General features: G+C 62.4%; 231 protein-coding genes, 2 tRNA genes and 3 pseudogenes (2 of these 236 only partly in view). 124 read left to right on the plus strand and 112 right to left on the minus strand.

What is annotated here, in order from left to right; translation table 11 throughout:
• Positions 1–442: the final stretch of a helix-turn-helix transcriptional regulator gene (locus J2J99_RS04860; RefSeq protein ID WP_168300723.1), read on the plus strand. It extends 662 nt beyond the left edge of the window; 442 of the gene's 1,104 nt are visible here — the last part of the coding sequence; the start codon falls outside the window, past its left edge; the stop codon is at positions 440–442.
• 333 nt (positions 443–775) lie between these two features.
• Here J2J99_RS04860 and J2J99_RS04865 read toward each other — a convergent pair whose 3' ends face one another.
• The 6 genes from J2J99_RS04865 to J2J99_RS04890 form a co-directional block, all read right to left on the minus strand.
• Positions 776–2,095 (minus strand): sensor histidine kinase, encoded by a 1,320-nt coding sequence (locus J2J99_RS04865; protein ID WP_168300724.1) that lies wholly within the window; start codon positions 2,093–2,095, stop codon positions 776–778.
• A complete protein-coding gene (locus tag J2J99_RS04870) occupies positions 2,092–2,769 on the minus strand; it encodes a response regulator (RefSeq protein WP_168300725.1) in 678 nt (225 codons plus the stop codon). Before J2J99_RS04870 ends, J2J99_RS04865 begins: the two co-directional genes overlap by 4 nt.
• A complete protein-coding gene (locus tag J2J99_RS04875; protein ID WP_168300726.1) occupies positions 2,766–3,332 on the minus strand; it encodes a cytochrome b/b6 domain-containing protein in 567 nt (188 codons plus the stop codon). The genes J2J99_RS04870 and J2J99_RS04875 overlap by 4 nt, the downstream gene beginning before the upstream one ends.
• 3 nt (positions 3,333–3,335) lie before the next feature.
• Positions 3,336–3,605: a PepSY domain-containing protein gene (locus J2J99_RS04880; protein WP_205919105.1), complete on the minus strand. Its 270-nt coding sequence runs from the start codon at positions 3,603–3,605 to the stop codon at positions 3,336–3,338.
• 131 nt (positions 3,606–3,736) lie between these two features.
• A complete protein-coding gene (locus tag J2J99_RS04885; protein WP_168300727.1) occupies positions 3,737–4,363 on the minus strand; it encodes a 2'-5' RNA ligase family protein in 627 nt (208 codons plus the stop codon).
• A gap of 128 nt (positions 4,364–4,491) precedes the next feature.
• On the minus strand, positions 4,492–4,878 hold the full coding sequence (locus J2J99_RS04890; RefSeq protein WP_168300728.1) for an ectoine synthase: 387 nt from the start codon (positions 4,876–4,878) through the stop codon (positions 4,492–4,494).
• 190 nt (positions 4,879–5,068) lie between these two features.
• Here J2J99_RS04890 and J2J99_RS04895 point away from each other — a divergent pair, with 190 nt between their 5' ends.
• Positions 5,069–5,956, plus strand: coding sequence for a LysR substrate-binding domain-containing protein (locus J2J99_RS04895; RefSeq protein WP_168300729.1), 888 nt, complete (start codon positions 5,069–5,071; stop codon positions 5,954–5,956).
• A 326-nt stretch (positions 5,957–6,282) separates the two neighbouring features.
• Here J2J99_RS04895 and J2J99_RS04900 read toward each other — a convergent pair whose 3' ends face one another.
• Genes J2J99_RS04900 through J2J99_RS04910 form a run of 3 tightly spaced genes read right to left on the minus strand, consistent with a single transcriptional unit; the run spans position 6,283 to position 8,153 of the window.
• On the minus strand, positions 6,283–6,846 hold the full coding sequence (locus J2J99_RS04900; RefSeq protein ID WP_168300730.1) for a biotin transporter BioY: 564 nt from the start codon (positions 6,844–6,846) through the stop codon (positions 6,283–6,285).
• A gap of 24 nt (positions 6,847–6,870) precedes the next feature.
• Entirely contained in the window at positions 6,871–7,479 is a 609-nt protein-coding gene (locus J2J99_RS04905; RefSeq protein WP_168300731.1) for an energy-coupling factor transporter transmembrane component T family protein, read from the minus strand.
• Positions 7,479–8,153 carry an energy-coupling factor ABC transporter ATP-binding protein gene (locus J2J99_RS04910; RefSeq protein WP_168300732.1) on the minus strand — a complete coding sequence of 225 codons (675 nt, stop codon included), beginning with the start codon at positions 8,151–8,153 and terminating at the stop codon, positions 7,479–7,481. Before J2J99_RS04910 ends, J2J99_RS04905 begins: the two co-directional genes overlap by 1 nt.
• 250 nt (positions 8,154–8,403) lie before the next feature.
• Between J2J99_RS04910 and J2J99_RS04915 the strand changes: the two genes are divergently transcribed.
• Positions 8,404–9,594, plus strand: a complete 1,191-nt coding sequence (locus tag J2J99_RS04915; protein ID WP_168300733.1) for a winged helix-turn-helix domain-containing protein — start codon at positions 8,404–8,406, stop codon at positions 9,592–9,594.
• 222 nt (positions 9,595–9,816) lie between these two features.
• On the opposite strand, the gene ribB is transcribed toward J2J99_RS04915, so the two are convergent.
• From ribB to J2J99_RS04930, 3 genes are all read right to left on the minus strand, one after another.
• Entirely contained in the window at positions 9,817–10,920 is a 1,104-nt protein-coding gene (ribB, locus tag J2J99_RS04920; RefSeq protein WP_168300734.1) for a 3,4-dihydroxy-2-butanone-4-phosphate synthase, read from the minus strand.
• Between the two features lie 8 nt (positions 10,921–10,928).
• The gene (gene aroC, locus J2J99_RS04925) at positions 10,929–12,026 is read right to left on the minus strand and encodes a chorismate synthase (protein ID WP_168300735.1); all 1,098 of its coding nucleotides are present in this window, start codon (positions 12,024–12,026) and stop codon (positions 10,929–10,931) included.
• 162 nt (positions 12,027–12,188) lie between these two features.
• Positions 12,189–15,365: a putative bifunctional diguanylate cyclase/phosphodiesterase gene (locus J2J99_RS04930; RefSeq protein ID WP_168300736.1), complete on the minus strand. Its 3,177-nt coding sequence runs from the start codon at positions 15,363–15,365 to the stop codon at positions 12,189–12,191.
• A 239-nt stretch (positions 15,366–15,604) separates the two neighbouring features.
• Here J2J99_RS04930 and J2J99_RS04935 point away from each other — a divergent pair, with 239 nt between their 5' ends.
• Positions 15,605–15,865, plus strand: coding sequence for a DUF1344 domain-containing protein (locus J2J99_RS04935; protein WP_003569889.1), 261 nt, complete (start codon positions 15,605–15,607; stop codon positions 15,863–15,865).
• Between the two features lie 117 nt (positions 15,866–15,982).
• Here the strand turns inward: J2J99_RS04935 and J2J99_RS04940 are convergent, their stop codons facing one another.
• The 4 genes from J2J99_RS04940 to J2J99_RS04955 form a co-directional block, all read right to left on the minus strand.
• Positions 15,983–16,573: a histidine phosphatase family protein gene (locus J2J99_RS04940; RefSeq protein WP_168300737.1), complete on the minus strand. Its 591-nt coding sequence runs from the start codon at positions 16,571–16,573 to the stop codon at positions 15,983–15,985.
• A gap of 20 nt (positions 16,574–16,593) precedes the next feature.
• Positions 16,594–17,412 (minus strand): enoyl-ACP reductase FabI, encoded by an 819-nt coding sequence (gene fabI, locus J2J99_RS04945; RefSeq protein ID WP_168300738.1) that lies wholly within the window; start codon positions 17,410–17,412, stop codon positions 16,594–16,596.
• A 121-nt stretch (positions 17,413–17,533) separates the two neighbouring features.
• Positions 17,534–18,727 carry a J domain-containing protein gene (locus tag J2J99_RS04950; protein ID WP_168300739.1) on the minus strand — a complete coding sequence of 398 codons (1,194 nt, stop codon included), beginning with the start codon at positions 18,725–18,727 and terminating at the stop codon, positions 17,534–17,536.
• Between the two features lie 322 nt (positions 18,728–19,049).
• A complete protein-coding gene (locus J2J99_RS04955) occupies positions 19,050–19,508 on the minus strand; it encodes an RT0821/Lpp0805 family surface protein (RefSeq protein ID WP_168300740.1) in 459 nt (152 codons plus the stop codon).
• A 65-nt stretch (positions 19,509–19,573) separates the two neighbouring features.
• Between J2J99_RS04955 and pdxH the strand changes: the two genes are divergently transcribed.
• Entirely contained in the window at positions 19,574–20,194 is a 621-nt protein-coding gene (pdxH, locus tag J2J99_RS04960; RefSeq protein WP_168300741.1) for a pyridoxamine 5'-phosphate oxidase, read from the plus strand.
• Positions 20,195–20,198: 4 nt separating this feature from the next.
• Here pdxH and J2J99_RS04965 read toward each other — a convergent pair whose 3' ends face one another.
• Positions 20,199–21,236: a polysaccharide deacetylase family protein gene (locus J2J99_RS04965; RefSeq protein WP_168300742.1), complete on the minus strand. Its 1,038-nt coding sequence runs from the start codon at positions 21,234–21,236 to the stop codon at positions 20,199–20,201.
• A 216-nt stretch (positions 21,237–21,452) separates the two neighbouring features.
• On the opposite strand from J2J99_RS04965, the gene J2J99_RS04970 reads away from it, so the two are divergent.
• Both J2J99_RS04970 and J2J99_RS04975 read left to right on the plus strand, forming a co-directional pair.
• Positions 21,453–22,751, plus strand: coding sequence for a D-alanyl-D-alanine carboxypeptidase family protein (locus tag J2J99_RS04970; RefSeq protein ID WP_168300743.1), 1,299 nt, complete (start codon positions 21,453–21,455; stop codon positions 22,749–22,751).
• Positions 22,752–22,830: 79 nt separating this feature from the next.
• Positions 22,831–23,148, plus strand: coding sequence for a nucleoside triphosphate pyrophosphohydrolase family protein (locus J2J99_RS04975; protein WP_168300744.1), 318 nt, complete (start codon positions 22,831–22,833; stop codon positions 23,146–23,148).
• A gap of 44 nt (positions 23,149–23,192) precedes the next feature.
• Here the strand turns inward: J2J99_RS04975 and J2J99_RS04980 are convergent, their stop codons facing one another.
• Positions 23,193–24,206: an inorganic phosphate transporter gene (locus J2J99_RS04980; protein ID WP_168300745.1), complete on the minus strand. Its 1,014-nt coding sequence runs from the start codon at positions 24,204–24,206 to the stop codon at positions 23,193–23,195.
• Positions 24,206–24,847, minus strand: coding sequence for a DUF47 domain-containing protein (locus J2J99_RS04985; RefSeq protein ID WP_168300746.1), 642 nt, complete (start codon positions 24,845–24,847; stop codon positions 24,206–24,208). The genes J2J99_RS04980 and J2J99_RS04985 overlap by 1 nt, the downstream gene beginning before the upstream one ends.
• Before the next feature lie 286 nt (positions 24,848–25,133).
• Between J2J99_RS04985 and J2J99_RS04990 the strand changes: the two genes are divergently transcribed.
• Positions 25,134–25,631 (plus strand): NUDIX hydrolase, encoded by a 498-nt coding sequence (locus J2J99_RS04990; protein ID WP_168300747.1) that lies wholly within the window; start codon positions 25,134–25,136, stop codon positions 25,629–25,631.
• A gap of 45 nt (positions 25,632–25,676) precedes the next feature.
• Here J2J99_RS04990 and J2J99_RS04995 read toward each other — a convergent pair whose 3' ends face one another.
• The 3 genes from J2J99_RS04995 to J2J99_RS05005 all read right to left on the minus strand — a co-directional run bounded on the left by J2J99_RS04995 (position 25,677) and on the right by J2J99_RS05005 (position 28,974).
• Complete coding sequence (locus J2J99_RS04995; RefSeq protein ID WP_168300748.1) at positions 25,677–26,168, minus strand: GNAT family N-acetyltransferase; 492 nt, start codon at positions 26,166–26,168, stop codon at positions 25,677–25,679.
• A 14-nt stretch (positions 26,169–26,182) separates the two neighbouring features.
• Positions 26,183–27,598 (minus strand): metalloprotease TldD, encoded by a 1,416-nt coding sequence (tldD, locus tag J2J99_RS05000; protein ID WP_168300749.1) that lies wholly within the window; start codon positions 27,596–27,598, stop codon positions 26,183–26,185.
• Between the two features lie 713 nt (positions 27,599–28,311).
• Positions 28,312–28,974 carry an invasion associated locus B family protein gene (locus tag J2J99_RS05005; protein ID WP_207600948.1) on the minus strand — a complete coding sequence of 221 codons (663 nt, stop codon included), beginning with the start codon at positions 28,972–28,974 and terminating at the stop codon, positions 28,312–28,314.
• A gap of 362 nt (positions 28,975–29,336) precedes the next feature.
• On the opposite strand from J2J99_RS05005, the gene coxB reads away from it, so the two are divergent.
• From coxB to J2J99_RS05035, 6 genes are all read left to right on the plus strand, one after another.
• Complete coding sequence (coxB, locus tag J2J99_RS05010; protein ID WP_168302338.1) at positions 29,337–30,221, plus strand: cytochrome c oxidase subunit II; 885 nt, start codon at positions 29,337–29,339, stop codon at positions 30,219–30,221.
• Between the two features lie 18 nt (positions 30,222–30,239).
• Entirely contained in the window at positions 30,240–31,940 is a 1,701-nt protein-coding gene (gene ctaD / locus J2J99_RS05015; protein ID WP_168302337.1) for a cytochrome c oxidase subunit I, read from the plus strand.
• Between the two features lie 67 nt (positions 31,941–32,007).
• Entirely contained in the window at positions 32,008–32,958 is a 951-nt protein-coding gene (locus J2J99_RS05020) for a heme o synthase (RefSeq protein ID WP_168302339.1), read from the plus strand.
• Positions 32,958–33,098: a hypothetical protein gene (locus tag J2J99_RS05025; RefSeq protein ID WP_168302336.1), complete on the plus strand. Its 141-nt coding sequence runs from the start codon at positions 32,958–32,960 to the stop codon at positions 33,096–33,098. Before J2J99_RS05020 ends, J2J99_RS05025 begins: the two co-directional genes overlap by 1 nt.
• Entirely contained in the window at positions 33,095–33,703 is a 609-nt protein-coding gene (locus tag J2J99_RS05030) for a cytochrome c oxidase assembly protein (RefSeq protein ID WP_168302335.1), read from the plus strand. The genes J2J99_RS05025 and J2J99_RS05030 overlap by 4 nt, the downstream gene beginning before the upstream one ends.
• A gap of 60 nt (positions 33,704–33,763) precedes the next feature.
• Positions 33,764–34,642, plus strand: a complete 879-nt coding sequence (locus J2J99_RS05035; protein WP_168302334.1) for a cytochrome c oxidase subunit 3 — start codon at positions 33,764–33,766, stop codon at positions 34,640–34,642.
• A gap of 110 nt (positions 34,643–34,752) precedes the next feature.
• Here J2J99_RS05035 and J2J99_RS05040 read toward each other — a convergent pair whose 3' ends face one another.
• Positions 34,753–35,016 carry a hypothetical protein gene (locus J2J99_RS05040; protein ID WP_097597707.1) on the minus strand — a complete coding sequence of 88 codons (264 nt, stop codon included), beginning with the start codon at positions 35,014–35,016 and terminating at the stop codon, positions 34,753–34,755.
• A gap of 241 nt (positions 35,017–35,257) precedes the next feature.
• On the minus strand, positions 35,258–35,899 hold the full coding sequence (locus tag J2J99_RS05045) for a chloramphenicol phosphotransferase CPT family protein (protein WP_168302333.1): 642 nt from the start codon (positions 35,897–35,899) through the stop codon (positions 35,258–35,260).
• 119 nt (positions 35,900–36,018) lie between these two features.
• Between J2J99_RS05045 and J2J99_RS05050 the strand changes: the two genes are divergently transcribed.
• The 5 genes from J2J99_RS05050 (at position 36,019) to rnhA (ending at position 39,683) form a co-directional block, all read left to right on the plus strand.
• On the plus strand, positions 36,019–36,399 hold the full coding sequence (locus J2J99_RS05050) for a DUF983 domain-containing protein (RefSeq protein ID WP_168302332.1): 381 nt from the start codon (positions 36,019–36,021) through the stop codon (positions 36,397–36,399).
• Positions 36,392–37,147, plus strand: a complete 756-nt coding sequence (locus J2J99_RS05055; protein WP_168302331.1) for an SURF1 family protein — start codon at positions 36,392–36,394, stop codon at positions 37,145–37,147. Before J2J99_RS05050 ends, J2J99_RS05055 begins: the two co-directional genes overlap by 8 nt.
• A 63-nt stretch (positions 37,148–37,210) precedes the next feature.
• The gene (gene ispH / locus J2J99_RS05060; RefSeq protein ID WP_168302330.1) at positions 37,211–38,212 is read left to right on the plus strand and encodes a 4-hydroxy-3-methylbut-2-enyl diphosphate reductase; all 1,002 of its coding nucleotides are present in this window, start codon (positions 37,211–37,213) and stop codon (positions 38,210–38,212) included.
• 53 nt (positions 38,213–38,265) lie between these two features.
• On the plus strand, positions 38,266–39,231 hold the full coding sequence (locus J2J99_RS05065) for a homoserine kinase (RefSeq protein WP_168302329.1): 966 nt from the start codon (positions 38,266–38,268) through the stop codon (positions 39,229–39,231).
• Positions 39,228–39,683 carry a ribonuclease HI gene (gene rnhA, locus J2J99_RS05070; RefSeq protein ID WP_168302328.1) on the plus strand — a complete coding sequence of 152 codons (456 nt, stop codon included), beginning with the start codon at positions 39,228–39,230 and terminating at the stop codon, positions 39,681–39,683. Before J2J99_RS05065 ends, rnhA begins: the two co-directional genes overlap by 4 nt.
• Before the next feature lie 179 nt (positions 39,684–39,862).
• Here rnhA and J2J99_RS05075 read toward each other — a convergent pair whose 3' ends face one another.
• The 4 genes from J2J99_RS05075 to J2J99_RS05090 all read right to left on the minus strand — a co-directional run bounded on the left by J2J99_RS05075 (position 39,863) and on the right by J2J99_RS05090 (position 43,300).
• Positions 39,863–41,008, minus strand: a complete 1,146-nt coding sequence (locus tag J2J99_RS05075) for an IS4 family transposase (RefSeq protein ID WP_168302472.1) — start codon at positions 41,006–41,008, stop codon at positions 39,863–39,865.
• A gap of 236 nt (positions 41,009–41,244) precedes the next feature.
• Complete coding sequence (locus tag J2J99_RS05080) at positions 41,245–42,315, minus strand: zinc-binding metallopeptidase family protein (protein WP_168302327.1); 1,071 nt, start codon at positions 42,313–42,315, stop codon at positions 41,245–41,247.
• 86 nt (positions 42,316–42,401) lie between these two features.
• The gene (locus J2J99_RS05085; RefSeq protein ID WP_168302326.1) at positions 42,402–42,593 is read right to left on the minus strand and encodes a CsbD family protein; all 192 of its coding nucleotides are present in this window, start codon (positions 42,591–42,593) and stop codon (positions 42,402–42,404) included.
• A 101-nt stretch (positions 42,594–42,694) separates the two neighbouring features.
• On the minus strand, positions 42,695–43,300 hold the full coding sequence (locus J2J99_RS05090) for a YqgE/AlgH family protein (RefSeq protein ID WP_168302325.1): 606 nt from the start codon (positions 43,298–43,300) through the stop codon (positions 42,695–42,697).
• 141 nt (positions 43,301–43,441) lie between these two features.
• Between J2J99_RS05090 and J2J99_RS05095 the strand changes: the two genes are divergently transcribed.
• Together J2J99_RS05095 and J2J99_RS05100 are read left to right on the plus strand one after the other, a co-directional pair.
• Positions 43,442–44,281, plus strand: a complete 840-nt coding sequence (locus J2J99_RS05095; RefSeq protein WP_205919337.1) for a protein-disulfide reductase DsbD domain-containing protein — start codon at positions 43,442–43,444, stop codon at positions 44,279–44,281.
• A gap of 83 nt (positions 44,282–44,364) precedes the next feature.
• Positions 44,365–44,850, plus strand: coding sequence for a peroxiredoxin (locus tag J2J99_RS05100; protein ID WP_168302323.1), 486 nt, complete (start codon positions 44,365–44,367; stop codon positions 44,848–44,850).
• A 400-nt stretch (positions 44,851–45,250) separates the two neighbouring features.
• Here J2J99_RS05100 and J2J99_RS34675 read toward each other — a convergent pair whose 3' ends face one another.
• Positions 45,251–45,505 carry a hypothetical protein gene (locus J2J99_RS34675; RefSeq protein ID WP_425526057.1) on the minus strand — a complete coding sequence of 85 codons (255 nt, stop codon included), beginning with the start codon at positions 45,503–45,505 and terminating at the stop codon, positions 45,251–45,253.
• A gap of 226 nt (positions 45,506–45,731) precedes the next feature.
• Between J2J99_RS34675 and J2J99_RS34445 the strand changes: the two genes are divergently transcribed.
• Genes J2J99_RS34445 through J2J99_RS05115 form a run of 4 tightly spaced genes read left to right on the plus strand, consistent with a single transcriptional unit; the run spans position 45,732 to position 48,397 of the window.
• A complete protein-coding gene (locus J2J99_RS34445; protein ID WP_281410861.1) occupies positions 45,732–45,860 on the plus strand; it encodes a hypothetical protein in 129 nt (42 codons plus the stop codon).
• Positions 45,857–46,609, plus strand: coding sequence for a metal ABC transporter ATP-binding protein (locus J2J99_RS05105; protein ID WP_168302322.1), 753 nt, complete (start codon positions 45,857–45,859; stop codon positions 46,607–46,609). The genes J2J99_RS34445 and J2J99_RS05105 overlap by 4 nt, the downstream gene beginning before the upstream one ends.
• A complete protein-coding gene (locus J2J99_RS05110; RefSeq protein ID WP_168302321.1) occupies positions 46,606–47,478 on the plus strand; it encodes a metal ABC transporter permease in 873 nt (290 codons plus the stop codon). The genes J2J99_RS05105 and J2J99_RS05110 overlap by 4 nt, the downstream gene beginning before the upstream one ends.
• A 16-nt stretch (positions 47,479–47,494) precedes the next feature.
• The gene (locus J2J99_RS05115; protein WP_168302320.1) at positions 47,495–48,397 is read left to right on the plus strand and encodes a metal ABC transporter solute-binding protein, Zn/Mn family; all 903 of its coding nucleotides are present in this window, start codon (positions 47,495–47,497) and stop codon (positions 48,395–48,397) included.
• 48 nt (positions 48,398–48,445) lie between these two features.
• On the opposite strand, the gene J2J99_RS05120 is transcribed toward J2J99_RS05115, so the two are convergent.
• The 7 genes from J2J99_RS05120 to thrC all read right to left on the minus strand — a co-directional run bounded on the left by J2J99_RS05120 (position 48,446) and on the right by thrC (position 56,312).
• The gene (locus tag J2J99_RS05120) at positions 48,446–49,030 is read right to left on the minus strand and encodes a cation efflux transmembrane domain-containing protein (protein ID WP_168302319.1); all 585 of its coding nucleotides are present in this window, start codon (positions 49,028–49,030) and stop codon (positions 48,446–48,448) included.
• Positions 49,031–49,099: 69 nt separating this feature from the next.
• Positions 49,100–49,408: a Dabb family protein gene (locus J2J99_RS05125; RefSeq protein WP_168302318.1), complete on the minus strand. Its 309-nt coding sequence runs from the start codon at positions 49,406–49,408 to the stop codon at positions 49,100–49,102.
• A gap of 91 nt (positions 49,409–49,499) precedes the next feature.
• Positions 49,500–49,919, minus strand: coding sequence for a hypothetical protein (locus tag J2J99_RS05130; RefSeq protein ID WP_168302317.1), 420 nt, complete (start codon positions 49,917–49,919; stop codon positions 49,500–49,502).
• Between the two features lie 117 nt (positions 49,920–50,036).
• Complete coding sequence (locus J2J99_RS05135) at positions 50,037–52,949, minus strand: sensor domain-containing phosphodiesterase (RefSeq protein WP_207600949.1); 2,913 nt, start codon at positions 52,947–52,949, stop codon at positions 50,037–50,039.
• Positions 52,946–53,560 carry a GNAT family N-acetyltransferase gene (locus J2J99_RS05140; RefSeq protein ID WP_168301872.1) on the minus strand — a complete coding sequence of 205 codons (615 nt, stop codon included), beginning with the start codon at positions 53,558–53,560 and terminating at the stop codon, positions 52,946–52,948. Before J2J99_RS05140 ends, J2J99_RS05135 begins: the two co-directional genes overlap by 4 nt.
• 28 nt (positions 53,561–53,588) lie before the next feature.
• Positions 53,589–54,884, minus strand: a complete 1,296-nt coding sequence (locus J2J99_RS05145; RefSeq protein WP_168301871.1) for a M16 family metallopeptidase — start codon at positions 54,882–54,884, stop codon at positions 53,589–53,591.
• A gap of 3 nt (positions 54,885–54,887) precedes the next feature.
• Complete coding sequence (gene thrC, locus J2J99_RS05150) at positions 54,888–56,312, minus strand: threonine synthase (protein ID WP_168301870.1); 1,425 nt, start codon at positions 56,310–56,312, stop codon at positions 54,888–54,890.
• A gap of 2 nt (positions 56,313–56,314) precedes the next feature.
• Here thrC and J2J99_RS05155 point away from each other — a divergent pair, with 2 nt between their 5' ends.
• Together J2J99_RS05155 and J2J99_RS05160 are read left to right on the plus strand one after the other, a co-directional pair.
• Positions 56,315–56,518, plus strand: coding sequence for a hypothetical protein (locus tag J2J99_RS05155; RefSeq protein ID WP_168301869.1), 204 nt, complete (start codon positions 56,315–56,317; stop codon positions 56,516–56,518).
• 56 nt (positions 56,519–56,574) lie between these two features.
• On the plus strand, positions 56,575–57,222 hold the full coding sequence (locus tag J2J99_RS05160) for a hypothetical protein (protein ID WP_207600968.1): 648 nt from the start codon (positions 56,575–56,577) through the stop codon (positions 57,220–57,222).
• Between the two features lie 341 nt (positions 57,223–57,563).
• Here the strand turns inward: J2J99_RS05160 and J2J99_RS05165 are convergent, their stop codons facing one another.
• From J2J99_RS05165 to J2J99_RS05185, 5 genes are all read right to left on the minus strand, one after another.
• Positions 57,564–58,253: an HAD family hydrolase gene (locus J2J99_RS05165; RefSeq protein ID WP_168301868.1), complete on the minus strand. Its 690-nt coding sequence runs from the start codon at positions 58,251–58,253 to the stop codon at positions 57,564–57,566.
• Between the two features lie 194 nt (positions 58,254–58,447).
• Positions 58,448–58,897, minus strand: coding sequence for a hypothetical protein (locus tag J2J99_RS05170; RefSeq protein WP_168301867.1), 450 nt, complete (start codon positions 58,895–58,897; stop codon positions 58,448–58,450).
• A 9-nt stretch (positions 58,898–58,906) separates the two neighbouring features.
• Positions 58,907–59,251 (minus strand): hypothetical protein, encoded by a 345-nt coding sequence (locus tag J2J99_RS05175; RefSeq protein ID WP_168301866.1) that lies wholly within the window; start codon positions 59,249–59,251, stop codon positions 58,907–58,909.
• A 54-nt stretch (positions 59,252–59,305) separates the two neighbouring features.
• Positions 59,306–59,878 carry a hypothetical protein gene (locus tag J2J99_RS05180; RefSeq protein WP_168301865.1) on the minus strand — a complete coding sequence of 191 codons (573 nt, stop codon included), beginning with the start codon at positions 59,876–59,878 and terminating at the stop codon, positions 59,306–59,308.
• 90 nt (positions 59,879–59,968) lie between these two features.
• Complete coding sequence (locus tag J2J99_RS05185; RefSeq protein ID WP_168301864.1) at positions 59,969–60,913, minus strand: MarR family transcriptional regulator; 945 nt, start codon at positions 60,911–60,913, stop codon at positions 59,969–59,971.
• A 107-nt stretch (positions 60,914–61,020) separates the two neighbouring features.
• Here J2J99_RS05185 and J2J99_RS05190 point away from each other — a divergent pair, with 107 nt between their 5' ends.
• Positions 61,021–64,638 carry an autotransporter domain-containing protein gene (locus tag J2J99_RS05190; protein WP_168301863.1) on the plus strand — a complete coding sequence of 1,206 codons (3,618 nt, stop codon included), beginning with the start codon at positions 61,021–61,023 and terminating at the stop codon, positions 64,636–64,638.
• A 323-nt stretch (positions 64,639–64,961) separates the two neighbouring features.
• Complete coding sequence (locus J2J99_RS05195; RefSeq protein WP_168301862.1) at positions 64,962–65,186, plus strand: hypothetical protein; 225 nt, start codon at positions 64,962–64,964, stop codon at positions 65,184–65,186.
• Positions 65,187–65,390: 204 nt separating this feature from the next.
• On the opposite strand, the gene J2J99_RS05200 is transcribed toward J2J99_RS05195, so the two are convergent.
• Positions 65,391–66,074, minus strand: a complete 684-nt coding sequence (locus J2J99_RS05200) for an ArsR/SmtB family transcription factor (protein ID WP_168301861.1) — start codon at positions 66,072–66,074, stop codon at positions 65,391–65,393.
• Between the two features lie 69 nt (positions 66,075–66,143).
• Between J2J99_RS05200 and J2J99_RS05205 the strand changes: the two genes are divergently transcribed.
• The 3 genes from J2J99_RS05205 (at position 66,144) to J2J99_RS05215 (ending at position 68,084) form a co-directional block, all read left to right on the plus strand.
• Positions 66,144–66,473, plus strand: coding sequence for an NIPSNAP family protein (locus J2J99_RS05205; RefSeq protein ID WP_168301860.1), 330 nt, complete (start codon positions 66,144–66,146; stop codon positions 66,471–66,473).
• Positions 66,470–66,820, plus strand: a complete 351-nt coding sequence (locus tag J2J99_RS05210) for an antibiotic biosynthesis monooxygenase family protein (RefSeq protein WP_168301859.1) — start codon at positions 66,470–66,472, stop codon at positions 66,818–66,820. The genes J2J99_RS05205 and J2J99_RS05210 overlap by 4 nt, the downstream gene beginning before the upstream one ends.
• A 121-nt stretch (positions 66,821–66,941) precedes the next feature.
• Entirely contained in the window at positions 66,942–68,084 is a 1,143-nt protein-coding gene (locus tag J2J99_RS05215) for a site-specific DNA-methyltransferase (protein ID WP_168301858.1), read from the plus strand.
• 97 nt (positions 68,085–68,181) lie between these two features.
• Here J2J99_RS05215 and J2J99_RS05220 read toward each other — a convergent pair whose 3' ends face one another.
• Genes J2J99_RS05220 through mutY form a run of 3 tightly spaced genes read right to left on the minus strand, consistent with a single transcriptional unit; the run spans position 68,182 to position 70,273 of the window.
• Positions 68,182–68,547 (minus strand): nuclear transport factor 2 family protein, encoded by a 366-nt coding sequence (locus tag J2J99_RS05220; protein ID WP_168301857.1) that lies wholly within the window; start codon positions 68,545–68,547, stop codon positions 68,182–68,184.
• Positions 68,548–68,552: 5 nt separating this feature from the next.
• Positions 68,553–69,167: an HAD family hydrolase gene (locus J2J99_RS05225; protein ID WP_168301856.1), complete on the minus strand. Its 615-nt coding sequence runs from the start codon at positions 69,165–69,167 to the stop codon at positions 68,553–68,555.
• A gap of 2 nt (positions 69,168–69,169) precedes the next feature.
• On the minus strand, positions 69,170–70,273 hold the full coding sequence (gene mutY / locus J2J99_RS05230; RefSeq protein ID WP_168301855.1) for an A/G-specific adenine glycosylase: 1,104 nt from the start codon (positions 70,271–70,273) through the stop codon (positions 69,170–69,172).
• A 96-nt stretch (positions 70,274–70,369) separates the two neighbouring features.
• Here mutY and J2J99_RS05235 point away from each other — a divergent pair, with 96 nt between their 5' ends.
• Positions 70,370–70,861, plus strand: a complete 492-nt coding sequence (locus J2J99_RS05235; protein WP_168301854.1) for a DUF721 domain-containing protein — start codon at positions 70,370–70,372, stop codon at positions 70,859–70,861.
• A 53-nt stretch (positions 70,862–70,914) separates the two neighbouring features.
• Here the strand turns inward: J2J99_RS05235 and J2J99_RS05240 are convergent, their stop codons facing one another.
• Positions 70,915–71,358, minus strand: coding sequence for an RbsD/FucU family protein (locus J2J99_RS05240; protein ID WP_168301853.1), 444 nt, complete (start codon positions 71,356–71,358; stop codon positions 70,915–70,917).
• Between the two features lie 54 nt (positions 71,359–71,412).
• Here J2J99_RS05240 and J2J99_RS05245 point away from each other — a divergent pair, with 54 nt between their 5' ends.
• From J2J99_RS05245 to J2J99_RS05285, 10 genes are all read left to right on the plus strand, one after another.
• Entirely contained in the window at positions 71,413–71,616 is a 204-nt protein-coding gene (locus tag J2J99_RS05245; RefSeq protein WP_168301852.1) for a hypothetical protein, read from the plus strand.
• Positions 71,600–72,604, plus strand: a complete 1,005-nt coding sequence (locus tag J2J99_RS05250) for a LacI family DNA-binding transcriptional regulator (RefSeq protein ID WP_168301851.1) — start codon at positions 71,600–71,602, stop codon at positions 72,602–72,604. The genes J2J99_RS05245 and J2J99_RS05250 overlap by 17 nt, the downstream gene beginning before the upstream one ends.
• 1 nt (position 72,605) lies before the next feature.
• Entirely contained in the window at positions 72,606–74,093 is a 1,488-nt protein-coding gene (locus tag J2J99_RS05255; RefSeq protein ID WP_168301850.1) for a sugar ABC transporter ATP-binding protein, read from the plus strand.
• Positions 74,094–74,106: 13 nt separating this feature from the next.
• A complete protein-coding gene (locus tag J2J99_RS05260) occupies positions 74,107–75,042 on the plus strand; it encodes an ABC transporter permease (RefSeq protein ID WP_168301849.1) in 936 nt (311 codons plus the stop codon).
• Positions 75,043–75,068: 26 nt separating this feature from the next.
• Positions 75,069–76,070, plus strand: coding sequence for a substrate-binding domain-containing protein (locus tag J2J99_RS05265; RefSeq protein ID WP_168301848.1), 1,002 nt, complete (start codon positions 75,069–75,071; stop codon positions 76,068–76,070).
• Between the two features lie 213 nt (positions 76,071–76,283).
• Positions 76,284–76,559 (plus strand): type II toxin-antitoxin system ParD family antitoxin, encoded by a 276-nt coding sequence (locus J2J99_RS05270; protein WP_168301847.1) that lies wholly within the window; start codon positions 76,284–76,286, stop codon positions 76,557–76,559.
• Positions 76,549–76,740, plus strand: a complete 192-nt coding sequence (locus tag J2J99_RS33875; protein WP_246763148.1) for a type II toxin-antitoxin system RelE/ParE family toxin — start codon at positions 76,549–76,551, stop codon at positions 76,738–76,740. Before J2J99_RS05270 ends, J2J99_RS33875 begins: the two co-directional genes overlap by 11 nt.
• Positions 76,686–76,850 (plus strand): type II toxin-antitoxin system RelE/ParE family toxin, encoded by a 165-nt coding sequence (locus J2J99_RS33880; protein WP_246735454.1) that lies wholly within the window; start codon positions 76,686–76,688, stop codon positions 76,848–76,850. Before J2J99_RS33875 ends, J2J99_RS33880 begins: the two co-directional genes overlap by 55 nt.
• Positions 76,851–76,992: 142 nt before the next feature.
• A complete protein-coding gene (locus J2J99_RS05280; protein ID WP_375337302.1) occupies positions 76,993–77,763 on the plus strand; it encodes a DsbA family protein in 771 nt (256 codons plus the stop codon).
• 105 nt (positions 77,764–77,868) lie between these two features.
• Positions 77,869–81,330: a chromosome segregation SMC family protein gene (locus J2J99_RS05285; protein ID WP_168301845.1), complete on the plus strand. Its 3,462-nt coding sequence runs from the start codon at positions 77,869–77,871 to the stop codon at positions 81,328–81,330.
• Between the two features lie 399 nt (positions 81,331–81,729).
• On the opposite strand, the gene J2J99_RS05290 is transcribed toward J2J99_RS05285, so the two are convergent.
• Together J2J99_RS05290 and J2J99_RS05295 are read right to left on the minus strand one after the other, a co-directional pair.
• Entirely contained in the window at positions 81,730–82,380 is a 651-nt protein-coding gene (locus J2J99_RS05290; protein WP_168301844.1) for a glutathione S-transferase family protein, read from the minus strand.
• Positions 82,355–82,708: a hypothetical protein gene (locus J2J99_RS05295; protein WP_168301843.1), complete on the minus strand. Its 354-nt coding sequence runs from the start codon at positions 82,706–82,708 to the stop codon at positions 82,355–82,357. Before J2J99_RS05295 ends, J2J99_RS05290 begins: the two co-directional genes overlap by 26 nt.
• Before the next feature lie 531 nt (positions 82,709–83,239).
• Here J2J99_RS05295 and ppdK point away from each other — a divergent pair.
• Complete coding sequence (gene ppdK / locus J2J99_RS05300; RefSeq protein ID WP_168301842.1) at positions 83,240–85,924, plus strand: pyruvate, phosphate dikinase; 2,685 nt, start codon at positions 83,240–83,242, stop codon at positions 85,922–85,924.
• Positions 85,925–85,989: 65 nt separating this feature from the next.
• Here the strand turns inward: ppdK and J2J99_RS05305 are convergent, their stop codons facing one another.
• Both J2J99_RS05305 and J2J99_RS05310 read right to left on the minus strand, forming a co-directional pair.
• On the minus strand, positions 85,990–86,265 hold the full coding sequence (locus tag J2J99_RS05305; RefSeq protein WP_168301841.1) for a hypothetical protein: 276 nt from the start codon (positions 86,263–86,265) through the stop codon (positions 85,990–85,992).
• A 1,264-nt stretch (positions 86,266–87,529) separates the two neighbouring features.
• Positions 87,530–87,727, minus strand: coding sequence for a hypothetical protein (locus J2J99_RS05310; protein ID WP_064707025.1), 198 nt, complete (start codon positions 87,725–87,727; stop codon positions 87,530–87,532).
• Between the two features lie 116 nt (positions 87,728–87,843).
• On the opposite strand from J2J99_RS05310, the gene J2J99_RS05315 reads away from it, so the two are divergent.
• Positions 87,844–88,089, plus strand: a complete 246-nt coding sequence (locus tag J2J99_RS05315; RefSeq protein ID WP_168302314.1) for a hypothetical protein — start codon at positions 87,844–87,846, stop codon at positions 88,087–88,089.
• Positions 88,090–88,108: 19 nt separating this feature from the next.
• On the opposite strand, the gene J2J99_RS05320 is transcribed toward J2J99_RS05315, so the two are convergent.
• Complete coding sequence (locus J2J99_RS05320; RefSeq protein ID WP_168302306.1) at positions 88,109–88,498, minus strand: hypothetical protein; 390 nt, start codon at positions 88,496–88,498, stop codon at positions 88,109–88,111.
• 458 nt (positions 88,499–88,956) lie between these two features.
• On the opposite strand from J2J99_RS05320, the gene J2J99_RS05325 reads away from it, so the two are divergent.
• Complete coding sequence (locus J2J99_RS05325; protein WP_168302307.1) at positions 88,957–89,862, plus strand: DUF1499 domain-containing protein; 906 nt, start codon at positions 88,957–88,959, stop codon at positions 89,860–89,862.
• A 488-nt stretch (positions 89,863–90,350) separates the two neighbouring features.
• On the opposite strand, the gene J2J99_RS05330 is transcribed toward J2J99_RS05325, so the two are convergent.
• The 3 genes from J2J99_RS05330 to J2J99_RS05340 are packed head-to-tail and all read right to left on the minus strand — an operon-like array spanning position 90,351 to position 93,449.
• Complete coding sequence (locus tag J2J99_RS05330; RefSeq protein ID WP_207600950.1) at positions 90,351–92,072, minus strand: saccharopine dehydrogenase family protein; 1,722 nt, start codon at positions 92,070–92,072, stop codon at positions 90,351–90,353.
• Positions 92,069–92,518: a thiol-disulfide oxidoreductase DCC family protein gene (locus J2J99_RS05335; protein ID WP_168302308.1), complete on the minus strand. Its 450-nt coding sequence runs from the start codon at positions 92,516–92,518 to the stop codon at positions 92,069–92,071. Before J2J99_RS05335 ends, J2J99_RS05330 begins: the two co-directional genes overlap by 4 nt.
• A 22-nt stretch (positions 92,519–92,540) precedes the next feature.
• Positions 92,541–93,449 carry an MBL fold metallo-hydrolase gene (locus J2J99_RS05340; RefSeq protein WP_168302309.1) on the minus strand — a complete coding sequence of 303 codons (909 nt, stop codon included), beginning with the start codon at positions 93,447–93,449 and terminating at the stop codon, positions 92,541–92,543.
• A gap of 166 nt (positions 93,450–93,615) precedes the next feature.
• On the opposite strand from J2J99_RS05340, the gene J2J99_RS05345 reads away from it, so the two are divergent.
• Positions 93,616–93,690, plus strand: a tRNA-Gln gene (locus J2J99_RS05345).
• A gap of 367 nt (positions 93,691–94,057) precedes the next feature.
• On the opposite strand, the gene J2J99_RS05350 is transcribed toward J2J99_RS05345, so the two are convergent.
• The 7 genes from J2J99_RS05350 to J2J99_RS05380 form a co-directional block, all read right to left on the minus strand.
• The gene (locus J2J99_RS05350; RefSeq protein WP_205919335.1) at positions 94,058–94,981 is read right to left on the minus strand and encodes a restriction endonuclease; all 924 of its coding nucleotides are present in this window, start codon (positions 94,979–94,981) and stop codon (positions 94,058–94,060) included.
• 7 nt (positions 94,982–94,988) lie between these two features.
• The gene (locus J2J99_RS05355; RefSeq protein WP_168302310.1) at positions 94,989–95,858 is read right to left on the minus strand and encodes a GIY-YIG nuclease family protein; all 870 of its coding nucleotides are present in this window, start codon (positions 95,856–95,858) and stop codon (positions 94,989–94,991) included.
• Between the two features lie 31 nt (positions 95,859–95,889).
• A complete protein-coding gene (locus tag J2J99_RS05360) occupies positions 95,890–97,224 on the minus strand; it encodes a restriction endonuclease subunit S (RefSeq protein ID WP_168302311.1) in 1,335 nt (444 codons plus the stop codon).
• Entirely contained in the window at positions 97,221–98,756 is a 1,536-nt protein-coding gene (locus J2J99_RS05365) for a class I SAM-dependent DNA methyltransferase (protein WP_168302312.1), read from the minus strand. The genes J2J99_RS05360 and J2J99_RS05365 overlap by 4 nt, the downstream gene beginning before the upstream one ends.
• A 77-nt stretch (positions 98,757–98,833) precedes the next feature.
• Positions 98,834–102,244, minus strand: a complete 3,411-nt coding sequence (gene hsdR / locus J2J99_RS05370; protein ID WP_168302313.1) for a type I restriction-modification system endonuclease — start codon at positions 102,242–102,244, stop codon at positions 98,834–98,836.
• A gap of 198 nt (positions 102,245–102,442) precedes the next feature.
• A complete protein-coding gene (locus J2J99_RS05375) occupies positions 102,443–103,210 on the minus strand; it encodes an SDR family NAD(P)-dependent oxidoreductase (RefSeq protein ID WP_207600951.1) in 768 nt (255 codons plus the stop codon).
• Positions 103,211–103,702: 492 nt separating this feature from the next.
• A complete protein-coding gene (locus J2J99_RS05380) occupies positions 103,703–104,320 on the minus strand; it encodes a TetR/AcrR family transcriptional regulator (RefSeq protein ID WP_168302432.1) in 618 nt (205 codons plus the stop codon).
• A 111-nt stretch (positions 104,321–104,431) separates the two neighbouring features.
• Between J2J99_RS05380 and J2J99_RS05385 the strand changes: the two genes are divergently transcribed.
• The 3 genes from J2J99_RS05385 to J2J99_RS05395 all read left to right on the plus strand — a co-directional run bounded on the left by J2J99_RS05385 (position 104,432) and on the right by J2J99_RS05395 (position 108,934).
• Positions 104,432–105,118, plus strand: coding sequence for a PspA/IM30 family protein (locus J2J99_RS05385; protein ID WP_168302433.1), 687 nt, complete (start codon positions 104,432–104,434; stop codon positions 105,116–105,118).
• Between the two features lie 46 nt (positions 105,119–105,164).
• A complete protein-coding gene (locus tag J2J99_RS05390) occupies positions 105,165–105,446 on the plus strand; it encodes a YiaA/YiaB family inner membrane protein (RefSeq protein WP_008529123.1) in 282 nt (93 codons plus the stop codon).
• Between the two features lie 92 nt (positions 105,447–105,538).
• Complete coding sequence (locus J2J99_RS05395; protein WP_168302434.1) at positions 105,539–108,934, plus strand: acyl-[ACP]--phospholipid O-acyltransferase; 3,396 nt, start codon at positions 105,539–105,541, stop codon at positions 108,932–108,934.
• Between the two features lie 113 nt (positions 108,935–109,047).
• Here the strand turns inward: J2J99_RS05395 and J2J99_RS05400 are convergent, their stop codons facing one another.
• Positions 109,048–109,332 (minus strand): GIY-YIG nuclease family protein, encoded by a 285-nt coding sequence (locus tag J2J99_RS05400; RefSeq protein WP_168302446.1) that lies wholly within the window; start codon positions 109,330–109,332, stop codon positions 109,048–109,050.
• Positions 109,333–109,822: 490 nt separating this feature from the next.
• Positions 109,823–111,016, minus strand: coding sequence for a TCR/Tet family MFS transporter (locus tag J2J99_RS05405; RefSeq protein ID WP_168302445.1), 1,194 nt, complete (start codon positions 111,014–111,016; stop codon positions 109,823–109,825).
• Between the two features lie 610 nt (positions 111,017–111,626).
• On the opposite strand from J2J99_RS05405, the gene J2J99_RS05410 reads away from it, so the two are divergent.
• Positions 111,627–112,772 (plus strand): IS4 family transposase, encoded by a 1,146-nt coding sequence (locus J2J99_RS05410; RefSeq protein ID WP_168302472.1) that lies wholly within the window; start codon positions 111,627–111,629, stop codon positions 112,770–112,772.
• A gap of 591 nt (positions 112,773–113,363) precedes the next feature.
• Entirely contained in the window at positions 113,364–116,339 is a 2,976-nt protein-coding gene (locus J2J99_RS05415) for an NAD(P)-dependent oxidoreductase (RefSeq protein ID WP_168301720.1), read from the plus strand.
• Positions 116,340–116,756: 417 nt separating this feature from the next.
• Here the strand turns inward: J2J99_RS05415 and J2J99_RS05420 are convergent, their stop codons facing one another.
• The gene (locus tag J2J99_RS05420) at positions 116,757–117,164 is read right to left on the minus strand and encodes a hypothetical protein (protein WP_168301721.1); all 408 of its coding nucleotides are present in this window, start codon (positions 117,162–117,164) and stop codon (positions 116,757–116,759) included.
• A gap of 262 nt (positions 117,165–117,426) precedes the next feature.
• Here J2J99_RS05420 and J2J99_RS05425 point away from each other — a divergent pair.
• Positions 117,427–117,503 (plus strand) — tRNA-Pro (locus J2J99_RS05425).
• Positions 117,504–117,589: 86 nt separating this feature from the next.
• On the opposite strand, the gene J2J99_RS05430 is transcribed toward J2J99_RS05425, so the two are convergent.
• The 3 genes from J2J99_RS05430 to J2J99_RS05440 form a co-directional block, all read right to left on the minus strand.
• Complete coding sequence (locus J2J99_RS05430; protein WP_168301722.1) at positions 117,590–118,699, minus strand: site-specific integrase; 1,110 nt, start codon at positions 118,697–118,699, stop codon at positions 117,590–117,592.
• Between the two features lie 375 nt (positions 118,700–119,074).
• A complete protein-coding gene (locus J2J99_RS05435; RefSeq protein WP_168301723.1) occupies positions 119,075–119,380 on the minus strand; it encodes an HNH endonuclease in 306 nt (101 codons plus the stop codon).
• Positions 119,381–119,415: 35 nt separating this feature from the next.
• Entirely contained in the window at positions 119,416–119,847 is a 432-nt protein-coding gene (locus tag J2J99_RS05440) for a hypothetical protein (RefSeq protein ID WP_168301724.1), read from the minus strand.
• 116 nt (positions 119,848–119,963) lie between these two features.
• Between J2J99_RS05440 and J2J99_RS05445 the strand changes: the two genes are divergently transcribed.
• From J2J99_RS05445 to J2J99_RS05455, 3 genes are all read left to right on the plus strand, one after another.
• Positions 119,964–120,203, plus strand: a complete 240-nt coding sequence (locus J2J99_RS05445; RefSeq protein ID WP_168301725.1) for a helix-turn-helix domain-containing protein — start codon at positions 119,964–119,966, stop codon at positions 120,201–120,203.
• Between the two features lie 417 nt (positions 120,204–120,620).
• Positions 120,621–120,884 (plus strand): hypothetical protein, encoded by a 264-nt coding sequence (locus J2J99_RS05450; RefSeq protein ID WP_246735450.1) that lies wholly within the window; start codon positions 120,621–120,623, stop codon positions 120,882–120,884.
• A gap of 387 nt (positions 120,885–121,271) precedes the next feature.
• On the plus strand, positions 121,272–121,466 hold the full coding sequence (locus tag J2J99_RS05455) for a hypothetical protein (RefSeq protein WP_168301727.1): 195 nt from the start codon (positions 121,272–121,274) through the stop codon (positions 121,464–121,466).
• A 34-nt stretch (positions 121,467–121,500) separates the two neighbouring features.
• Here J2J99_RS05455 and J2J99_RS05460 read toward each other — a convergent pair whose 3' ends face one another.
• The 13 genes from J2J99_RS05460 to J2J99_RS05520 form a co-directional block, all read right to left on the minus strand.
• On the minus strand, positions 121,501–123,987 hold the full coding sequence (locus tag J2J99_RS05460; protein WP_168301728.1) for a hypothetical protein: 2,487 nt from the start codon (positions 123,985–123,987) through the stop codon (positions 121,501–121,503).
• A 67-nt stretch (positions 123,988–124,054) separates the two neighbouring features.
• Complete coding sequence (locus tag J2J99_RS05465; RefSeq protein WP_168301729.1) at positions 124,055–124,195, minus strand: hypothetical protein; 141 nt, start codon at positions 124,193–124,195, stop codon at positions 124,055–124,057.
• Positions 124,188–126,143, minus strand: a complete 1,956-nt coding sequence (locus J2J99_RS05470) for a phage tail length tape measure family protein (protein WP_168301730.1) — start codon at positions 126,141–126,143, stop codon at positions 124,188–124,190. Before J2J99_RS05470 ends, J2J99_RS05465 begins: the two co-directional genes overlap by 8 nt.
• A complete protein-coding gene (locus tag J2J99_RS05475) occupies positions 126,133–126,540 on the minus strand; it encodes an HK97-gp10 family putative phage morphogenesis protein (protein ID WP_168301731.1) in 408 nt (135 codons plus the stop codon). Before J2J99_RS05475 ends, J2J99_RS05470 begins: the two co-directional genes overlap by 11 nt.
• A complete protein-coding gene (locus J2J99_RS05480; protein WP_246763149.1) occupies positions 126,533–126,919 on the minus strand; it encodes a gene transfer agent family protein in 387 nt (128 codons plus the stop codon). The genes J2J99_RS05475 and J2J99_RS05480 overlap by 8 nt, the downstream gene beginning before the upstream one ends.
• A gap of 16 nt (positions 126,920–126,935) precedes the next feature.
• Complete coding sequence (locus J2J99_RS05485) at positions 126,936–127,214, minus strand: hypothetical protein (protein WP_168301732.1); 279 nt, start codon at positions 127,212–127,214, stop codon at positions 126,936–126,938.
• A complete protein-coding gene (locus tag J2J99_RS05490) occupies positions 127,214–127,555 on the minus strand; it encodes a P27 family phage terminase small subunit (protein ID WP_168301733.1) in 342 nt (113 codons plus the stop codon). The genes J2J99_RS05485 and J2J99_RS05490 overlap by 1 nt, the downstream gene beginning before the upstream one ends.
• 466 nt (positions 127,556–128,021) lie before the next feature.
• A complete protein-coding gene (locus J2J99_RS05500) occupies positions 128,022–128,537 on the minus strand; it encodes an HK97 family phage prohead protease (protein ID WP_246763150.1) in 516 nt (171 codons plus the stop codon).
• Positions 128,530–128,709, minus strand: coding sequence for a hypothetical protein (locus J2J99_RS33885; protein ID WP_246735453.1), 180 nt, complete (start codon positions 128,707–128,709; stop codon positions 128,530–128,532). Before J2J99_RS33885 ends, J2J99_RS05500 begins: the two co-directional genes overlap by 8 nt.
• Complete coding sequence (locus J2J99_RS05505; protein ID WP_168301736.1) at positions 128,702–129,262, minus strand: hypothetical protein; 561 nt, start codon at positions 129,260–129,262, stop codon at positions 128,702–128,704. The genes J2J99_RS33885 and J2J99_RS05505 overlap by 8 nt, the downstream gene beginning before the upstream one ends.
• Complete coding sequence (locus tag J2J99_RS05510; RefSeq protein ID WP_168301737.1) at positions 129,259–129,789, minus strand: hypothetical protein; 531 nt, start codon at positions 129,787–129,789, stop codon at positions 129,259–129,261. The genes J2J99_RS05505 and J2J99_RS05510 overlap by 4 nt, the downstream gene beginning before the upstream one ends.
• Positions 129,789–130,103, minus strand: coding sequence for a hypothetical protein (locus tag J2J99_RS05515; RefSeq protein ID WP_168301738.1), 315 nt, complete (start codon positions 130,101–130,103; stop codon positions 129,789–129,791). Before J2J99_RS05515 ends, J2J99_RS05510 begins: the two co-directional genes overlap by 1 nt.
• 221 nt (positions 130,104–130,324) lie before the next feature.
• Complete coding sequence (locus tag J2J99_RS05520; RefSeq protein ID WP_168301739.1) at positions 130,325–131,176, minus strand: hypothetical protein; 852 nt, start codon at positions 131,174–131,176, stop codon at positions 130,325–130,327.
• Between the two features lie 271 nt (positions 131,177–131,447).
• On the opposite strand from J2J99_RS05520, the gene J2J99_RS05525 reads away from it, so the two are divergent.
• A complete protein-coding gene (locus J2J99_RS05525; RefSeq protein ID WP_168301740.1) occupies positions 131,448–132,194 on the plus strand; it encodes a hypothetical protein in 747 nt (248 codons plus the stop codon).
• Between the two features lie 153 nt (positions 132,195–132,347).
• Here J2J99_RS05525 and J2J99_RS05530 read toward each other — a convergent pair whose 3' ends face one another.
• Positions 132,348–134,189: an AAA family ATPase gene (locus tag J2J99_RS05530; protein ID WP_168301741.1), complete on the minus strand. Its 1,842-nt coding sequence runs from the start codon at positions 134,187–134,189 to the stop codon at positions 132,348–132,350.
• Between the two features lie 124 nt (positions 134,190–134,313).
• Here J2J99_RS05530 and J2J99_RS05535 point away from each other — a divergent pair, with 124 nt between their 5' ends.
• Together J2J99_RS05535 and J2J99_RS05540 are read left to right on the plus strand one after the other, a co-directional pair.
• The gene (locus tag J2J99_RS05535) at positions 134,314–134,517 is read left to right on the plus strand and encodes a hypothetical protein (RefSeq protein ID WP_168301742.1); all 204 of its coding nucleotides are present in this window, start codon (positions 134,314–134,316) and stop codon (positions 134,515–134,517) included.
• Between the two features lie 899 nt (positions 134,518–135,416).
• A complete protein-coding gene (locus J2J99_RS05540) occupies positions 135,417–135,656 on the plus strand; it encodes a DUF982 domain-containing protein (RefSeq protein WP_039618371.1) in 240 nt (79 codons plus the stop codon).
• A 25-nt stretch (positions 135,657–135,681) separates the two neighbouring features.
• Here J2J99_RS05540 and J2J99_RS05545 read toward each other — a convergent pair whose 3' ends face one another.
• The 3 genes from J2J99_RS05545 to J2J99_RS05555 all read right to left on the minus strand — a co-directional run bounded on the left by J2J99_RS05545 (position 135,682) and on the right by J2J99_RS05555 (position 137,619).
• On the minus strand, positions 135,682–135,909 hold the full coding sequence (locus J2J99_RS05545; protein ID WP_168301743.1) for a hypothetical protein: 228 nt from the start codon (positions 135,907–135,909) through the stop codon (positions 135,682–135,684).
• Between the two features lie 13 nt (positions 135,910–135,922).
• A complete protein-coding gene (locus tag J2J99_RS05550) occupies positions 135,923–136,186 on the minus strand; it encodes a hypothetical protein (RefSeq protein ID WP_168301744.1) in 264 nt (87 codons plus the stop codon).
• A 785-nt stretch (positions 136,187–136,971) separates the two neighbouring features.
• Positions 136,972–137,619 (minus strand): S24 family peptidase, encoded by a 648-nt coding sequence (locus J2J99_RS05555; protein ID WP_168301745.1) that lies wholly within the window; start codon positions 137,617–137,619, stop codon positions 136,972–136,974.
• Positions 137,620–137,702: 83 nt separating this feature from the next.
• Between J2J99_RS05555 and J2J99_RS05560 the strand changes: the two genes are divergently transcribed.
• The 11 genes from J2J99_RS05560 (at position 137,703) to J2J99_RS05610 (ending at position 144,982) form a co-directional block, all read left to right on the plus strand.
• The gene (locus J2J99_RS05560) at positions 137,703–137,975 is read left to right on the plus strand and encodes a hypothetical protein (RefSeq protein WP_375337297.1); all 273 of its coding nucleotides are present in this window, start codon (positions 137,703–137,705) and stop codon (positions 137,973–137,975) included.
• Positions 137,976–138,199: 224 nt separating this feature from the next.
• Positions 138,200–138,466, plus strand: a complete 267-nt coding sequence (locus J2J99_RS05565; RefSeq protein WP_168301746.1) for a hypothetical protein — start codon at positions 138,200–138,202, stop codon at positions 138,464–138,466.
• Between the two features lie 24 nt (positions 138,467–138,490).
• Complete coding sequence (locus tag J2J99_RS05570; RefSeq protein ID WP_168301747.1) at positions 138,491–138,859, plus strand: hypothetical protein; 369 nt, start codon at positions 138,491–138,493, stop codon at positions 138,857–138,859.
• Positions 138,825–139,223, plus strand: coding sequence for a hypothetical protein (locus J2J99_RS05575; RefSeq protein WP_168301757.1), 399 nt, complete (start codon positions 138,825–138,827; stop codon positions 139,221–139,223). Before J2J99_RS05570 ends, J2J99_RS05575 begins: the two co-directional genes overlap by 35 nt.
• Entirely contained in the window at positions 139,220–139,510 is a 291-nt protein-coding gene (locus J2J99_RS05580) for a GcrA family cell cycle regulator (RefSeq protein WP_168301748.1), read from the plus strand. Before J2J99_RS05575 ends, J2J99_RS05580 begins: the two co-directional genes overlap by 4 nt.
• On the plus strand, positions 139,507–139,704 hold the full coding sequence (locus tag J2J99_RS05585; protein ID WP_168301749.1) for a response regulator transcription factor: 198 nt from the start codon (positions 139,507–139,509) through the stop codon (positions 139,702–139,704). Before J2J99_RS05580 ends, J2J99_RS05585 begins: the two co-directional genes overlap by 4 nt.
• Before the next feature lie 12 nt (positions 139,705–139,716).
• A complete protein-coding gene (locus J2J99_RS05590) occupies positions 139,717–140,310 on the plus strand; it encodes a hypothetical protein (protein ID WP_168301750.1) in 594 nt (197 codons plus the stop codon).
• 956 nt (positions 140,311–141,266) lie between these two features.
• On the plus strand, positions 141,267–141,767 hold the full coding sequence (locus J2J99_RS05595) for a GFA family protein (RefSeq protein ID WP_168301751.1): 501 nt from the start codon (positions 141,267–141,269) through the stop codon (positions 141,765–141,767).
• A 326-nt stretch (positions 141,768–142,093) separates the two neighbouring features.
• Positions 142,094–143,866, plus strand: a complete 1,773-nt coding sequence (locus tag J2J99_RS05600) for an SLC13 family permease (RefSeq protein WP_168301752.1) — start codon at positions 142,094–142,096, stop codon at positions 143,864–143,866.
• Between the two features lie 168 nt (positions 143,867–144,034).
• A complete protein-coding gene (locus tag J2J99_RS05605) occupies positions 144,035–144,562 on the plus strand; it encodes a cytochrome c (protein WP_168301758.1) in 528 nt (175 codons plus the stop codon).
• Positions 144,563–144,715: 153 nt separating this feature from the next.
• Entirely contained in the window at positions 144,716–144,982 is a 267-nt protein-coding gene (locus J2J99_RS05610) for a DUF2277 domain-containing protein (protein ID WP_168301753.1), read from the plus strand.
• 587 nt (positions 144,983–145,569) lie between these two features.
• Here J2J99_RS05610 and J2J99_RS05615 read toward each other — a convergent pair.
• Positions 145,570–145,962 (minus strand): ArsR/SmtB family transcription factor, encoded by a 393-nt coding sequence (locus J2J99_RS05615; RefSeq protein WP_168301759.1) that lies wholly within the window; start codon positions 145,960–145,962, stop codon positions 145,570–145,572.
• Positions 145,963–146,068: 106 nt separating this feature from the next.
• Here J2J99_RS05615 and J2J99_RS05620 point away from each other — a divergent pair, with 106 nt between their 5' ends.
• The 3 genes and pseudogenes from J2J99_RS05620 to J2J99_RS33890 all read left to right on the plus strand — a co-directional run.
• Positions 146,069–146,815 (plus strand): glucose 1-dehydrogenase, encoded by a 747-nt coding sequence (locus tag J2J99_RS05620; RefSeq protein ID WP_168301754.1) that lies wholly within the window; start codon positions 146,069–146,071, stop codon positions 146,813–146,815.
• A 2,014-nt stretch (positions 146,816–148,829) separates the two neighbouring features.
• Positions 148,830–149,174, plus strand: a complete 345-nt coding sequence (locus J2J99_RS05625; RefSeq protein ID WP_168302371.1) for an antibiotic biosynthesis monooxygenase family protein — start codon at positions 148,830–148,832, stop codon at positions 149,172–149,174.
• A 147-nt stretch (positions 149,175–149,321) separates the two neighbouring features.
• Positions 149,322–149,408, plus strand: a pseudogene (locus J2J99_RS33890) (alpha/beta hydrolase); the annotation flags it as partial.
• A 135-nt stretch (positions 149,409–149,543) separates the two neighbouring features.
• Here the strand turns inward: J2J99_RS33890 and J2J99_RS05635 are convergent.
• The 6 genes from J2J99_RS05635 to J2J99_RS05660 form a co-directional block, all read right to left on the minus strand.
• Positions 149,544–150,164: a glutathione S-transferase family protein gene (locus tag J2J99_RS05635; RefSeq protein WP_205919360.1), complete on the minus strand. Its 621-nt coding sequence runs from the start codon at positions 150,162–150,164 to the stop codon at positions 149,544–149,546.
• Positions 150,157–150,639: an SRPBCC family protein gene (locus tag J2J99_RS05640; protein WP_168302372.1), complete on the minus strand. Its 483-nt coding sequence runs from the start codon at positions 150,637–150,639 to the stop codon at positions 150,157–150,159. The genes J2J99_RS05635 and J2J99_RS05640 overlap by 8 nt, the downstream gene beginning before the upstream one ends.
• Positions 150,636–150,965, minus strand: coding sequence for an ArsR/SmtB family transcription factor (locus J2J99_RS05645; protein WP_168302373.1), 330 nt, complete (start codon positions 150,963–150,965; stop codon positions 150,636–150,638). Before J2J99_RS05645 ends, J2J99_RS05640 begins: the two co-directional genes overlap by 4 nt.
• Positions 150,966–151,157: 192 nt before the next feature.
• Positions 151,158–151,574 (minus strand): GFA family protein, encoded by a 417-nt coding sequence (locus tag J2J99_RS05650; RefSeq protein ID WP_168302374.1) that lies wholly within the window; start codon positions 151,572–151,574, stop codon positions 151,158–151,160.
• A 41-nt stretch (positions 151,575–151,615) separates the two neighbouring features.
• Complete coding sequence (locus J2J99_RS05655; RefSeq protein ID WP_168302375.1) at positions 151,616–152,080, minus strand: SRPBCC family protein; 465 nt, start codon at positions 152,078–152,080, stop codon at positions 151,616–151,618.
• Positions 152,077–152,406, minus strand: a complete 330-nt coding sequence (locus J2J99_RS05660; protein ID WP_168302376.1) for an ArsR/SmtB family transcription factor — start codon at positions 152,404–152,406, stop codon at positions 152,077–152,079. Before J2J99_RS05660 ends, J2J99_RS05655 begins: the two co-directional genes overlap by 4 nt.
• Positions 152,407–152,618: 212 nt before the next feature.
• Between J2J99_RS05660 and J2J99_RS05665 the strand changes: the two genes are divergently transcribed.
• The 7 genes from J2J99_RS05665 (at position 152,619) to J2J99_RS05695 (ending at position 158,362) form a co-directional block, all read left to right on the plus strand.
• Positions 152,619–153,185 (plus strand): nutrient deprivation-induced protein, encoded by a 567-nt coding sequence (locus J2J99_RS05665; protein ID WP_168302377.1) that lies wholly within the window; start codon positions 152,619–152,621, stop codon positions 153,183–153,185.
• Positions 153,178–153,594 (plus strand): phage holin family protein, encoded by a 417-nt coding sequence (locus J2J99_RS05670; RefSeq protein ID WP_168302378.1) that lies wholly within the window; start codon positions 153,178–153,180, stop codon positions 153,592–153,594. Before J2J99_RS05665 ends, J2J99_RS05670 begins: the two co-directional genes overlap by 8 nt.
• Complete coding sequence (locus tag J2J99_RS05675) at positions 153,594–154,604, plus strand: DUF3618 domain-containing protein (protein WP_168302379.1); 1,011 nt, start codon at positions 153,594–153,596, stop codon at positions 154,602–154,604. Before J2J99_RS05670 ends, J2J99_RS05675 begins: the two co-directional genes overlap by 1 nt.
• A 284-nt stretch (positions 154,605–154,888) precedes the next feature.
• Positions 154,889–155,725 (plus strand): aminoglycoside 3-N-acetyltransferase, encoded by an 837-nt coding sequence (gene aac(3) / locus J2J99_RS05680; protein ID WP_168302380.1) that lies wholly within the window; start codon positions 154,889–154,891, stop codon positions 155,723–155,725.
• Between the two features lie 103 nt (positions 155,726–155,828).
• Positions 155,829–156,170: a hypothetical protein gene (locus J2J99_RS05685; protein WP_168302381.1), complete on the plus strand. Its 342-nt coding sequence runs from the start codon at positions 155,829–155,831 to the stop codon at positions 156,168–156,170.
• 142 nt (positions 156,171–156,312) lie between these two features.
• Positions 156,313–156,846, plus strand: coding sequence for a YidB family protein (locus J2J99_RS05690; protein ID WP_168302382.1), 534 nt, complete (start codon positions 156,313–156,315; stop codon positions 156,844–156,846).
• Positions 156,847–157,216: 370 nt separating this feature from the next.
• Positions 157,217–158,362, plus strand: coding sequence for an IS4 family transposase (locus tag J2J99_RS05695; protein WP_168302472.1), 1,146 nt, complete (start codon positions 157,217–157,219; stop codon positions 158,360–158,362).
• Positions 158,363–158,517: 155 nt separating this feature from the next.
• Here the strand turns inward: J2J99_RS05695 and J2J99_RS05700 are convergent, their stop codons facing one another.
• Positions 158,518–159,369, minus strand: a complete 852-nt coding sequence (locus J2J99_RS05700) for a dienelactone hydrolase family protein (RefSeq protein ID WP_207600952.1) — start codon at positions 159,367–159,369, stop codon at positions 158,518–158,520.
• Positions 159,370–160,234: 865 nt separating this feature from the next.
• Between J2J99_RS05700 and J2J99_RS05705 the strand changes: the two genes are divergently transcribed.
• The 15 genes from J2J99_RS05705 to J2J99_RS05775 all read left to right on the plus strand — a co-directional run bounded on the left by J2J99_RS05705 (position 160,235) and on the right by J2J99_RS05775 (position 173,757).
• On the plus strand, positions 160,235–160,471 hold the full coding sequence (locus tag J2J99_RS05705) for a spike base protein, RCAP_Rcc01079 family (RefSeq protein WP_064692138.1): 237 nt from the start codon (positions 160,235–160,237) through the stop codon (positions 160,469–160,471).
• Between the two features lie 17 nt (positions 160,472–160,488).
• Positions 160,489–160,959, plus strand: a complete 471-nt coding sequence (locus J2J99_RS05710) for a terminase small subunit-like protein (RefSeq protein ID WP_168294420.1) — start codon at positions 160,489–160,491, stop codon at positions 160,957–160,959.
• Positions 160,925–162,496 (plus strand): terminase large subunit, encoded by a 1,572-nt coding sequence (locus tag J2J99_RS05715; RefSeq protein WP_168294419.1) that lies wholly within the window; start codon positions 160,925–160,927, stop codon positions 162,494–162,496. The genes J2J99_RS05710 and J2J99_RS05715 overlap by 35 nt, the downstream gene beginning before the upstream one ends.
• Positions 162,496–164,763, plus strand: a complete 2,268-nt coding sequence (locus J2J99_RS05720) for a hypothetical protein (protein ID WP_246735316.1) — start codon at positions 162,496–162,498, stop codon at positions 164,761–164,763. The genes J2J99_RS05715 and J2J99_RS05720 overlap by 1 nt, the downstream gene beginning before the upstream one ends.
• On the plus strand, positions 164,681–164,926 hold the full coding sequence (locus J2J99_RS05725) for a hypothetical protein (protein ID WP_246735315.1): 246 nt from the start codon (positions 164,681–164,683) through the stop codon (positions 164,924–164,926). Before J2J99_RS05720 ends, J2J99_RS05725 begins: the two co-directional genes overlap by 83 nt.
• Before the next feature lie 98 nt (positions 164,927–165,024).
• Positions 165,025–166,071 carry a hypothetical protein gene (locus tag J2J99_RS05730; RefSeq protein WP_168294417.1) on the plus strand — a complete coding sequence of 349 codons (1,047 nt, stop codon included), beginning with the start codon at positions 165,025–165,027 and terminating at the stop codon, positions 166,069–166,071.
• A 32-nt stretch (positions 166,072–166,103) separates the two neighbouring features.
• The gene (locus J2J99_RS05735; protein ID WP_168294416.1) at positions 166,104–167,078 is read left to right on the plus strand and encodes a phage major capsid protein; all 975 of its coding nucleotides are present in this window, start codon (positions 166,104–166,106) and stop codon (positions 167,076–167,078) included.
• Positions 167,079–167,100: 22 nt separating this feature from the next.
• Entirely contained in the window at positions 167,101–167,886 is a 786-nt protein-coding gene (locus J2J99_RS05740; RefSeq protein ID WP_168294415.1) for a hypothetical protein, read from the plus strand.
• 234 nt (positions 167,887–168,120) lie between these two features.
• Entirely contained in the window at positions 168,121–168,681 is a 561-nt protein-coding gene (locus tag J2J99_RS05745) for a hypothetical protein (RefSeq protein WP_168294414.1), read from the plus strand.
• 35 nt (positions 168,682–168,716) lie between these two features.
• Positions 168,717–169,421: a phage adaptor protein gene (locus tag J2J99_RS05750; RefSeq protein WP_168294413.1), complete on the plus strand. Its 705-nt coding sequence runs from the start codon at positions 168,717–168,719 to the stop codon at positions 169,419–169,421.
• Positions 169,418–171,241 (plus strand): hypothetical protein, encoded by a 1,824-nt coding sequence (locus tag J2J99_RS05755; protein WP_168294412.1) that lies wholly within the window; start codon positions 169,418–169,420, stop codon positions 171,239–171,241. Before J2J99_RS05750 ends, J2J99_RS05755 begins: the two co-directional genes overlap by 4 nt.
• Positions 171,238–171,654, plus strand: a complete 417-nt coding sequence (locus tag J2J99_RS05760; RefSeq protein ID WP_168294411.1) for a GNAT family N-acetyltransferase — start codon at positions 171,238–171,240, stop codon at positions 171,652–171,654. Before J2J99_RS05755 ends, J2J99_RS05760 begins: the two co-directional genes overlap by 4 nt.
• Positions 171,620–172,624, plus strand: a complete 1,005-nt coding sequence (locus J2J99_RS05765; protein ID WP_168294410.1) for a tail fiber domain-containing protein — start codon at positions 171,620–171,622, stop codon at positions 172,622–172,624. Before J2J99_RS05760 ends, J2J99_RS05765 begins: the two co-directional genes overlap by 35 nt.
• Positions 172,621–172,929, plus strand: coding sequence for a hypothetical protein (locus J2J99_RS05770; protein ID WP_168294409.1), 309 nt, complete (start codon positions 172,621–172,623; stop codon positions 172,927–172,929). Before J2J99_RS05765 ends, J2J99_RS05770 begins: the two co-directional genes overlap by 4 nt.
• A gap of 297 nt (positions 172,930–173,226) precedes the next feature.
• A complete protein-coding gene (locus J2J99_RS05775) occupies positions 173,227–173,757 on the plus strand; it encodes a hypothetical protein (RefSeq protein ID WP_246735314.1) in 531 nt (176 codons plus the stop codon).
• A gap of 16 nt (positions 173,758–173,773) precedes the next feature.
• On the opposite strand, the gene J2J99_RS05780 is transcribed toward J2J99_RS05775, so the two are convergent.
• The gene (locus tag J2J99_RS05780) at positions 173,774–174,259 is read right to left on the minus strand and encodes a hypothetical protein (protein ID WP_168294407.1); all 486 of its coding nucleotides are present in this window, start codon (positions 174,257–174,259) and stop codon (positions 173,774–173,776) included.
• Between the two features lie 67 nt (positions 174,260–174,326).
• Between J2J99_RS05780 and J2J99_RS05785 the strand changes: the two genes are divergently transcribed.
• Together J2J99_RS05785 and J2J99_RS05790 are read left to right on the plus strand one after the other, a co-directional pair.
• Complete coding sequence (locus tag J2J99_RS05785; RefSeq protein WP_168294406.1) at positions 174,327–175,682, plus strand: hypothetical protein; 1,356 nt, start codon at positions 174,327–174,329, stop codon at positions 175,680–175,682.
• Between the two features lie 130 nt (positions 175,683–175,812).
• Entirely contained in the window at positions 175,813–176,370 is a 558-nt protein-coding gene (locus tag J2J99_RS05790) for an acyltransferase (protein ID WP_205918547.1), read from the plus strand.
• Between the two features lie 91 nt (positions 176,371–176,461).
• On the opposite strand, the gene J2J99_RS05795 is transcribed toward J2J99_RS05790, so the two are convergent.
• Positions 176,462–177,460 (minus strand): acyltransferase family protein, encoded by a 999-nt coding sequence (locus tag J2J99_RS05795; protein WP_168294405.1) that lies wholly within the window; start codon positions 177,458–177,460, stop codon positions 176,462–176,464.
• 124 nt (positions 177,461–177,584) lie between these two features.
• On the opposite strand from J2J99_RS05795, the gene J2J99_RS05800 reads away from it, so the two are divergent.
• Complete coding sequence (locus tag J2J99_RS05800) at positions 177,585–177,839, plus strand: DUF7940 domain-containing protein (RefSeq protein WP_168294404.1); 255 nt, start codon at positions 177,585–177,587, stop codon at positions 177,837–177,839.
• Positions 177,814–178,121, plus strand: a pseudogene (locus J2J99_RS05805) (glycoside hydrolase family protein); the annotation flags it as partial. The gene J2J99_RS05800 and the pseudogene J2J99_RS05805, both read left to right, overlap by 26 nt.
• 57 nt (positions 178,122–178,178) lie before the next feature.
• On the opposite strand, the gene J2J99_RS05810 reads toward J2J99_RS05805, so the two are convergent.
• Positions 178,179–179,024, minus strand: coding sequence for a class I SAM-dependent methyltransferase (locus J2J99_RS05810; RefSeq protein ID WP_168294403.1), 846 nt, complete (start codon positions 179,022–179,024; stop codon positions 178,179–178,181).
• 342 nt (positions 179,025–179,366) lie between these two features.
• Here J2J99_RS05810 and J2J99_RS05815 point away from each other — a divergent pair.
• The 7 genes and pseudogenes from J2J99_RS05815 to J2J99_RS05845 all read left to right on the plus strand — a co-directional run bounded on the left by J2J99_RS05815 (position 179,367) and on the right by J2J99_RS05845 (position 183,296).
• Positions 179,367–179,596: pseudogene (locus tag J2J99_RS05815) on the plus strand (hypothetical protein).
• A complete protein-coding gene (locus J2J99_RS05820; protein ID WP_168294402.1) occupies positions 179,571–180,035 on the plus strand; it encodes a lysozyme in 465 nt (154 codons plus the stop codon). Before J2J99_RS05815 ends, J2J99_RS05820 begins: the two are co-directional and overlap by 26 nt.
• Complete coding sequence (locus J2J99_RS05825; protein ID WP_168294401.1) at positions 180,035–180,397, plus strand: hypothetical protein; 363 nt, start codon at positions 180,035–180,037, stop codon at positions 180,395–180,397. Before J2J99_RS05820 ends, J2J99_RS05825 begins: the two co-directional genes overlap by 1 nt.
• A 4-nt stretch (positions 180,398–180,401) precedes the next feature.
• Positions 180,402–180,629: a hypothetical protein gene (locus J2J99_RS05830; RefSeq protein WP_064823091.1), complete on the plus strand. Its 228-nt coding sequence runs from the start codon at positions 180,402–180,404 to the stop codon at positions 180,627–180,629.
• Entirely contained in the window at positions 180,626–182,482 is a 1,857-nt protein-coding gene (locus J2J99_RS05835) for a hypothetical protein (RefSeq protein ID WP_168294400.1), read from the plus strand. Before J2J99_RS05830 ends, J2J99_RS05835 begins: the two co-directional genes overlap by 4 nt.
• Before the next feature lie 12 nt (positions 182,483–182,494).
• A complete protein-coding gene (locus J2J99_RS05840; protein WP_168294399.1) occupies positions 182,495–182,923 on the plus strand; it encodes a DUF1515 domain-containing protein in 429 nt (142 codons plus the stop codon).
• Positions 182,924–183,110: 187 nt separating this feature from the next.
• Complete coding sequence (locus J2J99_RS05845) at positions 183,111–183,296, plus strand: hypothetical protein (protein WP_168294398.1); 186 nt, start codon at positions 183,111–183,113, stop codon at positions 183,294–183,296.
• 301 nt (positions 183,297–183,597) lie between these two features.
• On the opposite strand, the gene J2J99_RS05850 is transcribed toward J2J99_RS05845, so the two are convergent.
• A complete protein-coding gene (locus J2J99_RS05850; RefSeq protein WP_168294397.1) occupies positions 183,598–183,798 on the minus strand; it encodes a hypothetical protein in 201 nt (66 codons plus the stop codon).
• 539 nt (positions 183,799–184,337) lie between these two features.
• Positions 184,338–185,840 (minus strand): DegQ family serine endoprotease, encoded by a 1,503-nt coding sequence (locus tag J2J99_RS05855; protein WP_168294396.1) that lies wholly within the window; start codon positions 185,838–185,840, stop codon positions 184,338–184,340.
• Here J2J99_RS05855 and J2J99_RS05860 point away from each other — a divergent pair.
• From J2J99_RS05860 to J2J99_RS05870, 3 genes are all read left to right on the plus strand, one after another.
• A complete protein-coding gene (locus J2J99_RS05860; RefSeq protein WP_168294395.1) occupies positions 185,839–186,078 on the plus strand; it encodes a hypothetical protein in 240 nt (79 codons plus the stop codon). The two genes, J2J99_RS05855 and J2J99_RS05860, sit on opposite strands and share 2 nt — an antisense overlap.
• A gap of 273 nt (positions 186,079–186,351) precedes the next feature.
• Positions 186,352–187,383, plus strand: coding sequence for a LacI family DNA-binding transcriptional regulator (locus J2J99_RS05865; RefSeq protein ID WP_168294394.1), 1,032 nt, complete (start codon positions 186,352–186,354; stop codon positions 187,381–187,383).
• A 100-nt stretch (positions 187,384–187,483) separates the two neighbouring features.
• Entirely contained in the window at positions 187,484–188,404 is a 921-nt protein-coding gene (locus J2J99_RS05870) for a LysR family transcriptional regulator (protein WP_168294393.1), read from the plus strand.
• A 39-nt stretch (positions 188,405–188,443) separates the two neighbouring features.
• On the opposite strand, the gene J2J99_RS05875 is transcribed toward J2J99_RS05870, so the two are convergent.
• Together J2J99_RS05875 and J2J99_RS05880 are read right to left on the minus strand one after the other, a co-directional pair.
• Positions 188,444–189,397, minus strand: a complete 954-nt coding sequence (locus J2J99_RS05875) for an NmrA/HSCARG family protein (RefSeq protein WP_168294392.1) — start codon at positions 189,395–189,397, stop codon at positions 188,444–188,446.
• Between the two features lie 233 nt (positions 189,398–189,630).
• A complete protein-coding gene (locus tag J2J99_RS05880; RefSeq protein ID WP_168294391.1) occupies positions 189,631–190,602 on the minus strand; it encodes a quinone oxidoreductase family protein in 972 nt (323 codons plus the stop codon).
• A gap of 71 nt (positions 190,603–190,673) precedes the next feature.
• Here J2J99_RS05880 and J2J99_RS05885 point away from each other — a divergent pair, with 71 nt between their 5' ends.
• The gene (locus tag J2J99_RS05885; RefSeq protein ID WP_205918571.1) at positions 190,674–191,540 is read left to right on the plus strand and encodes a LysR family transcriptional regulator; all 867 of its coding nucleotides are present in this window, start codon (positions 190,674–190,676) and stop codon (positions 191,538–191,540) included.
• 673 nt (positions 191,541–192,213) lie between these two features.
• Here J2J99_RS05885 and J2J99_RS05890 read toward each other — a convergent pair.
• Complete coding sequence (locus J2J99_RS05890; protein WP_168294389.1) at positions 192,214–193,173, minus strand: aldo/keto reductase; 960 nt, start codon at positions 193,171–193,173, stop codon at positions 192,214–192,216.
• 157 nt (positions 193,174–193,330) lie between these two features.
• Between J2J99_RS05890 and J2J99_RS05895 the strand changes: the two genes are divergently transcribed.
• Positions 193,331–194,242, plus strand: a complete 912-nt coding sequence (locus J2J99_RS05895; protein ID WP_246735313.1) for an AraC family transcriptional regulator — start codon at positions 193,331–193,333, stop codon at positions 194,240–194,242.
• Positions 194,243–194,375: 133 nt separating this feature from the next.
• On the opposite strand, the gene J2J99_RS05900 is transcribed toward J2J99_RS05895, so the two are convergent.
• On the minus strand, positions 194,376–196,388 hold the full coding sequence (locus J2J99_RS05900) for a PBP1A family penicillin-binding protein (RefSeq protein WP_425526058.1): 2,013 nt from the start codon (positions 196,386–196,388) through the stop codon (positions 194,376–194,378).
• Between J2J99_RS05900 and J2J99_RS33895 the strand changes: the two genes are divergently transcribed.
• A complete protein-coding gene (locus J2J99_RS33895) occupies positions 196,345–196,614 on the plus strand; it encodes a hypothetical protein (RefSeq protein ID WP_246735321.1) in 270 nt (89 codons plus the stop codon). The genes J2J99_RS05900 and J2J99_RS33895 overlap by 44 nt on opposite strands.
• A 163-nt stretch (positions 196,615–196,777) precedes the next feature.
• Here the strand turns inward: J2J99_RS33895 and J2J99_RS05905 are convergent, their stop codons facing one another.
• On the minus strand, positions 196,778–197,419 hold the full coding sequence (locus tag J2J99_RS05905; RefSeq protein ID WP_168294387.1) for a peroxiredoxin-like family protein: 642 nt from the start codon (positions 197,417–197,419) through the stop codon (positions 196,778–196,780).
• A 494-nt stretch (positions 197,420–197,913) separates the two neighbouring features.
• Positions 197,914–198,474 (minus strand): TetR/AcrR family transcriptional regulator, encoded by a 561-nt coding sequence (locus tag J2J99_RS05910; protein ID WP_246735312.1) that lies wholly within the window; start codon positions 198,472–198,474, stop codon positions 197,914–197,916.
• Positions 198,475–198,578: 104 nt separating this feature from the next.
• Here J2J99_RS05910 and J2J99_RS05915 point away from each other — a divergent pair, with 104 nt between their 5' ends.
• The 3 genes from J2J99_RS05915 (at position 198,579) to J2J99_RS05925 (ending at position 201,309) form a co-directional block, all read left to right on the plus strand.
• Positions 198,579–199,469: a DMT family transporter gene (locus J2J99_RS05915; protein ID WP_205918545.1), complete on the plus strand. Its 891-nt coding sequence runs from the start codon at positions 198,579–198,581 to the stop codon at positions 199,467–199,469.
• Positions 199,470–199,905: 436 nt separating this feature from the next.
• Positions 199,906–201,042, plus strand: coding sequence for an HWE histidine kinase domain-containing protein (locus J2J99_RS05920; protein WP_343229138.1), 1,137 nt, complete (start codon positions 199,906–199,908; stop codon positions 201,040–201,042).
• 6 nt (positions 201,043–201,048) lie between these two features.
• On the plus strand, positions 201,049–201,309 hold the full coding sequence (locus J2J99_RS05925) for a response regulator (RefSeq protein WP_168294385.1): 261 nt from the start codon (positions 201,049–201,051) through the stop codon (positions 201,307–201,309).
• Between the two features lie 6 nt (positions 201,310–201,315).
• Here J2J99_RS05925 and cysN read toward each other — a convergent pair whose 3' ends face one another.
• The 3 genes from cysN to J2J99_RS05940 form a co-directional block, all read right to left on the minus strand.
• A complete protein-coding gene (cysN, locus tag J2J99_RS05930; RefSeq protein WP_168294384.1) occupies positions 201,316–202,812 on the minus strand; it encodes a sulfate adenylyltransferase subunit CysN in 1,497 nt (498 codons plus the stop codon).
• Between the two features lies 1 nt (position 202,813).
• Positions 202,814–203,767 (minus strand): sulfate adenylyltransferase subunit CysD, encoded by a 954-nt coding sequence (gene cysD / locus J2J99_RS05935; RefSeq protein WP_088396810.1) that lies wholly within the window; start codon positions 203,765–203,767, stop codon positions 202,814–202,816.
• Positions 203,768–203,882: 115 nt separating this feature from the next.
• Positions 203,883–204,641 carry a phosphoadenylyl-sulfate reductase gene (locus J2J99_RS05940; RefSeq protein ID WP_168294383.1) on the minus strand — a complete coding sequence of 253 codons (759 nt, stop codon included), beginning with the start codon at positions 204,639–204,641 and terminating at the stop codon, positions 203,883–203,885.
• Positions 204,642–205,066: 425 nt separating this feature from the next.
• Here J2J99_RS05940 and J2J99_RS05945 point away from each other — a divergent pair, with 425 nt between their 5' ends.
• Entirely contained in the window at positions 205,067–205,513 is a 447-nt protein-coding gene (locus J2J99_RS05945) for an RrF2 family transcriptional regulator (protein ID WP_168294382.1), read from the plus strand.
• Positions 205,514–205,583: 70 nt separating this feature from the next.
• Here J2J99_RS05945 and J2J99_RS05950 read toward each other — a convergent pair whose 3' ends face one another.
• The gene (locus tag J2J99_RS05950) at positions 205,584–206,345 is read right to left on the minus strand and encodes an SDR family NAD(P)-dependent oxidoreductase (RefSeq protein ID WP_168294435.1); all 762 of its coding nucleotides are present in this window, start codon (positions 206,343–206,345) and stop codon (positions 205,584–205,586) included.
• A gap of 154 nt (positions 206,346–206,499) precedes the next feature.
• On the opposite strand from J2J99_RS05950, the gene J2J99_RS05955 reads away from it, so the two are divergent.
• The 3 genes from J2J99_RS05955 (at position 206,500) to J2J99_RS05965 (ending at position 208,314) form a co-directional block, all read left to right on the plus strand.
• Entirely contained in the window at positions 206,500–207,360 is an 861-nt protein-coding gene (locus tag J2J99_RS05955) for a LysR family transcriptional regulator (protein WP_246638626.1), read from the plus strand.
• Between the two features lie 254 nt (positions 207,361–207,614).
• On the plus strand, positions 207,615–207,902 hold the full coding sequence (locus J2J99_RS05960; protein WP_168294380.1) for a type II toxin-antitoxin system HigB family toxin: 288 nt from the start codon (positions 207,615–207,617) through the stop codon (positions 207,900–207,902).
• 4 nt (positions 207,903–207,906) lie between these two features.
• Entirely contained in the window at positions 207,907–208,314 is a 408-nt protein-coding gene (locus J2J99_RS05965; protein WP_168294379.1) for a helix-turn-helix domain-containing protein, read from the plus strand.
• A gap of 15 nt (positions 208,315–208,329) precedes the next feature.
• On the opposite strand, the gene J2J99_RS05970 is transcribed toward J2J99_RS05965, so the two are convergent.
• From J2J99_RS05970 to betI, 4 genes are all read right to left on the minus strand, one after another.
• Positions 208,330–208,767 carry a VOC family protein gene (locus tag J2J99_RS05970; protein ID WP_168294378.1) on the minus strand — a complete coding sequence of 146 codons (438 nt, stop codon included), beginning with the start codon at positions 208,765–208,767 and terminating at the stop codon, positions 208,330–208,332.
• Between the two features lie 78 nt (positions 208,768–208,845).
• Positions 208,846–210,498 carry a choline dehydrogenase gene (gene betA, locus J2J99_RS05975; RefSeq protein ID WP_168294377.1) on the minus strand — a complete coding sequence of 551 codons (1,653 nt, stop codon included), beginning with the start codon at positions 210,496–210,498 and terminating at the stop codon, positions 208,846–208,848.
• 184 nt (positions 210,499–210,682) lie between these two features.
• Positions 210,683–212,146 (minus strand): betaine-aldehyde dehydrogenase, encoded by a 1,464-nt coding sequence (gene betB, locus J2J99_RS05980; RefSeq protein WP_168294376.1) that lies wholly within the window; start codon positions 212,144–212,146, stop codon positions 210,683–210,685.
• A gap of 1 nt (position 212,147) precedes the next feature.
• On the minus strand, positions 212,148–212,783 hold the full coding sequence (betI, locus tag J2J99_RS05985; RefSeq protein WP_246763152.1) for a transcriptional regulator BetI: 636 nt from the start codon (positions 212,781–212,783) through the stop codon (positions 212,148–212,150).
• A gap of 139 nt (positions 212,784–212,922) precedes the next feature.
• Here betI and J2J99_RS05990 point away from each other — a divergent pair, with 139 nt between their 5' ends.
• The 5 genes from J2J99_RS05990 to J2J99_RS06010 all read left to right on the plus strand — a co-directional run bounded on the left by J2J99_RS05990 (position 212,923) and on the right by J2J99_RS06010 (position 217,912).
• On the plus strand, positions 212,923–213,471 hold the full coding sequence (locus J2J99_RS05990) for an HdeD family acid-resistance protein (RefSeq protein ID WP_168294375.1): 549 nt from the start codon (positions 212,923–212,925) through the stop codon (positions 213,469–213,471).
• A gap of 217 nt (positions 213,472–213,688) precedes the next feature.
• Complete coding sequence (locus J2J99_RS05995) at positions 213,689–213,925, plus strand: ribbon-helix-helix domain-containing protein (protein WP_168294374.1); 237 nt, start codon at positions 213,689–213,691, stop codon at positions 213,923–213,925.
• A gap of 157 nt (positions 213,926–214,082) precedes the next feature.
• Positions 214,083–215,900, plus strand: coding sequence for a GGDEF domain-containing protein (locus J2J99_RS06000; protein ID WP_205918544.1), 1,818 nt, complete (start codon positions 214,083–214,085; stop codon positions 215,898–215,900).
• Positions 215,901–215,975: 75 nt separating this feature from the next.
• Positions 215,976–216,971: an NAD(P)H-quinone oxidoreductase gene (locus J2J99_RS06005; protein ID WP_168294373.1), complete on the plus strand. Its 996-nt coding sequence runs from the start codon at positions 215,976–215,978 to the stop codon at positions 216,969–216,971.
• A gap of 161 nt (positions 216,972–217,132) precedes the next feature.
• The gene (locus tag J2J99_RS06010) at positions 217,133–217,912 is read left to right on the plus strand and encodes a class I SAM-dependent methyltransferase (RefSeq protein ID WP_168294372.1); all 780 of its coding nucleotides are present in this window, start codon (positions 217,133–217,135) and stop codon (positions 217,910–217,912) included.
• Between the two features lie 49 nt (positions 217,913–217,961).
• On the opposite strand, the gene J2J99_RS06015 is transcribed toward J2J99_RS06010, so the two are convergent.
• On the minus strand, positions 217,962–219,203 hold the 3' portion of the coding sequence (locus tag J2J99_RS06015; RefSeq protein WP_168294371.1) for an MFS transporter. 186 nt of this gene lie beyond the right edge of the window; the window shows 1,242 of its 1,428 coding nt (coding positions 187–1,428); its start codon lies off the right edge, out of view; the stop codon is at positions 217,962–217,964.

The following is a 219,203-nucleotide window of genomic DNA, read 5'->3' on the forward strand; positions in this document are numbered from 1 at the left end:
GATCGCCGCCGACGGCACACTCGCACTTCAATGCGAGAAGTCGGCGGCGGTTCTCGAATTCCTGACCTCCAGAAACGGGGTGCAGACCAAACCGCACACGGCGATCGTCAAGGGCGGCAACCAGGATAACTATCGCATCACCCTCGTCCGGCTGCATTCCGATACATTCACGCAGTTCCTCGAGGGGCCGACCGTGGCGGTGATCGTCGAGCCGATCGTTGCTATGCCCCTCAATGAACGGCGCGATTTGCTGATGCAGCTCTACAAGCTGACGGCAACGGAAATCAGGATCGCCTCGAGCATCGCATCGGGTCATTCGCCGCGGGAAGTGGCGATGGCCGACGACATTAGCTACGAGACCGTCAGAACCCATCTCAGAAACATCTACGGAAAGCTCGGGGTCAATTCCCGAGCCGGCCTGGTGTCGCTGCTGATGCGGTGAACGGGGTCAGGCGCGGGATCGTCGAACAGTTGGCGCAGCTCGATGCTTGGAACAGGATGATTTTAAGCCCGGTCGACCAAAATCTGAATCCCTGTTCTAAATTAGAGAGTTAGAGCATGATGTCGTCCGAAAACCGCTCACACGTCGGCATCATGCTCAAAGCGTGTCGCGATCTTTCAGATTCGTTTGTCAAGCTTTAGGTCTTTGTTTTTACGCATGTCTTTAGCGCAAAACCGCCGCACACTTTTGCGAGACATGCTCTAATCACGGGAGCGGCTCACCGAGAAGGATGATCTCCCCGCCCGCACCAATGCGCTCCTCAGAAGCGCACTGTCATCGGAAGTCCAGTTCAAAGACGTGCCCGGACTTCAACCTTGCTTGCGAGAACGACGCCTGATGTATTTCCACGATCCGTTCGACGATCTTCAATCCGATGCCGAGACTGTCAGTGGGAGCCGCGAAAGTTTTCGGATGAAGCAACGGTGTTTGCGGCGACCGGTCCTCGACCGTGATGATGCCGCTGCCCGCACGAACGATGACGAGGCTATGATCCGCCGTGTGCTTGACGGCGTTCTCGATCAGATTGCGAAGTGCGTCCCGTAAAAGGGAGGGAGCCCCCCTCACCGTGAAGCTTTCGACCTGGCTGAAGAACTCCAGCGTGTGATTGTTTTCGTAAACCCAAGGGGCGAGTTGCGATACCACCGATGCCGATAGCTCCACGAGGTCCACGTCCTCGAACATGCCGTGGTCGACGCTGTCGAGCCGAGCCAGAGCAGTAAGTTGCGCAACGAAGTTTACGAGGTCATCCAGGTCCTCTTCCGCCTTCCTGGCGCGCGGATGATCGATATGGCCGAGTTCAAGCTTCAATGCTGCAAGCGGTGTCCGGATTTCGTGGGCGATCCCGGTTGTCAGGACCCTCTGCGACCTCATCAATTCGCCGACCCGCGCGAAGGCGCGATTGACGGCGGCTGCGAGATGAGCGACTTCGCGTGGCATTTGATCGAAGTCCAAGTGCGAACGGGAATCCATGGGGTCAATCTGCTCGGCCGCATCTGCGGCGGCTCGGACTGGCCGCAAGGCCTGGCGGACAGACAGCAAGGTCCCGCCGAGCACGAGAACCAGAAGAATGCTCATCGGCACGATCAGATGTTCAATGACCTCGTTCCAGAGAACGTCTGACATCACGTCAGAGGGATCACCGATCGTCGCGATATCGACGAGGAAATGCTGGCCGTCAATGGCAAATGCCCGTCCGCCGACCAGCGACAGCGGCTTTCCCGGTTTCAAGCTCCGCAGCCAGAAATCCGGCGGGTTCACGTCGGCGGGAAGGAAGCGATCCTCACAGGCGGCATCGCAGGATTGGAACACCAGCGCACCATTTGCTGCACGAATTCGGGCAACATAACCTGTATCGCCTCTTTGGTAGCGCTGCTGCACATTGTCCGGAAGGCGGTAGCGAATGCTGCCGTCTTGCACCGTGATCCCGGCCACCAGACGCTCTGTTTCCTGCTCGACGAACAATCGGGATAGCTCGCCAACATTCCAGTAGTAGTCCGAGAAGACGATGGCGAGTTGCAGCAGCATTGCCAAGATCGCGAAGAAGGCGATCCGTCGCGCGAGAATGGCTCCGAGTGTGGGGCGCGACCGGGTCAATCATGCACCTCGCGCATCATGTAGCCCACACCTCTGATCGTCTCGATCGACAAGCGCGTGTCGTGGCCCTCCAGCTTCTTGCGAAGACGGGATACTGCCAGCTCGACGGCATTGCTGCTTCTTTCGTCGCCAAATTCCGAGAACGCATGCTCGATCTTTGTTTTGGCAACAACTTTTCCACCGTTGCGCATCAGCAGCTCGAGCAATCCCTTTTCAGAGGGTGCAAGAGCGACGTCATGATCCGCGCAGGTCACCTGCCGCGACGCGACATCGAGTTTCAGTGCGCCGAATTCGAGGATCGGCATGGATGTAACGGGCGACCGGCGGATCAGTGCGCGTATGCGGGCCGTGAGCTCGCCATTGTGGAACGGCTTGGCCAGGTAATCGTCTGCGCCCGCATCAAGCCCGGCTATTCGCTCGTCGATCGCGCCTCTTGCAGTCAAGACAAGCACTGGCGTCTGAGCGCCAGCATCCCTGAGCGACTTCAGGAAGTCGATTCCATCCTCGTCAGGGAGGCCGAGATCGAGCAGCAGCAGGTCGTAACTACCCTCGCGAAGGGCGACCCGCCCTTCCTGCGCCGTCTCGAACGCGTCAATCCGCCAGCCCTCGTCCCGGATTGCCTCGCAAAGAAGCTCACGAAGGCGGGCGCTGTCCTCGATGAGCAGAATTCTCATGCGTTCTTTCGACCTGTAACCATGGCCCAGATGAGATTTTCTCGATGCCTCCAGCTTTCCAGGACGGCCGCGCCGGCATGGATGAAGACAAGAACCATAATGCTGTTGGCGATCGTCCCGTGCAATTGCTCAAGCCACTTTTCGCCCCAGAAAGCGTCCCACGTCGTCATCCAGCCAGTTAAGGCAGTTGCCGCAAGAAGAGCGACAAGCAAGAGCATCATCACCGATGCCAGCGGATTATGGCCGAGATATCGGTTCTCCTTCCTGTCGATAATGCTGGTGATATGGTCTCTTACTCTTCGCGGCGTCGGCCAGAAGTCGGTGAAGCGCGCGTGCTTGGTGCCGATGAAACCCCAGACGAGGCGAATTGCGATGGCCACCCCGACGACGTAGCCCGTCATGCGATGCCAGTATTTGCCTTCCTCGAGAATGAAGAGATTGAGCGTGCACGCCGTGACGATGGTCCAGTGGAATATCCGGACGATCGGGTCCCAGACCTTGACGCTCTTCGGTGTGGTGTCGGAGGGCAATATGCCCTCCTGCCTCGATGAAATAGCCGTCATCGCTCAGTCGCCCTTCTGGACGATGTCACCGGATACCGGATTGAAATAGACCTCGGCCCGCTTGCCCTCCTTGTCCTTGCCGTAGATTTCATAGCAGTTGCCTGTGATCTCGAAGGTCTTGACCTTGTAGCCAAGCGCATCGATCTTCGCCTTCATGGCCGCTTCAGGCATCCATTTGGACTTCGGCTCCTTGGTGCAGCTCGGGCTCGCCAACGCCAGTGCCGGGGCGAGGGCGACAATTGCGACTGCGATAATTGTTTTCAACATGATCATTCGGTCCTTTGATTACACCCAGGCTGGGCGACGAACCGATCAATAGGATTCTCTCGCTGTCGGTTTGCTGTCCAAGGAAGCGAAACGTGCTCTGCCGCTTTTTTTGCGGATAGACTCGAAATCCGCATCGACTAACAAACGTTCCGGCTTCGCGCTTTGTCGCTCAGGAGAGGCTCACTGAGTACATTGATCTCGACGCTTGGATAAACGCGCTCTTCCAGCAATTGAAGTGATCTGACCCTTACCGCCGTGGGCAAAGAGCCTGCGTCGGAGGGGATCTCGGGCAGCCGCCCTTCGGCACTGAACCTGAACAGCGTGATGTGCGCTATTTGCGGCGGGGTGGGGCGCCATCCCTCGAAGTCGATCGCCTGGGAAATCGCAGAACGGAGCCTCCGCAATTCCGGTGGTTCTTCTGCTTTTACGAAAACAGCGGCCGCCGAAACAGCCAGTTCATGGAAATCGAGGTCAAAGACTGGCGTCTCTTCGGCCAGCCTGTCTGCGACCGCTTTCCATCTTTCTCCGTTCAGTCTCCATAGCTCCTCATTCGGGATGCTGAATTTGGCCGCTGCGTCCACCAGAGTGACGACCGTCATGTGCAGGCTCGCGGCCGGCAGGCGCAAAAGCGGTGCAACGCTGTGTCGCTCGATAGCATCTTGCAAGTCGCTGAGTTTTGACAATGCCGCGCCATCTGGACAAAACTGCAGGTGGAACGCGCAGCACCGTTTGAACCAGAGTGCATCGATCTTCGTCCGGATCACAGCAGCAGGCCTCCCACTCGATCAGGGCGCACCGCAGCGCAGGCGGTCGCTGATGAAAGCCATGACCAAGCACGACCGCAAAAGCAAGGAGATCGAGCCAAAGAGGCTCTCGATGGGCTCGAGTTCGCTCAATATTCCGAACCGCTTCCATTGTTCAGATCGTGACGTTCCGTCCCCTTTAGCGGCGGATTGAAGATGCTGACGAGGATCATGTCCTCGTCCTTGCCGCCCCGCAAATAGTGGCGGTCGTGTTGGTCGAGAACGTAGATGTCGCCGACGCGGATGGGGAACACATTGCCGTCCATATCCTCGACTTCGCCTTCTCCCTGAATGCAGTAGCAGGCCTCCAGATGGTTGCGGTATTGCAGCAGGGCTTGCGTGTTGGCGCGCACGACAGTGTGGCAGACCGTAAAGCCCATCCCGTCATCCCTCGTCAGCAGTCGATGGCTCGTGCCATTGCCCCAATCGACGAAACGCTCGGTCTGCTCCACGTCCTTCAGGCTTCTCACAAACATGTTCTTCTCCTCGCAACTGGCGGCGATGGTTCGATCTCCGTGATCCATTAGGCACTGAAATCTACGCTTGTTTCAAATGATCTAAATTGAGAAAATGGTTAGAATAATTTACATGTATCCTCGGGCTTCGATCAGCACACACACCGATCAGGGGTAACGATCGCGGCTATTACGTGAGGAATGCGAACATATGCAGCTGCCGCCGCTGAATGCGCTGAAGGCCTTCGAAGCGACCGCCCGGCTGATGAGCCTCTCAAAGGCCGGCGACGAGTTGCATGTGACTCACGCCGCGATCAGTCACCAGATCAAACACCTGGAGAGGTGGCTAGGCCGCAAGCTGCTGCAGAAATCCGGGCGCGGCGTGGCGCTGACGCCGGCGGGCGCCGAATATTATCTGGCCGTCTCCGGCTCATTGGCAGCCATCGCCCACGCAACCGGCAACATGCGCCGAGATCACAATATGCGCTCGATCGCCGTGGGTTGCATCCCGTCGATCGCATCGCGCTGGCTGGTTCCCGCGCTTCCGTCTTTCCGGGAGAGCGATCCCGATCTCGATGTCAGGATCGTCTATGCAAGGGCCGAGGAGCGCTTCGATGACGAAAGCCTGGATGTTCTCATCACCATGGGGGAGGATTTGTTGGCGGGGCGTGAGAGCAGGCTGCTCTTCTCCCGCCGCAACCAGCCGGTGGCGAGCGTCCATTATCTGGCAAAACGGAATTGGACCGTCGATAAGGTTCCGCTCGCTGCGGCCGACCTGCTGCATGACGAATCCGTTGACGGCTGGAAAGAATGGTTCCGCAAGGCTGAAATAAAGGCACCCGAGCCGATCCGAGGCCCGATCTTTCAGGACTTCAACATTCTTGCCACGGCGGTGATCGCCGGACATGGGGTTGCTCTATGCCCTGTCGAGGTATTTCGGCGAGAGATCGAACGCGGCGACCTCGTCGTGCTGTCGGACATTTCGACGGCCGAAACCCAGGGATATTACCTGATCATCAGCGCCTGGGCCAAGAAGCCGGTGCAGCGTTTTGCGGAATGGTTCATGAAGGAATGCAACTCCAGCAGCCCTCCGAGATAAGCGAATGACCAGGTGCCAACCGCTTGCGACAAACATGAATTGTCATGAATGGCGGAGGAGGCTGGTTCGATGCCTCGGACGACGGCGGCTGTGACGGCGGTGGCGACGGAGGAGGAGACTGGTTCAAACTTAAATCGATAGAATGCCCGATCGCCTCAAGGCGGTTTTTTGTTGCCTGTATTCCAGGCTCTACCTTGCTTGCAGCAAGCTTCCCTCCTCAAGCGAGACGCAGGGCCTGCGGGCAGGCAAACGGTTGGCCTGCCGCAAACGCAAATAGCCGCCTTCGGAGGAAGACGGCCACTGCATGTATTTGCGAACGAGGCGCCTTATGCGCGCGCCGGCAGCAGGGGATAGCCGGCCATGACGGCGCGGCCGAGCAGGGCTGCGACGAAAGCCTTGACCACGTCGCCCGGAATGAAGGCCATCGAGCCGACGAAGGCTTTGGTGAAGCCAAGGCCCGCGACGGTCGCCAGATAGGCAATGCCGAAGGCATAGAGCACGACCACCCCGCCGACCATGGCGGCGAGGAAGAAGCTCACGGTCTGCACCAGGCCGGATTGGCCCTGATTGACCAGGCGCTCGCTGAGATAGCCGGTGACGAAGGCGCCGAAGATCCAGCCGACGAGGAAGCCGGCCGTCGGCGAGGCGAAGATGGCAAGGCCGCCGCGGCCGCCGGAAAGCACCGGCAGGCCGATGGCGACGAGCAGCAGCACGATCAGCACGGCGACGGCGCCGCGGCGGGCGCCGAGCACGACGCCGGCCATCATGACCCCGAGTGATTGGGCGGTGATCGGCACCGGAATGAAGCCGAGCGAGATCGGCGGCAGCAGGCCGAGCGCCACGATGATCGCGGCGAAGAGGGCGGTAAGGACGAGGTCGCGGGTGCTCATCGTGAACTCCGTGGTTAAAATTGGTTAACTTCCATGCCGTCGAATGCCGCGCGCGTCAATCGCGGCGGCGACATTATCCGCATCCCTGAGCGTCAGGATGATCAGCGGCGCAAGCAGCGTCGTCGGCCGGGCCTTCAGCCCGCGCGCCTTATGGGCCTCGCGGATCGCCTGATAACGGCTGACAATATCGGGCACGAAGCGCAGGACGAGCCCGAGCGCCAGGCCGATATCGTCGGCCTGCACCCAGCCGGTGCGCTCGAGCGGGCGGGCGAGCGCCGTCACCTCGTCGATGAAGGCAGTGATCGACGTCGTCGCCGTCACGGCGGCGGCAAGAAGCATCAGCGCCGTCAGCCGCAGCACCGGCACGAGTGCCGCCTGCCAGGGACTGAAGAGGAGGTTGAAGAGCGCCACGACCGCGATCGTCAGGAAGACCGGCCGCAGCCGCCGGAGGCTCTCGCCGAGCGGCAGGCCGGTGGTGCGATAGACAACCGCCGTCAGCAGCACGAAGCCGCAAAGCAGGGCGATATTCTGGCTGATGAACAGCACGATGCCGAAGAACGCAAGCGACACCAGCTTGACCCGCGGCGAAAGCCGGTGCATCGGGCTGTTGCCATCGACATAGAGCGACTGCATCAGGCGGCGATCTCCCTGTAGCGGGCGATCGCTTCGGTCGCCGGCGCATCGGCGGCCAGCCGCCCTTCATGAAACAGCAGCACCCGTTCGAAATCGGCGATCAGTTCCAGATCATGGGTGATGACGATGGCACTTTCCGGCAGCCCGGTGATAATCCGCTCGACCAGCGCCCGGTTCCTAAGGTCGAGCTGGTTCGTCGGCTCGTCGAGGATGAGAATATCGGGCCCCGTCACCAGCACCGAGCAGAGGGCGGCCACCTGCAACTCGCCGCCGGAAAGCTCGTGCGCCCGGCGGTCGGCGAGCGCTTCGGCCCCGAAGCGGGCGAGAACGCGCTCGACCTTCGCCTCGATCGCCGCCTTGGTGAAACCGTGCCGCTTCAGCCCGAAGGCGATGTCGTCCCGGACGATCGGCAGGATGATCTGGTTCTGCGGCGACTGGAAGATGAAGCCGACATCGACTGCCGCAGTCTTGTCGTCAGCCGTGTCGCGGCCGTTGACGGTGACGCGCCCGACCGTCGGCTTGGTCAGCCCGTTGATCAACCGCGCAAATGTGGTCTTGCCCGAACCGTTCAGCCCGATGACGCCGATGCGTTTGCCGCTGATGCCGAGCGTCAGCGGCGCGAGCGCCACCCGCGTTCCGAAACTGACCCCGGCGCCTTCGAATTGTATGTCCAAACCAGTCCCTCGCATTCATGCGATCATGCAGCCGCACCAGCCCCTCATCCGCCTGCCGGCACCCTGCCTCTGTCGAGCCATGCGTCTCGACTCGTCCTTTCGGACCCCCGCGAGCGAGGATAGGGTTAGGGTGAGGAGCAGCCATGCGCACCAACCTGACAGCAGCGCTTCTATACGGGTAATCGAGGGTGATGAAGAGCAAATCGCTATATCGGGTGGCTAGGAAGATTTTCCGCGATATGATGCGCCCATGACGAATCTGATTTCCAATTCCGACGCCCGCCGGGTCTTCCTGGCCAAACAGGGCCTCAGCGCCCCGCCGAACCGCGCCTTGACGAAGCTGGGCTTGCTGCAGCTGATTCACGATCTCGGCTTCGTCCAGGTGGACAGCATTCAGACGGTGGAGCGGGCGCATCACCAGATCCTGTTTTCCCGCAATCAAACCTATCGACGCGAGCATCTGAAGGCGCTGCTCGAGAAGGAACGCGCGCTGTTCGAGCACTGGACGCACGATGCCTCCATCCTGCCGAGCGCCTTCTTCGTCTATTGGAAGCATAAGTTCCGCCATCAGGAGAAAGTCCTCGTCGAGCGCTGGCGCAAATGGCGCGGCGAGGGTTTCGAGGCGGCTTTCGAGGAGACCTATGAGCGTGTGCGGCGCGACGGCGCGATGCTGGCGCGCGACGTCAAGGCCGATGACCATGTTTCCGGCGGCTGGTGGAACTGGCATCCGAACAAGACGGCGCTCGAATATTTCTGGCACACCGGCAAATTCGCCATCGCCGGCCGATCGAATTTCCAGAAGATCTATGATCTGACAGAGCGCGTCATCCCGGCTAAATTCCGTGAGCCGGAGGTGAGCCGCGAAGATTTCGTCGACTGGGCGTGCCGCGGCGCGCTTGCCCGCCTCGGTTTTGCCACCCATGGCGAGATCGCCGCCTTTTGGAATCTGGTCTCCCCCGACGAGGCCAAGGCCTGGGTATCAGCCCATCGCGACGAGCTGACCGAAGTGCTGATCGAACCGGCGCCCGGCGGCAAGCCTCGCCCGTCCTGGGCCTTTGCCGACTTTCTCTCGACGCTCGACACCTATCCGGACGCGCCGCCGCGCATCCGCGTGCTCAGCCCCTTCGACCCGATGATCCGCGATCGCAACCGCACCGAACGCCTGTTCGGCTTCTTCTACCGTATCGAGGTCTTCGTGCCGGAAGCCAAGCGCGAATACGGCTATTACGTATTTCCGCTGCTCGAGGGCGACCGGCTGATCGGCCGCATCGACATGAAGGCGGATCGGAAAAAATCGACTCTCGACGTCAGGCGGCTCTGGCTGGAGCCGGGGGTGAAACCTTCGGCGGGGCGGCTGGAGCGGCTGGAGGCGGAGCTCGAGCGGGTGGCGCGGTTTGCCGGTGTGGAGAAGGTGGTTTTGCTGGAAGGGTGGCGAGGGTAAGCGAATTATCCGCTGCCGTTACCGCGCACTCGCATGCGAGGCCGTAACAAGTGCTGGCCGGATGTAACGCCAGCAGCGGTGCGTCTCTGTACGCCGACGGCGAGTTTGGCAATAACGCCAACCCCACCCTCCGCGGAGGGTGGGTGCGCAGGAGAAACCCATTCACCGCAGACGCCTCTGTCAACGCAATCCACTAGCTTGATGAGGAAGAAGAGCCTCCCCTCAGCAGATCTCCGTCTTGCTGATCTTGATCCCAAACCCTTCCAGGCCGACATAGTGGCGCTCGCGGCTGGTGAGAAGCTTGATCGAGCTGACGCCGAGATCCTTCAGGATCTGGGCGCCGAGGCCGATTTCCAGCCATTCGCTTTCGCGGCTCTGCGCTTCGGCGTGGGCTTCGCGGCCCTGGTTACGGGCCTTGCGGCCATTGTCGTAGTGGCCGACGCCGACGGAGCCCTCGCGCAGATAGACGATGACGCCGCGTCCTTCGGCGGCGATCTTCTCCATGTAGAAATCGACCGGGCTCTTTCTGCCGAAGAGATCCTCGGCGACATTTTCCGGATGCAGGCGCACCGGAATGTCGATGCCGTCGCGGATGTCGCCGAAGACGACGGCCAGATGCTGCATCGGGTCCCAGGGCAGGGCGTAGGTATGGGCCTTGGCCTTGCCGAAGGGCGTGTCGATGTCGAAGCTCGCGCCGTGCTCGATCAGCGTTTCCTTGCGCTGGCGATAGGCGATGAGATCGGCGACGGAGACGAGCTTCAGCCCGTGTTTCTCGGCGAAGTCCACCACCTGCGGCCCGCGGGTGACGGTGCCGTCGTCATTGACGAGTTCGGAGATGACGCCGATCGGCGGCAGGCCGGCGAGCCGGCAGAGGTCGACGGCCGCTTCGGTATGACCCGAGCGCATCAGCACGCCGCCTTCGCGCGATACCAGCGGAAAGATATGGCCGGGACGGACGAAATCGGCGGCGCCGACATTCGGATTGGCGAGGTTGCGCACCGTCAGCGTCCGGTCGTCGGCGGAGATGCCGGTCGTCGTGCCGTGCTTGAAATCGACCGAGACGGTGAAGGCGGTCGTATGGGCGGAATCGTTTTCCGCCACCATGGCGTTCAGGTTGAGGCGTTTGGCCTCTTCCTTCGGCATCGGCGCGCAGACGATGCCGGAGGTGTGGCGCACGATGAAGGCCATCTTCTCCGGCGTGGTGTGCACGGCGGCGACGATCAGATCGCCCTCGTTCTCGCGGTCATTGTCGTCCATGACGACGACGATTTCGCCGGCCTCGAAGGCCCTGATGGTGTCGACGACGCGTTTCTGATCGTAAGACATGGACGCTCCTATTTCAGACGGCCGGTCTGGCCGCGGTCGCGAAGATAATGATCGGCGATGGCGCAGGCGACCATCGCCTCGCCGATCGGTACGGCGCGGATGCCGACGCAGGGGTCGTGCCGGCCCTTGGTGCGGACATCGACATTCTTGCCGTCGGCATCGATCGACTGGCGTTCGGTCAGGATCGAAGAGGTCGGCTTGACGGCGAAACGCGCCACAACCGGCTGCCCGGTCGAGATCCCTCCGAGAATACCGCCGGCATTGTTGGAAAGAAAGATCGGCGTGCCGTCATTGCCCATGCGCATCTCGTCGGCATTGTCTTCGCCGGATGTTTCGGCCGCGGCAAAGCCGTTGCCGATCTCCACGCCCTTGACGGCGTTGATCGACATCAGCAGCGAGGCGATGTCCTGGTCGAGTTTGGCATAGATCGGCGCGCCGAGGCCGGCGGGCACGCCCTCGGCGATCACTTCGATGACTGCGCCGATCGAGGAGCCGGCCTTGCGGATGCCGTCGAGATAGTCCTCCCAGACCGGCACGATCGCCGCATCGGGGGAGAAGAACGGGTTCTGATCGACCTGGTCCCAATCCCAGTTGCGGCGGTCGATCTTGTGCTTGCCGATCTGCACCAGGGCGCCGCGCACCGTCACGCCGGGCACGACGAGGCGGGCGATGCCGCCGGCCGCAACGCGCGCGGCGGTCTCGCGCGCCGAGGAGCGGCCGCCGCCGCGATAGTCGCGGATGCCGTATTTGAGGTCGTAGGTATAGTCGGCATGGCCGGGGCGGTATTGCCGGGCGATCTCGCCATAATCCTTGGAACGCTGGTCGGTGTTTTCGATCAGCATCGAGATCGGCGTGCCTGTTGTCGTCATCGTCTCGCCGTCGGCATCCAGCATGACGCCGGACAGCACCTTCACCAGGTCGTCCTCGCGCCGCTGCGTGACGAAGCGGGACTGGCCAGGCTTGCGCTTGTCGAGCCAGACCTGGAGGTCTTCAAGCCTGAAGCGCAGCCCCGGAGGGCAGCCGTCGACGACGCAGCCGAGCGCCGGGCCATGGCTTTCGCCCCAGGTGGTTACGCGGAAGAGGTGACCGAATGTATTGTGCGACATGTGTTCCCACGGTGGCGCCGGGGCCGGTCGCCGCCGGCCGCGCCATTGCTTCAAAAAGGCGCGTCACTCATAGGCCAAAAAGCCGCCGAGGCAAAAGCCTTTCTTTGCGTCAAACCGGCCGCTGCCGAAATCCTGTTTCCGTCCTTTGCCGCCGCACGGTCGTCACGAAGCCAGCCGCCATCCGGTCCCGGTCGCCTCGGCGACGAAATCGTCGAAGGAGAGCGGCCGCGAGAAGGCGTAGCCCTGCAGGATATCGCAGTCGAGGTCGCGCAGCAGGGCGGCATGTGCTGCCGTCTCCACGCCTTCGGCCACCGTCTCGACGCCAAGCGAACGGGCAATGTCGATGATCGAGCTGACCAGCGCTCGCTCCTGCGACGCGCCGATGATCGGCCGCACCAGCTGGCGGTCGATCTTCAGCCGCTTGGGCTTCAGCTTGAGCAGGCTGACGATCGAGGTATGGCCGGTGCCGAAATCGTCGATCTCGATATCGATGCCGAGCGCCTTGATGCGTTCGAGGTTCTGCGAGACCACGTCCTCGCTCTCGTCGAGGAAGATCGATTCCACCAGTTCAAAGGAAAGTTCCCCAGGGCGGATATGCAGGTCGGCGAGCGATTCCAGCAGGCTGCCGTTATGCAGCCGGCGGGCCGAAACATTGACGGAGACCTTGGGAACGGCAATGCCGAGCGCCGTCCACCGCATCTTGTCGCGCAGCGCCGTTTCCAGCACGAGCCGGTCGAGCGTCTGCACGACATTGATCTCGTCGGCGATGCGCAGGAACTTGTCGGGTGTAAGCCACCCCTTGGACGGATGTTTCCAGCGCACCAGCGCTTCGACGCCGGTCAGTTCCATCGTCCGGGCCGAGAATTGCGGCTGATACCAGGCGGTGAATTCGCCGTTGTCGATGCCGGTGAGGATTTCGTCGGCCGTGCGCTTGGTGTTGATGATTTCGGCCTGGAGATCGTGATTGAAGAATTCGAAGCGGTTGCGGCCGGTGCTCTTTGCTCGGTAGAGCGCGATGTCGGCATTGATCAGCACCTTGCGCGCATCGATGTGGATGCCGTTGGCGAGCGCGATGCCGATCGACACGCCGCAGCGGCAGGAGAAGCCCTGGAAATCGATCGGCTGACGCATCTCCTCGACGATCCGTGTCGCAAGCTCGGCCATCGCCTTGTCGCCGACATCGCAGGCGAGGATGACGAATTCGTCACCGCCGATGCGCGCGACGAGATCGCTGCCGCGGACATTCCTCGCAAGCACCTTCGAGGCATGCACCAGCATCGCGTCGCCGGCCGCATGGCCGAGCGTGTCGTTGATATCCTTGAAGCGGTCGAGATCGATATGCAGGATCGAGAATTTCTGCCGCTGCCGGCGCCCGTCACGGGTCAGGTTTTCGAGCGCCATGTCGAGCTTGCGGCGGTTGGCGAGCGCGGTCAGCGGATCATGCAGCGAATTGTGCTCGATCCTGTCCTTGGCAAGCTCGAGCTCTCTGTTCTTGGCGACGGCTTCGTCCTTGGCGGCCTTGAGCCGGATCGTCATCAGCATGTCTTCTGTGGCGTCGAAGGCAATGCCCATGATCTTCATCTCGCCGGAAGCCGTCTGGTGGACCTTGCCAACCGAGCGGACATAGCGCACCGAGCCGTCGTCGACGATCACGCGGCAGACGAGGGTATGCGTATCGCCGCTTCGCTTGAAGTGGCGCGCGCTTTCGAGCGCCAGCCCCCGATCCTCGGGGTGGATGCGGGAAAGCCAGATCTCCTCTGTCATGAAGCCGTTGCGCGGCGCCAGCCCGTATAGCTCGTGCATTCGCTCGTTCCAGATCGCGCCGCCCCGGTCGGGCCGCGCCTCCCATATGCCGCACCGATAGGAATTGAGTGCAAGATCGAGCCGGCTGGAAATCTCGGCGAGCTGTCCCTCGCGGCTCGAAAGCTCTTCAAGCGCCAGCTCCAGCTCGGCATTCTTGACCTCGCTCACATCCCTGGCCTTGCGCAGCGCCTCGGTCGCCTCCGCATCGGCGGTCACGTCCCAGACGATGCCGATCGTCTTGCCGGCGCCGCCGGCATCTCGATAGAGGGCTCCGACAGAACGCAGATGCCTGATGCCGCCATCGGCAAGCAGGATGCGGTACTGCGCCGCGCAGGCAGCGCCGGCGATGCTGCAGCTGAAGAAATGCACCTCGGCAATGTCACGATCCTCAGGCAGGATCGCCGCCAGCCATTCGTCGAGCGGTCGGCTTCCTTCCTCGGCCGGCTTACCATGCAGCGCAGCGGCACGTGCGTCCCAAAGGAGACTGCTCGAATGATCCTGCAGCTCCCAAATGCCGATATTGGAGGATGCGAGCGCAAGATTCAGCCTCTGCGACAGTTCCTCGAGCTGTGCTTCGCGCGTCTCGAGCTCGGCAATATTGCGGTTGCGTTCGCCGAGTAGCAGCGTGGCGAGGAAGATCGGGATGATGATGATGCAGCCGGCGGCAAAGACGATCAGCCGCAGCTCTGTTCGGTTTTCCGGTATCGCAGTCCAGCCGTTTTTCGGGACGGCGGAGAACTCCCATCTGCCGCCGGCAAAAGTGATCTGGCGTCGGATCGGATCCTGGTCATCGATGTCGGCCGAACCGAAGAACGGCGCGGAAAGCGCATCGTTGCCGGCCGGTCGGCCGATATCCCGGACCGCAATCGAGAGATGATCAAGATTGGGATAGCGCTCCTGGTTTTCGCGGTCGCGCGCCGGCATCAGCCCGGTTGCCTCGTAAAACATCTTACGGTCGATGGCGACCTCCACGGCGCCCCAGATCTGCCGTTGGCCGTTCTTCTTGACGAAAACAGGAAAGAAGATGGCGAACACGTCGCGGCCGTCGACCCGAACTGGGCCGTAGAAGCGGGCCAACTGGCCGCGCTCCGCAGGCGTCGTCGCCCGGGGGGAGAAGAATGCCTCGCGCACGTCGCGCCCGATCCGCTCGCTGCCAAGGCGCGGAAAGATGTCGGTGACGATGAAATCGGGTGCGATGGCGATATGGACGAAAGCCGGATTCTGGATCAGCAGCCAGTTGATCTGGCGCTCCATCTCCTTCGTGTTTGCCGCGTTGCTGATGGAGGTCAGGTAGGCAAGATCACGGACCATGGTGAGGTTCATATTGATCTCTGCCTTTACCCTGGCGCGCAACAGGTTCGTCTCGTTCTCGGTACGGATATGAAGTTCGCGTAGGTGAGCCGCAGTATTGGCTCGATCGAGCGCGAAGCCGACGATGCTGACGACAAGGGCGACAAATGTGGAAACCAGAAATGAGGCGCGGCTATTCTTCAAAACCCGTCGCAACTGCTCGCTGTCGCCCAGCTTGGATAACAAAATGAGACCCCCAAATTTGCGGGTGACTCTAAAAGGCAGCGGTTAATTTACGATTGCCTGTCGTCGATATTGAAAATGCGGGAGGCGGGAGGCGCGTAGTTAACGCAGCGTCTTGATTATGTTTAAAATGCTATTCATCAATTAGGCGGGAAAAGCCATTGTTACGGGCAATTTTCGCCATATTCAGGAGATTATCTGTGGCCAGTGTTCTCGTGCAGCGTTTCAAGAGGATTGTTGCCATGCGTTTCGTCGTCGCCACGCTTTTGGCCACAGCAAGTTTTTTGTCGCCGATGAGCGGCTTTGCTGAGAGCGCCGACGTCGAGGCGACGATCAAGAAGGTCGACACGGCCAATCTCGTGCTGACGCTCGACGACGGCAAGACCTATCAGGCGCCCGAGGAATTCAATTTCGACGGCCTCGAAGCCGGCGTCAAAGTGATCGTCTTCTATACCGAGGTCGACGGCAAGCGCGTCATCAACGATCTCGACATCGTCAAATAGGCAGCAATGGCCCCTTGTTGGGTCGAGCCACGGCGCTCAACCGCGGCCTGTCGCTGCAATTCCCGGCCCGACAGATCGTTCGCCGCAAATCCGAGCCAACTCAGTTGCGGATGACGGCTAAAGCCAGACGATCGTCCGCTCGCTCGTATCGATCCTGACGATCTTGTCCTGCGGGATGCCGCCTTCCGCGGCGCTGCTCTTCGGCAGGTCGGCGATCATCTGGAAAAGCGTGCGGATGACGCCGCCATGGGTGACGCAGACGGTCGGGCGGTCGACCGAGCGCAGCCATGCGCCGGTGCGCCAGGAGAGGATTTCATAGCTTTCCGCGTCGTCGCCGGGCGGGATGAAATCCCATTTCGAGGCATTGCGTTCCGCCACCCGGTCACGCTGCGTCGCCTTCAGCTCCTTGAGCGTCGAGCCCTCCCAATCGCCGAAGGAAATTTCCACCAGCCGGGGATCGGTGCGATAGGCAAGCGGCGGCAGGCCCATGGCGGCGCGCATGATTTCCATGGTCGCGCGCGTGCGCCCGAGCGGGCTGGCGACGAAATCGAATTCGCCGACCCTCTCGCCCAGAATTTCCGCAAGCGCTATGCCGTTCCACCGGGCCTGCTCCAGGCCGATGGCGTTCATTGGAACGTCCTTCTGGCCCTGCAGGCGGCGCTCGGCATTCCAGTCCGTCTGACCGTGTCTGATCACATAGATAAGCACGGTCCAGACTCCGGAGGCATTTAGTCCTTGACGACCGAAATATCGGGCGCGTCGACTGCCTTCATGCCGATGACATGATAGCCGCTGTCGGCGTGGTGCACTTCGCCGGTGACCGATCGCGACAGGTCGGACAGCAGATAGAGGCCGACATCGCCGACTTCTTCGATGGTGACGGTGCGCCGCAGCGGCGCGTTATATTCGTTCCACTTCAGAATATAGCGGAAATCGCCGATACCGGAGGCGGCGAGCGTCTTGATCGGTCCGGCCGAAACGGCGTTGACGCGGATGTTCTGCGGCCCGAGGTCGACGGCGAGATATTTGACGCTGGCTTCGAGCGCGGCCTTGGCGACACCCATGACGTTATAGTTCGGCATCACCTTCTCGGCGCCGTAGTAGGTCAGCGTCAGCATCGAGCCGCCATCCGTCATCAGCTTTTCGGCGCGGCGTGCGACCGAGGTGAAGGAATAGACGGAAATCTGCATCGTCTTGGTGAAATTGTCGGGCGAGGTGTCGATGTAGCGGCCGGTCAGCTCGTCCTTGTCGGAAAAGCCGATCGCATGCACGAGGAAATCGATCTTGCCCCAGAGCTTTTCGACATTTTCGAAAACCGCGTCGATGGTGGCTTCGTCGGCGACGTCGCAGTGGCCGACAAGCGTCGCGTCGATTTCGGCGGCGAGCGGCTCGACACGCTTCTTCAGCGCATCGCCCTGATAGGTGAGCGCAACTTCTCCGCCCTGCGCATGAATGGCCTTGGCAATACCCCACGCAATCGAACGATTGTTGGCGACACCCATGATGACGCCGCGTTTGCCTGCCATGAGGCCGGATGCTTGAGCCATATTTCGCTCCCTAGGATTCAGATCGATCCTGCCTATGGCATAGGCCGTTAATCGGTTCAAGCTTGGCCTGGATCATCAACTGTAAGGGATCGTAACAAAGGGTGCGAATGTCATAAAAATTTCATAGAAACAGACCTTCGCGCATGCTGCGCATGAGATCGGTGATCTTGTCGTCGGGTTTTTCCCACAGGATGATGCGCAATTCGACGACGAGATCGCCTCTGCTGCCGTCGTCGCGCGGCAATCCCTGGCCGGAAATCCTGATCGTCTTGTCCGACCCCGACCAGGCGGGAACGGTGATATCAAGCGGCCCGGCCGGCCCGTCGATGCGCGCCTCGGTGCCGAGCACGGCATTTTCGATGCTGAGCGGCAGCACGGCGTGCAGGTCGAAACCGTCGACGGTGAAGCGCGGATCGGGGGCGATGCGGATATTGACGACGGCGTCGCCGCGCTGCATGCCCGGCAGCTTGAAGCCCTGCCCCTTGAGCCGGATCTCGTGACCATCGGTCGTGCCCGCCGGCAAGGCAAAGCCGATTTCGCGGCCCTCCGGCAGCGATGCGGTGATCCAGCCGCTCTTCAGCACGTCGTCGATCGTCACCGTCGCCGTCGTCACCTCGTCGGGCGCTTTTTCGAGGCCGGTATCCTTGGCGCCGGTGAAACGGCGCACCAGTGATGTCAGAATGCTGAGCGGCAGCGGCAGGTTGGCGGCGGCATTGTTGGACGCCTCGCCGGCTTCCTCCTCGGCTTCGACAGCATCGCCATCGGCGCGCTTGCCCGATTCGGCCTGTGTCTGGCCCTGAGCCTGCTGGTATTGGGTCTGCTGATATTGGGTTTGCTGATTCTGGGCCTGCTGGGCGCGGCCTTGCGCCTGCCCGCCCGCCGCAGCGCGGGCCTGCGCGCCGAAAATGCGTTCCACCATCTCTTCGGCGCCTTCGCCGGCGCCGGCCTGCTGCCTGGAGCTTTCGGCCGCGGTCTTCTGGGCGGCGCGGGCAAGCTCTTCCATCACCCGCTCGGCATTGGCCTGCGCCGCCTTGGCGCGGGCCGCAGCCTCACGTGCGGCCTGGCGCTGCTGCATGATCGTCTGTTCCTGCTTCTTGGTTTCCGCCATTCGCACGGCATTGTCGAGCAGGCTGCGTTTGCGCGGGTCCCGCAGCGTTTCGTAGGCGCGGCCGATCTCGGCGAACCGGGCCGTCGCCGTCGGATCGTCCTGATTGTGGTCGGGATGGGCGGCCTTGGCCATATTGCGCCAGGCCGCCTTGATCTCGTCCGCCGCCGCGTCGCGCTTGACGCCCAGAATTTTGTAAGGATCGCGCATGTCAAAACCGCCGGTGTTGCGACGCGGGCGCCTGTCCTTGCCCGGCATCCCCGCCCAATATCAAAGTCCAATATCGACGCCGTGTGGCGCCACCGGCCGCAAAGGCAGGGAGAGCCACTCTCAACGCCGATCGTGCGGCCGAGTTGCTAATCACTTCTTATTTCTGTGGGGGGATTGGGAGTGTTTTGCCGCAAATGGTTAGCTCTTTGCTAAGCATTCGGCGCAAAGCCGTCGGCCGTTAACCTGTCCGCGCCGAATCGGGTCTCCCGCGGCGATAACTCCCCGCCGGATCAGCTTTCCCGCGGGAAGCTTTCCCGCCGGATCAGCTCTCCGGCTGGAAGCTGAGGAGCTGCCAGTTGCCGCCGCCGACGAGGCAGGTCTTGCCGTAGAATTTGGCGATGCCGACATAGGAGTGCCGGGTGGTGCGGAACTGCCGGCAGACCTGGCCCGCTTCATTGTTCTCGACGATCGTATCGATGACGCCGGCACTGCCGGTCGATGCATTCGCCCAAGGAAGCGGCTGGCCTTCGAGCTTGCCCACATCGGCCGAGGTCACGGCGTTGCGCACCGTCATTTCGTCCGAGAGCGTGTCGGTGCTCGGCGGCGTCTGCGGCACCGTGCCCGTTGCCACCGACCGGTCGACCTTGGCTTCGCTCAAGAAATCCATCCCGCCGGCAAGGCAGCCGGAAAGCGACAGCATTGCGGCGCCGATGACCAGGAAGGCGCTGCCACGTTGCCGCAGGCCCTTTGTATGGCGATATGACTTTGCTATGACTTCCACCCTGCATCCTGTCCAGTTATCAAAAGCTGGGCGAGTTTTGAATAATCCGGGGCATTTGAACCAATATGTCGGCAAACGAGTTAACAAGCGGTGACTTTACCGAAAGTGGCGAACCCTTCAAGCTCTTTGCCGAGTGGTTGAAGGAGGCGGAGGCCTCGGAACCGAACGATCCGAATGCGGTGGCGCTGGCAACGGTCGATGAAGATGGCCTTCCCAATGTCCGCATGGTTCTCCTGAAGGGATTCGATGACGATGGTTTCGTCTTCTACACGAATTTCGAGAGCCAGAAAGGTCGCGAAATCTTGGGCCAGAAGAAAGCCGCCATGTGTTTTCACTGGAAAAGCCTGCGCCGCCAGGTGCGGCTGCGCGGCCCCGTCGAGATCGTGAGCGACGCCGAGGCCGATGCCTATTTCAAGACGCGGGCGCGCGGCAGCCGCATCGGCGCCTGGGCCTCAAAGCAGTCCCGTCCGCTCGAAAGCCGTTTCGCACTTGAAAAGGCGGTGGCCGAATATACTGCTCGTTACGCCCTCGGCGATATTCCGCGGCCTGCCCACTGGTCTGGCTTCCGCATCCGGCCGACCTCGATCGAATTCTGGAAGGATCAGGCGTTCCGTCTGCACGACCGAATCGAATTCCGCCGCCCGTCGCCGGTCGGCGCATGGGAAAAGGTGCGGATGTATCCGTAAGAGCCTACTTGCCCATCAGTTTCAGCGGAATGCCGGAGGCAAGCGCCGCGACGTAGCGCCGCCTCTGGTAAAAGCCGTTCAGCGACATGCGCGGCAGATAGCCGGTTTTCCCCGCCGCCGGCAGCCCGGGCTGGGTGGTGACCGCCACCGAAAAGCCGAGCCGCCCGGCAATCGCCGCCTCGCGGCCGGTCGCTGCCTCCGGCGTGCCGTAGGGATAGGCGATCGTGACGGGACGGATGCCGGTCACCGCCTCGAGGTAATCGGCCGAAACTTCCATCTCGATTCGCGCTTCGGCTTCCGGCAGGCGGGCCAGCGCCCGATGGCTGATCGTATGGGCCCCGAGTGCGGCGAGCGGATGCCGGGCGAGCCACTGCAACTGCGCAGGCCCCATCACCAGCGCGCGCAGGATATCGGTCGGTTCGATACCGTTTTCCCGCGCCAGCCCATCGAGGGCGGCGATGGCGCGCGCCTCGTCGGCGCGGTGGATGTAGCTGGCGAAGCGGTCGAAGGCGTCCCATTGCTGCTGCGGGGTTTCGAGCGCCAGCCGCTCGCTGCCGCGGCCGAAATCGAAGCGGATTTCCCGCGTCTGGCGCAGGAGGACGGCGAGCGTTTCCCACCAGATGCTGTGGGAGCCTTCGGCAAACCCCTTGGCCACGAACACCGTGAACGGGGCCTGATGGCGTTCGAACACCGGCAGCGCATGTTCCAGATTGTTGGTGTAGCCGTCGTCGAGCGTAAAGGCCGCAAACGGCCTGCCGCCCTCGGGTTCGGCCAACAGTGCCGGCAGCTGGCCGAGCGGCACGAATCGATAACCCTCCCGCGCCAGCTGCCTGAGCGACGCGTCGAGAAAGTCGGGCGTGATTTCGAGATGTGCGTTCGGCGCGAAGGATTGGGCGACGTGCGGGCGCACGTGATGCAGCGTGAAGATGACGCCGCGTCCGCGCGCTTGCCGCATCAGCCCGGCCGCGGCGATCAGCCAGCATGCCTCGAGCCCGGCGCCGATCGCCATGCGTTTTGCAAGTCGCTTCAATTGTCCCGTCATGCGCCGCTCGCTGTCTTTTGCAGCAAACTAGCAATAGCGGCTTAAGCCTTGCTGAATCCCGATTTCGCACAGCTTCTTTGGTTTTCTGTTAACCAAGACGATGAAAAGGCTAGAAAAATGGTAGGCGTTGCCGCAAAGTCGCGCCAAACTTGCGGCTTCTGTCACATTACGACACATGGATGGCCCATCGAGAGCCAGCGCATCAGGGAGACCTCTATGAGAAAGCTTTTGGCGGCTGTTTTGACCGTGACGCTGGCCGTTTCGGCGCCGCTTGCGGCTTTTGCCGGCAACGCCTCGCTGATCCTCGATGCCCGCACCGGCAAGGTCCTTGCGGCCGAAAACGCCGACACGCTGAACCACCCGGCCTCGCTGACGAAGATGATGACGCTTTATCTCACCTTCGAGGCGCTGAAGCGCGGCAAGATCGCCTGGGATACGCCGATCAAAATGTCGAAATATGCTGCCGCCCGGCCGCCGACCAAGCTCGGCGTCAGGGCGGGCGACACCATCACGGTGCGCGAGGCCGTCTATGGCATGATCGTCAAATCCGCCAATGATGCCGCTGCCGCGATGGGCGAGAAGCTCGGCGGCTCGGAGAGCGGTTTTGCCCGGATGATGACGGCCAAAGCCCGCCAGCTTGGCATGAGCCGCACCGTCTTCGTCAACGCATCCGGCCTGCCCAATCCGAGGCAGGTGACGACGGCGCGCGACATGTCGACACTCGGCGTGGCGCTGATGAAGAATTTTCCCAATGAATACCGCCTGTTTTCGGTGGCAAGCTTCAATTTCCGCGGCAAGACCGTGCGCGGCCACAACAATCTCATGTACCGCTACCGGGGCATGGACGGCATCAAGACGGGCTATACCAACGCCTCCGGCTTCAACCTTGTCAGCGCCGTCAGGGACGGCAACCGCCGCGTCGTCGGCGTCGTGCTTGGCGGCCGCACCGCCCGCAGCCGCGACAACAAGATGGCGGCGCTGCTCGACCGCTATCTCGGCCGCGCCTCGTCTTCCGGCGGCGCCAGGCTGATGGCGAGCGTCGGCGCCAAGGAGCCTGTCGAGGTTGCCTCCGCCGCCGATGCTTCCGATGTTCCGCTGCCGCTCGGCGCGCCGCGCCCGGCCGGCGACGCCACGCCGACGGGCCTTGGAGCCAACAGTCTGGCCTATGCCGACGATGCCGTCGTGCCGCTGGAGCGCCCGACTGCGATGGATGAAATCCTCGCCGCCGGCAAGACGGTCAAGCCTGCGGCCGAGAAGACCGACGGAAACTGGCAGATCCAGATCTCGGCCGCGCCGAGCGCCGATGCGGCGCGTGCGCTTCTCGCCCAGGCGCAGTCGGAAGCCCGCGCGCAACTCAATTCCGCCTCGCCCTATACCGAAGCGGTCGGGCAGGGTGCCAAAAGGATCTACCGCGCCCGCTTCGTCGGCTTCGCCAGCCGGGATGCCGCGGTTTCGGCCTGCGATGCGCTGAAGCAGCGCTCCTACGACTGCATGCTGCTGCCCGATCACGGCTGACCGCCGCGACGATCCGGGCGGCCACTCTGGACATTCCCTGGGAATCGGCGTCTCCTCCATAAACAAAAGGAGAACGCTCATGCTGCGCCGTCTCGCCGACCAGTTCGAAACCTCATCCGCCGCCTATGCCGCCGCCAACGGCATCGAGCGCGACGCCGACTGGTTTCTGTTGAAACTGCAGGAGGAGGTCGGCGAGCTCACCCAGGCCTGGAACCGCCTGACCGGCCGCGGCCGCCGCAGGGAACGGACGCAGGAAGAGCTCGACCGAGATCTTGCCGACGAAGCCGCAGACCTGCTGGGCCATATCCTGCTCTTTGCCCGCCGCAACGACATCGACCTCGCCGCCGCGATCGAGCGGAAGTGGCGGTTTCAGCCGGTGCAGACGCCGGACGCCTAAGCTCTGCGGCTCGCGCAACCGGATCCGCGAGATCGCGACCGGCTTTATAGGACTTTGCTCAATCCGGTTACCAGCCAGAACGAAAGCGCCGAAATCATCGCGGCGGCCGGCAGGGTGATGATCCACGCGACGACGATATTGCCCGCCAGACCCCATCGCACTGCAGACATGCGCCTTGCAGCGCCGACGCCGACGATGGCGCCGGTTATGGTGTGGGTGGTTGAAACCGGAATGCCGAGCCAGGTCGCGCCGAAGAGCGTCAAGGCGCCGCCTGTTTCGGCGCAGAAGCCCTGCATCGGGTTCAGCCTGGTAATCTTCGAACCCATCGTGTGAACGATGCGCCAGCCGCCGAACAGCGTGCCGAGAGCCATCGCGGCCTGGCATGAGAGGACCACCCAGAGCGGCACATGGAAGCCGCCGCCGAAGTAACCCTGCGAATAGAGAAGCACGGCGATGATGCCCATGGTCTTCTGCGCGTCGTTGCCGCCGTGGCCGAGCGAATAGAGCGAGGCCGAAGCAAACTGCAGGATGCGAAACGATCGATCGACTGCAAAGGGCGTCTGGCGGATGAACGTCCAGGTTACTGCCAGGATCAGAAACAGCGCCAGAAGAAATCCGATCATCGGTGACATCACGATTGCCGCAGCCGTCTTGAGAAGACCGCTCCAGACAATCGAGCTAAGGCCGGTTTTGGCAAGGCCCGCTCCGACCAGTCCGCCGACCAGAGCATGGGAGGAGCTGGAGGGAATCCCAAAGATCCAGGTCACGACGTTCCAGACGATCGCGCCCACGAGGGCTGCGAAAATCACCTGCGGCGTGACGATTGCCGGATCGATGATGCCGGTTCCAAGCGTCTCGGCCACATGCAGGCCGAAGAACAGAAAGGCGATGAAATTGAAGAAAGCGGCCCAGATGACCGCGTATTGCGGCCTCAGGACCCGAGTCGATACGATCGTCGCAATCGAATTGGCAGCATCATGCAGGCCATTGAGAAAATCGAACAGCAGGGCGACGCCGATTAGCCCGACGAGAAGGGGAAGAGCGAGCGCGGCCTCCATCAGACATTCTCGATCACGATGCCGCTGATCTCGTTGGCGACATCCTCGAAACGGTCGACCACCTTTTCCAGCTCACCATAGATTTCGCTGCCGATCATATAGGCCATTGCATTGTTGGCGCCGTGCCGGCGGAACAAATCTTTAAGGCCCTGCTCGTGCAGTTCGTCGGAGCGGCCTTCCACCCGCGTGACCTGCTCGACAATGGCAGATAGACGCGGCGCATTGACGGTCATGCGATCAAGCAACGGAATTGCCTCGGCGATAAGATTGGCGGCCTCGACAACGGTCTTGCCCATCTCCCGCATGCCCGGATCGAAGTTGGTCTGCTCGAAGAGGCGGATGGTCTTGACGGTCTTGTGCATCATGTCGATCGCGTCATCCATGGATTGGATGAGGTCCTTGATGTCGCCGCGATCGAAGGGCGTGATGAAGCTTCGCCGCACGGCCTGCATGACCTCACGCGTGATATTGTCCGCCTGGTCTTCCAATCGTACGATCGTGTCACATTGCCGTTCGATCTCAATCCCCGACAGCAGCCTGTCCAGAGCCTGTGCGGCTCCAACGATCGTCGTCGAATGCTGTTCAAACAGCACAAAAAACCGGTCTTCGCGCGGCATCAACTTTCGAAACCAACCCAGCATAAATACCTCGCGATCCCTGGTTTGTGCTATCGACGGCGAGAGCAACCCATTAAACGTGGCAGCCGTCCTAAACCCTATCTCTTTGAAGAGATAGGGGCAAATTTCAGTTTATGACAGATTTGTGACAGTGGCGCCTTGAAATAGGGACCCAGTTGAAGAACATTCTCGGTCACCGAACCTTTGGTCCATTGTCGTTCGGCACAGCCCAGGCTTTCATCCACATTGATCGGGGAAATCGACATGGCTTCCGCCACAAATAATTGCCGGCCAGTGGTGGCTGACGCGATTGCCGAAGAAAGCTAGGTCATATCTCGGCCGGCTCGTAGGCGCGACCGAGCAGCTGTTTCGCAGTGAAGCGATCGAGCAGTTTGCGGCGATCTGCTACCGAAAGGTCGGCGACAACGCGGTGGAGGTTCTGCTGATCACATCGCACGAAAGTGGCCCGTGGACCATTCCCAAAGGCTGGCCTATCACCCAGCTTGCGCCCCATCAGGTTGCCGAGCGTGAGGCATGGGAGGAAGCCGGTGTGAGGGGTAAGGCCAAGAAGCGCCACTTCGGCTTCTACACCTATATCAAGACGCGCGCCAACGGCGAGCGCGTTCCCTCGGTTGTTCAGGTCCATCTCCTGGAAGCCCGAGAAATTGACAAGAAGTTTCCGGAGGAAAAACAACGGAGCAGCCGGTGGTTGTCGCCGCTCGAAGCCGCTGTTCTCGTTCGCGAGCCCGAACTGAAAAGCTTGTTGGGCAGGGTTGAAAAAACGGTGATGAAACCGGCTAAAGCGTGATGCCGAAACTGGGCGCGGTTTTCGCAACGGCACCCTTATGTTTCGTCACCCGACCTTATAGCGATAGAACTTGCTGTCCACCGCCATCAGTGGAAAGGCGCGGGGCAGGGCACTCTTGGCGATCTCCGCAAAGCCGTTCTTCTCGTAAAAGCGGTGCGCTGCGACGAATTTGTCTGTTGTGCCGAGGAAGATATCGGTGAGGCCGGCATCCCTGCAGTGGACAAGCAGGCGGTCGAGCAGCAGCGCCGCCACGCCGTGCTCGCGGCCGCGAACTTCGGCGGCGACGAACATCTTGCGCAGCGCCGCCTGGTTGTTGCCGATATCCTTCAAGCCCACCGTGCCGACGATCGCGCCGTCCTTGACCGCCACCCAGAACTGGCCTTTGCCGGACTGGTAGAAATCCGGAATGACCCTGAGATCCGGCTGGGCATCGGCGGTGATGTCGATGCCGAATTCCTCGCGCTGGATCGGCAGGATCAACGATAGCACGTCATCGGCGTCGCCTTCGGCAAAAGGCCTGACCTCTATCTCCGCCATCGATCCCTCCCGCCTCAGGTCTGCGTGCCGCCGACGGTGACCTGATCCATGCGCAGATGCGGCTGGCCGACGCCGACCGGGACCCATTGCCCGCCCTTGCCGCAATTGCCGATGCCGGTGTCGAGCTTCATGTCGTTGCCGATCATCGACACCCGCTTCATCGCATCCGGGCCGTTGCCGATCAGCATCGCGCCCTTGATCGGCGCGCCGACCTTGCCGTTCTCGATCAGATACGCCTCGGTGCAGCCGAAGACGAACTTGCCGGAGGTGATGTCGACCTGGCCGCCGCCGAAGGAGACGGCATAGATGCCCTTCTTCACCGAGGCGATGATCTCATCAGGCGTCTTGTCGCCGCCGAGCATATAGGTGTTGGTCATGCGCGGCATCGGCACATGCGCATAACCCTGGCGGCGGCCGTTGCCGGTGGCCGCCATGCCCATCAGCCGGGCATTCTGCCGATCCTGCATATAGCCGACGAGCTTGCCGTTCTCGATCAGTACGTTGTAGCCGGAGGGCGTGCCTTCGTCGTCGATGGTGATCGAGCCGCGGCGGTTGTCGATCGTGCCGTCGTCGACGACGGTGACGCCGGGAGCGGCCACCATCTGGCCGAGAAGGCCGGCAAAGGCCGACGTCTTCTTGCGGTTGAAATCGCCTTCCAGCCCGTGGCCGACCGCCTCATGCAGCATGACGCCCGGCCAGCCGGAGCCGAGCACGACGTCCATCGTGCCTGCCGGCGCATCGATCGCTTCCAGATTGACCAGCGCCTGGCGCAGCGCTTCGTCGGCGCCATATTGCCAGCTGCCCTCGGCGATGAAATCGCCGAAGCCGATGCGACCGCCGCTGCCGTAGGAGCCGCTCTCCTGCCGCTCGCCTTCACCGACCACGACGGAAATGTTGATGCGCGTCATCGGCCGGATGTCGCGCACGCGGTGGCCGTCGGCGCGCAGGATGTCGACCACCTGCCAGCTCGCCGCGACCGAGGCTGTGACTTGCCGCACCTTGTCGTCCTTGCCCCGGAGGTAGGCGTCGATGTCCTGCAGGACCTTGACCTTCTCCTCGAAGCTCGGTTGGCCGATCGGATTCTGGTCGCCGTAGAATTTCTTGTTGGTGCCCTGGGGAGCGGCGGCATAGGTGCCGGAATAGCCGCGCGTCACCGCACCGACTGCATCGGCCGCCCGCTTCAGCGCCGCCACGGAGAGATCGCCGGCATGGGCGTAGCCCACCGCTTCGCCGGCAACGGCGCGAAGCCCGAAACCCTGCTCGGTATTGAAGCTGCCACCCTTCAGCCGGCCGTTGTCGAAAGTCAGCGCTTCTGCCTGCGCATGCTCGATGAAAAGCTCGCCGTCATCGGCGCCGGCGAGCGCCTCGGCGACAAGGCCGCGCATCGTGGCTTCGTCGGCATCGAAAAGCGTCAGGAGATCGGTGGTCATGGTCTGGCTCCAATAGGCATGCGTTCGGGAATGCGCTTCGTCATCTAGATAGGGCTCTACCTTATAAGGAGTGAAGGCCTGCGGTCGAATATTTTCAAAAGCATATCGCGGCTAGGGATGTGATCTCCGCGAGGAATGCAAGGGCGGGGCAGGGATTGCTTCGCCATTGATAAACAAGCCGGGCGAGTTTTTCGGAAATCAATATTCCACTTTCGAAATCCCGGCTTCGGGACAGTCGAATGACGGATCCTTCACAGCGTCATCCTATAACATCCTGTTCTCGAAGCCCGCTGCAGCGCTCAGGGATGAGATCGAAAGGCGCACCGGAAAAAGGCTGGAAATATACTCTCCCACCCGTCCCCGTAACGGTAGTGCAGATGAGATGCCTGGCTATATCGTCGATGCAGGCGACCATTCTGAATATGTTTGCAGCTTTTCCGAATATGATTGAACTCAGAATTCACTGATCGAGCCAAAAGATGACATTTGCGGCGATGGGAGATCGTACAGAAGAACTTATGGGCGCAGTTTGGCGGAAACGTGCCCCCAACCTCCGTCATCCCAGGCCTTGAGCCTGGGATCCATGGTGCCGCTGTCGGAGGCAGGGCGTGGATGCTCGGGTCAAGCCCGAGCATGACGGAGAATGGGGTGAGCTTCTAAGCAAGTAGAGTGACGGAATACGAGCGACGTTCGGCTCGGAAGCTGCCCCCGCCTCACGGCAGAGCGTCAAAACCTTCGGCAAAACCCTTGAGATCGACGGGAATGCCGATGCCTTCTTCTGGAGTCTGGAAGACGATGAAGGTTGCCTGGGCGCCGCTGCGGAAGGTCTTGAGCAGTTCGTCCTCGAGCACGACCTCGGCATAGCAGCCATCGGCGAAGCAGCGCACGAAATAGGCGCGGCCGATATCCTTGCCGTCGACATTGAGGCCGAGGCCGTTCGGCAGCAGCACGCCGAGCGGTGCGAGCACGCGCAGAATCTTCGACTTGCGGTCAGCCGTCTTCAGGACGACGACGGAAAGCCCGACCTCCGGCCGGTCCTCGGCAATGACGTTCTGCATCAGCGCACACTGTTCGGCCGAAGCGCCGGCCGGCTTGTCGCAGACGACGGACCATGCGCCGTGATTGGATTTCACCGTGCCCGGCGCCTGCGGCTGCGTCTGGCTGGGCGTCGCCGGTTCGACTTTAGGGCTGGCGGCGTTCGGCTGTTGCGGGGTGGGGGCAGGGGCGGCCGGGGCTGGCGCGGTGGGCGCGGCCGGGGAGGGAGCGGGTTGCTGTGCGAAAACGGGCGTCGCCGCGGCAGCCGCGATGCTGACAGTCACGACGAGCGACTGCGCGAGGGAACGGAAACCCATGAAAACCTCTGGATATCGAATCATTGCGGCTATTGTTGAAGCTGCCCACCGAAAATGAAAAGCCCCAGCCCGTGAAAACCGGGGGACTGCGGCAGAAATTGGACCTTTCGGCAAGAATGTATGGCGGCCGGATTGGCGGGAAAGGCGTTTTTTCATATGCTGATGAAAAACTTGGGATGTTTCGCCATCCCGGCCTGCCTGCTCTTTAGAGCCCTTCCTGGTCAGAATGCTTCAATCTAAAGAGGAAAGGCTCTAAGCAAAAATGCCGCATAGACAATTGCTCTGGCCTGTTGCGGCAAATGCCAAACTGTGGTTTGAAGCGCTGAAGATGGCAAGGATTCTGCGTTGGTTTTGCAGGTCAAGCGCTCGAGGGAGATAATAAGGTGATGAAGAAGGCTTATGCAGCTCTGACCGCGCTGGTCTGTCTGCTTTTTGCTTCCGGCACATATGCCGACCAGCCGAAGCCGTGGCAGGCGACGCTGCAGCCGGCGGCGACGCCGATCATGCGGGAAATCCACTGGTTCGAACAATATACTCTGTGGTTTATCGTTCCGATCACGCTCTTCGTTCTGATCCTGCTCGTCGTCGTCTGCGTCAAATTCCGCGCCAGCGCCAATCCGGTGCCTTCGAAGACGAGCCACAACACGCTGATCGAGGTCATCTGGACCGTGGGGCCGGTCCTGGTGCTGCTCCTTCTCGCCATTCCCTCCTTCACCCTGCTGACGGCGCAGCTGACGCTGCCCGAAAACCCCGACGTGACGATCAAGGCGACCGCCACGCAGTGGCAGTGGAACTATGAATATGAAGGTTCGGGCGACAGCCCGCTCGCCTTCGATTCCTACCTGTTGAAGGATCAGGACCGCGCCGCCGCCGGCAAGGAAGACAAGTCGATCTATCCCCGGCTGCTGGCCGTCGACAACGAGCTGGTGCTGCCGGTCAACAAGACGGTGCGCGTCCTCGTGACCGCAGCGCCGACCGACGTCATCCACGCTTTCGCCATGCCGTCCTTCGGTATCAAGATCGACGCCGTGCCGGGCCGCCTCAACGAAACCTGGTTCAGGGCCGAGCGCGAAGGCCTGTTCTACGGCCAGTGTTCCGAGCTCTGCGGCAAGGATCATGCGTTCATGCCGATCGCCATCCGCGTCGTCTCCGAGGACAAGTACAAGCAGTGGCTGAGCGCAGCCGCCAGCGACCTGCCCGGCGCCTACAAGACACTCATGGCCGCAACCGATGGTCCCGCAAAGACCGTCGACGTTGCCGAAGCACAGTAATCAAAGGGGATCGGGACAATGGCTGGACCTTCCGCTCACGACGATCATTCTCACGCCCACCACGACCATGCGCATGATGATCACGATCACCATGATCATGGGCACAAGCCGAGCTTTGTGAATCGCTGGCTGTTTTCGACCAACCACAAGGACATCGGCACGCTCTACCTGATCTTCGCGATCATCGCCGGCATCATCGGCGGCGCGCTGTCGGTGGCCATGCGCATGGAGCTGCAGGAGCCGGGCATCCAGATCTTCCACGGCCTGGCCTCGATGGTCTACGGCTACGAGGGCGATGCCGCCATCGACGGCGCCAAGCAGATGTTCAACATGTTCACGACCGCGCACGCGCTGATCATGATCTTCTTCATGGTCATGCCGGCGATGATCGGCGGTTTCGCCAACTGGATGGTGCCGATCATGATCGGCGCCCCCGACATGGCTTTCCCGCGCCTGAACAACATCTCTTTCTGGCTGATCGTTCCGGCCTTCGCGCTGCTCTTGCTGTCGATGTTCGTCGAAGGCCCGGCCGGCGCCTACGGCACCGGCGGCGGCTGGACGATGTATCCGCCGCTGGCGACAAGCGGCACGCCGGGACCGGCGGTCGACCTTGCGATCTTCGCGCTCCACATTGCCGGCGCCTCGTCGATCCTCGGTGCGATCAACTTCATCACCACCATCCTCAACATGCGTGCGCCTGGTATGACGCTGCACAAGATGCCGCTGTTTGCCTGGTCCGTGCTGATCACCGCCTTCCTGCTGCTCCTGTCGCTGCCGGTTCTGGCGGGCGGCATCACCATGCTGCTCACCGACCGCAACTTCGGCACCTCGTTCTTCTCGCCGGAAGGCGGCGGCGATCCGATCCTCTACCAGCACCTGTTCTGGTTCTTCGGTCACCCCGAGGTCTACATCCTCATCCTGCCGGGCTTCGGCATGATCAGCCACATCATCTCGACCTTCTCGAAGAAGCCGATCTTCGGTTACCTCGGCATGGCCTACGCCATGGTCGCGATCGGCGCCGTCGGCTTCGTCGTCTGGGCCCACCACATGTACACGGTCGGTCTGTCGCTCGATGCGCAGCGCTACTTCGTCTTCGCCACAATGGTCATCGCCGTTCCGACGGGCGTGAAGATCTTCTCCTGGATCGCAACGATGTGGGGCGGCTCGATCTCGTTCCGCACGCCGATGCTCTGGGCGATCGGCTTCATCTTCCTGTTCACGGTCGGCGGCGTCACCGGCGTCCAGCTTGCCAATGCCGGTCTCGACCGGTCGCTGCATGACACCTATTACGTCGTGGCCCACTTCCACTACGTTCTGTCGCTCGGCGCCGTCTTCGCGATCTTCGCCGGCTGGTACTACTGGTTCCCGAAGATGACCGGCTACATGTACAGCGAATTCCTCGGCAAGCTGCACTTCTGGATCATGTTCATCGGCGTCAACCTGGTGTTCTTCCCGCAGCACTTCCTCGGGCTCGCCGGCATGCCGCGCCGCTATATCGACTATCCCGATGCCTTTGCCGGCTGGAACTACGTCTCCTCCGTCGGCTCCTACATCTCGGCCTTCGGCGTGGTGGTCTTCCTCTATTGCGTTTTCGAAGCCCTGGCCAAGAAGCGCGTGGCCGGCGACAATCCGTGGGGCGAGGGCGCAACGACGCTCGAATGGCAGCTGCCTTCGCCGCCGCCCTACCACCAGTGGGAACAGCTGCCGCGCATCAAGTAATTTGCGCGGATATCAGGACGCCGCGTTTCACACGGCGTCCTGGCATTGAGACATTCAGGACGGAATGATGACGGTCATCGACAATCACGAGGCGCTTGCAAAGGACGGCGAATTGTCGGAAGCGAGTGCGCGCGATTACTTCGAACTCTTGAAGCCACGGGTGATGTCGCTCGTGGTCTTCACCGCTTTTGCCGGCCTGGTGCTGGCGCCGGGCCACATCAATCCGGTCCTCGGCCTGATCGCCATCCTCTGCATCGCCGTCGGCGCCGGCGCCTCCGGTGCGCTCAACATGTGGTACGATGCCGATATCGACGCCATCATGAGCCGCACCGCCAAGCGTCCAATTCCGGCCGGCCGCATCGCCCCCTCCGAGGCGCTGGCCTTCGGCCTGGTGCTTTCCTGCTTTTCGGTCGCCATTCTCGGTCTTGCCGTCAACTGGCTTTCGGCCGGCATCCTCGCCTTTACGATCTTCTTCTATGCCGTCATCTACACCATGTGGCTGAAGCGCTCGACGCCGCAGAACATCGTCATCGGCGGTGCCGCCGGCGCCTTCCCGCCGATGATCGGCTGGGCCTGCGTGACGAATTCGGTGACGATCGAGAGCACCGTGCTCTTCCTGATCATCTTCCTGTGGACGCCGGCGCATTTCTGGGCGCTGGCCCTCTTCAAGATGCGCGACTATGAGGCCGTCGGCGTGCCGATGCTGCCGAACGTTTCCGGCGAGCGGGTGACCAAGCATCAGATCGTCGCCTATGCGGTGCTGACCGCGATCTGCGCGGTCCTGCCGTCCTTCCTCGGTTTTGCCAGCTTCGCCTACGGCCTCGTCGCTGCCGCGCTCGGCGCGGTCTTCATCTACTGTTCCATCGCCGTCTGGCGCATGCCCGACGGTGATCCGAAGATGATCCCGGCGAAGAAACTCTTCGCCTTCTCGATCTTCTATCTCTTCGCCGTTTTCTCCGCCCTGATGATCGACCGGCTGGCCGCCATGCTGGTCTCCTACGCGGGAGGTTCGTTCTGATGGATCTCGTCAAGCTCACTGAGAAGCAGATGAAGTCGCGCCGCAACCGCAACATCGCCCTCGGGCTAGTGCTTGCCGGCCTCGTTGTCCTTTTCTACGTGATGGCGATCGTCAAGATCGGCGGGGGAATGGCCGGATGAGCGAAACCGCCGCCCCACGCAAGAAGCAGGGACGCAACAACGGCGCCGTCGTCATGATCTGCCTGAGCTTCGTCTTCGGCATGGGCGCGATGAGCTATGCCGCCGTGCCGCTTTACCGCATCTTCTGCCAGGTGACCGGCTATAACGGCACGACGCAGCGCGTCGAGCAGATGTCGAGCGTCGTGCTCGATCGCAAGATGCGCGTCACCTTCGACGCCAATGTCGCGCCCGGCCTGCAATGGAATTTCAAGCCGGTCGAGCGCGAGGTCAATCCGCGGATCGGCGAAACCATCCAGGTCAATTTCGTCGCCGAGAACCGGTCGAACGAGACCCAGCGCGGCCAGGCGGTGTTCAACGTCACGCCGGGCGAAGCCGGCGCCTATTTCAACAAGGTTCAGTGTTTCTGCTTTACCGAAACGGACCTGAAGCCGGGCGAGAAGCTGGAAATGCCGGTCGTGTTCTATATCGACCCTGAAATCGTCAAGGCGGCGGAATCGAAGGATATCCATACGGTGACGCTGTCATATACGTTCTACCCGAGAGAGGGTCCGAAGCCTGTCGCTTCGAATGAGGGTGGAGCGGAAAACATTGAAAAGAAACTTTGATTAAGGCTCGTTTCCGGCTATGCCGGGGACGAAGTGAGGAAGACATCCGGGGATAGCTACATGGCCGATGCGCATCAGAAGAACCACGACTACCACATCATCGATCCGAGCCCGTGGCCGATTCTCGCCTCGCTCGGCGCCTTCATCATGGCGATCGGCGGCGTCTGCTATATGCGTTACCTGAACGGCGGCTCCTTCAAGGTTGCCGGCGCCGAACTCGCCAATCCCTGGCTATTCTATATCGGCCTCGTGCTGGTTCTCTACGTCATGTACGGCTGGTGGGCCGATACGGTGAAGGAAGCCCATGAGGGCGCCCATACCCGCGTCGTCTCGCTGCACCTGCGCTACGGCATGATCATGTTCATCGCTTCGGAAGTGATGTTCTTCGTCGCCTGGTTCTGGGCCTATTTCGACGCCAGCCTCTTTCCGAACGAGGCGATCCAGGCCTCGCGCATGGCCTATACCGGCGGTGTCTGGCCGCCGAAGGGCATCGAAGTCCTCGATCCCTGGCACCTGCCGATCTACAACACCGTCATCCTGCTGCTCTCCGGCACGACGGTCACCTGGGCGCACCATGCGCTGCTGCACAATGACCGCAAGGGCCTGGTCCAGGGCCTGACGCTGACCGTGCTGCTCGGCATCTTGTTCTCCAGCGTGCAGGCCTACGAATACGCCCACGCCCCCTTCGACTTCAAGAATTCGATCTACGGCGCGACCTTCTTCATGGCGACCGGCTTCCACGGTTTCCACGTCCTGGTCGGCACGATCTTCCTGCTGGTCTGCCTGCTGCGTGCGCTCCGCGGCGACTTCACTCCGAAGCAGCATTTCGGCTTCGAGGCGGCCGCCTGGTACTGGCACTTCGTCGACGTCGTCTGGCTGTTCCTGTTCTTCTGCATCTACGTCTGGGGCGGCTGGGGCGCACCCGTCGCAGCCGGCTGATCGGGAGCGATGTTCAAGCGAAAGGCGGGCCTCGGGTCCGCCTTTTCTGTTTTTGGCTCGACGCACCGCGATCGCAGGGCTTGATCCACGGCGCGGCCCCTGACGTCCCGCTACGATTGAGTGAGAATCACCAAGGTCTCCGGCAATACTCCGTCATACTCCATCGCATCCGCCGCCTGCTTGGACTTCATAAATTCCTCCAGGCGGCCCATGTCGGGAACGTCCATGACGAGGCCAACGCGGTTGGACGCCTGTGGATCGACAAACGTACGAATGTTTGTGCAGCCGAGGGGCTCGAAGACCTCTTTGCGGCGCGGTGAAGTGAGCCAATGTTTGACGTCCTTGACGTCGTGATAGGCCAATATGGTAGGCATAGCATCCTCCTCTCAAAGCCAAATGGAACACTACGCCGCGATTGATCACATTGATATTACCCGGATGGGCGGGGCGCGTCGTCGTCGGCAAATGGCAAAGATATCGATGGTCCCGTCGCTTCCGGCCCCAGCTTGGCACCCGTAAGCGGTCATGGTGGCATTTGCCGCCGAACTCGGCGTCGATGCGCGGGTCAAGTCGGTCAAGGCCGAGCTTCATGGAGAGTGGGACGTGCGATTGCCATCAACGCCCGCCAGCGATCCTTTCGAAGGCCGAAGGTCCGGGGATGCCGAGATCGAGGCGTTGGCGGATTGCCTCGGCGCATTCGTGGGCGGTCAGCACCGACGTATCGACCTCCATGTCGTAGATGCCTGGCCGGTGCACCTCGTCCTGCCAGCGCTGCACCGGTTCGGGAACCGGCATGTCTGCAGTGGCGCGGAGATACAGCGTCTCGCGGCCATCTTGGGCAATGTCTCGCCGCTGCATGATCGTCTCGAGCGGACAGCGCACGCCGACGAACAGCACGGAAAGGCCGTCGAGTCGCCGGGCGCAGTCGGGAAGTATGCCGAGTGGGTGCGAATAGCTGTCGTGATGGCCGAGATCGGCGACGACGTTGAGGCCCAATCCGGCATGGATGGCGATTGACTCGTAAAGGGCGGCATAGAGGAACGGTATCAGCTCTTCGAGCTCCGGTCGCTCGCCGCCCGGCCTGAGCCCGATGCCGGGCAAATAGCGCTGCGGCGTCATCGCATTGTAGCCGTCGACGCCGAGGTTGATCCATGGACCCTCGAATTCGTCCTGGATTGCCCGGGCAATGCTGGATTTGCCGCTGCGCGGCGCGCCGTTCAGGATAATGATCTGTCCGGCATGGCTGTCGCTGGTCATCAGTCTTCTTCTTCTGTTTGGCGCGAATCATGAGGCGAAACCGCGCAGGCGTTTCCATTCGGGATGCGAATACTTTATGGGAGAGTTAAGGCAGCATCGAAATTGTCAGAAGGAACGGCATGAACGAGGACAGCGCGCATTTTCCCCCTGTCGATCCTGTTAAGACAGGCATCAAGGGCTGCTGCCCGCGTTGCGGTCAGGGCAAGCTGTTCGATGGCCTGCTCGGGCTAAAACCGCGTTGTGCTTCCTGCGGTCTCGACTATTCCTTCGCCGATTCCGGCGACGGGCCGGCCGTCTTCGTCATCCTTATCGTCGGCTTTATCATTATCGGCATGGTGCTCTGGCTGCAGGTGAATTACGGCCCGCCGATCTGGGTGCATATCCTACTGTTCGGCCCCCTGACCATCATCCTGTCGCTGCTGACGCTGCGCTGGTTCAAGGGCATCCTGATCGCCATGCAATACCGTCATAATGCCCGCGAAGGACGCCTGAGTGACTGAAATCGACCGTGCCGCGCCGCGCCGCCGGATGCCCGTGATAACAGGCATCCTGGTTCTGATCGCCCTTGCCATCCTGATTACGCTCGGAACCTGGCAGCTGCAGCGCCTCCACTGGAAACAGGGCCTTCTTGCCGACATCGCCGCGCGCCAGGCTGCCGCGCCTGTGCCGCTGGCCGATATCGAGGCGATGGCGGCATCCGGCGGCGACATCGAATACCGCAAGGTCACCGCCACCGGCCGCTACATCAACAACAAGGAGCGGCACTTCTTCGCCACCTGGCGCGGCCAGACCGGCTTTTACGTCTATACCCCGCTCGAGCTTGCCGACGGGCGCGTCCTCTTCGTCAACCGTGGCTTCGTTCCCTATGAGAACAAGGAGCCGGAAATGCGCATGCAGGGCCAGTTGACGGATCAGCAGACCGTCACCGGGCTGGCGCGGGCAAAGCTTCCCGGCAAACCCTCCTCGCTGGTGCCCGACAATGACGTCGCCAAGAACATCTTCTACTGGAAGGACCTTGACGTCATGGCCGAAAGCGTCGGGCTGGAGAAGGGCCGCGTCATCCCGTTTTTCGTCGATGCCGATTCGACGCCCAATCCGGCCGGCCTGCCGATCGGCGGCGTCACCCAGGTCGACCTGCCGAACGACCATCTGCAATATGCGCTGACCTGGTACGGGCTGGCCGCCGTGCTCGTCGTCGTGGTGGCGATCTCCTGGTTCCGCAAGCCAGGCAAGACATCCTCGCAATAGTATCGCTTCAATTCTTGGTCATATTGGGCTAGAGGTCCCTAACCCTCTCAATCCGGAAATGACATGAATATTGCGGCGAAACCTCCCTTGACGATCAGGCTCTGCGGGCCGCGCGGATTCTGCGCCGGCGTCGACCGCGCCATCCAGATCGTCGTGCTGGCGCTGAAATCCTATGGCGCCCCGGTCTATGTGCGCCACGAGATCGTCCACAATCGTTATGTCGTCGAGGGGCTGGAGGCCAAGGGCGCCGTCTTCGTCGAGGAACTGGACGAGATCCCGGCCGAACATCGCGCCCAGCCGGTGGTCTTCTCCGCCCACGGCGTGCCGAAGTCCGTGCCGGAGGATGCGGCAAGCCGCAACCTTTTCTATCTCGACGCCACCTGTCCGCTAGTCTCCAAGGTCCACAAGCAGGCGATGCGCCACAATCGCCTCGGCCGCCACGTCGTCCTGATCGGCCATGCCGGCCACCCCGAGGTGATCGGCACCATGGGACAGCTGCCGGAGGGATCGGTCTCGCTGATCGAGACGATCGAGGATGCCGACGCCTACACACCCGCCGACCCGGACAATCTCGGTTACGTCACCCAGACGACGCTCTCGGTCGACGACACGGCCGGCGTCATCGCCCGCCTGCACGAGCGTTTTCCCAACCTGACCGCGCCGGCCGCCGATTCGATCTGTTATGCGACGACCAACCGCCAGGAAGTGGTGAAGCAGGCGGCCCCCGGCTGCGATCTTTTCATCATCGTCGGCGCGCCGAATTCCTCCAATTCCAAGCGTCTGGTCGAAGTGGCGCTGAGGGCAGGGGCGAAGAAATCGATCCTGGTGCAGCGCGCCGCCGAACTCGACTGGGACGAGATCGGCGCGATTTCGACGCTCGGCCTTTCGGCCGGCGCCTCCGCCCCCGAGGTCATCGTCAACGAGATCATCGAGGCCTTCCGCGCCCGCTTCGACGCCCGCGTCGAACTCGCCGAAACGGTGCAGGAAACCGAGAATTTCCTGGTCAATCGCGAATTGCGCAGCATCGAGCTGACGGCGGCCGACATGGCCTTCGTCAACGGCTAGGCCGTCATCCCGGCCCGGCCGTCCATCATCCATAAGCAACGACGAGACCTCACTTGGCAGTCTATACCGATATCGCCGAAGACGATCTGAAGTGGTTCCTGACCGAATATGACGCGGGAAGCCTGCTCTCCTACAAGGGCATCGCCGAAGGTGTGGAAAATTCCAATTTCCTGCTGCACACCTCCAAGGAGCCGCTGATCCTGACGCTTTACGAGAAGCGCGTGGAAAAGACCGATCTGCCCTTCTTCCTCGGCCTGATGCAGCATCTTGCGGCCCGCGGCCTGTCCTGCCCGCTGCCGCTGCCGCGCCGCGACGGCACGCTGCTCGGCTCGCTCTCCGGTCGCCCGGCGGCGCTGATTTCCTTCCTTGAAGGCATGTGGCTGAGAAAACCGGAGGCGAAACACTGCCGCGAGGTCGGCCGGGCGCTCGCCCAGATGCATGTCGCGGGCGACGGTTTCGAGCTGAAGCGCCCGAACGCGCTGTCGCTCGACGGCTGGCGGAGTCTCTGGGAAAAATCCGAGGCGCGCGCCGATGAGGTCGAGCCCGGCCTGCAAGATGAGATCCGCAGCGAACTCGATTTCCTCGCTGCCGCCTGGCCGAAAGGTCTGCCGGCCGGCGTCATCCACGCCGACCTCTTTCCCGACAATGTGTTCTTCCTCGGCGATCAGCTTTCGGGCCTGATCGACTTCTATTTCGCCTGCAACGATCTGCTCGCCTATGATGTTTCGATCTGCCTGAATGCCTGGTGCTTCGAAAAGGACGGCGCCTACAACATCACCAAGGGCACGGCGATGCTCGAGGGTTACCAGAGCGTGCGTCCCTTGAGCGGCGAAGAGATCGCTGCTTTGCCGGTGCTGTCGCGCGGTTCGGCGCTGCGTTTCTTCCTGACGCGGCTTTACGACTGGTTGACGACGCCGGAGGGTGCCATGGTCACCAAGAAGGACCCGCTCGAATATCTCCGCAAGCTGCGCTTCCACCGCCAGATCGGCTCGGCCGCCGAATACGGATTGAGCCTATGAAGCACGTCGATATCTTCACCGACGGCGCCTGCTCCGGCAATCCCGGCCCCGGCGGCTGGGGCGCCGTGCTGCGTTATGGCGAGGTCGAAAAGGAGCTTTGCGGCGGCGAGGCGGATACCACCAACAACCGCATGGAACTGCTGGCGGCAATCTCCGCCCTGCAGGCCCTCAAGACCCCTTGCGAGGTCGATCTCTATACCGACAGCGCCTACGTCAAGGATGGCATCTCCAAATGGATTTTCGGCTGGAAGAAAAACGGCTGGAAGACCGCGGACAAGAAGCCGGTGAAGAACGCCGAACTCTGGCAGGCGCTGGAAGAAGCCCGCAACCGCCACAAGGTGACGCTGCACTGGGTCAAGGGCCACGCCGGCCACCCGGAAAACGAACGGGCGGATGAACTCGCGCGCCGGGGTATGGAGCCGTTCAAGAAGGGCAAGGCGGTTTCGTTCTAAAGGGTGTGAGGTTTTGCCGTTGCGCACCTCTCTCTACTAATGCACTGGCGGCACGAATGTGTCCGTCGGTTCAACCCAATCTCCGTCATGCTCGGGCTTGACCCGAGCATCCACGCCGACACCTACCACAGGGGCATGGATCCTCGGCTCAAGGCCACTGGTGTCCGGTTTAAATTTGGTCACCATTGGAGGCTCATCTGGTGGGGACTGTGTGGTGGCCTGCCGGCGGGTTGCAACAGGCGGTCGATCCTGCGGCGATGCATGAGATTGGCGCGCACCAGGCGGGCGAAGGCGAGCGGGCTTGTGACGGTGGTCTGGTCGGCCTTGGCCATCTGCAGCAGCAGGTATGCGATCAAAGCGACGGCGATCTGGATGCGCACGGCATTCTCGCTGTTGCCGAGGAAATGGCGGATTTTCAGCGTCTGCTTGACCCAGCGGAAGAACAGCTCGATCGCCCAGCGGCGCTTGTAGAGCGCGGCGATCTCTTCTGCCGGGGCATCGAGATCGTTGGAGAAGATGCGCAATATCTTGCCGGTTTCGATCTGCACACAGATCTCCCGAACCGGCCCGCTCATCGGGTTCCTGCGGCTTTTTGCCATGCGCTGCGGCAGAAGGCCGACCCGATCCGACAGGATGGTTCCATCCGGGCTAACCGCTCTTTCCTCGATGACGGCCAATTTGGTATGGGATTTGAGGCGCGTGACGATGCGGCAGCCGGCGGCATTGAGCTTCGCCCACCAGCCGAAATCGTAATAGCCGAGGTCGAAGACATAGGTGGCGCCTGCCTCGATGGGCATGACCTTGGCGGCGGTGATGTCGTTGACATTGGCCGGCGTCACCGCCGCATAGATCGGCCGTTCGGCATTGGCATCGTAGACGACGTGAACCTTGGCGCCACAGGCCTGATCGGAAAAGCGTGCCCAGTGCGATCCCGCTCCGGAAAGGCGCAGGCTGCTGCTGTCGATTAGATGGACCGCCTCGCCGACGGCCCGCTTGAGCCCACGCCCGGCGCGGGACACCATCTGCGCGAACAGCTCGGCGAAAACCGCACTCGGGCGTAGGCCATTGGCGTCGGCAAGGGTCGATCGTGACACCGGTTGGGCGCCGAGATGGTAAAGACCGCTGCTGTGGCTTTGCAGGCCGCCGACGATCTCGCGCAGGCTGACGGCCCCGGAAAGCTGGCCGTAGAGCAGCGCGACCAGCTGGCTCTTCGTCGACAGCCGCCGCACGTGCTTGTCGGCCTGATGCTCCTCCACAAGTCTTTCGAAGGCCGCCCACGGAATCCGCTTCAACAGATCATGAAAGACGCTATTCTCATGCCGCACGGTGTTGCCCCTCTTTCGTGTCCGGGATTGTCGCCAAACATCCGAATACGAGTAGAATCAACACCGTGCGCCTTGTCCACCAAATTTAAACCGGACAGCAGTGGCTCAAGGCCGAGGATGACGGAATATGTGGTGTCGTCCCAGCCAATTCGTCCCCGAAAGCCGACAATGGGCGGAGGCGGACTCATCCGATGACGAGCACGGGATGAGGATGGGAGAGGCCTTGCATCTCACTGCTACGGCGCCGTCGCCGCCCCCTGAATCAGGCGATGCAGATATTCGAGCTTGGCCACGACAGGCGAGGAGAGCACGAAAGGGTAGGAATCCGGCTGGCCCATGCTGCGCTGGATCGCGTTGATCGCCAGGCTGAGCGGCACCCAGGCGCTGACAAGCTGCTCGGCGCTCTGTGCCCTGTAGGGAAGAAAATCGACCTCGCCGGCTATTTCCTCATGGCCGCGCGGATCGATGGCGATGCCAAAGGCGCGGGCGGTCTCCAGCGTGTCGACGATGTGGAGATAATGCGCGAAACATTCGGCGAAATCCTCCCAGGGGTGTGACGCGGCATAGGCACTGATGAAGCTGCCCTGCCATCCCAGAGGCGGGCCATTGGAATAGTGGTTTTGCAGGGCGGCCGCATAATCCTGCCGCTCGTCGCCGAAGACGGCGCGGAAATCGTCGAGGCCGTTCTGGTCGCGCACCAGCTTGTTCCAGATGAAATGGCCGGTCTCGTGGCGGAAATGGCCGAGCAGCGTGCGATAGGGCTCGTTCATCGAGCTGCGCGCCTGTTCGCGGGTGGCGTCGTCGGCTTCGGCGGCGCGAATGGTGATCAGGCCTTCCTCGTGGCCGGTCATGGCGGGCACGACATTGCCGTCGCCCTGCAGCGAATCCTCGAGGAAATCGAAGACGAGGCCGCCTTGCGGATCCTGGGCGCGATCGGGATGCGGCAGCTTCCAGCGCAGCAGTGAATAGAAGAGATGACGCTGCGCCTGGCCGATGCGCCGCCACCGGTCGATGCCGTCCTGTGTGTCGGTGTTCGGCACCAGCCGGTTATGGCGGCAGGCAGTGCAGAACTCGCCGTCGCTGTCGTCCTCCACCAGCCAGTTGCAGATGTCGAGCCCGGCATTGGCGCAGAAGCGCACCTGCCGGTCGGGATTGGCAACAAGCTGCCAGGCCGTCTCGTCGCGCGGCTCCAGCGCATGCATGGCGAGATCGCCGGGCAGGAAGCCGAGGCGATGATTGCAGCGCACGCAGTGGCGGTTGTCAAAGTGGACGACCTGATCGCAATTGTCGCAGGCGAAAAGCTTCATCGTCTTGATCTCGGTAAAGCAGCGGAGGATTAAAAATGCCCGCCGCGCGAAGCGCGGCAGGCATGGTTCAAAGGATGCGCTGTGGTTCAGAGCCGGTCGACGGCGCCCTTGAGCTTGTCCTTGACCTTGCCGGTTGCGACCTGCCCCTTGCCCTTGGCTTCCTGGACGTCGCCCTTGGCCTGCATGTCGCGATCGTCCGTGGCCTTGCCGACCGCCTGCTTCGTCTTGCCGGCAATTTCGTTTGCCTTGCCCGAGATCTTGTCGCTGGTGCTACCCATGTAATATCTCCTTGTCAGCGTCGGACCTCTCGTCCGCGCGGGAAGGAAACGTCACTTGAAGCTATTCGTTCCAGCGATCGCCGGCGCCGGCGCCACAGGCGTCAGGCGTGGCCGGCCTCGGCCGAAAGCATGGCGGCGTTAATGCCCATGCCGGCGAGCGCCCGCTCGTACTTGTCGTCGAGGCTGCGGTCGAAGATCAGTTCCTCATTGGCCGGGCAGGTGAGCCAGCCATTGTTGGCGACCTCGTTTTCAAGCTGGCCGGCGCCCCAGGAGGAATAGCCGAGCAGCATCGTCGCGCGCTTCGGCCCGGCGCCCTTGGAGATGGCGCGCACGATGTCGAGCGTCGCCGTCAGGCAGATGTCGTCGCTGACGGGAATCGAGGAGTCGCTGGCATAATCGTCCGAATGCAGCACGAAGCCGCGGCCGCTTTCCACCGGGCCTCCGGTCTGGATCGGGAAGTCGCGGGCGCGCTGCGGCAGCACGATCGGCTCTTCCTGCTTGATCATGTCGAGATGCAGCAGCACGTCGGTGAAGGTGAGGCTCTGCGGCCGGTTGATGACGAAGCCCATGGCGCCGGCATCCGAATGCGCGCAGATGTAAATCACGGTGCGCGCAAAATTGCGGTCTTCCATGCCCGGCATGGCGATGAGGAACTGGCCATCGAAGAAGCCACGTTCCCGTCTGTTCTTCAGCGTCGATAAGGACATCGTTCCTCCTGCTGCCAGACCGCACCAAGGCCCCGACAAGAGAAAGATGGGCCAATGTCACTAATCAATCAACTGAAAATGAAGATTATGTGGCCGTCCGCTTCTGGCGGCCAAACGGCACTTTCGGTAAACCTTTGTTCCATGATGATTATTTCTTTGGCCCCGCGCCGGCTTTTCATGGCGGTCATTTCGCTTGCCGCGTCCTTCGCCCCGTTTTGTTCTGCGCAGGCGGAAATGAGCGCCTGGGCCGAGGCCGAGGGCGGCCGCATGCGCCTCGTGGCGCTGGCGCCCGGTGCCGACGGCAAAATCCGCGCCGCCCTGCAGATCGAGCCGAAACCCGGCTGGATCACCTATTGGCGCGAGCCCGGCAACAGCGGCATTCCGCCTCAAATCACCATCGCCCCGAGAAGCAACGTGGCGCTCGATGCCATCGGCTATCCCGTTCCCAAGCATTTTTACAAGGGCGGGATCGAGGATATCGCCTATGACGCGCCGGTGACGCTGCCGCTGTCGCTGACGGCATCAGCCAAAGCCCCGGTTGTGGTCGACGCGACGGCCTTCATCGGCATCTGCAGGGATATCTGCGTTCCCTTCCAGGCACACCTGGCGGTGACGCTCGGCCCCGCCACCCAGTCGCATCTGGAGGAGGAGGCGATCCTTGCGGCCGCCGATGCGGCGCTGCCGAAGCCGCCCTCGGCCGATTTCGCGGTCACGGCGCATGCGATCTCGCCGGACAGGAAGACCCTGTCGCTGACGCTCACCCTGCCGTCCGGGGGAAGCGGCGCGCCCGATATCATCGTCACCGGCCCGAGCGGCTACGCTTTCACCAAGCAGATCGGCGGCAAACGCGACGGCGCCACCTTTAAGACCGACATTGCAATCGGCAAACTGCCGAAGGATTATGATCCATCGGGAAAGCGCTGGAGCGTGCTGGTCATCGATGGCGGCAAGGCGATGGAGACCACGCTTGCCTTTGACTGAGCGGAACCTATAGTCGCCTCAGCCACGCCGGCGCCCGCCGCCAGCTGGAACCCCAATAAGCCCGAACCCCGAGGAGAAAACCCATGACCATCGCGATCGGCGACAAGCTTCCTGCCGCCACTTTCAAGGAAAAGACCGCCGACGGCCCGGTCGAAATCACCACCGAGCAGCTCTTTGCCGGCAAGCGCGTCGTGCTCTTTGCCGTTCCCGGCGCCTTCACGCCCACCTGCTCGCTGAACCATCTGCCGGGTTACCTCGAAAACCGCGACACCATCCTCGGCAAGGGCGTCGACGACATCGCCGTTCTCGCCGTCAACGACTGGCACGTCATGGGCGCCTGGGCGCAATCCTCCGGCGGCTTTGGCAAGATCCACTTCCTCGCCGATTGGGACGCCGGCTTCACCAAGGCCGTCGGCCTCGACGCCGACCTCTCCGCCGGCGGCCTCGGCCTGCGCTCCAAGCGCTATTCGATGCTGGTCGAAGACGGCGTCGTCAAAGCGCTCAACGTCGAGGAAAGCCCCGGCCAGGCCACGGTCTCGGGTGCGGCCGCGATGCTGGAACTGCTTTGAGATTTCGATAGGACGGCACCGCCGGCTGGTCTGGCAGCAACGTGCCACCAACCTCCGTCATCCCAGGCCCAGAGCTGGGATCCATACCCGGTGCCGGCAGAGGCCAGCCTGGGTCCTCGGGTCAGGCCCGAGGACGACGGAGGATGGGGTGCGCTCCGTGGCAAACCCAACGAGTCAATAGCAGCGGCGTTGCGCCTCCTGCCAATGACCCTCCCCCAACTCCGTCATCCAGGCCCTCAGCCTGGGATCCATACCCGGTGCCGGCGGAGGCCAGCCTGGGCCCTCGGGTCAAGCCCGAAGACGACTGAGGGTGGGGTGCGCTCGGTGGCAAACCCAACGGGGGTGATTCAATAGAACCTTTCCGGGTTAGATTGAAGCATTCTGCCGGAGCAGGTTTTCGTCAGTGCAAAGGCGATTGGCGAAGGGCATACCCCAAAGTACGTCCGAGCCGATCGCCTTTGATCCTGGCTAGAGATGCCCGGCCCACCGGCCGCACCGCTTCGCCGTGGTTAAGCGATAAGTGCGTCCGGCGATTCTGGAGTCTTGCAGATTTGCCGAGCAAATCTGCGGGAGGGTTGGCCGAAACGGGCCGGCTGATCGACCGGCCGGCTTGGCCGTAGGGCTGGGCTACGACGCGCGCCGGCCGGTCGACCATCCGACTCCGCTTGAGCCGAGAGAATGCTTCAATCTAGCCCGGAAAGGCTCTAGCAGCGGCGTTACTCCTCCTGCTAATCACTCTCCCCGAAACTCCGTCGTTCCGGGTCTTGAGCCTACGATACACTACCGATCAGCCTGTGACAGAAAAGCCCGCCATCTCGCCTCAATCTCGCCGCAATCGTTATAACATAACGAGTAATGTTATTACATTTTCAGGATGACCCATGCACCCGAGCCCCGATCGCCCCTTCATCAGCCTGCTGGGACAATCGGCCTTATCCAGGATGATCGGCATCTCGGTGATCATTTCCGGGCTCTGGCTTGTCATTGGCTGGGCGGTTCTGCTGCCATGACGCCGTCGATGGTCCGTCTCGACGACCTTACCGTCGCCTATGATCGCCACCCCGCCGTCCATCATGTCTCCGGCGCCTTTGCGCCGGGCAGTCTGACGGCGATTGCCGGGCCGAATGGGGCGGGCAAGTCGACGCTTTTGAAGGCGATCATGGGCGAGCTTCGGCCGGCCGAAGGCAGGGTCGAGCACCGGCTGGCACGCGCGGAATTCGGTTATCTCCCGCAGGTGGCCGAGATCGATCGGCGCTTTCCGATTTCGGTCATCGACACCGTCATGCTCGGCGCCTGGAAGAGCAGGGGCGCCTTCGGCCGTATGGCACCCGCCGATGTGAAAAAGGCGGGCGAGGCGCTTGCCGCTGTCGGCCTCGACGGTTTCGGCAGGCGCCATGTCGGATCGCTCTCGGCCGGCCAGTTCCAGCGCGTGCTCTTTGCGCGCCTGCTCTTGCAGGATGCCGACGTCATCCTGCTCGATGAGCCGTTTACCGCTATCGATGCCCGCACGACCCGGGATCTCCTCGATATCGTTTCCCGCTGGCACGGCGAGGGCCGCACCGTCATCGCCGTGCTGCATGATTTCGAGCTCGTCCGGACACATTTCCCTCAGACCCTGCTGCTTGCCCGCGAGCTCGTGGGCTGGGGGCCGACCGGCGATGTCATGTCCTCTGCCAATCTGATGAAGGCCCGCGCCATGGCCGAGCGCTGGGATGAGGATGCGGCGGCCTGCGTCCCGCAAGAGGCGCCGGCGGCATGACGGCTTACGATCTCTTCCTCGCGCCCTTCGCCGATTTCGGTTTCATGCGTCGCGCCCTTGTCGCCTGCCTCTGCCTCGGACTCGGCTCGGGGCCGATCGGCGTCTTCCTGATGCTGCGGCGCATGAGCCTGATGGGCGATGCCATGAGCCATGCAGTGCTGCCGGGGGCGGCGATCGGTTATCTCGTCGCCGGCTCGCTGTCGCTGACGGCGATGGGGCTCGGCGGCCTCATCGCCGGCCTGTCGGTGGCGCTGCTGTCCGGCGCCGTCAGCCGGATGACCGTGCTGCGCGAGGATGCAAGCTTTGCCAGCTTCTATCTCGCCTCGTTGGCACTCGGCGTGCTGATCGTCTCGTTGCGCGGGTCGAATATCGATCTCTTGCACGTGCTCTTCGGTACGATCCTGGCGATCGATGCGCCGGCGCTCTATCAGATCGGCGCGATCACCTCGCTGACGCTCGTCATCCTCGCCGCCATCTACCGGCCGCTGGTGGCCGAATGCTTCGACCCCGGCTTCCTGCGCGCCGTCGGCGGGCGCGGGCCGGTCTATCACGTGCTCTTCCTGCTACTTGTGGTACTGAACCTCGTCGCCAGCTTCCAGGCGCTCGGCACGCTGATGGCGGTCGGCCTGATGATGCTGCCGGCGGCCGTCGCCCAGCTCTGGTCGCGCAGTCTGCCTGTCATGATGCTGATCGCGACCGTCAGTGCGGCCACCTCCGGCTATCTCGGCCTGATCGCTTCGTACCATCTCGAGCTCGCCTCCGGCCCGACGATCATCATGACGGCAGCGCTGTTTTACGCCTTCTCAATCCTCTTCGCGCCTTCCGGCATCGCCCGGCGCCTCTTTCCCCGCCCGCATCTGAAGGGCTGATTTCAAGGAGACTTCGATGATATCGCGCAGACTGCTTCTCTCCGTCGCCGCACTTTCCGCGCTGATGGCGCTCTCGGCCGCTCCGGCTTCGGCCGAAACGCTGAAGGTTGTGGCGTCCTTCACCGTGCTTGCCGATGTCGTGAAACAGGTTGGCGGCGACCATGTTCATGTCACAAGCCTCGTCGGCCCGAATGGCGATCCCCATGAATTCGAGCCGTCGCCGGCCGATGCCAAGAATCTGAAGGCGGCCGAAGTCACCTTCGTCAGTGGCGAGGGGTTGGAAGGCTGGATGGACCGGCTGATCACCGCCTCAGGCTACAAGGGCAAGCCGGTGACGGTTTCCGAAGGCATCAGCACCCGCACCATGGAAGAGGACGGCAAGACCATCACCGATCCGCATGTTTGGAACAGCCCTGTGAACGTCAAGGTCTGGGTCGCCAATATCGAAAAGGCACTGTCATCAGCGGACCCCGCCGACGCCGCCGCGTTCAAGGCCAATGCCGAGAAATACACCCGGAAGCTGGACGAGCTTAACGCCTATGCCCATTCGAAATTCGACGCGATCGCCGATGACCGCCGCAAGGTGCTGACGAGCCACGACGCCTTCGGTTATTTCGGCCGCGAATACAAGGTGAGCTTCCTGGCGCCGCTCGGTCTCTCCACCGAGAGCGAAGCCTCGGCCGCCGACGTCGCCAAGCTGATCGACCAGATCAAGAGCGAGCATGTGAAGGCCTATTTCTTCGAAAATTCCAATGATCCGCGCCTGGTCAAGCAGGTCGCCAAGGCAACGGGCGCCGAGCCCGGCGGCGAGCTCTATGTCGAATCGCTCTCCGACGCCAAGGGACCGGCGCCGACCTATGAAAAGATGTTCCGCTACAATGTCGACCAGCTCGCCACGGCCATGGCGAAATCGAGCTGAGCCCCGCCGCCCGCGCCTTCGCCGAAGGCGCGGGCGATATCGCCGGAATCAGGGTGCGGTCAGATGCTCCTGGCGGGCAGCGGTCCAGACCTCCCGGGCCGAGTCGAGATTCATGGCTGCGATGGCGAGCCCGACGATCAGGTCGGGCCATGCCGAGCTCCAGAGAAAGGCTGTGATCAGTCCCGCGCCGACGATCGCGATATTGGCGATTGCATCGTTGCGGGCCGACAGGAAGGCCGCTTTCGTCAGGCTTCCGCCATGACGGCGGAAGCGGGCGAGCAACAGGGCGCAGCTCAGATTGACGATAAGCGCCCCGAAGCCGGTGAGGGAAAGCGCGAAGGGCTCGGGCGCGACTGGCAGGGTGAATTTCTGCGAGGCGGTCCAGAGCGTGGCGATGCCCGGCGCAAGCAGGATCACGGCAAGCGCGATGCCGGTGCGTGCGCGCGACCGCGCAGACCAGCCGAGCGCCATGAGTATCAGCAGATTGACCGAGGCGTCTTCGAGGAAATCGACCGAATCGGCAAATAGCGAGACCGACCCGATCGACAGCGCAACCGCGAACTCGATCCCGAAATAGCCAAGATTTGCGAGTGCGACGATCATGACTACGCGCCCAAGAGCGGTACTCTGCATCTCACATCAACCTTTCGCTAAATCTGCCGGAGAACCGGTGAACGTTGGGGCACACCGGCTTGCCCGCTCTCACAGCTTGAGGTCGAAGACCAGGATCCCGGCGAGGCCTCCGTCCGTCGAGGAGACGATGCGCTCGCCGACGACCACGTGGTCGGGATGGACGAGATAGGCGTCGCGGGCCTCGGCACTGTCGAAGGTCACGGCAAAACCGTCAACGAAGCCGCCATGCAGCCCTTCGGGCGAAACATTCGGCCCGTATTTGATGTCCACGATGCCGGGAACGACCTGCTTCAGCGCAACGATGGCGTCGAAAAGCGCCTGCTTCTCATCATTCGTCATTGCCGCTTTCAACCGCAGGAATACGCAGTGCAGGATCATGGTGGTCCTCCCGATTTTGTGTCGGCAGCATAGCCGCGAAAGCCGGCAGGGCAATGGGATTTATTTTCACGCAGGCTGCCGGCAGGAGAAGTTACATCTGATCGCCCGGCGCCAGCTCGCGCTGGTAGATCTTGCGGACCAATTCGCCCGCAAGAGCGCGGGCTTCATCCTTCTGTGCCGGCGTCATCGGCCGGCAGGTGTTTCGGAGGTTGGAGCGGTCGAGCACTGTCGCGGCGCCGGAATCGAGAATCACGAGGTGCCAGCTGCAGGAGGCGACCCTGTCGACGGCGATGGCGCCGTGGCAGCCGGTAGACAGGCAGAAGGCCACGGTCTGCTGTCCGGCATGATCCCCCTTCTGCGCCAGCGCCAGCGCCTTCTTGAACTCTTCGGACCACCGCTCGCAATGCGCCTTCCCCGGTGTGCAGGCTTTGGTGACGGGATAGATGTCGGTGGCCTGAACCGGCGCGACGAGAAGGGCGCTGACCGAAAGGGCGAGCAGAAACTTGAGCATCGAATTATCCTTGTGCAATAAGAGAGAGGCGCACATCAGCGCTCATTGGTCAACGGCCGTTCAAGGGTGCGGAGCGCGCGCCGGACGCGGGAAACCGGTAAAGTCGGTCGCCTCCGCTTAGGCCCGTTTCGTCAGCGGAAACCGGTCGCGAAGCAGCCGCAGCACCGAGTCCGACGGCATCGGCGGGCCGAACAGATAGCTCTGGCCGTAGCTGCAGCCCATCTTGGCGAGTTCGATCGCATCCTCGTTGGATTCGATGCCCTCGGCCACCACCTTCATCTCGAGCTCGCGCGCCATTGATATCACCGAGCGGAGCACGGTCGCCTTCTTGTCGCTGCTGTCGCGCACCAACGCCTTGTCGAGCTTGATAGTGTCGAAGGGGAAGCGGGTGAGATAGGCAAGCGACGAATAGCCGGTGCCGAAATCGTCGAGCGCCAGGCCGATGCCGGACTCCTTCAGCTTCTGCAGCACCAGGCGGGCCTGTTCCGGATTTTCCATCACCATGGATTCCGTCAGTTCCAGCTTGAGCCGCGAGGGCGCGCAATGGGTCTTGGCGAGAACCGAACGCACGTCGTCATAGAGCTCGTTGTTGAGCAGCTGCACGCTCGACAGGTTGATCGACACGAAGATCGGCAGTTCGCCGGTCTGGTTCTGCCAGCTCATCAGATCGTTGGTCGCCTGTTCCAGCGCGAACATGCCGAGCGGGCCGATGAGATCGGAGGCCTCGGCGATCGGAATGAATTCCGACGGCGGGATATTGCCGCGCTTCGGATGCTCCCAGCGCATCAGCGCCTCGAAGCCGGCGACCTCGACATCTTCCAGCCGGGCGATCGGCTGGTAGACCATCGACAATTCCCTGCGTTCGATGGCGCGGCGCAGATCGGTCTCGATCTGCAGCCGGTCGGTGCCGAAATCGCGGAAGGCCGGCTGGAACGGCTCGACGCGGTTGCCGCCGGCCCGCTTCGCCCGGTACATGGCAAGCTCGGCGTCGCTGAGCAGGCCGCTGGCGCTCTCCTGCCGGTCCACCCAGGAGGCGAGCCCGATCGACGCCGTCAGAATGACCTCGCGGTTGGAAAAGTTGATCGGCACCATGATCGCCTTGCTGACCGCATCGGCGAAATCGGCGACCTTGGCCGGATTGTGCTCGGACACCAGGATCAGCCCGAACTGGTCGCCGGCAAGCCGTGCCAGCGTGTCCTGCGGCTTCATCAGGCGGCGCAGGCGCCGGGTCAGGGCGATGAGAATGTTGTCGCCGGCCGCAACGCCGAGCGCATCATTGACCAGCTTGTAGCGGTCGATATCGATCACCATCACCGTCGGGCGCAGCGTCTCGCCGCCGGGCGCCAGCGCCAGCACCGCCTGCAGCCGGTCGAGGAAGACCTGCCGGTTCGGCAGGCCGGTCAGATTGTCGTGCAGCGCATCCTGCAGCAGCCGCTCGACGGAATTCTTCTGCTCGGTGACGTCGACGATGGTGCCGACGCAGCGGATGATTTCGCCGTTGGAGCCGAGCACCGGCCGGGCGCGGATCAGCAGCCAGTGGAAATGCCCGTCCTCGGCGCGGATGCGGAATTCATGATTGAGCCGGCCGCGCCGGTGTTCGAGCAGCACGTCGAGCGTGGCGCGGAAGCGGTCGCGGTCGTCAGGGTGCAGCCGCGGCAGCCAGTTGCGCGCCGCCCCGTGCATGGCGCCGGGCGAGAGGCCGAGCTTGACCGAGACGTCGGGGATGGTGACGACGCGGTCGCGCGCCACGTCCCAGTCCCACACCATGTCGCCGGAGCCGGTCAGCGCCAGCGATTGCCGCTCGAGATCGGAAAACAGCCCCTGCTGGAAAGCGCCGCCGGCAAAGGCGTGCTGCATGACGGTGAAGCCGATCAGCAGCACGATCAGCACGAGGCCGCCGCCGAGCGCCGGCTGGATGATGTCGTTGTCGAGCCGGCCTGTGACCGTCAGCCACGCCCCGAACAGCCAGACGAGCGTCAGCGCCCAGGCCGGCACCAGCAGGATGGCGCGGTCGTAGCGGTTGAAGCCGAGATAGATGATCAACAGCAGGCCCGTCGCCGCCGTCAGGGCGAAGGACAGCCTGGCGATGCCGGCGGCGATCGACGGATCGTAGATCGCCACGCCGAAAAGCAGGGCAAGGCCGAGCACCCAGGCGAGCGTGGCGTAACCGAGATGCGCATGCCAGCGATTGAGGTTCAGATAGGTGAAGAGGAAGATGACGAAACTCGAGGCCAGCGCCACTTCAGCGCAGGCGCGCCATATTCGCTGGTCGGCCGAGGCGACGCTGATCAGCTTGCCGAGAAAGCCGAAGTCGACGCAGATATAGCCGAGCACCGCCCAGGCGAGTGCCGCCGTCGCCGGCAGCATCGAGGTGCCCTTGACGACGAAGAGGATGGTCAGAAACACGGCGAGCAGGCCGGCAATGCCGAGCACGATGCCGCGATAGAGCGTGAAGGCGTTGATCGTATCCTTGTAGGCGTTCGGCTCCCAGAGATAGATCTGCGGCAGCTCCGGCGTCGACAGCTCGGCGACGAAGGTGATGACGGCGCCGGGGTTCAGCGTGATGCGGAAGACGTCGGCCTCGTCGCTCGGTTGCCGGTCGAGCGCAAACCCTTCGCTCGGCGTGATCGCCATGATGCGCTGCGAGCCGAGATCCGGCCAGAACAGCTTGGAATTGACCAGGCGGAAATGCGGCGCGACGATGACACGCTCCAGCTGCTCCTCCGAGACATTGGCAAGGGCAAACACCGCCCAGTCGCCCTGATGGTTTTCCGAGCTCGCCCGGACCTCGATGCGCCGGCGGATGCCGTCGGCGCCGGCGGCCGTCGAAACCTGGAAGGCCTCGCCCTGGTTGGCGTAGATCTCGGTGGTCGCGGTGAGGTCGAGCGCCGTATCGTCACGGGAAATCTTCACCGGTTCGGCCGCCCGGGCAAGACCCGCCGAAAGGGCGAAGGCCGCCAGGAAAAGGGCTGCGATCACCGCGATCACTCGTCCGGACGGTGACTTGGGCAGCATGCGGTCTCTGGTCATCGGCTGTCGGTTATCCTGCCTTTATCCGTATCGGTGGCGAGCCGTGAAAACATCACATGATCGTGCCACTGACCGTTGATCTTCAAATATCCGCGCAGATAGCCTTCCCGCTGAAACCCGGCCTTTTCAAGCAGACGCATGCTGCGCGCGTTATCTGGAATACAGGCTGCTTCGATACGGTGCAACTCAAGCCCGGTGAAGATATAAGGAATAACCATTTGAAGGGCGGCGAACATATGCCCCTGGCCGGCATGGCGTTCGCCCATCCAGTAGCCGATCATGCAGCTTTGTGCCGCACCCCGCCTGATATAGCCGATGGTGATGCCGCCGACGAGGGTGCGGTTCTCCTTGAGGAAAATGAACAGCGGAATCGCCTGGCCGGAGGCATATTCCTGCTTGCCGCGGATGACGCGGGCGCGGTAGGCGCCCTCCGTCAACTCGTCGCGCCGCCAGGTCGGCTCCCAGGGTTCGAGGAACCTGCGGCTTTCGGACCGCAGCCGGTGCCACTGGTTGAAATCCTGGTAGCGCGGCAGGCGTAAGAGGTACTTGTCGTTTTCCAGCTCGACCGCATCCGGCTGCCGCGACAGGAACCGAAACACCGATTTTGGCATCGATCACTCCCGGCAGACGGACGTCGGCTCAGCTGGCCTGCATCGTCTTCGGCGCCGGTACCGAAAGCGAGGCGATGATGTCTTCCATCGGCGCGAGCTGTTCCAGCGGCCCGATCGCCGAAAGTGTCGGCACCGTGTCGTAGAACAGCCGGCCGGCGAGATCGGTCAGGCGCTCGATGGTGATGCCTTCCAGCCGTTCCATCATCTCCGGATTGGAGATCGGCCGGCCGTAGAGCATCATCTGCCTCGCGATCTGGCCGGCGCGGGCAGCCGGACTTTCCTGGCCCATCAGCAGCTGGGCGCGGATTTGGGCGCGGGCGCGCTCGATTTCTTTCTGGTGGATCTCGTTGGCAGATTTGTGCAGTTCGTCGACGATCACGGGCACCAGCTCCGGCAGGTTTTCGCCGCCGGTCGCGGCATGAATGCCGAAGATGCCGGTGTCTGAAAAACCCCAATGGAAGGCATAGACGGAATAACAGAGGCCGCGGAATTCGCGCACTTCCTGGAACAGCCGCGAGGACATGCCGCCGCCGAGGATATTGGCGAGGATCTGCGAGCAGTAGAAATCGCGGGCGTGGTAGGGCTTGCCCTCGAAGCCGAGCAGGATCTGCGCATCCATCAGGTCGCGCGGTTCGCGCACGCTTCCGCCGATATAGCGCGCCGCTTCCATGACCGGCGGGGCGGATGGCGAAGTCGGCAGGCTGGCGAAGCGATCCTCGACCATGCGCAGGAATTCTTCATGATCGACGGCGCCGGTCGCCACCACGAACATCCGGTCGGTCGTGTAGTTCCGGCCGAGATAGGTGCGGATCTGCTGCGGCGTGAAGGAAACGACGGTCTGCGGCGTGCCGAGGATTGCCCGGCCGAGCGTCTGGTCGCGATAGGCGGCCTCGGAGAAGCGGTCGAACACCACGTCGTCGGGCGTGTCGTTGGCGGCGTTGATCTCCTGCAGGATCACCTGCTTCTCGCGCTCCAGTTCCTCCTCCTCAAAGGCCGATTCCGTCAGGATGTCGGCGAGGATATCGACGGCGAGGGGCACATGATCCTTCAGCACGCGAGCATAATAGGAGGTCGTCTCGGTCGAGGTGGCGGCGTTGACTTCGCCGCCCACATCCTCGATCTCCTCGGCGATCTCACGGGCGCTGCGGCGCGCCGTGCCCTTGAAGGCCATGTGTTCGAGCAGGTGGGCGATGCCGTGCTCGTCTTCCGTCTCGTTGCGCGATCCCGATTTGATCCAGACACCGAGCGCAACGCTTTCAAGGTGCGGCATGGTTTCTGTGACTACTGTCAGCCCGGATTTCAGCCGGGTGCACTCAACTGTCATTGGCTATCTTTCTGCGCCTGCCGTCGTCTTGCCGCGGGCGTGTTTGCCGATAAAGGTTTCAACGGCTTTCAGCTCCGGTGCGATGATCTGGAAACGCTCCTCCCTTTGCATCAGATCAGCAAGCCACGTCGGAAGCGCCGGGTCAATACCGCAGGCCGATTTTACGGCAACCGGAAATTTCGCCGGATGTGCAGTCGCAAGCGTCACCATCGGCGTATTCTGCTTTTCCTTCTTGGCTGCGACGAAGACGCCGATCGCCGAATGCGGATCGAGGAGATAGCCGGTTTGCGCATAGGTCTTGCGGATCGTCTCGGCGACCTGCTTTTCGCTGGCGCGCCCGGCCCGGAAGTCGCGGCGGATAGCCTTCAGCGCTTGCCCGCCGATCTCGAAACCATTGGATTGCTTGAGGCTTTCCATGGCCGCGCGCACCTTCGAGGCATCGCGCCCATAGGCTTCGAACAGCAGCCGTTCGAAATTCGAGGAGATCTGGATGTCCATCGACGGCGAGCTCGTCGCCTTGACCGCCTTCATGTCGTAGCGGCCGGTCTTCAGCGTGCGCGTGAGAATGTCGTTCTCGTTGGTGGCGATGACCAGCCGGTCGATCGGCAGGCCCATGCGCTTGGCGCAGTAGCCGGCGAAGATATCGCCGAAATTGCCGGTCGGCACGGTGAAGGAGATCTTCCGGTCCGGCCCGCCGAGCGCCACCGCCGTGGTGAAATAATAGACGATCTGGGCCATGATGCGCGCCCAGTTGATCGAGTTGACGCCCGACAGGCTGACCCTGTCGCGGAATGCCGCGTCGTTGAACATCGCCTTGACGAGATTCTGGCAGTCGTCGAAATTGCCTTCGACGGCGAGCGCATGCACATTGGCGGCCGTCGAGGTCGTCATCTGCCGCTGCTGCACCGGCGAGACCTTGCCGTGCGGGAAGAGGATGAAGATGTCGGTGCGCTCGCGGCCGGCGAAAGCGTCGATCGCCGCCCCGCCGGTATCGCCCGAGGTGGCGCCGACGATCGTCGCCCGTTCGCCTCGCTTTTCCAGCGCATAATCCATCAGCCTGGCGAGCAGTTGCATCGCCACGTCCTTGAAGGCGAGCGTCGTGCCGTGGAAGAGCTCCATGACGAAGCTGTTCGGCCCGGTCTGGACGAGCGGCGCGATCGCCGGATGGCGGAAGGTGGCATAAGCCTCGTCGATCATCGCCCGGAAGGTCGCCGCAGGGATTTCGCCGTTGGTGAAGGGCGACAGAATGGTGAAGGCGATCTCCTGATAGGTCTTGCCCCTGAGCGCGCGGATCTCTTTCTTCGAAAACTGCGGCCACTCACGGGGAACATAGAGCCCGCCATCGCGCGCCAGTCCCGTCAGCAGGGCGTCGCAAAAGCCGAGGGCAGGGGCCTCGCCGCGGGTCGAGATATAATCCACGTTGGTCATCCTTGATCTATCGCTGGAAGAAATTTGGCCGGGCCGAGCCGGGGCCCGCTCCGCCGGAAACCGGCAAGGGGCTGCCTTCAGGCCACACCATTGCCGTTATCTTGTTGAAGTTGCCCGCATCCGGCGGCGAAAAGTGCATCAAAACGGCGCGTACCCAATCGATTTTTGTTTGCGCCGCTGATATAGACCATCGCAAACCGTCGTGAAAGGCCTCGTGAAAAAGACTGAGGCCTCCAAGAAACGCTTGTGCAAAGGGTGGAACATAGTGCTCGGCAAGGTCTCGCGTCTTATCATCTCCACTTCTTTCGTTGCCCTTCTTGCCGGCTGCAACTCGCTCGGCATCGGCGGCGACAACAAGCCTGAGGCGGCGCCAACCCAGCCGAACGGCACGGCCCAGATCATGCCGCTGGCGCCGGCCAATCCATCATCGAACAACCCCTCGATCGGCACGGCCAAGACGGCGCAGGGGACCGTCGCCCCGGTCGTCCAGGGCGCCTGCCCGCAGATCTTCCTGCGCGACGAGGATGCGATCTTCCGCACCTATGCCAAGGGCAAGAAGGATGATCCGCAGCAGATCGTCTTCCAGGCCTCCTTCGGCGATTACACCCGCCAGTGCACGTTGAACGACACGAGTCTGACGATGACCGTCGTCGCCCAGTTGCGGCTCATCACCGGCCCGGCCGGCAACCCCGGCCCGGTGACGCTGCCGATCCGCGTCACCATCCTCGATGGTCAGAACGTGCTCTATTCCGAGGTCACCAAGTTCCCGACCGAAATTCCGGCGGGTGCACCGGGCACGCAGGTCATCTTCCGCAAGGAAGGCATCAAGATGCCGGCCGGCGCCGGCGCGCTGGTGCGGGTCAACGTCGGCTTCGACACCCAGACGGCCAAGAGCAAGAAGAACAGCTGATATTTCGGCAAGACGCGGTCTGGCGCGCGGCTATCCGGGCGCTTACCCGCGGGCGTAATGGCGCGGCGGCTTCGCAGCCGCGATGAAGCGACGGCAAAAGCGGCGGTCCTCAAGCCGCGGCGCCGTGCATTGGCGAGAGCGCCAACCCCACTCCGTCATCCCCTGGGCTTGACCCTGGGAATTCACGACCAAGCACTCGGCTTCACAAATGTCCCTGCCGGATGCCGTGCCTCTTCACGCGGCGCCAGCAGCATGGATCCCAGGGTCAAGCCCTGGGATGACGGAGGAGAGGTGGTGCCGGGAGCGCGTCGGGCTCAGCAGCCGCGCGAATGGCCCAGGTCTTAAAGCACGCCTTCCCAGGCAGCCAGCGCGGCGACGACGCCCGGCAGGTCGTTCATCCGGGAGATCACCGTTTCGGCGCCGGCATCCGTCAGCTTGTCGGCATGGGCGGGATAGCTGTGCGAGGCGCCGGTAAAGCCGATGACGCGCATGCCGGCGGCGCGCGCCGCATGCACGCCGTGCACGGAATCCTCGACCACGACAGTCCTGTCGGGCGAGATACCCATCCGGCTTGCGCCGTGCAGGAAGATGTCGGGCTTCGGCTTGACGCGGTCGGGGCCGAGCTCCTTGGCGGAGAAGATGTTGGGCGAAAACAGCGGCTTCAGACCTACCTTGGTGAGCATCATGTCGAGCCGCTTCGTGCTCGAATTCGAGCAGATGCAGCGCTTCATCGTCAGTCTGGAAACGGCGAATTCGACGCCCGATATGGCCTTGACGTCATTTGCCAGCCTGATGTCGAGCAACTGCTCCGACTTATCAAGCAGCGAGGCCGACAGCGGGATGCTCGCCTCGCGCTCGATCTGCAGCAGGATATTGTGCCACGTCATGCCGGCGAAACGTTCGCCCATTTCCTCGGCGCCGATCGGATATCCGGCTTCCGTCAACAGCGCGGATTCCACTTCCGCGGCGATGACTTCGGAATCGACGAGAACGCCGTCGCAATCGAAGATGATGAGATCGAAGCCGTCCATATGTTCACGCCTTGCTGGAAATCTGGGTCTTGTCAGGGGGCGTTGCGGCTTTACACGATGGCCGGCCAAAGCTCAACCTGATCTCAAGCATGGCTGCGATGCGGCAGGCGACCGGCTGCCTGGCGGCATGCCGGTGATGCGATCGCTGAAGGGAAGGGGCCCGCCATCGTTCATGCATGGCGAGCCCTGGTTAATTACTGTTGTTCCGGCAGGATGATCTTGCTGCGGGTCGTATTCTTGACGGGCTTCTCGCCGGGAACATGCGACATGGTGCGGGTCGTGCTCTGCAGCGCGTCGCCATCGGTGCTGGTCTTGGTGCGGGACTTGCTGAAGGTCCCCTTGTCGACCGCCTGGGCCTTGGTCTGCGCCTTGAGCTTGTCGCCATTATTGTCGTTGATGTGCGTCTTGCTTTGCGCCTTGCCGTCGGTGGTGGCCGCACTTCCCCCCGATCCGATCGAGGAGGTCGTGCCGCCATCGGTGCGGCAGGCGCCGGCCGTTCCGACCGAGCCTGCCGAGGTGCCTCCGGCCGAAGCGCTTCCGGCGGTTCCGACCGTTCCGGCCGCATTGCATTCCTCCGCAAGGCCGGCCGAAGACGAGGCAAGCAGCGCGATCGAGGCGGCTGCGATGAGGTGGATAGGTTTCATTGCCGTCTCCTATTTCGCAGGTTTCGTCACCGAACAGGTTCCATCGGAACGTTTGGTGATGACGGTGCCGTCGGGCCGGGTAACGCTGGCGGTCGAATAGCTGTCGACGCTTCCCGAATTTGCCGAGGAGCCGGCGGAGGCCGATGACGAGGTAGAGCCGGCCGAACCGCTCCCGGTCGTGGTCGACGAGGACACATGCCCGTTACCGGCGGTGACGGTGGTGGACATGTCGCCCGACTGGGACTGAACGACGGTGCACGTCGTTCCGTCGTCGAGCTTGATTTCCTCGGCCATGGTCTGCCCGCCGACCGCCACAAGCGACGCCGTCAATGCGATTGTCGGAAGTCTGGTCATTGCTTTCATCTCCAAGGGGTTTGGCCGGCGCCACGGAGGCGCCGGCCGACATCGTCAGCAGCCTTTGGTGCCGGCGGCGTCCTTCTTGACCTGGCCGGGCGCGCAGCCCTTCTTGCCCTTGTTGTCGTGCGAGCTGCCGGCGGCGCTGCTGCCGGTGCCGACGGTGCTGCCGGTCTTGTCTCCGTCAGCGGACGAAGCGCCGGTTCCAACACTCGAGGCCGAATTGGCATCGCCCGAACCCGCAGCGGAGCCACCGGTTCCGACCGAGCTGCTGGACGTGCCGCCGCCGGCCGATGAGCCACCGGTGCCGAGCGTCGAAGCAGAGCCCGAGCCGGACCCCGAACCAGCGGCGCTACCGCCGGTGCCGACGGAGCTGCTGGATGTGCCGCCGCCAGCCGACGAGCCGCCGGTGCCGAGCGTCGAGGACGAGCCGGAATTGCAATTGGTCGTGCCGGCAGGGCAGGTGCCGCCGGCAGAGCTGCCACCAGTACCGACGGTGCTGCTCGCAGTTCCGCCGCCGGCCGACGAACCGCCGGTGCCGACCGTGCTCGACGATTGCGCAAAACCGGAAACAGCCGTGCCGGCCAGAAGAGCCGCCGCCAATGCCAGATGTGTTGCCTTCATCATGATAATTCCTCCGTTGTTTGAAATTGACTGCCGTAGCGGGCAGCTGGTTTTCAAACGACGGTTTTATCCGTCTGTTCCGGATTTGGGCCCTCAGTCGGATAAGGCATCGGACTTTTGGACGATAGCGCCGGCGGGTATCGCAGCACCGCTCGTTTTGCCGGCGATCGCCAAGACAAGGCGGCGATAATGCGCCATCTGCCCGGCCACCCAAGTCTCGAACTGAAGAAACGTATCGTCGGGCATCAGCGCCAGCTCGCCACCCGGAGAGACGCAGTACCAGCCTTTCTCGGCCGCCTCGTCGAGAATATTGCTGATATGCTGACGAGAGACGTCGAAGCGCTCGGCAAGAGCCCGGTAGGTCAGGCTCCCGGCGATTCCTCCGCCTTGGCGTTGGCGCAGGGCTGCGGCCATGACGGCGCAAAATACAAGGTGGCCGGCGTCTCTTTCGCTGTGGCGGACGATGATCGGAAAGGGGCCGAACAGGTCATCCTTCACCGTGTAGCGTTCGGCAGAAAGCGCCAGCCAGTGCGCCAGCAGGGTCTCATCCCCAGCAAGATCGTCCGTCCGGATCGGCAGGGGAGGTGCGACCACTTCCGCGGCGCTCAGAATGGCAAGCGGTGATTGGCCGATCTCCCGCATCAATTCCAGGCTGGGTTTGAGGACTTGCGTTCGGCGGTCGGTCTCGAGCGATGTTGCAGTGACGAGGCCGCGGTCGCGCAATCCGCTGATAAACGCAGCTATCTGGCGCGGGCTGCCGGGCGTTGACCGTTGAAGAAGCGCAAGCGACGGCGCCGGGCCGCGCGACTGAAGCCACTGAACATGAAGGCAGATCAGAATGAAAGAGACGAGATAGCGCTGCTTCTGGGCAAATAGTTTGTTCGCCGGCAACACCTTCGGCACGCGTGCAATCATTGCCTCGCAATAGGACAGCACCGCGACGCTATAGGAGGGATGGCGCATCAAGCGGGCCGCCTCGACCCACAGAGTGTCCGCGGCGAAGTCATTCACTCCGGCATAGAGGCGTGTCTCGCTCATGTTTCTTTCGTCTGCTTACTGATCAATGCAAAGTTTAGACTCTGCCATTGGCGGGAGGCGGTTTATACAGCCTTCGCGTTTATTTTTCTTCAATAAAGTTGATTTTGATGAAAGCACAGGGCCGTATCTCAGTTCACTTCGCCGTTGCCGGTTCCGCCTTTATTACACTCTTTCTTTCAGCCGTTACCGCGCAAAGCGATCCCTTGCTCGATTCCTATGTCGAGATCAGCAACGGCGGCGAGTTGGGAACGGATCAGGTCGACATGTCGACGGGTGGATGGATCAGATCCGTGGGAGCCGGAACCGTCAGCCTGGTGCCGGAAATGGATATTATGGACGGCGCCGTTGTGCGTTTCTCCGCCATTGCCGGCAGTGATCTGAATCTCAGGCTTTATCGGGCCGGGAGGGGCGCGGAACTTCATTTCGGCGGCGCCGGCGACACCGGCACCGTCACGCTTGCGGATAACTTCTTCTCGGGCTCAAACCAGGACGTGTATGTCGATTCCGGCACGCTGCTGGTCCCGGGGGACGGTCAAGGGGCACTGCTCCGCGCCACCACGACAACTGTTGCATCCGGCGCAACCATCGACCTCGGGACGCACAGCGATTGGATAGCCTCTCTTGCCGGCAGCGGCACCATCCGCCTCGACAATGCTAATCTTGAGATCCGAGACTTCACATTCAATGGAACGATCGACGGCGCAAACAGTGTGACCTTCAGCCGGGGCGGAAACTGGCAGGGCAGGTTCCTCGGCGTCGGCGAAGTCGCGCTCTCCGCCAACCGGACCCTAAACATTATCGATGCCGCCACCGCAGCAAATCTTTCAACCCTCGATGCGCTTCGCTTGTCCTCAGGATCGGTCTTCGACCTTAGAATGTATGACGCCTCGCTCAACAGCCTGTACGGCGCAGGCCTGATCGGCACGACTGAAAGCCTCTCGATCGGATCCGGAAATTATTCCGGGGGCATCATCGCGAGCCGCGGGCTGACGATTTCCGGGGACTTCCTATGGTCGGGCGTCTCGCAAGGGGCCCTGTCGATCGACGTGCTTTCCGGCGCGACACTAAGCGCCGATGGCGGCAAGGTGTTCGGGGGTCTTGCGGACATCAATGTCGATGGGACGCTGGCTATCAAGACAAGTGAAGCTGTCGATGCACTAACCGGTGGTGGCAGTGTCGACGTCGCCGGCAATGCCGTTCTTTCCGTTGGTGCCGACAACAGCTCGGCCACCTTCGACGGTGTGATATCGGGTGACGGCGGTCTGACCAAAGCCGGCACCGGCACCGTCACGCTCAGCAGCCGCCAGTCCTTTACAGGTGTAACGACCATCTCAGCCGGCACATTGCAGTTGATGTCGGCCAATGCGCTTTCCACCTCTTCTGGACTCTTCATGAATAACGGCACCCAATTGGATATGGGCGGCTTCAACCAGGCCGTTGCGAGCCTATCCGGCGGCGGCGACATTCTGCTCGGCAGTGCAAGCCTATCCCTCGGCGCTTCCGGCGGGAGCGGATCGTTCGGCGGAGTCATATCCGGCAGCGGGTCCGTTACAAAGTCGGGCACCGGCACTTTTGGGCTATTTGGACCCAACAGTTTTTCCGGAGCCATGAATGTACTGGGAGGAACCCTCTTTGTGTCCTCATCCGCATCTCTCGGCGATGGCAGCGCGACCAATACGCTCACCCTCGATGGCGCGACGCTGCAGACATTCGGAGCCGTTTCGTCTCCCGCCGCCCGCGGCGTGGTTATTGGAAGCGCCGGCGGCACCGTCAATACGAGCGGCAATGCGGTGACATTTGCCGGCAGCGTATCGGGCACCGGACGGCTGAGCAAGACCGGCGCGGGCACGCTGACCCTTTCGGGCAATAATACGCGGTCGGGGGATACGGACGTCGAGCAAGGGCGGCTATCCCTCCGGAACGGCAACGCATTGGCCGACGACGGCCGCGTGACCATTGCCGACCTCGCTGCCACCGGGCTCGACGTCGAGACGTCCGAGACCATCGGCTCGCTCGCCGGCGGCGGCTCGTCGGGTGGAGACGTGAACCTATCGAATGCGGCGACGCTTAACGTCGGGGGCGACGACAGTTCCACCACTTTCGCCGGGTCGATCGCCGGCGACGGCAGTCTCGTCAAGACCGGCGCGGGCCTGTTTCGCCTGACCGGCAATAGCAGCTATACCGGCGACACGGATGTGCTTGACGGCACGCTGTCGGTCAATGGCAGCCTGGCTGGCGCAGTCAACGTCGGTTCCGGCGCAAGACTTCAGGGAACCGGCAGCGTCGGCAGGACCTCGCTTGCAGCAAACAGCGTCCTTGCTCCCGGAAATTCGATCGGTACCCTGACGGTCGCCGGAGATCTGAACCTCGATCCAAGCAGCGTGTTCGAAGTCGAGATCGGCAGCACCGGGCTGAGCGACAGGGTGAACGTCACCGGTACCGCCTTCCTGAACGGTGCCGAGGTTCGGACAATCCTTTGGGATCCCGCAGTCAGCTACGTCAATGGCCAGTCCTACACGATCGTCTCTGCCGGCGCCGTCTCGGGCACCTTCGGCGATCTGGAGATCGATTCTGCCTTCCTGAAGTCTTTCCTCAGCTATTCCGCCACCGACGTAACCCTGACCCTGCGCACCGTGCTGAGCCCCGGTTCTCTGTTTCCGAGCGCCGCCCTCACGTATAATCAGCAACAGTCGGCTTATGGCCTCGACTTCCTCGATCAGACGAGCGGCTCCAGCAGCCTCGCGCTCTACAATGCGATCCTTTATAGCGACAGGGCAGAAGCAAGGGATGCATTCGACCAGCTCTCCGGCGAAATCCACGCATCGCTGCAAAATGGCCTTTTCAGCGAAGCCGATGACGTGCGCAACGCGGTTTATGACCGGCTGGACGAGGCGTTTGCGACCGGCGGCAAGGCATGGACGAGCGCCTATGGCAATGTCGCCTGGCTGAAGGGTGACGGAAACGCCTCGAGCGCGACGACAGCGCGCGGCGGCGCGCTCTATGGCGTCGACTGGGTGATCGACGATCGTTCGATCGGCGTGTTCGCAGGCGTCGGTCAATCCTCTTTCGAGATCCCCGACCTCGGCTCCACGGCCAATATCGACAGCGTGCATCTTGGCCTCTATGCCGCGCAGCGGTTCGGCGGACTGCAGGTCAGATTCGGGGCGTCGAACAGCTGGCACGACATCGAAACGCGCCGCGACATCGCCTTTGACGCTTTTTCCGACAGTCAGACGGCAAGTTATCACGGCAGCACCGCCCAGATTTTCTCGGAGGCGTCATACGATTTCGGCCTCTCCCGTGACCTGATTGTGGCCCCGTTCGGCAGATTGGACTATGCAATCGGCCAGCGCGACAACTTCCACGAGGACGGCGGCGCAGCCTCCCTTTCGGGCGAGAGCGCACGGGAAGATCTGTTTGCGACGACTGTGGGGCTACGGACGAAACGACAGGCTTCGATCGCCGGAAAGAGTGTCACCACTGGTTTTGATGTCGCCTGGAGACGGATCGCCGATCAGGATACGCCGCTCGCCGCTCTGGCATTCGAAAATGGCGGCAGTTTCGTCGTGAAAGGGCTGCGCAATGCCGAAAACAGCGTCGTTGCGGGCGGATCCGTGACATTGCAGCTGACGGAGGCAGCGGCCGCTTCCCTGTCGTACCGAGGACAATTCGGCGATGGCCTCAACCGCCACAGCGCCAATGCCCGGTTGGACGTCAGATTCTAGAGCATGAGTGTGAGCGATTTTCGGACGACATCATGCTCTAACTGTTTAAGGATTCAAATCTAAGGCCCACCCGGCCTTAAATCATCCTGTTCTAGCGAGGCGCTTTCGCATCCGGAGCGGATGGATAGCTGCTTGGCGAACGTCGGTTAAACCTCACTGTTTCTCTCCTAAGCCTCGGTCGGATAATCCCCGAATTTGGCCTATCCGATCGCGATCGGCCGGCGGCGAAGAAATTTGCAACGCACTTCTGTGGCGGCGCGACACGAGCAGCATTGCCAATTCAAGGGCTTGATCCTAATTTGGGCGACAAGGGGAGAGGGACCATGAGGCTGTCAGCTCTTATTCCATCAGCGGCTGCCGCAGCGCTGCTATTGGCCTTCACATCCGATGCCGCCGCTAAAGGCGGAAAGCACCACAATCACAGAAGCTGTGCACAGCTGCAGGCGATGATGGATCATGGTTTGACCGGCGGCAAACATGCCGACGATGGCGTCGAAAGGAAGGCAAAGATCGAAAAGAAGATGAGGAAGAAAGGCTGCCAGGGGTGATGAAGCCGCAAACGGCCTCGCGTGCCAGCAAAGGACGCCGGATGGGAGCCCGCGCTCGTGCCGAATGCGAACATGGCTCGACCGGAGCGGGCGCGCAGGGGTGGCAACTCAAGCGAGACGAGTGACGGATATGCCCGACGGTCGGTTCGGCGCCTTCATCACCTGCGCCTCTATGCTGGCAGGGTTTTGCAGATCTGCACCCGTCTATCCAGCCGGAAAAAGCAATAGAAATTGCCGGTCGCCTTCCGGGGTAAAGAGGATCGAGCGGCTTTCCGCCGTGCGCCGCGCCCAGCCCTTGTCGAGGAAGCTTGAGAGCAGCGCCTTGCCGAGGCTGCCGGCGAGGTGCGCCCGCCTTTCGCTCCAGTCGAGGCAGGAGCGGCAGAGCGGCCGGCGCGACGATCTGAGATCGCCGACATCGATGCCGATGCCTTTGAGATCGTTTTCGCCCTTTTCGGTCAGCGCCAGGCCGTCTCCGATCGCGTCGATCGCGCCTGAGGCAATCAGGCTGTCGAGCATGCGCACGCCGTAATCGCCGGCCAGATGATCGTAGCAGATGCGCGCCTTGCGCAGCGCCGGCTCCTTCGGCCCTGGCCGGTGGCGCAGATGCCCGCGCCCGGCGGCAAAACCCATCATGCTTTCGATCAGCCGGGCGGCCGCCTCGTCGGCGAGCGTGAAATAACGGTGGCGCCCCTGCTTGCGCTGGGCCAGCAGCCCGCCGGCTTCGAGCTTGGCGAGATGGGTGCTGGCCGTCTGCACGGTGATGCCGCCGACGCCGGCAAGCTCGGTCGCCGTCAGCGCCTGCCCGCCGGTCAGCGCCGCCAGCATGTTGGCCCGCGCCGGATCGCCGATCAGCGCACCGATCTGTGCAATGTCAGGGCCTTCCTTCATACTTCGATCGTAACCGAAGCATCGCCGTCAGGCAATGTGCGAAAACAGGCGAGCACAAAGGAGAACCCGATGATCACCTGCTTCATCCGCTACGAAATCGAGGCCTTCAAGAAAGACGCCTTCGCCGAATATGCCCGCAACTGGGGCCAGGTGATCCCGAAAAACGGCGCCGATCTGATCGGCTATTTCGCCCCGCACGAGGGATCGGCGACGACAGCCTACGGCGTCTATAATATCGAGAGCCTCGCCGCCTACGAAGCCTATCGCGCCCGGCTGGCCGCCGACCCGCTCGGCCGCGAGAATTACGAATTTGCCAGGCGCGAACGCTTCATCCTGAAGGAAGACCGCATCTTCCTGAAAAACGTCTCCGCCCCTCACGCCAAGCTGGTGCTGCCATGATCGCCGTCATTTTCGAAGTCGTGCCCTATATGGGCGAGCGTCACAAATATCTCGATCTCGCCGGCGAATTGCGCGCCGAACTCGAAAAGATCGACGGCTTCCTCTCGATCGAACGGTTCGAGAGCCTGACGAACCGTGGCAAGCTGCTGTCGCTCTCCTTCTTCCGCGACGAGGAGGCGGTGAAGGAATGGCGCAATCTCGAGGCGCACCGGGCCGCGCAACAGGCCGGACGCGGCGGCATCTTCGCCGATTACCGCCTGCGGATTGCCAGTGTGGTGCGCGATTACGGCATGTTCGAACGCGATGAGGCGCCGGCCGACAGCCGCAGAGTTCATGACGCGGCGTGATCGTGGGAGAGGGCCGCCGGTGCAATAAATTCCCGATTTCGGCCACCCCTTCAGGCTTTGGTAACTAAGTTGCGTAACCATAACGGAGAGTTAAGCGTAGAGCGTATGAGTGAGTATCAGAATGGCGTCAGTTTTTCCGCTTGCCGACCTCAAGGCCTCCATCAAGCCGGATTCCCGGCAGGAGTCCTGGATCGACACGATCATCAAGGGTGACTGCGTCAGCGCCCTTGAAGCCTTGCCCACCCACTCCGTCGACGTGATCTTTGCCGATCCGCCCTATAACCTCCAGCTCGGCGGAACGCTGCACCGTCCCGACCAGTCGCTGGTCGATGCGGTCGACGACGAATGGGATCAGTTTGCCTCCTTCGAGGCCTATGACGCCTTCACCCGCGCCTGGCTGCTCGCCTGCCGCCGTGTCTTGAAGCCGACCGGCTCGATCTGGGTGATCGGCTCCTACCACAACATCTTCCGCGTCGGCGCGACGCTGCAGGATCTGAACTTCTGGATCCTGAACGACATCATCTGGCGCAAGACCAATCCGATGCCGAATTTCAAGGGCCGCCGTTTCCAGAACGCCCATGAGACGATGATCTGGGCAAGTCCCAATGCCAAGGCCAAGGGCTATACCTTCAACTACGATGCGATGAAGGCGGCCAATGACGACGTGCAGATGCGCTCCGACTGGCTGTTCCCGATCTGCAACGGCAATGAACGGCTGAAGGGTGAGGACGGCAAGAAGGTGCATCCGACCCAGAAGCCGGAAGCGCTGCTCGCCCGCGTCATCATGGCTTCGACCAAACCCGGCGATATCGTGCTCGATCCCTTCTTCGGCTCGGGAACGACGGGCGCCGTCGCCAAGCGCCTCGGCCGTCACTTCGTCGGCATCGAGCGCGAGCAGGATTATATCGATGCGGCATCGGCCCGCATCGCCGCCGTCGAGCCGCTCGGCAAGGCGGAGCTGACCGTCATGACCGGCAAGAAGGCCGAAGTCCGCGTCGCCTTCAACGTGCTTGTTGAAAGCGGCCTGATCAAGCCCGGCCAGGTGCTGACCGACGCCAAGCGCCGTTATAGCGCGATCGTGCGCGCCGACGGCACGGTGGCATCAGGCGGCGAGGCCGGCTCCATTCATCGTCTCGGCGCCAAGGTGCAGGGTCTCGATGCATGCAACGGATGGACCTTCTGGCATTTCGAAGACGGGCAGTCCCTGCGCCCGATCGACGATCTCAGGTCCATCATCCGCAGTGATCTGGCGAAGGTGGAGTGAGCAGCACTTTCGCAAGATCGACATAGCTTCTTCCGGTTTCCTCCAGTTGCGGAAGAAGGCCAAGGCGCCCGGGGTTCGAACCCGGGCGTCTTCTATTTTAGAAATCCTTGTAGTCGGTGACGTCGACGCGGATGATGCGGCCTTCCGAATTGAAGGTGATCGTCTCCTCGCCCTCGCGGATCAGCGGCTTGCCCGTTTTGCTGTGGGTGGCGCGGAGCGACCAGACGGCCCGGCCGGATAGCGGCGTCAGTGTCTCGACAAGAGAGTTTTCCGCCGTCTGATCGGGATAGTCGTCGAAATAGCGCCGGAAGGCGGCCATAATCTCGGGCCGTCCCGAAAGGCTGCCGACGCCATTCGAGATATAGGTGGCGTCGTCGGCGAAATAGCCCTCGATAACAGGAAAATCCAGCGCGTTGATCGCGGCGTGGAAGCGTTCGATTTCCTCTGCCGGGTCGAAGGCCATGGCGCTCAAACCTTCAGACCGTAGTCAGCGAGATCGCTGCGCAGCTTCTCGGCGCCCGAAAACAGCACCGCGTTCCAGCCGAAGGCCCTGGCGCCTTCGACATTAACAGGCGCGTCGTCGATGAAGATCGTCGCCTTCGGATCGAGGCCGAAGCTCCTCGTATGGCTCGCGTAGATCGCGGCATCCGGCTTGATCAGGCCGACATCGCCGGAAACGGTCACGCCGCGCGGCAGCTTGAGGAAAGGAAAGCGCTCCTGCGCCTCGCGAAAAGTGTCGGAGGCGAAATTGGTCAGCATCGTTACGTCGCGGCCTTCGGCGATCAGCCCTTCCAGGATCGCGACGCTGTCGTCATAGGCGTGCGGCACCATCTCGTGCCAGTATTTGCGGAAGGCGCGGATATGCTCTTCGCGAGCCGGATGCGCGGCAATCAGCAGCGCTTCGGCCTCTTCCCAGGTGCGGCCGCGGTCCTGCTCGATGTTCCAGTCATGGGTGCAGATATTGGCGAAAAACCAGTTGCGCTCGGTCTCATCGGGAATGAGGCGGGCGAAGGGAAGATGCGGATCGTAATGAATAAGAACTTTGCCGATATCGAAAACGATGTGTTTTATCTCGGGGGTCATGGTCATGCCTTGGATGTTTTGAACGCGAGAGGAATAGCCGCTGCGATCGCTTTTTTCATGATGGTCGGCAAGGCCTGCGCTTCAAGATTTGTAACCGGCTCCCACCATTCGTCATTCACGCCATCATTCAGCGTCGGCTTTGCAGCGATCGCCGCCCGCCAGATCGACAGCCGGAGTTCGAAATGGGTGAAGACATGAATGACGGTGCCGCAGGCTAGCCAGGCCGCCTCGAAGGGCGCGGCGGTGACGGAGGTCTCGCCGTCGATGCGCGCAGTCCAGGCCGTCGTCGGCACCTCGGTCATGCCGCCGAGCAGGCCGCTTTCCGCCCGCCGCCTGAGCAGGATCTCGCCATCGCCCGTTACCGCGATGAAGGCCGCGCCGTGGCGCACCGGCTTTTCCTTCTTCGCCGCCTTGACGGGAAAGAGTTCGGGATCGGAAAGCTTCAGCGCCTGACACGATCCGCGGAACAGACAGAGCGAACAAGCCGGCCGCTTCGGCGTGCAGATCGTCGCGCCGAGATCCATCATCGCCTGGGCGAAATCGCCGGGCCGATCGGCGGGCGTCATCAGCGCCACCTTGTCCTTCATCACGGGCTTGGCGGCCGGCAGCGACGTTTCGATCGCATGGAGCCTGGAGATCACCCGCTCGACATTGCCGTCCATGACGGCCGCCCGCCGGTTGAAGGCGATGGCCGCGACGGCCGCCGCCGTATAGTCGCCGATGCCGGGCAGCGCCTTGAGGCCGGCTTCGGTATCGGGAAAGATACCGCCGTGCTCCTTCGCTACCGCCTCGGCGCATTTCTTCAGATTGCGGGCCCGCGCATAATAGCCGAGCCCCGCCCAGGCGGCCATGACCGCGTCGCTTTCGGCCGAGGCAAGGTCGGTGACCTCGGGCCAGCGCGTGAGAAACCGCTCGAAATAGGGTTTGACCACCTGCACCGTCGTCTGCTGCAGCATCACTTCCGACAGCCAGACACGATAGGGATCGGGCTTGACGCCGCGCGCTGCCATGGCGGGCGTCACCCGCCAGGGCAGATCGCGGTGATGGCGGTCGTACCAGTCGAGCAGGGGCTGTGCGTGAGGCGTGTCGGGTGTGGTGATCGTCATGATTTGCCGCGATGAGGGGAAGGCCCTATACTTGGCGAAGCAATGGCGCGCGATCAAGGCGGCCGCGCCAATTGGCAGCCGTGCCCAAGGGTTTCGATGAGTTATCCACGCAAAGATGTGAAGCAGATTTCCGAGCTGGCGAACGGGCTGATCGATCCTGTCCTGGCGCGCCGCGCCGGCATCAACACGGCGCTGCTTGGCTCGTGGAGCGAAATCGCCGGCGAGGATTTCGCCGATTGCACCCGGCCCGAAAAGATCGCCTGGGCCCGCGGCGGCGGCGATGACGGCAGCTTCCGCCCCGGCGTGCTGACGATCGCCTGCGAAGGCGCGCGCGCGCTTTTCCTCACCCATGCCCAGGGCGAACTCATCCAGCGCATCAACAGCTTCTTCGGCTTTTCCGCCGTCCACCAGATCCGCATCGTCCAGAAGCCGGTGTCGCAAGCCATCCGCCGCTCCCGCACGCCGCCGCCGCTGAAGGGCGAGGCCGCCCGCAAGCTCGAAGGCATGATGGAGGGCATCGAGGGTGACAAGCTGCGCCAGGCGATCCAGCGCCTGGGGACAGCGGTGATGGGCAAGCGGGGACGCTAGTCATTTGCCCGTCCGGGAACGCGCCGGGCTGCGGGGCTTCACCGCGACCGCCGCTAAACGACACCTTTTTTCAAGATGAAATTTCCATAGGGGCGCGTTTCGCCCGTCTGTACCACCGCGAAACAGGCTTCTGCGATTGGATAGTAGGCGAAGCGCTCGACAGGCTTGCTCGTGATGCCGCGCTGTTCGGCCGTTGCGCAAAGCAATTCCACATCCGAATGAACGGGCAGTAATATCCCGGCCTGATCCGGATCCTCCATATGCATGAGCGGCTGTTCGACGAAGTGGTCGAGCGGCATGACCGCCAGGATCGCCTCTATGGTGTCCGTGGCGCTGGCCGCGTTCATCGATATGAGTTTGCCGCTTACGGTCTTTTTCGAGACGCGGGACGCCGAGAAATTCTTGTCGACGATGGCGATCTCGTCGCCATGGCCCATCGCGCTCAGTATCCACAAAAGATCCGGGCAAAGAATCCCGGGGATGTTTTTCAGTGCCATATGTGGTGCCTCCCTTCAGCTCTGTATACCACCATAAATCACCGAAGAAAACGCTTGCGCAAACGTTTCGATGGTCATACCTTGAATGCGACCGGTTCATTGGAGGATGAAACGGACAGCAAGCGATCGGCAGGCTGCGGCCTGTTCGGGATCGCCTGGATATTTCGATTTCGTTCGGAGGAGGCGACGCGACGATGGCTTGAAGCTGTTGCGTCGGGCGTAATGGGGGAAGTCTGCAATCATGGCGACAATCACTGATGTCGCGCGCGCCGCGGGCGTGTCGGTCTCTACCGTTTCGCACGTCATCAATGGCACGCGGCATGTGAATGAGGCGACGGCGAAGCTCGTCAAAGAGGCGATCGAAAACCTCGGATTTGTGCCGAACGCCGTGGCCCGGTCACTGGTGCGATCCTCGACAGACGCCGTCGGGATCGCGATTTCGATCAGCACCAACTACTATTTCAACGATATCGTATCCTCTATCGAACGGGCCTGCGCCGCGATCGGGCAGCTCGTCTTTCTCTGCGACACGCAGAACGATCCGGCGACCGAACTGAAGCTGGTCCGCGAATTGGTCCAGCGGCGGGTGGACGGAGTGATTCTCGCTCCATCAAACGATCCCGAAAACCGCGCCGTCGAATATCTCAGATCGGCTCGCATGCCATTCGTGCTCGTCGATCGTCTGACCGTTGATGATGCGGATGGGGTTTGCCTGGACAATGAGGCGGCGATGGAAACGCTGATCGACCACCTTGTGGGTCACGGTCACCGCCGCATCGGCCTCATCGCCGGCGAGCCCGGCCTGCGTTCCACCATTGAGCGCGTGCGTGGATATGTCGGCGCCATGCGCAAGCACGGGCTCGAAATCGATCGCAGTCTGATGAGCGAGGGCAATGCGAACAGTTCGGAGGCCCGCCAGTCGGCATTCGACATCCTAAGCCGGGCGGACCGGCCGACGGCGATCGCCTCGGGCAACAATCTGGCCACGATCGGCGTCATGCGCGCGGTGCGGGATCTTGGATTGCGCGTTTCGGAGGATCTTGCGCTGATCGGCTTTGACGATTTCGACTGGGCAGATTGCTTCGAGCCGCGGCTGACCGTCATGGCGCAGCCGAGCGAAATGATCGGCATGCAGGCGGCGGAAATGCTGGCCAGGCAGATCAAGTCGAGCACCGAAAGCGTGCGGCAGGTCCGCCTGCCGGCAAAACTGACAGTTCGCCGCTCCTGCGGCTGCGGAGGGCACTGAAATGACGTCGGCACTGGCTCTTGCTGGGATCACCAAATCCTTTCCGGGCGTGCGCGCCTTGAAGGGCGTGTCGTTTTCCCTGGAGCCCGGGGAAATCAGGGCGCTGGTGGGTGAGAACGGCGCTGGAAAATCGACGCTGATGAAGATCCTCTCCGGCGCCTATTCCGCCGACGAGGGGCGTATCGAGCTTTTTGGCGAAGAGGTCCTCGATCCGACTCCGGCGGGAATGATCGCACGCGGTGTTGCGGTTATTTATCAAGAACTGGCTCAGGCGCCGCACCTGACCGTCGCAGAAAACGTTCTGATGGGTCGGTTGCCGCGCAAGGGCGCCCTGATCGATTGGGGCGAAGCAAAGCGCCGGACCATCGAGGTCGTAGACCGGCTCGGTTTCGATGTCGATCCGACGGCTCGGATCGGAACGCTTTCCGTTGCCAAGCGCCAGATGGTTGAGATCGCCAAGGCGCTTGCGCGCGACGCGAAGATCATCGTTCTCGATGAGCCGTCGGCCGTATTGGCGCAGGCGGAGATCGACCAGTTGTTCCGGGTTGTCAAACAACTGGCACGCGAGAGCGGCGTAGCTTTCGTCTATATCTCGCATCGTCTGCGCGAAGTTTTTGAACTGAGCGATACGGTGACCGTTCTGCGCGATGGCACGGTCATCCACAATGGACCCTCCAATGGCCTGACGACGGACGACCTCATTCGCAGCATGGTGGGGAGGGACGTGGGCGACGTCTTTCCCAAGCGTACGCCCCGGATCGGCGAGGAAGCCTTGTCGGCCAAGGGTATTTCGACGCAGGCTCTGCTCAGAAACGTCAGCATCCACGTTCGAAAAGGCGAGATCGTCGGTCTCTTCGGGCTGGCGGGCGCCGGCCGCACGGAGCTTTTGCGCGCCATCTACGGTGCCGACCCGCGCGATGCCGGCGAGGTCAGCATCAACGGCGCCATGACCAGCATCGGTTCGCCGCGCGCTGGCATCATCAAGGGACTGGGCTTGGTGCCGGAGGACCGCAAGACCGAAGGTCTCTTCCTGATACAGAGCGTTGGTTTCAACATCATGTCGGCCAGTCTCGCGCAGATCGTCCGCTTCGGACTTTTGTCCCTTCGCCGCGAACACAAAATAGTCAGCGTCCTGATCGAGCGGCTGCGGATCAGGACGCCGAACGCCGCAGCAGCGACGCAGAACCTTTCGGGCGGCAATCAGCAAAAATGCGTGCTGGCGAGGCTTGTCAGTGCGGGATGCGAGATCCTTTTGGCCGACGAGCCCACACGCGGGGTCGATGTCGGGGCCAAGCGTGAGATTTATGACCTGCTGGTTGAACTCGCGGAATCCCGCGGACTGGCGATCGTCATGGCTTCTTCCGAACTCCCGGAAATCCTTGGTCTGTGCGACCGGCTCTATGTCTTGAGAGAGGGCGAGGTAACGGCCGAGCTCGACGCGCGCACTGCAACCGAAGAAGAAGTCATGTACTTCGCGGCGCTACATTGATGAAGGGTCTACGATGAAGAAAAAACTTCCGCGGGGAACGGGGCTTGCCGGCGCACTGATCGTACTGATCATCGCCGCCTCGCTGATCTCCCCTCATTTTCTCAATCCTATCAATATCCTGAATGTCCTCAGACAAGTCGCCCTCTATGGGATTCTCGGCATAGGAATGACATTCGTGATCCTGACTAAAGGGATCGACCTTTCGGTTGGCTCGATCGTCGCGCTGGTCGGCGTCACCGGCGCGGTATTGATGGAGCAGGGCATGCCCATCCCCCTGATGGTGCTGATCTGCATCGCCATCGGCGCACTTGTCGGCTGCGTGAACGGCTTCGGCATTTCCTTTTTCCGCATTCCGGCCTTCATCATGACCCTCGGCTGCATGGTCATGGTGCGCGGTTTCGCGCTAATGATCGCCGATGGGGGCACCGTCAATCCGGGCAAGCTCGCCGAAAACTTCTTCGTGCTCGGCGGGGGCTACATGCTCGGCGTGCCGACGCCGATCTACGTCTTCGCGATCGTCTGTATCGTCGCCGCCGTCGTGCTCGGCTTCACGCCGTTCGGCCGCGCCATCTATGCGGTCGGCAGCAATGAGGAGGCAGCAAGGCTCTCCGGTATCAATGTGCCGCTCGTCATCTTCAGCGTCTACATCATCTGCGGCGTGCTGGCAGCGCTTTCGGGGCTGATTTTCCTGTCCCGCCTTTCCGTCGGCGACCCGAATTCCGGCCTCGGCCTCGAACTGGAAGCAATTACGATCGCGGTGATCGGCGGCACGTCGCTGTTTGGCGGCGAAGGCACGGTGCTCGGCACGATGGGCGGCGCCATGGTGCTGGCCATCATCGCAAACATTCTCAATCTCGCAGGCGTTTCACCATTCTCCCAACAGGTGGTGAAGGGCGCGATCATCGTTCTTGCCGTGCTGCTCGAAGCCGGAAGAAAGGCACGCAGGTAGCGTGTTCACCAACGGGAGGACTTGAAATGCTTAACATCACCAGACGCATGCTCATCATCTCCGCCGGGCTCGCCACCGTCCTGACGGCCGCCCCCGCCTTCAGCGCCGACCAGATCGTCATCGGCTTCTCGCAGGCGAGCTCGAACTCGGCCCATCGCAACACGATGACCAAACGCAATCAGGCCTATGCCGCGGAACACTTCAAGGATGTCGATCTGATCGTCACCAACGCGGAAGGCAAGTCCGCAAAGCAGATTTCGGATGTCGAAAGCCTGATGGTGCAAGGCATGAAGGTTTTAATGATCTCGGCTCAGGATGGCGCCGCCATCGCTCCAACCGTCAAGCAGGTGCTAGCCGCCGGCATTCCGGTGATCACGCTCGAGCGCAGCCTCGATATTCCGGTCACGCTGCATGTCGGCCCGCACAACAAACCCATCGGTACGCTTGCCGGCAAGTACATAGCCGAAGCACTGAAAGGCAAGGGGAACGTCGTGGAGATCAAGGGCGACCCGGCTGTCGCTCCTGCGGTCGAGCGCCATGAAGGGTTTGCCGAAGCTATCGCCGGCACCGATATCAAGGTGATCGCCGAAACCCACGCCGATTGGGATCAGGAAAAGGCGCTGAAGTTCATGGAAGACACGCTCCAGCGTTTCCCGGCCGGGCAGATCCAGGCCGTTTACGCCCACAACGACAACATGGCGTTCGGTGCGCTGCGGGCGATCCAGGCTGCCGGCCGCGATAAGGAAGGCATCCTCATCATCGGCATCGACGGCGAGAATGCCGCCATCCGTGCCGTTGCCAAGGGCGATCTGACCGCGACCTTCACCTATTCCACAGTCGCGCCCGAAGGCGTCATTGCGGCCCACGCGCTTGCCACCAACGACACGGCAGCGCTGGAGAAGCTCGGAACCCTGACGAAGAAAGACGACGGCTCGATGGAAATCGAAATCGCGTCGAAGATGATCACCAAGGAAAATGCCGCCGATTTCTTCTGCAAGGGCTTCGGCGACGACCCCGAATGCAAGTGATCCGGTAGAGTTCGACGTCCGGCGCGACAACAGACGCGCCGGACTTTCGTTTGGGATCGGCGGCGAAGGCGCGCGCGCTTTCCTCACCCACGCCCCGGGTGAACTTTCTCAGCGTGTCAACAATTTCATCCCCAGACCCGCTCGAGATGCCAAACTTACTTGAACCGCTCCATAAGTGTATTACACTGTAATTATCTGACCGGAGGAAACAGGATGCGCAGCAGCAAGCCCATTACAGTCACGCTCGGCAGCCAGCAGAAAAGCTTGGACGCCCGGCTGCAATCGGGTGCCTATAGCTCAGCAAGCGAGGTTATTCGCGCTGCTTTGCGCGCGCTCGACCGGGAAGAAGATGCGATCAACGAAATCATGCGCCAGAAAATTCGCGAAGCGATCGACGATCCGGGTTCGGATATTGATGCCGATACGGTTTTTGAGCGGCTCGAACGTCTGCATGTTGAACGGATGAAGGCCGGGCGCGGTGACGTTTAAAGTCGCGTTTCGCCCCAGGGCGGAGAAGGATCTGTTTGATATTTATGAATTCATTGCTGCCGACAATCCTCCGGCGGCGATCGAATTCATCCGCCGGCTGAGACATTCTGCCATCAGCTGGAGGACATGCCCGAAAGGGGATCGCCGCGCGACGATTTTGCGCCGGGCGTCCGCATTTTGATTTTCGAACGGCGTGTGACCATTGCTTACCGGATCACCAAGGATCGCGTCCAAGTGCTGAGGCTGTTCTACGCCGGCCGGAATACGCCTTCGGCCTTCCACCGAAACTGAGAATTGAGCATTTCGGGCTCTCGGTCCCATCACGGTCACAATTCTTTGAAGAAAGTTGGTTCAGCGTGGCTTGTGAGCGGCCGTCAGCCGTTATATCGCACAGTCACGCCGTCACTCTCATACCTATGGGGAATCCATGCAGATGTCCGAAATGCAACTGACGAAACGCCGCCTCCTGGGTGGGATCGCCATCGCCGCAGCTGCCGCAGCGCTTGCCGCCTGCAACGACAGCAAGGACGCTGCCGATGCATCGTCCCCCGGCAAGACCATGGCTGACGGCACCAATGTCGATACCATCAAGACGGCGGCGACGTCCTCCGCCGACATGCCGCAGGCCGACGGCGATGTCGATATGGCCGAGGTGCTGAAGCCCGGCGCGCTGCCGGAGATGGCGCTCGGCAAGGCCGATGCTCCGGTCAAGATCGTCGAATATATGTCGATGACCTGCCCGCATTGCGCCCATTTCCACAACACCACCTTCGACGCCATCAAGCAGAAATACGTCGACGCCGGCAAGGTGCAGTTCATCATCCGCGAATTCCCTTTCGATCCGCGTGCCGCCGCCGCCTTCATGCTCGCCCGCTGCAGCGCTTCCGATCCGCAGCAGCTGAGCACCCCGGAACAGTATTTCCCGATGGTCTCCATGCTGTTCAAGCAGCAGCAGGTCTGGGCCGCCGCCGATGACGGCCGCGCTGCACTGCTGCAGATGTCGAAGCTCGCCGGATTTACTGAGGATAGCTTCACGAAATGCTTGACGAACCAGAAGCTTCTGGATGAAGTGAACGCCACGCGGGAGAGGGGATCCAAGGATTTCGGCGTCAACGCCACGCCGACTTTCCTCATCAATGGCAAGCGCTATTCTGGAGACATGTCGGTTGACATCATGTCGAAGCTCATCGACAGCCTCATCTGAGCCGGATCGTTTCGAAACAACGGGCGACGGTGAAAGCCGTGCGCCCGTTTTTTTGTGGCTGGGTGGCGGCGGTTCCAAACCCGCAGAGCCCTGCGGAGCTTCCGCATGAAGTTCAACAAGCTGCGCCTCGTCGGCTTCAAATCCTTCGTCGAGCCGACGGAATTCATCATCGAGCGGGGGCTGACCGGCGTTGTCGGCCCGAACGGCTGCGGCAAGTCGAACCTCGTCGAGGCGCTGCGCTGGGTGATGGGCGAGAATTCCTACAAGAACATGCGCGCCTCCGGCATGGACGACGTGATCTTTTCCGGTTCCGGCAACCGTCCGGCCCGCAACACCGCCGAAGTCGCGCTCTATCTCGACAATACCGAGCGCACGGCGCCCGCTGCCTTCAACGATGCCGACGAGATCCAGGTCACCCGCCGCATCGAGCGCGAACAGGGTTCGCTCTATCGCATCAACGGCAAGGAAAGCCGCGCCAAGGACGTGCAGCTGCTGTTCGCCGACGCTTCCACCGGCGCCCGTTCGCCCTCGATGGTCGGCCAGGGTCGTATCGGCGAGCTGATCGCCGCAAAGCCGCAGGCCCGCCGCCAGCTGCTCGAAGAGGCAGCCGGCATTTCGGGCCTGCATTCGCGCCGCCATGAGGCCGAACTGCGTCTGCGCGCCGCCGAAACCAATCTCGAACGGCTCGACGACGTCACCTCCCAGCTCGAAAGTCAGATCGAGAGCCTGAAGCGCCAGGCCCGCCAGGCCAATCGCTTCAAGACCCTGTCGGCCGATATCCGCGGCCGCGAAGCGATGCTGCTGCATATCCGCTGGGTGCAGGCCAAGGAGGCCGAGGCCGAGGCCGACAGCGCATTGAACCAGGCGACATCAATCGTCGCCGAAAAGGCGCAAGCTCAGATGGAGGCGGCGAAAAGCCAGGGCGTTGCCAGCCTGAAGCTGCCGGAACTGCGCGAGGGCGAGGCCCGTGCCGCCGCCGCCCTGCAGCGCCTGCAGATCGCCCGCAGCCAGCTGGAGGAGGATGCCGGCCGCATCCTGCGCCGCCGCGACGAGCTCACCCGCCGTCTCGCCCAGCTGTCAGAAGACATCCGCCGCGAGGAGCGGCTGGTCGCCGACAATGCCGTCATCCTGGCGCGGCTCGATGCCGAAGAGGCCGAGATTGCAGAAGTGCTTGCCGATTCCGGCCGTTATGCCGAGGAAACCCGCGAGGCCTTCGAGGGCGCCGCCACGAAGCTTGCCGACAGCGAGCGCGTCTTCGCCCAGCTGACCGCCGAGCGCGCCGAGGCCGCTGCCGGCCGCAACCAGCTGGAGCGCGCCATCCGCGATCTCGCCGACCGCCGCATGCGCCTCGAACGGCAGATGGACGAGGCGAACCAGGAACTTGCGGCCATCGGCGAGAAGATATCAGGCCTGCCCGATCCCGACGAGAAGCGCGCCATCGTCGAGGCCGGCGAAATCGCACTGGCCGAGGCCGATGCCGCCGTCCAGGCGGTCGAACAGGCGTTGGCCGTCGCCCGCCAGACCGAGGCGCTGTCGCGCGCGCCTGTCGAGCAGTCCCGCTCCGCCCTGAATGCGCTGGAAACCGAAGCCCGCACCATTTCCCGAATGCTCGCCGCCGGGGCGGCGGCCGGGAAATTCTCCCCTGTCGCCGACGAACTGAAGGTCGATCGCGGCTTCGAAACCGCCCTCGGAGCAGCTCTCGGCGACGATCTGGAATCGCCGCTCGATGCCGAGGCGCCGGCTTATTGGTCGGAGAATGGCGATGGCGCCGGCGATCCCGCGCTTCCCGCAGGTGTGATACCGCTGCTCGCGCATGTCCGCGCGCCCGGCGCGCTCACCCGCCGCCTGCGCCAGATCGGTCTGGTCGGCGAGGGCGAGGTGCAAGCGCTGATGGCAGCGCTGAAACCCGGCCAGCGGCTGGTGACGAAGGAAGGCGCCGTCTATCGCTGGGACGGCCATGTCACCGGCGCCGATGCCCCGAGTGCCGCGGCACTGCGCCTTGCCCAGAAGAACCGCCTGGCCGAACTCGAAAGTGAAGCGGCGATTGCCCGCGACGTGCTTGCCGAGGCCGAGGAACGGCAGGCAGCCGCCGCCGAAGCCATCCGCATCGAGGAACGCAGGCTCGCGGAAGCCCGCGACATGAGCCGCCTGTCCGCGCGCCATCTCGCCGAGGCGCGCGAGGCGCTGGCCGCGGCCGAGCGTGCCTCCGGCGATCTGATCCGCCGACGCGACGTCGTCAGCGTGGCGGCGAGCCAGCTCGGCGCGCAGCTGGAGGAGATCGGCATCCAGGAGGAAAACGCCCGCATCGAGCTGGAGGACGCGCCCGACCTGACTGCGATCGACGAGCGGCTGCGCTTCCAGCAGGCGGAGGTGGCGACCGATCGCGGCGCACTCGCCGAGGCCCGTGCCCGCCACGAGAGCCTCGCGAGGGAAAACGAGGCCCGCCAGCGCCGCATGATGGCGATCGGCCAGGAGCGCGAGACCTGGCGCCAGCGGGCGGCAAGCGGCGAGGATCATGTCGCCACGCTGCGCGAACGCGAGGAAGAGGCGCGCGAGGAGGCGGCCGAACTGGAAATGGCGCCGGATGAATTCGACGACAAGCGCCGCGCCCTGCTCAGCGAATTGCAGAAGGCCGAGGAGGCGCGCCGCAACGCCGGCGATCTCCTGGCCGAGGCCGAGCGCATCCAGCGCGAGGCCGACCATAAGGCGGCGACCGCCCTTTCCGAGCTTGCCGAACACCGCGAACGGCGCGGCCGCGCCGAAGAGCGCCTCGTTTCCGCCCGCGAGCGCCGGCAGGAAAGCGAAAGCCGCATCCGCGAAGTGCTGAACGTGCCGCCGCACGAGGCGTTGCGGCTCGCCGGCCTCCAGCCGATGCAGGCGCTGCCCGATCCGCGTGAGGTTGAGCGCGATCTCGAGCGGCTGAAGATCGAGCGCGAGCGGCTCGGCGCCGTAAACCTGCGCGCCGACGAGGAGCAGAAGGAGCTGAGCGACAAGCTCGAAGCGCTGATCAAGGAGCGCGACGACGTCATCGATGCGATCCGCAAGCTGCGTGGCGCCATCCAGAGCTTGAACCGGGAGGGACGCGAACGGCTGATCGCCGCCTTCGACGTCGTCAACGGCCAGTTCCAGCGGCTGTTCACTCATCTCTTCGGCGGCGGCACCGCCGAGCTGCAACTGATCGAATCCGACGATCCGCTGGAGGCCGGCCTGGAAATCCTGGCGCGCCCGCCCGGCAAGAAGCCGCAGACGATGACGCTGTTGTCGGGCGGCGAGCAGGCGCTGACGGCGATGGCGCTGATCTTTGCCGTCTTCCTGACCAATCCCGCGCCGATCTGCGTGCTCGACGAAGTGGACGCGCCGCTCGACGACCACAATGTCGAGCGCTATTGCAACCTGATGGACGAAATGGCGGCCTCCACCGAAACCCGCTTCGTCATCATCACCCACAACCCGATCACCATGGCCCGCATGAACCGCCTCTTCGGCGTCACCATGGCCGAACAGGGCGTCTCCACCCTCGTCTCCGTCGACCTGCAGACGGCCGAACGCCTGCGCGAGATCGCGTGAGGCTTGCATGGGGCCATGGATCCCAGGGTCAAGCCCTGGGATGACGGAGGAGAGGTGGTGCTCGGGAGGACGAGGAGCGGTATTGCCTGGGCCGGAGGAGAGGTGATGCCGGTTGACGGCGAAAGGGTTGGTGCCCGGGCACATCGGCTCCGCAGGCGCGATGAAGCTACGGCAAGAGAACGGCGGAGCAAGCTGCGTCGCCGGTGCGTTTGGCGAGACGTCAACTCCATACTCCGTCATCCCAGGGCTTGACCCTGGGATCCACGACCAAGCGCGCGGACTTCTGTTTCTCTGCAGTGGAACGCCTTCGCTGTTCACCCGGTGCCAGCCGCATGGATCCGAGGGTCAAACCCTGGGATGACGGAGGAGAGGTGGTGCCCGACCCGGTATCATCCCTGATCAGCCGGCCGATGCGGCCTGGAAGACCGCCAGCTGTGCGGCGAAGGCGCGTTGGTAGGCCGGCCGTGCTTCGGCGCGGGCGACATAGGCGGCAAGGCTGGGATAATCGTCCAATATGTTTGACGACTTCAGCCGCAGCAGCACCGACACCATCAGCAGGTCACCGGCGCTGAAGGCACCGTCGAGCCAGTCGGCGTCGCCCAGATGGGCAGAAAGACTGTCCAGCCGTTTGCGGATGCTGCTCTCGAGGGAAAGCAGGCGCTGCTCGTACCAGGGCTGGTCGCGCTCGAGGATCCTCGCGAGGCTGTGATCGAAGATCGGCGGCTCGACCGTGTTGAGTGCTGAAAACATCCAGGAAATCGCCCGCGCCCGGGCATTGGCATCGACGGGCAGCAGGCCGGCGTGACGCTCGGCGATGTGGAAGACGATCGCGCCGGACTCGAAAAGCGTGAGGTCGCCTTCCTCGTAGGTCGGGATCTGCCCGAAGGGCTGGAGCGCCAGATGCGCCGGCTCCTTCATCGCCTTGAAGGAGAGCAGACGAACCTCGTAAGGCTCGCCCACTTCCTCGAGCGCCCAGCGAACCCGCATGTCGCGCGCCAGACCCCGGCCGCGATCGGGCGAGCGTTCAAAGGCGGTAATGGTAATCGTCATCGTTTCCTCCATCGCTGTCTGTGTTGAAGACGTCCGGCCAGACGGGATTCCGACTTCGATATTCGAGATAGTCCTCGCTGCCGCTCCGCATCGGCGCGGGATGCGCCATGCCGCCGCGCGTCAGCCTTCTGCCGCCGCTGCGAAACGCCCGGCGGCGCGGCCCGGCACCGGCAAATCGCGCGCATTTTTTGCGCGACTGGCGATAAACACCAAAAAAGGTCGGCTCTGTCGCGTTCCGTACCTCATTTGGGTGATGCTCTTTTCGCTGACTTGCATTAGAAGTTGTTTCAACGCAACCTGTTTGCTTTGCTGGAAGGCGGGTGGTCAAAGTTGCGAATTTTAGAATTTGCGCTACGCTTTCCGGGTCGAGGGCAAGGATCCGGGAGTTGTTGAGCAGCCCCCGGAAGACGTGAGGCGGATTCCTGAGGATTGCGGAAACGAGGATCGGAGCGATTTGTCAATCGCTCCGGGTTGAGGGACCCCCCGTCCGGTTTTCCTGGCCGGACGGAAATAAGGCTTTGCGGGGCAATGTTGCAGCCCCGCAAAGCTTTTTTTATGCCGTCTTTTACAGGGTGCGGTTAGGGCCTTCGACCGCCTGACCGGCGAAAATTATTGTGCGCCGCAGCATTTTTGCCGCATTTGTCGATTTTCATTTCAACTCCAAGGCATTAAGCTAATCATCGAGGCTGCTGACGATGCCGGCCACCTTCTCTTCGTCATGCTTGGGCTTGTCCCGGGCATCTGCCCTCGGTTCAGCCGCGGCAGATCCTCGGCACAGGGCCTGGGATGACGCCGAAGGAGAAGAGGCCCGTCGGCAGTCCGAAGGATCAGCTGATCCTTCCTTGGTGTTGGGGGGAAGATGACCAAGTGGGTCTACAGGTTCGGCGACGGTCAGGCTGAGGGCGGCGCGCGCGATCACGAAATTCTCGGCGGCAAGGGCGCCAATCTCGCAGAAATGTGCAGCCTGGGCCTTCCCGTTCCGCCGGGGCTGACGATCGTCAGCGGCGCCTGCGACACCTATTACAAAAATGGCGGCCGTATCGAGGACGGGCTGAAGGCCGAAATCCGAGCCGGCATCGCGGCGATCGAGGCGATCACCGGCCGCCATTTCGGCTCGGTCAGCCAGCCGCTGCTGCTTTCGGTGCGCTCCGGCGCCCGCGTCTCAATGCCCGGGATGATGGACACCGTGCTCAATCTCGGCCTCAACGACGAGACCGTGCAGGCGCTCGGCCACGATGCCGGCGACGCGCGTTTTGCCTGGGACAGCTACCGCCGTTTCATCCAGATGTATGCCGATGTCGTCATGGGCCTCGGCAACGACGTCTTCGAGGAAATCCTCGAAGACGAGAAGGCGAGGCTCGGCCATGAATTCGATACCGAAATCAGCGCCACAGAATGGCAGCACATCGTTTCCCTCTATAAGAGGCTGATCGAGGAGGAGCTCGAGCAGCACTTCCCGCAGGATCCGGAGGTTCAGCTGTGGGGCGCGGTCGGCGCCGTCTTTTCCAGCTGGAAGAGCGCGCGCGCCGTCACCTACCGCCAGCTCCACAATATTCCGGAAGGCTGGGGCACCGCCGTCAACATCCAGGCCATGGTCTTCGGCAATCTCGGCAATTCCTCGGCCACCGGCGTCGCCTTCACCCGCAACCCTTCGACCGGCGAGAAGGCGCTCTACGGCGAATTCCTCGTCAATGCGCAGGGCGAGGATGTCGTTGCCGGCATCCGCACGCCGCAGAGCATCACCGAGGAGGGCCGGATTTCCTCCGGCTCGGAAAAACCCTCGATGGAAAAGCTGATGCCGGAGGCCTTCCACGAACTCAGCCGCATCTGCAGCGAGCTCGAGATCCATTACCGCGACATGCAGGACATCGAGTTCACCATCGAGCGCGGCCGGCTGTGGATGCTGCAGACCCGCGCCGGCAAACGCTCGACCCGGGCGGCGATGAAGATTGCCGTCGACATGGTCGACGAGGGCGTGATTACCGAGGAGGAGGCGGTGCTGCGCATCGAACCCTCCAGCCTCGACCAGCTCCTGCATCCGACGATCGATCCGCGCGTCACCCGCCAGGTGATCGGCACCGGCCTGCCGGCCTCGCCGGGGGCGGCGACCGGCGCCATTGTCTTTACCGCCGAAGAGGCGGTCGAGGCCGAGGCCGAGGGCCGCAAGGTGATCCTGCTGCGCGTCGAGACCAGCCCTGAGGATATTCACGGCATGCATGCGGCCGAAGGCATTCTGACGACGCGCGGCGGCATGACCAGCCATGCGGCGGTGGTTGCCCGCGGCATGGGCATCCCTTGCGTCGTCGGCGCCGGCACCATGCGCATCGATAGCCGCAACGAGCGGCTGCTCGGCATCGGCGTGACGCTGAAAAAGGGCGATATCATCACCATCGACGGCTCGGCCGGCCAGGTGCTGAAGGGCGAGGTGCCGATGATCCAGCCGGAGCTTTCGGGTGATTTCGGCCGCATCATGGGCTGGGCCGACCGGGCGCGGCGCATGACGGTGCGCACCAATGCCGATACACCGGCCGATGCGCGCGCCGCCCGCTCCTTCGGCGCCGAGGGCATCGGCCTTTGCCGCACCGAGCACATGTTCTTCGAGGGCGAACGCATCCATGTGATGCGCGAGATGATCCTGGCCGAGGACGAGAAGGGCAGGCGGCTGGCGCTCGACAAGCTCCTGCCGATGCAGCGCTCCGATTTCACCGGCCTCTTCACCGTCATGCACGGCCTGCCGGTGACGATCCGCCTGCTCGACCCGCCGCTGCACGAATTCCTGCCGAAGACCGATGACGAGGTGGCCGAAGTCGCCTTCGCCATGGGCATGGAGGCGATCGCCTTGCGCCAGCGGGTCGACGCGCTGCACGAGTTCAACCCGATGCTCGGCCATCGCGGCTGCCGGCTGGCGATCTCCTATCCCGAAATCGTCGAGATGCAGGCGCGCGCCATCTTCGAGGCGGCGGTGGCCGCAGCCCACGAGACGGGGGCGGCCGTCGTGCCTGAGATCATGGTGCCGCTTGTCGGCCTGCGTTCCGAACTCGATTACGTCAAGGCCCGCATCGACGCCATTGCCGGCGATGTCATGGCCGAGGCCGGCATGAAGATCGATTACCTCGTCGGCACGATGATCGAGCTGCCGCGCGCGGCCCTGCGCGCCCACGTGATCGCCGAGGCCGCCGAATTTTTCTCCTTCGGCACCAACGACCTGACGCAGACGACCTTCGGCATTTCGCGCGACGACGCCTCCGCCTTCATCCCCACCTATCAGCGCAAGGGCATCATCGAGCATGACCCCTTCATCTCGCTCGATTTCGACGGTGTCGGCGAGTTGATCAGCATCGCCGCCGAACGCGGCCGGCGCACCCGCAACGACATGAAGCTCGGCATCTGCGGCGAACATGGCGGCGACCCGGCCTCGATCCGCTTCTGTGAGACGATCGGGCTCGACTATGTCTCCTGCTCGCCGTTTCGCGTGCCGATCGCCAGACTGGCGGCCGCGCAGGCGGTCATAGCGGAAAACCTGAAGGGCCCGCCGGGGAAATAGTCACTGCGCGGCATGCGCCCGGGGCGGCCCTTCGGCCCCCGCGGGAGCCCTTCGGGCCCCTGGGATTAATGATGATGGTGCCAGTGACGGCCGTAGACATAAGGCCCGTTCAGGTCCCAGGCCATGCTCTGCATCAGCTCCGCGCTCTGCGCCCGCGATTCGGCCCGCCGATCGAGATCGATGCGCTGCAGGCAGGTGGCGAACGCATCAGTGCCGCGGCGGAAACCGTAGCTCAGGCACCGCTGCTCATCCGCCGCCCGCCGCTCCTCCGGCGTCATAGTCTGGCAGGCGGACAGGCCGGCGGCGAAGGTGGCCATGGTGAGGAGGAGAGCGATGCGCATCGGGGTATTCCTTGCTTTTCCCTGAGGAAATGCAATTCGGGCGGGGTTAGTCAAGCTGCGGGCTGCGGAACCCGCCCGTGGATTGGCTGGCGGATGGCCGACAGGGATGTCTGCCTGTGGGTTATCCTCCGCAATCCTCGGCCTTGAGCCGAGCATCCACACCATATCCATCAGCAGCAGTCGCATGGATCCCAGGCCTGCGGCTTCAATCGCCTCTTCCCGGGGTGCCAGCCGCCTGGATCCCAGGGTCAAGCCCTGGGATGACGGAGGAGAGGTGGTGCCTGGCTCCATCGACTCGGCCGCGGCGACGAAGCGACGACAAAAGCGGCGCCGCTCAAATTGCGCCGGCGGTGCGTTTGGCAACATCGCCAACCCCACACTCCGTCATCCCAGGGCTTGACCCTGGGATCCACCACCAAGCACTCTGCCCACATGGCAGGATATGCTTACATCATCACCAGCCAGAAAAACGGCACCCTCTGGGTCAAGCCCTGGGATGACGGAGGAGAGGTGGTGCCTGGCTCCACCGACTCGGCCGCGGCGACGAAGCGACGACCAAAGCGGCCGCTCAAATTGCACCGCCCAGGAGTTTGGCGACAAATCCACCCCACACTCCGTCATCCCAGGGCTTGACCCCTGGGATCCACAGCCAGGCGCGCGACTTCAAAAATTTCCCTGCAGCTTTACCCCATCGCTCTTCTGCAGTGCCAGCCGCCTGGATCCCAGGGTCAAGCCCTGGGATGACGGAGGAGAGGGGGTGCCTGGCTCCATCGACTCGGCCGCGCCGACGAAGGACGACAAAAGCGGCGCCGCTCAAATTGCGCCGCCCAGGAGTTTGGCGACAAATCCACCCCACACTCCGTCATCCCAGGGCTTGACCCTGGGATCCACAGCCAGGCGCGCGACTTCGAAAATTTCCCTGCAGCTTTACCCCATCGCTCTTCTGCAGTGCCAGCCGCCTGGATCCCAGGGTCAAGCCCTGGGATGACGGAGGAGAGGGGGGGTGCCTGGCTCCATCGACTCGGCCGCGGTGACGAAGGACGACAAAAGCGGCGCCGCTCAAATTGCACCGCCCAGGAGTTTGGCGACAAATCCACCCCAAACTCCGTCATCCCAGGGCTTGACCATGGATCCACAGCCAGGCGCGCGACTTCAAAAAATTCCCTGCAGCTTTACCCCCCGCTCAAGACCTGGGACGGCGGAGAGTGTGGTGGCGTTGTCGCCAACCTCGCCCTCCCGGATCGAGAGCGCTTCTCGCCGGACCTCACGCCGCCCCGGCCGGATCGCCGATCGGCAGCAGCGCGGGATCGAGCGGCGGGTCCTGCGGGTTCTTCGTGTCGCCGGGGTCCTGGGCCGGGGTCAGCGGCGGTTTTTCCTGGACGCGGTCGGGGATGCCGGGTGTCGGGGTCGGGCCGCGCGGGGTGTCGGTCGTCGGTGTCGGGATCGGATCTCTGTTCGGCATGATGGCCTCCTTTTCCAGGAGGGAACGGCACCGCCGGAAGATGGTTCCACTTTCGCCGCCACCTATGCACAAGGGCCATTCCTCTGTATGAGGAGACCTCCAGCATGAGGACGAGCATGGCCATCCGCGACCGATTTTCGAAGAAACTGAGCTGCCCGCAATGCGGCAACACCGGCTTTGCCGAGGCCTCGGAGATCGACGATCCCAAGCGCAAGCATCCGGATTTCAAGCTCGATCAGCTGCCGCGCGGCTTTGGCGTTCAGCGGCCGTCCAACCATCAGGAAAGCTTCATGCTGAAATGCGAATGCGGCCGCAAGTTTCCCTTCCGCAGCCTGGCGGAAGCGGCGGCCGAGCGGCGCTAGAACAGGACGCGCCAGGGCGTCAGATCCGCTCCAGCAGCTCGACGAAGGCATCGGCGAAGCGCACCAGATGCGCGGTTTCCGCATCGGGCGCCTGCATGCGGATTTCGGTACCGGCATGATCGAGCAGCGCCAGCACGACGCGCATCTCGCTTGCGCCATCGGGAATGCGCAGCACCGCGATGCGGCGGCAATCGGCGACAAGGCCGGCGGCCGGCAGATCGAACAGCAATTCGCCGCCCGCACGGCCCGCCGCCTGGCGCACCGCCTCGCAGAAGCCGGCATCGCCGCCGGCATAACCTTCGAGGGAAAGTTCGAGCTCGACGAGCTCCATCGGCAGCATCGGCTCGCTGTGATCGATTCCGCCAAGCGCAGACGCCTGCGGCCTTGCTGCTATCTCGGGTGAAATCATCCCGTCGCTCCTGTCATCACCGTGAGGAGATAAAAACTGCGGCAGAATGGCCTTTTTTTGGCATATCAGCAAGGGCTCATGAAGCGGGCGGCCCATCGCCCCGGTCACCGCCGATGAATTCCATCGGATATTCCGAGACAACAGTTTCAATTCAGCCGAATCTTGCCCAGATCCGGATGATTTTAGGCCGGGCTGGCCTAGAGCCTTTCCGGGTTAGATTGAAGCATGATGGGCTACGACGCGCGCCGGCCGGTCGACCATCCGACTCCGCTTGAGCCAACAGAATGATTCAATCTAGCCCGGAAAGGCTCTAAAATCTGAATCCGGATCTAAATCAAAGAAATAGAGCATGATGTCGTCCGAAAACCGCTTCACACTTTTCGGCATCATGCTCTAAACAGGGATATGGCGATTTGCGTATTTGAGGGCGCGGCGCTGACGAGCAACCGGTAAGTTCGATGGCCATCCGTTACGACCGTCCCGTTTCCAGCGCCGCCCGCTTTTCGCGGTTGCTCGGGGCGTTTTCGCTGGTTCTGGCGCTGGCGGTGCTGATCGCCCATCGCTTCGGCGGGCTGGCCACCCCCTATCTCGTGCTGCTCTTGATCGTCGCCGCCGGCTGCGCGCTGCTCGCCGCGCTGCTCGCCGCCATCGGTCTGCGCAGTCTCTGGGTATCGGGCGCCGAAGGCGGGCTTGCCGCACTCGCGGCGCTGATCTACGCCGCCTTTCCGCTCGGCATCGGCGCCTTTGCCGCCGAGCGGTATCTGACGCTGCCCGATATCTACGACGTCTCCACCGATCCGGTCGCAGCCCCCGACTGGCTGTCGATCCCGAAGGCCGACCAGATCTGGCTGAAGCGCAATCTCGTCACCCCGGAGGACCGCGAAAAGCAGATATCAGCCTATCCCGAGCTCAGCGGCCGGCGCTATGAAGGCGCCCTCGACCGCGTGCTGGAGGCGGTGCGCAAGGTCGCCAAGCAGAGCGGCTTCACCATTGTGAAGAGCAGCGGCACCGGCGAAGCCGATGGCGGTCTCGAGGACCGGCCGGCCAATTCCGCCTCCGGCGACGACGCCGTGACCGACGCGCCCGGCCTCATCCCCGTGCCGACGCCGCGCCCCTATGACGACGACGTCGCCAAGCTGATCCGCGGCGCCAATGGCGTGACGCTGCAGGCGACCACCCGCACGCTGATCCTCGGCCTGCGCTTCGATATGCTGATCCGCCTGCGCGAAGAGGCCGAGACCACCTTCGTCGACATCCGCGTCGCCTCCCGCTACGGCCAACACGACCTCGGCTTCAGCGCCGAGGTCGCCGGCGATTATCTGAAGGCGCTCGACGCCGAACTCTTAGGGATTGCGGGTGGGTGAGCAACGGTGGCGCGGAGCGCCAGCAATCGATCCAGTGAATCGATTGCAGTTGCGAACGCCCTGAGCTCAAAGCGAAGGGCCGGGATAGGGCGCGGCAAACGCGACACCAAAACGGTGGCGCAGGCGCCAGCAATCGATCCAGTGAATCGATTGCAGCGGCGAACGCCCTGAGCTTAAAGCGAAGGGCCGGTATAGGGTGCGGCAGACGCGACGCTATACGGCGCCGCATACTCAACGGTGCCGCGAAATCGCCCAAGCAGACCTCCCACGCACGGAGACCGCCGCGTGCCCCTCATCCGCCTGCCGGCACCGACCGGGGTCGAGCCACGTGTCTCGCCCCGTCCTTCGGACCCCCGTAAACGGGGCGAAGGGACGCTGCCGCGACCCCTTCCGTCTCTCGCCAACCTCTCGCAAGGCACGTCCCCTCGCCCCGCGAGCGGGGAGAGGGTTAGGGTGAGGGGCAGCGCAACCCGCGCGAGGCACCCCCCTCACTCCAGCACCAACCACCCCGAATAGCGCACCACCAGCCCGGTCAGCCGGCCGCCGATCTCCACATGGAAATGAAACCGCCCCTCGCGCTCCTCCTCATAGGTATCGCCGCCGGGCGCCAGGAACAGCGGCAGCGGGATGCCGCAGAAGCGCCAGCCGCGCACCACAAGCCGCAGCTTCTCTCCCTCCGGCACCAGCGCCAGCAGCACCCGGAACGGCCCGAACACCTCGACGAGCAGGTGCCGGTCGCGGCCCTTGCCCGCTGCCTGCCAGCTGCGGAAGGTCTTGCCGCCGAATGTGCGCGTCCAGATCTCCCTGTCGCCATCGGCGGCAAAGCGCACCGCCACCGGCACATCCTCGCCGGCCGGGGGAAAGCCGATCACGCCGGCGATCAGCCGGGAGAGCAGCCCGCCGCCGCGCTCGATCCGCGCCCGACCGGAGGCGAGGCGCGTGCCGCCGGCATGGATCGCGGCAAGGGTGGGCGGCAGCTTCTCCCAGGCGTCGCCGAGAATGCGCCGGTAGAGCGGCAGCGGCTCTTCCTCGTGCTCCAGCCGGATGCCTGAAGCGATCGAGAACCGGCTGAAGGCCGCTTCGAAATCGGAGAGCGACAATTCGCCGGCCGCCGGCCGCGCGCCGCTTTCCGGCCGCTTGCCTTCGAGCAGCCGGCGCACCAGCAGCTCGACGCCGAGAACCGGGATGAACGGCCCGTCATCCCCTTCGGCAATCAGCGACCAGTCCGCCGTCAGCCGCCGCCCCTGATGATCGAGGCCGCCCAGGCGCGCGAACATGCCGCCGCGATGGGCGCCGACGGCGAAGCGATGGCTGGCCGCCTGCAGCGCCCGGGCGAACGGCGTGAGCGACGGCAGCAGCCCGATCTCCACCAGCCGCGCGGCAAATCTCAAGAGCCGCTGCAGCGCCTGCGGCTCGGTGCCGACGCCGGTGAAGGTGGATTGCAGGCCGGCAAAACGATCAGGCAGCAGCGCCAGGTCGGGCGCATCGACCAGCAGGAAGGTGCGGCTGGCGAGCGGCGCCACATCGGGGGGCGCGATCGTCACCCGCATCTCATCGATCAGCCCGCGCCCCTCGGCCGGCTGCCCCTCGCGCAGCAGCGCCACCGGCTTGCCGGCATAACTCGATATCGCCCTGACGACATTCAGGCCGACCCTGACATGCGATGACGGGGCAATGCCGGCTGCCACGCTTTCGACGCGGGAGAAATGCGGCGCCATCGCCTCCAGCGCCGCAAACGAGAGGGCAGGCAGGCTGCTGAGTCCGGAGAGCACGAAGATGCCCTTGGCCTTCGCCTCGGCATCGAGCCCGCCGATGCCGGCGACGAAGCCGGTGCTGTCGGCGAGATCCGAATAATCGATGCCGAGCTCGATGCAGGCCCGCACCACCTTGTAGCCATCGCCGGTGAAGCTCTGGAACGGCCCGGAGGCATCGACGACGAGATCGGGCCTCAGCCGCGTCAGCTGCTCCTGGAGATCGCCGTCACGATCGAAGGCCACCGCCTGCAGCCAGGCGCCGAGATCGTTGCCGCCCAGCCGCCCGGCGCCGCCCTTCGGCGATCGCATATCGAAGACGAAATCATCGGCCTTTTCGAGCGAGCGGCCGGCGATCAGCAGCCTGAGCCGATGCTCCTCGCCGAGCAGCCGGGCGAGCCGGCCGCCGAAGGCGCCGTAGCCGCCGATGATCAGCAGGGAAAAGGTGCCGCCGCTCATGCGATGAAGCGGCCGCGCTGCTCCGGCGTCGGCACCATGCAGCTCTGCCGTCCGGCGATCTTCAGCCGGTTGCGGGCGATGAATTCATAAAGCGCGTCCGCCACGCGCCGCGGCATGAGCCCGAACAGCTTCACCAGCGAATAGGGAAAGCCGAGCCCGGCCACCATGCGGATCGAGCCATCCGACTTGAAGAAGGCGCGGCCCTTTTCGATGAGGATATTGGTTTCGTAATCGCGGCTATCCAGGCCGTAATGCCGGTAGAGCGCTTGCCCGAGCGGCGTCTGCGCCGCGACAAACCGGTAGTGCTGCCGCCTGTCGTGCTTCAGCGCGAATTTCACCCAGCCGGAGCAGAAGACGCATTCGCCATCGAAGACGATGAGCGGCCGGTCATCGGCAAAGGCGGGCACAGTGGGATCGGTGCGATAGCTGTAATCGGCGCGGCCCATGCTGATCTCCCTCCGCCTTTCATTACCCCGGCCAATAGCGCGCGGCAAGCGAGGGCGGCCCATCCGCTGCAATCTCGCCGCGCTCCATGAGATGCTCGATATGGGCGAGCACGGAAAGGGCGGCCGCCCCATGCAGCTTCGGATCGGTATCGCGATAGATCGCCTTCACCATCTCGGCAATGCCGCGATCGCCGGCCGCGACCCGCGCCAGCACCGCCTGCTCGCGCCCCAGCCGATGCGCCTTCAGCGCCGGCAGGAACGTCTTCGGCTCGTTGACGGGCCCGCCATGGCCGGGCAGCAGCATGGCGTCCTCGCGCGCGATCAGCCTGTCGAGCGAGGCCATGTAATCCGCCATCGCCCCATCCGGGGGTGCGACGATCGAGGTCGACCAGGCCATGACATGATCGCCGGAAAACAGGATCTCCCGGCCTTCGAGCGCGAAGGCGGCATGATTGGCCGTATGCCCCGGCGTCAGCACCGCCGACAGCGCCCAGCCATCACCGGCAATCGTCTCACCGTCGCCGAGCGCGATATCCGGCGCGAAATCCATATCCGCGCTTTCGGCAAAGGGATTGACCTCGCCTTCGCGCAGCCGCCGCGCCGGCCGGTGCGGCCCTTGCCCCACCGTCACCGCCCCCGTTTCCGCCTGCAGCCGGCGGGCGAGCGGCGAGTGATCGCGATGGGTATGGCTGACCAAGATATGCGTCACCTCCCGCCCGCCGATCGCCGCCATCAGCGCCTGATAATGCGCCTCGTCCTCCGGCCCGGGATCGATGACGCCAAGCGAGGCGGAGCCGACGAGATAGCTGTTGGTACCGAAAAAGGTGAAGGGCCCGGGATTTTCCGCCGTGACGCGAAGGACATCCGGAGCAACCGGCACGGCCCGCCCATAGGCCGGCTCGAAAGCAAGGTCGAATGCGGGACTTTCCATGCGGGACGATGATCTCAGGTTGATAATATCGCGGCATGCTAGCACGCCGCCCGCCGCTTCGCGCGCAGAAATCTGCCGCAGGCGCAACTTAGTCATTGTGACAGGCAAAGAGCTTTGCTAATCAGGCGTCGATTTGTGAGCAAGCGGTTCGCCGCTCAAGCTCTGGTGGGGCGTAGCCAAGCGGTAAGGCAGCGGTTTTTGGTACCGCCATCCCCTGGTTCGAATCCAGGCGCCCCAGCCACTGTTTTATTGCTTTCCTCGTGGGCTCCGATTCTCCCAGGCTCATGCTGAGTTTCGAAGCGGCATCAAGATCGATAGGCGCGTTAGCTGCCGGGTCTCCGACGGCTTCGAGTGCCGTCGACCGTCTTCGATCGTTATCGGTTTATATAGATAACTATAGGATTGTATTCATATCTTTATCTTCGGTGGGGCTAAGACCTAGTCGGTGAAGCATCGCCACTCGCCGGGTTGAATCCAGATGCATTGCCACTGTTTGCACCAGATTTGTATGACGTTTTCGCTTCCTCGTGCCGTACAGCCCGATGGGCAGTCGCATCCAGTTTCTCACCGCGAGCTTGTGCAGTTTCTGTCAGATTTGCGACCTGGGATCACTCCTCGCCAAAAAAGTCTTCGTCCAGTCGCTTGAATTCGACGGTGCGATAGCCCCGCACTCCAACGCCGTGTTCGATCATGAGATCGGCCAGTTCCTGGCCATCGATGAGGATGACGCGCTGGGCAAGATGCTTGACATAGTCCCGGGCCGGCTGGCTAAAGGTGGAAGTGGTCACGAAGACGCCCTTGGTGGCGCCGAGGCCGACGAGACTTCCAACGAAGCCGTTTACGTCCGGGCGACCGACCGGATTGCTCGGGGCGTAACGCTTGGCCTGGACATAGATGCGGTCGAGGCCGAGGCGGTCCTCGTTGACGATGCCATCGACACCGCCGTCGCCGGATCGGCCGAGTTGCGCGGCAGCGTCCTTGTGACTGCCGCCATATCCCATGGCGACCAGGAGATCGACGATCAGTTGCTCAAAGAAGATTGGGCTGTTGGAGAGGATGCGCTGCAGGAGTTCGTCGCGGAGCGCGGCCATGAGTGCCGCATGGGCCGCATCGATCTGCTCTTCCGGTGTCTTCGTTGGAGAGGCCGTTTCGATCGACATTGCCGACACACTTTCCTGAGCGGGGGCGCCACCTTCTTTCTTGTAGAATTCTCGGAACTCCGGCTCCTGCATCAGGAGAGCGACGTCGATCCGTTCTGGCGCCGTCGCCAGCAGCGCCTTGCCCCTCTCTGTAGCAACAAATCGACCACGCGCCGGTGACGCGACTAGACCGGCCTTGCTCATGTAGAATTTTGCCCAGTGAATGCGGTTGTGCAACAGCCGCTGGCGCCCGCTCGGCAGAAGCTCGTCCCGTTCCTCTTGTGTCAGCCCCAGATCATCAGCGATCCGCTCGGCGATATCGGCCGCGCGTGTTTCGCCTGCGGCGGCGAGGCGTAGCACGGGGAGCATGAGCGTCTGGTAGTCAGGAATCATAATCGCCTCAATTCGTGCGCAGGATGACGGCCATGGTGGACATAATGTCCGACTGGGAAGGCCCTTTGATGATTTCGCCGTTGCTTGCCAGCTTGTGTTTGGCGAAGCGCGCCAACAGGGCCTGCTCGATCCTTCGTGCTTCATCCTCGCTGGCGGTGGGCTGTTTCAAAGCGAGGTCCCAAGTCAGGCCGGTGACCTCTGCAGCCATCGGCGCCTGATAAGCCGCGAGCCGGAGGGCAGGATCGTTCGCATAACCGATCTTAAAAGCAAGATCGCGCCCGCGTTGATCCTTCAAGGCAAGAGCATAGACGAACCATACAGCATGGTCGCCGAAGCGGCCGCTGAACTCGCCCTCGTGCTTTGGCGCCAACTTGCTATTCTTCTGGGCAACCAGCCCTCGCCCAAGCAGCGTCTTCGGTTCGGCCAGTGTGACCGGGCGGCGCTCGAGCGCCAGAAGCGGTGACGACGCATTCAGATCGAGTTCAACAACGGTTGATTGAGCCCGGAGATGATGGGCGCCGGTCAATGGCCCCACGAGGCGCGAAAAGACGTTCTGGTGTGACGTGATTGCCCACACTGAAATCGGATGAAGCGCATAGGGAAATTCGCTTGCCGCGCGTTCCGTGATTCCGCTGCTTTCAATCTGATTGATATAGTCTACCGTGTTTACTTCCAGCGACGAGGCTTGATAGAGGCCCAAAACACGGCCCCGGTAGCCTGTTGAAGTCGGCTCTCCCTTCGTACCAACCGTGAAGACGTAATCTCCCTCGGTCAGTGCCTTTTTCGCCTGCGTGCGGGCTGCCTTGGAACCGAAAGTCAACGGCCAGCAGGGATCGCCCGGCGGACCCCAGACATAGGTGAAAAAGATCTTCGGCATGCTCCCCTCCCTTTGTGGTTCTGTGTGGCTTCTAACGTCGCCCCCGATCGCGCTTCGCCTTCGGAGCCGCCGGGCGCTCGGCGCGGATACGCTCCAGCAGTTTTTCGGCAGGCTCGTCGTTTTCGTACTGGGGGACTAGTTCGCCGCGAAAGGCTTTGGCGAGGGTCGCCTCGTCCAGCCGGCCCACCAATTCCAGCGCGCGCTTTGCTTGCCCTGCCAGCCGGTCGATCCTTGCGAAGGCGGATTCGATGCGGCGGACGATTTCGTGTTGTTCTTCGAGGGGCGGGACAGCGAAAGAGAACTCCTTCAGCTTCGTGGCACTGATATTAGATTGACTGACGCCATCAGTTTTCGCGTTCCATGAGAATTCGCGGCCGGAAGGACTGTTTAAAGCGTAAGTGAGGTAGCGATAGTCCAAATCAGGGCCGGCCACTATTCGTATGAGATATCCAGCAAATATCGCCTCTCGCTCCCCGCTATACAGAGCTGTCTTGCCGACCAACGCTGGACTGTTCGTCCTATTGAACAGGACGTCTCCTGGGGTAAGCCGGTACTTTTCGATCTCATCTTTATCGTTCGTGTATACCAAGTCGGTCCAATCGAGCTTGCCTTCCTGAAGGTTGGCCATTCTAAGGACGGGGATAGATCCCGACTTCTGCGATTTCGCTGCGGATCCATAGGCAAATGAACCTGCAACGTCCCCTAGCCGAACTGGTAGTGGCCAGTTGTCGTCGCCCCTCCACTCCCGCGTTAACTCCCCGCTGAACGCCCTACTGAGCACGGCCTGCTTGTAGCGGGAGACGAGAGTTTCGATGCGGGTGAGTTCGGTGCGGGCGCGGGCGGATTTCGCGTTCAGCGCATCCAGCTTGGCCACGATGCGCTTTTGTTCGGCCAGAGGTGGGAGAGGTAGCACAGTTGCTTCCAAGAACTGCCTGGGGACACGACGCTGTCCCACCGCGCCGGTCATTGAGCGCTCTGCTATCTGCCTGTAGCTCTTGCGGCGGAGAAACCGCCACAGGAAATCGGGTTCGGCGGCGCCTTTCGATCTAAGAACATGAAACTCCGTGGAACCGCACGCCATGCCATTCGCCAAATCACGCGCAACCGCAATCTTTCCATTTTCCATGCACGGGGTGATCTTTGCGAAAATGACATCTCGATCTGAAAAGTGGGTGTAGCCTTTCCAAACTTCCGAGAGTGGCCGCATGTTTGACTTGTCTACTATTGTGCCAGTCTCATCGTCCACCGCAGGCATAGGCACGAAGTTCACTTCCAACGCCCGATTTGTTTCGGGATCGTGCTTGGGATTGAACTCGCAAAGCTCGTCCAGCGTCGCCTCCACCCATCCCGTTGGCAACTCGCTCATTCCGCCGCCTCCAGCAGCTCATCGCCGAGTTCCGTCATCAGCGCCTCGATCTCCAGCGTGGCGGCCTGCAGATGGCCGAGAATGGCAACGGCGATATCGTCGGGTTCGGTCAGGCCTTCTTCCGCTTCTTCCTCCGCCTCCCGCAGCCAGGAGATGTCGAGATTGTCTCCGCGTTTGGCGATGTCCTCGCGTTCGAACTTGCGCCAGCGGCCGGCCTCGCCTTCATCTGCGCCGCGCTCCGTCCCGTACGGACTCGTGCCGAAGGCCTGTTCAAAACCTTCGAAATGGGCTTCCGTCAGCGGCGTGGTCTTGCCGAATTTCGGCATCTGGGCGCGCAGGTCATAAATCCAGACGGCCTTGGTATTGCCGGTCTCGGTCTTGCCGCGCGTCAGGAAGATGACATTCGTCTTGACGCCCTGCGCATAAAAAATGCCGGTCGGCAGGCGCAGGACGGTGTGCAGGTCGCACCAGTCCATTATCAACTGGCGAAGCTGTTTGCCGCGTCCGTCTTCAAACAGCACATTATCAGGCACAACGATCGCGGCGCGGCCACCGGGCTGTAGCGCGCGAATGCAATGCTCGACAAAGGGAAGCTGATAAGAGGAGACGGTGGCCGTGACGGAGAGGTCATCGCGCGTCGGCGCACCACCCGCCGGGCCAAAGGGAGGATTGGTGAGAATGAGGTTGGCGCGGCCGAGACCCTTGCCTTTGTCCGAGAGCGTATCGCCGAGATCGACACGGTCGCTGTCTATGTCGTGCAGATAAAGGTTCATCAGCAGCAGGCGCAGCGTGCCCGGCACGTTTTCCATTCCGTGAATGGCGTGGCGCTTCTGGAACTCTTGCTCCTTCTCGCCGAGATCGAAATAGTTGTCGGTGCGGGACCGCATGTAACGATCGGCAGCGATGAGGAAGCCACCCGTGCCGGCGGCGGGATCCTGGATCACCTCGCCGGGCTGCGGCTGCATGAGGCGTACCAGAAGTTCGATCAGCACGCGCGGGGTGAAATACTGCCCGGCGCCGCGCTTGGTTTCTTCCGCATTCTTCTGCAGCAGTCCTTCATAGAGATCGCCGAACTGGTCGCGCTCTTCGGAAAACCAGTCCAGCTCGTCGATCGCGGTGACCAGCGTCGTCAGGTTCTGTGGTTCGCGGATGAAGGTGGAGGCGTTGTCGAAGATCTTCTGCACCATTTCCGGCAGCGGCCTTGCATCTGAGTAGCGCTTGCGCTCGTCCGGCGTGGCGTTTTCGCCAGGCGGCAGGATGAGAGCATCGTCTTTGCCGAGCCGGGTGCTGGTGGCGCCGAGTGTGACCAGCACATTGCGGTAATGCTCCAGCTTGCGCAGGCCGTTTTCTGCGACAAGATCCGCCCAGCGCATGGTCTTCGGCAGGCTACCCGTCTCGCGATTGCGCTCGGCCATCATCTTCAGGAACAGCAGATAGGTCAGCTCGGTGACGTATTGCTGGTAGGTGATGCCGTCCTTGCGCAGGACCGTGCAGAGGCGCCAGAGTTTCTGGACGATGGCATTGGAGTTCATGCAGGCATTCTTTCAGGTCAGGGATCTGTTTTGCGTTTGTAGCGGGTGAGGGCTGAGGGTCAACGGTGGCGAAGAGATCAGGCGGCGGGTGGTGCCCAGATCGCCTCGTTGAAGGCGTGGAGAACCTCGTCGAGATCACCATCGAACTCTTGCGAGATTCGGTTGAAGCCGCCCTTGTCTGCAAAGACGCCCTGATCGAGCAGGGTCGGATCCGCCACCGGCTTGTCCTTCAGTGCCCGGCCGATACGCCGCAGCCATTCCTTCTGCTTCTGTGTCCACGGGCGGGAGGCCTCGATCTTGAGGATCGCATTGTCGACGCGGGTGGCATAGGGAATGAGCGGATCGCCGAGGGCCGCCTGGCGCACGAATCCGATGATATGGGCGGCGATATCGGCATTGCGGGCGCGGCCGTAGGCGGCGCGCAGCATCGCTTCGGAATAGTTCTTCTCATCCAGCAGGCCCGCGAGCTCCGAGAGTTCCTTGCGGGTCAGGTCACGCGGACGCTGGGTCACGGCGATCAGCGCCGGCGCCTGGTTCATGTTCTCGCGCACGAAACGCTCGAAGCCGGTAATGTAGTCCTCCGGCGTCGTGTTCTTGCCGAAGATTTCCTCGATGCGCAGCAACTCGTCCTCGTGGGTGGAGATGACGACACCATCGTTGCCCCTCGCCGTCTGCACCGGTCGGCGCTCCAGAAGCTCGACGGCTCGGGGATGGGCCGAGAGCCAGGCCTCAAGCTCAGGACCGGAGCAGGTGGACAGCCGCTGCACCATCATTTCCAGTGTCTCGCCGGTGTGGCGCTCGAAGCTTTCGCGCGTCTCATCATCCATGCGCCTGGTCATGGCACGCATGCGCACGATCACCTGTCCGGCGACCCAGCTCTTGTCTTCCTCCGTCGCGGCATTCTGCAAGTCGGTTACCAACTGGCTGAGCGACACATCCGGCTTGACGACGACCGGGCGCATATCGGTCATCTCCTGCAGCTCGGCATAGAGATCGACGGCATCAAAGATTCGGAAATTCTCCTTGCCGATCTCGGGGCAAAGGCGCGTGGCGCGGCCGATCATCTGGTCATAGAGGATGCGGCTTTTCACCCTGCGCACGAAGACCAGGTTGCAGATGGAGGGCACGTCGACGCCGGTGGTCAAGAGATCCACGGTGACGACATATTTCGGATAGGGATCGTTTTTGAACTTGAGGATCAGGTCGTCGGCCTTGTCGACATTGCCGGTGATCTTCATCACCATGGCATGCGGCACGGCGTCTTTGCCATGTTCATTCTGCAGTTCCTCGACCAGCAGGCGCACGATATCATCGGCGTGGGCATCGCGGGCGGCGAAGATCAGCGTCTTGCCCGGCTTGCCTGGTGGGATTTCCGTGGCGATAGCTCGGCAGACCATGCGGTTGAAAGCTTCCGAGTAGACCCGCTTGTTGAAATCGGCGACGTCGTAGTCGAGCGAGACTTCATCCGGAAGTTCGAAGAGGTCGATCTGTCCGGTCGTGCGATCGATGATCTCAACCTCTTCGCCGCCATCGAAATGGATGCCGGCTTCCGAAAGCGCCGTCGTGATGCGCTTCGGTGGCAAGTGATCGTTGAGGTAGCCCTCGACGACAGCCTGGCGGTAACCGTAGTGGAAGACCGGATGACCGAAGATTTCGCGGGTATGCAGCGCGGGCGTCGCCGTCAGCGCCACCTTCACGGCGTCGAAATAGTCGAGGATCTGTCGATAGGCCGACTGGTAGTCGTCCAGATTGCGGAAGCCGATATCGCCTTCCCGCAGCTCCGCGTCGAGCGTGTAGCCGCGATGGGCTTCATCGACGATGATGCAATCGAAGGTGCCGGGCGTTGGACGCTTCGCGGGATCCGGCTCGTTCAAGATCCGGGCGATCAGCGACTGAACCGTCGCGACCTGGACCTGGTCCTCCGTCTCCGGAATTTTCTTATCCAGGCCTGCGACCTTGTAGATCTGAGCGAAGTTCAGCAAGCCTTCGATCTCGGTCGTCTCCAGCGCGTCGTTCGTCTGTTTGCCAAGGGCTTTGCGGTCGACGAGGAAGAGGATGCGGCGAAACCGCTTGTGCTTGAGCAGCCGGTACATCAGCGCGATAGCGGTACGCGTCTTGCCGGTGCCGGTTGCCATGGAGACGAGAATGTCACGTTGGCCAGCAACGACCGCATTCTCGATCGCGGCGATCGCTTCTTCCTGGTAGGGGCGCATCTTGCCCTTGCCGAAGCTCTCCTCGGCCAAGCCCCGGGCAGCCGCATCGAGATCTGTTTCCAGAATCTCGAGCAGATCTCTTGGCGAGAACCACGCTGTGAGAGGCCTTGCATGATCGGTGTCACGGCGCAGGTCGCAGAACCAGATGCCGGATTTAGTCTGCCATTGTCTGACGAAGGGGCGGCCATTGGTGGCGAAGACAAAGGGCACGCGGAAGGGATCGGCCAGCCCATGTTTCCACGGTCCGTGGGGATGGCGATGATCCGCCGGCAGTTCGATGGTTCGAGCGTAACGCTCGGCCTGGTGAAGCGTTGACGGCACATCTATGCTCTCGCGCTTTGCCTCGATGACACCGACGCAGGTAAGCCCGATAAAAAGAGCGTAGTCGGCGCGTCCGCCTTCCGACGGCCATTCGGCAATTGCGAGATTTCGGCTTTCCTCCGGCCACGCGCCCTTCTGATGGACGAGGGTGTCGCTGTCGGCCTCCCAGCCGGCATCGACAAGCTGCATATCGATGAGGCGCCGGGTCTGTCTTTCGTCGAGTTCCAGCCGGCTTGCGGCCTGCAGGCCCGCATGCTTGAACTCCATTTGCAGCTGTTGCGGCTGCGCCTCTGCTTGTTTCTGCAGCTCCGACAGCTTCCGAGCGAGATCGGCTTGGTTGGCCTCCAGCTCGAGTGCCGCTTGCTCCCTAACGACATGTTGCTCGGTCGCTTGCCGGGCAAGTTCCTCGGCTGCGGCTCGTGCGTTGGCCAGTTCGTCCGCTGATGCATGCGCGGCAGCCAGTTTCGCCTCGGCTTCCTGTACCTGGCGCCGGAGAGCATCGAGTTCGGACTGCGTGGCCTGATCCGCTTCCTGCGAAGGTCTCGGCGGCACGAAGGGACCGGGTTTGAAATTCGCATCGCGACCATAGGTGCGCCGATACCAGACACCGAGCGCGCGGCAGAATTTGAGGGCAGAGAGCGCCTCTGCGGATGAGCCGCCGAAGCCATGAGTCGCCGCGTTGCCGGCCTTGCGCACCGCGTGAAAGATATCGGACACTTCGCGAGGCAAGACCTGCTGGGTCGCGAGGCGGCGGAGAAGATCATGTGTCGTCTCCCGGTCGGCGGCATTGTAGACGCCGGAAAGAGCCGCGATCTCCTTGACCATGTATTCGCCGAACTGACGGCTTTTGATCAGCGATGTGTTTGCGTCTTCCGGAAAGAAACGCTCGGCCAGCACGCCAAGTCGGTGGAGCTCCGGACTAATCTCCCTGAGATGATCAAAATTCGCCGACAACTGCGCTACCCAATGCCCCGATCCCCATTGCATACATGCCACACGTTCTGAGTGCGGGCAAATGACTCCTACGAAATGTTGAGTGGAAATTATTTCTGATAGATTAAGTGCGGAGAAGTTGAGAATTGAACAAGCAATCGACAAGCATCGGCAATTTCGGTGCCACTCGCCTAGTCCGCTTCCACCTTACCGGCTGGGTTAAAACAACCGCACCCCCGTTAACCCCGCCAGCCTCTCCACCAGCGCCTCCTGAAACCCCACATCACCCACCTCCGCCGCCGCCTCCCGCTGCCGCCGGTGATACCAATACCCGCCGCTCACCTTCGCAGCTTCGTCCTCGCTCGTCGCAAGCCATGTCTGCGTCAGATGCCCCATCTCCAGATCGTCAGGCGCGCCGGCGCCGCCCATTTTGGTTGGCACCCAGCCGGGGTCGACGGAGTTGCTGAGCACGTCGGGCCAGTGGCGGGCGATGGCGGCGGAAAGCGTGGCGATGTAGAGCTTGCTTTCGGAATAGGCCTGGCTGGCGCTCCATGGCCGCTTCTTCCAGTCGATATCGTCAAGCGCGCTGCTGCCGCTGCGGTGCATGCCGCTGGTGAGATAGACCAGCCGGTGGGGCCGCGTGATCCAGGCGGTGAGGAGATAGGGGGCGAGCGTGTTGACCGCCAGCGTTTTGGCGTGGCCTTCGGGCGTTTCGCCGCGGCTGCGCTCGAGGTAGATGCCGGCATTGTGGATGACGGCGTCCATGCGGCCGATGGCGTTGACCTGCTCGGCGATCGAGCGGGTTTCCGCAGCACTGGCGAGATCGCCGATGACGAGGCCGAGGGCGGCGGCGGAGGTCTCGGCGATGGCCGCGGCGCGCTCGCGGGAGCGGGCGTGGAGGACGACCTCGTGGCCTTCGCGGATGAGGGTGCGGGCGGCGGCGAGGCCGAGGCCATCGGTGGAACCGGTGATGAAGATGCGGCTCATGGGGGTGCCTTTCGCGTGGGGCGTGGGGTGGGTGCAGAGTGCTTGGGTGGGGGTGCTTGGGTCAAGCCCAGACGATGGAGGGTGGGGAAGGGGATTGGCTGAAGGCGAGATGTCGTTGACTCTCAAAAGTCGCCAATTCTGCTTCTCAAGCCACGTTGACTCTCAGGAGCCACACTCAAAATGGTTTGTCTTTCAATATCTGCCTTTTTTGATAGACAAACGTCGTTGAGTTGCTTCTGGGCCGGCCAGCCCCTCATCCGGCTGCCGCCACCTTCTCCCCGCTTGCGGGGCGAAGGGGATATGCCGCCGCCTTTCCGTTCCTCTCCAACGTCTCGTGTGGCACGTCCCCTCGCCCCGTCAAGACGGGGAGAGGGTTAGGGTGAGGGGCAGCTTTTGGGGTGGAGCTGCATCAGCACCGGGCATGGGTCCTCGGGTCAGGCCCGAGGACGACGGAGGGGAGGAGGGCTCTTGCCAAACCACTGCCGGCCGCACTCACACGCCGGCTTCACGCCGCAGCTCAGCCCCTGCGGCAATCGTCTGCACCAGCTCGTCCACCTCTCTTGCCAGCCGCTCCAGCGGCAGGCCCACAAAGCGCCCCTCCAGGCTGATGCTGACGACGCCATGCACCGCGCCGAACAATGTGCGGGCGCGGATGGCGCGGTCTTCGGGGGGCATGTCGGGTTGCAGTTCGGCCAGCGGTTCGGCGATCACGTCCATCAGGAAGAGGTGTTCGTCGAGGTGCCATTGCGGCGTTGGGCTGGTGGCGGGGGGGAAGTGGTCGAACAGCGCCTTCCAGAGATTGCGGTGTTCCACCGCGAAGGCGAGGTAGCCCTGGGCGAGGTTGCGCAGGCGATCGGTCGGGCTTTTGCCCCTGGCCTCGTCAAGCGTCAGCCTCGCCTCCAGCGCCTTCAGCGTCGCGGAATTCACATGGATGACGAGCTCGGCGAGGTCGGAGAAGACGGTGTAGAGGCCGCCGAGCGCGCAGCCGGCGTCCTGGGTGATGTCGCGGGCGCGCAGGTTGGCGAGCCCGTCGCGGGCGATGCGCTCGCGCGCCGCCTCGATCAGCCGGGCCTTCAGGTCCTCGCGTTTTTCTTCTCGTCTGCCGGCCATTAACCATTTCCCTTCGAATTCTTGAACGACGTTCAAAAATTATCTTGAACGCCGTTCATGATTCTGCCATAACTCGTCTCGTGAACAACGTTCATAAACCGGAGGACAGAAATGTTCAAATTGATTTCCACATTGCTGCGGGGCAGGGCGCATGATGCCGAGCAGGCTTTCGCCGATCGCCACGCCGTGCCGCTGCTGGCCCAGCAGATCCGCGATGCGGCGCAATCGATCCAGTCGGCGCGGCGCGGCGTCGCCGTCGCCATCGCCCAGAACGAGCAGGAGAAGGCCCAGCATCAGACGATCCTCGCCCGCATCGCCGATCTCGAGACCCGCGCCACCGCGGCACTCACCAAAGGCAATGAAGGGCTGGCGCGGGAAGCGGCCGAAGCGATCGCCTTTCTCGAGGCCGAGCGCGATGCATCGGAACAGGCGCAAAGCCAGTTCACCACCGGTATCGCCAAGCTGAAGGGCATCGTCAGGGAGGCCGAGGCGCGGCTGCAGGCGCTGCAGCGCGGCGAGCGGCTGGCCCGTGCTACGCAAGAGGCGCAGAAGCTCGATATCGCAGTCGCCGGGCCCGGCCTTGCGACGCTCGACGAGGCCGAGGAGACGCTCGCCCGGCTGCGCCTGCGCCAGAGCCAGAACGAGCTGACCGCGGCGGCGCTGAAGGAGATGGAAAGCGCCACGCGGCCGGCCGGCATCATCGAAAAGCTCGCCAATGCCGGCTGCGGCGCGCCGCTCGCCTCATCGGCCGACGAGGTGCTCGCCCGGCTGAAGAGCCGCATCACGCCGGCCGCATGACATCGTCATCCCACCATTCACCCCTAGAAATCAAAGGGTCACTGAAATGAACGACAGTTTCCAGAAACATTCCGCCAGCTGGGTCAGCTTCTCCTACATCTCCTTCGGCGCCGCCGCCTTCATGCTGGCGCTCGGCCTCTACATGATGCCGCTCGATCTCTGGGGGAAGGGCTATCTCGCCATGGGCATATTGATGCTGGTGCAGACGACGGTGAATATCACCAAGACGCTGCGCGACAATGCCGAATCCGAGAAGCTGATCCGCAAGGTCGAAGATGCCCGCACCGAAAAGCTGCTGGTCAAATTCAATCGTAACGGTGAAGATTGATCTTCCTTAACCACATCGCAGAGTTGTTATCGCACTCAACTTTTGCGTAACAACTCTGTGGCCTTCTCTGCCGATCGAAAGAGGGTCTCGCCGTGCAAACCAATCTGATGACATCGCGGAAATTCGCGCCGCTGTTCTGGACGCAGTTCCTGACCGCCTTCAACGACAATTTCCTGAAGAACACCCTGGTCTTCCTCATCCTCTTCAAGATGTCGGCAAGCGAGGGCGCGGCCCTGGTGACGCTCGCGGGCGTCATCCTCATCGTGCCCTTCCTGCTGCTTTCCGCACTCGGCGGCGAAATCGCCGACAAGCACGACAAGGCCAAGGTGGCGGAACTGCTGAAACGCTGCGAGATCGGCATCGCCGCCCTTGCCGTTATCGGCCTCGCCTTTTCCTCGATTTTTGTGCTGATGGCGGCCCTCTTCGGCTTCGGCATCGTCTCGGCGCTGTTCGGGCCGATCAAATACGGCATCCTGCCCGATCATCTCGAACGCCGCGACCTGCCGAAGGCCAACGCCTGGATCGAGGGCGGCACCTTCATCGCCATCCTCGGCGGCACCATCATCGCCGCACTCGCCTTTTCCAGCGGCGACAATGTCGTCCTCTTCGGCTCGATGATGATGGGGCTGTCGGTGCTCTGCTGGCTGTCGGCCCGGATGATCCCGGCGACCGGCTCCAAGGCGCCGGATCTTGAGATCGACCGCAACGTCATCCGCTCCAGCTACACGCTGGTCATGGAAATCCATAGGGATAAGCGGCTGTGGCGCTCGGCGCTGATGAACTGCTGGTTCTGGCTGGTCGGCGCCTTCATTCTCTCCATCCTGCCGACCATGGTGACCGAGCTGCTCGGCGGCTCCGAGCTCGTTGTACCCGCCTATCTCACGGTGTTCGCGATTGCCGTCGCCGTCGGTTCGGGGATTGCCGCCTGGATGTCGGCGGGCCGCGTCGTGCTGTTGCCGGCACCCGTCGGCACGGCGCTGCTCGGCCTCTTCAGCCTCGATCTCGCCTGGAACCTCTGGGGTCTGGCTTCGACAGCCCACGCGACGACGATCCTCGATTTCTTCGCCGGTCAGAACACCATTCGCGTCGCCATCGATCTCGCCGGCATGGCGATCTCGGGCGCCTTCATCGCCGTGCCGACTTTCGCCGGTCTGCAGAGCTGGGCGCATGAGGATCACCGCGCCCGCGTCATCGGCGCCGCCAACGTGCTCTCGGCGCTGTTCATCACCGTCGGCCTCGGCCTCGTCGCCGTCATCCAGGCGCTCGGCGCCACCATCCCTCAGATCCTGGTCGGCCTCGGCATCGTCAATTTCGCGGTCGCCTGGCTGATGCTGAAGACGCTGCCGACCAATGCCTTCCGCGATTTCATCTCGATCCTGTTCCGCGCCTTCATGCGGCTCGAGGTCGAGGGGCTGGAGAATATCAAGAAGGCCGGCCCGGCGCCGATCATTGCGCTCAACCATGTCAGCCTGCTCGACGGCGCGCTGGCGCTCGCCATCACCGAGGAGGAGCCCACCTTCGCCGTCGATTACAAGATCGCCCAGGCCTGGTGGGTGCGCCCCTTCCTGAAAATGTGCAAATTCCTGCCGCTCGACCCGACCAAGCCGATGGCGACGCGCTCCCTGATCAAGGTGGCGCAGGAAGGCAATGCGATCGGCATCTTCCCCGAGGGCCGCCTGACGGTGACCGGCACGCTGATGAAGGTCTATGACGGGGCGGCCATGGTCGCCGACAAGACCGGCTCGATGGTGGTGCCGGTCAAGATCGACGGGCTGGAAAAGACCTATTTCTCCTATCTCGACAACGGCAAGATCCGCCGCCGGCTGTTCCCCAAGGTCAAGGTCACCATTCTCGAGCCGGTGAAGCTCGAGGTGGAGCCGGAGCTGAAAGGCCGCAAACGCCGCACGGCGGCGGGAGCCGCCCTTTATCAGGTGATGTCGAACCTGCTGTTCCGCACCGCCGACACCTCGTCGACCGTGCTCGAGCGGGTCATCCGGGCAGGCCACGAATTCGGCATGAAGAAGCTTGCTGTCGAAGATCCGGTCACCGGCCGGCTGACCTATGGCAAGCTCTTGACCGGGGCCGCCGTGCTCGGCGCCAAGTTCCGCGCCCGCTTCCCGGAACAGAACCTCGGCGTCATGCTGCCGAATGCCAATGGCGCCGCCGCTACCATTCTCGGCGTCATGTCGGCCGGCAAGGTGCCGGCGATGCTGAACTTCACCGCGGGCGCCGCCAACATCCTCTCCGCCTGCAAGGCGGCTGAGGTCAAACACGTGCTGACCTCGCGCGCCTTCGTCGCCCAGGCCAAGCTCGGCCCTGTGATCGAGGAGCTGGAAAAGCAGCTGACGATCGTCTGGCTCGATGATTTGAGGGCCGAAATCTCTTTCAAGGACAAGCTCCTCGGGCTTCTCAGGAAGGGCCGGCCGCTCACCAGGCGCCAGGCCGACGATCCGGCGGTCATCCTCTTCACCTCGGGCTCGGAAGGCACGCCGAAGGGCGTGGTGCTGACCCACCGCAACGTGCTGTCGAACGCCGCCCAGGCCGCCGCCCGCATCGATTTCCACAGCGGCGACAAGGTGTTCAACATCCTGCCGGTCTTCCATTCCTTCGGGCTGACGGCCGGCACCGTGCTGCCGCTGATCTCGGGCGTGCCGGTCTATTTCTATCCCTCGCCGCTGCATTACCGCATCGTGCCGGAGCTGATCTATGTCTCCAACGCCACGATCATCTTCGGCACCGATACCTTCCTCAACGGTTATGCCAGGACCGCGCACCCCTACGATTTCCGCTCGATCCGCTACATCTTCGCCGGCGCCGAGCCGGTGAAGGCGGCAACCCGCCAGACCTATATGGAAAAGTTCGGCCTGCGCATCCTCGAAGGTTACGGCGTCACCGAGACCGCGCCTGTCATCTCCATCAATACGCCGATGTACAACCGCTCCGGCACGGTCGGCAAAATCCTGCCGGGCATGGAATGGAAGCTCGAGCCGGTGCCCGGCATCGACGAGGGCGGCAGGCTGCATGTGCGCGGCGCCAATGTCATGGCCGGTTATCTGCGCGCCGAAAAGCCCGGCGTGCTCGAGCCGCTCGCCGATGGCTGGCACGATACCGGCGACATCGTCACCATCGACGAGGACGGCTTCGTCAAGATCCGCGGCCGCGCCAAACGCTTCGCCAAGATCGGCGGCGAGATGGTGTCGCTGGCGGCGATCGAGGCGCTTGCCGCCGAGCTCTGGCCGGGCGCGCTCTCGGTCGTCTCCTCGCTGCCCGACCCCAAGAAGGGCGAGCGCCTGGTGCTCTTGACCGACGCCGAAACCGCCACCCGCGCCGAATTCCTCGCCTTCGCCAAGTCGAGGGGCGCCATGGACATGATGGTCCCGGCCGAGGTCACCATCGGCAAGGTCCCGGTGCTGGGCTCCGGCAAGGTGGATTTCGTCGCCGCCCGCAAGCTGGCGGAGGGGGCGGCGGAGAAGGAAGAGGCGGCGTGAGCGCCGGCGTTGGGCGGGGGAGGGCTGTTGTGCACGGCACTACCTCTCCTCCGTCATCGCAGGGCTTGACCCTGGGATCCATGCGCAGAGCACCACGGAAGACGCAGCCCGCATTACCACAGCGAAAGATAAAGATCGTCCCACCCGGGATTCATCGCCTCGACCAGGTCGATCTTCCATTGCCGGTTCCACCGTTTCAACGACTTCTCGCGCTGGATCGCGCTGCCGATGTCCCAATGCTCCTCGTACCAGACGAGGCGGGTGCAGCCATATTTCCAGGCAAAGCCCGGCGTCAGCCCCTCGCGATGTTCATAGATGCGGCGCTCCAGATCGGATGTCACGCCGATATAGAGGGTGCCGTTCTTCTGGTTGGTGACGATGTAAACATATCCTGCCATTTGCGCAGAGTGCTTGGCTGTGGATCCCAGGGTCAAGCCCTGGGATGACGGAGGGTGGGGTTGGCGCTCACGCCACATGCACCGCTGGCGCAGCTTGAGGACCGACGCAGCTTGTGGGATGTCGCTTTCGCCGAGGCTTGTGAGGCGCCGCATTTGCCGTAGCTAGTGTGGCGCCGCGTCTGCCGAAGCGTCATCGCTGCCGCCGAGCCGATGCGTCCCGGCGCTACCTCTGCTGCGCGCTGGCGGGCTTATGCGCCGCGGCACCACCTCTCCTCCGCGCCGGCGTTATGCATCCCGGCACCACCTCTCCTCCGTCATCCCAGGGCTTGACCCTGGGATCCATGCGGCTGGCACCGCGGGAAGAGCGCTGGCATCTTCTCGTCGGGAAGGAAGTGAAGCCGCGTGCTTGGTCGTGGATCCCAGGGTCAAGCCCTGGGATGACGGAGCGTGGGGTTGGCGTTTTCGCCACACGACCGCCCGCAGCAGCGGTTCAACCCGCCGCCGCCGGTTCCCGCTTCCTCAGCCCGAGACCCAGAACCAGCGGCACGCAGAGCGCATAGACGGCCACGACCGACAGCCAGATGGCGCCCGGCCATTGCTGGCGGAAGAGGAAATAGAGGCTGGAAAAGCCGAGCGGCGCGACGATCGAGGCGAGGCTGACGGCGGACGCCAGCACGCCCTGGAACTGGCCCTGGCTGTTCTCGTCGACCTGCCGGGTCGCGAGCGACTGCAGCGCCGGCACGCCGATGCCGCCGAGGGTGAAAACCGGCATGATCGCGAAGATCATCCAGCCCTGGCCGGCAAAGGCCATGACGGTAAGCGCGATTGAGACGCCGGCAACACCGGTGAGGATCGCCGCGCGTTCACCGAGCAGCCGGACCGCCGGCCCCGGCAGCAAGGCCTGGGCAAGTGTCTGGCAGATGCCGAAGGCGCCCAGCGAAAGGCCGATCGACAGCCCGTTCCAATGGAAGGCGTCGCTGCCCCAGAGTGCCCAGCAGGTGCCGTAGGCCTCGCCGGTGGCGCTGAAGATGAAGAAGAGGATGACGATGGGCAGCAGGCTTCTGACCTCCAGCACCGAGCGCAGCGGTTTCAGCGGATTGAGCGCTGCAAGATCGATTTTCTCGCGGCTGCCGGGACGCGATTCCGGCAGGATGAAGACGGCGAGCAGCAGGTTGGCGCCGTTGAGCATAGCCGCCGCGATGAAGGGCAGCCGCAGCCAATGATCGCCGAGCACGCCGCCGGCGACCGGGCCGATGATGAAGCCGAGGCCGAACATGGCGTTGAACAGGCCGAAGCGGCGGGCGCGTTTCTCCTCCGGCGAGATGTCCGTGATATAGGCGGTGGCGACCGAGATATTGGCGCTGGTCAGCCCGGCGATTGCCCGGCCGACGAAGAGCAGGGCCAGATTGGGCGCAAAGGCGAGGAAGAGATAGTTGACGGCAGCACCCGCAAGCGAAATCAGCAGCACCGGCCGGCGGCCGAGCCGATCACTCAGGGCTCCGAGCACCGGCGCGAAAATGAACTGCATCAGCGCATAGAGCGCCGTCATCGTGCCGATATAGGGCGCGACGTTTGCGGCATGGGTGATGTCCTTGAGCAGCGACGGCAGGATCGGGAAGATCAGCCCGATGCCGACGGTATCGAGAACAATGGCGGTGAAAATGACGATAAGAGATCTGGTCATGGGTGCGTTCCGGGTCGACGCGAGCGCACAAGCGCCGACAGAGTGCGCCGATGGCTCACGATGAGGCCTGATCTGGTCAGGCGCTGGTTTCAGGGAGGTGCTGGCCGAACCATGGCTAATGCGCATGGCTGGCGTGTGCTCGACCGCCTGGACGACCCATTCGTCCACCTGTTTACTCCGCCACTGAGCGGATCAAGGGAGGCAGTCGCTTTTCGCGACGGGCAAGTCATACGCCGGAAGGTTGCGTGCGGCAAGCCCGTTTTTGTGCGGGGGATGGTTGCGGCTGTGATGCTTTGAGGCACCGCGCTCGCGGTTCGCTTCATCGCCCTGGCGAGGCTTTTGGTCCCCGGCACTTCCTCTGCTCCTCCATCCCGGGCACCACCTCTCCTCCGTCATCCCAGGGCTTGACCCTGGGATCCATGCGGCTGGCACTGGCGAACAGCGAAGGCGCCCCACGACAGAGAAATAGAAGTCCGCGTGCTTGGCCGTGGATCCCAGGGTCAAGCCCACTGCTGTCCGGTTTAAATTTGGTGGACAAGGCGCACGGTGTTGATTCTACTCGTATTCGGATGTTTGGCGACAATCCCGGACACGAAAGAGGGGCAACACCGTGCGGCATGAGAATAGCGTCTTTCATGATCTGTTGAAGCGGATTCCGTGGGCGGCCTTCGAAAGACTTGTGGAGGAGCATCAGGCCGACAAGCACGTGCGGCGGCTGTCGACGAAGAGCCAGCTGGTCGCGCTGCTCTACGGCCAGCTTTCCGGGGCCGTCAGCCTGCGCGAGATCGTCGGCGGCCTGCAAAGCCACAGCAGCGGTCTTTACCATCTCGGCGCCCAACCGGTGTCACGATCGACCCTTGCCGACGCCAATGGCCTGCGCCCGAGTGCGGTTTTCGCCGAGCTGTTCGCGCAGATGGTGTCCCGCGCCGGGCGTGGGCTCAAGCGGGCCGTCGGCGAGGCGGTCCATCTAATCGACAGCAGCAGCCTGCGCCTTTCCGGAGCGGGATCGCACTGGGCACGCTTTTCCGATCAGGCCTGTGGCGCCAAGGTTCACGTCGTCTACGATGCCAATGCCGAACGGCCGATCTATGCGGCGGTGACGCCGGCCAATGTCAACGACATCACCGCCGCCAAGGTCATGCCCATCGAGGCAGGCGCCACCTATGTCTTCGACCTCGGCTATTACGATTTCGGCTGGTGGGCGAAGCTCAATGCCGCCGGCTGCCGCATCGTCACGCGCCTCAAATCCCATACCAAATTGGCCGTCATCGAGGAAAGAGCGGTTAGCCCGGATGGAACCATCCTGTCGGATCGGGTCGGCCTTCTGCCGCAGCGCATGGCAAAAAGCCGCAGGAACCCGATGAGCGGGCCGGTTCGGGAGATCTGTGTGCAGATCGAAACCGGCAAGATATTGCGCATCTTCTCCAACGATCTCGATGCCCCGGCAGAAGAGATCGCCGCGCTCTACAAGCGCCGCTGGGCGATCGAGCTGTTCTTCCGCTGGGTCAAGCAGACGCTGAAAATCCGCCATTTCCTCGGCAACAGCGAGAATGCCGTGCGCATCCAGATCGCCGTCGCTTTGATCGCATACCTGCTGCTGCAGATGGCCAAGGCCGACCAGACCACCGTCACAAGCCCGCTCGCCTTCGCCCGCCTGGTGCGCGCCAATCTCATGCATCGCCGCAGGATCGACCGCCTGTTGCAACCCGCCGGCAGGCCACCACACAGTCCCCACCAGATGAGCCTCCAATGGTGACCAAATTTAAACCGGACACCAGTGGGTCAAGCCCTGGGATGACGGAGCGTGTGGTTGGCTTTGTTGCCAGACGCACCGGCGATGCAGCTCGCGGCGCCGCGCTCGCGGTTCGCTCATCGCGCCCGGCGCGGCTTTTGGTCCCCGGCACTTCCTCTGCTCCTCCATCCCGGGCACCACCTCTCCTCCGTCATCCCAGGGCTTGACCCTGGGATCCATGCGGCTGGCACTGGGCGAACAGCGAAGGCGCCCCACGACAGAGAAATAGAAGTCCGCGTGCTTGGCCGTGGATCCCAGGGTCAAGCCCTGGGATACGGAGCGTGTGGTTGGCTTTGTTGCCAAACGCACCGGCGATGCAGCTCGCGGCACCACCTCTGCCCCTCCATCCGCAGCACCACTTCTCCTCCGTCCATCCGGCACCGCCGATTTGCAGGCAGGAAAGCGCGTCGCGTCCCCCCGCCCATCGCGCTATCATCAACGATATGGCCACCGATGGCGCGTTTCGCCTGTCGTTCGGCGCAGATGAGGTTGTCTTGCCGGGGCGGTCGCTTCACCATGACGGCGACTTCAGCTCCGGAAACAGGCAGGCAGGTAATGACAGATATCGCGCAGATGCAGGAACAGCGATCGATCGCCCTTCGACAGACCGCCTCGGGTGCGCCGGAGCTCCCGTCCAACCCGTTCTTCGGGGTCGGGCCGATCACCGATGCGACGACCGACGAGGTGGATAGCCGCCTGCGGCGCATCGCCTTCGACGCCTGGATCGAGAAGACCTATCGCAAGTTCGACGATCGGGGCAACGATATCGGCGGCTTCACCACGGCCGAGATTTCCCGCAGCATGCATCGCGGCTATCCGGCCGACAAGATCCTGACCGACATGATGCGGGCGATCCATCGCTATTTCGGCTTCCCCAGGGAGAACCGCATGGCGGTCGGGCTTGGCGGCGGCCATAGCGGCTTCACCGTCTGCATCCAGCACCTGATGAATGCCAACGACGCCGGCCAGCGCCTCTATGTCGATACGCCGCGGCCGGAGAGCGATCCGTCGAGGGCGGCCGGCTTCTTCCGCCAGTCCTGGGCGACGCAGTTGATCGAGATGCAGCGCTTCGCCGAAAAGGGCTGCGAGAGCCGCATTCATTTCGCCGCCTCCGAGGGGGTGATCCCGACGGCGGCCGAACTGTCCAGCCTCGGCGTTTCGATCTTCGTCGGCGTCGGCCACGAGACGACGGGGGCGAATGCCTATACCAGCGGCGAGATCCGCGAACTGCTGACCTGGCTCGACGGCGATCCGGCCAACCGCCATGCGGTGTTCGATGCCACCTCGATGCTCGGCGCCATGCCCTGGGAGCCTGAACTGGTCAGCGCCGTCATGGCGAAATGCTGCCTGTTCATGCCGTTCCAGAAGGCGATCGGCGGCATCTCCGGCTATTTCGTCGCCTCCTTCACGCCGCATGCCCTGGCGCTGATCGAGAAGAACCAGCAGGATCCGGCCTGGGCGATCCCGCGCCAGCTGAAGATCGCCCCGCCGATCGATCCGCGCCAGCCATTTTCGGCCAAGCGCTCCGTCGATGCCGGGCCGTTCTACGATGCCGCGGAAGACCGCATGCTCGGCGGCGTCATCAACACCTACAGCGCGCTCGCCTTTGCCGAGACCACCTTCGGCCTGCTGCAGTCGGAAGCCCGGGTCGGCTCGGTCGTCGATCTCAACCGCCGCTCCGCCGCCAACCGCGCGGTGGTCGACGAATGGGTCAAGTCGCACCCGCTGCTGTCCTTGACCGTCACCGATGCCGAGCGGCGTGGTGCGGCGGTGACGCTGCTGAAGGTCGAGGACGCCGATATCACCGATGCCGGCATCCACGCCCGCATCATCGCCCGCTCCAAGCAGCTGCTCGGTTATGAGGGCATCACCCATCCGAACGGCGAATACGAGCCCGGCCTCGATGCCGCCCACTACGTCAATGCCTTCCCCGGCACGCCGGGCGATTACCGCGCCTGGGTCGGCGGCATCCGCGAGCCCGAAGATGTCGTCGCCCTGTTGGAAAACCTGCAATATGCCTATCTGCGCGCCAAGATCGTCGTGCTCGAGGAAGAACTCGCCAAACACGGCGTGACCTTCGAGGCGCCGGTCAAGGCCGATGGCGCTGTGCGCAAGGACGATCCGACCCGCGCCTACACGGTGCTGATCGCCGATCTGGTGGGCTTACGCTTCGGCGCCGACGGCGAGCCTGATTACAGCGAGGTCAAGGCCTATATCGAGGAAAAGGGCGGCGTCTTCCATCTCGGCCCGCTGGGTGATCGCGAAAGCCTCGAAAAGGACCGCATCCATTTCTTCTATCTGCCGAATCTCAGCACCGAGGCGGAGATCCTGCCGCAGACCGACAAGGGCCAGTACGACGCGCTGATCGCGGCGGCGACCTTCATCCCGAAGGCTTCCGTCTTCCCGCTCGGCGGCGTGCGCATCGGCGCCGGCACCGCCAATATGGGCTCGGCCTCCTGGGGCGGCGGCAACGGCGAGGGCGGCGATGCGCCCCTGATGAACACGCCGGGGATCAACAGCCGCGCGACCGCCCAGATGGTGATGAAGGCGATCCTCAAGGTCGTTCCCGACCTGCCGGTCGACCGGCTGCACCGGATGGTCGCCGGCGGTGATTTCGACACGGGCCGTCAGCTCAGGGATTTCCCGACGGCAAAGCTCGAGGGCCGCAAGCTCGCCGTGCTCGGCTATGGCAATATCGGCCGCGAAGTCGCCAAGCTCGCCAAGGCCTTCGGCATGACGGTGGCGATCTACGCCCGCGCGCATCACAAGCGCTGGATCGAGGCGGAGGGTTTTACCTATGCCGCAAGCCCGGTCGAAGCGGCAAGCGGCGCCGATGTGCTCTCCGTCCATATCGGCCTCGGCCGGCTCGACGCATCGACCGGCGTCTATTCCAATGCCGGCACCGTCGATGCCACGGTGCTCTCCGCCATGAAGGACGGCGCCGTGCTCGTCAATTACGACCGTGGCGAGGTCGTTGATACCGACGCGCTCGACGCGGCCCTGTCGACCGGCAAGATCGCGCATGCGGCGATCGACGCCGACCTCTTCAGGGATGCCGCGACAGGCGCGCTGAGCGGCCCGATGCTGCCCTACCTGCCGCTCGAACAGCGTCACAAGGGCAAGCTCGAGCTTTTGCCGCATGCCGCCGCCGATACCGACCACCCTTCGCGGGTGACCGGCGCCAAGCAGGCGGTCGACCAGATCTTCGACGTCATCCGCTTCAAGTCGGTCGTCAATCTCAAGGGCGACCTGCCGGAGGGTTACGTCTCCGCCGGCAGCCGCACGCCGGCCGGCATCGGCAAGGTGACGAAGCAGGCGGTCGCTGAAGCCGGCGGCAAGGCGGAGCTGCTCGAAGAACTCCGCGAGGTCTCGGAAAAGATCGCCGCCATATCAGGCGCGCTCTCTGCCGTCTCAGATCCGGGCCACCGCGGCCGGATCGTCGAGCGTTACACCGCTCTCCTGGTCGAAAACGTCGACCGGCAGCGCGCGCTCCTCGATGAGCTCGGCCTCTACGGGCCGGCGGAGGGGTGAGACCTATCGACGGCTCGTGGGGCAACGATGGCTCTTGTCATTGACGTCGTGCCGCGAGGCCCCCTCATCCGACCCTTCGGGCCACCTTCTCCCCGCTGGGGAGAAGAGGGAGAGTGGCGCTTCGCCATCCACCCCATTGGATGAAGTGCCTACAAGCAGGCGGGTTCGTTTGCGAGTGTCGGAGCGACTTGCTTCCCCTTCTCCCCAGCGGGGAGAAGGTGGCCCGCAGGGTCGGATGAGGGGGCCTCGCGGCACGACCTAAACATCATCATTCGTTCCGTGACCCGTGCCTGAGGCCGTAGGCCTGAAACGATCCGCAACTGCCGTGGTGCGGATGCTTTGAGGCTAAACTTGTAGCCCCAAACGAAAACAGGCGGCACCAGGCCGCCTGTCCTCACATGCCGGACGAACCGGCCGTTACTTCTGTTCGGGCGCCAGGAACTCTGCGCAATAGGACGGGCCGTTAACGCCCGGAATGTCGGCGACGGTGCGGATGTCGCGGATCGTGTAGTCGGAGCTGGTGGTGATGTCGGCCTGGCAGCGCAGATAGGCGGTGCGGGCGGCGGCGATCTGCTTGCCGCGCTTGCCATCGGCGCCCTCGGCATATTTGGCCGGAATGCGCACGGTCTTGTAGCCGCCGCGCCAGGTATAGATGGTGCTCGCACCTTCCTCGCGATCGCTGATCGGCGGCCCGTAGGCGGCAAAGAAGATGCCGGCCGATTTGCCGACCCAGCGGGCCTCGATCGGATTGCCGGCGGAAGGAATGGTCGTGCATCCGGCAAGCGCAATTGCAAGCCCGGCCGCGGTGATGGTGCGGAGTTTCATCGTGTCGTCCCTGATCTCTGGCGCATTGGCTGCGAAGCCGCCGTCACGGCGGTTTCGCCTGTCCCGCCGAGCCCTTTAGCGCGGAACCCGGCAAAAGAAAATTGCCCCTTTTGCACTTCCGTTCGATTTGCTTCGGGTGTGTCTTTTTGCTGCAGCGGCCCATTCCGGCCCCTGTCATCAACCCGTCAAAAAATCCCTCGGCTTTTTGAAATTTGGCGCTTGTGCAACCAGATAGGCTGTTCTATAGAAGCGCCGCTGGTCACGGAGTGTAGCGCAGTCTGGTAGCGCACCACGTTCGGGACGTGGGGGTCGAGTGTTCGAATCACTCCACTCCGACCAGCTAGAAACCCCGCTTCGGCGGGGTTTTTCGTTTTCGCCGATATTGCTGCTCGGGAAGACACGGCAACGAATACGGCAATGAATGGTCACTTCTTCCTCCCTGCGCGGCCGGTCGTGAACGCTGCACCGACATTTGCCTGGTGATCGGGATGGTGGTGGCCATAGGTCTTTTCCAGCGTCTCAAGCGTCATGCCGAGATAGCCTGACGTCTCCCACTTGTCGGCTGCGGCCTGCATCAGCCAAGTGGCTGCGGTGTGCCTCAGCGTGTGCCTGACGACGCCTTTCGCATCATCGCCCAGCACCTCATCAACAAGGTTCCTGAAGGCGCGCTTCGGATCGGCCGGCTTGCCGTTGTACTCGACGACATATTTGGCGCCCATGCGATGCCAGCGGCGCATGTGTGCGAGCAGGCGCCCCGGCAGGCGAATCGGAGGAGCGCGCTTATTGTCGGCGACTGCCTCACCTTCCCAGGCGCGATAAAAGACGCCGGCGTCGAGGTCGATATACGGTCGCCCCTCTTCTTTAATGAACGAGGCTTGCCATACGCGCGCCGATCGGCTGCCGGTGTAGACGGCGGCCAGCGTGAAGCGGGCGATATGAATGGTCGGACGCCACTTGTTCGGTACTCCCCGGTACTTGCTGCGCTTGCGGTAAGCCGCCCAGATCAGCTTGGCCATCGTCGACCTTTCCAGGTGCTTGACGCGGCCTTTCGCCTTTGGTGGGAGCGTGACGGTCACTGCCTCGCGTGTGACCTTGTCGGCGATCGCCTGACGGCAAGCTGCCCGCAGATCCTCGAGCTCGCGACGGGCGCCGTTTGGCGTTCCGCGCATCTTGACGTACTCGGCGCAGGTCGCGCTCGTGATGTCGTCGAGCGTTTTGTCGCCCCAGTAGGACATGAGGTTTTCAGCACGAGCCGCGAGCTCCTTCGGCCGGGTGGCAACGTCCTTCTTGAGCGATAGGTAGTGAGCCAGCACCTCGGCGATGGCGACTTCCGACGCCGGACGGTTCTTCGATGGTGTCTGCGTTAGGAATTGCCGGCCGATGTGCTCGGCTAACGCCTTTTCAGCTCCGCTACGATCATGCTCACCGCAGCCTGTGCCGAACTGCTTGCCCCCGTCGAGGATGACCCAGACCGCGGCACGGTCTTTGTTGGCTGGGCGAAGCCAGAGGCGGGCAGGTTTGCGGGCGCGCGACATGCTTGTTTCATCTCCTCTATCGCTCGAAGCGTCGTGAAATCCTTCCCGGCAATGCGCATGATGACCAGCCGGCCGCGCGCCGCTTCCTTCCGCAGTCCGCTCACCGTCATCCCGCCGTGCGGAAAGGCTACCGGCACGACATCGGCCAGCCGCATCGGTGCGTCGGGAAGCAGATTATCGTTTGCAGCAGTCGGCATCGTTCCTCCGTGAAGTCGCGGGAAGCTTTGTCTGCATCGCGTCGGGATATGTCCAGAAAATAGACCGGCCGGCGCGCCTCGTGGGTGGGAGAGGGTGGTGATCGCGCCGGCCATCGGTGTTCATGCTGCCCGCCGCCAATGCGGCTCGACGACGGGCAGCTCAGCCGGCCGCCACCGGCTATCTCCGAGGCGCGCCGGGTGGCGCCTCCTCAATCAATTCCCAAAGCTCCCCGCGGCGGTACGTCGTGTATAAGAGCCAATCCATGGTGCCGCGCTCCTCGTTGCAGCGCTTGCATGCCAGGGCAATGTTGTCACGGTTATTGCGGCCGCCGTCGGCGCGCCGCCGCAGGTGCTCGAGTGTCTCAGCATTCGGCGGCTGCTTCCACGGTGGCCGGTCACTGAGAACCATCGGCTGAAGGCAGTAGCAGCAGCGACCGCCCTGCTTCTCGCGTATCTTGATGCGGTTCTGGATGTGGCGGGTCATGATCCACCTGACAGGGGTCGTCGGTTACGCAGTGCTCAGTTGGTCGCCGGCCTGTTGCCTGCGAAATAATCAGCGGAAACGTCCTCACGCATCACGCCAGTCTCGCGCTCGAGGAAGGAAAGTACGGAAGCGGCAAGCCTCTGAATCTGCCGCAGGCTCAACTCTCCATCATCGTCCGCGATCCAACCCGCGTCGAACCGGTCAAGCTCACCGATCGCCATGGCCAACTGAAGGACTGCTAGCTCGGGCGTCGTCGCTTCTGTCCGTGCTGCCCGCTCGCGGGTGGCGTCCATCGACACCATCAAGCTCCGAGCCAACTCCTCTTCATGCATCTCGTCTGCTGCGTGCATCGCGCTGACGAAAGCCTTCGTCTTTCTTACAATCCGTGCTTCGGCTTGGTTAAAAGGTCTCTTAATAAGAGCCCTTGGCAGCAAAGTTCTGTCATCGGTGGCGATGTGGATGGTCATGTGCTTGCTCCTCGTTGCAGGTGGAGTTTAAAAAGTGTATGTCATTAAAAAACACCAACGTCAGCTGATTGTCAATAGAAAATATTGACGTCATCACTTTTTAATGAGATCGCTCAATGACACCCGAACAATGCCGTGCGGCGCGCGCGATGATTGACTGGACGCAGCCGGAACTCGCGGCCAAAGCTGGCGTATCACCTTCGACGCTACGTGACTTTGAAGCAGGCCGGCGCACGCCCATAGCCAACAATCTCGCAGCTATTCAGGTTGCGCTTGAAGCTGCCGGCGTGACTTTCCTCGATGGCAGCTATTCAGGATCGGGCGGCCCTGGCGTCCGCCTCCGGGATCCGGCTTGACAAATTTGTAGGTTGGCGCAAGCAGCTGAAAATACTCAATATTTTCAGTTGACTCCATGCGCCATAACGCTAGCGTGTGCCCTTTCAGGAAGGGTCAGAAATGGCGCAAGCACCCCTAGACACCATCTACACTGCAGACGAAGCCGCCAGCCGCCTCAGGCTAACTAATCGTGCGCTCATCAAGATCGCGAGACAATATGGATATTGCTCTAGATCCGGCCGCGACTACCTATTTTCCGAAGCCGATCTCTTAGCTATATGGCAGGCTCTCAGGGAACCAGCCAAGTCACCGAAGCCGCCACCGGTGAAACCATACATTTCCGACCATAACCTTTATGAAGAACTCCAGAGGCTGACCAGAAAAAAGCGCCCAGCTTCTAAGCGATCGGTGCGCGCATGACCACGGAAACCCGCCTCATGGGAAGAAAGGATGCCGCAACTTACTGCGGCATCGCCGAATCGACGTTCTCGCTCTGGGTCGCGACACACAAGATGCCGCCGGCCATCCCTGGCACTCGCAAGTGGGACAGAAGAGCGATCGACGCCAAGCTTGACGAGATCAGCGGTCTCGGCGTGAATGACAACGAAGATCCATACGAAAAGTGGATGCGAGAGAACTCTGGCGAGACCGATCTGCAGAAATGGCGCCGCGAAAGAGACGAGCGGCGCGGGAAGAAGTAGACACATTGGAGGTTGGTTAGCTCACCCACGGCCTGCTGTTACCGACCATATGGCGGTTGAGCCTTCGGCAATATGATGTGAATCCTGTGGAATTGCCGCCTGTTTAGCGATTAAAGGCCGGCGTTACAATTGACCTCGGCCTGCGTACACAGTTTGCTTTGCCTGCAGTCACGGGAACGACCGCTCTGACAAAGCGAAATGGTCGCCCCGAGACTGCTGGCGCTGCGCCCGCGCGAGGAGGGGATGGCTGCAACCATCCTCTCCTTTCGGTAGCTTACCGTGCTACATGTAATGCTGTTGCGCAACATGCAACATGTCGATATCCACGATTCATGCGGAAAGTTGTCCGCACGCTCGCGCGGCTCTCGCCATAGATGGAGCACCACCATGCCAAGCCTCGCGCAGATCACTGGCTCATTGCATATTCACAACTTCTACATCGAGAAGCTAAAAGCGAACCAGGAACGGCTTTTCGCCAGCGATCCAGAGTTGGCTCAGCTTCTCGACAACGTGGCTGCCGTTTTGTCCGAGCATGCTGCGGAGTTGGCTGAGGATATTGCCGACAGGGAAGACGAAAGCTGAAGAGGCGGGCCGAAGCCCGCCCCATGCTCCGCCGCTAGTTATTCGGCATCGCCTTCGTTACCGTCAGTTGCACATTGCTTGCGTTCAGCGCCGCGCCTGAGTTTTGATATAGGCTGAGCCTGAACGGTCCGGTGACGTCACTGACATAGACAACCCCGCTAACGCGAACCGTCGTGTCATTGGCAGAGCTTCCGCCTTGGCTATCGGTGATGCGCGGCAAATTTACCCCGCCGAAACTGACGATAGCACTGCGCAACCCGGTGCCGTTTTGCGCAAATGTCGCCTGGCCCTCAACACGATACCAGCCTGCTTCTTGGACAAGAACGGCTTCGGTGTTCGACACGAGGCTATGCATCGATGCGCCGTCGAAATCCTCGGCATTGAAGGAAACGATGGTTGACGAGTTGTTGGGGATCGAGACCGCCGCACTATTGTATACCCTGCAAGCCGGATAGGGAAACAACGCCACGTGCTGACCACCAGCAGCGTATCCACCGGACTTACAATTGATCACCTCGTTCATCGGCTGGCCGCCGAAGGTCGTCTCACAACGGAAGCCGTGATACTGGGTCTTGACGGTTTGGTTGTCGTAGGCGGTGCAGCCAATCATCCGATAGCCGCGGGGATAATCCTGATAGGAAGGAGCCGAGCCTGGGATGATCAGGAAGCCGGCAGGCTGCGACGTGCCGCGGCCTGTATTGTCCTTGCCGGTGTCCCATGCGCCACATGCCGTGAAGGTGACATGCAGTGGTAAGCTTGCGGGAACCGGGGTATCTGGATCAACGTCCACAGTCGGGCCGGAACCAACGAAACCAGCCGAACCGGCGCGGTGGACGTTGCAGCCCATGACTTCACCATACCGGTTATAGTTGGCGACCTTGATACCCCAGGTCTCGACATCGCGGACAGTGACGCCCATGACAACGAAGTTGAAATTGCCTTTCGAACCCGTCAGATCGATCCCGACGTCGCCGTCGTACATTTCGCCGCCAATGATACGGAAATGGGAACAACCAAACCCGATCGGCATCATGCGACCGAACGCCTTGCGGTACGATCCACCGACGATGCCGCCAATGTGGTGGATCTTTGGTTCCAAGACTGAGAAATCAGAGCAGCCGCTTAGCCACAGGCCTTGGGCCTGGTCGTCAGCCGGAAGCGAAGCCGATACGTACAGAATGTCATGGACATGTGGCCTAACAACCTGAAAGTCGGTCGCACTGGTGATCACGATACCGGTGCCGATATCAGACCCAAAGGCTTCGCAGTCCTCTAGATAATGCCCAGACCCTCCAGAGATCGAGATGCCAGCCGCGTTGTTGAGAGAGCCGCCGGTTCCGTCGCCATTGCGATCTACCTTGACGCGCTTGAGCGTGATGTTGCTGACAGAAGTCGAGCCAATCGTAACAACACTGGTTGTAGCGTGCGGCGCCAGCTGCTTCGCGGAGATATCCTCGATCCAGCTGCCAGCCGCAAGAGTGATCTTGCCATTGATGCCGTAGATGTGCTCGGGGTCGCCCTTGACGCGATGTGCCGTCGCGATAGCCGCCGTGAATGCTGCCAGGACGTTGGTCGTGCTGTTGACGTACCCAGCCTGGATAAACTGCTCGACATGCACATAGCCATTGAACGGCAGTGCATAAAGTTTCACCCCACCGGCCGTTATGATGTGGTAATCGCTCGCGCCGGAAGCGGCGACGATATAGCTCCACCCCTTCGATGAGACCTGCACGACGGTTGAGCCTGCGACAACCGGGAACGAGCCAGAATAGCTCAAAACAGTATCGGCGGTCAGATCGCCGAAAGCCTTGAAGACGATCGGAATATTGGTGATCGACGCCGCGGCGGCAACCGCAGTGGCTGCAGCGCTCGTGGCGGTCGATGCTGAGGAGGCAGCCGACGCAGCTGCTGCTTCAGCCGCAGCCACGATCGCGGCCGAGACCTGGTCACTGACCAGCCGGAATTCGGTGCCGGAAATGACGCCTAGCACCCGCATGTTGGCCGTCAGGCCGCCGCCCGAGATGTCATTCCCACTGTTGCTCTTGACGGTGAGCGTCGAGCCACCATTGAACGAGACCGTTACCGGCGATCCGGTGTTGGCCTCGAAGATGTTCATCACGATGAGCGCCGATTCGGAGACCGGTATTGTACTCGTTGCCTGGATCGCGTTCGGCGTGCCGGCCCCAGCATCCACAGCGGTGATGAAGCTGTACGGAAGGTCCGCAACCCGCGTCCAGGATCCGGTTCCTGACGCGCCGCTTTTGCGATAGATGCCGTTATAGGCGACAGTCGTATCGCCGATAACCCACGCCATCGAGTTGGCGGCATGGGCCAGATCGGCGAACAGTGCGGCGCGCGTTGTGAAGATCGAGCCGCTGTTGGCGCCAATCGCGCTGATGAACGATTCGAGCCAGAGACCCCAGGAGCGGATCTCCAATTTCTTCGGATTGTGATTGCCGGAAGACGGCACGCCGTCGGTTACGTAGTCGCGCCATGCGATGGCTGCTGTAGGTGCGGGCATAAATTCTCCAAGAAAGAAAAAGGCCCGCGTGAGCGAGCCTGCGAATGGAATGGTGGGGTGGGCTTATCTATTCGGCGTAGCCGACACCGTCGGCGAACAGCGTGCCGTCCTCGTGCGGGATGCCGGGGTCTTCAGGCGCCTCAGAGGGCGCCCGGTCGAGTTCGTCTTCTTGTGTCTCGGGTAGTTTCGGATCCATGCTCTCAACCATTTCTATAATCTCCGCCGGCGCTGTCGTTTTGATATTTTGCCATCGTGGGTACAACCTGCTGAGTCGCAGCGTTGACGATACGAGGGCTTGCCGCGGCCACCGTCTTGCGGCTCACGGACTCGACGAATGGCATCAGATTGCCGTTGTTATCGGCTGACACGCCTACGGTGACGTGCACCCCAGACTGCTGTCCTCCGCCCATCTTCGTACCGCGCGGCAGGACGACCTCGCCTCGCTGCAGAATGGCCGGCACTTCGCCTGGCTGCAGGCCCGCAACACCACCGGTGTGGTATCGCTTTGCTCCTGCAAATGTCGAAGGCGACACGGCGCGTCCGTGGCCATATCCATCCGAACCGGCGACGCCGCCGCTATGCAGGATGCCGGGGATAAGGAATCCGCCGAGGAGACCGCCCTTGCCGACAGCACCACTGAAGGCGCCGCTAAACAGGCTATCAAGTGATGCATCGATCATCTTGTCGACGAGCTTATCCAGCACGCCAGAGAGGGCTTCTGTTGCCGACTTGCCTTGGCGAAGGTCGCTGATGAAGCCGCCGAGCAGATCCTTGCCAACGTTTTGCAGCTCCTGCATAGCCTGCTTGTTCTGAGCGAGTGCGTCCTTTTCGGACTGGATAGCCGTCACCAGTTCAGTGATATGAGCTTTTTGCTCATCGGTGGCGGCCGAGCCTGCCTTTCGCAGCGCGTTGGATACGGCTCGCTGCTGATCGGTTTGGCCCAACGTCTGCTGTTCGAATTCCAGCTGCTCTATGAGCTTTTTGACCGCGTCAGCTTCGCGCTCGGCCGCGGACTTTCTTCCGCCTCCGCCAGCTGACTTTGTCGGCGTCCCGTAGATGTCATCGTGCGTGACGCTGAGATCTCGTGAAGGATTGGCTCCTGGCGTCGGTACTTCGCCGCCGGGGGTGAACTGGTCCTGGCTGTAGATCTTGCCGTTGTCGGAGAAGAGCGGCGAGAGCGCGCCAAGTTTAGGGCCGTTCTTGCCGACGGTGAGGGCGTCGATCGCCTCCTGCCGGAACACGGCAGCCTGACGCGCGGCGCCGGCAATTGTGCCAGCCAACGAGCCGAACGCAGTGGCGAAACCATCGAGCGCTGGGATGCCTGTCTGGCTAATTGCCGCGGCGAGCGAGTCCTGCACCTCCTGCATTGCGGCCGTGTTTTCCTTGCCATCCTTCACGGAAGAGGAAACGGCATTGAAGGCGTTCTGCAGGCGAAGGATCGTTTCATCCTCGGCACCAGCTAAGCGCAGATCCTGGACGAGGGCTGCCATGTCGAGGTTCAAATCCTGGACCTGCTTGCGCGCCACGTCCCATTGCTGGTCCGCGAGCGTGTCGCTGGCCTTGATCAGGTCTCCGCTATTCTTGGCACGGTCGAGCTCGTCGACGTACGCCTTTAGAGCGGGCACTGCGCCGCCCCATTCCGCAGCTACGGCGCGGATCAAGTCGGCTTGCTCTTTGAGCGTGGCTTCCGACTTATCGCCCTCGGTGAGCATTGAGGAGAAATACTGTACCGCCGCACCGCCGAGGCCGATAATCGCGAACGTCGCTAGCGCGACAGGGTTGACCATCTGCGTGAACGCGCCGCCGAGCGTCTGCACCGCGCCGATGACGCCGCCTGACCCCTGAAACACCTGCGCCACCTGGCTACCTTGCTGGGCCATAACGGTGAAGGGCGAAGCGCCGCCGGCAAGCGACGTGGCAATGTCGTTGAGCTGGAAACTGAGATTCTGCACCGCTGCGCGCTGAGCGCCGGCAGACTGCGTAATGCGGCCTGTCGATCGCTCGAAGGTCTTTGCGATGTTGTCGTTGGCCTTCTGGAAGCGTCCCTCGACGCCAGCCATCGACTTGTCGACCGTCTGCTGGAACTTCGCAAGCCGCTTCTCGGCGTCGTTTAGGCGCAGCTCCATCCTGGCATATAGTGTGGCTTCACCCGCCATTGCTGTTCCACTCCTTCACGGCTTTGTTCAGCGCCCGGCGTCGGCGACTTGTGAACCGCTTTTTGAGGCTGCGGTAAGCTGGCCAGAAGAATGGCGACGCGGGCATGTGCTGCGTCCCGAATTCCTGGCCGACGGCGTAGTCGTAAGGGCCGTTCTCTGTCTGGCGGGTGGTCGTCTTGCCGCCGGCGCGAACTACCTGGCCGCCTGTCTCTGTCGGCTCGCTACGGATGGAAGGCTTGAGAAAAACGCCATCCTCAGGGTCGACGGGCGCGATGGATTGGGCGAGCCGCACCCACTCCTCGGCGTCTTTCTCGATAGCTTCCCGCATTGCCTTGCGAACTATCCGCGGGATCTTGGCCAGCCGCCTTCTAAAAGCAGCATTGTCATAATCAGCCATTGGCTGGCGCGCTCTCTGTTTCGGTCGGCGTCGGCTCGGGGTGGCCGTTCAAGAAGGCGTCGAGGATCGAGATCATCAACGGGAAGTTTTCGACGGCAGGCCGCTCCTCGACGTAGGCACGAACGAGACGCAGTGCCTTGGCGGGCTCGGTGCCGCCACCGATGAGGCCCAGCCTGACGATCTCGCGGATGTCGCCCATCGTGGCAACGTGGATACGCGCCGCCTGAAGGAACGTCGCCATCAAGCTGCGGTTCGTATCCTTTTCCCATTCGGACGCGAGCGCCCAAGACAGGCCGAACTTGTAAGTGCCGTCCGCAAAGTCGGCTTCGACGATTGCAAAGGGCTTCGCTGCCGACGGCAGTGATGTGGTTGTGGTCACAGATTCTGTCCTATGGTTATCGCCGACGCTTGCCAGCTTTTGCGGCTGGCCCGAAATTCTCTTCTGCCCAGAACGGGCGCGGCGGCGGATAGAAATTGCGGTGGAGGTTTTCGATGTGCTCAATCACTTCGAGACCAATCCGGCGCCATGTTTCTTCGGCCAGGGGTTCGGCCGTATCTTCGGTGAGGCCTATAGCGGCCAGGTCATCGAAAAAGTCGCAGCCACTTTGGAAGTAGCCGGACCAGGCCTCAACTTCGCCGGCGCGACGAAGGTTTGTTCGTCTCCGGATGGGCATTATGCTCGCCGCCCATAGTCGCGAGTGCGGGACATTCGTGGCGCTTCAGGTGCGTCGATACCATCGAGCGCAAGCTCACGAAGCAAGCGAGCGAAGGCGATACGGGCATTTTGCAGAATGCCAACCTCGGGGCGCTCCTTGGGCTGGCCAAAGCGATCCATGAAAGTCTGGCCGTCTTTGTCGAGAACCTCGCGCGCGCCCTGCGCCTGGTCCCAGGCCTCGGCAGCTAATTGCAGCAGCCTTAGGTGGTGGTCTTCGAGATCGAAATCAGCAAGCACAGAACGCCACCACTTTTGCGTTGCCGGGCGTAGATGTACCGGCGCTTTTGGCGGTTTTGCCATCGTTTTTGTCCGTTTTTCCGGGGTGCAAGTTGGCTGAATGGCTTGCAAAGCAGCGTTTGCGCCCGGTCAGAATATTTTCTCAACCGGGGCATGGCGCATATGCACGACGGGGAGGGACCGGTCACCTGTGCGGCATGCCGAAAGAGATCTGACCCGCCCCTCCCGGCCTATCAGATCGGATAGCCGTCGACGCCGTACCGAACGACCTTGCCGCCGCGCTCGAGGCGCTGCTTGTGTCGGCTGTGGCACGGACCGCATAGGCTGGCTAGGTTCTCCGCATCGAAGAAGAGGGCTTCGTCGCCACGATGTGGAGTGCTATGGTCAGCGACACTTGCTACTGTCACCACGCCCGCTTCGGCACACATGTGACAGAGCGGCTCACGGGCCAGTTGGGCTTGCCTCATTTGGCGCCATAGTGCTGTGCGATACAGCCGGTGGTACAGCTGGGCCTCGGGGCTGCGCTGCGTCATACCGTGATGCCTCGCGCCTTCATCGCCGCTTCTGCCTTTGATTTGACGCGATCGGCCGCATCGTTTCTGCTGGACACGCGGAAGCTGGCACTGGTGTCCGTGTATGCCGGAAATGCCGTCAACGTCACCTCCGCCAAATCGACGTCCTTTATGATCCGCAGGGGCAGACGGTTCTCGCCGTCCCGCCATTCCTCCGACCTCACCCGAAAACCAAACGAACAGCCGCGGATGTCCGTCCGTCGGACACAGCCGATGGCCTCTTGGCCACTAGGCGTCGTAGGATCAGGATTGAGATCGAACCAAAGGCCGGTGGCATCTTCCCTGAGGAAGAGTGTGTTTGCGGTGGTGCGACCAAGGACGCGGCCAGGATCATGATCTAAGATCATCACCACGTCTGGATTTTCCCTAAGAGTCCGCGCGAAACAACCCGGCGCCAGCATCTCTCGGAATTCACCAGCAATAGTCGTCTCGCTGTTGAAACGGGCCGCATAGCCAGAGATTCGCTCAGCCACCCAGGTTCGCCTCCGCGGCGGCGAGCTTCGCCTCACGCCGACCAAGTTCTGACTTGGCGCGCAGTTCCCGCGCAATATCAATAGGCTTCGCATCGGTGTGTTGGGCGGCCTTGCCAGGCAGCTTGACGCTGCGGCCTTGGCTAACTGCCTTCTTTGTTGCGCGCTCAAACATACCCCAAATCCTTTGCTTCCCGAATTACGCGCTGGATCTGGCCGTCGTTTGCCTCACCGAGAAAGCCCAGCGACATCGGGCCGAGCGTTGACCACCGGATATCCAGATCTTCAAACTGGAATCGCAATTCATCGTAGCCAGCTCGGGCCGCAGCCACGCCTTCAAGCGCATGGACGATCGCGGCAACGCGCCGGCCGTACTCCTTGCGGGAAGCTTCGACGACCAATTTATTGGCCTGAATCCGCTGCTCTTCCAGTCTTTGGTTTATGACGGAGAGAGCTTTGTCGATGTCCGCAGCTTCGGCACGAAGTGTTTTCAGTTTATCCAACAAACCGTGCTCCGACTCTTCGCCGGTCCCGGCCTCTCCAAGAAGCTCGGCTACATTTTGGGAATACTGCGCGGGCGGGCGGGTTGCGAGCCTCTCCTCCACGCCGCGTTGTTCGCGCGTGTTTGCGGTTTGCTTGTCGATGAGCAGGCTGCGGCGGTTCTCCAGGTCCTTGTAAACAGGATCTAGCTCGCTGAGCGGCGGCACGCGAAAATTTTCTGTCTTCAATGGAAGATCTCCCTTATGGCATCAGCGAACGCGGCGCCGTTTATGGTGAGTGATTGGCGATGACCAGAGGCCTGCCAATGGTCAGGCAGAGCGCCGACAGCTTGGAAGCGATGGATAGAGCCGACTTCGAAATGAACGGCCAGCTCCGGCCAGGTGGAAACGAACTCGAGCTTGAGGCGCCGAATACCAGTGTCGCCGCCGGCCGCGAGTGCCGCAATAGATGTCAGATATTCAGCCGCGGTGACTTTAACCCTGGCGGGCGCGCCATCGAGATTGGCGCCACCCGGCGTCAAAGCGCCGTAAGTTGCCACAGACCGTGCAGCAAGGTGCAGCGGCGCGTCGGCGGCGTAGGCAACGACCAGATCGACGACGTTGGCAAGCGTGAGCTGTGGCGGGGTGCGCGGCGCGCCGGTGGGGATAGCGCCTGCGTTCTGCAGGCGCTGGGCCATCGAGACAAGACGACCGCGTCGGAAGCCAAGATGGCGCTCGAGTGCCGCGATCGCCGCGGCGAGAGTGGCTGTCTGCATCACGCGGCGATCCACTGCAGCTTATAGCCCTGCTGGGCGTAGACATCGTAATCAGCGCCGGCACGGACCATGAAACGAGTGCCAGCCGTTGCGTTCGGCGTCGGGCCGATAGATACCCACGAGTCAGCTGCGGCGTTGATCCTGAAGATTGCATCGCCGGCGATATCAGATGACTGCGGCGCCGCATTGGTGGATGTGACGCCAGAAGCTGGTGCTTCGCTCCACGAGATCTTGCCGAAGAGCGCTTGAGATGTGTGACGCTGAGATTGCGAGCCGGCGTACCCGCAAACGACATGAAGGCCGGTGAGAGCCATGGGATTTCCTTATTTTGAGAATTGATGGGTGAGAGGGCAAAAGAAAAGCGCCAGCTCCTGAGAGCCAGCGCTTAGCCACCACGCCATGTGGTTCACCGTGCTCGTTCATCCGGAGTCACGGTAAGAAAAGAGCCAGCCACCGGAACTGGAGTGACGGGCAAAGATCGCAGCATTTCTGCCGCCTCATATAGAGACGTTCCGGCGCACCTCTTTAGGGACGATTAAGTTGCAATTTCTTGCAGCTTTCGAATCGCTGCGTTGATTTTCTCTATGCCGCGACGCTCGGCGGTCTTGCCGGAATAGCCAAAAGCCTCACCGATCTGCTGGGCCGTGGCATCTGTTATTGCGGCATCGAGCACCGCTGCGTCCAGGCCAAGAGCCATACGCACCGCGGCGCGTCTCGCGTTCCGGTCCATTTCAATTGCGGCCAGGTGGTCGCCATGATCCTGGCGCGTAGAATTGCCACTCGCCCGCGTCACGCCACCGAGCCAGCCGGCGCCGGTGGCGATCGGCGTATTGTCGTTGGCTGGAAGCAGGAACTTTATCGATTCCTGAGACCGCTTCGGCGGCGCCTCATACCCCTTCGGCTGCCGTGTGCGTTCCACCGGTGTCTTGCTCCTGCCGCGTGCTGTCTGGCCATAGGCAACGAGCTTGCCGCTGCGGAAGACAAGATTGCCAAGCTGCACATCGGATCCAGAAAGCCTGAAGCCCGGTTCGTGGCGCTCAATGACTGTCCATGTCCCGTTGATCTTTGCGGAAACGACCCGGCTGCGCATACCAGGCGAGGCAGCATCGAGCATCTCGTCGATGCCGGGACGCATCTCATGCCGCATGTCGGGATCACCTTCCGGAGCGGCTGCATCAGGATCATTATCGTTTGCAACGATCATGTGTGGCGGCGCCATCAACTGGGCGTACCGGTAGAGCGAGCGCGCGGCTTCAGGATTTTCCAGCCGCGACAGGCGCTCAATTGTAGGCCAGGCTAAAACCGGTTTCGGGTTATGGGGGAGACTGGCGAGCCATGCGCGTCGCTCGGCAAGATCGTGTGCGAATTCATCGGCCTGACGCGGCACGTTATCGTTCGAGGCGACGGGCCGCGCTCTTGATGTCATGATGTAGTTCCTTGGAATAGGGAGGCTTGTTCAGGCCGCTTGCCGCGGCTCTTGCTTGCTGCTGGCCGTCGAGGGCCGATGTCGAAAGGCTGGCGTAAACTGACAATTTTGTCAACGGTGAGAGTGTGGCGGGTGCAAATTGCGAATCTTGCGGATGAGAAATTTTCGTACCACCTCAATAAAATTTCGGCTGTAAACTTGGAACAATGTCCTCGATTCGAAGAGTCATCGCATGGTTTGGGTTATCAGGAGATTCGCATGGTCATTGGTTTTTCTTGCTACCTTGGTAGGCGTTGTGACCCTACGGTCTGCGATAAATGGGGTGCCGTCAGAGCTTGGAGCAGCTGCCAAACTGGTCGCAGGATACCCTGAGTACTTCCTGATCGGAATTCTGGCATTGCTCATATTGCGAGACTTTTCTCCGATCCTCCGTCAGCGCCTCGGTATTCCACTGTCTCTTAGGGAAAACTGGCAGCCACGGTCGCCAGAGCGCTTGTATATCTTAAAGCGATTGATTTTTCCTGTCACATTTGAGCCGCACCAGATCCTTCAAATGAATGCCAGGCCGAATACCAATGCGGTGGACTTCAGCGTTTTCGCGGTCTCTTTAGCTGGCCGAAACAATTCAAGCAGGCCCATTAGCATATCTGGACGGCTCGAGGTTGAACACCGGCCAGAAGTGATACCGCTATTCTTTCATGCAAGGAACCAAAACAGAACAGTAGACGGAATGGCCACTATCAACGGGCATGAGGCTTTTGTCGCTTATGCGTCATTAGTCTCACCACGCGATGGTCAGCTGATCTGCGATAACTCTATATCCGACGCCTTGTTTCTGAGGGATTACGCTCCCTTTGTGCTTGTAGTTGAATACGGTGGCAAGAAGTGGCGTCGGCGGTTCTCGTACAGCCGCATTCGGTCGGAGATTGATCACGAGCGCGACCGCGTCTTGTTCTATGACATGCATAAGCACGTGTGATAGCGGCGCCTAGCCGCGGCTCGCGGGATTTCTGTTCTGCGGGGGTCAAAATTTTTAACATACGCAGCGTGCGGGGGTATTCCCTCATAGGAATACACCCCCGCCGCCGCACTGTTTTGCGGGGGTGCGGAAGTCCTTTTGCGGGGGTTGAAACTAGATCCCCGCAACCGGTTTTATGAAGTCTGCCTCATGCCTACTGGCATCCTTCTTACGCACGATTTCAAGCTCGCCTGCTTCAATCCATGCCGCCAACATTGCTTTTGCCTGATCCTTGTCAATCGCGACGCCGAGTTCGACGAGCAGGTTGCCAGCCCAGTATTTGGCTCGCTGGTCTGCCTTGTAATCAGAAGCGTTAAGCCGAACCTTTAAGCCGGCCAGCGTTTGCTCAGGAACGTTCGCGACCGCAGCCTGTCGCTCCTCGGCCGCCAGATCTGCCAGGACGTCCGCCGACGGCCAGCGCCACGCCTCGACCACTCCGATCTCGTCGCCGGTTTTCACAATGCCCTTGCCGTTGCCCAGCGGCACGGAAACAAAACGGCGCCACTGCGACCGGCCGGAAGCGATCATGTTGACCTTACCGTGATCGAGCCGGAAATAGGCGCGAGGGTCCTCGACGCCAGCTTTCTCCGCTTCGGCGTGAGTCATGACATTGAACACCCGCATACTCCGCACCTTGTCTTTGAATGCGCCGCCGCCTCGGGCGCTGTCCGCGGTGACTTCACCCTGGTTTTTTGCGACGTGATGGACGAGTTCGACGCAGCAGTTGGCCTCGTCGGCAACACGCACCCAAGCCGCAGCAACACGCTGCATGGCACCGTTGTCGTTTTCCTGTGCCTCGTGGGTCGATACAAACGGATCGATGATCACCACATCAATCTCACGCCTACGGATCTCGGAGACGATGTCTTCGACGAACGGCTCCACGATTTTCAAGTCGCGACCTTCCTGGCGGGCAATGACGAAACTCTGGTCGCGGCCGGAATCTGTGAAGAGCCTGCCGCCGATCTGGTCGTTCGTCACATTGAAGTGCTTGGCCGCGCCGTGGAAACGACGGTTGATCTCGTCGACGGGATCTTCGGCATTCACCCACCAGACACGCAGCGGTTTGAACAGGCCGCCTTCTGGATCAAGCAGCGGCCGGCCAGTCACCATTGACAGCGCCTCCGATATGGAGTGCGCCGTCTTGCCACCGCCGCCTGGCCCAACCGATGCGGTCGCGTAGCGTCGGATGTAATGCTTGCCGTAGAGCCAGTCGCGCTCGGGAATTTCGGCAGGATCGCCCAATGAGAAGGGCGTCGCGGCGATCGGCTTGTCTTCGATGATTTCGAATATGCCGCGATGGGTATGGAGTCGGGCGCTGCCGTCGGCCGCGAAATAGATACGCCCGCTCTTGTCGCCGACTTTTGCGCCGTAGATCTCGCCGGACATGATGGAGCCGCCGAACTGCCGTTGCAGGCGTGTCAGACGAGCGGCGAGGTCGGAATGAGCGCCCGGCTTGTTGTCGTTTGCCGCAACAGGTTCTGGCTTTGCGGCCAGTTTTGCCAAACTCTCCGCGATCGGGCCCGGCTTGTATTCTTTCGGCGGAGCGGCGGCGCCGATGTCGCGCCCAATAATCCGCATTGCGATGTCGGCGTCGAGGTCCGGACCTGCGATCTGCGCCATGCTAGGATTGCCGGTCGCAGGATCGAGCCAGAGAAGCATGGAAGTGCCGGCGTCGCAGCCGTCAATTTCATCGACGAGGATTGCCCAGCGGCGCGCTTCGCCCATGTCGGCCGGCCCGCTGTCGCTTGATGGCTGCTCTAGGTTAATGGGGGAGGCGCGCTCGAAATCCACTGCGCCATCTTCGGCTGCGGGCGCAACGACAACGCTTGCCGTAGAATGCCCCCAGTCGGTGAGGCGATCGTAGATCCCGTAGTAGACCGACGCGATGCCGTCGAAGTCGCCAGCTGCAAACAGGTCGGGGATGGCGGTAGGCTTAGGCTTGGCTGCGGTCATAGGCGGTCTCATGCCCCTCTAAAAATGCGGATGCGGCTGCGGTAATCTGGCGGGAAAGTGAAGTTGACGTGGTGGCCGATCTGCCGCCGCCGTTAACGGATGGAAAGAAGGTCCGAAGGCCTTTTTGAGTGTCGACGAGGCGCAAGTTACAAAGTCGCAGGTCGGCGCTGATCTGGATCGAGAAGCGCGCGAGCACGCGGGCGCCGTCTCCGGCAAAGCCGCCGGTGGGTTCGAAATCGATGATTTGCAGGTTGATCTCCTTTCATGGCTAAGCGTCCCGCCGACGGTTGCCGGCAGGGTGTTGGGGTTTGTCTTCGGTGTCTCGTGATCCGGCAAGTTTTTGCCGAAACTGGATTGACTTCTTCGCCGCCGTGTGATCGTTGCGCGCCATCTTACGGCAACGATTGGCAACGATTGAGCGTAAAATGGTGCGTTTAGGCGTCACGGTCGCGCTCAGGAAACCCCGGGGTTCTGGGCTTTTCGACGCAAACGTTGTTGTTCGGGACGTGGGGGTCGAGTGTTCGAATCACTCCACTCCGACCAGCTAGAAACCCCGCTTCGGCGGGGTTTTTCGTTTCCGGGTCGAATGATGATGCGGACCGCTTAAAAAGCGTTTGCTGCCTGCTGTACAAACTCCGCGCTTGCATGCGCATAACACCGTTGGATCTCTCCCGTGGTCGGGATTTCGCGGAGCCAGTGTGCGTGATGGAAAGGCGGAGCTGCCGCGGCAACAGTACTCCACGCTCCAAAAAAACCGGAAAAGGTCCACCCGCCTCCGGAGATTCATTTTGATAAAGAAAGCCCCGCGAAAAGCGGGGATTAAGAAAGGGGGTGTTTCCTTAGGCATTGCGCGTCTAGGCGCTGTGCAGTTACTTTACACAGATCAATATTTATTGCAATGAGTAATACTATCGTGAATGCTAGTCTGGCGGCTATATAGAGATGAGTAGCCGCAAAATTGTAGGTTTATTCTCCAAGGGCAGATTATCTACAACTCGAGACTGATATGTATTCGGTGGGTCGTCCGACGAGATTTACCCCCCCCGTCTCCTGTGCGGCAGGCGGGCAACCAAAAACTGGTCGCCTCGTTTTTTCTGGCTCTCGCACGTCCGGCTGCCGGCAAGTTGATTCGCCCAGCGACGATAACATGTGAGATAGTCACCTCAACCGGAACGAGTCCCGACGTCGCTCGTTGAGTCGCGTGTTTCCGCGTTGGGGGGCTGCATCATGAGCAGGCGGCGAAGCTTCAAGCCGGTGAAGATCACCATCAATGGCAAGACCAGAACCGTCTACAACGTCGTTCAGGCCGGCAATATGCTGCTGAGCGACTGGCCGGAGCAGACGCCGGCGGCCAAGGCTGCCGAGCTTCTCGTGCTCGACGTCTTCAACGATGCCGCCGGGCCAGAGCAGGTGCGCCGCGCCTTCATAACGGCGGCCAAGGCGAGCGACATCAAGTTCAGTTCCTGACCGGCGGTCCCGGGAAAGCCTTCGCTCACTTCCATGAAGTCTGCTCCTGATTGCTGAGATCCTGGTGCTTCAGCTGCGGCTCCATCCAGGCGGCCGAGGCGATTGCTGCGAGGAAGCCGAAGGCGAGGCAGGTGAGGGCCTGGATTGGCCAGGAGGTGAAGGTAACGGGCACCGGGGTAATGGGCCGCTCGGCGCAGCGACCGGGCGGGCAGCGGCAGCCGGAAAAGGCCTCGATGATGCAATCGGCGGACATCTTTGCTTCTCCCTCAGGCATAAAGCTGATCGCGGTCGGTGATGCCCATGATCTCGCGGGCATAGCGGTAATGCGCCGCCACACTGGCCGTGGCGCCGCGCAGCCAGGACGGGCCGCGGCAGAGATGTTCGGGGCGGCGGAGATAGGCAAAGCCGAGGGCGCCCATGCGCTGGGCCTCGTTGGCCATATAGGCGGTACAGTCGTCGAGCCGGCGGGCGGCATTCCAGCGGGCGTCCCTTAGGCTCTGCTCGGTCTCGATCTTGCGGAAATGCTGCATCGCTTCGCCCTCTCTCGCGCCGGCTGATCGGCATACGAGAGAAAGGTATATATAATACCTCATTGCGTCAATCGTATGAGATATAAAAAATACCTTGGAGATTGACGAGGTACGAATCGTAGGCGTATGGGTGAGCGCAGTGATTGGGCGACCGGGTGCAACTCCCGAGCTGACGAAGCCCAGCGGCGCGGGAAGCGAAAGTCCTTAAGTGCGCTGTCAGAAAATCAGGACGAGGGCGAAGCGAATGGCCCCTCTGGCACGTGTCCCATCCCGGCTCCGGCCTTCAGGACATGGCCAATGCTCTCCCGGCTTCATGGGCTTTGCTCATGGGGTAGGGGGAAGCTTTGGCCGGAACCCTCCCTCACCAGCCTTCAGGAACGGGAAAGAGATGGAAGAGAGAAGGAGTGAAAGAGATGAGGATACCACGGGCGCGCGGGCGGCATGTCCGCTCGGCTGCATCGCAATCTTCAGATTTGCTCCCGGGCGCTCAACCTCCCGTTTCCCGAGGCAGCTTCGCAAGGCGTCGAACGGGTTTGCGCGCGATGACTGGAGTGCCGGCCGAGGCCCTCGATTTTCGAGGCGAAGCTCGGCTCGATGCGGCACCGCCCGCGCAGCGCCGAAAGCGATGATCGACATGGCGAGCGTGGCGATATGGAGCCGATTCCGCCGGCGCGTGAGGATGGGCGGATCATCTTGATTCTTTTTCGGAAGAGCTTGGCGTTCTGCTGGAGCGGTGAGGTCTATGTCTTTGTCTAAATTCGTGTTTTAGAAAAAATGCAGGACTCTCACATCTCGATCACCGAGCGGCGGACGCGGCCGACGACAGTGACGGCGCCCTGGAATTGTGGCGGCGGCACCTCCTCGTAGGAGGCGGGCTGAAAGGGCGGATTGTCGTTCGGGCGGTAGCGCTTGTAGGTCGCGGCCCCGGTCTCGTCGGCAACGACATAGAGCGCGTTCGGCGCCAGGCGCTTGTCGCGGCGGTTGACGAAAATGATCGAGCCCGGCGGCGAGATCTTGTTCATCGAATTGCCTTCGACCTCGAGGGCGATCCAGTCGCCGTCCGGCAGATCGAGCGCGGCGACAGTCGGAAATTCCGAGAAGTCGGTGATCGGCGCCTGCTCGGTCAGCTGGCCGGCGCTGACCCAGGAGATCTTCGGCACGTCGGCGACCGAGACCGGCCGCTCCTCCGGATCGAGCGCGTCGCCGGTTCCGAACTGCAGCCAGTTGAGATTGACCTTGAACGCCTTGGCATATTTCTTCGCGTCGGCGATGCCGAAGCCGTTCCGGCCCGACTCATGCGCCTTGTAGACATTGGCGTTCCAGCCGAAACGATCGACGATCGCCTTCGGCCCGGCAAAGCCCGCGTTCTTCCTGGCCATGACCAGACGCCTTGCGCGTTCTTCGCGCTCAAATTGTTCCTGATCTTTCAACATGATATAAATTATACCCTAAAAAAAGGTACATGTAATGCCCTAAATCGCTTGACGTGCGAGGTATTTTATATACCCTTATCGCCATGGCAAACACCGATTTCAACAACAGGCCCAGACTTTCCGGCTTCGCCAATGATCTGGGCATTCGCAAGATTTCGCACGCGCGGCGCATCCAGCGCCCGGGCGTCCGCTACACCGGCTGCCCGAACTGCGGCAGGGCGCTGTCGATCGCCGAGGTGATCGAGCGCCACTGCGAAGATTGCGGCCGGCAGACCAACCCCGAGGAGATGGGGCAGACGACCATCCTCCCGGCTTCTTTGCCGGTCACCAGATCCGACAGCCTCACTCCTCCCTGAGGCTATCGGTCGCCGGCGTCGTCGCCCTCCCTCGGCGACGCCGGCATCTCCAGGACGCGACTCGTCGCGGCCACAGGGAAGCAGCCCTGAGACGACGACTGGAGCCCGTGCTCCCGCAACAGAGCCGGCTCCTGATGTCGGCAACGAACTCGAGAAATGAAGGACGGCCATGGCCCGCTTTGCCGGGAGCATCCGGCTGCATCCGAGGGAAAGAGGATCAAGCGATGAACACTGCCCCCGCCCGTCAGGGCACCGAGATGAACGCCCTCGCGCTCTTCCGCACCGGCCGCGACTATATCGAAATCTCAGCCATTCTCGGCATGTCGGTGCCGGCCGTGGAAACGGAGATCCACCGGCTGCGCAGCGCCGAGAAGGGCGACACCGCCCAGGAGCATTGTGCCGCCGGCAAGGTCCGGCGGTTTGCCGGGCGCCCCGTCCGGCCGGGCGCCCCGGTCAATTTCGCCGGCGCGCGGCGCAGGCTGCGGGTCTGAGTAGGCGAGCCGAAAGGGATGCGCATGGAAAAGGAAACGATGGACAAGGACATCATGGAGATCCTGAGCCCCGTGCTCGGGCCGGAGCTGGCGGCGGCGATCATCGAGCATCGCAGCCGCACGCTGAAGAAGCCGCTGACGGCCTACGCGGCGAGGATCCAGGTCAAGGAATATCTGAAGACCGGCAACCCCGTCGACGCCGCCGAGATGCAGATCCTGCGCGGCTGGCGGGCGATCAAATCCGACTGGTATTTCAATGAGAAGGCGAGGGAAGCGGGATCGGCCGATGCAAACACGGGCAGAAGGACATTGGTCGATGCCGCAAGAGATTTCCTCTCCGGTGACGATCATAGCGGGGATGCTTTCGGGCTTTCCGGCCTCCGCCGGCACTGATCCCGACATGCAGATCCGCGCCTATCTCGTCGCCATCGACGGCATTCCGGCCGAGGCGGTCTGGCGCGCCGCCAAGCTGTTCCTTTCGGGCAAGGTCAGGGACCATAACCGCGCCTTCGCCCCGAGTGCCGCGAGCTTTGCCGAAACGGCCCGCCAGCAGCAGGCGGTGATCGCCAGGGAAAGCCGGCCGCCGATCGAAATGCGCCCCGAACCGCCGCAGCCGAAGGTCGCGGCCTACAAGATGCAGCTGCTGAGACAGGCGGCGAACGGCAGCCTGAACGCCAGGCGGCAGCTCGCCCGGATGTTTCCCGACAACCCGGTCATCGCCAAGGCCGCACGAGACGCACAGGAGACAATGGGATGAGAGAGCTGTTCTGGACGGAAGACAAGATCGCCGAGGCGGAGAAATTCTGGCAGGCGGGGTTTTCGGCGCGCGAGATCGCCGAGCTGTTCGGCTCGAAGAAGAATACCGTCATCAACATGGCGCATCGCAACCGCGACAGGTTTCCCTCGCGGCAGGAGGCGCGCAGGCGGCCGCCCGATACGAGCGCCGTGCCGATCCGCCATCCCGACCGGGTGACGCGGGTGACGCTGTCGGGCGCGCATGTGACGATGCCGCGCGTGCCGACCATCGACGGGCCGGCGCCATGACCGCCGTCACCCCGCGCGAGCGCGAAATCATCGGCTGGATGGCGGCAGGCAAGACCGCCGCCGAGATCGGCGCCATCCTCGCCATCGCGCCGATCACCGTCAACACCCACATATCAAACGCCAAGGCGAAGCTCGGCGTCTTCACGGAGACCGCCCTGGTCGCCGCGGCGCTCAGAAACGGCATCATTCGATAGGAAGGACATCCCATGGGCGGCAAGGCCACCAAGGTGAAGATACAGCGGGTGAACAGGGGCGCCGGCCGGCCGCGCAAGGCAAATGTCGAGCGTTTCCCCTGCGGCAAGATCAAGCCCTTCGAAACCGAGAAGGACAATGTCAGCGTGGCGGTCGCCGCCCGCCGCCGCATCCACGGCTTCATCAGGACGGTTGATGACGAGACGGTCAGGAGCCCCTATGCCGGCTATACGCTCGGTCGCATGTTTCTCGACGGCGTCGTCACCGACGAACAGCGCCAGGCCGGCGACGACTATGCCGAGGCCATGGCCCGCTACCACAAGACGACGGGCATTCCGGCCCCGAGCCCGAGAGCGCAATCGCTCTTTGCCGTCAAGGGCCATGAAGGCGAGGTGAGCGAAAGCCTCGCCGAACGCGCCCGCAAGGCCAGCAACCGGATGATGGCGCTGCAGGCGATCCTGCTCGCCTGCGAGGACGGTCCGCAGGTGCGGAGCACCGTCTATAATGTCGCGGTGATGGACTACGAACATCTGCGCCACATGCCGCCGCAGCAATTGCTCTGGCTGCGCCGGGGGCTGATCGCGCTGCGGAAGTCGAAGAGCGCGTGAGGGTCTTCAACGCGCCGCGATGCCGCGCCACGGAGCTCACCCACCCTCCGTCGCCCGCGGGCCTGACCCGAGGACCCACGCCGGCCTCGTCGAGGGTGGCCGAGGATTCCAGGCTCAAGGCCTGGAATGACGGAGGATGGGGAGAGGTCGTCGGCAAGAGGCGCAGCGCCGCGTTGGCGAGAGCTGCAACGCCGCTGCTTTTGCCTCACCATCGCTGATTTGCCACAGCGCTCACCCCACTTTCCGTCGTCCTCGGGCTTGACCCGAGGACCCATGCCGGCCTCGTCGAGGGTGGCTATGGATTCCAGGCTCAAGGCCTGGAATGACGGAGGTTGGGGAGGGGCATCGGCAAGAGGCGCAGCGCCGCGTTGGCGAGAGGCGCAACGCCGCTGCTATTGCCTCACCATCGTTGGTTTTGCCACAGCGCTCACCCCACTCTCCGTCGTCCTCGGGCCTGACCCGAGGACCCATGCCGGCCTCGTCGAGGGTGGCCGTGGATTCCAGGCTCAAGGCCTGGAATGACGGAGGTTGGGAAGGGGCATCGGCAAGAGGCGCAGCGCCACGTTGGCGAGAGGCGCAACGCCGCTGCTATTGCCTCACCATCGTTGGTTTTGCCACAGCGCTCACCCCACCCTCCGTCGTCCTCGGGCCTGACCCGAGGACCCATGCCGGCCTCGTCGAGGGTGGCCATGGATTCCAGGCTCAAGGCCCGGAATGACGGAGCGCGGGGAGGCCCATCGGCAAGGGGCGCAGCGCCGCTGCTTTTGTCTCACCATCGGCGTTGGCGAGGCTTGTGATGCTCGCTGTAGTGTCACGAGAGTGGGCCGCACAGAGTATCGAAGTGCATGGCTGTGTTGTCAGCACCTCCGCACGGCCCATACTCCTTACGATCGGCGGAACGTCTTGTTCCCGCGCCGATGAAATAATTTGATCAGCTTTCTTGCAGGAGAAGAAAAATGAAGCGCATCGAGAGGGAAGTGAGCGGCGGCTGCCAGTGCGGTGCCGTGCGCTATCACGCAAGCGTCATGCTCGACAATTCGCATCTCTGCCATTGCCGCATGTGCCAGAAAGCCTCGGGTAACGTCTTTGCCGCGCTCGTCGCCGCGCCCGATGATGCGCTCACCTGGACACGCGGCAAGCCGAGCGTCTGGAAGAGTTCGGAGCTTGTCGAGCGCGGCTTCTGCGCGAATTGCGGCACGCCGTTGTTTTTCCACCACCTGGAAAACGGCCGCACCAACCTGATGATCGGTTCGCTTGACGATCCCAATGCTTTCCCGCCGCTGGCCAACACCTGCACCGAGAACATGGTGACGTGGTTCGAGACGATCACGGGCCTTGAAAATACCGGGGCAACCGAAACCAACGGCGCCGACTGGGCCGCGGCGATCAAGGCGAGCAACAACCAGCACCCCGATCACGATACCGCCTCATGGGCGGCGAGCGGACGTGACGGCTGAATTCAGGAGCCATGATGCGCCGCGTTTTCCTGCTGACAGGGGCAGCCGTTTTCGCTTATGCCGTCTGGCATGTGACGATGACGCGCTCGACGACCATAGACGTACTGCATGGCCTGGGGCCCGGGCATGAAAGAGCGACTGACCCTTAGAATGGCCGGAGGCACCATTTTTGCGAGTGCCGCCGCAAAAGGGCAACTCGCGGCTGGTCAGCAGGCGGATGGGCTCTAGATTAGGAAGGGAGGGAACCCGCGGGAGATAACGGCGTTCCCCGAAGTATCTTCTTCCGCTCGGTTGTCGGCGACATCCCAGCCTCTTTCAAGGTCCGCATGACGACACAGCAGATCATCGCATTTTGTGTCATCGGCCTCATGATGGCGGTCTTTATCTGGGATCGCTTCCGCTACGACGTTGTCGCCTGTTGCGCGCTCGTTTTGGCGGTCGCGACGGGAATCGTGCCGCCGGAAAAAGCCTTTTCCGGCTTTTCGGACGACATCGTCATCATCGTTGGCAGCGCCCTGATCGTCAGCGCGGGCGTGGCCCGGTCGGGCATCGTCGATGCTGCGATCAAGAGATTTTTCCCAAACCTGAACACGTTCCATACCCAGCTCGCGCTCCTGACGATCGCCGTGGCGTTGCTGTCTGCCTTCATCAAGAATATCGGCGCGCTCGCCATCATGATGCCTGTCGCCTTTCAGTTCGCAAGGAAATCCGGCGCTTCTCCGTCGAAATACCTGATGCCGATGTCATTCGCCGCCCTGCTTGGTGGACTGATGACGGAGATCGGCACGTCGCCGAACATCGTCGTATCTCGGCTTCGGCAGGAGATGACGGGAACCTCCTTCACCATGTTCGACTTCACGCCGATAGGCGCAATCCTGACGGTCGTCGGCATCACCTTTCTCCTGTTCTTCCACAGGCTGGTGCCAAGCCGCACAAAGCAGGTCCAGGCCATCGAAGATGTCGTGGAGATCAAGAATTACACGAGCGAAGTCGCAATCACCGACCAGTCGCCGCTGCTCGAGCGGGCGCTCAGCGACCTCGTGAAGCTCGGCGATGGCGAGGTCATCGCCACGGCCGTCCTGCGCGGCGGCACCAGGATGGCGCCGTTTCCTGATCTGACGCTGCGCCCGGACGATATTGTGATGCTGGAAGGTCCCTCGGCAGCAATAGACCGCATCGTATCACAAGGGAAATTGAAGCTTTCCGGCAAGCCTCTGACCAAGGATGGCCAGCCGGACACGAACATCATTTCGCTCGAGGCGATCATCAGCCAGCAATCGTCCCTGGCGGGGCTTTCGGCCAAGGAACTGGCGCTCTCCTACACGCGCGGAGTCAATATTCTGGCGGTCAGCCGGCGTGGGGAACGCCTCAAGGAACGGCTGGGCAGCTTGACCCTCGGCGTCGGCGATGTCCTCCTCCTCCAGGGCAGCCGGGCAAGCCTGGCTGCTCTTCTGCAGGATTTCGGCCTGTTGCCGCTTGCCCAGCGCGAGGTGATGCTCGGCACCCGCCGCCGTGCCGTCATTCCGCTTCTGATCCTGGCTCTCGCCATGGCAACGACCGCAGTCGGCCTCGCGCCGGTTGCGGTGGCTTTCTTCGCAGCGGCGCTGGGCATGGTCGTCTTCCGCGCCATTCCACTGACGGATATCTATAAATCGGTCGATGGGCCGATCCTGGTCATGCTCGCCGCCCTTATTCCCGTCTCGGATTCCTTGCGCACCTCCGGCGGCAGCGACCTGATCGCCGGCTGGTTGGGCGCGGTGGCGATGAATCTGCCGGCTTGGGGGGCACTCGGCCTGATCCTGGTCAGCGCCATGGCTGTTACACCCTTCCTCAACAATGCCGCGACCGTTCTCGTCATGGCACCGATCGCCGCGAGCTTTGCAACCAGTCTCGGCTTCAGGCCGGAAGCCTTCCTGATGGCGGTCGCCATCGGCGCCGGCTGCGACTTCCTGACCCCTGTCGGCCATCAATGCAATACGCTCGTCTTCGGTCCGGGCGGTTACAGGTTCTCCGATTACCCGCGTCTCGGCCTGCCGCTGTCGGCATTGATCATCCTGGTCAGCGTGCCCGCGCTGCTTCTTGTCTGGCCGGTGAAATAGACCACCAAGGCAGCCGCAGCCGGTTTGAAAAGCCGTGGATAGGAATGGCCGTGGGGAGGGCGGTTTGTCCCCCAATCCTCGTTAATTCAAAAAGGCTAATGTGTAGAACATGCTAACGGTGATATCAGTTCGCTGGCGGTTGCGAGCGTCTGTATCATGGAGGGGATGATGTTTCGATTGAGCGCTCGGTTGGCGTTTTTCGCCGTCTCAGCATTGGGGATGCAGTCGAGTCTAGCCGCTGCCGACGACACGCAGGCTGCGCGCGGCGAATATCTCGTCACGATCGGCGGCTGCAACGACTGCCACACGCCGGGATACTTCTTCGGAAACCCGGACAGCTCGCGATTTCTGGGTGGATCGGATGTCGGTTTTGAGATCCCGGGGCAGGGTGTTTTCGTCGGCCGCAATATCACGCCTGACAAGGAGACCGGCATCGGCAGCTGGACCAGGGAACAGATTGTAACGGCGCTTCAGACCGGGCAGAGGCCGGATGGCCGCCTCCTGGCGCCAATCATGCCGTGGCATGCATTGGCGCAACTCACGGAAGAAGACGTGACATCAATTGCAGTCTTCCTGCAAAGCCTGAAACCGGTCAGCAATCAGATCCCTGGACCTTTCCAGCCGGGGGAGAAGGTTTCAACCTTCATGTTCCGGATCTTGCCGCCGGGTGATACCGCGGCTGCCGCACCAAACTAGAGCCGCGCCGCCGGTGAGCCCTGCGGCACGCGCTAATCCGTTGCTTCGCTCCGGATCACAACGACCACCCCTTTGTCATTTACGCTCACGCGACTAGATTATCGGGAGCAATCCCTCCTCTCGAAAGGGAGGGAAGACGACCGGGAGCAAGTCATGTGCCGAAATATCAAGCCTCTCTTCAATTTTGATCCGCCGGCGACGGACGAGGAGATCCATGACGCCGCCCTGCAGTTCGTGCGCAAGCTGAGCGGAACCAACAAGCCCTCGAAGCGCAATGAGGCGGCATTTGAACAGGCGGTCAATGCGATCGCACAATGCGCCCATGAGCTGCTGCATTCGCTCGAGACCACGCAACCGCCTCGCGATCGCGCCGAAGTCGCTGCAAGGGCGCGCGCGCGATCGGCGATGCGCTTCGCGTAAGAGGGGCGATCGACAGAGAATCAGAATAGCCCAACCGTTGCCGGCCTGCTGTTGCCTCATCGATGCACGATTTGCCACGGAGCTCACCCCACTTTCCGTCGTCCTCGGCTTGACCCGAGGACCCATGCCGGCCTGGTCGACTGCGGTTGTGGATTCCAGGCTCAGGGCCTGGAATGACGGAGGATGGGGAGGGGCCATCGGCAAGAGGCGCAGCGCTGCTGCTTTCGCCTCACCATCGCTGGATTTGCCACGGTGTCACCCCACTCTCCGTCGTCCTCGGGCTTGACCCGAGGACCCATGCCGGCCTCGCCGAGGGTGGCTATGGATTCCAGGCTCGAGGCCTGGAATGACGGAGGATGGGGAGGGCTATCGGCAAGAGGCGCTACGCCGCGTTGGCGAGAGGCGCAATGCCGCTGCTATTGCCTCACCATTGCTGGATTTGCCACTGAGCTCACCCCGCCGTCCGTCGTCCTGGCTTGACCCGAGGACCCATGCCGGCCTCTTCGAGGGTGGCCGTGGATTCCAGGCTCAAGGCCTGGAATGACGGAGGTGGGGAGGGGCCATCGGCAAGAGGCGCGGCGCTGCTGCTATTTCGTCGCCGTCGCCGGATTTGCCACGGAGCTCACTCCACCCTCCAACGTCCTCGGGTCATGCCCGGGCAACTGTCCGTAAGCCATCAGGATCGATCGGATCAGCCCCGGGAAGCGTTCATCCAGCTCCGCGCAGCGGGTCAGGTTGCGCATCTCCACGCCCTGGCGCTCGCTGCGGATCAGGCCGGATTCACGCAGCACTTTGAAATGGTTCGACAACGACGATTTTGGAATGACGCGGTCGCCGAGGTCGGCGAGGGCCGAGCACGTGCCGCCGCAGCCGGCGGTGGCAAGCCTTGCGAAAATGGCGACGCGCTCGGGATCGGACAGCGCATAAAGGATCGCTTCCGGCCGTATATCCTCCAGGGCAGGGTGAAACAGCGGTCTCATGAATTTCATATAGCGTCCCTTGACATCGAGATCAATAGTTCCGAATTTCTGAACTATGGAACAAGCCGCCAATTCCGGCGGCAGTCCGGATCAGAAGGAAATGAAGATGGCGAAACTCACCGGAAAAGTCGCAGTCGTCACGGGGGCCTCCAAGGGCATCGGCGCGGCGATTGCCAAGGCGCTGGCGGCCGAAGGGGCGAAAGTGGTGGTGAATTACGCCTCGAGCAAGGCGGGAGCCGATGCGGTGGTCGAGGCAATCGGCGCGGCCGGTGGCCAGGCCATCGCGGTTCAGGCGGATGTTTCCAAGGCCGAACAGGCCCAGGGCCTGGTGGACGCCGCCGTCAAGGAATTCGGCAGGCTCGATGTCCTGGTCAATAATTCCGGCGTCTACGAATTCGCCTCGATCGAGGAGGTGACCGAGGAACATTATCACCGCATCTTCGACGTCAACGTGCTCGGCCTTCTGCTGACCACCCAGGCGGCGGTCAAGCACCTCGGCGAGGGTGGCAGCGTCATCAACATTTCCTCGGTGGTCACCAGCATGGCGCCGCCCGCTTCTGCCGTCTACACTGGCACGAAGGGCGCCGTGGAGGGCATCAACAGCGTGCTTGCCAAGGAACTCGGCCCGCGCAAGATCCGCGTCAACGCCATCCTGCCGGGCATGGTCGAGACCGAGGGCACGCACACGGCCGGCGTCATCGGCTCGGATTTCGAGCAGGTCATCATCGGCCAGACGCCGCTCGGCCGCGTCGGCCAGCCGGACGATATCGCCGGCGTCGCTGTCTTCCTCGCTTCCGACGACGCCCGTTGGATGACCGGCGAACGGCTGGCCGCCAGCGGGGGGTTCCGCTGAGAATCGAGAAAACGGCGCGCCTTTTCTCGCACCATCGCCGGATTTGTCGCGGAACTCACCCCACCCTCCGTCGTCCTCGGGCTTGACCCGAGGACCCATGCGGGCCTCGCCGACTGTGGCCATGGATTCCAGGCTCAAGGCCTGGAATGACGGAGGTTGGAGGGCCATCGGCAAGAGGCGCAACGCCGCTGCTATTCTCGCACCATCGCCGCATTCGTCGCGGAGCTCACCCCACCCTCCGTCGTCCTCGGGCTTGACCCGAGGACCATGCGGGCCTCGCCGACTGTGGCCATGGATTCCAGGCTCAAGGCCTGGAATGACGGAGGTTGGAGGGGCCATCGGCAAGAGGCGCAACGCCGCTGCTATTCTCGCACCATCGCCGGATTTGTCGCGGAGGCCATCCCACCCTCCGTCGTCCTCGGGCTTGACCCGAGGACCCATGCGGGCCTCGCCGACTGTGGCTATGGATTCCAGGCTCAAGGCCTGGAATGACTGAGGGTGGGGAGGGCCGTCGGCAAGAGGCGCAACGCCGCTGCTATTCTCGCACCATCGCCGCATTTGTCGCGGAGCTCACCCCACCCTCCGTCGTCCTCGGGCTTGACCCGAGGACCCATGCGGGCCTCGCCGGCTGTGGCCATGGATTCCAGGCTCAAGGCCTGGAATGACTGAGGGTGGGGAGGGCCATCGGCAACAGGCGCAACGCCGCTGCTATTCTCGCACCATCGCCGCATTCGTCGCGGAGCTCACCCCACCCTCCGTCGTCCTCGGGCTTGACCCGAGGACCATGCGGGCCTCGCCGACTGTGGCCATGGATTCCAGGCTCAAGGCCTGGAATGACGGAGGTTGGAGGGGCCATCGGCAAGAGACGCAACGCCGCTGCTATTCTCGCACCATCGCCGGATTTGTCGCGGAGCTCACCCCACCCTCCGTCGTCCTCGGGCTTGACCCGAGGACCCATGCGGGCCTCGCCGACTGTGGCCATGGATTCCAGGCTCAAGGCCTGGAATGACGGAGGTTGGAGGGGCCATCGGCAAGAGACGCAACGCCGCTGCTATTCTCTCACTATTGCCGGATTTGTCGCGGAGCTCACCCCACCCTCCGTCGTCCTCGGGCTTGACCCGAGGACCCATGCGGGCCTCGCCGACTGTGGCCATGGATTCCAGGCTCAAGGCCTGGAATGACGGAGGTTGGAGGGGCCATCGGCAAGAGGCGCAACGCCGCTGCTATTCTCGCACCATCGCCGCATTCGTCGCGGAGCTCACCCCACCCTCCGTCGTCCTCGGGCTTGACCCGAGGACTCATGCGGGCCTCGCCGGCTGTGGCCATGGATTCCAGGCTCAAGGCCTGGAATGACGGAGGTTGGAGGGCCATCGGCAAGAGGCGCAACGCCGCTGCTATTCTCTCACTATTGCCGGATTTGTCGCGGAGCTCACCCCACCCTCCGTCGTCCTCGGGCTTGACCCGAGGACCCATGCGGGCCTCGCCGACTGTGGCCATGGATTCCAGGCTCAAGGCCTGGAATGACGGAGGTTGGAGGGGCCATCGGCAAGAGACGCAACGCCGCTGCTATTCTCTCACTATTGCCGGATTTGTCGCGGAGCTCACCCCACCCTCCGTCGTCCTCGGGCTTGACCCGAGGACCCATGCGGGCCTCGCCGACTGTGGCCATGGATTCCAGGCTCAAGGCCTGGAATGACGGAGGTTGGAGGGGCCATCGGCAAGAGGCGCAACGCCGCTGCTATTCTCGCACCATCGCCGGATTTGTCGCGGAGCTCATCCCACCCTCCGTCGTCCTCGGGCTTGACCCGAGGACCCATGCGGGCCTCGCCGACTGTGGCTATGGATTCCAGGCTCAAGGCCTGGAATGACTGAGGGTGGAGGGCCATCGGCAAGAGGCGCAACGCCGCTGGGTGTCGAGGACGGCGAGGGTAGCTGAGTGCGGCTTGGCATTGCGGGATTGACCGCACGGCGGATGGTTGCAAAAATCGCCCTCTGTCGGCAACGAGAGGTTGGCATGTCTATCGCGAGCTTACCTGCACCACCCTATTACGTCGTCTGCTTCTCATCGCAGCGAACGGAGGTCGAAGACGGCTACGGCGATGTCGGCGCTGCGATGGTGGAACTGGCAAAGCAGCAGCCTGGATTTCTGGGCTTCGAAAGCGCCCGCCGCGCTGACGGATTCGGCATAATCAACTCCTATTGGCGGGACGAGGAAAGCATCCGGGCATGGAAGGCGGTTGTCGATCATGCTGAAGCGCAGCGCCGCGGCCGGGCGGACTGGTATACGCGGTATGAAATCCGTGTCGCGCTCGTTCAACGCTCTTATGGATTCGAGGCGGATCCCGTCGGACTGCGCTGACCGTCGCCCCCGGATTGCGGGCCGTCCCTAACGAGATTTAGGGGCCGGTTTTCTTTAGCCGCTTCCATAAAACCGATCACGTCGCCGACCATGCGATCGTTGAGGACATCGTCATGACCCGCATCGTCATAGATCGCCATCCGCTTACAACCGAAGTTGTTCCTCCACGGCCGGCTCGATGACAGCATCCCGCTTTCTTCAGGCCAGGCGCTATTCCGCCTCGCACCCGAACCCATGGTGTGCTCGGCATAGCGGCAATATATGCACAAATCGTTTCTGCGGAGAAGAGGTCGAAAGGCGACGATGGCCTTCAGCGAGACTTCGGCGGCAACGTCTTTTAAACCGGCAATAGCCTTTCGCGCGTGCCTCTCAGGCTGGAAAAGGGTTTTGCCAAGCATCCAGTTCTTCAAGCCGTTCGTACCAGGCCTGGATATGCCGAAACTCAGCGAGTGGAATCTCGGCGGCGGCTGCATAAGGAAGTGCAGCGGCCAATGCGAAATCCGCCACCGTCAGTGTCTTCCCGACGGCGACGCTGTTCGCCGCCAAATGATCGTCGAGCACGCGACCATGGTGCCGAAAACCTGTCTTCGCATCTTCGATCAGTCCGACGTCAGGCTTCCCGCCGAACAACGGCTTGATCAAGGTTTCAAACCACAGCGTTGCCCCGTGCCGGGTGAAGTGGCTGGCATCCCAGCTCAACCAGCGCAGCACGTCGATCTGCCGGTGGTCATGCGGCCAGAAATCCGATGCGACGGCGTCGGACAGCTTGCACATGATGGCATTCGCTTCCCATAAGGTTCCGGCATCATCCTGCAGCACCGGGACCTTGCCGTTCGGGTTCAGCGCCAGGAATTCCGGTGTGCGCTGCTCTCCGCCTGCCAGGTCAACCCTGACGAACTCGACGTCAGCCTGAAGAAAACGCGCGGCGGCGCAGGCCTTCCGCGGATTGAGCGTCTCGCAATAGTAGAGCTTCATCGCCGCCTTACGCATGGTTCGTCCCTTCGGAAGTTCCCAGAAAAGAGCTCAATCGGTCGAAACTCTGCGACCAACCGGATTCATGACCCTCAAGGGATGATGCGCTTGCAAATCCACTCTGCCGGAAAGTCATTTCCGTGCCGGCGTCGCTTTCCCTGAAGGTGATGGTGACGATCGTTTCGGGACTGGTTTCGCCTGTTCCGGTCTCCCAGGCATGGGTGAAGACCAGCCTGTGCGGCGGCTCGACCTCCAGATATTTTCCGCCGACCCAATGCTCTTCTCCATCCGGGGCAATCAGACAGGCGCGGTGTCTGCCGCCCGGCCAGGCTTCAAGTCTGTCGCCCACCGCCTTGAAACCGTGAGGCCCACACCATTGCGCCAAGGCTTTCGGGTCGGTCCATGCCCTGAAAACGAGATCGCATGGGGCATCGAACCTTCGCACGAGAACCAGGTCATGGCTGTTGTCTGTTGCAGTCTCTGGATTGGTCATTTTTCGTTTCCTTGCACCTTGGACAAATAGTCATCGAGACGATCAAAGCTTTCATCCCAGAAGCGCCTGTAATCGGCGATCCAATCAGCAACTGTCTTCAAGGCTGCCGGCTCGAGAATGCGGGGACGCGAATTCGCTTCCCGGCCGGAGCGGATCAACCCGGCCTGTTCCAGGACCTTGAGGTGCTTCGAGATGGCGGGCTGAGACAGTTCGAACGGATCCGCAAGCTCGGCCACCGTTGCCTTGCCGTTGGCAAGCCGCGCCAGAATTGCTCTCCGTGTGGGGTCGGAGAGGGCGGAAAAAATCGCATCAAGCCTGTCGTCCATGCATCACCAATTAGCTATATAGCCAAATGGATATATTCTGTACGACGGAATGTCAAAGGCAATTTATGCTGGATCGGCAATGACAGGAAGAAATTCGAACCCCTGGTGGGCAAGCGACGATGTCGCGAGCAGGCCCTTCCCCGCTCGCGACCAAGCACCCGAGAGCACCATATTGCAGGCGCTGCGCCAGCCTCACATCGGCGGCATCTTTTCGAAGTTCGGCACATCAGGGTCGACCCGATCCCAGGCGAGGCCGCGCATGGTGTAGGTTGCCATTTGCGGCTGATATCGCTCCGGCTCGTCGAGGCTGGCGGCGTGGATGGTGAAGAAATCAGGCATGTAGGAGAAGGTCAGATAGACAGGAGCGCCGCAGGCCGGGCAAAAGCCGCGGGTTTTGACGTTGCCGTTGTCGGCGACCATCTGCCAGTGGCTGGCCTCGCCTTCGAGCTTCACCGCCTGGCGGCTCGGGAAGGTCAGATAGGATCCGTGGCCGGTGCCGCTCGTCCGCTGGCAATCGCGGCACTGGCAGTCGTTCATCGCAATCGGCTCGGCCGAGATCTCGTAATGAATGGCGCCGCAGGCGCAGCCGCCGGTATAGGGCTTGCTCATCGCTTTCTCCTGAACAATTTGGTGATGTGGCTGGCGCCGGGTCAGTCGTCACTGCCGGCGAGGGCGCCGATATTCTTCACGACCTTCTTCCAGCCGTCGCCCATCTTCTGGAAGGCGGTTTCGTTTTTCGGCAGCACGAAGCCGGAATGGACGAGGCGCAGCCGGGTGCCGTTTTCGGCTCTGATAAGGATGAAGGTGACCACAGTATCGAGTGGCGAGCCGTAGCCGGTATTATCCGCATGCCCGCCTTTCCAGGCATAGGAAAGACGCTCGTTCGGCTTTAACTCCAGCACCTCACAGTGAATGGTGCCGTCCCAGCCGCCCGCCGGCGTCGTCCGATAGGTGAAGCGCTTGCCCTCGACCGGCTCGAATCCTTCAGGCATCATCAGCCAGCGGCCCATCAGCTCGGCTGACGTCAGGGTTTTCCAGATGGTTTCCGGCGCGTGCGGAAACAGCTCGTCGACGACGATCTCCTGCGTGTCGGGCTTCAATGCGGTCTCGGTCATGGATCGATTTCCTTCAGCAAGGTTCTGAGGTCGGCAAAGCGCTCGCGCCAGAAGGTGCCGTAGTGGCTCATCCAGTCGACAAGCGGCGCAAGCCCCTCGGGCTCGGCGCGGTAATAGACATTGCGGCCCTCGGGACGCTCGGCCACGAGGCCCGCCTGCTTCAGCGCCTTCAGGTGCTGCGAGACGGCGCCCTGGGTGACGGTGCTCGCCCGGGTCAGTTCGACGACGGTGATCTCCTTGGAGAGGACGATCTGCTCGAACACGGCCCGCCGAGTGGGATCGGCAAGGGCGCGCATGACGGTGGTGATGGGGGCGGTCTGGATCATGCGGAAACAATAGTCATGGCTAATTGATCAGTCAAGACTAATTGTTTCTGCCGCCATTGAACCATCGTTCCAGGATGCGATCGCCGAGCCGCGGCTATGGATTCCAGGCTGAGCCTTGCCGAAGAGAAGCGGTGAAGCGCTTTCGAGGAACAAAGCGGCGAACCCGTGGTTCGGGGCTGCGGCAGTCGCGGCCACGATATGGGAGGTTAAACATGCAAAACGATTTCACCGATTCGGCAGGAAGAAGCGCATCGACGCAGACACCATCCTCATCCCCAGGTTTGGGTTCTTCGCCGGGAACGCGCACGTCCGTTTCCGATCTGGAAGCGAAGGTGAGCGAAGATATTTCCGCCGCTAAGGAAACGATCAGGGAAGGCGCCGACACTGCCGTCGAGAAAGCCAAGGACGTCATTTCCGAGCGCACCAGCTTCGCTGCTCGCCAAGTTGGCGGCGTTGCTACGGCACTTGAGAAAGCTGGCGCCGAAATGGAAAGATCCGGCCAGGCCGAGGTCGGGCGATACGCCAGGCAGATCGGGCGGAGCGTGCAGACTGTCGCTCGGCGGATGGAAGGCAAGGACATCGGCGAAATCGCTACCATGACCGAGGATTTCGGGCGCAGGCAACCGCTCGCCTTTCTCGGGATAGCCGCACTTGCAGGCCTGGCGGCAAGCCGCTTCCTGACAGCCTCCGCGAAAAGGCAAACAGCTGCCGCGCCGCGTGAGCCATCGATTGGCCTGCGCCCCGGCACCGCAACGACCGGAGGCGAGAACAATGGCTAAATCTTCAGAGAACACACCCCTTTCCGAGCTCGTCGGTGGCCTGGTGGGTGATGTCACCGGCCTGCTCCGCAAGGAAATCGATCTTGCCAAAACGGAAGCTTCGGAAAAACTTTCGCGGGCGCTCAGCGGCGTGGAAATTCTCCTGTTCGGATTGGTCCTGGCGATCGGGGCGGTCGGCGTCCTGCTAAGTGCCCTTGTCGGCGGTCTCGCCGCCTTCCTCGTGACACAGGGTTTTACCCAAACCACTGCCAGCGCGCTCGCCTCTCTGATCGTCGGCGTCATCATTGCCGCCATCGCTTGGGTCTTGGTTTCCCGCGGGCTCGCCGCACTTCGCGGCAACAACTTGAAACTGGATCGTACTGCGACCTCGCTTCGCCGCGACGTTGATGTTGTGAAGGACAAAATCTGATGGAAAATTCAATGGAGAAAACATCGGCCGAGCTTCAGCGGGAGATCGACCAGGACCGCCGCCGCATAGGAGATCGGATTGACGCGATCCAGGAGCGGATGTCGCCGGGCCAGCTCGTCGATGAGGTCATTGCATATGCCAAGGGAAGCGGCGGCGCAGAGTATGTCAGCAATCTTGGCCACGCCCTCAAGGCGAACCCTCTGCCCGTCGCGCTGATGGGCGTGAGCCTGGCCTGGCTCATGGCAAAAGGCAGTCCGTCATCAGGCGACACGGCGACCTGGAGGGAGGATCCTGAATACCCGCTTTATCCGGCGACTGGCCGGGTCCGCAGGATTGGCCCGCCGGCAATGGAAAACGGAGCCCGTTACAGCCATTTTGCCGATGAAACCGGCAAGAGGTTGAAAGCGTTGACAGACGAAACAGGAGGTCGTGCCGGCCATTTCATGGACGAGGCTGGCAAGACCTATCGTGGCTTTGCCGACGCCAGTGGAAAGCAGATCAATCAGATCACCGACGAGACTGGTGCAATGCTCGACGCGGCAACCGGCTGGGCGGCGGAGAAATGGGAGCAGGCGAAAAGCGCCGCAAGCGACCTCGGCGCCCGTGCGTCTGGCGCGGCGAGCGCGCTGTCGAGCCGATCCTCTTCGGCGGCGACCAGTCTTCAGGAGCAAACGAGCAAACTTAACGAGGCGATCCTCACCCATTTCCGCGACCAGCCGCTCGTCGGCGGCGCCCTGGCTTTCGCGGTCGGTGCAGCGATCGGCGCGGCGCTGCCCCATACCGACACCGAGGACGAGTTGGTCGGCGAAGCCGCAGACAGCACGAGAGATAGCCTCAGCCATCAGGCCCAGGACGTCGTCGCGCAGGGTAAAGAGGTAGCGTCGGAAGTCTATCGCAAGACCGTGGACGTTGCCTCCGATGCTCATGATGTCATCAAGGAGCGCGTGGTGGATGAAGCCGAAGCTTTCATTGATCGCAAGGATGGCCTCGGCGGAACCGATCGACGGTAGGGGATCCATACCGGCGGCCCCAGGGAAGGTTCCACGGGCTGTCATCGATGACCATCAGGTTCATGTCCTTGAAAGCGGCTCACCAAACGGAAGCCCGGTTGTGGATCAGCATGGCTGCGGCAACCTGGCGGAAGAGATGCCCGGCTACGGTTGGAGTTCCTCGCTTCCGCCGCAGGCGCCGAGGCAGGAGGCGCGTGAGCGGCAGCAGGGCATCGCGAGCGATGGTGTCCTGAACTCCGCCTGGGAGCATTGACTCCGGGTCGCGTCCTGATGATCGTTGGCCGATGACCGCTCCGCACTTTCACACCCGTCTCTCGCTCAGTAAGGATCTGGAGGAGCTCGGACTTCGCGCCGGCGACATGGTCATGGTGCATGCCGCGATCAGCAGGCTGGGGCGGTTGCTCAACGGTCCCGACATGTTCATCGATGCGCTGCGCGATGTCGTCGGCCCGTCCGGCACCATCGTCGCCTATACGGACTGGAACGGCGCCTATGACGAACTGCTCGACGAGAACGGCCAGGTTCCAATCGAATGGCGCGACCATATCGCACCCTTCGATCCCACGACCTCCCGGGCGATCCGCGATAACGGCATATTCCCGGAATTCCTTCGAACGACGCCAGGGGCGCGGCGCAGCGGCAATCCGGGCGCCTCGGTCGCGGCGATCGGCGCCAGGGCCGACTGGCTGACCGCCGACCACTCGCTCGACTACGGCTATGGCGAGGGCTCGCCGCTCGCCAAACTCGTGGCCGCCGGCGGCAAGGTCCTCATGGCCGGAGCCCCGCTCGACACGATGACCCTTCTCCACCATGCCGAGCACCTGGCTGAGATCCCGAACAAGCGCCTGCGCCGCTATGAGGCGCCCTTTGCCACGCCGGCCGGCGTGGTGTGGCGCATGCTCGAGGAATTCGACACCGGCGACCCCGTCGTGCCCCGCCTCGAAAGCGATTACTTCGCCGGGATCGTCAGGGCCTTTCTCGCCGGCGGGCAGGGCGCACAGGGCCTGGTTGGAGACGCGCCGTCGGTGCTGGTGGAGGCGGCCTCGATCTGCAGCTTCGCTGTCGCCTGGCTGGAGCATCACGCCTGGGCATGCTCGAGCGGCTGCGGCCTGGCGATCTGAGGCTCTTGCATCTTCCCCTGCGCCGGCCCTTGAGCCTCGCGGAACAAAATCCCGATGGCGATGTTGGTATGGCGATAAGCAATGAAGGCCATGGGAGGAATCCATGCATAAGTCTCTTCAGTTCGTGTTGATCGGCCTTGCCTCCATGACCGGCCTGACGATTGCGCCGACGATTGCGGCCGCGCAGGATATGGAACTGCGCATCGGCCCCGGCGGCGTCGGCGTCTACGACCGGAATCGCGATTACGACCGCTACGACCGTTACGACCGTCGAGGCCCGCGTCGCTGCGATCCCGACGATGCGCTCGACATCGCCCGCAGCGAAGGCCTGCGCCGGGCCCACATCGTCCGCATCTCGTCGCGCAGCATCGTCGTCGAGGGCATGACGCGCCGCGGCCCGGACCGGATGATCTTCGCCAACCAGCGCGGCTGCCCGGAACTCTGAGCCGGCCTTGAGACAGTCGTGAAATGCCGCCGGCAAGGGGCCTTTCGCCCCGCCGGCGGGAGCTTTCCACGATAGTGAACATTGCGCCCATTCAGCGCTCCGGCTGGCGTGAACCCACGGAGCACCACAGGAGGATTTCATCATGATGAGCGGTCAAATGAAGGCGCTTCTCGCCGTTCTTGCCGTTGCCGGTTATCAGAACAGGGACAAGATCCGGGAGCTCCTGCGGGGCCTCCAGAACCCGCAGCAGGCAGGTGCCGGAGGCCAGCCATCAGGCGGCCTCGGCGGCATCCTCGGCGGTCTGGCCGGCTCCGGCGGTCTCGGAGGCCTTCTCGGCGGCTTGACCTCCGGCAGCATCGTCAGCGGCGGTCTTGGCGACCTGCTGAAGACGTTTCAGCAGAACGGCCAGGGCGACAAGATGGAATCCTGGGTGCGCCGCGGAGAGAACGCCGACATCAATGACGGTGAACTTGCCACAGCCCTCGGCCCGGATGTCCTCGACGAGATCGCCAGGAATACCGGCCTCTCGCATCAGGAGATCCTCGGCCGGCTGAGCCGCGATCTTCCCAAGGCCGTCGACGATCTGACGCCGGAGGGGAAAGTGCCGAGCGCCGAGGAGACGTTCATGTCTTCGGCGAGTCAGGCGACGACATCAGGGCGGCCGGGCAGCATCTAGGCGTTCGCGGTCGGAGCGTAATTTTGCGCCCTGGATCGGTTTGCCGGGAGATCGCCTCACACTCCGTCCTCCTCGGGCTTGACCCGAGGATCCACGGCTGGGGTGTCCATCAGCAGCAGGCATGGATCCCAGGCTCAAGGCCTGGGATGACGGAGGGTGGGGCGGGCGGATTGCCAAAGCGGAAATGCGTGTTCGCCAGCGCCGGTTAGCCGCCACCGTGGTGTGCGGCGGAGCCCACCCCTTGCTCCGTCCTCCTCGGGCTTGACCCACTGCTGTCCGGTTTAAATTTGGTGGACAAGGCGCACGGTGTTGATTCTACTCGTATTCGGATGTTTGGCGACAATCCCGGACACGAAAGAGGGGCAACACCGTGCGGCATGAGAATAGCGTCTTTCATGATCTGTTGAAGCGGATTCCGTGGGCGGCCTTCGAAAGACTTGTGGAGGAGCATCAGGCCGACAAGCACGTGCGGCGGCTGTCGACGAAGAGCCAGCTGGTCGCGCTGCTCTACGGCCAGCTTTCCGGGGCCGTCAGCCTGCGCGAGATCGTCGGCGGCCTGCAAAGCCACAGCAGCGGTCTTTACCATCTCGGCGCCCAACCGGTGTCACGATCGACCCTTGCCGACGCCAATGGCCTGCGCCCGAGTGCGGTTTTCGCCGAGCTGTTCGCGCAGATGGTGTCCCGCGCCGGGCGTGGGCTCAAGCGGGCCGTCGGCGAGGCGGTCCATCTAATCGACAGCAGCAGCCTGCGCCTTTCCGGAGCGGGATCGCACTGGGCACGCTTTTCCGATCAGGCCTGTGGCGCCAAGGTTCACGTCGTCTACGATGCCAATGCCGAACGGCCGATCTATGCGGCGGTGACGCCGGCCAATGTCAACGACATCACCGCCGCCAAGGTCATGCCCATCGAGGCAGGCGCCACCTATGTCTTCGACCTCGGCTATTACGATTTCGGCTGGTGGGCGAAGCTCAATGCCGCCGGCTGCCGCATCGTCACGCGCCTCAAATCCCATACCAAATTGGCCGTCATCGAGGAAAGAGCGGTTAGCCCGGATGGAACCATCCTGTCGGATCGGGTCGGCCTTCTGCCGCAGCGCATGGCAAAAAGCCGCAGGAACCCGATGAGCGGGCCGGTTCGGGAGATCTGTGTGCAGATCGAAACCGGCAAGATATTGCGCATCTTCTCCAACGATCTCGATGCCCCGGCAGAAGAGATCGCCGCGCTCTACAAGCGCCGCTGGGCGATCGAGCTGTTCTTCCGCTGGGTCAAGCAGACGCTGAAAATCCGCCATTTCCTCGGCAACAGCGAGAATGCCGTGCGCATCCAGATCGCCGTCGCTTTGATCGCATACCTGCTGCTGCAGATGGCCAAGGCCGACCAGACCACCGTCACAAGCCCGCTCGCCTTCGCCCGCCTGGTGCGCGCCAATCTCATGCATCGCCGCAGGATCGACCGCCTGTTGCAACCCGCCGGCAGGCCACCACACAGTCCCCACCAGATGAGCCTCCAATGGTGACCAAATTTAAACCGGACACCAGTGGGCTTGACCCGAGGATCCGCGGCCGGCCTCCACCGCAGCGGCATCGATCCCAGGCTCAAGGCCTGGATGACGGAGGTTGGGGTGGCGCTGCCAAACTGCGCCGCGATCGGTCCTCTTGAGATCACGCAGGCTTAGTTCGTCAGGTATTTTCGAAGAAAGGCGTAGACGCTGCGTATGGACTTTGCCGCGGCGTCGGGATCGTATTTTTCGATATGACCCAGCACCCTTTTTCCCACCATGAACTCCGGCGCATCGAAATTGTGATAGACGCCCCTGTAGACATCGAGCTCGACGGGCGGGGCATTGTCGCTGAGGCGGGCGAGCCTCTTCTGGCACCGTTCAGCCCGGCTCCAATTATCCCGTTCGCCGGTCATGATCAGGGTCGGCACTGTCGGATCGCCCCGATCCGCGTCACAGGCGGGATAATAGGCAACCGCCGCCCTGAACTTGCGCTCCATCAGCTGTTCGTTCCCGGCGATTTTCGTGGCGTCCAGCGTCGCGGTGGCGCCGGCCGAAAAGCCCATCAAGGCGACGCGGCTGGTATCGACGAAGCTCGACCTCGATAGAAATTCCAGAGCGCCATAGGCGTCGAAGACGCGTTCGGGAAGAGCGCTTCCACAGGTGTCGTCGAGCTTGCGGGTGGTGAAGCTGTCGACAACGAGCACGACATAGCCCCATTTCACCAGCCGTTTCGGCCAAAGATCTTTGACGCTCAAACGCAGGTGATCGCAACCATGCAGGAGAACCACCGCCGGGAAGGGGCCGTCGCCGGCAGGGCGGGATAGATATCCGAGCAACGGCGTGCCCTGCGGCTGGGAGAGAATCTCTCCCTGTTCGAGGGCCTTGCGGATGCGAAACGGGCTGAGCTTGACGGGGGCGCTTTCGAACCGCACCAGTTCCTCCGCAGCGGCCGGGTTCGCGGACAGGGGGATGCCGAGAGAAGCGATGAGGCAAAGAAGAAGTCTCGAGACGGTGGTTTTCACAGTCTCCTCCACCTGTGATCGACAGCCTGTTGATAGTATATGCCTCGCTCACGACGGATGGTACCGCTTGTCACCTCGGTCCATGCATTGCACAAGTTTGGTTTTTCCGATTTCTGGAGGTACTCGGGAGGGGTCGCCGTCTTGCCTCTGCACCACCAGAAGCGGCATGAATGCCAGGCTCAAGGCCTGAATGACGGAGGGTGGGGCGGGCGGATTGCCAAAGCGGAAGTTCGTGTTGACTAACGCCGCTGAGCCGCCACCACGGTTTGCCATGGAGCCCACCCCTTGCTCCGTCCTCCTCGGGCTTGACCCGAGGATCGGGCTTGACCCGAGGATCCACGGCCGGTCGCAGCGGGCATGGATCCCAGGCTCAAGGCCTGGGATGACGGAGGGTGGAGGAGCGCGTTTTGCCAAATCCGGCGTCGGCGCGAGGTGGAGGAATCTGACACGAGAAGGCTCGATTTCGAACCGGCGGGAGAGGCGTAATCAGTTCTTGATCACCCCCCAGCGGATCAGTTATCACTACCGTAAATCCAAACTGCGAAATTTGAATCCGGAGCTGATGTCGGCGGTCAAGTCGGCGCGGCTCTTCGAACTTGTGCGCTGTTCGCAGCGCCTTGCGAACGAGTCAGCGTGTCAGCGCCCGCTCATTTGCCAAGGAGCCTACCCCTTGCTCCGTCATCCCAGGGCTTGACCCGAGGATCCACTTCGGCTTCCACCAGCGGCAGCGGGCATGGATCCCAGGGTCAAGCCAGGTCAAGCCCTGGGATGACGGAGGTGGGGAGCGCGCTTGGCCAAATCTAGCTAAGCAGCGCCCGACGCGGGCGCGTTGGCAGGACATCCACTCGTCACAAGGAGATTTGCTATGGATCCTTCGATTGCTCCGGCTTCGCGGGCCGCGGTGGTGACACCGAACGATACCGCCATTGTCGGCGCCCGTGCGCTTTATATCGGCACGGCCGGTGATGTGGCGATTGCGCCGCGCCGCGATGTGGATCCCGTCATCTTCAAGAGCGTGCCGGCCGGGACGATCCTTCCCGTTCATGCTGCCATCGTGGCGCTGACCGGGACCACGGCCTCCAACATTATCGCCTTGTTCTGAGCGTCAGACGCCAACCGATGGGCAGGCCGAGCAAGTTCAGCCAGGCGCTGGCGGAAAAAATCTGTGCGCGCATCGCAGACCGGGAAAGCCTGGGTTCGATCTGCCGGGATGAGGACATGCCGGCGAAATCGACGGTGCTCGCCTGGCTGGCGGATGAGGACAAGGCGGCGTTTCGGGCGCGTTATGCGCTGGCCCGCGAGATCCTCGCCGACAGCTTTGTCGACGAACTGGTCGAGATTGCCGACGACCGCTCCAATGACTGGATCGAGAAGAAGAACGCCGCCGGCGAAACCACCGGCTGGCAGGAGAACGGCGAGGCGATCAGGCGCTCGCAGCTGCGCATCGCCACCCGCCAATGGGTGGCCGAGAAGCTGAAGCCCAAGAAATACGGCGCCAAGGTCGAGCCCGAACAGGGTGTCACCGGCGAAGTCTCGCAACTGCTGGAAGATATCAATGGCAAGACGCGCGGACTTCCAAACGGCGGTTGACCGGTTCTCCGACTGGCGGTGGCGGCTGAACAATCTCTACTGGATCACCGACAAGGCCGGCAAGCGCGTCAAATTCGAAATGAATCTGATGCAGGCGACCTTCTTCGAGGAGATGCATTATCTGAACGTGCTTTTGAAGGCCCGCCAGCTGGGGCTGACCACCTTCATCCAGATCTTCATGCTCGATGCCTGCGTCTTCAACCGGGATATCAGGGCCGGCACCATCGCCCATACACTCGGCGACGTGCAGACGATCTTCCGGGACAAGATCAAATATCCCTATGACAATCTGCCCGAAGGCATCCGCAATGCCGTGCCTGTTGTCAGGACCAACCAGACCGAATTGCTGCTCGCCAACAATTCGAGCATTCGCGTCGGCACCTCGCTGCGCTCGGGTACGCTGCAGTATCTGCACATTTCGGAATACGGAAAGCTCTGCGCCAAATATCCCGACAAGGCGCGGGAGGTCCGCACCGGCGCGCTGAATACGGTGCAGGCCGGCCAGCTGGTCTTCGTCGAAAGCACGGCGGAAGGCCAGGAGGGGCATTTCTATTCGCTTTGCGAGGATGCGCAGGTCAAGCAGCGCCAGGCGGCGAAGCTGACCGAGCTCGACTTCAAGTTCCATTTCTTCCCCTGGTGGAAGGAGCCGCATTATGCGATCGCGCCCGGGGGCGTCATCATCAGCGATGCCTTCGCCAAATATTTCCGCGAGCTTGCCGAACAGGGGATCGAACTGACGGAGGGCCAGAAGGCCTGGTACGTCAAGAAGGCCGAGATCCAGCTCGGCGACATGAAGCGCGAATATCCCTCGACGCCGGCCGAGGCTTTCGAGGCGAGCGTCGAGGGCGCCTATTATGCCGATCAGATGGCGCTTGCCGATGCCGAGGAGCGCATCGGCGTCTTCCCGCATGTCGTGGGTTATCCGGTTCATACCATCTCCGACATCGGCATGGACGACGCCAACAGCGTCTGGCTGTTCCAGGTGCTGCCCGGCCGCGTCAGGATGATCGGTTATTTCGAGCATACCGGCACCGGCATGGACGGCATGCTCGACGAGCTGGAGCGGCGGGCGGGCGAACATGGCTATGTCTACGGCGTCCATAACATGCCGCACGACATCAAGGTCAGGGAATGGACGCGCGGCGGCATGACGCGCATCGAAGTGATGCTGAGAGAGGTCAAGGCCCGTGGTCTCGGCACGGTGCGCAAGGTCGAGCGCGCCTATGTCCACGACCGTATCAACGGCACCCGGCGCATCCTGGCAAAGGTCGAGTTCGACCAGGCCGGCTGTGGCGAGGGCATCAAGTGCCTGCGCAACTACCGCAAGGAATGGGACGAAGACCTCGGCGTCTTCCGCGACGTGCCACTGCACAACTGGGCTTCGCACGGCGCCGACGCTTTCGGCGGCCTGCCGATCATCTTCACTGGCCTGGCGCCCGAACCGCTGAAGCCCGAGCGTAAGCCGCTGCGGACATTCCAGACCATGACATTCAACGAATTTGCCGATTCCACTCCGAGACAGAGCGAGCGTGTTTGATGGAAGACGAGACGACGGTTTTGGAAGGCGGGCAGCACTGGGATCCGGCAAAGGTCGGCGCCCATTGGCAGCAGGAGCTCGAACGCGCCCAGCGCTATTTCAAGTCCTGGCACGACCGCTGCGTCAAGATCGAGAAGATCTATCTCGACCAGCAGGCGGACCAGACGAGCGCCGCCAAGCGCCGCTTCCCGATGCTCTGGGCCAATACCGCGGTGCTGCAGCCGGCCGTCTATGCCCGCGTGCCGCAGCCGGTCGTCGAGCGCCGCTTCAAGGATGCCGAACCCGTCGCCCGCATCGCTTCGGAAATCGTCGAACGCAATCTCGCCTATACAGGCGACGAGGCCGATCTCGATTCGATCATGCGGGCGGTGCGCGACGATTTCCTGCTCTGCGCCCGCGGCACGGTGTGGCTGCGCTACGAGGCCGATTTCGAGCCGCTGGACATGGGAATCGAACCTTCGAAGCCGCCGGCAGCTCAAGGTTCTGGCGCAGGCCTGCCCGGCGGTATCGGCGGCGAGATCGGCGCCATGGGCGGTCCTCAGCCCGAAGTGATCGCCGACGAGCGCGTCTGCATCGATTATGTCCACTGGTCGGATTTCCTGCATTCGCCGGCGCGCCGCTGGAAGGACGTCACCTGGGTGGCGCGGCGCGTGCCGATGACCGAGGCGGAGATGGAAAAACGCTTCGGCCGTGAGGCCATGACCTCGGGGCCGGCGCAGGCGGCAGCAGGCGGCAAGGGTGCCAGCCAGACCGAGCGGGCCGAAAACGAGGGCAAGACCCATGTCTGGGAAATCTGGTGCAAGAGCGAGAACTACACCGTCTGGATTGCCGAGGGTTCGTCTGTCGCATTGGAAGTGTCCGAGCCGCCGCTCGAGCTGACGCATTTCTGGCCTTGCCCGCGCCCGGCCTATGGCACGGTGTCGACCAGTTCGCTGATCCCGGTTCCCGACTACGTCTATTACCAGCAGCAATGCGACGAGATCGATCTCTTGACCAGGCGCATCAACAAGCTGACCGATCAGCTGCGGCTGAAGGTGTTCTATCCCTCCGGCGACGGCGCGATCTCGCCGGCGATCGAAAAGGCGATGCGGCCCGAGAACGACATGGTCATGGTGCCGATCCCGGAATGGGCTGCCTTCACCGACAAGGGCGGTTCGAAGGCAATCGTGACGCTGCCGATCGATGAGGTGCAGAAGGTGATCGTCGCCTGCATGGCGGCGCGCAAGCAGCTGATCGAGGATGTCTACCAGATCACCGGCATCTCCGACATCGTGCGCGGCGACACGCAGGCCTCGGAGACGGCGACGGCGCAGCGGATCAAGAGCCAGTGGGGCTCGATCCGCATCCGCGACCGCCAGGCCGAGCTTGCCCGCTTTGCCCGCGACATCATCCGCCTTGCCGGCGAAATCATCTGCGACCAGTTCCAGCCGGAAACGCTGATGCTGGTGAGCGGCATCAAGCTTCCCACCATGGCTGAGAAAGAGCAGGTGCAAATGCAGATGCAGATGGCGGCGCAGCAGGCGGCCATGCGGGCGCAGCAGATGGGCCAGCCGGCCCCGCAGCCGCCCGAACTGCCGCCGCAGCTGCAGCAGATGATGGGGCAGCCGACGATCGACGAGGTGGTGCAGCTCTTGCGCGATGACAGCATTCGCGGCTTCCGGATCGACATCGAAACGGACTCGACGATCGAGCCCGACGAGGACGCGGAAAAGCAGCGGCGCATGGAATTCGTGCAGATGGTCGGCGGCTTCATGCAGCAGGCCGGCGCCATGGCGCAGCAGAGCCCGATGCTGGTGCCGGTCATGGTCGAGACGCTGCTCTTTGCCGCCCGCGGCTTCCGCGCCGGCCGCCAGCTCGAAAGCACGCTGGAGCAGGTGGGCGCCCAGCTCTCCCAGGCGGCGAGCGCGCCGAAGCCCGACCCGCAGCCTACGCCCGGTGAGATGATCAAGCTGAAGACCGAGCAGGTGAAGGCCGGTGCCGAACAGCGGAAGGCCGAGCTTGGCGTGGCGCAAGCGGAGATCGAGCATCGCGCCATGCTGGAACAGGCGCGCGGCGAGGCGGCGGCGCAGGCGACCGACCAGATGCGCGCGAGCTATCAACAAGCCCGGGAGCAACAGCATGAGAGAACGTTATTGCCGCGTCTGCGGCGGCTGGCACGCGCTCGACGCATGGCCGCACAATTGCATGCCGGTGAAGAACCTGGCGCAGTCGGATCTGCCGGCGCCGCATTTCGTCAGCGATACGATCGACATCCAGTCGATGCATGACGGCCGGCATTACACTTCCAAAGCCAGGCTGCGCTCCGCCTACCGGGCAGCCGGCGTGGTCGAGATCGGCAATGAGAAGCCGCAGCCGATCGAAAAGCCGAAGACGGACCGGAAGGCGATCCGCAACGAATTGCGGCGGGTCTACGCCGAGCACAACGCCTGATTCATGTCGCCCGGAAGTGTGCAGCGGTTCGGGGATAACGACAGGCACGAAACAAAGACCTCAGTGGGCATCAATCCCCGACAAAGGAAATTCCTGATATGGATATGGAAGACCTGAACGAGGCCGGCAACGGCAGCGAAGAATTCGGCGCGGCCGGCGGCAATTCAATGAATGATGGGCCGGTCAGCATTCGCGACAGCCTGAAAGCGGCGATCGACACCGTCGAAGGCGGGCCGGGCGATCTGCCGGGCCAGCCGCGCGACGGCGAAAACGGCCGCTTCCCGGCCAAGGGGCAGGAGCAGGCTGGCAGGACGGCCACAGCAGGGCAGACGCCTGCGGCACAGCAGACCGGCGACACCGACAGCCGTCAACAGCCTGCCGCCACCGTCAGCCGCGTGCCGCCGGGCTGGTCGACCGAGGCCAAGGCGCAGTTTTCGAACCTGCCGAGCGAGGTGCAGGCGGCGATCGCCAAGCGCGAGCAGGAAGTCGATCGCGGCTTCCGCGTGCTGCAGGATTACAAGGGGCTGGAGGAATTCACCCCGATCGTCCGCCGGGCCGGCATGACGCATGCCGATGTCATGCGCCGGGCGATCGACTGGGAAAAGGCGCTGATCCGCGATCCCGTCAACACCGTTCTTCACGTCGCCAAGGTGGCCGGGGTCAATCTTCACGCCCTCGTCAACGGTCAGACGGGGGAGGCCCTGCAGCGCAATGCGCAGCAGGTGCAGCCACAGCCTCGATCCATCAATGTCGAGGCCACGGTCGAACATGTTTTGCGCAAGAGGGACACCGAAACTCAGGTCGATGCCTTTCTTTCCGATCCGGCCAATGCGCATGCCGAAGACGTTCTCGACGACATGGTCGCCCTCATCAATGCGGGGCGGGCATCGACACTTCAGGACGCCTACGACGCCGCATGCTGGATGCGACCGGACATTCGCCAGCAGTTGATCAGCCAGACTGCGCAGCCCGTCCGAGACCACCACGCCCAGAGGGCCGCAGCGGCAGATCAAGCCCGCCGCGCCTCGCGATCCATCTCTGGCTCTTCCGCGCCGGGCCCGACCCGCGACGCGGCAAGAGCCCAGCCAACCTCCATCCGCGACTCGCTGCGCGACGCCATGCGTTTTTCGCGCGGCCAAGTCTGATCAAAGGCCAAGTCTGATCAAAGGAATGATCGATGCCCATTTCGCCCAACCTCTCTGAAATCGTCACCACGACGCTGCGCAACCGCAGCGGCACGGTCGCCGACGACGTGACGAAGAACAACGGTCTTCTCACCCGTCTCAACAGCCGCGGCCGCAAGAAGCCGGTCTCCGGCGGCCGCACCATCGTCCAGGAACTGCAGTACCAGGAAAATTCGACCTTCAAGCGCTATTCCGGCTACGATATCCTGAACGTCCAGCCCTCCGACGTCATCACCGCCGCCGAGTACGACCTGAAGCAGGCCGCGGTCGCCGTCTCCATGTCCGGCCTCGAACAGCTGCAGAATTCCGGCGAGGATGCGATCCTCGATCTGCTCGAGCAGCGCATCGAGAACGCCGAAACGACGCTGAAGAACAACATCGCGCTCGATTGCTATTCCGACGGCACCGCCGATGGTGGGCGTCAGATCGGCGGCCTGCAGCTCTTGATCTCGACCTCGCCGACCTCGGGCACGGTCGGCGGCATCTCGCGCGCCACCTGGGGTTTCTGGCGCAACCAGAAATTCTCCGCCACGGCCGATGGCGGCGCGGCCGCCACCAATGCGAACATCCAGAGCTACATGAACCGGCTCTATATGTCCTGCGTGCGCGGCGCCGACGCGCCCGATCTCGTTGTCGCCGACAACAACTTCTTCCGCCTCTACTGGGAATCGCTGCAGGCGATCCAGCGCATCACCTCCGCCGACAAGGGCATGGCCGGCTTCCAGTCGCTGCAATATATGGGCGCCGACGTGATCTTCGACGGCGGCTTCGGCGGCGGCGCGCCTTCCAACCAGATGTTCTTCCTCAACACCAAATACCTGTTCTACCGCCCGCACCGCGACCGCGACATGGCGCCGATCGGCGACGAGCGCATGAACACCAACCAGGACGCCTTCGTGCAGCTCATGGGCTTCGCCGGCAACCTCACCATGAACAACGCCTTCCTGCAGGGCGTGCTGTTCGCCTGATCGAACGAAAGGATCAACTCCAATGACCATCGCAATTTCCCAGACCGATCGTCTTGGCGCGAACCCGTTCGTCGTCGAAGGCCCGATCGTCGCCGGATCCGGTATCCCCGGTCCGAACTTCGCCCTCGGCGCGGTAGCCGGCGGCGACCGTGAATCCGAATGGGTCTACTGCCAGCTGGTGCTCGCAGCGCAGACGACCCTGCAGCCCGGTCAATGGTTCCAGTGGACCCGGGATTATGTCGCTTCGCTGTTGACCACGGCCGCCGCCGTCGTCGGCCAGCGCTGCGGCGTCTTCTCCGGCGCCGCCCAGCCGCCGACGCTGACCGGCGGCCCGGTCGGCGCCATCACGCTTCAACCCGGCACCTATTACATCTGGCTGCAGCGCAACGGCCAGGCGCCGGCCCAGGTGGCGACCGCAACGGCGGCCCTCGTCGTCGCCGAAACCACCACCACCGCGGGCCAGGCAAGTGCGCCTGCCTCGGCGACCGTCGGCACCAAGGCGATCGCCAACGTCAACTTTGCCGCCGCCAACCAGACGTTTACCGCAACGACGGTCAACGGCTCCAACCTGCTGACGAACCTCTCCGGCCTCAATGCCGGCTCCGGCCCGTTCATCGGCGCGGCCGTCGCCGGCACCGGTATCCCAGGCGGCACGACGATTGCGGGCATCACCTACAGCCCGAATGGCGTCGCCCAGAGCATCACGCTCTCGGCCAATGCCACCGCCAACGGCACGGGCGTCACTATCACCGCGACCGGTGTTCTCGAGGCGACGCTGATGCGGCCGTTTCTGTCGAAGGTGAACTAAACCACAGCAATCAACTGACTTCTTCGTGTGCGGTGTGCCCCTCATCCGCCTGCCGGCACCTTCTCCCCGCTTGTGCGGGGCGAAGGGGATATGCGGCAACCTCTCCGTTCCCCTCGGACCTATCGTGGGGCACGTCCCCTCTCCCCGCGAGCGGGGAGAGGGCTAGGGTGGGGGGCAGCCATCCGCACGACATCGCTCATCCCACATCCCCGCCATCAACAGCGAGCAAACACCATGCCTGACAGCAACACCGGAATTTATGCCTCCTTCAGCCTCGAGCCGGTCGAACAGACCTTTCTGACCGAGAAGGAGGGCCGGCCGATCTTTGCCGACAAGGAATTCGTCCGCATCTTCATCGCCGGCGACAAGCACACCGAGGTCTATCGCGAGGTGACCGACAACGACAAACAACGTTTTGCCGATGCCTATAAGCGGTGCAAGGAGGGCGCCGCCGCCCGCGAGCAGCTGACCGGCACGCCGCTGGCGCAATGGCCCTATCTGAAGCCCAGCCAGATCAAGGAGCTGGAGGCGATCAACATCTATACGGTCGAGCAGCTCGCCGCGCTTTCCGATACGGCCAAGCAGAAGGTCGGCATGGGCGCCAACGAGCTCACCGCCGCCGCCCGCGCCTATCTCGCGAGCGCCGAGAACTCCAGTGCGGCCTCGGCCTTTGCCGCTGAAAACGAGCGGCTGAAGGGTGAGGTCAGCCGGCTGCAGGAGCAGATGAAGGAAATGGCCCTGCGCTTCGAGGCGCTCGAGAACGAAAGCCAGAAGTCCCGCGGACGCGCGGCCTGAACCAGCCCGCCAGTCACTTGAACGGAGATCCCCGCATGTCGCTCCTGACCATCATTCAGAACGTCTGCGCGGAGATCGACCTCGATCCGCCGACGGCCGTCATGTCTTCGGCGGATCCGCAGATCATGCAGCTGCGCATCCTCTCCACCCGCGCCGGCCGCGGCCTGATGCGAGCCCACGACTGGTCGGCGCTGATGGTGCGGCGGCAATTCGCAGCGACGGGTGTTGCCCCCGAGCCGGCCGAGCCGCCTTCCGACTGGGATCGCTTCGCGGCAAATGGGCGGCTCTGGAATGCCTCGCGCCTCTGGGCGCTGAACGGCCCTGTCGAGCCGCAGGCCTGGCAGCGCCATACGATCCCCAATTCCAACCCGGTGCCGCAGATCTGGCGGATGGCCGGCGGCAAGCTCGACATTTATCCGAACGTTGCCGGCGAGACGATGGAATATGCCTATATCTCCGGCTTCTGGGTGACGGTGAATGGCGGCGCCAGCAACGCCGGCAACTGGGCCAACGACACCGATACGGCCCGCTTTCCCGAAGAGCTGCTCGAACTCTCGCTGATCTGGCGCTGGAAGCGGGCCAAGGGCCTCGATTATGGCGAGGAGCTCGCCAGTTTCGAGCGATCCAAGGAAGCCGCGATCGGCGCCGATCGTGCTGCGGGCGCTGTCGACCTTTCGTTGCCGGCGAGGGGAGAGGCGCCCGAAAATTATTGGCCCGGCACGATCACGGTGGCGCCATGACCCGCAGACCTGTTCCCCCGAACGGCCGCACCCGCCGCGTTTCGCCAGGCAAAGACTGGATCGCGCCGATCGGCGGCTGGCGAACCGACGTCGAGATGGCCGATATGCCCGAAGATGCGGCCTTCCAGCTCGACAATTTCTTTCCCGAGGCAAACCGCGTGCGCGCCCGCTACGGTTTTCTCGCCTTTTCCACCGGTCTCGGCGCCGACGTGCAGACGGTCATTCCCTATTCCGGCGTTTCCAACAGGCTGTTTGCCGCCGCCGGCGACAAGATATTCGACGTCACGGTGGGCGGTGCTGCCGGCGCGCCCGTCGTCTCGGGCCTGGCGAGCGCCCACTGGTCGGTGCAGCAATATACCAACCCGGCCGGCCAGGAATTCCTGCGCCTGGTCAACGGCCTCGACACGCCGCTGATCTTTAACGGCACCTCCTGGACGAACAATTTCCTGGTCGGCACGGCAGCCCTCGCCACCCAGAATGTCGCCGTGCGCAACACGGCCTATACGCTGAGTTTCTTCGGCACCGGCTCGGTGACGCTTTCCGGCGCCTTCGCCGGCACGCTGAACGGCACCGGCGCCGGCAACCGGGTGTCGCTCACCTTTACGCCGGCGGCCGGCACGCTCACCGTCACCGTGACGGGAACGGTCAGCAATGCCCAGCTGGAAAAGGGCGTGGCCGCCACGCCCTATGTCGCCTCGACGATGATCACAGGCATATCCGACGCCTCGCTGCTTGCCGCCGTCACCGCCTATCGCTCGCGCCTGTGGTTCATCGAGAAGAATTCGACCAATGTCTGGTATCTCGCCACCGACGCCGTCAGCGGCGCCGCCACCGTTCTGCCGGTCGGCGGCAACATGAAATATGGCGGCACGCTGGTGGCGATCAATGTCTGGACGATCCCGGTTGCGGCCGGCCTGCAGCAGTGCCTGGTGCTGATCTCCTCGGAGGGCGAGGTGATCGTCTTCCAGGGATCCGACCCGTCGAGCGCTTCGAACTGGGGCCTGATCGGCACCTTCAAGCTCGGCCGGCCGCTTGGGCTCGACCGCTGTCTGCTGTCGGTCGGCGCCGATCTGGCGATCATGACGACCGACGGCATCGTGCCGATCACCAAGGCCGTGCAGCTCGATCGCGGCGCCACCAGCCTCGGGGCGATTACAGCAAGGATCGCCCCGACCTGGCGCGAGACGGTGGCGGCGGCCGGCACAAGCTCTGGGGAGTGGCAGCTTTCGAGCTTCCCGGCCAGGCAGATGGCGATCGTCAACCTGCCGTCCTCCTTCGGCCCCTATCAATATGTGATGAACACCGAAACCGGCGCCTGGTGCCGCTTCGTCGGCATGCCCGCCTCCTGCTGGGCGACTTGGCAGGACCGGCTGTTCTTTGGCGCCGCCGACGGCACGCTTTACGAAGCGGAAGTCGGGGCGAACGACAATGGCGCGGCGATCGACGCGCTGATGGTCGGCGCCTGGAGCCGCTTCGGCGACGGGCTCTCGACCAAGCTGTCGAAACTGATCGGGGTGACGGCCGAGATCGGCGTGTCGACGCTGATGTATGGCGGCATCTCGGTCGACTATCAGACGAAAGTGCCGACAGCGCTTCTGTCGTCGGTCGAGAACAATGCGGCGGCGAAATGGGGAACGGCGATCTGGGGAGTTTCGAAATTCCCCGGCATTTCGCTGGTGCGCAAATTCGCCTCCGCCGGCGGCGCCGGTTCGGCGCTTGCGCCCACCATCCGGGCGCTGATCTCGGGCTCGTCAGGCACCGTCTCGGAAGCCGCCGTTGTCGGCGGTTCGCTGCTTTACGAGAGGGGCGCGCCGATTTGATCGTCTGCGAACCCAGTGCCGAGATCGCCGCCTGGGTCGGCGCCAGGATCGGCGTCACCTTCCATCCGCCCTACACCACGCTTGCCCATGTCGATCGCGGCCGGATCATCGCCGGCTTCGTCTTCAACGTCTGGACCGGGCACGATATCGAGATCTCGCTCGCCGCCGACCGGCTGTCGCTGACGCTGATGCGGGCGGTGTTCGACTATGTCGTCAACCAGCTTGGCTGCCGCCGCGCCACCTGCCGCACCCGCGCCGACAACAGCCCCGCCCAGAGGCTGCTCGCCAGAGTGGGCGCCGAGCCGGAGGGCCGCCAGCGCGGCTATTTCGGCGATTGCGACGGCCTGCTTTACGGAATCATCAAAGAGGATTTTCCCTATGGTCTCCACGCCAAAGGCCCCGAAGGCGCCTGATCCGACCCAGACCGCAGCGGCGCAGACGGCCACCAATGTCGACACCGCCATTGCCAATGCCGGCTTGAGCCACACCAACCAGTACACGCCGGATGGTTCGTTGGAATACAAGGTCACCGGCTACCAGACGATGAAGGACCAGAACGGCAAGAGCTACCAGCTGCCGACCTATTCGGCCTATCAGAGCTATTCGCCGGAGAACCAGGCGATCTACGACCAGACGCAACAGACGCAGCTTGGCCTCGCCAGGCTCGCCAGCGATCAGACCGGCAAGATCTCCGGCATCCTCGGAACCAATATCGATCTCAGCGCCGGCAATGTCGACAAATATGTCAACGATCACTGGCGCTCCGGCTTCGACAACCAGTGGGACCGCGACCAGGCGAGCCTCGAGCAGAGCCTGGCCGACAAGGGCATCGCGATGGGCTCGGAGGCCTACGACAACGCCATGCGGGATTTTTCCACCCGCAAGCAGGCCGCATCCGACCAGTATCTCGGCGACATGTATTCGAATGCGCAAAACTCGATCCTGACCGAGCGCAACCAGCCGCTGAACGAGATTTCGGCGCTGATGTCGGGCTCGCAGGTGCATCAGCCGAACTATGTCAATACGCCGACGACTGAGCTGCCGACCGTCGACCAGGCCGGGCTGATCAACGAGAACTTCAATCAGAAGATGGGCCTCTACAACCAGCAGCTTGCCCAGTCGAACGCCGCGATGGGCGGCCTCTTCGGCCTTGGCGGAACACTGCTTGGCGGCTGGGCAAAGTCCGACCGGCGACTGAAGGAAGACATCAGCCGCGTCGGCACGCTTGATAACGGCCTGCCCATCTACGCCTTCCGGTACAAGGCGGGCGGCCCCATGCAGCTCGGCCTGATGTCCGACGATGTGCGCAAGACCCATCCGGACGCCGTGTTCGAACACGCCGACGGCTTCGACCGCGTCGACTACGAAAGGGCAGTGGCATGATCCCAACCATCTCAGGCGGCAATACCGGCAGGACACGGGGCGACATCGACGACCAGCGCAAGCGGCTGGCCTACGCCATGCTGCAGCAGGGCATGGATGCGAGCCCGGTGCAATCAACCTGGCAGGGCGCGGCGCGGCTTGCGCAGGCCTTGATGGGTGGGTTGGCGATCAGGCAGGCGGATCAGGAACAGAAGGCGGCTGCAACTCAAGCTCCCGCTGTGCCGACGGCCACGCCTTCAACTCCGCCGGCAAGGTCTTCCGGCCTCCTGCCGTCGTTCTCAGGCGGCAAGCGCACTGTTGCGTGAGAAAGCATCTTCCCTTCGCCGCCGTCTAGCGCCGCGGCACCCATCCGCGTTTAGGCATGCTCCGGTCGCTGGCTTTTCGCCGAGCGGAGAATGCCACTCCTTCAAACCAGAACCCAATGAGCGACCCGCGGGCTAGGCGCCTTCGAGGGCCGCAACCTTGTCGATCACAATCACCATCCACAGGAGGTCTTAATGTCAGATCCCAACAAAGCACCGGTTGCCCCGCCGATAAGATATGCCGAGCTTAGAGCTGACCCTTATGCGGGACAGTCAGGCGATCTTTCGCTTAACAATGTCATGCGCGCCATCAGCCGCGGCACTGTCGCCGGTCCCTATCTCGACGAAATGGACGCTGGGACAAACGCAATTCTGGCGCCCGTTTTTGACCCACTGCTGCCTGATAGATTGTTTCCGCCGCTGCCGGGCCAAACCTATGCGGAGCGGTATGATAACGCACTCGCTATTCAGCGCGGGATGGATAGAGCCTTCGACGACCAGCATCCCTATATCTCCACGACATTGCAAGGGGCCGGAGAGCTAGCCTCTGACGCTGCCTTTAAGTTGCCGTCAGGGAGGGCGGCCGACACCGCGCTGGCCGGTATCAAAGGGTTCGGATCTGGGGAAGGTGGTTTCAGCAATCGGGCCGAGCAGGCCTTCCATGACGCTCTCGAAGAGGCTGTGGAAGGCTTCGGCATGGATGCGCTGGAAAGACGCGGCATGATGCCGACGCAAGCCGGTCCCGAAGCTCATCGTAAAGCCGGCGCCAGGGCCCTGACGCGCGCGCTTCTTAGAGCTGGCAGCCGAAACGGCGGTGGTGGTGGCTGGTAGAATGAATTTGACAGGCTTAGCCGCCCTCGAAGGCGATCTGGATCGGTATGGCGACCAGCAGCAAAGTTGCGAACGTCACCATGAAACCAAGCACGCCGCCCAAGAGGCAGTTCATGACGCTGAAGATCGCTCCCTCGCCATTCGCCCGCGCCTGCTTCCATCCGCGGATTGGCAACAGAAACACCGCGAACGGCGCCCTGACAAGGATATGGGCGGCATATTTCAAAACGGCCGAAAAATCGTTTCGACTCCAGCCGATCGAAAGATCGGAAGGCCGCAAAGCGTGAAGCGCATCCCTCCGTCCGATGAAGTAACAGAGCCATCCTGCCGTCAAAACGCCGGCAAGAAGCATTGTCAACTCGATCGGAAACTGATCGATCACCCGCCGGAGGAGAGTTTTCTGGAGCGGGGCCCATGAGGCAATCGCCACGACGGCGGCGAGGATCGCGGCGATCGTGATCGCTTTGCGTGAAGGTTTGTTCGGCTGGTGATCGGTCTGCATGCCGCAACCGATACTATAGGTTTGAAGGCCTCGCAATTCGCGGGGCCTTGTCTTTTGGAGAAGGTGAATGCCCAGAAATCCATCAACCGGCATCTATTCCAAGCCCGCCGGCACGACCCCTTCCGTCGGCCAGGTCATCGACCCGGCGCCATGGAACGCGCTGACCACCGATCTCGGCAACGAAATCACCAACTCGCTGCCGCGCGACGGCTCCGCACCGATGGCCGCGCCGCTCAAGGCCGCAGGCGGCACGGTGTCGGCGCCGGGCGTCGGCTTCGCCTCGAACCCGCAGAGCGGGATCTATCTCAAGGGCGGCGGAGTGCTGGGTTTCACCCAGAACGGCGTCGACATCACCTTCGAAAAGGCCTCGGTCTATGCGGCGAAGTCAGGCGATTACGCCGCGCTTGCGTCCGACGACAACGCCGTCCACCGCTTCACCGCGGCCGCTACGCTCAGCCTGACAGCAGCGGCAACGCTCGGCGCAAACTGGCACTATTGCGTCATTGCCGATGGCGGCGACGTGACGATCGATCCGAACGGGTCGGAGACAATCGACGGCGCGGCGACACTTGTCGTCAAGGACGGCTACAGCGTCGAGATCATCTGTTCCGGCGCCGCCTTCTTCACCAACAAGCTCTTCGCCAGGATCCAGAGCAAAGCGGACAGCGCGGCTGTCGGGGATTTCGTCGTCGGGCTCGTCCTTTCCAATAACGGCGCCAACCCGACCACCCATGTCGATTTTTCCGCCGGCTCCGCCAGATCGGGGGCAAGCTTCGTTTCGAGCGCAACGCCATTGACGAAGCGCGTGACGGGAACATTCGCGGCGGGAACGGGCGCCGGCGGCCTCGATGCCGGCGCCGTCGCTGCAAATGCGACATACTTCGCCTATGCCTTGCGCAAGGACGCCGACCTGTCTTTCGACGTGGTGCTCTCGACCTCGGCAACGATCGCCGGCGTCACCACGACGCTGCTCACCGGCTATACCATCGTCAAATGCATCGGCGTGGTGCTGACGGATGCAAGTTCGTTTATCCGCCAGTTCGTCATGTATCCGCGTGACGAATACACCTTCGTTACGCCGGCCAAGGACGCGATTAGCGCCGCTATCTCTACGACCTCGGCACTCCTGCCGCTGACAGTGCCGAATGGGGTGAAGGTCAAGGCGAAGCTGCGGTTTGAACTCACATCGAGCGCGACGACCAATGCTGCACTGATTCATGATCCGGCGCAGGGTATTCTCACTGCTGGCATCTCTGGTGATGGCGGCAACTTAGGCGCCGTTCAGGTTGCAGGCAACTATGCCATAGGCAGCCAGGATGTTTGGACGAACACGAGCAAGCAAGTCAGGCAGGTCGCTGGGGCTGCCGGCAATATCTGGGTGTGGACCGATGGGTTTCATTTCCCATGCGGGAGGAACCCATAGCACCGTTTGTTTCCCGATCAAGCGATGCTGCACAGGCGCATGCTCGCAAGCTTTTGGCGCGGATATACGCGGGCGATCTCTGGCAATAGACGACGTCGTGAGTTAATGACCTTCGGACTCGGAGGAAATCATGGCAACCGATAAAGCATCGTACCGGAATCGTGGAGGAATTCTTCAGCGTCTCGTTACCGCCTACAAGCGATTTCGCTACTTCAGCCGCGCCGGCTCGAACCTGGTTGTCAAGCGGAGCGCCGAGTTTCGCATGGTGAAGCACGCAGTTCTTGAGGTCGGCAGCAATGTCACGATTCAAGACTATTCATTCTTCCAACTCACGATGCCTGAGCCGAAGGTGTTTATTGGAAACAACACTGTTATCGGGCGCCGGAACATCATTACTGCCAAGAACCGCATCTCGATTGGCAACGATGTGCTCATCGGCTCAGATGTTCAGATCATCGATCACAGCCATGGCATGAGGCGAGACGCACTGATCAGGCTTCAGAAGGCTGAAATCGGCTTTGTCGAAATTGGCGATGACGTCTGGATTGGTGCAGGTGCCAAAATATTGATGAACGTTACGGTTGGGAAGGGCGCCGTGATCGGAGCGAACTCCGTTGTCACGACCGATATTCCCGACTACGGAATCGCTGTGGGCTCGCCGGCGAAAGTTGTTAAATACCGTGCTTAATCAGCGGTGATATCTCGTGCCGTGGTGTTGGGGCCGTGCCAATTATTGGAGACTTCTCCAACGGTGAGCACCTGCGGGATCGTACCGAATGCTAGGCACGGTCGCCTATCGCGATCCGATCGCTTTCTTCTGAGACGCGTCTGGACCCTAACTGCTCCAGCTTTGCCTTAGCCCGGCGCGCGGCGGCATGGCACGGTTTCTCGATCCAACGATAGAACGGATAAACCAGCGCAAGTGAAAGGATGCAGACGACGATTGGCGGCGTTACCAACCATTCAACAGCAGTCGCCGCGATGATGTGGACGAGATAAATTGAGAAGCAGGCGGCGCCTATGACTTCGAGCGTCTTTACGGGGCCTCGGTCTGCCGCATTCCTGATCTCGGCCATGATCCAGCAGCCCGCCAGCGCGGAAAATGGCGTCATGGTCAGGTAGAAGCCAACGGGTGTGTTCATCGTTGCCCAATAAAGGACGGACGCAATCGCCGCTGTGACAGCGCGCCAGAGCCACACATTGCCGGCGAGTTTCAGGCGGTCGAAATTTTCAGCGAGATAGCAGCCGATCAGCCAAGCGGGAAGGCCGACAATCCAGTTTAGCAGCGGCCCGTACGACTGGGCATTGCCGTATCGATCCGGGCCTACGCCGATCGCGACGCCATATGAGGCGATGACCGACGCAGCGATGATCAGCGGCCAACCGATGCGTCGAGCCGCCGGCAGGAACAGCGGATAAAGGCAATAGTAGACCGTCTCGCAGACGACCGACCATAGTATGAAGCCGTCGATGGGATTGTATGCCCTGATACCCAGTGCTTGCGCCATGAGGAATGCCACCGCGGACGGTGGCACGATGCGAAGGAACCGGCCGGCGAGGAACGGGGCGGTTCGAAGCTCCTGCCGCCGGTATGGGTAATGAATGCAGAACCCTGAAATCACGAAGAAGGCGATAACGGCGGGGTGCCCCGTGAAGATGTAACGCGAAACGCCAGGCATCGACGGCCCAAGCAAATGCGCAAACACAACAGACAGAGCAGCAACCGCTCTGACGGTATCCAAGCCCGCGATTCTATTTGAATGTTGTGATGATCTCATTTCGCTAACGTAACCGTTAAGCGAAAACTTTAGCAATAGGCAACTATTAGTGTACTTTGCGGTACCAATATTAAGCGCTGGCTAGGAAGTCAGTCCACGCACTCCCCACCTCGGAGCCCACCCCATGCTCGTCCATAACTGGCGCGAGGTGCTTAAGCGCGCCTGGTCAATTCGACTGATGGCCCTCGCGCTCCTCTGCATCGTCCTCGAGCCCGTCATCAATTTCGTCGCCGGCACCTGGATACCTCGCAACGTCTACATGCAGCTCGCCATGTCGGTCATGACCGGCCTGCTCACCGCGGCGGCGATCGTCGCCCGCATCGTCTTCCAACAGCAAGTTTCAGGAGAACTGAATGGCAAACCGCCTTCAGAGGGGTAGCGCTGCGGCTGCAATGGCCGTGGCGCTCGTCGGCAGCTTCGAAGGGCTGCGGCAGCACGCCTATCCGGATCCGGCCACACAGGGGCGATTTGTTACGGCAGCACCAATGGGGTGAAGCCCGGGTATCGCAGGACGGTGGAGCAGTGCAAGGCGCTGCTGGCGTTGGAGCTTCAAGCCTATGCGCGCGGCATCGAAAGCTGTGTGCGCGTGCCCTTGCCGGATGCGCGTTTCGTGGCGCTGACCTCGTTCGCCTACAATGTCGGCGTCAGGGTGGCCTGCGGAATATACAAATCCGGTCGGTGGAAAACCGCGCGAGTATTTCGTTTTTCACCTCACAGGCTAGAACGATACGCCAATGCCAGCTCCCGGGTACCAGTGATCAAGCGGCTTTTCGGAGAAGAAGACGAACTTTCGGCCGCTCTCTCTTGAAAAACGGGAGAGGCTGTCGGTAACATGAGCATTGTCGCCCAAGATGATTGCTCCGATGGCAAGTTTTTTGGAAATCGTCTGATATTCTTGGTATTCGTACTCTCCACTATGGTCGGAATCATTGACGAACATGTCAATTGGTTCAGCGAAGGTCGTGAGCGACTGTATTGAGTCGCCATAGAGGATACGCCCCACGGTGGCGTATTCGCCCGTAAACAACGCACCCGCTTCCGGCCTGATTTCTGTTCCGTAGTAACGGCCGGGATGGCCCTCGGCGGCGTTTCGCAGCAAAGCACTCGCCAGCACACATGATCCAACCCCGTGATCGACCCCTGTTTCGATGAGAACTTTCGGCTTCTTCACGCGGGCAATGGCATACCAACCAAGGCGTCGACCATACTCGATCTCAATGTCATCGCCATAGCGGCTTTCCTTGAGGTGATTTTCAAGATGCAGGCGCAGTGAGGCATCATTCTCCAGTTCGGACATGTAGCCGTCGATCACCTCATATGCTGCACCAGTGATGGTCGAAATGAGATGGATCAGGTGATCCCGATTATCCGGAGTCAGCGCATAGTAGAAGTTGGAAACTTCCTTTTCCTTCCATGCCCAACTCCTCGCCGTCTGTACGGCTGGAAGTGTATACGACAGGGCGATAGCCTTTCGCTTTCCATGGTCTCGAATGATCCTCAGCCTCTTTTTCAATGGCTTGGGAAGAACCCGCAATACGGGCATCAGGAATGCTGGCACAGGCATTAATTTCGCTCCGGCATAAAAACTGCCCCCCGCTCCGACAGTATCAAGGCCTTCGATTCTGTTTGAACACGGAAGTGATCGTATCTCGCGAAGTAACCGAGAAGCGAAAACTTTAGCAATAGACAACCGTTGGCGTACCGATCGGTACCGATATTTTTGTAGCCGTCGACATCGAATCTCTGGAATCGCGACCTCGTCGCGGCTCCTCATAGAGTTGACGGCAACGGCGCTTAAGTCGAGCGAAGGCGGACATCGGATTGTCGAAAATGGCGATGCCGTCTGGATCGGCGCAGGTGCCAAATGAGAGGGACCGGCGCCGTGATCGGCGCAAATCCCGTCGTCATGGCCGATATTCCCGGCTATCGGATCGCGGTTGGTTCGCCAGCGCTGAAGTACGCCTGGAGCGTCCGTCTAATGGCGTTGGCGCTCATTTTCATCATCCTCGAGTCTACATCCAGCTCGCCATGTCGATCATGACCGGCCTGCTCACCGCGGCGGCGATCGTCGCCCGCCTCGTCTTTCAACAGCAAATCTCAGGAGAACTGAATGGCAAACCGCCTTCAGAAGGGTAGCGCTGCGGCTGCAATGGCCGTGGCGCTCGTCGGCAGCTTCGAGGGGTTGCGGCAGAATGCCTATCCCGATCCGGCCACCAAGGGGCCGCCCTGGACGATTTGTTACGGCAGCACCAATGGGGTGAAGCCCGGGGATCGCAGGACGGTGGAGCAGTGCAAGACGCTGCTGGCGCTGGAGCTTCAGGCCTATGCGCGCGGCATCGAAAGCTGTGTCCGCGTGCCCTTGCCGGATGCGCGTTTCGTGGCGCTGACCTCGTTTGCCTATAATGTCGGCGTCAGGGCGGCCTGCGGCTCGAGCGCGGTCAGGCTCATCAACCAGGGCAGGACGGCCGAGGGCTGCGAGGCGCTGCTCAAGTGGAACCGTGCGGCCGGCATCATCTTTCCCGGGCTGACGCGGCGCCGGCAGAAAGAGCGGCAATTCTGCCTGGAGGGCATCTGATGTTCTCCCTGCTCGACACGCTCAAGATGGGCGCCGGCATCGCCGCCGGGTTGGTGCTCTATCACCTCTATGCCGTTTCGATCGGCTATCCCTCGGCGGCCCGGCAGGCGCGCGCCGGCTATGTGATGCTGGCCGAGAAGACAGCGGCCGAGGCGCGGGCGGCCGAGATGGAGCGCCAGCGCAATGCGGCCTCGCTCGCCACCGAAGAGCACCGCAAGCGCCTTCTGGCCGCGGAGGTGGCCGAGCAGGCGGCCAGAGACACATTGGAAAACGAGATCCGATCCTATGAACTCGAGCTTTCGCGAGAGAACCGCGCTTGCGCTGTCACTGCTGCTGATCGTCAGTGGCTGCTCCGCCACTGAGCGCCTGAACCAGGCGGCGGTTGCCAAGGGGAGGGCGGCGGCCGGCCTCGTGCTGCCGCCGCTGCCCGACGATTTGAGACGGCAGGAAGCGCATGCGCCTGTCCTCGAAGGCGAGCCGCTGATCGCAATCCTTGCCCGTGAGCGCCAGGCGCTCGACCGCGCCAATGCCCGCCAGGGGCGCACCGTCGAATTCTACGACGACCTCACCAGCCGATACGGAAGACGCCGATGATGAACGCCATTTCGATTGCCCTTGCCAATCCGCTGCTGAAAGGTGGGGACGGCAGCGCCGGAGATCCCGACCGCTACATGTTCTTCGCCACCCGCAACCGCATGCCGTCGGGCGCGATCGTCACCGCCGCCTCCGGCACGAACTATGTCTGCACCAAGATCGTCGTCAACACGCCGCAATATAAGACGCGGACCTTCCGCTTCCATCTCTCCGGCTTCGCCTCGACCGAGGGCGGAAATTCGCCGCAGGAAACCGTCGTTACCGGCGCGATCGGCACGCCGGGCAATTCGGTCATCGCCGATGCCATGTTCATCCGCGTCGCCGGCGTCTTCCACCAATGCAGCTTCGCCGGCTCGAACACCGTGACGGTCGCCGACCAGACGAACGGCGCCTGGACGGACGAACTGACCATTCCCGATGTCGCGCCGGAAAGCGAAATCGAAATTTGGCTGTTTTATCACACCGCCGTCGGCGACAAGATCTGGCCGGTCTACCGCATCCAGAAGCATCGCGGCGAACGCGTCTGGGGTGCCGGCGATCTCGATACGCTGCTTGCCTTCAAGGATAGCCCGCTCGCCGACAGCACCGCCGCCCTCGATACGAGCTATGGCCAGCAGGCGCAGCCGCAATATTGGGGCGCCGATTTCATGGTCGCCAAGGGCGATTGGGACGGAAGACCGGTCGCCCTCGGCTTCGTCGACAGCATCGGCGAGGCGCGCCAGGAATATTCTTCCGCCGCCGATGCCCGCGGCAATCTCGGCTGGTTGCGCCGCTGGCTCGACAAGGACGGCGGCACCGGGAGAATTCCGCATTGCCTGGTCGGCATGCCGGGCGCCGGATCGCTGCGCGAATACACCGGATCCGGGTCGTCCATCGCAACCCGGAGAAGGGATATCATTCGCGAGATCAAGGCGTTCAACGGCAACAAGCTGCCCTTCACCGTCATCGCCAACCAGATGGGGCAGAACGATACATCGACATCCTACAGCACCTGGTTCAACAGCAATTACCGCGGCCTGGTCGGGCGACTGCGCACGGAATATGCGGGCGTCAGGTTCGTGGCCTTCCCGCCACTCGGCCGCACGACGATCACGCGCAACGTTACGCTCACATCCGTTGGCACCGTCGCAACGGCGACCATCGCAAGCGGCCTCAACGGTCTTGTGACGGGGCAGACCGTCAGTATTTCAAACGCAACGCCGACGGCTTACAACGGGAACTATGTGATCACCGTCACCGGTGCCAATAGCTTCACCTACGAATTCTCAGGCGGCACGTCGCCGGCAACCGGATCCATTACCTGCAACGATCTCGGCTTGCGGGCCGAATATCAGGTCTATGGCGCCAACAACAGCTGGCCGGCGGACGGCACGGACGCTTCGGGCAAATGGCGGCTGCACGATGATATCATGGCGCAGACATCGGCCTGCTGCGATGCGGCGATCGATACCTACGGCGCCTGGGTGTCGCCGTCGAGGGGTGGCGTCTGGCCTGGCATGCTGGAGCTTCCGAGCACCATGTTGACCGCTCAGGCCGGAACGGATGGTGTGACCACCTACAATACGATCGTCGTCGCCGATGCCAGCCTCTTCAGGCCGGAGCAGACGCTGCATATATATTCGGGTCCGGAGGGCGTCGCTCGCCTCAGCACCCAGGTCGTCGGCAGCATCGCCGGCAACGTCATCACCTATCAGGGGGCGAGCGCCGCCATCCTGCCGGTTGGCTCGGTGGTGCGGCCGGCGCCGTCGGTCGGAGAGCTTTCGCCGGTGTCCTTCATCCATCCGCAGGCGATCATGATCGACCGCATCGCCGACGGCATTGCGCAATCCGAAAAGCTGAAATTCAATTCATGACAGGGTGCCGATATGACATCGAATGACGATATCCTGCGCGCTCTCGGGCGCGTGGAGGGCCGCCTGACCGGCATCGAGGAAAACGTCGCGCTGCTGCGCCAGGAGATGGGTGACGAAAAGGCCAATGCCCATGATTCCAGGGTGGTGATCCACAAGCGCCTTGACGAGCAGGCAAGGCAGATCGCCCGTCTCGATACGAAAGTGGCGATCAGCGGCGGCGCCGATGCGCAGATCCGCGCCGAGATCGGAACGCTCAAGGAAACCGTCGAGAGGAACCAGGAGACGGTCGGCCCGGCGCTCGAGGAGTGGAAACGGATGAAATCGATCGGCTACGGCATTTCAGGGCTGATCGCCTTTGCCGGGCTGACGACCGGCGGGATCGTTGCCTATGCCAGCGACGGCGCCGTGGCGGCGTTCAGGCATTGGTTGAAGATCAGTTGAGCAGTGCACGTTTCTACGCTCATGGCAATTCGCGGAGCATGCCATCAAGTTGAAGCGCAGCAAAACAAGCCTCGCGCGGCTGATATAGTGAAGTCTCGCAGGCCGTGCGCAAACATGTCCGAATTTTAGACTTTGCTAACGAACCAAATCGCCGCCTGTTTGTTATCTCTTTCAGGAGGAAACAGACATGAAGGACATGAACAATCGCCAAGTGCGCGTTCCGGGTCCGCGGGAGCATGATATCGCGGAGCATTGCCGCAAGTTCGGCATTGGGCCGGCGGAGGAGAAGAAGCTGAAGAAGCTGCTGGGATCTCACGCGCCGTTGCACGAGATCCAGGCCAATCAGCCGCCGCGCCAGCCGAAATGGCGGTGAAAACGGGCAGCTGGAGCTCTCTGTATTCCGAAGACGCAAGCAGAAATCCGGCAGCAATAGATTGTGCGACGAAGTTTTACTCGGAGAGCGCGACAATGGGTCACGGAATATTTCCGCTGGGAGAAATAAGTTGGGAAATACTGCGCCGTTCAAGTATCTCCGGCGGAACTTCCGGCGCCGCCAGGTGTTTTCAGTGAAGGGCCGCGTGGCAGGTTTTGTCTCCTGTGTACCCCTGCTACCCCTGCAGGCGCTGCGCGGCCCACTGACATTCTCGGCCGACAGCAGCGCGCACCCCGCGCCTTCAATGTGGAAGCTCGCGCGACAGCATCAGAATATAATCATCGGCGATATCGGCGACTACCATGGCCGCTTCCGCCGGCGGAAAGCCCCAGCCGACGGCCTCGGCGACGATCTTCATCACATGCGGTTCAAGTGCCTCGCGGCAGTCGGACAGAGTTTTGACTTGCGGGCTTTTGGCACGAAATTCCACGACATTGCTCACGGCATACCCTCCGTTTGATATGTTACGCCCCTACGCATGAAGCCTCTTTCCACGGAAAGCGGGCTTGGGGTCCGGTACAGATCCGGACAATTAGTAATCGTGAAAATACGATGGCACAGGGCGGCACGCATTCAAGCGGATGCTGATATTAAGGTAAGCGCGTAGGGTTAATTCGTCCGGCGGCAGCGGGTCGCCCTCGCAAGCCGCTGTCAGCTGATGGTGCAACCTCTTGTTTCCGTGTCGCTTTCCGGCACGAAAAATGGCCCGTCCCGCAGGATTTTCGCGCGCAATCGCGGAATTTGCCATAGGCAGCGGCGGCAATGGCTTGGGAAGCGGGCAGCTTGTGCCGGGGCCGGACAGAGACAGGAAAAGCCCGTCTGCACGGACGGGCTTTTGATCTCCATTTCGGTTGTCGCAATGCCCGGCCGCTTCAGGGCTCGACAAATAGCACCGCGACGAAGGTTTTATTGCCCGACGCGGCCGCTTCAGGCCGCGGCAAAGGGTACGGCGACGAAAGTTTATTGCCGGACGCGGCCGCTTCAGGCCGCGGCAAAAGGCACGGCGACGAAGGTTTTATTACCGTCGCGTTCAATGAGCAGCAGCACCGATTTGCGGCCGGCCTTGCCGGCTTCGGCGATCGCGGCCTTGACGTCGCGGGCATTGTGGACCGGCCGGTCGTTGACCGAGACGATGACGTCGCCCGACTGGATGCCGGCGGCGGCCGCCGACTTGTCCGGCTTGACGCTGGCGACCACGGCGCCGCTGACAGAGCGCGGCAGATCGAGCTGCTGGCGCAGGTCGGGCGTCAGATCGGCAAGGCCGATGCCGAGGCTCGGCTGGCCGGTCGCCTGGCCCTGTGCGTCCGGGTGTTCGACCGCCGCCTGTTTCTGGCCGTCGGCATTGGCGCCGACGGTGACGCTGAGATCGATCGTCTTGCCGTCGCGCCAGACGGCGAGCGATTCCCGCGTACCCGGTGAAAGATCGGCGACGAGCCGCGACAAGTCCTTCGGCGTCTTGACGGCCTCGCCGCCGACCGAGAGGACGATATCGCCGGGCTTCAGGCCGGCCTCTGCGGCCGGCGTATCGGCGGAGACGGCGGCCACCAGCGCCCCGCCCGTCTTGTCGAGACCGACGGCATCGGCGACGTCTTTGGTGACCGGCTGGATCTGCACGCCGAGATAGCCATGGTCGATCGAGCCGTTCTTCTCAAGCTTGGCGACGATCGCCTTGGCCTCATCGGAGGGAATGGCGAAGCCGACGCCGACGCTGCCGCCGTTCGGCGAATAGATGGCGGTGTTGATGCCGACCACCTTGCCCTCGCGGTCGACGAGCGGGCCGCCGGAGTTGCCGTGGTTGATCGGCGCGTCGATCTGGATGAAGTCGTCATAGGGTCCGCTATGCAGGTCGCGGCCGCGCGCCGAGACGATGCCCGCCGTTACCGTCGTGCCGATGCCGAAGGGATTGCCGATCGCCAGGATCTGGTCGCCGAGCTTCAGCCTGTCGGAATCGCCCCAGGCGATGGTCTGCAGCGGCTTGCCGGCCGCGATCTTCAGCACGGCGACATCGGATTTGGGGTCGGTGCCGATCAGCTTGGCCGGCAGTTCGGTGCCGTCGTCGAGCGTCACCTTGATGTCGAGAGCATTGTCGATGACATGGTTGTTGGTGACGATGACGCCGTCAGGGCTGATGATGAAGCCGGAGCCGAGCGCCATCGCATGCTGCGAGCGCGGATTGCGCGGCGCCTGCCGGGGCAGGGGGATCCCCTGATCCTCGAAGAACTGGCGGAACTGCTCGTCCATCGGCGATTGCTGATCGGCGCTGACGTCGGTCGCCTTCATCGTCGTGGTGATGGTGACGACGGCCGGTTTGTCGGCGTCGACGATCGCGGCGAACGAGCCGCCCGCGGCCAGAATGCCGCCCGTATCCGAGGGTGCGGCAAAAGCGTTGGACGTGTTGATTGCAAAGGGCAGGCAGGCGGCGCCGGCGATGACGGCGGCTCCGACGAGCGCTGCGGTGCGGTGTTTGCGGAGGATATGTGGCATGGCGGTAATCTCTTGGGCGCTAGCCCCTTGGAAGAGCGTTGCGTGTGACGGCGTCATGGCTCCAATGAGTGCGGACCTGGCGTCGGATGGCGTAGGCGCCAATTCCTCTCGAGGATACGCGCAGTCGTCGGGGGCGGCGGCCTGGCGAATGGAAGAATTCGCGCTCGCCTATTCATATGATTGCGTCGAGGCGATTTACAAATTAAATATTGATCATGTTTATATTGCCGATTTGTAAGGTGTGACTTGGGTTTAACCTTCATTCCGGCCGCCGCTCAAGGGCGGCTGCGGCGCATCGGCAAAGGCCAGCCGCAATCTCTCCGGCAACATCGCATCCGCTCGGATTTCCATCGAAAACAATAGGCTTATTGCCGGCCGACGATCCCGCCGCCTTGGGAACAGGTCGCGACGATCAGATGTTAGTAGACTCTAAAATATTTCTTCTTCAGAAAGTAAAGGCGGAGAATCGGCAGTGTATGAGTCCCGCAGCGGCAGACGAGGAGCGACGAGCATGTCGGTGGCGGGGGGCAGCGGGCCCAGGCGCGGTGCGCCCGTGAAACTCAGCGATGTGGCGAAGAAGGTGGGCGTCAGTCCGATCACCATCTCGCGCGCGCTGCGCAATCCCGAAATCGTCTCCGAGGATCTGCGCGAGGAGATCCTGCGCACGGTCGAGGAAATGGGCTATATTCCCAATCTCGCTGCCCGGGCGCTGGCCGGCCGCCACAACGGCATCGTCGCCGTCATCTCGCCCGCCTTGCACCAATACGGCTTCACCGGCCTGATGGTCGGTATCGAGGATCGCTTCCGCGACACCGATCTCACCGTGCAATATTCCAATACACTGCACCATGCCGAGGGCGAGGCCGGCCTGTTGAAATCCTTCCTGACGCAGAAGCCGGCCGGCGTCATCATTGCGGGCGCCGAATCCTACCGCGAACTTCTGCCGCTGATCGAAAACGCTGCCTGTCCGATCGCCCATATCACCGATCTCAGCCAGGAGCCGCAGAAGCTCGTCGTCGGCCTCGATCATTATACGGCAGGCGCCGAACCGACCCGCTTCCTGTTGTCGAGGGGCTATAACAGGATCGCCTTCTTCGGCCGCGGCGCCGATGTCCGCTCGCGCCGGCGGATCGAAGGCTATGAGGATGTGATGCGGCAAGCCGGGCGTTTCGACCCCGATCTGATTATCGGCGGCGATGCGCCAAGCCGCACCGGCCTCGGCAGGGAACTGTTTGCCCGCCTGGTCGAGCGCGTGCCCGATGTCGATGCCGTCTTTGCCCAGAGCGACGAATTGGCGCTCGGCGTGCTCATCGAATGCAAGGCGCGTGGCATCCGCGTGCCGGAGGAACTCGGCATCTGCGGTTTCAACGATCTGGAATTTTCCGCCTTCATCGAGCCGTCGCTGACGACGGTGTCTATCCCGCGCCACGACATCGGCTACCGCGTTGCCGACATGCTGCTGCGCGCCATCCGCGGCGAACCGCCTGGCGAGGACCGGGTCGATTGTGGTTTCTCGATCATTGCACGCGGTTCGACACGATAATCTGCTCCGACGCGACAACAGATTTGAAGCCGGGCCTTGCTGCCGGGAACCGCCCGGATTATTCCTGATATCAACGAAATGACGATCACTGTGCTGAAAAATGGATAAGGCGGGACTGTTTTTCGACAGGATGCGGACCTTTGTCCGCGTCGCCGAGCGCGGCAACCTGTCGCTGGTGGCAAAGGAACTGGGCATCGGCCAATCCACCGTGACGCGCCACCTCAACGAGCTCGAGGAGGCTGTCGGCGTGCCGCTTCTCAGCCGCACCACGCGTCGCGTCACCCTGACGGAAGAAGGCAGTCGCTACTATACCAACTGCCTTCAGATCTTGCGCCTCGTCGAACAGGCTGCCGAAGAAGCCAGAGATGCACGTCAGGCGCCGGCTGGCGCGGTTCGCCTTTCCTGTACGGCAGCGCTCGGCGTCATGCATGTCACGCGAATGATCTTCGACTTCCAGGACAGGCATCCTGACATCCGCGTCGACCTCAACCTGACGGACGAGCGTATCGATCTGGTTCGCGAGGGCGTTGACGTGGCGCTGCGTCTCGGGCCTCTTGCCGACAGCTCGATGAAACTTCATGCGGTCGGAGAGAGCCAGCGGCTGCTGGTCGGCGCTCCGACCTATCTGTCCGCCCGGGGGCGGCCGGAGCGTCCGGCCGATCTCTCACGCTACGAAACCGTCGTGATGTCCAACGTGGCAGGCAGCAATCAGCTCCGTCTTTCCGCTCCCGACGGCAGCAGCCTGACGATCCCGGTCAGCGGTCGGTTGCGCGTCGACCACGGGCTTGCGGCGCGCGAAGCCCTTGCGGCCGGACGCGGCATTGGCCCTACCCATCTTTGGCTGGTTCACGATCTGCTGGACGATGGCCGGCTCGAGGTCGTGCTCGCAGACTATCGGCCTTCGCCGGTCCCGCTGAGCTTGCTGATTGTGCCGGAGCGCGCAGCCATTGCCCGCGTTCGCCTTCTCGTCGACTATCTTGCCGCCGAGATTGCCAAGCTGCCGGGAATCCGGCCATCGTAACGCGTTGTTTTCAAGCATGTCGTTGTCGCGGGGCAGGCCTCAGCCTGCGAAAGACCGCTTGTCGCCGCGCCAGCCCGACGTCCGCAGAAACTGCTCCCAGTTGAGCGTCTCTGGGACCAGCCGCCGGCTCCATTCGAGATCGTGCTCCTTGCCGAAATAGCCATACTCGACCGCATATTCGACCATCCCGAGAATCTCTCGGACGAGAAATTCGTTGGCGGCAAACTCCGGAAAATAGGTGAGCAGCCCCTCCCTGGTGAAAGCATTTCGATACTCGGCCTTGCGGCCGGTCACGCGTTGAAAGGTTTCGACCATCTGGCGCGGAGAAATGATATCGCCGACGACCGGCAGCGTTTTGCCGTTGTAGCGCTCGGGGTTTGAGAAGATCTCGAGGACAACAGGGCCGGTCGCCGTCAGCGGATCGACGAAGGGTGCTGCGAAACCTTCAGGAAGATAAATCGGCAACAGCAGCGTGTCGCCTTCCATGCGCGGCGCATAATATTCGAGAAGATTGGTGTAGAAGAATGCCAGCATGATGAAGGAATGCGAGACCGGCAGGCCGCGAATGTGATCCGCAACGCGTGCCTTGTCCGTAAAGTGCGGCGCATATTTCGTCCCGCCGGTGATCTCGTCGACATTCTCGAGCGTGCTGAAGACAATGTGCCCGACCCCGGCCTCCACGGCCGCATCCGCCAATTGCCGCCCGAGAGGCGCCTCGGTTGTTTCCGGCGGGGCGATCGGCGGCGTCATCAGAAACGCGCCATCCGCGCCCTTGAAGGCAGCAACGAAATCCTGCTGCCGGCCGAGTTCGAGCGGCACGGCGGCGATCTCGGCGCCGAGTTTTTCCAGACGCAAAGCTTCCGGCGAATCCTTTCTGCGCGTGAAAGCACGGACGCGGAAGCGCTGGCTTGCAAGAAGTGTCGCAACGACGCTGCGCCCCTGTTTGCTCGTTGCACCGGTAACCGCGATCAGTGGCTTGTTGTCTTTAGACATGGCTTCATCCTTCCCTGTTATTGGCTGCCGGCTGAAGAGCCGGCGTCTTATGCCGGGAGGGCGGTCGGCCGATGCCGATGGCCCACCCCATGGCAGGCACCAATAACTCATCGGGGACTACAGCTGTAGATACGCATAATGCATAAGATAATGCCGTTTTTTGGATAAATGGAGAGAACGGGGCGACCGGGAAGCGCCGGAGAACCAAAGGCTCTGCCGGCGCCCTCTATTGCTCAGGGTATCAGCAGGATACTGCCCGCCGAGCGTCCGGACTCCATCTCTTCGTGCGCCTTGGCAACATCGGCCAAACGGTATTCGGCAGCGATTTGCGAAACGATTCCTGTTTCCATCGCTCCGACGGCAGCGAGTGCTGCCTCGCGGTACTGTCCGATGTCAGCACACCAGGCCATGATGCTCGGACGGCAGAGGGCCTTGCCCGGGTGAAGCTCCGCGACAGGCACGGGCGGAATGGCACCGGCCGCCTGACCGATGGTGACGGCCATGCCGAATGGCCGGACCGAGCGTATGGTCTTGAGGAGCGTGTCGCCGCCTATGCCGTCATAGGCGACGTCTACGCCGGGCCCGTTCGTGAGCCGTTTCACTTCCGCGACGATATCGGCGTCCCGTCCGACGATGAGGTGATCCGCGCCCCATGATGCGGCAAGCGCCGCCTTCTCGGAAGAGCCGACCGTGCCGATCACCGTGGCATCCAGCGATTTGGCCCAGCGAACGAGGACGCTGCCGAGCCCGCCCGCGGCGGCATGAACCAGAACCTGCATTCCCCCACGCACATCATAAGTCTTTCTCAACAGCATGTAGGCCGTCATGCCCTTGAGGAGCGAACTTGCTGCCGTTTTTGCGGAAACGCCATCCGGCAGCTTGATCGCCCTTTCAGCGGCGATATTCCGCGCGGAGAGATAGGCGCCAACCGGAGGTCCGGCATAGGCGACGCGGTCACCCCTTTTGAACATCGAGACGCCGGCGCCGACATCCTCGACGATTCCCGCCGCCTCGGCGCCGATCACCGAGGGGTAGGACGGCATCGGATAGAGGCCCGTTCGGTGGTAGACGTCGAGAAAGTTGGTTCCGATCACCTCATGACGAATTTTGATCTCGCCGTCAGCCGGAGGATCACAATGGTGCTTCTCGACATGGAACTGGGTGACGTCGCCGGGGGCGTTCAGCCATACGATTTGGTCGGTCATCGCTCGTTCTCTCCTTTATGTGGGCAGAATAAGCGGTGGCGCCATGTGTGAAAATTCCCTATTCTCTCCCAATGATTGGGAGAGAATTCACAAATATCGACTGGGACGACCTTCGGCATTTCCTGGCGCTGGCCCAGTCGGGAACGCTGCTTGGCGCCGCAAGGCAGCTCGGCGTCGAACACGCCACGATAAGCCGGCGGGTCTCGTCGCTCGAAGCGAGCCTGGGTCGCAAGCTCGTCGACCGGCGCGGACGGCGCATCAATTTGACCCAGGACGGAGAGCAGGTTGCCCGGCACGCAGCTCTCGTTGCGGTCCAGACGGCAGCCATCGAGCAGCTTGGTCGCAGCAGCACCACGGAATTGCGCGGTCACGTCAGGATCAGCGCGCCCCCCGCACTGTCGAGCGTGCTGCTGGCAAAGCCGATCGCGGCCGTCAGGCGCGACCATCCCGGCGTTGAGATCACCCTTGTTGGCGAAAAGCGCCTCGCCTCGCTGAACAGACGAGAGGCAGATATCGCCGTGCGGATGTCGCGTCCCGAGGACGGCGATTACTTGATCGTCAAGCTCGGCGAGACAAGCTTTCATCTTTACGCATCGAAGACCTATCTTGAAACCGTTCCACCGCAGGACTGGACCTTCATCGGCTACGACGAAACCATGAATGCCTCACCGCAACAGTTGCGGCTGATCGAGCTCGCCGCCGGCCGGCCGATCGCGGTCAGGTCGTCCGTTCTGGAGTTTCAGGCCGCAACCGCAAGGCTCGGCGCAGGTGTCGTCATGCTGCCCGAATTCGCCGTCCCGGCGTCCAGCGGCCTCCAGCGCATTGAGACGGAACATGTTTTGACGAGAGAGGTCTGGCTGGTCGTCCATTCGGACATCAAGGACGTCCCCTCCATTCGCGTCGTCATCGATGCGCTGAAAACCGTTCTGCAGGCGTAGTCCGCCGGGTGCACATCACGCCTCGAATGAAATAATAATTTTATGTATTCCTATATATAGGAACAACAAATACATAGAAGATCTTCCCTTGTACGCATCGTTTATGAAATTTCGCAGCTTAATGTAATCATCAGGCACAATTATGCTAGCTGCTCTTTCGTCGTCACTTAGGCTATAGTCTTTCGGCGCCTTAGAAAGCTGCAGGGTAGCGATTTTGTAATTTTCAATTAATTCTGGTGCGTTTTGTTTTATGTATGAAAACGCATCGTTGATTTCATCTGGCGTGGGAAATATAATCTTGGAGTCGCCCATATTTCCGCTCAACTTGAAAGAAGCAATTATATTGTTGAAGTTACTTAGCGATCAGATCATAGCCATCCGCTTTCAGCACGACATCCTGAGCTAGGCGCCAGGACTGAATACTACTCAGCTCGTCGTTAGGCGCAACAGCCACACACCCACTTGAGCCTGTTCCGAAATTCGCGCATCAACCTCGGCACTGACGTCGCCCAGATGGCAATCGCCAGCTAGCAGCCATAGGGGGCGAATAGTGTAATCGCCCGAATCCTTTCTGGGTGACAGCAGGCCGGCGGCCGCTCTCGAAGTTGCTGATATGATGCAATTGCGATTTGACCGCAGCCGACCTGTTCAGAAAGGAGATAACGGCAAGACGTCAGCCCTGCATCTCCTTTTCCCACCAGCCACGGGTGTTCACGTTAGCGGCGTCAGCAAGGGCTTCCAACTCGGCGATCTCGTCGCTGGTGAGTTTTATGCGGCTGGCCCGAACCAGACCATCGATATAGCTGGCCTTCGTGACGCCGATGATCGGCGTCGTGCCCTTGGCGATAGCCCACGCCACGGCGACATCGGGGACAGCCGCATCCTGGCTCCGTCCAATCGAGGCGAGTTTGTCCGTCAGCGCCGTCAACCGGGGCAGCATATCATTATAGGCCTGCGCCCGGTTTGTACCTTGCGGCAGCGGGTTCTCCGGACTGTACTTGCCGCTCAAGGCACCCTGTTCGAGAACCATATAGGCGAAGAACGGGATGCCCTGATTGCGGCAATGGTCGAGGATGCCAGCATCCTCGGAGCTGCGGTAGAGGAGGCTATAGTGATTCTGGATGGCTTCGACCCGGAACCCGGCTTCGCCGAGGATCTGGTCGGCGAGCTTGATTTCAACCAGATTGTGATTGGAGACGCCGACATGCTTGACCTTCCCGCTCTTCAGCAATGGAATGAGGCGAGGCGTCCATCGGGCCACATCCGTTGGGTTGTGAATCCAGTAGAGATCGACGTAGTCGGTCCCGAGGCGCCCCAGGCTCTGCTCCAGCATGTCGGCCATCGGATCCTCGCCGCCTCCTGCGGCCTGCGGGGTGAACTTCGTGGAGAGTAGGTAGTCGTTGCGGGCATAGCGCTTCAGGACTTCTCCAAGCACGGTCTCGGAGCGGCCCATGCCATACACAATGGCGGTGTCCCATAGGGTGAACCCGGCCGCGTGTGCCCTGTCAGCTAACTCTTCCAAATCGGCCCGAGTGAGGCCGCTGCCAAAGTAGCCGTCGCCGGTCTCGCCGCTGTCGCCCCAAGCCCAGGTGCCCAGCGCAACCGTGGGGATCTTCAGATTCTCGATTGTCATATGTGCTCCATGCCTGCTCTCCGGCCAACTTCGCTGTGACCCGCAGCAGGCACTGTGTTGCAAGATGGTGCCGACCGTTAGCCTGATGCGCCGGAATTCCTGCCCAATCCTCCAGAAGAGCGGTGAGTTCACCTTGCCGCCCCGCGGCGTGGGTGCAATGGTTGATTTCATGAAGACACTGAACGAAATCGCCGCTCTCATAGCCCGGCACGTCTCGAAGGATGGCTTCCACGCCACCTCCATCGAACGCGCGACACTTGTTCGATCCTCCACGTTGACGATGCCGATGCCGAGTGTGTACCGGCCGCAACTATGCCTCGTCGCGCAGGGGCGCAAGGACGTAACGATGGGCGATCACATATTCAGATATTCACCGGGACGCTATGGAATCGTGACTCATGACCTTCCAGCGATAGGGCATGTGGTCGAGGCGACGCCTGACAACCCCTATCTCTGCCTATACCTCGATTTCGATCCGATTATGCTAGGGGACCTGGCAGCGCGCGTGCCGCCGCCGCCAGGAACGCCATCTCCTCCGATAGGCAAGACGGTGTCCGATGCCGGTCCTGGTCTGCTTGACGCGACGCTCCGTCTGCTGCGCCTGCTTGACGATCCGGCGGCGCTGCCCGTGCTCGGACCTCTTGCCGAACAGGAAATCATCTATCATCTGCTTGCCGGGCCAGACGGTATCAGAATGCGCCACATCACCTCAAGCCAGGGACGAGTGGCGCAGATCGGCCGCGCCATTGCGTGGATCGGCCAGAACTTCCGGGAACGGCTCAGCATCGAGCGACTTGCCGCGGAAACAGGCATGAGTCCGTCGAGCTTGCATGAGCATTTTCGCGCCGTGACGGCGATGACGCCACTACAATTCCAGAAACAGCTCAGACTGCAGGAGGCGCGCAGTCTGATGTTGCTGCAGGACATCGATGTTACGACCGCCGCCCTCCGCGTAGGTTACGAAAGCCCAACGCAGTTCAGTCGCGAATATCGCCGCCACTTTGGAGAGCCACCCGCGCGCGACATAGCCCGCTTGCGCGCTTCGCCTGCCTTAGCAGTGGTCGCTTGATTCAGGATTTAAGAGATCTTCCCGTCAGCGATTGGTCCGCGCCATCGCCATCCCCGGCACCTAGGGCCGGGTGCCCATTCTGCTCCAATCACCGAGCTCATCCGGCGAGGCTGACCACCCCTTTGCAGCCGCATCACTTTTCGCAGAGCCGCCGGCCGCCGGAATAGGGCTGATAGGTACAATCGGACGGCCGGAAGGAGCGGTAACTGCGCGAGCAGGCGCTGATGTTGCAGGACGGCGGTGCGCCTTGACCATCATCTGCCGCTTCGGCCGATCGCACACCGTTCAGCGTTGGCTCGCTCGTCGCCTCGCGCATGAAGTCCCGCCAGATATGCGCCGGCAGGCCGCCGCCCGTCACTCCCTTCATCGGCGCATCATCGTCATTGCCGACCCAAACGCCGACGACGAGCGAGTCCGTGAAGCCGACGAACCAGGCATCCCGATTGTCCTGGCTGGTGCCGGTCTTGCCGGCCGCAAAGGTGCCGGGATCCGCGCCCCGTCCGGTGCCGCGCTCGACCACCATCTGCAGGAGCCCGAGGAGATCGGACTGGTAGGGCGAAAGATCGACATCCGGTTTTGACTGTGAGCCAACGCGAAATGTCTTGGGCTGCCCTGCCGCCTGGAAGTCGATGATGCCCCAGGGCTTGACCGGTGCCCTGCCGAGCTGGACGGAGGCATAGGCGCTGGTGAGGTTGAGCAGATTGACTTCGGAGGTGCCAAGCGCCAGGGACGGCGTGTTGGCCAGTGGCGCATCGATGCCGAGTTCGCGTGCGGCGGCAATCACATTGTCGAGGCCTACCTCTTCGGCAAGCGCCACCGATGCGGCATTGAGCGATCGCGCGAACGCCTCGGCAAGCGTGACCCACCCACTATAGTTGCCGCCGGAATTTTCCGGCGACCAGCCGTCGATTTCGATCGGCGCGTCCAGAACCCGGTCGGACAAGGTGAGCCCGGCCTTCAAGGCTGCATAATAAACGAACAGCTTGAAGGTGGAGCCCGGCTGGCGCATCGCCGTGACGGCACGGTTGAACTGGCTCGCCTTGTAGTCGCGCCCGCCGACCATCGCCACGACCGCGCCGTCCGGCGTCATCGCAACCAGGGCGGCTTGCGATGCGCCGACCGTCTTTCCCTCACCGTCCAGGGCTTTTTTCACGATCCGTTCGGCGCTCTGCTGCAACTGCGGCACCAGCGTCGTGCGCACCGTCGTCGAACCCGGCGAGGACCCGGCGATCTCGCTCGCCTGCGGTGAAATCCAGTCTGCAAACCAGCTTCCCGAGCGCGGCGTCGGTGTCGTTGGATGCAGCCTGGCAAAGCTACCTTTGGCCTCCGCCGCCTGTGGCGCGGTGATCTTGCCATTGGCCGCCATCGCGTCGAGAACGACCATGGTGCGCTGCCGGGCGCCTTCGAAATTGTCGATCGGGTTCCATTGGCTCGGCGCCCGCAGCAATCCCGCCAGCATCGCCGACTCCGGCAGGTTGAGGTCGCCGATATCCTTGTTGAAATAGATCCGCGCGGCGGCAGGCATGCCGGTGGCGCCGGCGCCAAGATAGACGCTATTGAGATAGCGCGTCAGGATTTCCGCCTTGCCGAGCTTCCACTCCAGCCAGAACGCGATGACGACCTCCTGGATCTTTCGTTTTATGGTTCGGTCGCTGTCGAGATATTGCAGCTTGATGAGCTGCTGGGTGATGGTGCTGCCGCCTTCCACCACCGAGCCGGCCTCCAGGTTGCGCAGAAACGCCCTGACGATGCCCCTGGGGTCGATGCCGAAATGATCCATGAACCGGCGATCCTCGATTGAGAGGACGGCATCGATCAGATAGGGCGGAAACTGGTCGTATCGGGCATAGGGCCCTTGATAAGGTCCCTGTCTGACCAGCGGCGCACCGTCCGCGGTTTCCAGCACGACGACCGGCTTTAACGTTCCATCCCGGATTTCGCTCCAGGGCACGTCTTTCAGGGCCCAGACCAGCACGATTGCGACGAGGAGGCAGACAAGAAGGGCCGAACCAAAAGCGAATTTCCGCCATCCGGCGATGCGCGATGCGCTCTGTCGACTTTCACGCGGCTTTGAGCGCCGATCGCGAATTCGGCGCCCCACTTTGGCCGAAGCAGTCGTCATCCATGTCAGGGGAGTTGACATCATTCCAGGCCGCGCCGACTTGCCCAGCTTCGCCCTCCAGGACAATGCGGCCGCCTTGATCTTCGCCAAGGCAGAACTTGCCTGCACATCCTGGCGTATCGCACGCAACAGGGTTCTGGCGGCCTGCCTGGTCTGGTCGAAAGATCCGTGGGGCGGCTTCGCGTCGTCGGCCTGGGTGGTTCCTGGCGAATCCGAGGCGGCCGCTTGCGCTGGCGAATCCAGCTTCTGATGGCGGCCCGAACTCGAACTGCTAATGCTTTCACCTGAGGTTTCGGGAGAGTTGGGCATCGGTTACCGCTAAAAAGGCCGCGCAGCATGCGCTTTATAGCCGGGGGATGCCGCGCGTTCTACCGCAAAAAGCCCCAACGGACTGCTCTCATGACAATGACAGCTTAAAGTGCGATCTGGGAAGCGACCGAGATCAATTCTTGGGAATTCGGTGACTTGAATGTCTTGAGCCCGGCCTCCAGAACTTCCGTGTAGCTCCAGCGGACGATGCCCTCCCGGTCGATGAGGAACTGACCGACAAGCTGCCCGTGGTCGGCAGTGATCATCTGCTGATCGGCTTCCGTAATCTGATATCCTTCCTTCTCGTTGAGAAAATCGTCCATCGCCACCACGCTCATAGGCTCGGGCAACTCGCCCGGAAGATCGATCCGGATCGCCATGACCGTATCGATCCCGACCTCGCGTAAGCCGAAGGCTTGGTGCGAAGCCCGTACCGGGTCGGAAGCGGCAAGAAGATCGGGTATCGGATGGTAACGGAAATAGAGCCGCGCGCGTTCGACCGGGGTGTTGACCACAGCGAGGGATTGGACGCCTTTCTCGCGCAGCATCGGGTTCAGATATGCCATGGCAGCGACATGGCGCCGGCAGAACGGGCAATGCAGGCCTCGAAACAAACCGATCAACAACGGGCTGCGGCCACGAAAATCATCGAGTGCGATCTTCCCCTCGCGCGAGATCGCATCAAGCACGACGTTCGGGACGCGGTCGCCCGGTTGCAGGGGATGGTCGACAGAGCGCGTGGACATGAACAACCTCCTCGCTCGAGGATCAGTCGAGAAAAGCGCCACGTTAAGTCGAGGCGTCGAAATTAAGCGCTGCAAGGCATGACCTCTCGTCTTACCGCACCGCCAGCATCCCATCCAAAATGGTCTCACATTGGCCCGCGGGCAAGCGCTAAACAGCGAATCGTGGTTTGAAAAAGCCCGTTTCTGCAAAATTCTGATATTTTTGGGCGGCCGTAAGGTGTACCCAGCGCAATTCTCTGTGTCGGTCTTTTGAAGCCAACCACTCGTCCGCCGCAGTCAGCACGAGAGCCGCATGCCGGCTCTCTGCCCAAGACCACGCCGGCGGCGCTGCCGATATCGCCGAAGGTCGCCATCACAGCCATCATGCGAAAGATCATCCTGCTGGCAAACACACTCCTGCGGAAAAACCAAAAATGGACACCAAAAGCCGCTTGATCAAAACGGATACTCTAGCGACGCGAGTCGACGATGGCCAGGAGCGGTCGGCACCAGGCTTAGCAGGCGCTCGACGCGGCTCGCAGGGTTAGCCTCTTGAGGCCTTTGTTCCGGAAGCGGGTAAACGCTGGCATGTCGCCCTTCACCTTCACCCGGATGAGCGCTCCTTCGTAGGCCTCGACGATGCATGCGGCGAGATCGGCTATGTCCTCCCCCGTCGCGATGTCGCCTTCCTGTTGAGCAATGGACAACAGTTCTGCGATGCTCCGTTCCCAGCGATCAAATGAGGTGGCCAGCGCATCAAGTACGAAGGCGCTTCGTCCTGCCGCCGTTTGAGCGAGTACCCCATAGAGGCACCCTGCATAGGGTGCGTCTCGTATCAGCTCCTGTTCGAGCATTTCGAAATAAGCGTCGAGACGGGCCAGCGGGCGGCGCGACGTGTCCGAGAACAGCGCCTTCCTGATCATGCTGTACTTGGCTTCATAGGCCTCGATGATCGCGACGATGAAATCGTCCTTGCTCTGGAAGAAGTAGTAGAACGATCCCTTCGGGACATCGACGGCCTTCAAGATCGGCCCGATCCCGACGCCGTCGTACCCATGGGCGAGCAACTGTCGCATGCCTTCGGAAAGGAGACGCGTGCGCGTCGCAGATTGAATATTCATAACTAGACCGATCGTCTACAAGATTGAATATACATCATACCTGCACGGAGCAATTTGTCATGACCTTATCACGGGAGCGTCGTACGGGGATTTATCTGGTCATCGCGTCGGCGCTCATGTGGAGTACCGCAGGCCTGTTCGTGCGCATGGCCGACATGGATGTCTGGTCGATGGTCGCCTGGCGGTCAGCCTTCTCCTTCGTGACGCTTGGAGCTTTCCTGATCGTCCAGAGAAGGGTTGGCAAGCCGCGGCTTAGTACCTACGGGATGCCGGGCGTCGCAGCCTCCGTTGTCTCGGCATTCGCTGCCATCACCTATATCGCATCCCTTCAGTGGACGACGGTCGCCACTGTGATGACGGTGTACGCCACCTTGCCTTTCATCGCGACAGGTATCGCCTTCTTGTGGCTTCGGGACCGTGTGACCTATCGTTTCGTCGCCGCCGGCGGTGCGGCCTTCGTCGGCGTGGCTATCTCGGTCGGCGCGGCCGTGTCGGCTCGGGATGTGCTGGGTATCCTGTGCGCCTTCGCTATGACGACAGGGTGCGCCACCCAGATCGTTATCGCCAGGCGCTTTCCCGAGATGGACACGACGATGATGACGGCCTTTGCGGCTCTCGCTTGCCTGTGCATCGCGTTGCCACTGATGCATTTCGAGATACTCATCCCGCAGCAGCTTCTTGCCTGTGCGCTCTATGGGGTGTTCACGACGGGCATAGGTTATATCCTTCTGCTCCTCGGGTCGCGTCGCGTCGGTTCTGGAGAGGCCGGGCTGCTCTCCATGCTCGACGTGGTGCTTGGGCCAGTGTGGGTCTGGCTCTTCTATGATGAACAGATTTCGCTGCCGGTCCTTGTTGGAGGCGCGGTCGTTCTGGCAGCCGTCTTATGGTACCTCGCGTCGGATCGAACGACTGCTGTTGCCGCCGGCCAGAGCCTCTCCGGGTTAGATTGAAGCATTCTGCCGGAGCAGGATTTCGTCAGGGCAAAGGCGATTGGCGATGGGCATACCCCCAGGTACGTCCGAGCCGATCGCCTCTGATCCTGGCGGAAACATGCCCGGCCCACCGGCCGCACCGCTTCGCCGTGGCTAAGCGATAAGTGCGTCCGGCGATTCTGCAGTCTTGCAGATTTGCCGAGCAAATCTGCGGGAGGGTTGGCTGAAACGGGCCGGCTGATCGACCGGCCGGCTTGGCCGTAGGGCTGGGCTACGACGCGCGCCGGCCGGTCGACCATCCGACTCCGCTTGAGCCAACAGAATGATTCAATCTAGCCCGGAAAGGCTCTAAGCGCTTGGGCCGGACGTCGGCCGAGATGGCCCGAGTTGGGCGGAATCCGAGAACGAAGGTGACGATCCTGGAGAAGTTGGCGACCATGCCCAGGGCAGGATCATGACGCTGTCGCCCCGCTTGACCGGGCCGCCACCTGGCGGACATTGTCAGCCATGTAGAAAAGATTACTTTAGACGCAGGGGCTTGGCTGTTGGGAGTTCCTGGCAGTGGGGCTGCGATAATATCGACTCGTTAAGCGTGCTGCGAGGAGGGGCTGCGTCTATGTTGCTGGAAGATTTGTATCGCCTGATGAAGACCGGGCACGTACAGGCGCAGGGCATTGTCGACACGATGACCCAGCCTGTTGTCGTCCTGGATCAGAATTTTTGTGTCACGACCGCAAACCACGCGTTCATCAAGGCTTTCGAAGTCGAGCGGGACGATATCCTGTCGCAAAGCTTCTTCCGGCTTGGCAATGGGCAATGGGACATTCCGGAGCTTCGGCAGCTCATAGCCTCCGTGATCCCAAGGGCGGCCGCCGTCATCGGTTATGAAGTGAAGCATGATTTCCCGACAATCGGCCGGCGGACCTTTCTTGTCGATGCCCGCCGCCTCGTTCATCCGGATGGCAACAGCCCCAACATCCTGGTCATCTTCGACGACGTGACGGAGCGCCAGCGCCACGATGCGGAGATGGACTTCCTCGTCGCCGAGATGCGGCATCGGCTGAAAAACCTCTCGGCCGTCGTTCAGTCGGTGGTCAAGAACACCCGGGCCGACGATCCAGCTGTGGCAAGTTTCAAGGAAGCGTTGCTTGGAAGGCTGGATATCACCTTTCGAGCTCAGGAAGTTGCCGCCGTTGGCGGCTCGGCTGAATTGGAGACGTTGCTGAGAGACGCGGTCGGTCCGACGATCTCGGGACGGCTCGAATGCTCTGGGCCTTCCGTAGAAATTCGAGGTTCAAAGATTCTTCCGGTCAGCATGATCCTGCACGAGCTCGGCACGAACGCGTTAAAGCACGGAGCTGCCTCGGTACCCGGCGGAAAGATACGGGTGACCTGGGAGTTGGAAGGTCCGCGGGATCGGACGCTGCTCGCATGCCAGTGGCGCGAGGAAGCAGGGCCGCGTATTCATGAGGCCGCCCGCACGGGCTATGGGACAGAACTGATCGAAGGCCTCGCCGGCCACGTGGGTGGAAGCGTGGAACTCAGCTATCCTCCCAGTGGTTTCACCGCAACGATCAAGATCCCGATGTGAGGTCATGTGAGCGATAGTGTCGACGCCAGGGCAGAAGGCGAGACCACGATCCTCGTCGTCGAGGACGAGTTCTTCATCGCCCATGAGCTCCGACGCAAACTGAGTGCTGCTGGATTGCGGGTGCTTGGCCCGGTGTCATCCAACGAGCACGCCCTCGATCTTTTGCAGCAGGAGCGACCGGACGTCGCTGTTCTTGACGTTCATCTCGCCGGGACAAGAGCGACCCCGGTAGCCGCGGATAAGAGGCCGGTCTGGCCGGCCCCTTGATCCCGATCAGATATCGCTGGCGGCGCTCGACCACAGCTCGGCGGCCTCGGCCGCCGTCATCCGGCGCACCTCGGCCTCATGGCTGCGGCTGGCGAAGAGTTCGCTCGCCATGATCTGCTCGGCGAGATCGGCCGGCAGCGAGAGGATGACGCGGGCATCGCCATTGTGCAGGCCGCCGAGTTCGGTGCGCTTGCCCGTCACCATGCCGCCGGCGACCGTATTGTTGGTCTCCGGATCGATCAGGATGAAGGAGCCGGACTGCCGGTTCTGCTCGTAGGGGTCGAAGATCGCCGCCTCGTCGAAGGCAAGGCGCACCTTGCCGATCGCGTTCATGTAGAGCCGCTGGGCGGCGTTCCACGTGCCGGTCTTCAATTCGAGCTGGCTGAGCGGCTGCACCTGGACGCGCTGGCGGCGCGACCCGCTCTTCAGCCAGTAGCGTTTGCCGGGCTCGATGCCCTCGGGCTGGAGGGCGACGATCTGGGCGTCGAAAGAAAGGCCGACCTGCGGCTGGGCATCGATCGAGACGATCATGTCGCCGCGCGCCACGTCGACCTGGCGGTCGAGCACCAGCGTGATCGCGTCGCCGGCAACCGCGGCGTTGCGCACGAGATCGAAGGTGACGATCTTGGAGACATTGGCGACCATGCCGGACGGCAGGATCATTACGCTGTCGCCCGGCTTGACCGAGCCGCCGGCAACCGTGCCCTGATAGCCGCGGAAGCTTTCGCCCGGACGCGACACACGCTGCACGGAGAGGCGGAAGCCAACCGTCTGCGACGAGCGCACGGTGGCAAGTTCCAGCGTCTCCACCAGCGTCGGGCCGCTGTACCAGGGCATGGCGGCCTGGCCGGAATAGACGACGTTTTCGCCCTTCAGCGCCGACATCGGAATGGCGGTGATCTGCTTGACGCCGAGCGACAGCGCGAATTCGCGGAATTCGTGGCTGATCTTCTCGAAACCGGCGCGGTCGTAGCCCGTCAGGTCGATCTTGTTGACGGCGAGCACGAACTGCCTGATGCCGAGCAGCGAGGCGATCGTCGCATGACGGCGCGTCTGCTCCAGGATGCCGAAGCGCGCGTCGACGAGCAGGATGGCGAGATCGGCGGTCGAAGCGCCGGTCGCCATGTTGCGGGTATACTGCTCGTGGCCGGGCGTGTCGGCGACGATGAAGGAGCGCTTGTCGGTCGAGAAATAGCGATAGGCGACGTCGATGGTGATGCCCTGTTCGCGCTCGGCCTGCAGGCCGTCGAGCAGCAGCGCGAAATCGGGCAGGCCGAGATCGTTCTGCTTGCCGGTGGAATCGCGCTGCAGCGTGGCGGCCTGGTCTTCCTTGACCGCCTTGGTGTCCCAGAGCAGGCGGCCGATGAGCGTCGACTTGCCGTCATCGACGCTGCCGCAGGTGATGAGGCGCAGCGGGCGCGAGTCGCGCTGAGCCTTCTGCGGCTCGGCCGCGGGCAGGCTGACGGCGATTGCGGCCGAGACGGCGGTGTTGGCTGCGGTCATCTCAGAAATATCCTTCACGCTTCTTCTTTTCCATGGAGCCGGACTGGTCGCGGTCGATGGCGCGGCCCTGGCGTTCGGACACAGTTGCGATTTCGAGTTCGGCGATCACCTCTTCCAGCGTGGTCGCCTGCGAGCGGATGGCGCCGGTCAGCGGGAAGTCGCCGAGCGTGCGGAAACGGATCATGCCTTCCTGGCGCACTTCGCCGGGCAAAAGTTCGAGCCGCGGATCCTCGGCAAGGATCATCATGCCGTCACGCTCGACGAATTTGCGCTTCTTGGCGTAGTAGAGCGGAACGAGCGGAATGTCCTCGGCCTGGATGTAGCGCCAGATATCCACCTCGGTCCAGTTCGACAACGGGAAGGCGCGCACGCTTTCGCCCTTGCGGATCATGCCGTTATAGATGTTCCACAGTTCCGGCCGCTGGTTGCGCGGATCCCAGCGATGGTCGGGCGTGCGGAAGGAATAGATGCGCTCCTTGGCGCGGCTGGCTTCCTCGTCGCGGCGCGCGCCGCCGAAAGCGGCGTCGAACTGGCCGGCATCGAGCGCCTGGCGCAGGCTCTCGGTCTTCATGATGTCGGTGAAGGCGGCCGAACCATGGGTGAAGGGCGTGATGTTTTCGGCCGCACCGCGCGGATTGATGTGCTCGATCAGGTCGAGATCGTACTTCTTCGCGGTCTCGTCGCGGAAGGCGATCATCTCCCGGAATTTCCAGCCGGTGTTGACGTGCAGGAGCGGGAAGGGCACGCGGCCGGGATAGAAGGCCTTGCGCGCCAGATGCAGCAGCACCGAGGAATCCTTGCCGATCGAATAGAGCATGACGGGACGCTCGAATTCGGCCGCAACCTCGCGGAAGATATGGATGGATTCGTTCTCCAGCGCCTTCAGATGCGGGTCGAGCGGCGCCTTAGCGCTCTGCGGGTTGCTGAGTTCCGTATCCGGACGGCTATCGGGCATGTGTTACTCCAGGCTGTCGGTCGTTTGCGGCTACCGGCAAACAATTCCAAGATGTTGGCTTCCCCAAAGGCTGCGGCGGTCGCCGCGCCCTGATTGGGAAAGCCGTGAGGGTTGATTATTGCGCGGCGATCACCGAGGCCTCTTCGGCGACATGCAGGCCGCATTCGCGCTTCTCGTCCTGCTCCCACCACCAGCGGCCGGCGCGCTCCGGCTCGCCGGGCTTGATCGCCCGTGTGCACGGCTCACAGCCGATCGAGGGATAGCCGCGGGCATGCAGCGGATTGACCGGCACGCCGTTGTCGGAAACGAAGGCCTTGATCGCCTCGATGTCCCAATCGGCCAGCGGATTGACCTTCATGAGGTGCCGTTCTGCGTCATATTCGGCAAAGGGCGTCTCGGCGCGGTTGGCCGATTGCCCGCGGCGCAGGCCGGTGATCCAGATGGTTGCGCCTTCGAGTGCGCGCGCAAGCGGCTTCAGCTTGCGCACGCCGCAACAGGCATGCCTTGCCTCGACGCTTTCGTAGAAGCCGTTGAGGCCGTATTTTGCCGCATAGGCGTCGATATCGGCCTTTTCGGGGGTGAAGCGCTGGATGTGGATGTCGTATTGGGCTTCGGTCTCGTCTATCAGCGACAGTGTCTCGGCAAACAGCCGGCCGGTCTCAAGCGTCGCGATGTCGATCGGCAGGCGGTGCGTGCCGATCTCGGCGGTGATCACCTGGTCCTCGATGCCGAGCGAGGTGGTGAAGACCACGCGCCCGCCAAGGCCCGCCACCAGCGACAGACGCCCGGCAAGGCCGAGACCCGCAAGCGTGTCGTTCAGCGCCTTAGCGTCCGCAATCGGTCGTTCTTCCGCAATCGTATTGTCAACAGTCATGGGAATCCTGTCCTTTGTTGAGCAGGAGTATCGCAGTTCCCACGTGCATCGCACAGAAAAAGGGATTTCGAAAGCTGCGGCCCCAGGAGCAAATATCTCTCCGAAGCTGCCGCAACGCAAAAAAACAGCCGCCCGAGGTCAAAGACCCGCCGCCAGCAGCTTGAATGTCTACAAAAATAGTAGAGTTACACGCAGCCTGTCAATTCGAAATCTGAAGTGATGGCGAAAAAGGTGCGGAAGGCGGGGATTTGGCGTAGATTGCAAGGGCTTGGCCGAGCGTGAAAAACGCGGCCAGAAATGCTTGTCCCTCAAGGCTTTCTCTAGCGCGTTCAAATTCCGTTCATGCTGGTTGTGCCATAGAGGCGAATGTACTCGTGAAGCGGCGCGGCAATGCGCGCCGCCTGTGTGTGTGTCGACGGTCTGAGATGATTACGCAAAAGGCGAAATATGCGCTGCGGGCGCTGACGGTTCTGGCGGATGCCCATGCCGACGAACCGGTGATGATTTCGGATATCGCCGCCCAGCAGAAGATCCCGAAAAAGTTCCTCGAACAGATCCTGCTCGACCTGAAACATCACGGCATCGTCGTCAGCCGCCGCGGCAAGCAGGGCGGTTATCTCCTGCTGAAGCCCGCCCACACGATCACCTTCGGCGAAATCCTGCGCATCATCGACGGACCGATCGCGCCGCTGCCGTGCCTGTCGATCACCGCCTACCGCAAATGCGACGATTGCGACGGCGAACAGACGTGCGAAATCCGCCACGTCTTCGCCAAGGTCGCCGACGCCACCCGCAAGGTGCTGTTCTCGACGACCATTGCCGATGCCGTCGGCCCAGGGCATGGCGCCGAAGTCACCCGCCTGCTTGCCTGACCTGCTATCCGCCGGCTTTCCCCGGTGCTGCCGCGCGTCTGTTGCGCGCAAGCGAGGCAGGTATCTCCACCTATGGGCGGAGACCTCCAATCGTATAGCCGCCATCGACGGTGATTTCTTGCCCAGTGACGAAGTCGGCATCATGGGAAAGCAACCAAGCGACGGTACCTGCGATATCCTCTGACGTTCCATTTCGCCGAAGCGGTGTGTGGGCGGCTAGCCTTGCGGCAAACGCCGGATCGATAACATCATCCGCCATCGGTGTGAGAATAATCCCGGGATTGATGGCATTGATCCGGATGTTGCGAGCGCCTTGCTCCACTGCCAGGGTTCGCATCATCGCGAGCAACGCCCCCTTTGTGCTGGCATAGGCCCCCGCGCCCGGCATTACCCCGGCAGCTGTCCACGAAGCGTTGATGAGAATGCTGCCGCCTTGCAGGACGGGCAGGCAGTGTTTGATCGTGAAGAAGGTGCCCTTGAGATTGGTGTCGATCAGCGCGTCGAGATCGTCTGCATCAGTCACCGCCAATGGTTTGAATTCGCCGAGAACTCCGGCATTGGCGAAGACCGCATCCAGCCGTCCGAAGCGTGCGATCGTCTTATCGACAATCGCCGCGACTGCTTCATTGTCGGCGATATCCCCGGCAATTGCGATGGCCGCACCGCCCGATGCCTCGATCTCCGACAGCAGTCGATTGATCGGCTCGGGGCGGCGTCCGACGAGGACGAGTTGGGCTCCTTCCGCTGCCAGGCGAAGGGCGGCAGCCCGCCCCATCCCCGTTCCAGCACCTGTAATGAGAACCGTTTTGCCGATGAACCGGGTTTGCATCATGTCTTGCTCCTTGGATGATTGCATCGAGGCGGTTGTAATTCGAGCATTGCCTCATGATAATTGGAGAAAATACGCAATCATTTAAAAGCAGGATTATCGAATGGGTCTCTTTCGCTCGATGCAGGTGTTTGTAACAACGGTGCAGGAAGGCTCGATGAGCGCAGCATCGGGCAAGCTCGGCATATCGCCGGCAATGGTCGGGCAACACGTGGCCGCATTGGAGGAACGGCTCGGTACCCGCCTCCTCAACAGAACCACGCGCCGGCAGAGCCTGACAGATTTCGGCAAGAGCTACCTCGAGCAGTGCCGGGACATTCTGGAGCGCGTGGCCATTGCGGATCAGGACGCCGAGGCATCACAGACGAAGCCGCGTGGTCTCTTGAAGGTCACGGCGCCGACGACTTTCGGGGCGGAGGTGTTGATGCCGGCTTTACCGCGCTATCGAAAGATCGCCCCTGAAGTGATGCTGGATATCACCTTGACCGACCGCAACGTCGATATCGTCGACGAAGGTTTTGACATCGCGATCCGCATCGGAGACCTGCCCGACAGCCGCCTCATCGCGCGTCGGCTGGCTCCCTATCGAATGATGATTTGCGCGTCACCGGATTACCTCGCTCGACATGGAAATCCTGCCCATCCAAGCGCGCTTTCCGGCCACGAGACCATCGGCTTTACCCCGGCAGTACGCTCGCCGTGGAGGCTTTCGAAAGGCAAGGAGGAGGTCGAGGTCGTGCCCAGACTGCCGATCAGCGTCAACAGCGGCCAAGCCGTGCGCATGGCCGCTCGTGCCGGTTTGGGTATCGTCATGCAGCCAGCCATCCTGCTGGCTTCGGATATCCGGGCCGGCCTTCTTGTCCAGCTCTTCCCCGATTGGCATCTGCGTGAGCGGCCTATGTCGCTCGTTTATCACCGGGATCGGCGCATGACCCCACGCGTGCGAAGCATCATCTCCTTCGTCATTTCGGAGTTCGCAGCAGAGCCAGAGAGCCCGACAAACCGTCCTGCCGAGTGACCGCAATCGATGCAGTCACGCCTCTGGTGGCACGATCAGCTTTCCTGCAGTTCGCTGGCGCACCTGGCTCTGATCGAGGCGGCGATGAAGATGCGCGAGAGACCGTGATAGAGCGGCTCGCGCCACACGAGCCGCGAGGTGATGTAGCCGATCATCGAACCGCCATGCGTGAAGCAATTTTATAGCAACTTGCTATAGTGGTGCGATTGCGCTACATTTGACATAGCAAAATGAGATGGACGCTATTTCGGTCTATGCACGTCATCACACAGAAAAAGATCTGGGAGGCGAAAGACCGATGGCCTCAAGCGGCCAATGCTCTGGATACTTGGTATCGACTGATGAAATCGGCGGAGCCGACAGACTTCGCCGACATGAAATCATTGTTTCCGGCAACAGATAAAGTCGGACAGCATCACGTATTCGACATTGGTAGCAATAAGATCCGCCTGATCGCGGTGGTGCATTACAAATTCAAGAAAGTCTATATTCAGCGGATTATGGATCACGCGGAATATGACAAAGGAGTATGGAAGGGTTAGGCCGATGAGCGCACTTGTAAAACTCGTAAGCGAGCACTGGACACATGTGGCTCCTCTTCTTGCTATGCCGGCCAATGAGGCCGAGTATGATCGTCTGGTGGGGCAGCTTGATGAGATTCTCGCCGAAGTGGGTGACGATGACGATCATCCTTTGGCCTTGCTTGCGTCTCGCATGGCGGACCTTGTTGAGGCCTATGACGAGCAGAACCGGCCGATGCCGCCCGTGACCGGAGCCGATGCCCTTCGTTATATAATGGAGGAGCGGGGTCTCAGCCAGTCCGAGGTGCCGGAAGTCGGCGCTCAGTCTGTTGTCTCCGAGATTCTCAGCGGGAAACGGCAAATCAATCTTAGGCAGGCGCGCGCGCTGAGCGAGCGATTTCTTCTGCCTGCATCAGCATTTCTCTCGCTCTGACAGACCCTGATGGGCTCAGCCGAGTTCCTGGGCAAGTCCGATGAGCAGCCCTTCAGGACCACGGATGTAGCAGAGCCGATAGGCATCCTTATACCGCACGACTTCGCCGACGAGCTCTGCGCCGCGGCGGCGGAGCCTTTCGAGCGTCTCGTCGATGTCGTCGACGGTGAACATGGCGCGGAGATAGCCGAGGGCATTGACCGGGGCGTTGCGGTGATCTGCGACGACATCCGGCTTGATAAAGCGGGAGAGCTCGAGCCGGCTGTGTCCATCCGGCGTGCGCAGCATGGCGATCTCGACATGCTGATCGCCCAGCCCTGTGACACGTCCGGCCCATTCGCCTTCGATCGTCGCCTGCCCTTCGAGTTCGAGGCCGAGTTCGCGATAGAAATCAATCGCCGCTGCGAGGTCTTCGACGACGATCCCGACATTGTCCATCCGCTTGAGCGCCATGCTGCCAATCTCCAAGCTGTCGCCCGAGCCTACAAGGTGCCGCCTGATCTGACAACGGACGCTTGATCAGGTCCGCCATCACCGATCGCTGACCGCCGCCCTCGGATTGACCCAGGGCTCCTGGTTCGAGCGCGCCAGCGGGTGCTTGCCGAGGATGTGGTCGGCGGCCTTCTCGCCGGTCATGATCGAGGGGCCGTTCAGGTTGCCGTAGGTGACATGCGGGAAGATCGAGCTGTCGGCGACGCGTAATCCATCGACGCCGATCACCCGGGTCTGCGGATCGACCACCGCCATCGGATCGTCCTTGGCGCCCATCTTGCAGGTGCCGCAGGGGTGATAGGCGCTTTCCAGATGTTCGCGCAGGAAGGCGTCGATCTCTTCGTCGCTCTGCACGCCTTCACCCGGCTGGATCTCCGGACCGCGATAGGCGTCGAAGGCCGTCTGCCCGAAGATCTCGCGGGTCAGCCGCACGCAGTGGCGGAATTTCTGCCAATCCTCTGGATGGCTCATATAGTTGAAGCGCAGCACCGGCTCGGCCTTGGGGTCGGGCGAGCGCAGCGTCACGCTGCCGCGCGATTTCGACAGGTTGTAGCCGACATGCACCTGGAAACCATGGCTTTTGGCGGCTGCCTTGCCGTCATAGCTGATCGCCACCGGCAGGAAATGATACTGAATGTCGGGCTGCTTCAGGCCGGGGGCGGACCGCAGGAAGGCGCAGGCCTCGAACTGGTTGGAAGCGCCGAGCCCGCCCTTCGACAGCAGCCATTGCGCGCCCGCAACGCCCTGCCAGAACCAGGGCAGCCAGGAGTAGAGCGACACCGGCTTGGTGCTTACCTGCTGGAAGTAGAACTCCATATGGTCCTGCAAATTGGCGCCGACTCCCGGCCGGTCGGCCTTCACCGCAATGCCCATGTCGTTGAGATGCTGGCCCGGGCCGATGCCCGACAGCATCAGAAGCTTCGGCGAATTGAAAGAGGAGGCCGAGACGATCACCTCGCGCGTCGCCTTGATCACCTCCACCTTGCCGCCGCGCTCGATCTCGACGCCGGTCGCCCGGCCTTCCTCGATCACGATCTTTCGCGCCAGGCCATAGACGATGCCGACATTGTCCCGCTTCAGCGCCGGCTTCAGATAGGCGTTGGCGGCAGACCAGCGGCGGCCGGCAAAGATGGTCTGCTCCATCAGACCGAAGCCTTCCTGCTTGCTGCCGTTATAGTCCTCCGTCGTCTCGAAACCCGCCTGCTTGCCGGCCTCGATGAAGGCCCGGAACAGTGGATTGGTGAAGCCGCCGCGCTGGACATGCAGCGGGCCGTCGGTGCCGCGCCAGCCTTCCTCGCCGCCATGCGAATGTTCCATCCGCTTGAAATAGGGCAGAACGTCGGCATAGGCCCAGCCGCTGGCGCCAAGCTCCTCCCAGCGGTTGAAGTCTTCCGCATGGCCGCGCACATAGACCATGCCGTTGATCGAGGAGGAGCCGCCGATCACCTTGCCGCGCGGCGCGGTGATGCGCCGGTTGTTGAGGTGGGGCTCCGGCTCGGACAGATAACCCCAATTGTAGCGCTTCATGCTCATCGGCCAGGCAAGGGCCGCCGGCATCTGGATGAACGGCCCGAAATCGCTGCCGCCTGCCTCGATGACGAGAACGGAATTCTTGCCGTCTTCCGACAGGCGATAGGCGAGGGCGGACCCCGCCGAGCCCGAGCCGATGATGACGAAATCTGCTTGTTGCATCTTCTTGCTTTCCTTGAAAGTGCCTGCCCCTCATCCGGCTGCCGCCAGCTTCTCCCCGCTTGCGGGGAGAAGGGACATGCCGCGACCTCTCCGATCCCTTGCTCCTCTGGTTTGGCACGTCCCCTCTCCCCGTTCTTACGGGGAGAGGGTTAGGGTGAGGGGCAGGGGCGGAGGCAAATGCTCTTCAATAAGGCGCCGCCACCGGCCCCATGCCGACGTAAACCGTCTTCAACTCGGAATAATGCTCCAGCGCGGCGAGTGAATTCTCGCGGCCGAAGCCGGATTGTTTCGAGCCGCCGAAGGGGATCTCGACCGGGCAGAGATTGTATGTGTTGATCCAGAGCGTGCCGGCCTCCAGCCGGTCGACGACGCGGTGGGCGCGGGTGAGGTCGGCGGTGAAGACGCCCCCCGACAGCCCGAATTCGCTGGCGTTGGCGCGGCCGATCACCTCGTCCTCATCGTCGAAATCGAGCACCGACATGACGGGCCCGAAGATCTCCTCGCGGGCGATGGTCATGTCGTCGGTGACGTCGGCAAACACCGTCGGCTGCACGTAATAGCCTTCGCCGGAGACGTTGTTCGGAATGCCGCCGCCGGCAACGAGCGTCGCGCCCTCGGCCTTGCCCTTCTCGATGTAGGCGATCACCTTCTCGCGCTGCGCCCAGGAGACCATCGGGCCGATCTGCGTCGCCTCGTCCATCGGGTCGCCGATCAGCATCGCCTCGGTGCGCGCCTTCAGCCGCTTCAGGAACTCCGTCTTGATCCCCTTCTGCACGAAGACGCGGGTGCCGTTCGAGCAGACCTGGCCGGTCGAATAGAAATTGCCGAGCATGGCCCCGCCGACCGCCGAATCGAGATCGGCGTCATCGAAGACGATGAGCGGCGACTTGCCGCCGAGCTCCATCGTCACATGCTTGAGGTTGCCGGCCGCAGCCGCCGCCACCCGGCGCCCTGTTGGCACCGATCCGGTCAGCGACACCTTGGCGACACCGGGATGGTTGACGAGCAGCGGCCCAGTATCGCGGTCGCCCTGGATGACGTTGAAGAGCCCCTTCGGCAACCCCGCCTCGTGCAGGATCTCGGCGATCTTCAGGGCGCCGAGCGGTGTGTTTTCCGACGGCTTGAACACCATGGAATTGCCTGAGATCAGCGCCGGCGCACCTTTCCAGCAGGCGATCTGCTGCGGATAGTTCCAGGCGCCGATGCCGACACAGACGCCGAGGGGGACACGCTTGGTATAGGCAAAATCCTGGCCGAGCGGGATATGCGAACCGTTGAGGCCGGCCGGCGCGACGCCGCCGAAGAACTCGAAGGCGTCTGCGCCCGACGTCGGGTCGGCGACGATCGTCTCCTGGATCGGCTTGCCGGTATCGAGCGTTTCCAGTTCGGAAAGCTCGCGGTTGCGCTCGCGCATGATCTCGGCGGCGCGCTTCAAGATGCGGCCGCGTGCCATCGGGCTCATCGCCGCCCATTCCGGCTGGGCGCGTTTGGCCGCCGCGATCGCCTGTTCGACGATCGCAGGCGTTGCCGCATGCAGCCGGGCGATCACCTCGCCGGTGGCAGGATAAAGGCTCTCGATGACAGTGCCGTCGCTATCCTCGACATATTCGCCATCGATGAAGTGAGAGGCTTTCGGCTGGGCTTTCATGTCACTTGTCCTTGGAGCGTTCGATGTGGTCGTTTCTTTTCCCCTGGGCAGAAGGGGAGGTGGCGGCGAGCAGCGCGCTCAGATAGTCTTCCGTCAGCGCGATCGAGGCTTCGATCCCGATCGGCGCCGATTTCAGACTTTGCCTGATATAAAGCCCGTCGATCATCGCCGCAGCGCCCTCGGCGATGCGTTCTGCGGCGTCGGCCGGCAGCAGCGCCTTGAGATCGGCGAGCAGGTTGGAGCGCAGCCGGCGGGCATAGATCACCAGGAAGCGGCGCGTCTCCTCCGAACGCTGCGCTTCGGCGTAAAAGGCAAGCCAGGCGGCAATCGTGTCGGGCGCGAACTGGTCGGCATGGAAGCTGACGCGGATGACGGCCGAAAGCCGCTCGCGTGGCGTGCGCGCCTCCTTCAGCGCCGCCACCGTATCGTGGCGCAGCTGCCGAAGCAGCGAGCGGATCGTCTCGATCAGCAATTGCTCCTTGCTGCCGAAATAGTGGTGCGCAAGGGCCGGCGAGACGCCGGCCTGGCGGGCGATATCGGACATGGTGACGGCCAGCGAGCCGTGATCGCCGATCACCCGCAGCGCCGCATCGACGAGCGCTTTGCGGCGCAACGGCTCCATTCCGACCTTCGGCACGCCCACTACCTCCTGTAAACGCCGCCTATGTTATTTTTGATTGACTGATCAATCAACAAAAATCTTCGCCGAATTGATTTGGCTCACATCTTTTCCGGAAGATCTGGGGCAACATATTCAAATGATCAGGAGGTGTGCTATGACCAGCGTCTTCAATGATATGCCCGAATCCTCTCTGCGGTCGAAATGGGCATGGTTCCTCGGCCTCGGGGTCCTGCTTCTTATCTGCGGCCTCATCGCTCTCAGCAATCTGCTGATGGCGACCGTCGTTTCGGTCTTTTACGTCGGCATGCTCATGCTGGCTGGCGGCGTCATCTATCTCGTCCACGCTTTTCAGGTGCGCCGTTGGGATCAGGTGCTCTTCTGGGCTCTGAGCGGCGTGCTTTACGTGCTTGCCGGCATCTGCGCCTTCGTCAATCCCATCTTCACCTCGGCGGCCTTGACCCTGTTTCTTGCCATTGCGCTGCTGGTGGCCGGCATATTCCGTGTCTGGGTCGGGATGCGCATGCGACCGCTCAAGGGCTGGCGCTGGATCGCTGCAAGCGGCGTCATAACGGCGCTCGCCGGCTTTATCATCGCACTGGGCTGGCCGGTAAACAGCCTCTGGATCCTCGGTCTGTTCCTGGCCTTCGATCTGATCGTCCAGGGATGGACGATGATCGCCGTTGGCCTTGGATTGCGCAGTTGAAATCGAGCGAGAGCATTGCTCGTCCCTCTTGCCGGTCGTTTCCTTTTTGACAAGGTCGCGAGAGGGGATTAAACTTTAAGGATTAAGGGTCGGCCCGAACATGCGGGCCATCTTCTCGTTGATGCGCCAGCGCACCGGCGGTATTGGCGAATGCCGAAAATGGTCATGCGTCCCCCAAAGGCAGGGTTCTGCCTGAATAAAAAAAGGGAGGAAGTTCATGCCGATGGTCACCGTTTCCATCTCTCCGCAACAGGCAGCGGGCATCCGTGCCGCCGTCGACAATGGCGGTTACGCCTCGAGCAGCGAGGTCGTCCGCGAGGCGCTCCGCCTCTGGGATAGCGCGCGAAAGCTCGGCGAAATCAAGGCCGATCTCCTCGATGACGAGATCTCGGGCGGCAGATGCGTCGCCGACATGTTCGCCGATCATGAGGCGCAGCGCCGTCGCTCCGCCTGAACAACTTTGATTGTATAGGGTAATTCGAATAAACGCGGAACGCGCGGTGGTGGTTCGCGTCTTTCACAAAACTTTCACACTGGCGAAAGGGTTCATTGATCCTTCTGCCGCATGGTCCTGGCTCAAGAAGAACAAATCACAGCGGAGCTTGGCCGAGATGAAAACCGGCACATCCCTGGCTGCCCCCGTCGAGCCTGGCGTCCTGCGCCGTTATGCCAGCGATCAGATCGTCACCCTCGCCAAGCTCGTGGTCGAGAACGCCTTCCAGCCGATCGTCGAGGCCGGCACCGGCACGGTGTTCGGTTACGAGTCCCTCATGCGCGGCCAGGAGCGCATCGGCTATGATACGCCGGCTGACATTCTCGATCAGGCCCATGAGGCCGGCCAGTTGCTGCAGCTCGAACAGATGCTGGCGAGCCGCGCGCTCGCCAAGTTCGCGACGCTGTCGAACTTCTCCACCTCGACGCTGTTCCTCAATCTCGACGTCCGCCTCATCCCGCATGGCGAACGGCTGGTCGAAAACCTGCTGCAGCATCTGAGGACCGCGAATATCCCACCGTCTTCGATCTGTTTCGAATTCTCCGAGCGTTTCGACAATACCAGCGTGCCGGAATTTTCAGCCCTGGTATTGAAGCTGCGCAAGGCCGGCTTCAAGCTGGCGATCGACGATTTCGGCGTCGGGCACGGCGAAATGAAACTGCTGTGCGATCATGCGGTCGATTATCTGAAGATCGACCGCCATTTCGTTGCCGAGGTCGACCGTAGCCCGCGCAAGCGCCATCTTCTGAAGAGCATCGTCAATATCGCCCATGTGCTCGGCACCCGCGTTATTGCAGAGGGCATCGAGACCGAGGCCGAATTCATCGCCTGCCGCGAATATGGCGTCGATCTCGTCCAGGGTTGGTTCATCTCGCGGCCGACGACGCACATCTCCGAGCTGGCGCCCTCCTTCCCGCATCTGCAGGAGCTCGGGAAAAGCAAGCGCGCCAGCCAGTCGCTCGACGAGATCCTCATCCGCAAGCAGATCGAGCTGCTGCCGACGGTCTACGAAAACGACAGCATCGACAGCGTCTTCGAGCTTTTCCGCCGCAATCCGCGCCAGGCCTTTTTTCCGGTGCTCAATGCCAACAGCGAGCCGCGCGGCATCATCCACGAGCATCACCTCAAGGAATATATCTACCAGCCCTTCGGCCGCGATCTGCTGAAGAACAAGATGTACGAGCGCAGCATTTCGCATTTCGTCGAGATGGCGCCGATCGTCGGCCTCGACAGCGATGCCGAGCAGCTGATGGCGATCTTCGCCAATATGGAAGGCAGCAACTGCCTGATCCTGACCGACAATATGCGCTATGCCGGCGTTGTCTCTGCCGCCTCGCTGATCAAGGTCATCAACGAGAAGCAGCTGAAGACCGCCCAGGACCAGAACCCGCTGACCGGCCTGCCGGGCAATCGCGCCATCCGCGATTTCATGCGCCAGTCCGGCCGCGACGGCGATGAGCTCCGCCATTTCTGCTATTGCGACTTCGACAATTTCAAGCCGTTCAACGATGCCTACGGCTTCCATCTCGGCGACCATGCGATCTCGCTGTTTGCCGCGCTGATCCGCCGCTATTTCTTCGCCGAGCGACATTTCCTCGGCCATGTCGGCGGCGACGATTTCTTCATCGGCGTCGTCGGCTGGACCCAGGGGGAGCTGACCGAGATCCTCGACCGGCTGATCAGCGATTTCTACGACGACGTGCTCGACCTCTATTCTGAAGAGCACCGCACCGCCGGCCGAATCCGCGGCCACGACCGCACCGGCGCCGAAGCCCTGTTCCCGCTGATGCGCTGCTCGATCGGCGTGCTCGAACTGCCGGAAGGCCTCGTCATCGACGATATCAACCGCGTCAGCGCCGAGATCGCCGTCATCAAATCGGCCGCCAAGGAGAGCGAGGAGGGCCTCGCCTTCCAGGTCCTGGGCGAGGCGAATTGACGCCCTTGCCGCTTCCAACCTTTCCAAGCCGGCGATGCTGATTTAATTCCCTGTTGGATCAGGGAGGATCGCACCATGCCATTGCCTCAGGAAATGCGTTTCGTCGATCTCAAGTCCTTCGGCGGGCCGGAGGTGATGGTGATCGGCAGCGGCCCGCTGCCGCTGCCCGGAGAGGGTCAGGTGCTGGTGCGCGCCGAGGCGATCGGCGTCAACCGCCCCGATATTGCCCAGCGCCAGGGCAGCTATCCGCCGCCCAAGGATGCGAGCCCGATCCTCGGTCTGGAGCTGGCAGGTGAAATCGTAGCCGTCGGTCCTGGTGTCAGCGATCATGCCGTCGGCGACAAGGTCTGCGGCCTTGCCAATGGCGGCGCCTATGCCGAATATTGCCTGCTGCCGGCAGGCCAGATCCTGCCCTTCCCGAGGGGCTATGACGCGGTGCAGGCCGCAGCTCTTCCCGAAACCTTCTTCACCGTCTGGGCCAATCTCTTCCAGATGGCCGGGCTGACCGAGGGCGAGACGGTGCTGATCCACGGCGGCACCAGCGGCATCGGCACGACGGCGATCCAGCTCGCCCGCGCCTTCGGCGCCGAGGTCTACGCGACGGCCGGCTCACCTGAGAAATGCGAGGCCTGCGAAAGGCTCGGCGCCAAACGCGCGATCAACTATCGGAGCGAGGATTTTGCCGAGGTGATCAAGGCCGAGACCGGCCAGGGCGTCGATATCATCCTCGATATGATCGGCGCCGCCTATTTCGAGCGCAACCTCGCCTTGCTCGCCAAAGACGGTTGCCTGTCGATCATCGCCTTCCTCGGCGGCGCCGTTGCCGAAAAGGTCAATCTGTCGCCGATCATGGTCAAGCGGCTGACGGTCACCGGCTCCACCATGCGCCCGCGCACGGCCGAGGAAAAACGCGCCATCCGCGACGACCTGCTCGCCGAGGTCTGGCCGCTGCTGGAGGCCGGCGCCGTCGCTCCAGTCATCCACAAGATCCTTGCCTTCGAAGAGGTTGCCGAGGCGCATCGCCTGATGGAAGCCGGCAGCCATATCGGCAAGATCGTGCTCACCGTCTGACGTCAGTTTCGGACCAGCATTGGCGCGCAAGGTGGCGGCGATCCTGGCCGTTTGTGAGTCTCCGGGATCGTTGAACAGCTGTCTGATCGAAACCCGGCCCGCGAAACTGCGCATCTTGATGTGGCGTTGCTTGCGCGTTGTACGGTCCCTACGAGGATACAATGGCTCTATTCCACGCCTGTCCCATCTGCCGCAGCAGAATTCCGCATTTCGTACCGCTTCCACGCTACTACGTCGACAAGGCGGTGGAGCACGGCTTTCCCTATGGCCTGCATGAATTCGAGACGATCAACCATCAGGCCTATAGCTGTCCCAATTGTCATTCGACCGATCGCGACAGGCTCTTCGCGCTATTCCTGACGCCGGTATTCCAGCGCCTCAACCAGGCGCAGCCCGTCCGCTTCCTGGACATTGCGCCTGGCCGCGCCTTGACCTTCTGGCTCAAGAGCCACCCGCATGTCTTCTACCGCAGCTGCGACATGCATTTGCCCGAGGCAGACGACAAAGCGGACATTCATAACCTGCCGTACGCAGACGAGAGCTTCGACTTCGTGCTTTGCTCGCATGTGCTCGAACACGTCGAGGATCCAGTGCGTGCCACGGCCGAAATCCGCCGAGTCCTGAAGCAGGACAGCGTCGCCATCCTGATGGCGCCGATCTGCCTGTCGATCGAGCACACCTACGAGAATCCCGAGGTGACGACGCCAGAAGGCCGCTGGGCGCATTTCGGCCAGGACGACCATGTGCGTCTCTTCTCAAGGTCCGGCTTTATAGATGTGATCCAGCGCGCCGGTTTGGGTGTCCAGCGGATTCCCGTCACCGATTTCCTGACGCCCGAGGTGTGCGAGACCTATGGCATCGGCAGCAACTCCATCCTCTATCTCGGCGTCAAGCAACAGGCCGTCCAGCAGGCTCCGGAACCGGAGCGCAACGTCGCCTGAAAGATCTGGTCTTCGTTGTAAGAGGCGCCTCGAACCCTGAGGCGCCTTTTCATTTTCGGCTGTCTCTCAGCGTTATCGCCGCCGCAATCGCGACGATGCCGGGCAGCGCCATCGCCGCATAGAGCCAGTGCGCCGCCGCGATACTGCCGGCAACGCCGCCCGGTTCGACGAGGCCGGCGCCATTGGCGATGACGCCGGCGATGGCCGCACCGAAGGCGCCGCCGAGCGAACTCATCGTCGGGATCGCCGCCGAGGCCTTGTCCTGTTCGTTGCTGGCGACGAGCTTCAGCACCATGCCGACGAGATGCGCCCAGCCGAGGCCGATGCCGAAGCCCATCATGAATATGGCGATCGCCGCCGGAACGATCAGCGGCAAATGCCCCTGCGGATTGTCCCTGGCGAGGAGGAGGGCCAGTGAAGCGGTTGCCGCCGTTTCGATCAGCGCGCCGGCAACGATCGCCGCATAGGCCCGCCTGCCGCTCAGGGAGCTGCTGAGGAAGGCGGCGAAGGTCCAGCCGAGCGCGACGAGCGCCACGAGATAGCCCGACATCAGCGGCGCCACCCCATGCAGGCTCTGCAGGAAATAGGGAATGAAGACGTCGCTGACGAGCACGAGGGTCATGGCGAGCATCGCTAGATAGACGCGGGAAATCGGCTTCGACAGGCTGACGGCGCCGGATGGCAGCAGCCGGTTGCGGCTTCGGGTCTCGATGAGCAGCATGGCCGATACCGCAATGAGCGAGGCGGCGATGAGAGCGGCTTTGATGGCTGTCGCCGCGATCGCGCCGGCGACGCTGATCATCAGCACGGCGGCCAGAAGCAGCCCGATCTGCGCAAGCGGCGTCTTGACCTGCTCGCGGTCGTCCTCGACCTCCGGCAAGAGCCGCGGTGCCAGCGCCGCCATCACGAGGCCGAGCGGCACGAGCAGGATGAAGGCGTAGCGCCAGCTGCTGCCGGAGGCAAAGAAGCCGCCGAGCGTCGGGCCGATGACGGTGGAGATCCCCCAGATCGCTGCGTAAAGGGTCGTCGCCTTCGGCCACAACGGTTCGGGATAGACGAAGCGGATGAAGGCGTAGCCGAGGGCCGCAAGCGCCCCCGTGCCAAGCCCCTGCAGCGCCCGGCCGATCAGCACCACCGGCATTGACGGGGCGATTGCGGCGACCAGGCTGCCCGCGCCGAAGACGAGGGCGGCGATCACATAGACGCCGCGCAGTGTAATTCCCCGCGGCCGCATGGCGACGAAAATCGAGCCGAGCACGGCGGCGGCGACGAACAGGCTCGTCACCCAGGA

It is taken from the genome of Rhizobium binae (assembly GCF_017357225.1).
GTDB lineage: Bacteria > Pseudomonadota > Alphaproteobacteria > Rhizobiales > Rhizobiaceae > Rhizobium > Rhizobium binae.

Excerpts from the sequence above, each read along its gene's own strand:
- J2J99_RS05820 (WP_168294402.1), top strand. The coding sequence starts at position 179,571 with ATGGCAAACCGCCTTCAGAAGGGTAGCGCTGCGGCTGCAATGGCCGTG.
- J2J99_RS05170 (WP_168301867.1), bottom strand. The coding sequence starts at position 58,897 with ATGAAACCTATCCACCTCATCGCAGCCGCCTCGATCGCGCTGCTTGCC.
- J2J99_RS05605 (WP_168301758.1), top strand. The coding sequence starts at position 144,035 with ATGTTTCGATTGAGCGCTCGGTTGGCGTTTTTCGCCGTCTCAGCATTG.
- J2J99_RS05305 (WP_168301841.1), bottom strand. The coding sequence starts at position 86,265 with ATGCGCATCGCTCTCCTCCTCACCATGGCCACCTTCGCCGCCGGCCTG.
- J2J99_RS05890 (WP_168294389.1), bottom strand. The coding sequence starts at position 193,173 with ATGACAATCGAGAATCTGAAGATCCCCACGGTTGCGCTGGGCACCTGG.
- J2J99_RS05840 (WP_168294399.1), top strand. The coding sequence starts at position 182,495 with ATGACATCGAATGACGATATCCTGCGCGCTCTCGGGCGCGTGGAGGGC.
- J2J99_RS05450 (WP_246735450.1), top strand. The coding sequence starts at position 120,621 with ATGGGAAGAAAGGATGCCGCAACTTACTGCGGCATCGCCGAATCGACG.
- J2J99_RS05325 (WP_168302307.1), top strand. The coding sequence starts at position 88,957 with ATGGCCATCCGTTACGACCGTCCCGTTTCCAGCGCCGCCCGCTTTTCG.
- J2J99_RS05185 (WP_168301864.1), bottom strand. The coding sequence starts at position 60,913 with ATGAGCGAGACACGCCTCTATGCCGGAGTGAATGACTTCGCCGCGGAC.
- J2J99_RS05310 (WP_064707025.1), bottom strand. The coding sequence starts at position 87,727 with ATGCCGAACAGAGATCCGATCCCGACACCGACGACCGACACCCCGCGC.
- J2J99_RS33885 (WP_246735453.1), bottom strand. The coding sequence starts at position 128,709 with ATGTTTGAGCGCGCAACAAAGAAGGCAGTTAGCCAAGGCCGCAGCGTC.
- fabI (WP_168300738.1), bottom strand. The coding sequence starts at position 17,412 with ATGGCTCAAGCATCCGGCCTCATGGCAGGCAAACGCGGCGTCATCATG.
- J2J99_RS05095 (WP_205919337.1), top strand. The coding sequence starts at position 43,442 with ATGATGATTATTTCTTTGGCCCCGCGCCGGCTTTTCATGGCGGTCATT.
- J2J99_RS05835 (WP_168294400.1), top strand. The coding sequence starts at position 180,626 with ATGATGAACGCCATTTCGATTGCCCTTGCCAATCCGCTGCTGAAAGGT.
- J2J99_RS05235 (WP_168301854.1), top strand. The coding sequence starts at position 70,370 with ATGAGTTATCCACGCAAAGATGTGAAGCAGATTTCCGAGCTGGCGAAC.
- J2J99_RS05335 (WP_168302308.1), bottom strand. The coding sequence starts at position 92,518 with ATGGGCCGCGCCGATTACAGCTATCGCACCGATCCCACTGTGCCCGCC.
- J2J99_RS05745 (WP_168294414.1), top strand. The coding sequence starts at position 168,121 with ATGCCTGACAGCAACACCGGAATTTATGCCTCCTTCAGCCTCGAGCCG.
- J2J99_RS05420 (WP_168301721.1), bottom strand. The coding sequence starts at position 117,164 with ATGAAACTCCGCACCATCACCGCGGCCGGGCTTGCAATTGCGCTTGCC.
- J2J99_RS05970 (WP_168294378.1), bottom strand. The coding sequence starts at position 208,767 with ATGGCGCTCAAGCGGATGGACAATGTCGGGATCGTCGTCGAAGACCTC.
- ispH (WP_168302330.1), top strand. The coding sequence starts at position 37,211 with ATGAATATTGCGGCGAAACCTCCCTTGACGATCAGGCTCTGCGGGCCG.
- J2J99_RS05730 (WP_168294417.1), top strand. The coding sequence starts at position 165,025 with ATGGATATGGAAGACCTGAACGAGGCCGGCAACGGCAGCGAAGAATTC.
- J2J99_RS05260 (WP_168301849.1), top strand. The coding sequence starts at position 74,107 with ATGAAGAAAAAACTTCCGCGGGGAACGGGGCTTGCCGGCGCACTGATC.
- J2J99_RS05100 (WP_168302323.1), top strand. The coding sequence starts at position 44,365 with ATGACCATCGCGATCGGCGACAAGCTTCCTGCCGCCACTTTCAAGGAA.
- J2J99_RS05490 (WP_168301733.1), bottom strand. The coding sequence starts at position 127,555 with ATGGCAAAACCGCCAAAAGCGCCGGTACATCTACGCCCGGCAACGCAA.
- betA (WP_168294377.1), bottom strand. The coding sequence starts at position 210,498 with ATGCAACAAGCAGATTTCGTCATCATCGGCTCGGGCTCGGCGGGGTCC.
- J2J99_RS05855 (WP_168294396.1), bottom strand. The coding sequence starts at position 185,840 with ATGCCACATATCCTCCGCAAACACCGCACCGCAGCGCTCGTCGGAGCC.
- J2J99_RS04895 (WP_168300729.1), top strand. The coding sequence starts at position 5,069 with ATGCAGCTGCCGCCGCTGAATGCGCTGAAGGCCTTCGAAGCGACCGCC.
- J2J99_RS05685 (WP_168302381.1), top strand. The coding sequence starts at position 155,829 with ATGCATAAGTCTCTTCAGTTCGTGTTGATCGGCCTTGCCTCCATGACC.
- J2J99_RS05915 (WP_205918545.1), top strand. The coding sequence starts at position 198,579 with ATGACCTTATCACGGGAGCGTCGTACGGGGATTTATCTGGTCATCGCG.
- J2J99_RS04950 (WP_168300739.1), bottom strand. The coding sequence starts at position 18,727 with ATGCGCGATCCTTACAAAATTCTGGGCGTCAAGCGCGACGCGGCGGCG.
- J2J99_RS05590 (WP_168301750.1), top strand. The coding sequence starts at position 139,717 with ATGGGCGGCAAGGCCACCAAGGTGAAGATACAGCGGGTGAACAGGGGC.
- J2J99_RS05635 (WP_205919360.1), bottom strand. The coding sequence starts at position 150,164 with ATGCGTAAGGCGGCGATGAAGCTCTACTATTGCGAGACGCTCAATCCG.
- J2J99_RS04995 (WP_168300748.1), bottom strand. The coding sequence starts at position 26,168 with ATGGCGGAGATAGAGGTCAGGCCTTTTGCCGAAGGCGACGCCGATGAC.
- J2J99_RS05570 (WP_168301747.1), top strand. The coding sequence starts at position 138,491 with ATGGAAAAGGAAACGATGGACAAGGACATCATGGAGATCCTGAGCCCC.
- ppdK (WP_168301842.1), top strand. The coding sequence starts at position 83,240 with ATGACCAAGTGGGTCTACAGGTTCGGCGACGGTCAGGCTGAGGGCGGC.
- J2J99_RS05255 (WP_168301850.1), top strand. The coding sequence starts at position 72,606 with ATGACGTCGGCACTGGCTCTTGCTGGGATCACCAAATCCTTTCCGGGC.
- J2J99_RS05750 (WP_168294413.1), top strand. The coding sequence starts at position 168,717 with ATGTCGCTCCTGACCATCATTCAGAACGTCTGCGCGGAGATCGACCTC.
- J2J99_RS05380 (WP_168302432.1), bottom strand. The coding sequence starts at position 104,320 with ATGGCCGGCAGACGAGAAGAAAAACGCGAGGACCTGAAGGCCCGGCTG.
- J2J99_RS05965 (WP_168294379.1), top strand. The coding sequence starts at position 207,907 with ATGAGCGCACTTGTAAAACTCGTAAGCGAGCACTGGACACATGTGGCT.
- J2J99_RS34445 (WP_281410861.1), top strand. The coding sequence starts at position 45,732 with ATGCACCCGAGCCCCGATCGCCCCTTCATCAGCCTGCTGGGACAATCG.
- J2J99_RS04970 (WP_168300743.1), top strand. The coding sequence starts at position 21,453 with ATGAGAAAGCTTTTGGCGGCTGTTTTGACCGTGACGCTGGCCGTTTCG.
- J2J99_RS05080 (WP_168302327.1), bottom strand. The coding sequence starts at position 42,315 with ATGAAGCTTTTCGCCTGCGACAATTGCGATCAGGTCGTCCACTTTGAC.
- J2J99_RS05110 (WP_168302321.1), top strand. The coding sequence starts at position 46,606 with ATGACGGCTTACGATCTCTTCCTCGCGCCCTTCGCCGATTTCGGTTTC.
- J2J99_RS05030 (WP_168302335.1), top strand. The coding sequence starts at position 33,095 with ATGAGCGAAACCGCCGCCCCACGCAAGAAGCAGGGACGCAACAACGGC.
- J2J99_RS05265 (WP_168301848.1), top strand. The coding sequence starts at position 75,069 with ATGCTTAACATCACCAGACGCATGCTCATCATCTCCGCCGGGCTCGCC.
- J2J99_RS05780 (WP_168294407.1), bottom strand. The coding sequence starts at position 174,259 with ATGCAGACCGATCACCAGCCGAACAAACCTTCACGCAAAGCGATCACG.
- J2J99_RS06005 (WP_168294373.1), top strand. The coding sequence starts at position 215,976 with ATGCCATTGCCTCAGGAAATGCGTTTCGTCGATCTCAAGTCCTTCGGC.
- J2J99_RS05405 (WP_168302445.1), bottom strand. The coding sequence starts at position 111,016 with ATGACCAGATCTCTTATCGTCATTTTCACCGCCATTGTTCTCGATACC.
- J2J99_RS05645 (WP_168302373.1), bottom strand. The coding sequence starts at position 150,965 with ATGGACGACAGGCTTGATGCGATTTTTTCCGCCCTCTCCGACCCCACA.
- J2J99_RS05665 (WP_168302377.1), top strand. The coding sequence starts at position 152,619 with ATGCAAAACGATTTCACCGATTCGGCAGGAAGAAGCGCATCGACGCAG.
- J2J99_RS05865 (WP_168294394.1), top strand. The coding sequence starts at position 186,352 with ATGTCGGTGGCGGGGGGCAGCGGGCCCAGGCGCGGTGCGCCCGTGAAA.
- J2J99_RS04935 (WP_003569889.1), top strand. The coding sequence starts at position 15,605 with ATGCGTTTCGTCGTCGCCACGCTTTTGGCCACAGCAAGTTTTTTGTCG.
- J2J99_RS05375 (WP_207600951.1), bottom strand. The coding sequence starts at position 103,210 with ATGAGCCGCATCTTCATCACCGGTTCCACCGATGGCCTCGGCCTCGCC.
- J2J99_RS34675 (WP_425526057.1), bottom strand. The coding sequence starts at position 45,505 with ATGGTCGACCGGCCGGCGCGCGTCGTAGCCCAGCCCTACGGCCAAGCC.
- J2J99_RS05195 (WP_168301862.1), top strand. The coding sequence starts at position 64,962 with ATGAGGCTGTCAGCTCTTATTCCATCAGCGGCTGCCGCAGCGCTGCTA.
- J2J99_RS05960 (WP_168294380.1), top strand. The coding sequence starts at position 207,615 with ATGCACGTCATCACACAGAAAAAGATCTGGGAGGCGAAAGACCGATGG.
- J2J99_RS05215 (WP_168301858.1), top strand. The coding sequence starts at position 66,942 with ATGGCGTCAGTTTTTCCGCTTGCCGACCTCAAGGCCTCCATCAAGCCG.
- J2J99_RS05220 (WP_168301857.1), bottom strand. The coding sequence starts at position 68,547 with ATGGCCTTCGACCCGGCAGAGGAAATCGAACGCTTCCACGCCGCGATC.
- J2J99_RS05105 (WP_168302322.1), top strand. The coding sequence starts at position 45,857 with ATGACGCCGTCGATGGTCCGTCTCGACGACCTTACCGTCGCCTATGAT.
- J2J99_RS05620 (WP_168301754.1), top strand. The coding sequence starts at position 146,069 with ATGGCGAAACTCACCGGAAAAGTCGCAGTCGTCACGGGGGCCTCCAAG.
- J2J99_RS05225 (WP_168301856.1), bottom strand. The coding sequence starts at position 69,167 with ATGACCCCCGAGATAAAACACATCGTTTTCGATATCGGCAAAGTTCTT.
- J2J99_RS05385 (WP_168302433.1), top strand. The coding sequence starts at position 104,432 with ATGTTCAAATTGATTTCCACATTGCTGCGGGGCAGGGCGCATGATGCC.
- J2J99_RS05085 (WP_168302326.1), bottom strand. The coding sequence starts at position 42,593 with ATGGGTAGCACCAGCGACAAGATCTCGGGCAAGGCAAACGAAATTGCC.
- J2J99_RS05870 (WP_168294393.1), top strand. The coding sequence starts at position 187,484 with ATGGATAAGGCGGGACTGTTTTTCGACAGGATGCGGACCTTTGTCCGC.
- J2J99_RS05670 (WP_168302378.1), top strand. The coding sequence starts at position 153,178 with ATGGCTAAATCTTCAGAGAACACACCCCTTTCCGAGCTCGTCGGTGGC.
- thrC (WP_168301870.1), bottom strand. The coding sequence starts at position 56,312 with ATGACCAACGTGGATTATATCTCGACCCGCGGCGAGGCCCCTGCCCTC.
- J2J99_RS05585 (WP_168301749.1), top strand. The coding sequence starts at position 139,507 with ATGACCGCCGTCACCCCGCGCGAGCGCGAAATCATCGGCTGGATGGCG.
- J2J99_RS05525 (WP_168301740.1), top strand. The coding sequence starts at position 131,448 with ATGGTTTGGGTTATCAGGAGATTCGCATGGTCATTGGTTTTTCTTGCT.
- J2J99_RS04875 (WP_168300726.1), bottom strand. The coding sequence starts at position 3,332 with ATGACGGCTATTTCATCGAGGCAGGAGGGCATATTGCCCTCCGACACC.
- betB (WP_168294376.1), bottom strand. The coding sequence starts at position 212,146 with ATGAAAGCCCAGCCGAAAGCCTCTCACTTCATCGATGGCGAATATGTC.
- J2J99_RS05880 (WP_168294391.1), bottom strand. The coding sequence starts at position 190,602 with ATGACCGACCAAATCGTATGGCTGAACGCCCCCGGCGACGTCACCCAG.
- J2J99_RS05705 (WP_064692138.1), top strand. The coding sequence starts at position 160,235 with ATGGATCCTTCGATTGCTCCGGCTTCGCGGGCCGCGGTGGTGACACCG.
- J2J99_RS05775 (WP_246735314.1), top strand. The coding sequence starts at position 173,227 with ATGCGCGCCATCAGCCGCGGCACTGTCGCCGGTCCCTATCTCGACGAA.
- J2J99_RS04915 (WP_168300733.1), top strand. The coding sequence starts at position 8,404 with ATGACGAATCTGATTTCCAATTCCGACGCCCGCCGGGTCTTCCTGGCC.
- J2J99_RS05400 (WP_168302446.1), bottom strand. The coding sequence starts at position 109,332 with ATGGCAGGATATGTTTACATCGTCACCAACCAGAAGAACGGCACCCTC.
- J2J99_RS05090 (WP_168302325.1), bottom strand. The coding sequence starts at position 43,300 with ATGTCCTTATCGACGCTGAAGAACAGACGGGAACGTGGCTTCTTCGAT.
- J2J99_RS05825 (WP_168294401.1), top strand. The coding sequence starts at position 180,035 with ATGTTCTCCCTGCTCGACACGCTCAAGATGGGCGCCGGCATCGCCGCC.
- J2J99_RS05115 (WP_168302320.1), top strand. The coding sequence starts at position 47,495 with ATGATATCGCGCAGACTGCTTCTCTCCGTCGCCGCACTTTCCGCGCTG.
- J2J99_RS05050 (WP_168302332.1), top strand. The coding sequence starts at position 36,019 with ATGAACGAGGACAGCGCGCATTTTCCCCCTGTCGATCCTGTTAAGACA.
- J2J99_RS04905 (WP_168300731.1), bottom strand. The coding sequence starts at position 7,479 with ATGCAGTCGCTCTATGTCGATGGCAACAGCCCGATGCACCGGCTTTCG.
- pdxH (WP_168300741.1), top strand. The coding sequence starts at position 19,574 with ATGTCGGCAAACGAGTTAACAAGCGGTGACTTTACCGAAAGTGGCGAA.
- J2J99_RS05955 (WP_246638626.1), top strand. The coding sequence starts at position 206,500 with ATGAGCGCAGCATCGGGCAAGCTCGGCATATCGCCGGCAATGGTCGGG.
- J2J99_RS06000 (WP_205918544.1), top strand. The coding sequence starts at position 214,083 with ATGAAAACCGGCACATCCCTGGCTGCCCCCGTCGAGCCTGGCGTCCTG.
- J2J99_RS05020 (WP_168302339.1), top strand. The coding sequence starts at position 32,008 with ATGACGGTCATCGACAATCACGAGGCGCTTGCAAAGGACGGCGAATTG.
- J2J99_RS05640 (WP_168302372.1), bottom strand. The coding sequence starts at position 150,639 with ATGACCAATCCAGAGACTGCAACAGACAACAGCCATGACCTGGTTCTC.
- J2J99_RS05555 (WP_168301745.1), bottom strand. The coding sequence starts at position 137,619 with ATGTTGAAAGATCAGGAACAATTTGAGCGCGAAGAACGCGCAAGGCGT.
- J2J99_RS05610 (WP_168301753.1), top strand. The coding sequence starts at position 144,716 with ATGTGCCGAAATATCAAGCCTCTCTTCAATTTTGATCCGCCGGCGACG.
- cysD (WP_088396810.1), bottom strand. The coding sequence starts at position 203,767 with ATGCCCGATAGCCGTCCGGATACGGAACTCAGCAACCCGCAGAGCGCT.
- J2J99_RS05860 (WP_168294395.1), top strand. The coding sequence starts at position 185,839 with ATGGCGGTAATCTCTTGGGCGCTAGCCCCTTGGAAGAGCGTTGCGTGT.
- J2J99_RS05025 (WP_168302336.1), top strand. The coding sequence starts at position 32,958 with ATGGATCTCGTCAAGCTCACTGAGAAGCAGATGAAGTCGCGCCGCAAC.
- J2J99_RS05130 (WP_168302317.1), bottom strand. The coding sequence starts at position 49,919 with ATGCTCAAGTTTCTGCTCGCCCTTTCGGTCAGCGCCCTTCTCGTCGCG.
- J2J99_RS05200 (WP_168301861.1), bottom strand. The coding sequence starts at position 66,074 with ATGAAGGAAGGCCCTGACATTGCACAGATCGGTGCGCTGATCGGCGAT.
- J2J99_RS05460 (WP_168301728.1), bottom strand. The coding sequence starts at position 123,987 with ATGCCCGCACCTACAGCAGCCATCGCATGGCGCGACTACGTAACCGAC.
- J2J99_RS05565 (WP_168301746.1), top strand. The coding sequence starts at position 138,200 with ATGAACACTGCCCCCGCCCGTCAGGGCACCGAGATGAACGCCCTCGCG.
- J2J99_RS05575 (WP_168301757.1), top strand. The coding sequence starts at position 138,825 with ATGCTTTCGGGCTTTCCGGCCTCCGCCGGCACTGATCCCGACATGCAG.
- J2J99_RS05340 (WP_168302309.1), bottom strand. The coding sequence starts at position 93,449 with ATGGAAAGTCCCGCATTCGACCTTGCTTTCGAGCCGGCCTATGGGCGG.
- J2J99_RS05510 (WP_168301737.1), bottom strand. The coding sequence starts at position 129,789 with ATGCAGACAGCCACTCTCGCCGCGGCGATCGCGGCACTCGAGCGCCAT.
- J2J99_RS05905 (WP_168294387.1), bottom strand. The coding sequence starts at position 197,419 with ATGTCCACGCGCTCTGTCGACCATCCCCTGCAACCGGGCGACCGCGTC.
- J2J99_RS05455 (WP_168301727.1), top strand. The coding sequence starts at position 121,272 with ATGCCAAGCCTCGCGCAGATCACTGGCTCATTGCATATTCACAACTTC.
- J2J99_RS05315 (WP_168302314.1), top strand. The coding sequence starts at position 87,844 with ATGGCCATCCGCGACCGATTTTCGAAGAAACTGAGCTGCCCGCAATGC.
- J2J99_RS05365 (WP_168302312.1), bottom strand. The coding sequence starts at position 98,756 with ATGAACTCCAATGCCATCGTCCAGAAACTCTGGCGCCTCTGCACGGTC.
- J2J99_RS05515 (WP_168301738.1), bottom strand. The coding sequence starts at position 130,103 with ATGGCTCTCACCGGCCTTCATGTCGTTTGCGGGTACGCCGGCTCGCAA.
- J2J99_RS05475 (WP_168301731.1), bottom strand. The coding sequence starts at position 126,540 with ATGGCTGATTATGACAATGCTGCTTTTAGAAGGCGGCTGGCCAAGATC.
- J2J99_RS05035 (WP_168302334.1), top strand. The coding sequence starts at position 33,764 with ATGGCCGATGCGCATCAGAAGAACCACGACTACCACATCATCGATCCG.
- ctaD (WP_168302337.1), top strand. The coding sequence starts at position 30,240 with ATGGCTGGACCTTCCGCTCACGACGATCATTCTCACGCCCACCACGAC.
- J2J99_RS04890 (WP_168300728.1), bottom strand. The coding sequence starts at position 4,878 with ATGTTTGTGAGAAGCCTGAAGGACGTGGAGCAGACCGAGCGTTTCGTC.
- J2J99_RS05430 (WP_168301722.1), bottom strand. The coding sequence starts at position 118,699 with ATGTCGCGCGCCCGCAAACCTGCCCGCCTCTGGCTTCGCCCAGCCAAC.
- J2J99_RS04870 (WP_168300725.1), bottom strand. The coding sequence starts at position 2,769 with ATGAGAATTCTGCTCATCGAGGACAGCGCCCGCCTTCGTGAGCTTCTT.
- J2J99_RS05810 (WP_168294403.1), bottom strand. The coding sequence starts at position 179,024 with ATGCCTGTGCCAGCATTCCTGATGCCCGTATTGCGGGTTCTTCCCAAG.
- J2J99_RS05120 (WP_168302319.1), bottom strand. The coding sequence starts at position 49,030 with ATGCAGAGTACCGCTCTTGGGCGCGTAGTCATGATCGTCGCACTCGCA.
- J2J99_RS05945 (WP_168294382.1), top strand. The coding sequence starts at position 205,067 with ATGATTACGCAAAAGGCGAAATATGCGCTGCGGGCGCTGACGGTTCTG.
- J2J99_RS05045 (WP_168302333.1), bottom strand. The coding sequence starts at position 35,899 with ATGACCAGCGACAGCCATGCCGGACAGATCATTATCCTGAACGGCGCG.
- J2J99_RS05875 (WP_168294392.1), bottom strand. The coding sequence starts at position 189,397 with ATGTCTAAAGACAACAAGCCACTGATCGCGGTTACCGGTGCAACGAGC.
- J2J99_RS05210 (WP_168301859.1), top strand. The coding sequence starts at position 66,470 with ATGATCGCCGTCATTTTCGAAGTCGTGCCCTATATGGGCGAGCGTCAC.
- J2J99_RS05920 (WP_343229138.1), top strand. The coding sequence starts at position 199,906 with ATGACGCTGTCGCCCCGCTTGACCGGGCCGCCACCTGGCGGACATTGT.
- J2J99_RS05240 (WP_168301853.1), bottom strand. The coding sequence starts at position 71,358 with ATGGCACTGAAAAACATCCCCGGGATTCTTTGCCCGGATCTTTTGTGG.
- J2J99_RS05330 (WP_207600950.1), bottom strand. The coding sequence starts at position 92,072 with ATGAGCGGCGGCACCTTTTCCCTGCTGATCATCGGCGGCTACGGCGCC.
- J2J99_RS04880 (WP_205919105.1), bottom strand. The coding sequence starts at position 3,605 with ATGATCATGTTGAAAACAATTATCGCAGTCGCAATTGTCGCCCTCGCC.
- J2J99_RS05165 (WP_168301868.1), bottom strand. The coding sequence starts at position 58,253 with ATGGACGGCTTCGATCTCATCATCTTCGATTGCGACGGCGTTCTCGTC.
- J2J99_RS05445 (WP_168301725.1), top strand. The coding sequence starts at position 119,964 with ATGACACCCGAACAATGCCGTGCGGCGCGCGCGATGATTGACTGGACG.
- J2J99_RS05205 (WP_168301860.1), top strand. The coding sequence starts at position 66,144 with ATGATCACCTGCTTCATCCGCTACGAAATCGAGGCCTTCAAGAAAGAC.
- J2J99_RS05285 (WP_168301845.1), top strand. The coding sequence starts at position 77,869 with ATGAAGTTCAACAAGCTGCGCCTCGTCGGCTTCAAATCCTTCGTCGAG.
- J2J99_RS05290 (WP_168301844.1), bottom strand. The coding sequence starts at position 82,380 with ATGACGATTACCATTACCGCCTTTGAACGCTCGCCCGATCGCGGCCGG.
- rnhA (WP_168302328.1), top strand. The coding sequence starts at position 39,228 with ATGAAGCACGTCGATATCTTCACCGACGGCGCCTGCTCCGGCAATCCC.
- J2J99_RS05650 (WP_168302374.1), bottom strand. The coding sequence starts at position 151,574 with ATGAGCAAGCCCTATACCGGCGGCTGCGCCTGCGGCGCCATTCATTAC.
- J2J99_RS05770 (WP_168294409.1), top strand. The coding sequence starts at position 172,621 with ATGATCCCAACCATCTCAGGCGGCAATACCGGCAGGACACGGGGCGAC.
- J2J99_RS05765 (WP_168294410.1), top strand. The coding sequence starts at position 171,620 with ATGGTCTCCACGCCAAAGGCCCCGAAGGCGCCTGATCCGACCCAGACC.
- J2J99_RS05530 (WP_168301741.1), bottom strand. The coding sequence starts at position 134,189 with ATGACCGCAGCCAAGCCTAAGCCTACCGCCATCCCCGACCTGTTTGCA.
- J2J99_RS05390 (WP_008529123.1), top strand. The coding sequence starts at position 105,165 with ATGAACGACAGTTTCCAGAAACATTCCGCCAGCTGGGTCAGCTTCTCC.
- J2J99_RS05720 (WP_246735316.1), top strand. The coding sequence starts at position 162,496 with ATGGAAGACGAGACGACGGTTTTGGAAGGCGGGCAGCACTGGGATCCG.
- J2J99_RS05900 (WP_425526058.1), bottom strand. The coding sequence starts at position 196,388 with ATGATGTCAACTCCCCTGACATGGATGACGACTGCTTCGGCCAAAGTG.
- aroC (WP_168300735.1), bottom strand. The coding sequence starts at position 12,026 with ATGTCGCACAATACATTCGGTCACCTCTTCCGCGTAACCACCTGGGGC.
- J2J99_RS05545 (WP_168301743.1), bottom strand. The coding sequence starts at position 135,909 with ATGTCCGCCGATTGCATCATCGAGGCCTTTTCCGGCTGCCGCTGCCCG.
- J2J99_RS05940 (WP_168294383.1), bottom strand. The coding sequence starts at position 204,641 with ATGACTGTTGACAATACGATTGCGGAAGAACGACCGATTGCGGACGCT.
- J2J99_RS05465 (WP_168301729.1), bottom strand. The coding sequence starts at position 124,195 with ATGGTTGAGAGCATGGATCCGAAACTACCCGAGACACAAGAAGACGAA.
- J2J99_RS05135 (WP_207600949.1), bottom strand. The coding sequence starts at position 52,949 with ATGACCAGAGACCGCATGCTGCCCAAGTCACCGTCCGGACGAGTGATC.
- J2J99_RS05355 (WP_168302310.1), bottom strand. The coding sequence starts at position 95,858 with ATGCCGAAGATCTTTTTCACCTATGTCTGGGGTCCGCCGGGCGATCCC.
- J2J99_RS05675 (WP_168302379.1), top strand. The coding sequence starts at position 153,594 with ATGGAAAATTCAATGGAGAAAACATCGGCCGAGCTTCAGCGGGAGATC.
- J2J99_RS05790 (WP_205918547.1), top strand. The coding sequence starts at position 175,813 with ATGGCAACCGATAAAGCATCGTACCGGAATCGTGGAGGAATTCTTCAG.
- J2J99_RS05595 (WP_168301751.1), top strand. The coding sequence starts at position 141,267 with ATGAAGCGCATCGAGAGGGAAGTGAGCGGCGGCTGCCAGTGCGGTGCC.
- J2J99_RS05360 (WP_168302311.1), bottom strand. The coding sequence starts at position 97,224 with ATGAGCGAGTTGCCAACGGGATGGGTGGAGGCGACGCTGGACGAGCTT.
- coxB (WP_168302338.1), top strand. The coding sequence starts at position 29,337 with ATGAAGAAGGCTTATGCAGCTCTGACCGCGCTGGTCTGTCTGCTTTTT.
- J2J99_RS05270 (WP_168301847.1), top strand. The coding sequence starts at position 76,284 with ATGCGCAGCAGCAAGCCCATTACAGTCACGCTCGGCAGCCAGCAGAAA.
- mutY (WP_168301855.1), bottom strand. The coding sequence starts at position 70,273 with ATGACGATCACCACACCCGACACGCCTCACGCACAGCCCCTGCTCGAC.
- J2J99_RS05435 (WP_168301723.1), bottom strand. The coding sequence starts at position 119,380 with ATGACCCGCCACATCCAGAACCGCATCAAGATACGCGAGAAGCAGGGC.
- J2J99_RS05180 (WP_168301865.1), bottom strand. The coding sequence starts at position 59,878 with ATGATGAAGGCAACACATCTGGCATTGGCGGCGGCTCTTCTGGCCGGC.
- J2J99_RS05690 (WP_168302382.1), top strand. The coding sequence starts at position 156,313 with ATGATGAGCGGTCAAATGAAGGCGCTTCTCGCCGTTCTTGCCGTTGCC.
- J2J99_RS05175 (WP_168301866.1), bottom strand. The coding sequence starts at position 59,251 with ATGACCAGACTTCCGACAATCGCATTGACGGCGTCGCTTGTGGCGGTC.
- J2J99_RS05910 (WP_246735312.1), bottom strand. The coding sequence starts at position 198,474 with ATGCGACAGTTGCTCGCCCATGGGTACGACGGCGTCGGGATCGGGCCG.
- tldD (WP_168300749.1), bottom strand. The coding sequence starts at position 27,598 with ATGACCACCGATCTCCTGACGCTTTTCGATGCCGACGAAGCCACGATG.
- J2J99_RS05550 (WP_168301744.1), bottom strand. The coding sequence starts at position 136,186 with ATGCAGCATTTCCGCAAGATCGAGACCGAGCAGAGCCTAAGGGACGCC.
- J2J99_RS05710 (WP_168294420.1), top strand. The coding sequence starts at position 160,489 with ATGGGCAGGCCGAGCAAGTTCAGCCAGGCGCTGGCGGAAAAAATCTGT.
- J2J99_RS05755 (WP_168294412.1), top strand. The coding sequence starts at position 169,418 with ATGACCCGCAGACCTGTTCCCCCGAACGGCCGCACCCGCCGCGTTTCG.
- J2J99_RS05470 (WP_168301730.1), bottom strand. The coding sequence starts at position 126,143 with ATGGCGGGTGAAGCCACACTATATGCCAGGATGGAGCTGCGCCTAAAC.
- J2J99_RS05725 (WP_246735315.1), top strand. The coding sequence starts at position 164,681 with ATGCCGGTGAAGAACCTGGCGCAGTCGGATCTGCCGGCGCCGCATTTC.
- J2J99_RS05715 (WP_168294419.1), top strand. The coding sequence starts at position 160,925 with ATGGCAAGACGCGCGGACTTCCAAACGGCGGTTGACCGGTTCTCCGAC.
- cysN (WP_168294384.1), bottom strand. The coding sequence starts at position 202,812 with ATGACCGCAGCCAACACCGCCGTCTCGGCCGCAATCGCCGTCAGCCTG.
- J2J99_RS05350 (WP_205919335.1), bottom strand. The coding sequence starts at position 94,981 with ATGATTCCTGACTACCAGACGCTCATGCTCCCCGTGCTACGCCTCGCC.
- J2J99_RS05990 (WP_168294375.1), top strand. The coding sequence starts at position 212,923 with ATGACCAGCGTCTTCAATGATATGCCCGAATCCTCTCTGCGGTCGAAA.
- J2J99_RS04965 (WP_168300742.1), bottom strand. The coding sequence starts at position 21,236 with ATGACGGGACAATTGAAGCGACTTGCAAAACGCATGGCGATCGGCGCC.
- J2J99_RS05280 (WP_375337302.1), top strand. The coding sequence starts at position 76,993 with ATGTCCGAAATGCAACTGACGAAACGCCGCCTCCTGGGTGGGATCGCC.
- J2J99_RS05540 (WP_039618371.1), top strand. The coding sequence starts at position 135,417 with ATGAGCAGGCGGCGAAGCTTCAAGCCGGTGAAGATCACCATCAATGGC.
- J2J99_RS05740 (WP_168294415.1), top strand. The coding sequence starts at position 167,101 with ATGACCATCGCAATTTCCCAGACCGATCGTCTTGGCGCGAACCCGTTC.
- J2J99_RS05600 (WP_168301752.1), top strand. The coding sequence starts at position 142,094 with ATGACGACACAGCAGATCATCGCATTTTGTGTCATCGGCCTCATGATG.
- J2J99_RS05625 (WP_168302371.1), top strand. The coding sequence starts at position 148,830 with ATGTCTATCGCGAGCTTACCTGCACCACCCTATTACGTCGTCTGCTTC.
- J2J99_RS05040 (WP_097597707.1), bottom strand. The coding sequence starts at position 35,016 with ATGCCTACCATATTGGCCTATCACGACGTCAAGGACGTCAAACATTGG.
- J2J99_RS05735 (WP_168294416.1), top strand. The coding sequence starts at position 166,104 with ATGCCCATTTCGCCCAACCTCTCTGAAATCGTCACCACGACGCTGCGC.
- J2J99_RS05190 (WP_168301863.1), top strand. The coding sequence starts at position 61,021 with ATGAAAGCACAGGGCCGTATCTCAGTTCACTTCGCCGTTGCCGGTTCC.
- J2J99_RS05795 (WP_168294405.1), bottom strand. The coding sequence starts at position 177,460 with ATGAGATCATCACAACATTCAAATAGAATCGCGGGCTTGGATACCGTC.
- J2J99_RS05125 (WP_168302318.1), bottom strand. The coding sequence starts at position 49,408 with ATGATCCTGCACTGCGTATTCCTGCGGTTGAAAGCGGCAATGACGAAT.
- J2J99_RS33880 (WP_246735454.1), top strand. The coding sequence starts at position 76,686 with ATGCCCGAAAGGGGATCGCCGCGCGACGATTTTGCGCCGGGCGTCCGC.
- J2J99_RS05145 (WP_168301871.1), bottom strand. The coding sequence starts at position 54,884 with ATGACAGTTGAGTGCACCCGGCTGAAATCCGGGCTGACAGTAGTCACA.
- J2J99_RS05250 (WP_168301851.1), top strand. The coding sequence starts at position 71,600 with ATGGCGACAATCACTGATGTCGCGCGCGCCGCGGGCGTGTCGGTCTCT.
- J2J99_RS06010 (WP_168294372.1), top strand. The coding sequence starts at position 217,133 with ATGGCTCTATTCCACGCCTGTCCCATCTGCCGCAGCAGAATTCCGCAT.
- J2J99_RS05845 (WP_168294398.1), top strand. The coding sequence starts at position 183,111 with ATGAAGGACATGAACAATCGCCAAGTGCGCGTTCCGGGTCCGCGGGAG.
- J2J99_RS05785 (WP_168294406.1), top strand. The coding sequence starts at position 174,327 with ATGCCCAGAAATCCATCAACCGGCATCTATTCCAAGCCCGCCGGCACG.
- J2J99_RS05560 (WP_375337297.1), top strand. The coding sequence starts at position 137,703 with ATGGCAAACACCGATTTCAACAACAGGCCCAGACTTTCCGGCTTCGCC.
- J2J99_RS05580 (WP_168301748.1), top strand. The coding sequence starts at position 139,220 with ATGAGAGAGCTGTTCTGGACGGAAGACAAGATCGCCGAGGCGGAGAAA.
- J2J99_RS05485 (WP_168301732.1), bottom strand. The coding sequence starts at position 127,214 with ATGCCCATCCGGAGACGAACAAACCTTCGTCGCGCCGGCGAAGTTGAG.
- J2J99_RS05950 (WP_168294435.1), bottom strand. The coding sequence starts at position 206,345 with ATGATGCAAACCCGGTTCATCGGCAAAACGGTTCTCATTACAGGTGCT.
- ribB (WP_168300734.1), bottom strand. The coding sequence starts at position 10,920 with ATGTCTTACGATCAGAAACGCGTCGTCGACACCATCAGGGCCTTCGAG.
- J2J99_RS05895 (WP_246735313.1), top strand. The coding sequence starts at position 193,331 with ATGGTTGATTTCATGAAGACACTGAACGAAATCGCCGCTCTCATAGCC.
- J2J99_RS05440 (WP_168301724.1), bottom strand. The coding sequence starts at position 119,847 with ATGACCATCCACATCGCCACCGATGACAGAACTTTGCTGCCAAGGGCT.
- J2J99_RS05140 (WP_168301872.1), bottom strand. The coding sequence starts at position 53,560 with ATGCCAAAATCGGTGTTTCGGTTCCTGTCGCGGCAGCCGGATGCGGTC.
- J2J99_RS04900 (WP_168300730.1), bottom strand. The coding sequence starts at position 6,846 with ATGAGCACCCGCGACCTCGTCCTTACCGCCCTCTTCGCCGCGATCATC.
- J2J99_RS05005 (WP_207600948.1), bottom strand. The coding sequence starts at position 28,974 with ATGATTCGATATCCAGAGGTTTTCATGGGTTTCCGTTCCCTCGCGCAG.
- J2J99_RS05995 (WP_168294374.1), top strand. The coding sequence starts at position 213,689 with ATGCCGATGGTCACCGTTTCCATCTCTCCGCAACAGGCAGCGGGCATC.
- J2J99_RS05885 (WP_205918571.1), top strand. The coding sequence starts at position 190,674 with ATGATTGGGAGAGAATTCACAAATATCGACTGGGACGACCTTCGGCAT.
- J2J99_RS05615 (WP_168301759.1), bottom strand. The coding sequence starts at position 145,962 with ATGAGACCGCTGTTTCACCCTGCCCTGGAGGATATACGGCCGGAAGCG.
- J2J99_RS04975 (WP_168300744.1), top strand. The coding sequence starts at position 22,831 with ATGCTGCGCCGTCTCGCCGACCAGTTCGAAACCTCATCCGCCGCCTAT.
- J2J99_RS05320 (WP_168302306.1), bottom strand. The coding sequence starts at position 88,498 with ATGATTTCACCCGAGATAGCAGCAAGGCCGCAGGCGTCTGCGCTTGGC.
- J2J99_RS04985 (WP_168300746.1), bottom strand. The coding sequence starts at position 24,847 with ATGCTGGGTTGGTTTCGAAAGTTGATGCCGCGCGAAGACCGGTTTTTT.
- J2J99_RS05800 (WP_168294404.1), top strand. The coding sequence starts at position 177,585 with ATGCTCGTCCATAACTGGCGCGAGGTGCTTAAGCGCGCCTGGTCAATT.
- J2J99_RS05655 (WP_168302375.1), bottom strand. The coding sequence starts at position 152,080 with ATGACCGAGACCGCATTGAAGCCCGACACGCAGGAGATCGTCGTCGAC.
- J2J99_RS05660 (WP_168302376.1), bottom strand. The coding sequence starts at position 152,406 with ATGATCCAGACCGCCCCCATCACCACCGTCATGCGCGCCCTTGCCGAT.
- J2J99_RS04980 (WP_168300745.1), bottom strand. The coding sequence starts at position 24,206 with ATGGAGGCCGCGCTCGCTCTTCCCCTTCTCGTCGGGCTAATCGGCGTC.
- J2J99_RS05415 (WP_168301720.1), top strand. The coding sequence starts at position 113,364 with ATGACAGATATCGCGCAGATGCAGGAACAGCGATCGATCGCCCTTCGA.